Here is a 230,686-nt window from a genome sequence, read left to right on the forward strand (position 1 = left end):
AGCGAGCGAAAGAGGGTTCGCACCACTGACTCGCTCAAAGCGCCGGCGCGGGGCCGAGCAAAGTGTCGAGTTTGTGGGGGGCTGTCGCATAAGTCGCGAGTTGGCGCTTGCTTTTGCGTGGGCGCAGGCGCGCGCGGCGATGCCGGCAGGATCGGTCTGCCTCGGGCGCTAGAAAGGACGTTGAGATGACGTTGGCCACGTGGTTGTTCGATGGCGTGCGGAGGACTCTGGACGCCGTGATTGACGAGCTCGCCCCGCTGGCGGCGGCCGGATTGGTGGGGCTCGTCGCGACCTGGAGCCTCGAGGTCGGCGTGATCGCCGTGATCGCTGTCGGGCTGGCTGCGCTGTGTCCGTGCGTGCGAAATCGCGAGCTCCTTTTGCGTGGATTGACCTGAGAGCGATCGCGTCCGGCTCGTTTAAGACGATTCCGGGATGGCTCCGAGCTTCGTCGCGTGTGATCGCGAGCAGTCGTTTCTGATGCCACCCGACGCGCGCGAGTGGCTGCCGGAGGATCACTTCGCGTGGTTCGTGCTCGGCGCCGTCGACGCGATGGACCTGGAGGCGATCTACGGCGCCTATCGAGCTGACGGACGCAGCCGGCCGGCGTTTGATCCGGCGATGATGGTCGCGTTGATCCTGTACGCGTACGCGCGGGGCAATCGGTCCTCGCGGGCGATCGAGCGCTCGTGCGTGGAAGACATCGCGTATCGAGTGATCGCCGCCCAGGCCAAGCCCGATCACGCGACGATCGCGCGCTTTATCGAGCGCCATCAGGACGCGTTGGCCGGCGTGTTTGGCGAGGTCCTGGGGCTGTGCGCGAGCGCCGGGTTGGTCGGGCTGAACGTCGTCGCGGTGGATGGCAGCAAGGTCTCGGCCAACGCGAGCCGCGAAGTGAATGTCGACTATGAGCGCCTCGCCCGCGAGGTCATCGAGGACGCCCGCGCGGTCGATGCCGAGGAGGACGAGCGTTTCGGTGATCGCCGCGGCGACGAGCTGCCGCCGGAGGTCTCCACCCACAACGGGCGCCAGCAATGGTTCAAAGAGGCCAAGCGCCGGCTGGATGACCAGCGCGCCGCCGAGGGCGCGCCGATCCCGCGCGAACGGGCCAAACGCGTCCGCGAGGCCAAGCGGCGCATGGATGAGCAGCTCTGGACCGAGGTTCGTGCCAACGAGGCCTACCTGCGCTTTCGCGCCGGCGGCAAGGACCACCGCGGCTGGCGGCTCGGACCGGCCACCACGCCGAAGCCCTATGCGCCACCTGAGGTCCCGCCGGCCGTGGTCAACACCACCGATCTGGATTCGCGGATGGTCAAGGGCCAGCACGGCTTTCTGCAGGGCTACAACGCCCAGGCCGCGGCCTACGAGCACCAGATCGTCATCGCGGCCGAGATCGAAGTCGTCTCACCCGACTTCGGGCACCTCGAACGGACCATCGGCGCGGCCCGTCGCGAACTCGCGGCGGCCGGTGTCACTGAGCTCCCGCGCGTGGTTGTCGCGGACTCGGGCTACTGGCATACGCAGCAGATCCAACGGCTCGCCGGCGACGGCATTCCGGTCCTGATCCGGCCCGAGTCCGGGCTGCGAACCACGCCCAGGCCGGGCTGGCGCGGCGGGATCTATGACTTCATGCGCCGCGTGCTGGCGACCGAGCACGGCAAGGCGCTCTACCGGCAACGACAACACATCATCGAGTCCGTGTTCGGCAACACCAAACACAACCGCGGCATCACCCGCTTCCACCGCCGCGGCAGAGCCGCCGTCAGAACCGAATGGCGCCTCTGCATGGCGACCCACAACCTGCTCAAGCTCCACAACCACAACCTCGCCACCGCGGCGGCCTGACGGCCGCCGCCGGCCCGACGGCTCTGCCGCGGCTGACTTTGCCACACCGCCACAGCATCGCCGCAGTCATCGACCGACTTACGCGACAGCCCCGTCGAGAAGCAGCACACTCGTCGCGTCGACAGCAGACGTCAGGTTGGAGTTCGCAAGCTGCCTCGGGCGGTGTGGCGCTTCACTGGCCGCCGGACTGCAATCTGCACGCACACCGGGATCTGGCGCGCGCTGACATCAATGCTCAGCGCTTCCGCTTGATCACGCAGGTGACGGCCCACGCCTGACTCGCGTGGATCGCTCGCCTCGATGCCGGCAACGCTTAACTCGTCCCGCGCTCAGAGCGCAGCTACGAGCAATCGCTCACACTCGCGGGCGTAGCGCGTTGCGCCCACCCGCGTGAAGAACTCCAGCGCGTGGTGAAGCTGGGCCGGTTCGCCGCTGCGCAGGCGCGCGAGCGCGGCGGAGCGGGCAGCGCCGTGGGTGTCGTAGATCGCCGCCGCGCGCGGGGCATCGCCGGCCATCAGCGCACGGGCGGCCTGAAAGGATGGCCACTCCGCAGCGGCGAGCGCGCGCTGGGCGGGCTTCGTGCGGTCGATCATCGGCGCCGCCCAGGCAACGTCGCCCCCCGCGTGACCGATGTAACGGAATGCGGCCGGGTCGAGGCTGAGGAGCTCGTCGAAGCGCTCGCGAGCCTTGTCAAGCCGGCCGGTGTCGGCGTGGACGTGCACCGCGACGGCGAGCGCGTAGTACAGGTTTTGGGGGTCCTTGGCCACGCGCGCGTGTTCGACCGCGAATGCCTGATCGGCGATTGCGCCGTCGAGGTCGCCGAGGCCGAGCCGCAGCATGGCCCGGACGAACGCGACCGCGATCGCGTTGTAGAAGACGCCGAGGCGCTCGGACTCCGCAAGGAACTCATCGGCGGCGGGGACGGCGAGCTCCCAATCTCCGGCTTCCGCCCACTGCTCGATCATGTTCGTGCGAACGACGCGCCATTGCGAGGGGCTGCCCAAACGCTCTACGGCGTGCAGTGCTTCATGGTTGGCCTCCAGCGCCTCACGCGCCCGGCCGTGAAAGTTCAGCCCCGAGCAGAGATTAGTAGCGCCCCGGGCGACCGCCCACAGCCAGTTGCCCGCGCGCGCGGCCTCCAGGCCCTCCGTGAGCTGCTCGAAGCCCTCGTCGTCAGCCTGCCCGACGCGGGCCGTCCCGGCGCTGATGAGCACGTGCGCCCGCAGCTCGTCCAGCCCGAGCGCCCCGGTGATGTCGAGTGCGGCGCGCACGCGCTCCGCGTCATAGCGCCCCGCGAACATGTCAAAGCGGACGAATTCGGCGAGCACCCGTGCCTTTACCGGGCTCGCGGGGGCGTCGACCACGAGCTCCCACGCCAGGTTGAGGTGATCCCAACAGCGGTCGTGCTCGCCGGTCAACCACCAGACGTCGGCCCGCAGCCGCGCCAGATCGGCCACGAGCACCTCCTCCCCGGAGGCGCGCAGCGCCTCGATGGCCTGATCGAGGGCCTCGCCCCGGTCCTCCTCACCCCGCTCCGACGCGGCCACAGCGCGCCGGTGGATCAGCTCGGCGCGCTCGTGCTGCGCGTCCTGCGGCCACAGCGCGAGGGCGTCGCTGTAGAAGCGCTCGGCCGCGGCGAACGCGTAGAGGACCCGGGCGCGGTCGCCGGCGTACGCGAGCGCGGCGCGGGCTTCGGGAACGACGGGGCCGAGGTCGCGTTCGGCGGAGCGCGACAGGGCCAGCGCCTGCTGGTAGTGGTGGCCGAGCAACTCGGCGTGGTCGTCCGGTCGTCCCAGCGCCTCGATCCAGCCGGCGGCGCCGAGGTGCTTGACCATGCGTTGGGCGCGCGGGATCTGCTCGTAGGCCACTTCGCGCAGCAGCGCGTGCACGAAGCCGTACTCCGGCTGGCCGGCGATGCTCGAGCGCCGGTTGCGGCGCACGAGCTGTCGGCGCTCGAGCGCACGCAGCCGCTCCTCGGCGTCTTGCGCCGTGACGGCCGACGGCCAGAACACTTGGCCGATCACCGCGGCGTCCTGGAGCAGGTGCCGGTCCGATGCGGGAAGCGCGTCCAGGCGCGCCGCGATGATCGCCCGCACCGTGTCCGGCAGGTCGGGCGTGCCGCCGTCGCTCTCGCCCAGCGCCTCGACGTACTGCTCGGCGTAGAGCGGGTTGCCGCCGGAGCGCTCGATCAATTCGCCGGTCTGCCGCGGCGTGAGCGATCCGCGAGCGAGCGCGGCGACGAGCGCGGCCGTGTCGTCCGCCGATAGAGGCCCGAGCGTGAGCGTGGTGCTGTCGGGCTTTCCGCCGCCCCACTGGGGCCGGCGCTCGAGCAGTTCGGGGCGGGCGGTGGTGACGAGCAGCATCGGCGCCTGCGTGGCCCAGTCGACGAGATGGTCGATGAAGTCCAGCAGGCCGTCGTCGGCCCAGTGGACGTCCTCGAAGACGAGGATCAGCGTGCGCTCCTCTGCCAGCGCCTCGAGCAGCGTCCGCCAGGCGGCGAACTCCTGCGCCCGCCGGTCGCCCGCGGGTACGGCATCCGTGGGGCCCGCGCCCACCAGTCCGGTGGCGTGCCGGAGGACCCACTCGGCGGCGCTGGCGTCGCTCACCGTGTCGGCCACGAGCGCGGCGAGCTTCCCACCGGCGTCGGCAGTGGAGTCGCTCTCCAACACGCCGGCGAGGCGCTTGACCATCTCGCCCAGCGCCCAGAAGCTCAGGCCCGGGCCGTAGGGGAGCGAGCGGCCCGTCAGCACGCGTGCGCCCTGCGGATCCAGCTCGGCGAGCAGGCGCGACTTGCCGATGCCCGGCGGCCCGACGACGGTGAACAGCGCGGGCGCGCGCGTCTCGCACACGCGCTCCAGCCCGGCGGCGAGCAGCGCGAGTTCCGCCCGGCGGCCGGCCAGCGGGGCGCGCGCCGGCGGCCCTTCGCGGATCCCGGTGCGCGCGGCCAGCGCCTCCCAGCCGTTCTCGACGAGGCGGTACTCGATCGGCTGGCGGGTCGCTTTCCGGGTCCGGTCGTCCACGACCACGCTGCCGGCCGAGACGGCGGAGAGCAGCCACGTGGCCGGCCCCGCGAGGTCGCCGGGGTCGCTGCCCTCACCCACCAGGGCCTCGGTCGTGGCCACCGCGACCCGCACGTGCACGCTCGGCTCATCGCGCAACTCGTCGCGGATCGCCAGCGCCGCACGAACGGCTCGCTCCGCGTCGTCCTCGTGCGCGGCAGGCACGCCAAACGCCGCGGGCAGGGCCCCAGCGCTCAGCGGCCCGGACATCCCACCGAAGCGCTCGACGTGGACGCGCACTCGCTCGCCTACGGCGCCGATGAGCCTGCCGGCGTCCTCCGGATCCGCTTCGGCATGCACGGCGGCCAGCAGTGCGATGACCGTGCGGCGGTCGAGCCACGCTGGCGCGCTCGACGCCGCGTCCAGCGCGTCTGGCGGCGTTGCTTCGCTTGCGGCCGCGATGTCTGGCGCCGCCGACTTCGGCCGCGGCGGCGGGTCCAGCGAGACGTGGTGGGCCAGGATGGCCTGCTGTAGGCGCTGGAGCTCCTCGCCGGGGTCTAGTCCGAGCTCGTCGACGAGCGTGTCGCGGGCGCGCTGGTACTCGGCCAGCGCGTCGGCCTGCCGCCCGCATCGATACAGCGCGAGCATGAGCTGGCCGCGCAACCTCTCGCGGTAGGGGTGCTCGGCGATCAGCGCCGCCAGCTCGCCGGGCAGATCGGCGTGGCGGCCGAGCGCGAGGTCGGCGTCGATGCGCGCCTCCACCGTGCTCGAACGCAGATCTTCCAGCCGAGCCGCCTCCGGCCGGGCGGACGGCTCATCGGCCAGCTCGCCGAGCGCCGGCCCGCGCCACAGGCTCAACGCGGCGACGAGCTCGCGCCGTGCCGTCTCGGGATCGCCGGCCCGCAACGCCGCGGCACCGGCGGCGGCGCGTTGCTCGAATTCGCTTACATCGCACGCTTCGGCGGCGATCTCCAGCACGTAGCCGCCGGGCACCGTGCGCAACGGCAGCTCGGAGCCGAGCGCCTGACGGAGCGCGCGGATGTGCATCTGCAGCGCCGTCCGCGCCGTCGCAGGCGGCCGGCCGACCCACAGCTCCTCGGCCAGCCGGTCGCTCGTCATCAGCTCGCGCGCATGGAGCACCAGCAGCGCCAGCAGCGCACGGCGACGCGCGCCGGCGAGCGGGACCGGCTCGTCGCCGCGCGTCACCGCAAGCGGCCCCAACAGACCGAACCGCAGCCCGTCACCGGACACGCGGACAGTCTATGGCCACGTCGACAGCGGCGCCACACCCGGAAACGGATGCCACGTATGACCCGGCGCGCCGCACGGACGATGGCCTCGAGCGCGCGATGCCCGCAGCCGCGGGACGGTCGAGCGCGACGCGCCGATGCGCCATTCCTCCCCCACCGCCGCGCTAACGCCGCGTCGCCTTAGCGCGACGTTAGCGCGGCATTCGCGGCGCCCGCGAGGGTGCCCACAGTCGACCGCATCCCGCAGTCGAAATCCCAAGGAGCGACGCGCATGCGCCCCACCCGCACCATCACCGTCCCGCTGGCCGCCGTCCTGGCCGCCGCGGCGCTGGCCTCGCCCGCGACCGCGCAGCCGATCGACTTTGCCGTTCACCTGAGCGACCCCGCCACGCGCACGTCGGCGAACCTCAGCTCAGCGGACCCCCAGCACGCGCCCTGCACTTCCGGCCTTGCCGAGACGACGTCGCGGCCGAGGCAGAACCCGCGGTCCATGCTCGAGTCCGTTACTCCCCGCGCGCAAGGCGACCGCGTCATGCGTGAGCTGCGCGAGACCACGGTCGCCCCCTAGGGCGTGCCGCGGCCCGGGCGACCTCCGTCCGTGTCGATCGCCCATCCGAAGGACAAGAAGCAAGAGATGCTCAAGCTCAAGCCCACGCTGTTCGCCATCGCGATCGCGGCGGCCACGCTCCTGCCCGCCGCGTCAGCCAGTGCGGGACTCGGTCCCAATCACAACGAGACGCTGCTCCTCGATGACTGAACCCTTTTGCAGGACGACATGCTCAAGCTCAAGCCCACGCTGTTCGCGATCGCCGTGACGGTCGCCACGCTCATCCCCGCCGCTTCCGCCAGCGCGGGGGGCACGTTCCCGAATCACAGCGAGACGCTGCTCCTCGACGACTGAACCCTTTTGGAGGACGACATGCTCAAGCCCACGCTGTTCGCGATCGCCGCGACGGTCGCCACGCTCATCCCCGCGGCCTCCGCCAGCGCGGGCCTGGTGCTGGGGAACCACAGTGAGACGCTGCTCCTCGACGAGTGATCCGAGCGAGGCGGACGATGTCGGCGCGGCGAGGTCGGCGAGGCTCCTCCAGAGTGCCGCGGCCCGTTGGGTCGTCCGCCACCAGCGCCTCGCCGCCAAGCACCGCCAAACCGGTGACCTCGACGGCGCCGAGCGCCACTACCGGCGCGCTCTGGCGCTCGCGGTCCGTGCGCTGCCCGCCGACCATCTCGCCACCGGGAGCGTCTGCAATGACCTCGGCGTCGTGCTCAAGTACACGGGCGCCTTCCGTGAAGCCGCCGCGCTGTATGAACGCGCGTACGCGGTGCTCGCGCTGAGGCTAGGGCCTGAGCACCCCGAGGTCGCGACGGTGCTGCACAACATCGGCGGCCTCGCGCACGCCGCCGGGCGACCCGCCGACGGCGAACAAGCCGCTCGCCGAGCAGTCACGATCCGAGAGGCCAGTCTCGGCGCCGACCATCCCGAGGCCGCCGCCGATCGCGCCGCACTGGCCGCCATCCTCGACGCGCTCGGACGCCACGACGAGGCGGCGGAACTGCTCGAGGCCGCTCTCGCGGTGTTCGAGCGAACGCTCGGGCCCGACCACCACGAGGTCGGGGTGACCCTTGCGAACCTCGGCGCGATCGACGCGCGCCGCGGCCGCCTGGACTCCGCCGCGATGCGCCTGCGCCGAGCCCTGGCGATCAAGGAGCACACGCTCGGCGACGACCACGTCGAGCTCGTACCCACGATCGGCACCCTCGGCGTCGTCTGCCGCCGCGCCGGCGACCCGGACGCCGCAAGACAACACACCGAGCGCGCCCTGCGTCTGCTCGAAACCCGCGGGCTCGACGGCCATCCACAGGCCACAACGCTCCGGGCAAACCTCGCGCGACTCGACGACACGCAGCGCCCAGGCGATCCAGACCGCCGGTCACCCTGACACGCGTCGGGTCGCACTGGTCCGCTCCGGCTCGCACCGCCCAGAGCGACGCAATTGTGGAATCTGAAGACTCTTGGGCGCTGCTGCTTTGCGCGAATTTCGAGACTCTGCCGTCGCGTAGTTCGTTGTGGCTGTCGGAGGAGGCCCCGTTGCGGCGCATCGATCGAGTACGCGCGGAGGACCGGATCTCTGCCCGCGGCAGCGATCCGCCGCGGCGCGTATGACCCCGGGCCGTGCGTGGACTCGAGGAGATACGCGATCTGGTTCGCCCGCCGGCCACTCCCGCCGGCGCGCCGTTCGACTGGTCCGCGGCCGAGAGCAGGCTCGGGACGGCGCTACCTGAGGACTACAAGGCCTTCTGCGACACGTACGGCCACGGCAGCTTCTCCAACGGCTGGTCATGGTCACCGCTCACTCCGTTCGCGCAAGATCGGGGAGACGACGTCACCTCGACGTTTTGGCGCGACATGGCCATCGACTACGAGCATGGGATGCCGATGTTCCCGGACCCCGGCGGCCTGTTGCCGTTCGCGACCGGTGAGCTCAAGTACCTGCTCTGGTGGCGTGTGGCGGGACCGCCGAACGAGTGGACGACCTTGCTTGAGGATGACGGTGGCACCTGGCACCGCTACCAGCTGACGGCCACGGAACTGCTCGCGGTCGCGCTGCGCGACGAGCTCTTCCGGCCGAGCGAAGTGATCCGCGAAGTGACGTTCTTCAGCCGGCCCGCGCGGCCGAGGGAGCGACACCAGCCGTTCGTGATCAGCGGCTACGGGATGGCTCTCGGCGTCTATCACGTCGACCTCGACCTCGCTGGTGCTCTGGGCGGGGCCCGAGCGCAACGGCTCGACGAGCTCCTCGCCGCGCTCGATCCGTCGATCTGTAACCGACTCGCAGGCTCGGTGGCGATGCGGAGCAAAGAGGTGCTCTACGTCCGCGTCGATGAGGACATCACCCCCGTCCGCGAGGCCGTCCAGGCGTGGGCGGATCGCGTCAGCGGCTGGGTCTGAAGTGCCCTGGCCAGATCTGCCGTGCTCGGTCGCCAACACGCGGCGCATGAAGTCATAGATCCCGCCGCGCCAGCCCGGCCTGGGGGCGGTTCGCAGCCCGGACTCGGGCCTGATCAGGACCGAAATGCCGTCGCCGGTGAGACGCTGGATCTGCTGGGTGTGTCAGTAGCCCGAGTCCGCGACAACCACGCGCGGGAGCGCAGTGACACCGGCCGCCGTGCGTTCGCTGCGGGCCGCGCCGATGGTCCGTTCGAGGGTGTCGAAGTCGGGTGAGACGACTACGCGATGTCCTCACGCACGCGCGCTCGATCGCCCGCGACGACCGATTACCCCGCGGGTACGCGTACAGGATCAACGCGACCATCATCGCCGGATCAAACGCCGGCCGGCTGCGTCCGTCAGCTCGATAGGCGCCGTAGAACGCCTCCAAGTCCATCGCCTCAACGGCACTCTGCCGGGCCAGGACGCGGAGCCGCCGTTGGGCCTCAGCTCGTGGCAAGCAAGACGATCCCTAGCGCCATGAGCGCCAGGCCGGATGCGACACCTCCAATGCGACGACCACGTGTCATCGGGAGCCGGTCTTCGCGATACCCGAACCGCGCAAAGCGAGCTGGCGACCGGTCGTTCCAGCGATCGTCGTAGTCGGAGGCGCGCAGCGCGTGCCACGCGCCGACGCTCCCGAGCAAGAACAGCAGTATTCCGGTCGCGGCAACGATCACCCGCCCAAGCTATCGTCGCGATGAGGCCCCACGCCGACGCCTTGCTCGTCACGGGCAATCGGTAGCGGAAGACGTCGCTGTCGATTCTCGCGCGAGACGGCCTCGCCGAAGACGCAGCTTTCTCGGATCCGAGGTCGCGTGGGGTGAACTACTGACTCCGTTAAGGGCGGGTCACGCGCTCGATCAGCCACGCGGCCAGCGCGAGGCCGAGCGCGCCCAGCGCGAGCACGATGCCCCAAGGGAGCCCATACCCGAGCGTTGAATCTGTCTGTCCGCTGTAGCGCTTCGCGACGATCGTCGGACCCGTGAATACGATGCGATCGGCGATCAGCCGCGTGCCGCATCGTGTAGCCGCGATCGAGAGCCGCTGACCGGGGCGGATCGGTTGATACGCGGGCCGATTCACGAGCACGGTACGCGCGTCGACCCGATAGAAGCGGCTCCGCCCATCGGCGATCAGCTCGATCGAGTCGAAACCGGCCCTACCCGCGGCGCCCCCGCGCGTCGACTTGCGCGCGCAACGCCGGCGGGCGACGCGGCCGGTCGACCGGTGCAGTGGGTGTGTCGCGAGTGCGGTGAGTGATCCGTCCGCGATATACACGTTGGAGCCGTCGACGGAGCGCACCGCTATGTCGGCCGGGACTCCTGCGAACCGCACGACCGTCGTCCTGCCGTCGGGTCTTCTCGGGCCGCCGTCGTTGCAGGCGGGGTTCACGGCGGAAATCTCTCCGGCCGGGCGCGGCAGCGTCCAATCGGATGCGCCGTAACCGATCAGGACCGCTCCATCGACGATCACCGCCGAAAGGCAGCTCGCCCGCGCCTCCGGTGTGGACACGCACACGACCGCGACAGACACGCTCGCCACGACCAGCCACACACGCTTCATGTACGTACTACGCACCGGCTGCGCGGTCCATCACATCGGTCAGAGCTGGTCGAGCGTTCAGGGTACGGGCCGCGTGCTCTAGGTGCGGAAGGACTCGACATGGTCGTGGTGACTTTGGCGTTATGGGGTTCCGGCCTCCTCATTGTCTTCCTGGTCGTTCGAGAGGCCGTTCGCTACTGCCTTGCTCACCCGTCGGATGGCGAAGCCATTGGGCTCTACCTCCTAGGTGGTGGACTCCTCGCCAGCGCTGCCCTTTGCGGCATCGCTGCTCTCGCCGGATTTCGCGATCGGGAAGTCGCGCGAGCCGCATCAAGGTGGCTGCTCGCTATCGGAGGCATTTCCGTAGCGGCGTGGCTGACCGGCGCCGCCCTCGTTCTGGGAAACGTGAATCTCGACACCACAGATTGGGGTGCGGGGGACGACGGCTGACTTCTGCGACACGTCGGTTAGCGAGCCCGTGTCTCATCCGCGGATGCGCATTGCGCGGACGCCCGCTGCCGGTCGTTCGGGTCAGTGGTCGTCGCCGAACAGCGATCGCGACCCCCAGTCGGGCTTGTTGTCGCTGATGGCGCCGCTCGAGGCGCGTCGCTGCCCGTCGCCGGTCACCCACGCCGTCCAGATCTCCGACGTGTCTGCGCTGATTCCGTCGGGCAGTAGCGGCCACTTCGCGTAGCTCACCCGGGTCCCGTCCGGCGAGAACGATGGGTTCTGGTAGTAGCTGTCCTGGGCGCCGCGGACGATGACCTTCTGGTGCGAGCCGTCGGCGAGCATGACCATGATGTGCCCGGCGTTCGGCGCCAGGCCATCGTCATGGGTGTCAAACGCGATCGCCAGCCCGGTCGGGTGCCAGTCGGGCGCGGACGCGTTCAGCTCGGGCCCGGTGAGCTGCGTCAATTGCGTGCCGTTGGTGCGAACCTTGAAGATCCGGGTCAGGCAGTCGCTCGGGTCATCGTCGGCGCATTCGACGCTGTAACGGGTGAACGCGATCCAGCGGCCGTCCGGGGAGAACTGGGGCTCGGAGTCGAACCCGCCGTCGGTCACACGCGTCACCCGCTGTGCGCTGGCGTTCGTCAGCGGCGCGCCGGTGCGGGGCTTCGCGGGGATGAGGAAGATGCCGGGGTCGGGCGCCACGAAGCTGTCAATCGCCAGGGTGCGACCGTCAGGGGAGAACCCCGGGTCGTACGCCCCGTCGGGGAACGCGGTCAGCTGGCGCGGGTTGCGCCCGTCCGCGTCGACGAGCCAGAGCTGCGTCGTGTCGGACGCGACGTCGAAGCGCTGGAACGCAACCGTGCGCCCGTCCGGAGCGTAGTCGGGAAAGTCGCTGAACGTACCGAACCCGAACGCCGTGAGCTGGGACAGACCCGAACCATTGGCGCCGGTCGTGAACAGGTGCCTAACGAAGTTCGGGTCGTCAGCAATCAGGCGCCCGAAAGCGATGTTGCCGTTGCGACCGAAGAACGTCGCCTGGGCAGGGCTGGCGACGGCGAGCGTGAGCAGCGCAGCGACAACCAAAGAGCGGCAAAGCAATCCCACGGGTTCACCTCCGTGTCGGACCTGACGCCTACCGCTAAATCGACCCTATACACAGCCGCGGCGCACGTCCAGCAGACGCCTCACGGCTCATGATGCGCGCTGCCGTCGTGGTCCAGTCGATCGCATGCAAGGCTGTCCAAGTCGCCCCGGACGAGCTTTGGCCGCACAACCACAGCGGCATTCCGATGACGTTCCTGGCGCAGGTCAACTGCGACGAGCTACCGGAGTGGGCTGAGGAATGGACGGCATCCGCATTGCGGCCGCCCGCCGGTTTGCTGCTGCGCGCGTTCGCCAACCAGCGAGCGTGTCTGCGAGTTGCCCGAAGTGCCGGTACGGCCGACGGGCTTCCTCACCGCGCCGGAGAGCCATCCCGTCCTGAGCCCTGACGGCTGGCATCCGTCTGAGCCATTGGCCGAGAACGCGACGGTCGCCGCCTTCCTCGGATACCGACCTGATGCGCAGCTTGCAGACCCTGGCGCCTGGCAGACCCTGCTGTCGCTGCACAACGACGACAGCTTCGGCCTTGAGATCGTCGACGTCGGGGCTTACACGGTGCTCATCCCAACGGGCGATCTCCGCGCGGGCACGTTCCACAGGACGGTCTGCGCGATCCAAAGCTGTTGATCCACGTCAGGCCATGGCGGCGGGATCGTAGGCGTGTCCAGGTTTGCCGCTCAGCGCCAGTAGCCGAAGGCCATCGGGGCCCGGCAGAATCTTGCGTCGAGCGGTAGGCCCGACCCGCATGATGTGCGTGTCATCGAGCGGGTACCGGAGGCCGTCGATCTCCACTTCGGCCGATCCGCGTAGCGCGATGTACACCTCCTCCTGGCCGAGCTGCTGGGCGGGCGGATTGCCAGGGCCCTCTGAAGAGTGATCGTGTGCCGGATAGTCAGTCGTTCCGGGCGGCATGTCGATGATCGACATCCCAAACGGTGTGACGTCCAGCTGCGCGCCGGCACGGCGAAACGTGAATCCGTCCAAGAAGTCGACTGCGGTGAGCTCGTCGATCGCTGCGTGAGAGACGTCAGGCATGGCGTTCGGATTACCCGTCCATACGCCGATCCTGCACGTCGTTGACGAGATCCTTCGGCGAAGCGACGCGAACGGCGGCTGGGAGGCGCCCGCGTCGGGCGCCTCCCAAGCCAAGCCGAACGGTGATCAGCCGAGTGGCTAGAAGCCGTGGTCGGTGTCGTAGCGGCCGACGGTGTGGCCCAGGTCGGTGCCCACGTCGACGGAGTGGCGGAAGTGGAAGCCGGCGAGGATGCGTGCGACGCCGACGTCGTCGACCGCGTCGTGGAGACGGCGGAAGGAGCGTGTCGTGCCCGTGACGCGGCTGTCGAGTGAGAGCCCGACATTGTCGGTGCCGAAGAACGCCTGCAGCGCCGTGACGACCGCGCTGGTGTGGCAGGCGTGCGCCGCCGGATATTCGGGGTGGTTCGGCGTCGAGCCTAGCGGGCGCCACAACGCGTCCGCGACCGTCAAGGGATTGCCGTCCAGGTCAGCCTGCGGGATCGCCTGGTAGGGCCGCCAGGACCAGTAGTGGTACTTCGCGTCGAAGCAGGCGATGATCGCGTCGGCGCCGGACACGTGGGCCATCGCCAGCATGCGGGCGGTCTGCACGAGGTTCAACCCGCGGGCCGCCGCGAGGCGCAGCAGGCCGTCGTTCCACTGCCGGGCGTCGTGGTCGGTCCAGAACAGCGCCTGGGTCGTCTGGTCCGCGGTTCGGACGCTTGAGACCGCCCCGCCGATCGCCTTCATCTCGTTCACGTCGCGGGCGTACTCGGGGCTCGCGAGCGCGAAGGGCGGTCCGGGCCGGAACTGCGACGCGCTGCGCAGGACGAGCGGCCGGACCCCGGGGAGGCGCAGGCCGGCAGGTGGTGGCGGGGTCGTGGCGGGCGGGACGGCCGGGTTCGGTTGCCAGACGCCGATGCCCGGCGCCGGCGGGTTGAGGTCGGAGAGCACCGGGTTGCGCTCCAGCCCGTCGTTCGCGCGCCACGCGAGCACGGCCGCTGCGATGCGCTTGCCCACCGCGGCCCCAGCCTGCTTGGCGGGGCCGTCCGGCACGGCCGCGAGATACGCGGCGTAGTCGGCGGCGAGTGTCGCCTGCCCGCCGGGGGCGAGGGCGAGCGTCGGCTGGAGACCGGCGAGGGTGTCGTAGGTGGCTGCCGCGATCGCCGCGGGCGCCGACGGGCGCCACGAGCGGCGGAAGTGCGCCGACCACGCACCGTGGCGGCCTTCGACGGCCGCCGTCGCGTGGTAGATGGCGACGTGGACGATGCCCATGTAGACGGCGGCGTCACCCGGGAACTTGTTGCCGAAGTTCTCCGGCCCGGCCGAGGCGGGGACGACGGCGCAGCGCGCCTCGGTGCTCCAGTAGGCGACCGGGTTCGTCGCGGCCGCGTAGTTGGCGGTGGGCGAGCACTGGGTGGCCGGCGGTGTGGCGGCGACGCTGGGCTCGGCACCGGCCAGGACGGCCGCTCCCACCAGCGCGGTCAGAACTGCGGATCTCGATTTCACAGCCCTCTCCTGTTGTTGGATGTCCGCCCATCAACGCTCATGGCGGTCGAAGCTCGGTAGAGGGGCCTGCCTCTACCGAATCTCGACCGGCGGGCGCCACCGTTCGGGGATGAGCGCCGGGGAGCTCGAGGCAGCGGCGGACCGCGGCGCGCTTGCGGCGATCCTCGAGGCGCGCGGACGCGATCGCGAAGCGTGGGAGGTCCTCGGCGAGGTCCTGGCGACGCTCGAGCGGGTGCTCGGCCCGGACCACTACGACGTCGCGGGGGTCCTCGACCGGCTGGCGTCGATCGCGGATCGCCGCGGTGACCGAGTGGCTGCCGCCGAGCTGCTCATCCGCTCGCTGACGATCCGACGGCGGGTGCTCGGGGCCGAGCACGCCGAGGTGCGGCGCACGGCCGCCGCGCTGGCGCGGACGCGCCCGGAGTGCGAGGATCGCGACGGGTAGCCACATGCACGTCAATCTCCTTGGGCCGGTCGAGGCCGTCAGCGATGACGGCGCGATCGGCCTCGGCGGCGTCAAGCAGCGTGCCGTGCTCGCGATGCTGGCGCTGCAGACCGGATCGACGGTCAGCGCGGACCGGCTGATCGACGGCCTCTGGGGCGACCACCCGCCGGCCTCGGCGCTCAAGCTCGTCCAGCTGTACGTCTCCCATCTGCGTAAGGCGTTCGGCGAAGAGGACGTGATCGCCACGCACGGCCGCGGCTACGAGCTGCGTCTCGCCCGCCAGGACGTGGACGCCGGACGGTTCGAACGGCTGCTCGCGCAGGGCGCCGCCCGCGAGGCGCTGCGCCTGTGGCGCGGCTCACCGCTCGCCGACGTGGCGGGCGAGCCGTTCGCGGCACCCGAGATCCGCAGGCTCCAAGAGCTCCACACCGCGGCACTCGAGGTCGCGATCGACCAGGACCTCGACGCCGGCCGCCATCGCGAGGTGCTGCCGGAGATCGATGGACTGCTCGCGGCGGAGCCGCTGCGAGAGCCGCTCCACGCCCGCCGCATGCTCGCCCTCTATCGCTGCGGCCGCCAGGCCGACGCGCTCGAGGCCTACCGCGAGGTGCGGCGCGCGCTGATCGAGGAGATCGGGGTGGAGCCCGGGCCGGCGCTGCGCGCGCTCCACGAGTCCATCCTGCGCCAGGACCCCGCCCTGGACCCGCCGGTTGACGGCTCCCGCCGCACTCCGCTGTTCGGCCGCGAGCAGGAGCTCGAGCGTCTGCGGGCGCTCTGGCGCCGGGTGCGCGACGGCTCCGCCGCGACCGCGCTGATCAGCGGGGAGCCGGGGATCGGCAAGACGCGGCTGGCGCTGGCCCTGGCCGACGACGTCCGTCGCGAGGGCGGCGACGTCAGCTGGGGGGACCTCCAGGCGCTGGCACCGGGACGGCCCAGCCTGCTCGTGCTCGATGGCGCCGGCGTGGCGCCGCAGCGCGTTCCCTCGGTGCTGGTGCTCATGACCATCGTCGAGCCGGACGGGATCGTGGCCGACGAGCGCGTCGCGCTCGGCGCGCTGGGGCCCGACGAGGCCGCGCGGCTCGCCCGCTTCGACGCCGGAGACGATGAGCCGGTCGGCCGCATCGTGGACGCGAGCCGGTGCGTGCCCGGCCTGATCCGCGAGGCGGCGCGGGACTGGGCCCGCGCGCAGGCGATGGCGCGCGTCGCGGACGCCGCCGCCCGTACCTCGGCCGACCGCGCGCAGTTGCAACTCGCCGAGGGCGATCTGACGCTGCGGGTCGTGGAGTTTCAAGGGATCCGCGAACCCGCCTCCGCGACACCCGGCGCGTGCCCGTACAAGGGCCTCGAGACCTTCGACGTCGAGGACGCCGCCGTGTTCTTCGGTCGCGAGCGGCTGGTGGCCGAGCTGGTGGCGCGCTTGCCCGGCGCGCGTTTGCTGGGCATCGTCGGACCATCGGGGAGCGGTAAGTCGTCGGCGATGCGCGCCGGGCTGCTCGCCGCGATCGGCGCGGGCGTGCTGCCGGGCAGCGAGACCTGGGCGCAAGCGGTGATCCGCCCCGGCGAGCGCCCGACGCTCCCGGAGCCCCCGGCGGGTTGGGCGGTGCTGGCCGTCGACCAGTTCGAGGAGCTCTTCACCGTCTGCCGCGACGAGGGCGAGCGCGCGGCGTTCGTCGCCGCCCTCCTCGACCGCGCGCGCCACGACACGATCGTCATCGTCGCCGTGCGGGCCGACTTCTACGGCGCGTGCGCCCGCTATCCCGAGCTCTCCCGCCTGCTCGGCGCCAACCACGTGCTGGTGGGCCCGATGCAGCGCCACGAGCTGCGGCGAGCGGTCGAGCTGCCCGCCGGCCACGCCGGCGTCGCGATCGAGCCCGGGCTCGCGGACAACCTGGTCGCCGACGTCGAGCAGGAGCCGGGTGCGCTGCCGCTGCTGTCGACGGCGTTGTTCGCGCTCTGGGACGAGGGGCTGACGCTGGACGCGTACGAGCGCACGGGCGGCGTCCGCGGCGCGGTGGCGCGCCTGGCCGAGGCCGCCTACGCGCGGCTCGACGACGGCGGTCGCGCCGAGGCGCGCCGCATCCTGCTGCGGCTCGCCGGTGACGGCGACGTGCGCACGCGCGTGCCGCTCGCGGAGTTGGGCGACGGCGCGGTCCTGTCCGCACTCGCGCGCGATCGCCTCGTCACCGTCGGAGAAGGCGAGGCCGAGGTCGCCCACGAGGCGCTGCTGCGTGAGTGGCCCCGGCTGGTGAGCTGGCTGGAGGAGGACGCCGAGGGACGGCGGCTGCATCGGCACCTCACCCAGGCCGCGCGCGACTGGAACGGAGACCCGAGCGAGCTCTACCGCGGGCCGCGGCTCGCGGCGGCGCTGGAGTGGGCCGACGCCCACGGATCCGACCTCACCGCCCGCGAGCGGAGCTTTCTCGCCGCCGGGCGCGCCGCCGGCGAGCAGGCGCAGCGCCGCCTGCGGCTCGTGCTCGGCGGCGTGGCCACGCTCCTGGTGCTCGCGGTCATCGCCGGCGCGATCGCGATCAATCAGCGGGGCCACGCCCGCGAGGCGGCGGTGGCCGCCGACGCACAGCGCGTCGGCGCCCAGGCGCTCACCGCGGGCGACCTCGACCGCGAACTGCTGCTCGCTCGCCAGGGCGTGGCGCTGGACGACTCGCTGCAGACACGCGGGAACCTGCTCGCCGCCCTGCTCAAGAGCCCGGCGGCGATCGGCGTGTTGCGCGGCGACGGGGACGGGCTGATCAGCCTCGATCTCAGTCCCGACGAGCGCACGCTGGCGTTCATCGACATCGACGGCACGGTGACCTTCGTCGACCGGCGCACGCACCGGCGGGCGGCGCCGCCGGCCGCCGTCGGCGGCCAGGAACCCTGCCTCATCGTCGCGCAGGTCAGGCTCGACCACCTGCGCTTCAGCCCCGACGGCTCACGGCTCGCCGTCGGCGGGTGCTCTCCGGTCATCCTCGATGCTCGCACCCATCGCGTGCTCGCTCGGCTGCGGGTCCCCGACGAATTCATCTACACGCTGCGCTTCTCGCCCGACGGGCGCACGCTGTTCGCTGCCGTCGGGCGCCCGCTGAAGGGCGACACGGCGCTCGTGCGCTTCGACGCGCGCAGCGGCCGACCGCTCGGCCCGGAGCGGTCCGCCGGCGAGGGCCTCGGGTCGTTCATGCTCACGCGTGACGGACGGCGGGTCGTGACGAGCTTCGAGGGCGCGACGGTGATCCGCGACGCGGGGACCCTGCGCCCGCTGCGAAGCCTGCCGGTCGGCGCAGAGACGGCGGCCCTGAGCCCGGACGGTCACACCGTGCTGCTCGGAGGCAGCGACGGCTCCGTGCGCTTCCTCGACCTCGTCAGCGGCAAGGTGCGCACCGGCTCCGGACGCCATGAAGGCGCAGTGGTGAAGGCCACGTTCAACGCCGACGGCGCCTCCGCGATCACGGCCGGCCAGGACGACCGCGTGATCGTCTGGGACGTCAAGCGGGCGGAGGCCGGCGAGACGCTGGAAGGCCACGGCGGCCAGGTCACCGGCCTGGCGATCAGCCACGACAACCAGACGCTCTACAGCTCCGCCCTCGACGGCAAGGTCCTGATCTGGGATCTCGCGGGCACCCGCCGGCTCGGCCGCCCGTTCGGCCTCGGCACCGGCGGCGCGACGCTGCGCTACGCGCTGAGCCCCGACGGCCGCGTCCTCGCCGCCGGACACGCCGACGGCACCGTCACCCTGATCGACGCCCGGACGCTGACACCGCTCTCCGGTCCCGTCCGTGTGCTCCGCGACGGACCGGTGGGCGGCATGGGGTTCGTTCCGCATAGCCGGCTGCTCGTCGTCGGAGACAGCACAGGCTTCGTCACCCTCCTCGACAGCGAGCGCCGGCAAGTGATCTGGCGCCGTCGCGCCGGCGACGCCCCGATCTTCACGCCCGGCTTCAGCGCCGACGGACGCCTCTTGGCCACGGCCAGCGACGACTTCAACGACCGCGAGGACGGCGTCGTGCGCCTGTGGGCGCTGCCCTCAGGCCGCGAGATCGGTGGCCCGCTGAAGTACCCGTCGGTCGAGGACGTGTCGCTCAGCCCCGACGGGCGCACGCTGGCCATTACCGCGGGGATCGATCGCAAGGACCTCGACAAGGGGGATGTCGAGATCGTCGACGCGGGCACGCACCGGCGCCGCGCCTCGCTCCCGGAGACCGAGACCGTGACGGATCTCGCACGCTTCACCCCCGACGGGCGCTTCATCGTGGCTGGAAGCTGGAAAGGCTGGGCAAGGTTGTGGTCCACCAAGACCTTCAAGCCGGCCACCCGCCCGTTCGTCGGGCACGCCGGACGCGTGGAATGGGAGTCGATCAGCCCCGACGGCCGCACGCTCGCCACCGGCGGCCCGGAGGGCGCCATCCGGCTCTGGGACCTGCCCACCCAACGGCCGCTCGGCGCCCCGCTCCCCGCGCTGCCCAACCACGAGGCGGTTCCGCAATTCACGCCCGACGGCAACTACCTGTTCGCCATCACCGACGCCGGAAGGGCCTACCGCTGGGACATGCGCGGCGCTTCATGGGCGCAACATGCCTGTGACGTCGCCGGCCGCACGCTCACCCGGACCGAGTGGAACGCCGCACTGCCCGACCGCGCTTACGCACCGGCCTGCGCCCACTGAGCGACCCTCACATGCGGTGCGCGAGGGGGCGTAGTGTCTCCGTGTCCGGGAGTTCATCGGACCATGCGACGATCACGACCCCGGCCCGCACCATTTCCTCGTACAACGCGTCGCCCGGCGGCGCCGTCGGCGCGCGCGGAGCGACGGGATCCGCGATGACGGCGGAGAGCCATTTCCGCGGACCAGGCGGCCGTCCACGCCTGCGAGGCCGGGCGAAGGAATGCGCGCTGCTGGATGACCTGGTCGCGGCGATCGGGCGCGGTGAGAGCCGGTCGCTGGTGCTGCGGGGAGAGGCCGGGATCGGCAAGACGGCGCTGCTGGAATACCTGATCGCGGCGGCGCCGGATGCGACCGTCGTCCGGGCGGTGGGGGTCCAGTCGGATATGGAGCTGGCCTTCGCCAGCCTGCATCAGTTGTGCGGGCCGCTGCTCCACCGCCTCCAAGGGCTTCCGGCGCCGCAGCGAGAGGCCATGGAGATCGTGTTCGGGCTCACCGCCGGCGAAGCCCCGGATCGGTTCTTCGTCGGGTTGGCGGTGCTGAGTCTGTTCTCGGAGGTGGCCGAGAAGCGTCCGCTGCTGTGTGTGGTCGATGACGCGCAGTGGTTGGATCAGGCGTCGGCGCTGACCTTGGCGTTTGTCGCACGTCGCCTGCTGGCGGAGCCGGTGGCGATCGTGTTCGCCGCACGCGAGCCTGGCGAGGAGCTTCTCCACGTGTCCGAGTTGGTGGTCGATGGCGTCCGGAATAGGGATGCCCGCGCGCTGCTGAACTCGGCGGTGCGGTTCAAACTGGACGAGCGAGTCCGAGACCGGATCATCGCGGAGACACGCGGGAATCCGCTGGCGCTGCTCGAGCTCCCGCGGGGCTTGACGGCGAGGCAGCTTGCGGGCGGCTTCGGCCTCGTGGAGGCGCAGGGGCTTGCGGGGCGGATCGAGGAAAGCTTCGTTCGCCGGGTGGAGACGCTCTCCGACGCAGCACGCTGTCTGCTGCTGGTCGCGGCGGCCGAGCCGGTCGGCGATCCGCTGTTGCTGCTGGCTGCGTCCGAGCGACTCGGGATCGCGGTTTCGGCGGTGGACGCGGAGACGGACGGGTTGCTCGCGTTCGGAGAGCGCGTGACCTTCCGGCATCCGCTGGTGCGCTCCGCCGTCTACCGGACAGCGACCAGAGAGCAACGCCAGCAGGTCCATCTGGCCCTGGCGGAGGCGACCGACCGCAGCGTCGACCCCGACCGTCGCGCGTGGCATCTGGCCACCGCCGCAACGGGGCCCAGCGAGGCGGTCGCCGCGGCGCTCGAGCAGTCCGCCAGCCGCGCGCAGGCGCGCGGCGGCCTGGCCGCGGCAGCGGCGTTCCTGCATCGCTCCGTCGTTCTGTCCGGGGACCCGAAGCAGCGGGTGCGGCGTGCGCTTGCCGCTGCCCAAGCGAGCTTGCATGCCGGTATCTACGAGAGTGGGCTCGAGCTTCTGGCGTTGGCGGAGGCCTCGGCGCCGGACGATTTGCAGCGGGCGCAGGTGGAATGGCTCCGCGGCCAGATCGCATTCGCATCGAGCATGGGAAGCGCAGCGCCGCCGCTGCTCTTGGACGCAGCCCAACGCCTCGAGGGACTGGACCCCGAGCTTGCGCGCGAGACCTACCTCGACGCGTGGGGAGCTTCGTTCTTCGCCGGTCGCTTCGCCTCCGCCGGCAGCCTGGTCGACGTATGCCGTGCCGCCAAATCGGCTCCGCGGCCGACGGGCCCGCTCCGTCCATCCGACCTGCTGCTCGATGGCCTCGCCACCATCGTCACGGACGGACTCGTGGCGGCCGCGCCACTGCTCAGGCGGACGGCGGTCGTATTCGCGGACCAAGCGTCACTCGCCCAGGAGAACTTCCGCTGGGGCTGGCTGACGACCAACCCGTGCAGTCTCGTCTGGGATGAGGACAGCTGGCATGCCATCAGCGCGCGCAACCTCAAGGAGGCCCGCGACGCCGGCGCGCTGGCCCGTCTGCCGATCGACCTGGCCGACTGGGGCATCTTCTGCGCGTGGTGCGGCGACTTCAGCGGTGCCGCCGCCGCGATCGCCGAGACCGAAGCGATCATCACGGCGACCGGGACCTACATCGCACCCTATGCCCAGCTGTTGCTCTCCGCGCTCCGCGGCCAAAGCGACGCCTTGCCGCTGGTCGAGTCCACGATCCGGAACGCCGAAACAGGCGGTCAGGGGCTCAGCGTCACGTGGGCTCAATGGACGAGCGCGATCCTGTTCAACGGACTCGGCCGCTATGACGAGGCGCTCGCCGCGGCCCGGCGACCGGCCGAAGGCACGCCGCAGCTCCAGCACTCCTGGTGGGCATCGATCGAGCTGATCGAAGCGGCGACCCACGTCGGGCGGCCCGATCTCGCGATCGGTGCGCTCGAGCGCGTGCTGGCCGCCACCGCGCCCGCCGACACCGACTACGGCCTGGGCATGCGCGCGCGCTGCCGGGCCCTGTTGAGCGAAGGTGAGGATGCCGACCGGCTGCATCGTGAGGCGATCGAACGACTGGCAAGGACCCGGCGGCGTCCTGAACTCGCCCGGGCCCATCTGCTCTACGGGGAGTGGTTGCGCCGCGAGAATCGCCGGCGCGATGCCCGCGTCCAACTTCGCGCCGCCCACGACCGGTTCGCGTCGATCGGGATGGAGGGATTCGGCGAGCGGGCCAGGGGTGAGCTGCTGGCGACGGGGGAGAAGGTGCGCAAGCGAACGGTCGCGACGCGCGACGTTCTCACCGCCCAGGAGCGGCAGGTCGCGCGTCTGGCCCGGGAGGGCCTGTCGAACCCGGACATCGGCGCGCGGCTCTTCCTCAGCCCGCGCACCGTGGAGTGGCATCTGCGCAACGCGTTCATGAAGCTCGGGATCCACTCGCGCCGGGAGCTGACCGACGTGCTGTCGAGCACTGGGTCAGAGCTGATCACCGCCTGAACGGCGAGCGCAGCCCAGCATGCAACCCCGTGAGCAACCCCAGGGTTCGCTACGGGGGCGACGTGCGGACGACACGAGCAGGCTGCTGGGCGTCACCTCACCACCGTCCCCAGCAAGGAGGACCCCATGGCTGCCATGGTCGAACGCCCGGCGGGCGCCACCACGATCCGGCCGTTCACGATCGAGATCCCCGAGGCGGATCTCGAGGACCTCCGGGCGCGCGTCGCGGCGACGCGCTTTCCGGAGAAGGAGACCGTCGAGGACGACTCGCAGGGCGTGCCGCTCTCGGTCATGCAGGACCTCGCTCGCTATTGGGCGACCGAGTACGACTGGCGCAAGTGCGAGGCGCGGCTGAACGCCGTCCCGAACTTCATCACCGAGATCGACGGGCTGGACATCCATTTCGTCCACGTTCGCTCCAAGCATGAGGACGCGCTCCCGATCGTCGTCTGCCACGGCTGGCCCGGCTCCGTCGTCGAGCAGCTGAAGCTCATCGGCCGCCTCACCGATCCGACGGCGCACGGCGCGAGCGCGTCGGACGCGTTCCATGTCGTGATCCCGTCGATGCCGGGGTACGGGTTCTCCGGCAAGCCGACGAGCGCGGGCTGGGATCCCGTGCGCATCGGCAAGGCCTACGTCGAGCTGATGAAGCGCCTGGGCTACCAGCGGTTCGTGGCGCAGGGCGGCGACTGGGGAGCGGTCGTCGTCGACGTCATGGCCGGCGGCCGGGCAGATCCGGCGTCCGCGGAGCCGGCGCCGCCGGAGCTGGTCGGCATCCACACCAACATGGCCGGCGTGATCCCGCCGGAGCTGTTCGTCGCGGCCTTCGTCGGCACTCCGGCGCCGTCGGGTCTCTCCGGCGAGGAGCTGAGCACGTACGAGCAGCTGCTCAGCTTCTTCGGGGCGCATGTGGCGTACGGGCTCTACGCGGGGACGCGTCCGCAGACGCTCTACGGACTGGCCGACTCACCGATCGCGCTGGCCGCGTTCATGCTCGATCACGGTGACGGGAGTGGTCAGCCCGGCATCGTCCAGCAGGTCCTCGAGGATCGTCTGGAGCGGCCGAGCGACCTCACGCGCGACGACATCCTGGACAACATCACGCTGTTCTGGCTGACCAACACCGGGGTCTCCTCGGCGCGGCTGTACTGGGAGAACAAGCTCCCATTCTTCTCGGTGAAGGGCGTGAAGGTCCCGGTCGGCGTGAGCACGTTCGCCGACGAGCTCTACCGCGTCCCGCGCAGCTGGGCCGAGCAGGCGTACCCCAACCTCGTCTCCTACACCCAGCACGACCGGGGCGGGCACTTCGCCGCCTGGGAGCAGCCGCAGCTGCTCTCCGAGGACGTCCGCGCGACGTTCCGGTCGCTGCGGTAGCGATGACCCCCTTCGAACGCGTGCATCTGCCCTCGTTCGCCGGCGCGACCGAGTGGCTCAACTCCGAGCCACTCGGCACCGCCGAGCTGCTGGGCCATGTCGTCCTCGTGAACGTCTGGACGTGGACGAGCATCAACTGGCTGCGCCAACTGCCCTACGTGCGAGCGTGGTCGCGTGGCTACCGCGACGACGGGTTGATCGTCATCGGCGTCCACACGCCTGGCATCATCCGCGACCGGCATTTGGGCGAAGGCCGGTACGAGCAATCGGAGCGCGTCATCCGGATGCTGCTGGGCGTCGAGCGCCGGCCCGTCCCGGTCCCTCCCACAGGGCCTGCGCCTCAACCACTGGGCCCTCGCCGGCGAGTGGACGATCGGTGCCGAGAACGTCGCCTCCGACCAGGCCGGCGACCAGGACGGCCACGGTGTACTACGCGAAGACCGCATGTACCAGATGGTGCGCCAACACGATGCCGTCCACGACCGAACACTGGAGATCACCTTCCTCGAGCCGGGCGCCGAGGCGTACGCGTTCACGTTCGGGTAGCAGTCGGCCGGCGGCCTGTGGCCGGTCGGGCTCGGGAGCGGATCCTCGGTGCATGACCGCTGTCTCCATGACCATCGCCGGGGTGCGCATCCCGGACAGCACGCTGGCTCGCGAAGCGACCGAGTTCGTGCGCGACGTCTCCAGCGAGCTGCTGTTCGACCACTCGCGGCGCGTGTTCCTCTGGGCATCCCTGTACGGCGACAAACGCATGCTGCTCTATGACGCCGAACTGCTCTACATCGGCGCGATGTTCCATGACATCGGCCTCGTCGAGGGCCATCGCTCCGCCCATGAGCGATTCGAGATCGATGGCGCCAACGCCGCTCGCAGGTTCCTGGAGAGCCATCGGCTGCCCGAGGAGGATGTAATGACGGTCTGGGAGGCGATCGCACTGCACACCACCCCCGAGATCCCGGCCTATATGCAACCCGAGGTGCGGCTGGTGACGTTCGGGGTCGAGTACGACGTCCCCGGCCGGCATTTCGACGAGCTGACGGAGTCTCAGCGCGAGGCCGTCGTCGCCGCTCACCCGCGAACCGGGTTCAAGGAAGGGATCATCGCGGCTCTGGATGCCGGCATGCGCGACAAGCCCGAAACCGCGTTCGGGACGACGCACCCGGACATCCTCGAAGAGACCCTGCGCGACTACGTCAGGCCGAACTTCTGCGACATCATCCGCAACTCGCGCTTTGCCTCGTGACGAGAGGAGCCGAGGGCGGGGCACGCCCGCGGGGACATCTATGACGTCCCCGCGGACGACCCGACGGTCCCCGGACTAGTGCATGACGACGGCCAGGGAGCGCGAGTTGCCGGTGCGCCCCGCGGGGTCGGCGGGCGTCACCGTCGCGCGATAGTGACCGCGTGGCAGGCGGCGCCCGTGGCTGCTCTTGGGCACCGCGATCGTGATGCGACCGGCCTTGGCCACGGTGCGCGCGATCGTTGCCTTGGTCGAGTACCGAGTGCAGCTGCGGCGCTTGCCGGCGGACGTCTCACAGCGGCCGGCGACGCCTCGCTGGAGCCGCAGCGTCGCCGATCCCGGGCCTGACAAGGTGAAGACGATCCGGCCGTGGGAGAGCTTCAGCTTGGACACGGTGGGCACGCGGGTGAGACCGGCCGGCGACACGGGCGCGGCCGCGGGCGGCTGCCCCGGGTCGGGCTCGGGAACCGGCGCCGGGCTCGGCGACGGGTCGTTCCCGGGCGTCGGCGTCGGCGAAGGCGCCGGGCTCGGGGACGGCGTCGGGAAGGGCGTCGGCGTCGGGAAGGGCGTCGGCGTCGGGAAGGGCGTCGGCGTCGGGAAAGGCGTCGGCGATGGGGTCGGCGTCGGCGATGGGCTCGGCGTCGGCGTCGGCGTGGGCGTCGGCTGACCCCCCGCCGGGGCAGCCGGGCGCGTCAGTGACGCATTGGGGTGACGCATGAAGAACTCGTACATGGCGGCGGTCTCGTCGGGCCCCGCCGGATCGGCGTACTGCTGCGACGCGTTCCCGCCCGACCAGGCGTGGTTCATGCCGTGGACGACCCAGGCGCTTCCCAACTCATTCTTCGCGCTATCGGTGTAGGTGCTGATCGTGTATGGGCGGCTTCCCGACCCGCCCGAGGAGGTCGAGGAGGCCTTGGTCGCCACGGAGTGGTTGGCCGCGCCGTCGTCCGCCAGATCGTTGGTCATCAGCCACTGCTGCACCCGCTGGTCGGCGTTGATGGGCGGCACCGTCGTGTCCTTGTCGCCCTGGAAGTCGATGAACGGCATCGGGTGGGCTCGCACGCCCATCTCCTTGTAGGCCGCCTGGGCGGCCTGGGTGGGGTCGGCGCTCTGATAGCCCGCGCACGTGGCCGTGGCCGCGTACTCACAGCCCGAGCCGATGCCGATCGCGGCGAAGTAGTCGGGATAGGTCGCCGCCATGACCGAGGCCATCCCGCCGCCGGCCGACAACCCGTTCACGTAGACCTGATGGGGATCGACGTTGTACGTGTTCTCGATCAGGCTGGTCACCGCCGCGATCCGCGCCGCGTCGCCACCGCCGCGGTGCATGCTCGAATCCTGGAAGAAGTTCCAGCACCTGAGCGAGTTCGAATCGGTGTCCTGCTCCGGAAAGACGACGATGAAGCCCTTGGCTTCCGCCTGCGTGTCCCAACGCGTCAGCTGCCGGAACCCGTCGGCGGTCTGTGTGCAGCCGTGCAATGCCACCACCAACGGCACGGGCGTGGTCGACGTGTATGACGACGGGACATACAGCTGATAGTGAATGGCGCCTTCGGCACCGCTGTAGTCCCCGGTGGTCAACTTCGCTCCGGCGGCCGACGCGGCCGCGGGAGCGAGCGCTGCGACGACCGCCAGCACCGCCAAGGCGGCCAAGAGGCCTGTTCGCCGCGGCGCGGCTCTCCCGCTTGGCGCTCGCGTCGCTCTCTCGAGCCGAAGTCCTTCGGTGCGCCCGCCCTTGACCTTGCTCATGTGCGCGTCGTTCCTCCCAGAACGTGGACATCACCATCCATGGCCGCGTCCACGCGAGACGAACCTCCCCAGCGCAGTCGGGCACCGACGTGGCATCGCTGCCGGCGCGATTCGGCCAGTCGTGCCTCCGATTACGGCTGGCCCGACAGACCGAGTTTCTATCGGTTAGTGCGCGGGAGATCTCTGCGAGGATCCACAGAATTCCGCCCCAGATGACTGCGGATCCTGCAGATGGTGAACCCGATCAGCAGTAGATGACGGCGCAGTCATTTGCGCCGGCCGGCTTTGTCTGCCGGGGTGCTTTCCGGGGAGCCGCCGTCGGACGAGCCGGGACAACTCTCGGCGCCGCTGCCGGTGCCGCTGTCGCCCGTGGGGGAGGCGCCGACGCAACGATCGTCGGTCGCGGCGACACAGGTTTCACCGGAGTCTTTTGCGGCGCCTTCGGACGGCGCCGGCTCGCGCGCTTCTCCGGTCGGCGCTTGTTCTTGGCCTGCTTCGGCGTTGCAGCAGCAGTAGCTCGCGGCGTGGGAGCCGGCCTCACTGTTGGGCTCGCCGCGGGACGCTCCGGTGTCTCCCGCACCGACACCGTCGAGGCGGACGCCGGGACGCTCGTGCGGTCATCTCCGCTCTGTTGCGTTCGGTTGTGAATTCGCGCACCGACGAACAACACCAGCACGATTGCGACAGCACTCAGCGGTCCTGCCCAATCCTTGAGGTGGAGTCTCGCCCTACGGATCCTGGTGGAACCGCGGAGCCTCCACGACAGCCGCTTGAGGAAGTTCTGGTGGCTCAAGCTCAGACCCCCAGCACCTGCATCGGCAACCCGCAGAACGTCCGCGGAGCCTTCCGGTGACGCACCACCAGCGCGCAGCCGGAGTCAATGAGCCGGATCATCGTCACGCGCCCGGTGACGCGCCGATCGAAGAAGAACTCGATCTGTGTCACGGGCACCCCCAACGACACCAAGGTCTGGCTTCCCGGAGCGTGGACGAGGGAGCTCACCCGGCGCAGTCCTTCCCGCGGCACCCGGAAGGCGGGCCGCATCGTCCGCGCGAGACCGTTGCGCATCACGCGAAGCGCCCTCCGATACTGCCAGGCATACGCCCGCCTCAGAACCCGGTTGAACGGGCACGCACCCGGGCAGGAACCGGGAACCAGTCCGGTGCCACAGTCGAACTTCTTCAACTGCGTGCGACCGTAATTGTAAAACGCGACCGGCTGCTCACACCCGCCCGCGACGATGACGTTGGGCAGTCGGTCGTAGACGCCGAAGCGCGCCTCGATCTGCACGGCACCCGGGGTGTAGGGGAAGGTGTATCCCGCCGCGGCCTGTGCTCCCGCGAGGCTGATCGAGGCGGGATTGTCCGCCCGGGCTGGGCCGGCGATCGCCAGCGAAGCTCCTAGCGCCGACACGACTATGCGGGTCCACCGCATTCGCCCACCTCGAAATCGGATTGATCAAGACGACGTGACTGTCCACCAAGATCATAGGTCCGTCGCGCTACCAGTCGAAGGCGGTCAGCATGAGCGGCGCGCTTTCGGGCGACTCCTTTCGAGTCATCGAAGCGCGTTCGGCGGGGACGCCGGCAGGCACGCGCAGCGGAGGCTGAGGCAGCTCGATCGTGTCGGCGACACCAGCGGCCCCAACTATTGCCCGGTGCCGCTCGACGGGATGGGAATCGCCGCCGCGACCAGCGTCCCGCCGCCGGTCGGGCATTCGACCTGCAGCCGCCCATCGAGCGCGGCCAGCCGATCGCGCAGGCCCTGAAGCCCCCGTCCCTCGGGGCGGGCGCCGCCGACGCCGTCATCGCGGATCTCGAGGCGGAGCATCCCGTCCTGGATCCGCGCTGCGACCTCGGCGCTCGTCGCGCGGGCGTGCTTGGCGACGTTGGTCAGCGCTTCGGCGACGACGAAGTAGGCGGTCGCCTCGATCGGGGCGGGCAGGCGGCCGGCCGAGAGCTCGACCTCCACCGGCACCGGCATCCGCGACGCCAACTCCCGGACGCCCGCCCGCAGGCCGTCCGTCGTCAGCGTCGCCGGCAGGATGCCGTGGGCGAGCTCGCGCAGCGAGCCGATCGCGCGCTCCGCCTGCTCGCGCGCCTCGCCCACGAGCGACGGAGCGTCCGCGCCGTCGCCTTCGAGCGCCTGCTGTGCGAGCTTGAGCGCGAGGACCGTGTTGACCAGGCGTTGTTGCGCCCCGTCGTGCAGGTCGCGCACCACGCGCCGCCGTTCCTCGTCGGCCGCCGCCGCGATCCGCGCACGCGACGCGGTGATCTCGGAACGTGCCTCGATGTTCGCGATCGCGGTGGCGACCAGCTCGGTGAACTCGCCCAGCCGCGACTCCGTGCCCTGCGGCAGCGCCTCGGCCGCAGCCGCACCCATCGAGCCCCATAGCCGCCCGTCGACGATGATCGGCACGCCGACGGCCGAGTGGACCCCAGCCTCGCGCGCCGCGATCCCGGCCTCGCCGGTCGCGTCCGCGTAGTCGTCGATGCGCGTGGGCGCCGCGGTCCGCAGCACGCCCGAGCTGATGTTGTGCCCTTCCACGGGGAACCGGGTGCCGACGGCGATCTCGGCGGTCATGTCGCCCCAGCTCGCGACGAGCGTGGCAGTCCCCGCGTCCTCGTAGCGGAACATCCACGTGGTCTGTACGCCGAGGAGCCGCCCCACCTCCTCGGCGACCGCCGCGAAGACCACGTCAGGCGAGGACTCGCGCGCCACCAACGTCGCCACGCGGCGCAGCCCCGCCTGCTCATCGGCCAGTGCTGTGCGGTCGGTGACATCGCGCCCGATGCCGTACACGACACCGAGCTCCGGCATCGTGCACGTGTTCCACTCGAACCGGCGCACCGAGCCGTCGGCACCGACCATGCGGCTCTCGAATGCGACGACATCCTCGCCGGTGGCCAGACGAGCGAGGACGTTGCGCGAGGGCTCCACGTCGTCCGGATGCGTGAGGTCCAAGAACGGCCGCGACATCAGCTCCTCGCGCGAGTAGCCCAGCACGCGTTCGAACGACGGGTTCACCAGCTTGAAGTACCCGTCGAAGCCCGCGATGCACAACAGGTCGCGCGAGAGATGGAAGAACTGCGTCAGCTCGTATCCCGGCCCGGGCGACGGCATGCGCTCAGTATGACCCTCCGCGGTCAGCCCCGAGACGCCGCTCGATCGGGCTCGTCAGAACGAGCGCGGCATGCCGAGGACGTGCTGGCCGATGTGGGCGAGCACGAGGTTGTTCGAGACGGGCGCGATCGAGTACAGGCGTGTCTCGCGGAACTTGCGTTCGATGTCGTACTCCTCGGCGAAGGCGAAGCCGCCGAAGGTGTCCATGCACGCGTTGGCGGCGGCCCAGGAGGCTTCGGAGGCGAGCAGCTTGGCCATGTTCGCCTCCGCGCCGCAGGGCTCGTCGGCCTCGTAGAGGGCAGCGGCCTTGTGGCGCATCAGCGAGGCGGCCTCGATCTGGGCGTGGGCGCGGGCGATCGGGAACTGGATGCCCTGGTTGGCGCCGATCGGGCGGCCGAACACGTTGCGCTCGCCGGCGTAGGCCGACGCCTTCTCGACGAAGAAGCGGCCGTCGCCGATGCACTCGCTCGCGATCATGATCCGCTCGGCGTTCATGCCGGTCAGGATCTGCTTGAACCCCGCGCCCTCGACGCCGATCAGCGCGTCGCCGGGGACGAAGAGCTCGTCGAAGAACAGCTCGGTCGTGGAGTGATTGACCATCGTCTTGATCGGCGTGATCTGGAGCGCGTCGCCCGCGGTGCGCATGTCGACCAGGAACGTCGACAGGCCCTCGGTCTTCTTCTGCACGTCCTCCAGCGGCGTCGTGCGGGCCAGCAGCACCATGAGGTCGGAGTGCTCGGCGCGCGAGGTCCAGATCTTCTGCCCGCTGATCGAATAGCCGCCGTCGACCTGCTTGGCGCGCGTCTGGATCTTCGTCGTGTCCGAGCCGACGTTGGGCTCGGTCACCGCGAACGCCTGCAGCCGCAACTCCCCTGAGGCGATCCGCGGCAACCAGCGCGCCTTCTGCGCATCGCTGCCGTGACGCAGGATCGTCCCCATCACGTACATCTGCGCGTGGCACGCGCCGGCGTTGGCGCCCGAGGCGCAGATCTCCTCGAGGATCGCCGCCGCGTGCGAGAGCTGCAGACCCGACCCGCCGTACTCCTCCGGGATCAGCGCCGCCAGCCAGCCGTTGCGGGTGAGCTCCTGCACGAACTCGGTGGGATACGTCGACGGCTCAAGACCCCGCCAGTACTCGCCGGGAAAGCGCGCGCAGAGCTCGCGGACGGCTGAGCGAATGCTCCGCGTGTCGTCATCGACGGTGAAGTCCACGTTCGCTCTCCTCGATCCTGCCGGAATGACTCTGGCTCATTGAACCAGCCGCCCGCGGCGAGATGAGGCCCACCGGTCCCCGCGGCACCGCCGCGGGGACCGGGACCTGCGGACTGCCGGCTACGGCGTGGTGGCCGACAGGGTGAACGTGATGCGCTTGCTGTAGTGACCCGCGACCAGCTTGTCGGTGGCGCTGACAGGCTGCTTGAACTCGAGGGTCACGGGGTCGTTGGCCAGCGGCCCGGTCCAGGACTTCAGGAGTGCGGGCGTGCTGCCGATCGGCGCGAACGGGCCGCCGGCGCCGACCTGCAGCGCCTGCGGGAGCACCGCGGAGCCGTTGACCAGATGGCCCGGAGCGTTCGTGCTCGGGTCCACCGCGGACAGCGACGTGGTCGGGGAGCTGGAGGTCACCTTCGCCGCCAGCGACGCGGTGTAGTCCTTGGCCACACCGGGGGCCAGCGGGCCGACGGCCGCCGTTCCGGTGAGCTCGAGCGACATCACCAGCGGAACGTCCGCGTTGACGTCGGTGTCCTCGGAGTCACCGACCGAGGGCGCCGCGATCGCGAACGCCACGGACTTGGTGGCCTCGGTGTTGCCGGCCTTGTCCTTGGAGCGGTACTCGACGACGTGTGAGCCGACGGCCGAGACTCCGACCGTGTTGACGAACGGGCTCGCCGAGCTCGTGTTGTCCTTGCGGACCCACTCGCCGGTCGCCCCGCCCGTGTTGATGCGGTACTCGGTGTAGTCCACGCCGGAGCCCGGGGTGGAGCCGCCGCCCGCGGTGACGGTGACCTTGCCGACCATGCCTTCCCAACCGTCCGTGCCCGGGTGCGCGTGCACCGAGCAGTAGAACGAGTAGGCACCGGCCGCGGCGACGACCGAGGTGGCCGACGCGCCGCCCGGCACGGTGATGCCGGCGATCTGCGTCCCCGCGCTCGTCGGGGCCTCGCCCGGCTTGATCAGGTGCACGTCATGGACCGTTCCCGCCGTGGCCGTCGGGAAGTTCCAGCGCACCGTGTCACCGGTGTTCGCCGTCAGCGCGTTGGGCTCCCAGTGATCCGGGAACGCGTTGACGTCGACCGTCTTCGGCGTGCTGGAACCGCCGGCCTGAGCCGGATCGGTCGCCGACAGCAGCACGCTGACCTGGCCGTTGTAGGTCCCGCCCGCGCCCGGGGTCGCCGGGGTGAGCGTGTGCGTCGTCACGGGCGCCGTGGTGTCGCCACCCGCCGCGCCGATCGTGAAGTCGACCTTCTTGGTCGCCTCCACGTTGCCCGCGACGTCGGTCGAGCGGTACTCGACCGTGTGGGCACCGTTGCCGGTGACCGTCACCGGACCCTTCACCGAACCCGCGTCCAGCGAGAGGATGCGGACGTTCTTGTAATCGATGACGTCGGCGTCGGAGTGATTCTGCAGGCCGACATAGCCACGCGTGAACTGGCGATCCGTCGTCGACGGGTCACCCGACCGGGAAGACGTCTTCCCGGGCGTGTTCTGGAAGGTCTGCAGGACCTCGCCGTTGCGGCTGATCGTGTAGGTCTGGCCGACGACCTTGATCTCGTAATCCACCCAGGTACCGCGCGGCTGAACCTTCGCCTGCGTGGCGTTGAGCGGCGAGAAGTTGTAGATCGAGCCCGTCTTCTGCGCGTCTGACTGGTAGTCGTTGATCTGGATCTCGTGACCGCAGTAGATCGCGACCCACGCCTGATCGCTCGTGGCCGAGCCGACCTGGCACGGGTAGCGGTTGGCCGCGGTGCGCGTCACGGCCTCGGCCGGGTTCGGGAAGCGCACGAACGCGCCACCGTTACCGTTCGAACCCGTGGCCGAGTCACGCCACTGGAACTTCATGACGAAGTCGCCGTAGTCCTTGACCGGGTACCACGGCATGCCCAGACCGCCGGACGGGCGGAAGAAGCCGCCGCCGGCCGCGTTCCAGGTCAACTTGCCCGGACCGGCCTGCGCCCACTTGGCCAGATCTGCCTCCGTGTTGAGGATCGTCTCCTCCTCCACGTACGGCTTCCAGTCGCCGCCGTCGACGCGGATCTCGGTCGTCTTCACGCCCGAGGTCGCGTCCGTGGCGTCGAGGTCGACCGCGACGTCACCGGTGTAGGTGGCCTTCGGATCCTCGCCGTTGAGCTTGGCGGTGGTCGCCGGATTGACCTTGTCGATCTTGAACGTCACCGTCCGCGTGGACTCGACGTTGCCCTTCTTGTCGGTCGAGCGGTACTCGATCGTGTGCGAACCCGCGGTCGTGACGTCGAACGGGGCGCTGTAGGCGGTCCAGTTCGCGGCGCCCTGCTCGCGGTACTCGGTCTTGTCGAGGCCCGAGCCGCCGTCGTTGTCCTTCGCCGTCAGGGTGACCTTGACGTCGGTGTCGTACCAGCCGCCGTCACCGTTGGGCGTCGCCGGAGCGAGCACGTGGGTCGTGGTCGGCGCCGACGTGTCATTGCCGGTGCCGCAGTTGCCCGACTCGAGCGTGAACGACTCGAGCTCGACGTTCTTGTTCGCCGAGTTGCCGTCGCGCTTGCCGAACACGCCGATGCGGTAGCCACCCGGCTGGTTGAGGTACTGCGTCGTCGAGATCGGCGCGCCGAACGTCGTGAACGTGGTCCCGTCCGTCGACGTCGCCGTGGTCAGCGTCTTGGCCACGTCGTCATAGGCGAGCTGGACCCAGATGTAGGCACCGCTGGGGGAGAGCGCACCCGAGTTCGGGTACGGCACGGTCGCCGGCGGCAGCGTGATCGCCGCCCCGTTGGAGGTCAGCACCCGCTCCGCCCACTTGCCCGGCTGGTTGCCGGAGGTGTTCGGGTCGGTGTCGTTCTTGTACTGCACGCCCGCCTTGACGAAGTAGTTCGGGTTGAAGCTGTTGATCAGCCCCAGCCCAAGCGCCTCGCCGTCCGCGGTCAGACCCGCGTGCACGACCTTGGCGGTCGCGGTCCACGAGCCCGTCGGGACCGGCTGCAGCAGCAGCTGGGCGGTGCCCACCGCCGCGTACAGGTCGGCCTGGCGCAGCGGGACCACCAGGCGGCCGTTGGCCACCGTCGGGTTCGCGCCCGCGATCGGGTTCACGAGCGCCCACTTCGGGTCGATCGCGGTACCGTCGAACTCGTCGGTCTCCGGGCACTGGCCGTTGCCGCCGCAGTCGTCACCCGGCGTCTGCGGATCGGCGCTCGCCACGACGTTGAACGCGTCGAACTGGGCGATGTCGTCGGTGCCGCCGGCGTCGTGCTTGGCGAACACGCCGACGCGCAGCCCGCCCGGCTGGGACAGGTACTGCGTGACCGAGATCGGTGCGCCGAACGACGCGAACGTCGTCCCGTTCGAGGAGGACCAGGTCGTGATCATCTTGGTGGCGTCGTCATAGACGAAGCGCACCCAGATGAAGTCGCCGGACGTGCTCAGTGCACCCGAGTTGGGCCACGGAACCGTCGCCGGCGGCAGGACGACCGACTGGTTGTTGGAGGTCAGCACGCGCTCCGCCCACTTGCCCGGCTGGTTGCCGGCCGTGTTCGGATCGGTGTCGGCCTTGTACTGCACCGTCGTCTTGAGCAGGTTGTTCGGGTTGAGCGTGTTGATCAGCGCCAGGCCGGCCGCTCGGCCGTCCGCGTTGATGGTCGCGTGCGCGACCTTGGCGGTCGCGATCCACGAGCCGGTCGGCACGCTCTGCATCAGCGCCTGCGCGTTGCCGACGTTCGTATACAGGTCGCCCTGCAGCATCGGCATCGTCAGACGCCCGCCGCCCACGGTCGGCGGGTTGCCGGCGGCCGGGTTGACGATCTGCCATTTCGGATCGAGCGCCGAGCTGTTGAACTGATCCGACTGCGGCGAGCAGCCACCGTTGCCGCCGCCGGGAAGGTCGATCGCGAACGTGACCGACCCGTTCGGGGTCTCGACGTTGCCCGCGCGGTCACGCGAGCGGAACTCGACCGTGTGGTAGCCCTCGTCGCCGATCGTGAACTCGGTCACGAACGGGGAGGCGTTGGCGGTGTTCTCGCGACGCGTGTAGGCGCCGCCGTCGATCCGGTACTCGGTCCACTCGACGCCGGCACCGCCGGTGCCGTCATTGCCGCGCAGCGAGACCTTGACCGCGGCCGTGTAGGTGGCGGCCGGCGTCTGATCGTTGAGCTGGACGGTCGTCGTCGGCGCGGCGGTGTCGTCGCTGACCGGGACGCTCGTCGTCTTGGTCGCCTTCTCGCCGTCGGCGTAGGTCACCGTCAGCTTGGCCGTGTAGTTGCCCGCGTCGGCGTAGGTGTGGAGCGGGTTGCTGCCGGCCGACGTCTGGCCGTCACCGAAGTCCCACTCGTAGGACACGCCGCCGGAGGCGCCGATCGAGAACTGGATCGAACGCGCCGCGGCGGTCTTCTGCCACTGCGGGTCCGGGCCCGGAGTGTCAGCCCCGCCGGTGTACTTGAACCGGTACAGGCCGGCGTTGGAGCCGGTGGTGAAGAAGCCCTCGTAGACCTGCACGTAGAGCGCGCCGTCCGGACCGAACTTGGAGTCCATGTAGTTCGCGCCCCAGGGGAGGGAGCCGCGGAAGCTGTCCGCGTAGATCGGCTGGGAGCCGTCCTGATCGGTCGCCGGATCGAGCAGCAGCGCGTGCTTGGCGCTGTTGTTGCCGAAGTCGTTCAGGAACCAGCGGCCGTCCCAGTACTTGGGCCAGCGCGCGGAGTTGTCGGCGCCTTCCTTGTAACGGTAGATGGGCCCGGTGAACACCGTCGCGCCGGAGGCGGTCAGGTACGGGCACAGCTGGGTCGGGTTGCTCGCGCCGTAGTTGGGCGCGTTGTTGGCGCCCAGCTCACGCGGGAACACCGGGCAGCCGTTGGCGTTGTTCGGGTTGCCGCGGCTGTACCAGACGTTGTTGGAGTGGGCGGTGCCCGCGTCCTTGCCGGTGCCGGTGACGTGCGGCAGGGTCACGAGACCCGTGTTGTTCGTCGAGTCGTTGACGAGGTTGTTGCAGTCGTACCAACCCGCGGTCGGGGCCGAGGCGGGCCCGCCGTTGACGTAGCCGGCGACGTTGGTGGTGCGCAGCGAGCCGTCCGCGATCCGGTCGCGGTAGGCCTGCTTGTTGCCCATGCAGTACGGCCAGCCGTAGTTGCCCGCCGTGGGCAGCTGCGTCGCGGTCTCGTACGTCGACGGACCCTGGGTGGCCGAGGGCGAGCCGGCGTCCGGGCCGACCCACGCGGCGAACGGGATGTCCGTCTCGGGATCGATCGTCATGCGCGAGGGGTTGCGCAGACCCATGGCGTAGATCTCGGGCAGCGCCTTGCCGCCGCCGCCCTCGGTGCCGTCGAACAGGTTCGGCCCGTTGGGCGAGCTTGCCGTCGGCAGGGAGTACGTGGTGCCGACGCCGACCACCGGCTTCGCCCCGTCGGCGAGGTTGTCGATCGGGTTGAAGCGCAGCATCTTGCCGTTGTAGTTGTTGGTGTTGCCGGCGGTTCTGCGCGCGTCGTTGAACGCGACGTTGTTGGCGCCGCAGTGCGTGTTGGTCGCCTGCGTCGGGTCACCGGTCGGGCAGCGCTGGGGCTGGTAGTTGCCCGAGTAGCCGTTCGTGCTCTGCGACGAGTTGTCGTCGCCGACGGTGACGTAGAGGTTGCCCTCGGAGTCGAACGCCATGCCGCCGCCCTGGTGGCAGCAGCTCCAGATCTGCAGGTCGTAGTTGAAGATCACGACCTCGGAGTTGAGATCGAGCTTCTTGGTCTGCAGGTTGATGGTGAAGCGCGAGATCCGCGCCTGGGCCATCTTCGTGATCCGGCGCTGGTCGCCGTCGGCCATGCCCGCGTGAACCGGGTTGTCCGGGTTGAACGTCGGGACGTACTGCAGGTAGACGTGGCCGGTCGTCCCGAAGTCGGGCGCGGCGGCGACGCCGAGCAGACCCGTCTCGATCTTGCCGTTGACCTCGTTTCCGCCCCCACGATCGCCGTAGACGGGCAGCACTGCCGCCTGCGTGACGCCGGAGTTGACGGTGCCGTTGTCGGCCTTCGGGTCGTAGACATGGATCGGGCCGCAACCGACGCCGACGTTGCGGTTGGCGAAGTCGCTGATGATCGGGGTGGAGGCCTGACCGATCATCTTGCCGCGGTCGGCGTTGGTGCGGCAGTCGGCGCGACCGATGTAGATGGCCCAGCCGTTGTTGGCCAGTGACACGCCGTGCGACTCGCCGCTGTTGGTCAGGTCGCCGCTGGCGGCGTTGACCAGGCGCTCGGTCGAGTAGTTGGACATGATCGTGGCCTTGCAGCCACCGCGGACCATGCCCGCGGACCACTCGATCGCGCCGAGCAGGTGCTTGGTGAAGTTCGCCTGGCCATAGCTGGCGGCGGTCCGGCCCATGCCGGTGTAGAAGGTCCGGCCGCCCTGATAGTCACGGCACCAGGAGATCGGCCAGTCGGTGCCGCCCGTGGTGGTGCCGTCGCCGGCCGCCGCGCCGACCGCGCGGTAGCGCGCGACGGTGTGGACCGTGCCTGTGGGGCGCGTGGTCCAGCGGTAGTAGATGTCATTGCGGGTCCACTCGAGCGGCAGGCCCTTGGTGGACGGATGCACGCGGTCGCCGAACACGACGACCTGGTCGGAAGCGGTGGTCGGGCTGGCGGCGTCTGGACGGGCGCCGATCAGTCCGGTGACGAACGTGTTGCTGGGCTCGGCCTCGGCGGCCGAGCCGATGCCGACGAACCCGCCGCCGCCCTGGATGTAGCCCTGCAGCGCGGTTTCCTGCGCGGCGTTGAGGAGGTCACCCGGGTTGTTGAGGAACACCACGGCGCGGTACTGCGCGAGGTTCGTCGCGGTGAAGTTGGCCGCGGACGGGGACGCGTCGACCGCGAAGTCGTTCGCCGTTCCGAGATCCTTGATCGCGGCGATCCCGGCGTCCACGGTCGCATCCGACGGCCCGTGGAACACGAGCACCTTCGGCGGCGTCTGCGTGCCGGTGATCAGGATCCGCTCGACCGCGTCATCGCTGTTGGAATCGATCACGATGCGGGCGACCGAGGTGAAGTTCGAGCGCGTCGGCTTATAGCCGACGTTGAGCGTGCAGCTCGCGTTCGGCGCCAGCGTCTTGCCGCGGCAGTCCTCGCTGACGACCAGGAAGTCCGCGGCCGTGGCAGCGCCTCCGTCATCGGCGTCGGCCAGGATCCGGATGGCGTTGTCGCCGTTGTTGATCACGAGCGGGGCGTTGCCGTCGTTGGTGACCTTGATCGGCACCTGGTTGGCGGACGCGGGCGTGCCCTTCGGCACCGAGGAGAAGAGCGTCGGGCTGGCCTTCAGCGAGGGGGCGGGATCGCCCTTCATCGCGATCGCGCTCTCGGCGCTGTTGCGGAACGGGTTGAAGTTCGTCGCGCCGCCGAGCCCGACCGGGTCGCGCTCGGAGAAGTAGTACTTGGTCTTGCCCTTGGCCGACGCGAGCATCGGCGCGAAGTTGATGCCACCCTGGCCGACCGTGCGCTGGTCGCCGTCGCCACAGTCCGGGCGGATGCCGCTCGCGACCATGTCCTTGACATGGAACGAGACCACCCGGCTGCCGAACTTCTGGATCATGCGGTTGACGTAGTCCGCGCCGACGGCCGGATCTGAAGGCGTCGCGTGACCCGAGGACCCGCACACGGCCCAGCCGATGTCGATCTGCGCGGAGACATAGCGCGGGTCGGTGTGGTCCATCACGATCTCCCACGCGCTCTTGAGCGAGCCGTCGTCGGTGAAGCGCGTGCTGAACTCGCTGTTGTGGTTGTGGAAGTACGCGGGGCCGACGCCGGCCTCGACCGAGCGCTTGCCGAGCTTGTTGAGCTGCTGGGCGGTCGAGAGCGTCTGCGCGAGGCTGCCGAGACCACCGGCGCCGTCCGCGCCGCCCTCGCCGACCATCTCCTGGCCGAGGATCTTCGCGGCGGCGATCTCCCCGTCCCAGGTGCTCTCGCTCAGGCTGCCGTGACGAGCCGGGAAGCGGATGCCGTACTTGTCTCCCAGCGCTCGCAGGTCCAGCAGGCCCTGCCGGTTGCCCTGCGGGCTCGAGCCGCTCGGGAACGGGTTACCTGGATACCCGTACAGCTCGACGTTCTTGATCCCCTGCGCCTGCAGGAACGCGAACAGCCGCTCCATGCGCGCCGTCACGTTGTTGGCCGGCAGCGTCGGCACGCAGTAGGGCGTCGCCGGTGCCGGTGACGCCGGACAGAGGATCTCCCCGGACCCGCTGCTCAGGTAGTCCCTGAAGTTGTACAGCTGGATGCCGCTCTGGCCGACAGGCGCGCCCTCGCCCAGCGACGCCGGCCGCTGCGCCTGTGCTGCGCTCGCGGTCGCAAGCAGCGCGCCCGTCGTCAGTGCGGCGGCAATGGCCATCCGCACCTTCCGGTGTCCCCGCATTCACCCTCTCCTCTCGCTGGACCGACTTCTGTCGGTCCTCACGATGAAAGTCTAAGCGAAGGAGAAAGATGAGCGCAAGTTAGACGTCATCGAGGCGCTGAAGATCGATCCTTGTGCAGTTGTTAACGCCTGGATCGGCACTTTTGCGACCAAATCGTATCTCTCGATCTCATGGTTGCACACTCGCGTACTCATTCGGCGGACGGCGAGCCGAATGCCACGCCGCCTTTCCCAGGGACCTCGGCCAGGGCGTTGACGGGCGCGATGCGGCGCGGGACCGGCGAGCATCCCGGTGCCACACGACCTAAGGAGGACCCCATGTCCGCGACGGAAGTCTCAGCGGGTGCCGGTACCGACGTCCGGGAGTTCCAGATCGGCTTTGCCCCGGAGGACCTCGACGAGCTGCGCCGGCGCATCCGCGCGACCAGGTGGCCGGAGGAGGAGACGGTCGACGACGACTCGCAGGGCGTGCCGCTCGCGACCATGCAGGAGCTCGCCGGCTACTGGGCGACGAGCTACGACTGGAGCAGATGCGAGGCTCGGCTGAACGGCCTGCCGAACTTCCTGACCGAGATCGACGGGCTGGACATCCACTTCATCCACGTCCGCTCGCGGCATGAGCACGCGCTTCCGCTGATCGTCACGCACGGCTGGCCCGGCTCGATCATCGAGCAGCTCAAGATCATCGAGCCGCTCACCGATCCCACAGCGCACGGCGGCAGCGAGACGGACGCGTTTCACCTCGTGATCCCGTCACTGCCGGGCCACGGGTTCTCCGCCAAGCCGACGACCCCCGGCTGGGACCCGGCGCGCACCGCCCGCGCCTGGGCGCAGCTGATGCACCGCCTCGGATACACCGAGTTCGTGGCGCAGGGCGGCGACTGGGGCGCGGCCGTGACGCAGAACCTGGGCATGCAGGCGCCTCCCGGTCTGCTGGGCATCCACTCCAACATGCCGGGCACCGCCCCGGCCGAGCTCGTCCAGGGCTTCCTGATCGGCGACCCGCCACCGTCCGGCCTCTCGGACGAGGAGCTGCGCGCGTACGAACAGCTGCGCACGTTCTACGCGAAGCACGTGGCCTACGCGCAGATCATGTCGACACGCCCGCAGACGCTCTACGGGCTGGCCGACTCCCCGATCGACCTCGCCGCGTTCGCGCTCGATCACGGCGACGGGACCGGCCAGCCCGGCCTGGTCAAGCGCGTTCTCGACGGCTCCTACCAGACCGACCTCACGCGGGACGACCTGCTCGACAACATCACGCTCTACTGGCTGACCAACACGGGCGTCTCGGCGGCTCGCCTGTACTGGGAGAACCAGGCGGGGTTCTTCGAGGCCAAGGCCATCACGATCCCGTTCGCCATCACCGTGTTCCCGGACGAGCTCTACCAGGCGCCGCGCAGCTGGGCCGAGCGCGCGTATCCGAACAACCTCATCCACTACAACCGGGTCGACCGAGGCGGACACTTCGCAGCCTGGGAGCAGCCCCAGATCTTCTGCGAGGAGCTGCGCGCCGCGTTCAGGTCGCTGCGCAAATAGCGCCGGCATCAGAAGCATTCCGTGCGGTGATCACCCCGCGGCGAGGGGGTGTGTAACCAGAGCTGCCTGTCAGGAAGCTCTCGTTCCGCACCCCCATCCGCGTGCCAGCTCGAACAGTGCGAACGTCGCGACGACGACGAGCCCGACGACGTTGTCGAGCCCGGTCGCCGCGTTGGCGATCACCCCCCACCGTCGTGGGCGTCGGCGCTGGGGTCCGGACGTGGCCGGCGTCGAGGACGCCGGCCACGATCCGCATCGGGGGAGCGTGCTACGCCGCCGACGTCGTGCGGGCGGGGGCGAAGAAGTCGATGAGCAGCTGGTTGACGCGCTCGGCCTCGTCGTGGTGGACCCAATGTGACGCGTCGGGCAGGCGCTCGACGCGGTCGAGGTTGGGCACGTCTTCGGGGTGGGGCTCGGCGAGGTCCGGGCCGAGGTAGCGATCCTTCTCGCCCCAGATGACCAAGGTCGGCGCCGAGATCGGGAGAAGCTCCGTCTTGGTGCCCTTCGGCGGCCGCACCGCGGCGCGGTAGTAGTCGATCATCGCGGTCGCTGCGCCCTCCTGCTCCCACGCCTCGAGGTAGCGTTCGGTCTCCTGCTCCGTATAGGGCGGCTGAGCGTCACGCAGGAAGTGCTGGAAGAACTCCCAGTCCTTCGCGCGCACGTGGTGCTCGGGCAGGTCGGGGAGGGCGAAGTAGAAGAAGTACCAGGACCGAGCGAGCTGGCTCGGGTGGCGCAGGCCCTCGTTGAGCTTGCGCGGGTGGGCGGCGTTGAGGATGGCCAGGCGGTCCACGACCTCGGGGTGGTACATCGCCGTGGCCCAGGCGGCGGTTCCGCCCCAGTCGTGACCGACCAGGAGCGCGGACTCGGCGCCGCGCTCGTGGATCAGATCGCGCACGTCGTCGGCCAGCTTGCCGGCGGTGTACGCCGCGGTGCCATCGGGCTTCGACGACAGGTTGTAGCCGGGCAGGTCGGGCGCGACCACGCGGAATCCGGCCGCCGCGAGCGGCGCGATCTGACGCCGCCAGCCGTACCAGAACTCCGGGAAGCCGTGCAGCAGCACGACCAGCGGCCCGTCGCCGGCCTCGACGTAGTGCAACGTCACGTCCCCGAGATCGGCATAGCCCTCCCGAAGTTCGGTCCCATCCTCCAAAACAAGCCTGGTCACTGCATCGGCCGAGCTCATGAGTATCTCCTCTCCAGCGTGTTCGTTGATACAGACGAGCTTGGCGCTGTCGCTCCGGCGTCGCGCCCGTGGGGGCCCTGGTCTCCTCGCTGGTGTGGCCCGTGTCGCCGGCGGGTCCCGTGCCGCGACCAGTGCGAGCTGCGCCGGCTTGCCGCCGGAGACACGTTCAAGCGCCGCGCGTGAACACGTCCGCCAGCACGAGCGCGAGCGCGGCGGCGACGAACGCCGCGATGCTGACGATGCCGTGGCGGAACGCCGAGGCGTAGTCGCCGTGCGACGAAGCGAGCTGGGTGTAGAAGACGCTGCCGGTGATCGCGATGCCGGCGGCCGTGCCGATCCGCTGGCCGGTCTGCAGCACGCCGCCGGCGCTGCCGGCGCGCTCGACCGGCACCTGGGACAGCGTGAGGGTCAGGTTGGGCGAGATCACGAGCCCGCCGCCGAGGCCGGCGATCAGCAGCGGCAGCGCCGTCCACAGCGCGACGTCGTGGCCGGGATGGGCGCCCACCGCCAGCCAGACGCCGGCCAGCCCCACGAGGACCATCGCGAGCCCGAAGGCCACGAGCTTCGGGCCGCTGCGGAGCACCTGGCGGCTGCCGGCCGACGCGACCAGCGCGCCGCCGAGCGCGAACGGCGTGGCGGCCAGACCGGACTTCCACGCGGGGTAGCCCAGCCCGAGTTGCAGGTACTGGGTGAGGATGAAGAACACCGCGATGAACCCGGCGAAGTAGAAGAGGCCCACGGGGGCGCCGAGCGCGTAGGAGCGGATCCGGAACAGGTCGAGCGACACGAGCGGCTCGCGGGTGCGACCGTAGCGGCGCTCGTGCAGCACCCACGCGACCAGCAGCGCGGCGGCGAGCGGGAAGAGCGCGAGTCGCAGCGGGCTGTGCCACGCGCGCTGCTCGATGAACGGGACGAGGATGCACAGGACCGCCGCTCCCAGCAGGACGACGCCGAGCGGGTCGAGCGCCTGGGGCCGGCGCTCGGCCGCGGTCGGCGCCGGCAGGTAGCGGCGCGAGAGCAGCAGGATCGCCGCACCGATCGGCAGGTTGACGAAGAACACCGCCCGCCAGCCGTCGTGGACGCCGAACAGTGCGATCAGCGCGCCGCCCACGAGCGGGCCGACCGCGGTCGACACACCGATGGTCGAGCCGAACAGGCCGAACGCCCTGCCGCGCTCCTGGCCCCGGAACAGGCTCTGGATGAGGCCTGAGATCTGCGGGCTGATGAGACCGCCGGCGAACCCTTGGACGATTCGCATCAACACGAGCGCGAGCGCCGTCGGCGCCAGCGCACACGCGGCGCTGGCGACGACGAACAGCGCCACACCGACCATGAACACGGGCCGCCGGCCGTGCGCGTCGCCGAAGCGGCCCGACGGCACGAGCAGCAGGCCCAGCGCGAGCGCGTAGCCGGCGACGATCCACTCCAGCGCATTCGCCTGCGCGTGCAGGCCCTGCTCGATGCTCGGCAGGGCGACGTTGACGATCGAGACGTCGAGCAGCGTCATGAATCCGGCGGCGAGGACGACGGCGAGCGCCTTCCAGCGATCCGGGTCGGGGCGGTATTCGTCCGGCGGCGGAGCCGCCGTCTTGGCTTCTTCCATCGGCAACGTCGGCATGTCCTCACCGTGCCATCGCGCACGATCGGTCGCACCTGTGTGCACCCCGGTCAGCGCGCGGGCCCGCAAGCCCGCATCCGCGCACGGGGATTCGCGGGCGCGAGCGATCGCCCGAACCGCGAGTGTCTTCCGCATGGGCCAAGAGGCAGTGGCGATCGTCACCGGCGGCTCCTTCCCGACCGGCCGCCGGGTCGCTCGCGGGTTGGCCGGCTGGGGCTGGGCGATCGTCGTCGTGTACCTCGAGCATCAGCGGACGGTCGAGGCGACGGTCGTCGAGATCCTCGCCACGGACGGCAGGATCGTGGCCGTCCGCGCCGACCTCGCCGACGACCTCGACGTCCTGCGCCTGTTCGCGGAGTCGCGCGCCGCGTTCGGGGACGTGGCCGTCGTCGTCCATACGATGACCGCCCGCGCCCCGCTGCTCCTCCGGCACGGGGCGCAGCACGTCAACCCGGGAGGCATCATCGTCACGGCAGCGGTCGGCGACCAGGTGGACCCGGTCGTCGCACGCCAGTTCCGCGAGCGCGGGATCACGGTCGACACGACCTCGCCCGACGAAATTCTCATCTTCCTCGACCGTTGGCGGCGACGTTAGAGTCGTCGCACGATGCCTAGCGCCCGAGGGCTTGGGTTCGTCGGCAGGACACGCGAGCGCGAACGCCTCGACGCAACGCTGGCGCCGACGCGCGACGGCCACAGCGCGGTGCTGGTGATCCGCGGTGAACCTGGCATCGGCAAGACCGCGCTGCTGCGCTATGCCGCACGACAGGCTTCCGGGCTGCGTACGATCGAGGTCGAGGGCGTCCAGGCGGAGATGGAGCTGGCGTTCGCCGGGATCCATCGACTCTGTCTGCCGCTGCTCGACAAGCTCGAGACGCTCGCCCCACCGCAACAGAACGCGATCGAGGTCGCCCTCGGCGTCGCCGCGGGCGATCCCCCGGACCGGTTCCTGGTCGCCGTAGCGGTACTCAACCTGCTCTGTACGACCGCCGATACCCGCCCGATCCTGTGCCTGGTCGACGACGCCCAGTGGCTCGACGCCGCCTCGGTGCAGACGTTCGGATTCGTCGCGCGGCGCCTCGCGGCGGAACCGGTGGCGATGGTGTTCACGCTGCGGGAGCCGATCACCACCACGGCGCTTCACGGGCTTCCGGATCTGCAGCTCCACGGGCTCCAAGAGCCCGATGCCCGCGCGCTCCTGTCGAGAGCCGTGCCGGGGCGACTCGATGACCGCGTCCGCGACCGGATCATCGCCGAGACCGGAGGGAACCCGCTCGGGCTCATGGAGTTGTCGCAGCGCATGAGCCCGTCGGAGCGGGCCGCCGGGTTCGCCCCGCCCGCGGCGAGCGACCTCCCGAGCCGGCTGGAGGAGCGATACCTGCGGCGAGTCGCCGAACTGCCCGAGACGGCGCGGCGCCTGATCCTGCTGGCCGCGGCCGAGCCGCTGGGGGAGGCGGCGCTGCTGTGGCGGGCGGCCGAACGACTTTCCATCGCTCCGGACGCGCTCGCGCCCGCGACCGAGGCCGGACTGCTGGAGATCCAGGAGCGGATTCGTTTCAGCCACCCGCTCGTGCGCTCGGCGGTGTACCGCGCCGCGTCGCCGGAGGAACTGCGCACCGCGCACGAGGCGCTCGCGGAGGCGAGCGATTCCGAGCTCGACGCCGACCGCCGCGCCTGGCACCTCGCGCTCGCGGCCGCCGGACCCGACGAGGGCGTGGCGGCCGCCCTCGAGCACTCCGCCGGACGGGCGCAGGGCCGAGGCGGGCTCGCGGCCGCGGCGGCGCTGCTCGAGCGGGCGACCGTACTGACCCCGGATCCGGCCCTTCAGGCAGGGCGCGCGCTGGCCGCGGCGGGGGTGAGCCTGCAGGCCGGCGCCTTCGACGCGACGCAGCGGCTGCTGGTCATGGCCGAGACCGGCCCGCTCGACCCTTTCCAGCGCGCGCTCGTGGGGTTCCTGCGGGGGAACATCGCCGTCGCGTCGGTCCGCGACTCCGGTGCTGCCGCGACGGTGATGCTGGACGCGGCGCGCGAGCTGGAGGCGTTCGACCTCGAGACCGCCCGCCGCGCCTACCTCACCGGCTGGCAGGCCGCGATCGCCGCCGGGTATCTCGGCGGAGCCGACGTGATCGTCGAGATCTGCCGCGCCGTCCGCCGCCTCCCCGCACTGCCGCCGGACCCGCATGCCCTCGACGTGCTGCTCGACGGTCTGACGCTGCTGACCACCGACGGGCGCGCCGCCGCGACGCCGGTGTTGCGGCGGGCGGCGAGCGCCCTGGTCGAGCTACCCGAGTCCGACGTCCTGCGCTGGGGTGTCGCGGCTCCCACGGCCAGCAATGCGATCTGGGACGCCGATGGCGCCACTGCCATCGCCGAACGGATGACCCGGATCGTGCGCGACGCCGCGGCGCTCGCCGTTCTGCCCACGCACCTCTCCGGCCTGGCGATGGACAGAGCGTGGAGCGGCGACCTCGCCGCAGCCCGAGCACTCATCGCCGAGAGCGACAGCGTCGCCGCGGCGACCGGGAGCCGGATCCCGCCCTTCGCCGCGGTTCGCTTGGGAGCGCTGCGAGGAAGGCTGTCCGAGGCGTCGGCGTCGATCCAGGCAGCGATCGCGCACGCGGAAGCCAACGGACAGGGGACGAGCGCACAGTTCGCCCATTGGTCGGCCGCGGTTCTATACAACGGCCTCGCCCGCTACGAGGAGGCACTCGCGGCGGCGCAGGAGGCGACGGCCAACGCCATCGATCCGTTTCAATCCATGTGGCCGCTCCCCGAGCTCGTCGAGGCGGCCGTACGCGCCGGTGAGCCCGAGCTGGCGCACGAGGCGCTCGAGCGCCTGGTGGAGACGACGCAACCGGCCGGCACCGACTTCGCGCTGGGGATCGAGGCGCGCTCGCGGGCGCTCGTGAGCGACGGTGCCGCGGCGGAGGCGCTCTACCTGGAGGCGATCGAGCGACTGAGCCGGACCCGGCTGCGACCGGAGCTCGCCCGCGGGCAGCTGGTCTTCGGTGAGTGGCTGCGGCAGCAGGGTCGCACGGCCGACGCTCGCGAGCAGCTACGCGCGGCCGAGGATCTGTTCGCGGCGATCGGCATGGAGGCGTTCTCCCAGCGCGCCCGCGCAGAGCTGGTGAGGGCGGGCGCGACGGTGCGCAGCTCCCCGGTCGAGGCGCATCAGCAGCTGACGCCGCAAGAGGATCAGATCGCCCACCTCGCCCGCGACGGGCTTACCAACGCACAGATCGGCGATCAGCTGTTCATCAGCCGGCGCACCGTCGAGTGGCACCTGCGCAAGGTGTTCGCCAAGCTGGCGATCGACTCGCGCAACGGCCTCAACGCTGCCCTACCGCGGGCGGAGTAGCGTGTGGTCATGTCCGCCCTTTGGGGGCACGCGTTCGTGGGCCGGGCAGCCGAGCGCGATGCGCTCGACGGGCTGCTGACAAGGGTGCGCGGGGGCGAGAGTGGGGCTCTCGTCATCCGCGGGCAGGCGGGGATCGGCAAGACCGCGCTGCTGCGCTACGCCGCGCGCCAGGCGTCCGGTTTCCGGGTCGTGGAACTCATGGGCGTGGAGGCGGAGATGGAGCTGCCCTTCGCCGGGATCCACCAGCTTTGCGCGACGATGCTCGACCGGCTCGCCGCGCTCCCGGCGCCGCAGCGCGAGGCCCTGAGCGTCGCGCTCGGACGTACCGCAGGGGACGCGCCGGACCCTTTCCTGACCGGGCTCGCTGTGCTCGGCCTGCTGGCCGCGGTGGCGGAGGAGCGGCCGTTGCTGTGCCTGCTCGACGACGGCCAGTGGCTGGACGGGGCGTCCAGCCAGATCGTCGGCCTCGTCGCACGACGCGTGCGGGCGGAGTCGCTCGCGATCATCGTCGCGGTACGTGAGCCCCTTGCGGCGCCGGACTTCGACCGCCTCCCCGAGCTGCGTCTCGACGGACTGCTGGAGAACGACGCCCGCCTGCTGTTGGGCAAGATCGTCACGGGCCGGCTTGACAGCCACGTCCGGGACCGGCTCGTCGGCGAGACCGACGGGAACCCGCTGGCGCTGTTGGAGCTCTCGCGGCGCATGACCGCCGCGGAGCTGGCGGGCGGCTTCGAGCTGCCCGGTGCCGGCGGGCTCACGGCGCAGCTCGAGGACCGGTACGTACGGCGCGTCGGCGAGTTGCCCGAGGAGACGCAGCGGCTGATGCTGCTGGCGGCGGCCGAGCCCTTGGCCGACGCCGCGCTGGTCCTGCGCGCGGGCCGGAGGCTCGGCATCCAGACGGGCGCGCTCGCTCCGGCCGAGACGGCGCAGCTCTTGGAGATCGGCGCCCGCGTCCGGTTCCGCCACCCACTTGTACGCTCTGCGGTCTACCGCGCCGCATCGCTCGACAGCCGGCGGCGCGCACACGCGGCCCTGTCGGAGGTCAGCGATCCGGACTCCGACGCCGATCGGCGAGCGTGGCACCGAGCACTGGCGGCGGAGGGACCGGACGAGGCGGTGGCGGCCGACCTCGAGCACTCCGCCGGCCGGGCCCAGGCGCGCGGGGGCGCCGCCGCGACGGCAGCGTTCCTCGACCGTGCCGTCGCGTTGACGCCGGACCCGGCACGGCGCGGCGAGCGTGCGCTGGCGGCAGCCCAGGCCAGCGTCCAGGCCGGTGCGTTCGCGCGGGCGCGCGGCCTGCTGGCCACCGCGGACGCGGGGCCGCTTGATGCACCTCAGCGCGTGCTCGTCGACCTGGTGCGCGCGCAACTCGCGTTCGTCAGCAGCCGCGGCACCGACGCCATCCCGCTGTTGCTCTCTGCCGCCCGCCGGCTCGAACCGCTCGACACCGCCGTCGCGCGGGAGACCTACGTGGACGCGTTCGCCGCGGCGCTGTTCGGCGCACGGCTCAACGGCGAGGTCGGGATCGCCGAGGTCGCTGACGCGGCGCGTGGCGCGCCCCGTCCCATGGAAGGCGAGGCGGCGGCCGCGGATCTGCTTCTCGACGCGCTGGTGGCCCTGGCCGAGGACTACGACTCGGCGGTGCCGCGCTGCCGTGCGGCGGTCCAGCGCCTCTCCGGCGAGGAAGCCTCGGACACGGAACGGCTGCGCTGGCTGTGGCAGGGCTGTGTCATCGCCCTCGAGGTCTGGGACGATGACCATGCGCGCTCGCTGTCGCGCTCCAGCGTCGACATCGCCCGTGAGACAGGGACGCTCGCGGAGCTCGCGCTCGCACTCAGCGCATACGCGCCGATCCTCGTGTTCTGCGGCGACCTCGACGGTGCTGCCGCCGCCGTGTCCGAGACCCAGACGGTCGAGGAGGCGACGGGCATCCGCGCCGCGCCGTACGGCGCGCTGATCCTCTCGGCGTGGCGAGGCCGGCGGCGCGAGACGGCTGACTTGATCGAGACGACCGAGCAGCAGGCGGAGGCCCGCGGAGAGGGAATCGGGCTGGCGATCTGCGCGTACGCGCGCGCCGTGCTGTGCAACGCGCTCGGCCAGTACGAGGAGGCCTTGGAAGCCGCCGCCGGCGCCGGCCGGCACCGCGAGATCGTCGCGGAGAACTGGGGGCTGAGCGAGCTGGTCGAGGCGGCCACGCGCTGCGGGAGGACCGACCTGGCGGCCGAGGCCCTCGACCGGCTGGCGGGCAAGGCCGGCGCCGCACGAACCGGTTGGGCGCTCGGCATCGAGGCGCGCTCGCGAGCCCTTCTCGCCGAAGGCGCCGAGGCCGAGCGCTGGTTTCGCGCGGCCATCGACCACCTCGGCCGGACCCACGTGCGCTCTGAGCTCGCCCGCACGCATCTGCTGCACGGCGAATGGCTGCGGCGCGAGGGTCGCCGCATCGACGCCCGAGCCGAGCTCAAAGTCGCGGTCGAGCAGTTCGCGTCGATGGGGATGCGGGCGTTCGCCGAGCGCGCCCGCATCGAGCTCGTCGCCACGGGCGAGAAGGCCCGCCGGCGGGTCGACGCGACCCGTGAAGATCTCACCCCGCACGAACGTCAGATCGCCGAGCTGGCCCGCGACGGACTCTCGAACCCCGACATCGCCGCCCGCCTGTTCCTCAGCAAGCGCACCGTCGAGTGGCATCTGCGCCACGTGTTCTCCAAGCTCGGAATCACGTCCCGGCGCCAGCTGGAGAGCGCGCTCCAGTCCTCCCCGTGGCGCTGAGCTCAGAGCCAGGAGCCGACGGAGATCTCGCGGACGTCGCGCTCTGGGTGTTCGCGCACGCCGTACAGCGTCTGCACCCCGGCCCAGAGGACCGTTCTGCCGAGGTGGTCCGGGTAGCGCTCGAGCTTGGCGTTGAAGAAACCGAGCGCGGTGTCTTGGGTCGCGAGGAGCTCCTCCGCGTCGTCGAGGTACCCGCGGGTCTCGGCGATCGTGCGCTCGGCGTCGTCGTCGAGCCGCCGGTTCTGGTGGCCGGCGACGATGTGGCGGGGCGCGAGGGCCTCGACCTTGTCGATGGCGGCACGCCAGGGCCCGAAGCCGCCCACGATCGCAGGCTGCGCGAGGTACATGTGAACGCCGTTGTAGATCACGTCGCCGGCGACGACGAGGTCGAGGTCCGGGACGTGCAGGACGGTCGTGTCATCGCTGTCGGTGGAGCCGACCTCGACGATCGCGAGCTCGTGGCCTTCGAGCGTGAACCGGTTGTCGGGCACCGTCACCGCGGTCACCGGCGAGTCGGGGAGCCCGGTGTAGACCTTGTCCCACAGCAGCGGCCGCGCGGCGAGGTTGCCGTACATCTGCGCGATCGTGCCCGCGGAGGCGACGATCCGCGCCCCAAAGCGCTCGGCGAGCAGGCCGGCGGCGAACCAGTGGTCGCCGTGGCCGTGGGTGATGAAGATGTCGGTCACGTTGCGGCCATGGCTCGCGACCCAGTCGCCGAGCACGCGCGCCTGATCCTCCGTCATCCCCGGATCGGTCAGGACCGCGTCCCGGGCGCCGTAGATCAGCGTGCTGGCCATCGGGGAGAACAGCTTCGGCTCGCCGTTGGGCAGGAAGCCGTCCTGCGGCGGGGCCTCGTTGACGAAGACGTCGTAGCCGAGTTGGGTGGTGGTCATCTCGCGCTCCGTGGTTGGTGTTGTGGCATGAGGTTCCCGCGAACCGGCTTCGGTCGCACCCGGGTGGGCACTGGTCTGTCCCGGGCCGTTTACGCTGTGCGGCGCAATGGCTGCAGAGCATCTGCGGGGCCGGACGAGCGAACGCGCCGAGCTGGACCGGGTGCTCGAGGCCGCGCGCGGCGGGCACAGCGCCGTGCTCGTCATCCGCGGCGAGGCGGGCATCGGCAAGTCAGCGCTGCTGCGCAGTCTCACCGAGGACGCCGCCGGCTTCCGCGTCGAGCAGACCGCGGGCGTCGAGTCCGAGATGGAGCTGGCCTACGCCGGCCTGCATCAGCTGTGCGCGCCGATGCTCGACGGGCTGGATGCGCTGTCGGAGCCGCAACAGGTCGCGCTCCGCGTCGCCCTGGGGCTCGCGTCCGGTGACCCTCCCGACCGCTTCCTCGTCGCGCTGGCGACGCTCGGGCTGCTGGCGGCCGTCGCCGAGGAGCGACCGCTGTTGTGCGTCGTGGACGACCTGCAGTGGCTCGACGACGGTTCCGCCCCGGTGCTCGGGTTCGTCGCACGCCGGCTGCTGGCGGAGCCGGTTGCATTGGTGTTCGCCGTGCGCGAGCCGAGCGGCGAGCCGTTGCTGCCGGGTCTGCCGGAGCTGCGGCTGCGGGGGCTCGACGAAGAGGAGGCACGAGCGTTGCTGGCGATGGCCGTCCCCGGTCCGATCGACGAGCACGTCCGCGATCGGATCGTCGCCGAGACGCGCGGCAACCCGCTCGCCGTGCTGGAGCTGGCACGCGGCGTGAACGCCGCCGAGTTGGCCGGCGGCTTCGAAGCGGCGATCGGGGCGTCGGGCAGCGTCGACTTCCGGCCCCGGCTCGCCGCGCTGCCGGCCGACACGCGACGCCTGCTGCAGCTGGCAGCGGCCGATCCGGTCGGCGATCCGCTGCTCGTGTGGCGAGCGGCCGAGCGGCTCGGGCTCGGTCCGCAGGCCGCCACGCCGGCGGTCGACGCGGATCTGCTGGAGATCGGTACGCAGGTGCGGTTCCGTCATCCGCTGGTGCGCTCGGCCGCGTATCGCTCGGCGCCCGCCGCCGAGCGACACGCGCTGCACGCTGCGCTCGCGGAGGCGACCGACGCCGACGCCCATCCCGACCGGCGTGCATGGCACCGCGCCCATGCGGCGCCCGGCCCCGACGAGGCGGTGGCCGAGGAGCTGGAGCGCTCGGCCGCGCGTGCGCAGATCCGTGGGGGGATCGCCGCATCCGCGGCGTTCCTCGAGAGCGCGGCAACGCTTACGCCCGAGCCCGGCGAGCGTGTGCGCCGCCTGCTCGCGGCAGCGCGCGCCAAGCGTGACGCGGGCGCGCTCGAGGCGGCCCTGAGCCTGCTCGGAGCGGCGTCGGCCGGCCCGACTTCGGCCGTGCAGGCCGCGGAGGTCGAGCACCTGCGAGGGCAGATCGCGTTCGATCAGCGCCGCGCCGGCGACGCCGCGCGGCTGCTCGTCGGTGCCGCCGAGCGATTCGAGTCGCTGGACCCGGCGCTGGCACGGGAGACACATCTGGAGGCGATCGGAGCGGCGATCTGGGCTGCCGACCCCGACGGCATACGCGCAGCTGCCGAGGCGGCACGCGTCTGCCCGCGCGCTTCCGGCGCGGTGGACGTGGTGCTCGACGCGCTTGCGGTGCGGTTGACGGAGGGCTACGGGGCCTCGGTGCCGGCGCTGCGTCAGGCACTGGGTACGGTCCTGGCGCAGAAGGGTCCTGACGGCGATCTCGGGCGCTGGCTGTGGTTGACAGGGCTGCGGGCGACCGGACTGATCGCGCTCGAGCTGTGGGACATCGACGCCTGGCATGAACTGGCCTCGCGGCAGGTCGAGGTCGCTCGTGAGGCGGGCGCGCTCGTGCAGCTGCAGTTCGCGCTCAACTTCTTCGCGCGCTGCCGGCTGGCCTGCGGCGAGCTCGCCGATGCCGCGGTCCTGATCGAGGAGGAGCACGTGATCGCGCAGGCGATGGGCGGTTCCGCGGTGGGCTACAACGAGATGCAGCTCGCGGCCTGGCGCGGCGAGGAAGCTCGCGCCACCGAACTGATCGAGCGGATGACTCGCGAGTCGAGCGCCCGCGGGCTCGGCCGGATGGTCGACGTCGCCGCCTACACGAAGGCCGGCCTCTACAACGGCATCGGTCGCTACGACGCGGCCCGCGACGCCGCGCGAGCGGGATTTGCGCACCGCGACCATCTCGGGTACGGCATGTTCGTCGTCGCCGAGCTGGCCGAGGCGTCATCGCGAACCGGCGATCCCGCGCTCGTCGAGGCCGCGGTCGACTGGCTCTCGGAGCGCACGCCGGTGGTCCGTTCGGACTGGGCGCTGGGGATCGAGGCCCGCGTCCGAGCGCTGTTGAACCGCGACGACGCCGAGCGCTCGTACCAATCGTCGATCGCGCATCTGGGGCGCACGCGCCTGCGCATGGAGCTCGCGCGCGCCCAGCTGCTCTACGGAGAGTGGCTGCGCCGCAACGGCCGCCGTGCCGATGCGCGCGAGCACCTGCGCAGCGCGCTCGACACCTTCGATGCGATCGGCGCCCGCGGGTTCGGCGAGCGCGCGCGCCACGAGGTGCTCGCGACCGGCGCGACGGTCCGCAAACGCCGCGACGACACCCGCGACGATCTCACGCCGCAGGAGGAGCACATCGCGCGGCTCGCGCTCGCGGGCAGGTCGAACCCGGAGATCGGCGCCGAGCTCTTCATCAGCCCGCGCACCGTCGAGTGGCACATGAAGAAGGTGTTCATCAAGCTCGGCATCAGCTCGCGCAAAGAGCTCGCCGGCGCCCTGCCGGTACCGGCCTGACCTGGGCGCCGGCGTCTCCACATCGCGATCAGGCGTCGGGCAGCGATTCGACGACGCGGTGGCCGAGCGAGCGTTCGAGGTCGCTGTCGGTGTTGAGCCCGAGGGCTTGTAGCCGCGCCCACTGCGCTTGCTGAGCGGGACGGGCGAAGAGCTCGCGGAAGTCGGTGATCGCGCCCGTCAGCTCGGCTTCGGCGGGGAGCGTGGCCCGGTCGACGTGGGCCTTCGTGGACCAGACGGGCGAGCCGGGCCATCGGAGCGCCGCCGGGTACGACGCCGATCCCGACCTCGAACTGGCCGAGCAGCGTGTTCTCGCGCGAGGCGAAGCGCAGGTCGCAGGCGAGGATGAACTCGCTGCCGGCGCCGCGGGCGCGTCCGCGGATCGCGCAGAAGAAGCGTCCCGCGACTCGTCTGAGAAATCGCCAGTGTCTTCACGGGCAAAGACCCCGGGGCTCACGGGTGCGATGCACGCCAGGCGGCGGGATGCTTACGCCCCAACAACACCACGGTCCAAGGAGCTCACCATGAGCACCACCGACGTCCACCCTGATGGCCCGGCCACCGGCCAGCAGATCGCGACCATCGACATGAAGCTCGAGGTCGTGACGCTGCCGGTCTCCGACGTGGATCGCGCGAAGCGCTTCTATCAGCGCCTCGGATGGCGCTTGGACGCCGACTTCGCGATCAGCGACAGCATTCGCGCAGTCCAGTTCACGCCGCCGCGGTCAGACGCCTCGATCTCGTTCGGAAAGGGTCTGACCACTGCCGAGCCGGGCTCCGTTCAGCGCCTGGAGCTCGTCGTCTCCGACATCGTCGCGGCACGCGAGGACCTGATCGCCCGCGGCGTCGAGGTCAGCGAGCTGTTTCACCGCGGCGCCGAAGGGCTCGCCCCGGGCCCTGACCCGGAGCGGCGGTCCTACTTGACGTACGCGTCGTTCAGCGACCCGGACGGAAACGGGTGGCTGCTCCAGGAAATCAAGACCCGTCTGCCGGGGCGCCTCTGGGAGGACTGAGGACTCGGCTGCGCGGGTCGCGCGGATAGACCGCCAGCGCAGCGGCTCCGTCGAGGCGCTCGGCCCAGTCGAGTGCCTCGACGACCTCGTCCTGGCTCAGCTCCACGCGCGCACGCCCAGCCGCGATCGGAAACACCCCGTCGGGAACGTCGGTTCGCCAGCGGACGGTGCTCCACCAAGCGTCGGCGACGACGCCGGGACAGCGCCGGAGTGCGTAGTAAGAGGTGTTCTCGACCAAAGGAAGCTCCCCGCGAAGCTGTGAAAACCCTGTGAAGCCGTCAGGCTACACGAGGTTCGTGCGGAGCCTGTGAAAACTCGCTCCGTCAAGCCGCCGCGTTCGCGAGTGCGCCCCTGGTCAGCGAAACGACGGGGTAACGGACACGGTTCACAAGCGCGTTACCTAGAGGTCCGAGGTAACCCGGACGATGCCGCCGTCGTGTTTCTTTCTAAAGGGGTACATATGGCGAGCGGGTCCGAACCAAACGATGGCGTAGAAGGGGTCGGTGTCCACGTCACGAGACGACGCCGACGGGTCGCGAAGACCGGCTTCGGCGGAAGGCCGCGTGCCATCGCCGCCGGCGCCGTCGCCATCGTCCTCGCAGGCGCGGGGGTGACCTACGCCGCCACGGACGTGTTCGGCCACAACCAGGTCGGAACCGAGTACGCCAACGGGATCCAGGTCTCCGACGACCAGATCATCCAGCCGCTGGGCGAGCGCCTGACGACCCAGCTGGGCAAGTTCATGGGCTCGACGGTCAGCCCGGACGGCCGCTTCCTCGCGGCCACCAGCACAGACCGGTCGGTCGTATTGCAGATCTTCGACCTGCAGAGCTACAAGCTCCTCTGGTCGGTCGGCACGTCGGCGTCGGCGAATCAGAAGTTCAGCAACGGAACCGTCGGGCAAACCGGCCCGACGTATTCGCCGAACGGGAAGATGCTCTGGGTCCCGGAGCAGACCGGCCTGAGCCGCTTCCCGGTCAACAAGGACGGCACGCTCGGCACGCCGGTCACCGTGACGATCCCGACGGTGAGCGGGCACGCCCCGCTGACGGGCCAGATCGCCTACTCGCCGGACAAGGCCACGCTGTACGCGGCGGTCAACGGGCAGAACACCGTCGTCTCGATGGATCCCAACACGGGTGCGATCCAGCACACGTGGAACGTCGGCATCGCCCCGCGCGAGCTGAAGTTCGTCGGCAAGAAGCTCTACGTCAGCGACGAGGGCGGCCGCGCGGCGCGCCCCGGCGAGACGACGATGGACTCCTACGGCACCGCGGTGCCCGCCGATCCGTACAAGGGCACGTCGACGACCGGCGCCGTCAGCGTCATCAACACCGCGGACGCGACCGCGGCGGTCGGATCGATCGCCGTCGGCCTGCACCCGACCGCGATGTACTCGCCCGCCAAGGGCGTCCTGTTCGTCGCCAACACCAACAGCGACACGGTGTCGGTGATCGACACCAAGAAGGACAAGGTCGTCCAGACGATCGACACCAAGCCGTGGCCGTCGTCGGACACCGGCTACGCGCCGACCGGCATCGCGCTGACCGCCGACAACCATCTGCTGGTCACGCTCGGCCGCGCGAACGCCGTCGCCGTGTATCAGTACGAGGGCGATCCGCAGGAGCCGGTCTCCTACATCGGCCTGGTGCCGACGGACTATTACCCGGCGGACGTCGCCACGGTCGGCGACAACATCTTCATCACCAACACCCGCGGTATCGACGCGCGTGGCCCGAACCTCTCGTTCAGCCAGGGCGTGGGCACGACGGTCGCGGTCGGTCACGGCACGCACGGCACGACGGCGTCGCTCACGCGCTTCACGCTGCCCAAGGACAAGCAGATCACCAACCAGTACACGGACAAGGTCTTCGCGCAGAACGGCTGGGGCAAGAAGGACGTCCAGCAGGCCGCCAACAAGAAGGCCGCTCCGGTGCCGGTCCCGGCGAAGATCGGCGACCCGTCGACGATCAAGCACGTCTTCCTGCTGGTCAAGGAGAACCGCACCTACGACCAGGTCTACGGCGACATGGCCCAGGGCAACGGCGACGCCACGCTCGCGCAGTTCGGCGCGACGGTCACGCCGAACCAGCACGCGCTGGCCAAGCAGTTCGGCCTCTACGACAACACGTACGACGTCGGCACCAACTCCGCCGAGGGGCACAACTGGCTGATGCAGGGCGACAACCCGGAGTACACGGAGTCCTCCGCGGGTGAGTACCAGCGCAGCTACGACACCGAGGAGGACGTGCTCGGCCACCAGCGCTCGGGCTTCCTCTGGACCGCGGTCGAGGACGCGGGCAACACCGCGCGCAACTACGGCGAGTTCGAGTACACCGAGGGCAAGCCGGCCGGCAGCACGTGGCAGCAGTACTACTGCGCGTCCAAGGGCGTCGGCGCGGGCGGGGATCCGGCCCAGTTGACGACCGCGCAGCTGAAGGGCAACTACGGCTCGGTGATCCCGTCGCTGAACGCGATCGCCGATCACCTCTCGCCGCCGTTCGACACCTCGATCCCGGATCTGTACCGGTACGAGATCTGGAAGCAGGACTTCCTGCAGAACGGCCCGGCGAACCTCAACATGATGTGGCTCTCCAGCGATCACACCGGCGGTCCCGTGTCGCCGCGGGCCCAGGTCGCCGACGGTGACCTCGCGGTCGGCAAGATCGTCGACACGATCTCGCACAGCTCCTACTGGAAGGACTCGGTCATCTTCGTGGTCGAGGACGACAGCCAGGCCGGCGCCGACCACGTCGACGGCCACCGCGCGCCGATCCAGATCATCAGCCCCTACGCGCAGCACGGCAAGGTCGATTCGACCTACTACTCGCAGATCACGATGGTGCGCACGATCGAGCAGATCCTCGGCGCGCAGCCGCTGAACGAGAAGGTCGCCGCAGCGACGCCGATGGCCGGCGCGTTCACGACGACGCCGGACATGACGCCGTTCACCGCGGTGCCGAACCAGGTGTCGCTGACGGAGAGCATCAAGGCCGCGCCGGAATGCGGCCTCGACACGCCGGGCCAGACCACCACGTCCACGAGCTCGACCACGACCGTGACCGGCTCGGTGACCCCGGACCCGACGGTGGCCGCCGGCCAGCAGGCCATCGCCTCCGCCTGGAGCGCATGGCTGGCCAAGCAGAAGACCACCGGCAACGGCGCCACCCCCGACTACGCGAACCCGGAGCAGATGAACCGGTACACGTGGTACGTGACGCACGACTGGAAGGTGCCCTACCCGGGTGACTCCAAGATCTACGCCCCGGAGGACGTCCCGGGCGCGTACATCCCGAGCCCGGACAGCAACTAGCAACGACAAACCAGCGCAGTGCGACGGCCCGCCGGTTCCGCCGGCGGGCCGTCGGCTGTCTTTTTGAGATGCCTGAATTACAAGCAGTCCGCGCGCGCGGAGTCAGTAAGTCATTTGGCGAGGTCGTCGCCCTCGACGGCGTGGACCTCGAGATCACGGAGGGCCAGGTGCACGGCCTGGTCGGACCGAACGGGGCGGGAAAGACGACGCTCCTAGGCCTCCTGCTCGGCCTTGCCCAGGCCGACGGCGGCGAGTTGGAGATCCTCGGGAGTCCGGTGCGCCGGACGCTCGCGCTTCCGGATGGGGTCGCGGGGTTCGTGGACGGGCCGGGGTTGTATCCGTCGTTGACCGCCCGGCAGAACCTCGCCGCGCTGGCGCGGCTGCGGGGCGAAGGCTCGGGTGGCATCGCCGATGCGCTGGAGCAGGTCGGGCTCACCGACGTCGCCGACGATCGTGTTCGCGGCTTCTCGCTGGGGATGCGCCAGCGGCTCGGGCTGGCCGCCGCGCTGTTGACACGTCCGCGGCTGCTGGTGCTCGACGAGCCGGCCAACGGTCTCGACCCGATCGGCACCCGGCATGTGCATCGTGTGCTGACGAGGCTGGCGGCGCATGGCACGGCGGTGGTGCTCTCCAGCCACCGGATGGATGACCTCGCCGCACTGTGCAGCGAGGTGACGCTGCTCGCCACGGGTCGCGTGGTGTTCTCCGGCCCGATCAGCGAGCTCGCTGCGGATGCGGACGAGTTGGACTACCGGTTGCGGACCTCCGACGCCGTCGTGGCGCGGCGGGTCGCGACCGAGACGCCGGGAGTGCGCGTGCTCCCGGACGACGAGCTTCTGCAACGGCAGGATGCCGACGCGCTCCTGGTGCGCGTGTCGGTGCAGGCCTTGGACGAGCTGGTCGCGCGCCTGGTCGGCGCCGGCGTGGGGGTGCGCGAACTGGCGCCCGTCGTGGCGCCGCTCGAGGCGGCCTTCCTGGCCCTGACCGCGAAAGCCCCGATGAAGGATGAGGAACTGTGACCGCCGCGGAAGCCGCCACCCTGACGATCGCCGACGCGCGGCCGGCGCCCGTCGGGCGCAGCTTTCGGTTCGAGCTGGTCAAGCTGCTGGCGCAGTGGCCGGTCCGGCTGGGGCTGCTGGCCTGCTGGCTGGGCCCGGCGCTGCTCGTGGCGATCATCAGCCAGCAGAGCTCGCTGCCGTCGGACACGGTCTTCGGCCGTTGGATGGGTCAGACCGGCTGGTCGGGATCGCTGGTGGTGCTGACGTTCTCATGCAGCTGGGTGCTCCCGCTGCTGACGTCGCTGGTCGCGGGCGACGTGTTCGCCACCGAGGACCGGCTCGGCACGTGGCGGCACCTGCTCGTCGCGGTGCGCTCGCCGCGGCGGATCTTCGCGGCCAAGGCGCTGGCGAGCCTCATCGTGATCGCGCTGCTCACGGCCGGCTTGACGATCTCGGGCATCGCCGGAGGGCTGGCGGCGGTCGGCAACCGGCCGCTGGTCGGCCTCGACGGGCACCTGCTCGCGCCCGGCTCGGCAGCCGGTGCCGTCCTGCTCGCGTGGGTGTGCGTGCTGGCGCCGACGCTCGCGTTCGCGGCGATCGGGCTGCTCGGCTCGGTCGTGTTCGGCCGCTCCCCGATGGGCCTGATCATGCCCGCGCTGCTCGCTCTCCTGCTGGGCATCGTGCAACTGCTCCCGCTGCCCGTCGTCGTGCGCGCCGCGCTGCCCAGCTACGCCTTCATCGCGTGGCGGGGCCTGTTCACCGACCCCGCCCAGATCGGCCCGCTCGCCGTCGCCGTCGCCGTGAGCCTCGTCTGGGCGGTGGCCGCGACGTTGCTGGCCTACCGGCTCTTCATGCGCCGCGACTTCACCGACCTCGCCTACGACGGTGCCGGCCGCCGCGTCCTCGCGCAGGCGGCGCTGCCCTTGGCGGGTGTGCTCGCCGTCACCGTCGGGGTGCTCGGCGTCGCAACCTCGGCGTCCGGCTCCGGGGTCGACAAGGCCAAGCTCGACGGCTCGCTCGCGACCGCGTTCGCCCACCTGTACGTCATGCAGACCGACGAGCTGCACCGCCCGGCGGTCACGGAGGCGGACCTGCGCACGCGCGCCGCCTGTGACAAGGGCGGCTCCCGCGTCGACGACGTCGGAGCGGGCAACGACTGGCGCTGCGTCGTGACGTGGCGCCTCCCGGGCTCCACGGCGACCGGCTCAGCGATCTATCAGCTCGACGTCACCCCGGATGGGCGCTACGTCGCCGACGGCGACGGTCCGCAGCAGGTCAACGGCTTCTTCCAGGTCCGGACCGCGACGGGCGACCAGCCGAACCCCCTGTGGCAGTTCGACGGCCTCGTCAATCTGCTCACGCAAGCGCCCGGGGCGGCGGCCGGCGGGACGAGCCCAGGCGTGCGGTGACCCCGCGGCGGCGCGCGCGCAGCGCGAAGTACAGGAAGGCCAGCGAGGACGCGGCCGCGAGGCTGAACGGCTGTCCGACGCCGTTGTCGTGTGTGCGCACCAAGGTGTCGATCCCGCGGAAGAGGAAGATCGCCGCCACCACGGCCGCCGCCGCGGCGCCGACCAGCAGTTCGAGGTCGAACAACTCCCCGAGCCGCCCCGGCAACGACCAGCGGCGCTGCAGCGGGACGTAGAGCACCAACACCAGGATGCCGATCATCCCGCAGGCCAGCGTGTCTATGAGGTAGTGCGAAGCATGTACCGCGGTCGTCACGTCCACGCAGCCGTGTGCGGTGGGCGCGGCGGCCTGCCACTCGCGGCATTCGGCGGCGGTATAGGAGTCGGCTGGGAACGCGGTGGCGATTGCCGCCGGGCCCCACAGCGCCCGCACGATCAGCCCCAAGACGCCGGCGAGCCCGATCGCCACGCCACCCACGCCGCCGATCAGCAGCAGCGAGAGCGAGGCTCGCCGGCGCAGCGCGGGAGTGAGATAGAGCGTCACGCGCGGCGGGCCGGCGGCGACCTCGACGGGCCCCATCCGCCGCACCGCCTCGGCGCGTGCTTCTTCGCACGACAGCCCTGAATCCTCAAGGCTCGCCGCCGATTCGTAGAGGTGTAACTCGGCCTCGGCCAGCGCGCGCCGGATGTCACGCGGGGTACCGGGCAGCGCGACGAGCAGCCGGTCGAGGTACGCCTCGATCGGATCGTCGACCATCACGCTCACGCGGGCTGTACCCCGATCATGCGCGAGACCAAGGTGCTGAACGCCGTCCATTCCGCACGCCGTGCATCCAAGCGCGCGACCCCGGCATCCGTCAAGGCGTACGTCCGGCGGCGCTTGCCACCGACGAACTCGTCGGTGGACATGATGAACCCGGCAGCCTCCATTCGGTGCAGCGCGGGGTAGATCGTGCCCTCAGGCATCGCGAAGACCCCGCTGCTGTCATCGCGCAACCGCGCGATGACCCCATAGCCATGCGCAGGCCCCTGCGCGAGCGCGGCCAGCAAAAGCATGTCGAGTTGCCCGGCCGTCTGGTCGACCTTCATCTGGCGGCGAGTGTAATCGCGCCGTCGATACCTAGGGAGCCGAGGGTTACATGTCGTTCACGGGATCGGATCGAGAACGGCATTGAATGGCTCGCGGTCCGTGACGTGAAGGAAGTGGAGACCTCGATGTTCAACCGCCGGAGACTGATCGCCGCAGCCATCGCGCTCGCGATGCCCGCAACGCTGCCGGCGCTCGCGTCCGCCGCGAGTGTGTCCGCCGACGCGGCCGGCGGGATCACGCTGCGCGACACCGGCTCGGAGACCAATGCCGTCACGGTCACGCTCGATGCGCCGACGGAGACCTGGGTGATCCGCGATTCCGCCACGTCGTTGACGGCCGGCGCCGGCTGCACGCAGTCGGCGGCCAACGAGATCCGCTGCGCCCAGACCGGCGAGCGCCCCAGTGCGTATCTCGGCGGCGGCGACGACGCGTTCACGGCACCCCAGGACGGCGGCTGGATCGTCTACGGCGAAGACGGAGCCGACCAGCTCGCCGGCGGCGCGGGGGCGGACACCTTCTTCGGCGGCCCCGGCGCCGACACGCTCACCGGCGGCGGCGGCAACGACCGCCTTGACGGCGGGACCGGCGACGACACGATCGACGGCGGCACCGGCGAGGACCTGATCACCTACACGTCGGCGACCGCTCCCGTGACGGTCGACCTGACCGCGGGCGCGGGCGGACAAGCCGGCGAGCACGACGCGCTCACCGGCATCGAGGACGTCACCGCGAGCGGCACGCTGGCCGGCGACGACGGGCCGAACTTCCTCACGGGCGCCGGCGGCGCCGACGTCATCTCCGGCAACGGCGGCGAGGACACGCTCGTCGGCGAAGGGGGGAGCGACACGCTCGGCGGCGGCGCCGGCAACGACCGCCTCTACGGCGACACCACGTTCGGCGACGGCAACGGCGCCGACCACCTCGACGGCGGTCCCGGCGACGACCGGCTCGACGGCGGCTACGGAGCGGATCAGATCGACGGCGGATCCGGCTTCGACATCCTCGACTACAGCGCCCGCTCCTCCGGCGTCGACGTCGATCTGCGCCGCGGCGCGCCGCAGGGCGAGCCGGGGGAGGGCGACTCCGCCGGCGGCGTCGAAGGCGTCTACGGCGGCGCGGGCAACGACACGCTGGTCGGTGACGACGGCGACAACGTCCTGCACGGCGGCGACGGCAACGACACCCTGCGAGGCCTCGGCGGCACCGACACGCTCGACGGGGGAGCCGGCGTCAACCTGCTCGACTGCGGCGGAAGCACCGACACGGTGATCGCGGGTCCGCAGGACTCGGTGATCGGGTGTGGCGACGCGACCCCGCCGCCGCCCGGCGACAGCCAGAACCCGCCGCCGCCGCCCGTCGGCGGCGCCGGCGGCGAGAACCAGAGCCCGAAGCCTTCGCCCGCCGTTCACGCCACCCGCCTGACGGTGCGCCTCCTCGCCAAGACGCTGCGGCTCGGCCGCGACGGGAAGCTCGCGCTGCGCGTCAACGCCTCGTCCGCCGGCAAGCTGGCGGTCGCGCTCAAGCTCGGAAAGGTCACCTACCTGCACCGGTCGGTCACGGTCAAGCGGGGCGCCTCCACGCTGCACCTCAAGTTCTCGGCGAGCACGACGCGAAAGCTGCGCAAGCACGCGAAGCTCACGCTGAAGCTGACGCTCGGCACCCTCCACGCGAACGTGGTGGTGAAGCGGGCGTAGGGGAGGGACTCGCGTCCCTCCCCACACGAGCGCCTGCTAGACGAGCGTGAACTCGGAGACGAGTCGCTCCAGGGCCTGCGCGGAGCTCGCCAGCTCCTGAGCGGTGGCGGCGATCCCCTGCGTGGAAGCGGAGGTCTGCTCGGTCGAAGCCGACACCTCCTCGGCCGACGCCGAGGACTGCTCGGCGACCCCGGCGACTTCGCCGATCTCGTCGTGCATCCGGGCCGCGCTGCCCGCGATGCGCTGCGCCGCGTCCGCGATCTTCTCGATGCGGGCGCTCATGTCCTGGACGGATTCGCCGATGCGCTCGAACGCGTCCCGCGTCTGGGCCACCGTGGCGACCCCGTCCTCCGTCCGCCGGTTGCCGCCTTCGACGACCGTGACGGCGTTCAGCGTGTCGCTCTGGATCTGTCCGATCAGCCCGGCGATCGAGGCCACGAGCACGAGTTACGGACAGCGTCCGCAGGGTGACTTTCATAGTGAGGTCCAGGGTTGGAGGGCACGCCGCGGATAGGCCCTCCCGGCGCGGATTGCCCTCACCCCGCCCACGGCAAACGTGACACGTGGGATGGTGAGCGAGCGTCGACTTTCGTGAGCAGAGCGCGAGAAACTCGACGCTCGCGTCGCGAGCGCGAACCTGCTCGAGCCTCAAACGCGCACGGTCGACCGCGGCGACGGAGAGATGGGCGCGAAGGACACACTTTCCTTCTCCGTAGCCCGCAACTGTCGGTATCCCGGCACGGCGATTCGAGCCAAGAGAGCCGCGCCGCGAGCCGGACTCACGGCAGGCAGACCCGGAGGGCGAGCCACTCTCGCGTGGCGTCGGGGGCGTGCACGCCGTGGCGTGAAACGCGTCATGCCCGCGGAGCTTGGAGAAGCGCGTGTTCCCGGTGTTCTGGTCGCCGTCGCGGCGCGCGACCGCCGAGCGCAAGTTGTCATAGACGCATTCGCCCCGGCCGATAACCCGTCCGCCTGCGCCGGCCGAACGACCGCCGGACGCAAGCTCGGCAGCCGCCGCTTGTCCAAGTCCACCGACCCCGTCGACGGCCGCGAATATCGCGGCGGCTCATCTGCCGCAGCCAACCGCGCGACCGTCCGCCGATTCAGTTCCAACCGCTGCGCGATCTCGCGCTGCGAGATCGCGTCCGCGGCCAACGCCCGCTCCTGAGCCCACTCCATCGCGCTGCGCACGTCCTCGCCGCCGCTTTCGCTCGAGCCTGTACTCGAGAGATTGGGAAGCGGTGCACGGATCTCACCTCTGGTCCGGGCACCCGGACGCTTCGTTACTCGTGTCGTAACGATGCGACGGCGACGAGGACTGCGCGCTATGCCCGATGACGACCTCGTGACCGCCCCGGCCGTCTCCATCCGCCGGCTCGAGCACACGGATGAGCTCGATGCACTCGAGCCGTTGTGGCTCGCGCTGCACCGCCACCACCGCACCGTGCTGCCGGATCGGCTGCTGGTGGCCGACGACGCGGTCTCGTGGCAGCGCCGCCGCGACGTCTACCGCGGTTGGCTGGACTCCGGGACCGCGCTGGCGCTGGTGGCCGAGCGCGACGGTCACCTTGTCGGCTACGCGTTCGCGCACGTGATCGACGGCCCCGACGAGACGTTCGCCGTCGGCCGGCGCTACGCGGAGTTGTACTCGCTCTCGATCGCGCCCGAGGCGCGCGGCGGCGGGATCGGCACGCGGCTACTCGACGAGCTCGACCGCGAACTCGCCGCCGCGTCGATCGTCGATCTCGTCGTCGCGGTCATGACCGGCAATCATGCGGCCCGGCGGTTCTACGAACGACGCGGCCTGCGCGCCGTGGAGACCCACTATTGGCGGATCGCCACGGAAGCTCCGGATTCAGGCGGTCGCGCGGGTGAAAGTCACATGGGTGACTCCACTGGGCGATGACGTGGCCTCGACCACGTAGTCCTTCTCGAGCCCCTCGAGGCCGTCCCAGAGGCGCACCCCTCGGCCGAGCAGGATCGGAACCACCACCGTGTGCATGTGGTCGACGAGCCCGGCAGCGAGGAAGTCGCGGATCATCGTGGGACCGCCGCCGATGCGTACGTCCTGGCCCTTCGCGGCCTCGCGGGCGGTCTCGAGTGCCTCCGCGGGCGACGCGTCGAGGAAGTGGAAGGTCGTGCCGCCTTCCAGCTCGATCGGCGGGCGCGGGTGGTGGGTGAGGACGAACACCGGTGTGTGGAACGGCGGGTTGGATCCCCACGCGCCCTTCCACTCCGGGTCCTCGTGCCAGCCGGGGTGGCCGAACTTGCCGGCGCCCATGATCTCCGCACCGATCCCGGGCGCGAACATCCGCGAGAAGGCATCGTCGACACCGCCGCCACCGCCGGGGCGCCCGAGCATCTCGCGACCCCACCGGGTCTCGAACATCCATTCGTGCAGCCTGTCCCCGGCGTGACCGAAATGCGCGTCGGCGCTTTGGCCCTCACCGGTGCCGAAGCCGTCGAGTGAGATGGCGAAGGACTGAACGCGGGCGAGTGACATGGCCCCAGGATCGGTGCCGGACATGCCGCGATCAACTGCCGACCGCGCAACGGAGCGAGTAGTGTCGCTTATCGATGTGGGAGACGGTCGAGCTGCGCGAGATCCGTGTGTTCCTCGTCCTGGCCGAAGAGCTCCACTTCCGCCGCACCGCCGACCGGCTCGGCCTCACGCAGTCGCGCGTCAGCCAGAGCCTCCGGAGCCTTGAGCACAAGCTCGGCCTCGAGCTCGTGCATCGCACGAGCCGGCGCGTCACGCTCTCGCCGGCCGGCGAGCGGTTCCGCGAGGAGGTCGGCAGCGTCTACGGCGAGCTCGTCGGGGCGCTTCAACGGACGCACGAGGTCGGGCTCGCGGTCTCTGGCGAGCTCCGCCTCGGGGCGCACAATGCAGCGGCGGTCGGGGCGCGCCTGCTCGGCGTCATCGATGCGTTCGAAGCCGCCAACGAGCGCTGCTCCGTGCGGGTCATCGAGCTCTCCTTCGGTGATCGGTTCCACTCGCTTCGGCGCGGCGAGATCGACCTCATGCTCACGCGACTGCCCTTCGACGAGCCGGATCTCGTCGTCGGCCCGATCGTGGACCGCGAGCCGCGCGTGCTCGCCGTCGCCCACGATCACCCGCTGGCCGGCCGCGCCGCCGTCTCCATCGAGGACCTCGCCGACTACGACGTCGGCTGGGCCGACGGGCTGATCTCCCAGATCAGCGACGCGTTCTGCCCGGGGGAGACCCCCTCCGGCCGCCCGATCCGACGGGTGCGGCTCGGGATCGGGGACGTCGGCGAGCTGATCGTCATGGTTGCGCGCGGCAAGATCGTGAACCCGACCGTCAGCTCGTTCGCCACCCACTACGGACACCCGAACGTGCGCTACATCCCGATCACCGACATGCCGCCGGCCGAGACCGTGCTCGTGTGGCGCCGCCGCAACTCAGCGCCCGCGATGCGCGAGTTCATCGGCATCGCGCGCCGGGCGCTGCACGATCACGACGGATGAGCGCTCACGTCAGCCAGAGCGCGGCCGCGATCGCGAGGGTCCCGACGATCTGGGCGATCCAGAAGCTCGCGTGCTTGGTCTTGTGGCGCCAGATCAGCATCCCCGCCCACCCGCCGAGCGCGCCGCCGATCACCGGCAGCACGAGCAGCGCCGGTTCGGTGATGCGCCGCCCGCCGCGGACGGCCTGGAGCTTGTCGTAGCCGTAGGTGAGGAAGGTGATCAGCCCGAGCCCGAGGACGTAGGCGACGATCACCGACACGTCGGTCGCGACGACAAACGCGGCTGCGACGAGAACGCCGGCGGCAAACGCGGCGATCAAAGTTCTCGTGGTGAGCTCGCGCTTGCTGTGCATGGAGCCTTCTCTATCAGTCGGTGATGACGACCACGCCGGACGGCGCGTCCAGCAGCTCGACCGTCCGTTCGGCGGCGCGGTCGATCCCGACTCGCGGCTCGGCGGGGACGCGCTGCTCGTGGTAGGTGCCGGGTCCGTAGAACTGGCCGTAGCTCAGCACGACGCCGCCCTCGGCGAGGACCGATCGCTCAAGCTCCGCCACGGCCAAGGCGTCAGGCCCGTCGGGCAGCTGCCACGCGACGGTCTGCGCCAGGAGCTTGGGCGACCCGCTGCGGCGCGCGGCGTGGATCAGGTTCTGGTTTCCCTCGGTGCGGATGCGCGCGTTGCGCCCCGCGTAGGCACCGATGCTCGCGGCGTCGTCGGGCAGGTCCGTGAGCTCGTTCAGGATCACGTCAGGTGCGAAAGCGCGAACGGCCCCCTCCAGCGCTTCTCGGTCGAAGACATCGCAGACGATCGGCTCGGCGCCGAGACGGCTGAGCAACTCGGTCTTGCCGGCCGAGCGCGTCATGCCGCCGACGACGTACCCAGCCTCGATCAGCCGGGGGATCAGTCGTTGGCCGAGCACGCCAGACGCTCCGGCGAGGAACACGCGCGGGTTATGGATGGACGGCATGGGTCTGCCTGCTTTCTTGTAGGGGAGTGCGGCGCTTGAGGCGCTCCTGGGCAAGGAGGCTGAATAGCGCGAGGAGGACGACCACTGCGCTGTACCAACCGACGGTCGGCACGACGCCGAGGACGTCTGTGAGCTGTCCGGCGAGGACGACGGGGACCCCGAGACCGAGGTAGGAGACGACGTAGACGGCCGCGACGACGCCCGCACGCTGGTGCGCGGCCACGAGCGGGATGACCAGCCCCAACGAGGCGGTGAACGCCGCACCGAAGGCGAGGCCGGCGACGGCCTGCCCGATGAACATCGTGGCAAGGCTGCCCGCGGACGCGCCGCCGGCGATGCCGATGGACCCGAGGATCGCCGCGTAAATGCCGATGGTCATCGCCGTCCGGGCGGGCACACGTGCGAACGACAGGCCGATGATCACCGAGACCGCCGGCGCGATGAACCCGGCGAGCCCGTCGAGCAGGCCGCTGTCGAGTCCGAACACGCTGTGGACCATGCTCGGGGCGAGGCCACCGGAGAGCCCGGCGAGCATCCACACCGCTGCGACCACCGGCGCGGCGGCGACGAACTCGACGCGGGCCGCGAGCGGGATCGCGACGTTCGGGATCATCGAGCGCAGCGCTCCGGGGCTTCGGCGCATGGTCTCCGGAGCGGCCGCGACGGCGATGCCACCCACGACGGTGAGTGCGCTGAGAAACACGAAGGCGATCGTGTTCGCCGAGGGCGTGAGCTGGATCGCCAGGCCCGCGAGCAGCGAGCCCACGGCAAGACCTCCGGTGAGCCCGACGCTGCCGAGGATCGGTCCAAGCCGCTTCTGGTGGGGCGGCGCGAGCTCGACGAGCGCCGCGGTGAACGCTCCGGTCGCCGCGCCACTCGCGAGGCCCTGCACGATGCGGCCGGCGATGACCCAGCCGACGTCGGGGGCGACGAGGAACATCAGGTTCGACACGAGCTGGACGACGAGGGCGCCGATCAGCACGGGCCGCCGGCCGAGATGATCGGAAAGCGATCCCAGCACGAGCGCGGCGGCGAGGAAGCCGATCGCGTAGACGGCGAACGCCATCGTGAGCTGCGAGGGCGCGAGATCCCACTGCTCCTTGTAGACGACCAGCAGCGGTGTCAGCGCACCGGCCGCGAGGTACATGCTGGTGAACGCCAGCGCCGCACCCGCCAAGGCCAGGCGCGGCGCGCGGGAGGCGCCCGCGGGTTCATCGGTTTCGTTGGTTGGCATGGCGTCAACCGTATGACCGAAGAGGTCCGAATGTAAGATCCATTTCTGTGGCTGGATCTCAGACCAATTCTGTGGGGGTGGACCTCCATCTGGAGCTGCGCGGCCCGCGGGTGCGAGCCGGACTGAGCGACGCGCTGCGAGAGGCCGTGCGCTCGGGGCGGCTGCCGGCGGGCAGCCGCCTGCCCGCGTCCCGGACGCTCGCGGCTGATCTCGGCATCGCCCGCAGCACCGTGACCGAGTGCTACGCGGAACTGGTGGCGGAGGGCTTGCTCACGGCTCGACAAGGCTCCGGCACACGCGTCGCCCAGCGGGCCGCGCCACGCCGCGTCGCGGCCACCGGCTCACCAGGTGGGTCAAACCGGCGTCGCGCCACACACGGCCTGCTGCCCGGTGCGGCGGACTTCGCCGAATTCCCCCGCACGCCGTGGCTCGCTGCCGCTCGCCGCGCCCTGGCGGTGGCACCGCCTGACGCCTTCGGCTACGGCGATCCCCTCGGGCGCATCGAACTGCGCACAGCGCTCGCCGACTACCTGTCCCGCGTCCGCGGCGTGGATGCCGAGCCGGAACGGATCGTCATCTGTCCGGGCTTTCACCACGGGCTGACGTTGACCGCACGGGCACTCAAAGCGCGGGGCGTGCGGGCGGTCGCCGTCGAGGGATACGGGCTGGGCCTCTATCGCGCCCTGCTGACCGACGCCGGCGTGAGCATCCCGCCGCTCCTCGTCGACGAGCACGGCGCACGCACCGGCGATCTCACGAGCCTGAACGGCGCGGGCGCCGTCCTCCTGACACCTGCGCATCAGTTCCCGACCGGCGTCGCACTGTCAGCGGAACGCCGAGCGGCCGCGATCGACTGGGCTCGCACCACCGGCGGGCTGATCTTGGAGGACGACTACGACGGAGAGTTCCGCTACGACCGCAAGCCGGTGGGAGCGCTGCAGGGCCTCGACCCCGAACGGGTCGTGTACTTCGGCACTGCGAGCAAAGCCTTGGCACCGGCCCTCCGCGTCGCCTGGCTGGTGGCACCCGAACACCTCCTCCCGGACATCGCGGCGGCGAAGGGCCCCGTGGACACGGTGAGCGCGCTGGAGCAGCTGACGCTCGCGGAGTTCATCACGTCAGGTGGTTTCGACCGCCACGTGCGCTCGCGGCGGCAGACGTACCGCCGCCGCCGCGACCAGCTGGTCGAAGCGCTGGCACAGCGCGCGCCCGAGGTCCGCGTGACCGGCATGGCCGCCGGGCTGCAGGCGGTCCTCGAACTTCCGCTCGGAACCGAACGCTCGGTGCTCCACGCCGCGGCGCGCCAAGGGCTCATGGTCAGCGGGATGGCGGAATTTCGCCATCAAGGTCTCGGCGGGCCGGCCGCTGCGCAGGATGCGCTCGTCGTCAACTACTCCGCCGTCTCGGACAGCGCGTGGGGAGGAGCGCTGAACGCACTGTGCAGCGTGATGCCGTGACGACGCGTTCATTGGCGGCGAGCTGGTCACACCGACCGCAGGAACGCCAGGACGGCGAGCACTCGGCGGTGATCCTCGGCCGCGGGCGGCAGGTCGAGCTTGGAGAGGATCGCGGTGACGTGCTTCTCGACGGCGCGGTCGCTGACGACCAGCGCGTCGGCCATGGCCGCGTTGGAGCGGCCCTCGGCCATCAGGCCGAGTACCTCTCGCTCGCGCGGCGTGAGCGCGGCGAGCGGATCCTGCCGGCGGCGACGGCCGAGCAGCAACGCGACCACCTCGGGATCCAGCGCCGAGCCGCCGAGCGCCACTCGCCGCACAGCGTCGGTGAACGAATCCACATCGCCGATACGGTCCTTGAGCAGATAGCCCGTGCGCTCGGTCGTTTCCGACAGCAGGTCGAGCGCATAGGCCTCCTCGACGTACTGAGAGAGCACGAGCACGGCGGTGCCGGGGTGCTCGGTGCGGATGCGACGGGCGGCCAGCAACCCCTCGTCGGTGTGCGTCGGGGGCATTCGCACGTCGATGACAGCGACATCCGGCCGGTGCGCGCCGACCTTGCGCAGCAGGTCTTCGCCGTCGCCGGCCTGGCCGACGACCTCAAAGCCCGCCCGCTCGAGCAGCCGCGCGATCCCCTCGCGTAGGAGCACTGAATCCTCGGCGATCACCACACGCAGCCGATCGACCACAGCCGCGGGTTCACGTTCGCCGTGCTGCTCGCCCGTCGGCATGACCTCAGACCTCTCATGCCCTGTCCGGACGTCGAGTCGCCGAGCGGAAAGAGCGGCAGTTCCCGGCGACACCCGCGAGTCTAGTCCTCTCGCTTTACCCCGCTCCGTCGACCGAGGCGAGGTGCGTGCCGAACCACCGCTGGGTCGCGTGCGCGACGCGCTCGAGCGCGCGTGGCTCCGGGAAGCCGTGCGTGGCGCCCGGCACGACGATCGTGTGCGTCTCGCAGCGGCGCAGCAGCGCGCGGGCGTCACGCACCCAGCGCTGCTCGATGTGATCCTCGCCGGCGGCGATCAGGAGCGTCGGCGCCGTGATCGAGGTCAGCACGTCGGGGTCGGGCTCGTGATGCCCGCCGGCGACGACGAGCGCGTCGGCCTGCTCGCCGGCGGCCAGCACCGGCTCGACCGCCTGACCCAGCCCGACGAACCCCATCGCCAGGCCGCGCGCCTGCGGACGCGCGCGCACACGCTCGATCGCCTGCCCGAGGCCGTCTGCGTGCTCGAGGCGCAGCGTCGCGAAGCCCGCGCCGGCCAGCGCCTCGGCCACGGTCAGGTCCACCGGCGGGACGAGCACAGTCAGCCCGCGCACACCTTCGGGAATCGCCAGCACGCCATCAGCGTCCTGTGCCCGTTCACCGCCGGGCAGCGGGATCGCCGCGTCCTCCGCAGAGGCCAGGAGCGGCTGGTCGTACCACTGGAGCAGGCTGGCGGCGAGCGGGGCGCACCGGACGCAAATGACCTCGTCGAGCAGCTCGCCCAGGTAGGCGATCGCGTCCGCCGTCGCCACCGGCGCCGCCGCCACCACCCGTGCGGCTCCGCGCCGCCGGGCCGCATACCCGGCCGCCGCGGCGGCACGCCCGGTCGCGATCCCGTCGCCGACGAGGACGACCGTCCGGCCCGTCAGGTCCGGGATCGGCGTCGTGCGCCGCGCCGCGCGGTCCGCCACCGCGTTCTCGGCCTCCTCGCGTGCCGTCGCGAGCGCCACCACGTCCAGCTTGTAGCTGCGCGCGAGGCGGTGGTCGATCAGCGGCGGGCCGCCCTCGGCAACGGCTCCCACGCGCCGCCCGGGCTCGCCGATGCGGGCCACGGCGATCACCCCGAACGGCGCGCCGAGCACCTCGGCGGCCACGGCACCGACCGGCACACCGCCGGGCTCGAGCGCGAGGATCACAGGATCGTCTTCGCGCAGCCGCTCGAGCCGGGCGGCCAGCGCGAGCCCGGCGGTCCGGCGATTCGGGAACGGATGCTCTGCGGGTGCCGGAGGAGGATCGTGCACTTCGTCACGATCCTACGCCGACTACGGGGACAGCGGGGCGCCTAACCTCCAGATCCGTGATCCGGCGCGGGGCGAAGTCCGGGGCGGTGTGCACGTAGGGGTCGAACGCACCGCGCACCAGCTCGCGCGCGGTCGGACGGGACAGGATGCTCAGACACGAACGTGAACCGCATGGTCGCGGGTCGATTCATGCCGCGCCGCAGTGTCGAGCGGGAAGGGCATCGCTGCGGTACTAACCCGCGGCGAGCTGGAGCGCGAGCTGCCGGCGGGACTTGATCGCGAGCTTGCGGTAGACGCTCGAGAGGTGGGTCTCGACCGTCTTCTCGGTCAGGTAGAGCTCCTGCGCGATCTGGCGGTTCGTCATGTCGCTCGCCGCCAGTTCGGCGACGCGGCGCTCCTGGGCGGTCAGCGCCTGCACGCCGCTGACCTGCAGGCGTGGGAGCCGCCCGCCGCCCTCGCTCAGGCGCGCTTCGGCGGCGGCGACGAGCGCTGGGGCGGCGCATTCGGCGGCGAGCGCGCGGGCGTCGCGGAGGTGCTCGCGGCCGTCCTTGCGCGGGAGCGCGGTGCCGAGCTCGAGCAGGCCGCGCGCCAGCTCGAGGCGCGCCTCTGACGCGCGCAGAGACAGGACCGCCTCCTCGAGGAGGGAGACGTCGCCGCGCAGCACGCCCTCGGTGCGCAGCGCGACGCCGAGCGCGCCCGGCGCGCCGAGCTCGCGCGCCACGGCGAGCTGCTCGCCGGACAGCGCCAGCGCCGCCTCGCGGTCCCCCAGCGCCGCGTGCGCGAGCGCGGCGTCGGCCGCCCAGTAGCGCGGCGCGAGCATCCCGCGCGGGCCCCAGACACGCTCGCGCCGCCCGACCAGCAGCAGGTCGTCGAGCGCCGCGACGGCGTCGCCGCGGGCCAGCCGCAGGCGCCCGCGGGCGGCGAGCAGGTCGTCGCACATCGCCGCGTCCGGGAGCGGCCCGTCCAGCTCCGTGGCCGCGAGCACGGCCTCGGCCTGGTCGAGCGCGCCCTCCTCGATCAGGCAGTGCAGCAGCGTCGCGTAGAGAAGCCTGCGGGCGAAGTTCGACGGCTCGCTGACGTCGAGCCCGAGCTCCGCGTCCGCGCGCGCCGCGGCCAGCGCGCCGCGGGCGCGGGCGGCGCTCGAGCGGTTGCAGTAGACGACCGGGTCGGTGACGAGGTTCCCGCGCGCGTGGGCGAGCCGCAACGCCTCGGTGAGGTGGCGGTGCGCGGCCTCGAAGCGCTCGCACATCAGCAGCGCGTAGACAGCCATGTAGAACGGCGGCCGGTTGGGGGAGAGCGGGCCGCTCAAGGCACGCTCGGCCAGTGCGACCACCTCGTCGCGCGCGCCCAGGGTGTAGGCCGCGTCGATCGCCGCGTAGGCCGTGGCCATCGCCCGGAACGGCCCGTCGGGCGTGGCCGCGCGGAACGCCGCCGAGCGCTCCCGCCACACCTCGGCGAGCGAGCTGCTCAGGCGCGCGCCCCCCACGAGGTCGGCCTGGAGCGTCAAGGCGAGCTCCGGGTCCTCGTCGCCCATGCGGTCCAGCCCGGCGGCGAACGCGCCGGCGGCCGCGGCGGTCTCCCCGACCACGTTGAGCACGCGACCCAGGCTCAGCGAGCAGCGCCCGTAGGCCACGGCGTCGTCGGCCAGCTCGAGCGCCCCGCGCAGGTGCGCCTCGCCGCGGCGCAGATCTTGGCTGTAGCCCTCGCACAGCCCGAGCATCCGCAGCAGCTCGCCGCGCTCGGCCCCCGGCTCGCCCAGCGCGCGGCGCAGGTGGACCGCGGCCGTCTCCAGGCTCGCGCGGCGGCGCGCCTCGTCAGCCGCGCGCAGCAGCACCTCGAGCCAGCCGTCGCCGGTGTGCTCGGGTGCGGCGAGGATGTGCGAGGCGACCTGCTCGTCCGGTGCGCCGCGGCGCAGCAGCGCGTTCGCGGCGCGGGCATGGATGAGGCGCCGCTCGCCCGGCGCCAGCTCGTCGTAGACCGCGGCGCGGACGATCGGGTGCACGAACGACAGGTCGGCCTCGAAGAAACCGCCGCGGACGAGCGCGTCGGCGGCGAGCGCGGCGTCTGCCTCGGCCAGCCCGGCGAGCTCGGCGGCCACCGGCAGCGGCGCCCTGCCGCCGAGCACGGCGACGGCCTGCGCGAGCGTCACGGCCGCGCCGCCGAGGCTGGCGATCCGGTGGCGCACCAGATCCTTGACCGCGCGCCCCGCGACGCGCTCGACCGCATCCACCGACGGCTCCTCGCCCTCCAGCGCGAACAGGAGCTGGCGCAGGAACAACGGGTTGCCGCTCGTCACCGTGTGGCACGCGTTGCACAGCTTCGCCGGAGCCTCCGAACCGAGCCGCTCGCGTACGAGCCGCGCGACCGCCGCCTGGCTCAAGGGCCCCGGGCGCAGCACTGTGACGGCCGGGTCGGCAGCCAGCTCCGCGAGCAGGCGCCGGTATTCGCCCTCCTCGGCGTCACGCGCGGTCAGGACGAGCAGCACGGGGAGCTCCTCGACGCGCCGGGCGAGGTAGTCGATGAACGCCAGCGAGCCGGGGTCGACCCAGTGCAGGTCGTCGACGACGGCCAGCAGCGGCCCGCGGTCGGCGACCTGAACGAGGAACCAGAACAGCCCGTGCAGCAGCTGGAAGCGCGTCTCCGTGCGCTGCGGAAGCCCGATCGCCGGGAGCGTGCCGAGCGCCGGCTGCGCGCCGGCCGCCGCCGCCGAGAACAGGTCCGCCCGCTCGGCGGGCGTGGCCCGGATCACCAGCCGCTCGAACAGCTGGCGCACGACCCCATAAGCGAAGCGCTGCTCCAGCTCCGCGCCGCGCGCGCGGAGCACCGTCACGCCCGCGTCGGCGCCGAGCGACCGGGCCATCGCGCCGATCGACGTCTTGCCCACTCCGGGTGGCCCCACTACAGCGATCACGCGCCCGCGCCCGCCCGGCAGGGCGTTGACGGCCTGCACCAGCGCGCTGTGCTCCGCCCCCCGCTCGAGCAGCCCCTTCAGCTCCAGCGGCCGGGCGACCCGCTCGGAGGAGTGTGCTCCCGCCACGGTCTGAGAACCGTACTCCGGGGGTCGTCTCAGGGACAAGTTCAGGGACGCTCCCGAGGCGCCGGTACCCGGCCGAGCAGAGAATCGCCGAGCCCTCGATATCCCACAAGGAGTTGCTCGTCATGGAGGACAAACGGAGGCGCTTGAAGCGCCGGCCGGTGCTGCTGGTGCTGGTGGCGTTGATCGTCAGCGCAGCGCTGGCCATCCCCGCGCTCGGCGAACCCACCAAGGAGGTGACCGTCGACCCCGGTGCGGCGGCGACCGCCTCCGGGTTCACCGATCTCGACACGCTCACTTATGCCCAGGCCAAGGACCGCCTGGACCAGCTCTCGGCGATCACGCTCCCGGTGCAGATCCCCGGGCTCGAGCGGCTTGGTGTCGCGAATGTGACGCTCGGCTCCAACGACGCCGGCCACTCGCTCTCGCTGTCGGGCTCGGCCGACGTGCTCGGCCAGGACGTCGATCTGCTCGTCACGGCAGTCTGGCCGGATGACAGCTCGACCACGCCGGCGCTCGCCATCGCGGCCAAGACCGACGACCTGTCACTGTCGCGCCTGAACCCGCGCTGGGACGACTCTTACGGCGACGTCAGCTTCGCCACCGTGCGTCTCGCCGTCGCCGGTGCTGACCAGCAGATCGACCCCGACGCGCTGCCGGGGGCCGCACGCGCCTTCTACCCCGAGCCCACCGACCTCGCCGGCGGCGTGAACCTCGCCGGCGACCTGCAGCTGGACGGCCGCCTCGCCGACGCGTTCGGCTTCGCCGGCTACTCCGGCGACGTCCACGTCGAGGGCTCGCTCGCGGCCTCCGCCGCGGCGCTGTTCGGCCGCGCGACGGACGCGCAACTCGGCGACCTGGAACTGAAGGCGACGCTGGGCAAGAGCCCGACCGCGCCGGCCTGGATCGCCGACCGCACCTCGACCTACGTGCTCAAGCTCGGCGGCGGACGCCCGAGCGTCAGCGCCGACGAGGACATCACGCTCGCTGTCGACGGCACCCGCAACCACTTCACCGGCCACGTGGCGATCGCGCCCGGCGGAGACGTCGAGGCCGAGCTCGGCCTCGACGGCCCGCTCGACGCGCCGTTCGGCCTCGACGCGTCGGCGCTCTCAGACGTCAAGCTGCGCCTCACGCGCGACGCCGGCTCGCTCGCCTTCACCGTCGGCGGGGTGCACGTCGACGCCGCGTTCGACGGCGACCGCGCGGACTTCACCGCCGAGGGCCCGCTGACCGCCACCCAGCTCGCCGATCTCGGCGGGCGGCTGCTCGGCACGCCGGTGGCCGCGGTCCCGGGTGGTGACGCCGTCTCGCTCGACCGCGTCTCGTTCTCGCTGAACCGCAGCACGTTCAGCGTGTCCGCGAACGCCACCGTCAACGATCTCCACGCGTCCGCGCTGCTCACCTTGCGCAAGCAGACCGGAGCGCCAGCAAAGCCGCTGCTCGGACTGCGGCTCACCGACTCCGGCTGCGAGGACTGCGTGCGGCTGTCCTCGCTGCTGCCGGCGGCGCAGCTCGGCGACACGCTGAGCGGCGTCCGGCTGCCCGCGCTCGACCTCACCGCGACGTCGCTGACCTCGCTGTCCGCGGACGACCTGACGCCGCAGGAGCGCGACTTCTTCGGCGCCGCGTACCCGTCGCTTCCGCCCACGCTGGAGTTCTCGCCCGGCCTGAACCTCGAGGGCCGGCTCCCGCTCGACGCGCTCGGCTACCCGCAGGGGAGCGAGGCCACGCTGTCCGGCACACTCGGTGCCGACGTCACGCTCGGCTCGCTGCGCTCCATCTCGCTGCGCAACCTCGCGCTGGACGCGACGCTGCCGGCGCCCCCCGCGGGCCTGCCGACGTGGGTCCAGCCGACCGGCCCGACCACGCTGTCGTTCCGCTACGCCAGCGGCTCCGTCGCCGCGTCGCTGCGGACGGACGCAAACGTGACCGTGCGCGGCTCGACGTTCTCCACCACGCTCGCGGGCCGCGTCGCGCGCTCCGGCGCGCGCTCGGAGATCGGCTTCAGCGGCACGATCCACAACTGGCGGAGCCCGTTCGGCGCGGCCTGGCTCGGCACGCTCGAGTCGGCGACCGTCGAGCTGGACACGAGCTTCGGCGGCGGCAGGCCGGCCGACGTGAACGCGTCCGTCAGCGCCAGGCAGACGCTGGCCGGCAAGCGCTTCGCGCTCGACTTCGCGCTCGCGAAGGGCCCGTCCACCACCGCCACGCTGACCGCTCGCTTCCTCGACTCGGCGAGGTTGTCGGACGGCGTCCGCGCCTTCGGAGACCTCAGCCCGGCGGGGCCCGCGCTGCCCCGCGACATGGCTGACCTGACGCTCAGCGATGCCTCGGCGAGCGTCACGCTCGGCGGCGGCTCCAGCGCTTTCGCGCTGAACGCGACGACGACCTTCGGCAGCCACGACTGGTACGTGCTCGTGGCCGCCCGGCCCGGGGGCGGGTTCACCGCCGGCGTCAAGCTGCGCGGCCAGGCCTCCCTGAGCGACCTGACACCGGCGGCGCGCGCCATGAATGTGAGGCTGTCCTCGGCCGCGCTCGTGCTCGGCAGCGAGACCGGCTCGCGCCCGGCGAGCGGGCTCACCGACGCGGAGTTCGACTTCTACAAGTCGCTCTACGGCTGCGCGGACGGCGCCACCCGCACCGACTGCACGCAGTTCGCCCGGCTCGACGTGACGCGCGGCCTGCGGCTGCTCGCCGGGTTCGAGCTGGGCCGCGACGTCGACCGCATGGCCGGCGCGATCGGCATCCAGACGCGCGGCCGCGCGCTGCTCGAGGGCACGATCCCCGTGTTCGGCGGGACGGACTTCTCCCTGCGTGCGTCGCTGGGCAACTTCCGTTTCGACGATGCGCCGGACTGGTTCGACCACGGCGACGTGGCGCTCGAGATCGGCACCGACGGCCTGGCGTTCGACGGCGACCTCGGCGTGAAGATCCAGCGCCAGGGCTCGCAGTGGATGCCCGCCTGCGACGGCGGCGTCGTGAAGAACGGCAAGTGCTACGACGTGCTCGACTTCGGCGTCACCGCGCGCGCGGCGCTGAACCCGCCGAGCTTGACGCTGACCGGGCGGCTGACCACCGAGCGCCCGTGGCGCAACGCGTTCGGGCAGAACTGGCTGCAGATCAACCGGCTCGCGCTGCAGCTCGGCGTGGCGATCGCGCCCACCGGCCCGGCGGTCACGATGGGCTTCCAGGGCGACGTCAAGATCGGCTCCAAGGACGTCGCGGCCGCGCTCAAGGTGGGGCTGACGCCCGCGCCGCCGCCGGCGTTCGTCCGCCCCGACCTGATCGGCTTCTCGGCCGCCAGCCACGCGGGCCTCGCGCTCAGCGACCTCGTCTGGCTCAACAACCAGCTCACCGGCACGCAGCTGAACGCGTCCAATCTGCCGGACGTCTCCCTGCGCAACCTCTACCTGCAGTTCTCGCAGCAGACCGACCGGGACCTGTGCCTGACCAAGGGCGTGCGCTTCTCCGCCGACCTGTACGTGGGCAGGAACCTGCCAGCCGTCGAGCCCGGGGCCGATGACCCGAGCGGCTGCCGCACGCTCGACACGGATCCGAGCACGCGCCAGACGTGCCTGAACCGCCAGGCCGACGGCTGCCTGGCCAGCGTGTACGGGCGCTTCGATACCGGCGGGCTGGTGGCCGGCGGCGAGATCAACGCCTTCCACCTGGGGCCGATCTCGCTCGACGACACATCACTGGCGCTGGCGCTGACGCCGACGCAGCAGTCGCTCAGCCTGCACGGCGGGGCGCGCATCGCGGCGGGCGCCTACGAGGTCGCCAGCGGGCGGGCGGATCTGGACGTCTCGCGGTCCGGATTCGCGTTCTCCGGCGACGCCGCGCTGTTCAATCGCACCATGCACGGCTACCTCAAGGCCAACGCGGCGCTGGACCTGCATAACCCGTCGTTCGCCGTGGAGGGTTGGCTGCGCGAGGACGCGCGTGGCGCGATCACGTCCGCCGTCAATCCGAAGGCCGAGGGCCTGAGGGCGCCGATCGCCGCGTTCGGGAAGGTGCTGGGCGTGGTCAACGGCAGCGGCAGCGTGAGCAACGTGCGCGACCTGCCGGTGCAGCTGCGCAACGCCGGCGTGACGGTGCCCTCGCAGGTGGACACGATGACCCGCGTGCTGGGCGACGCCCAGGACCAGACCTCGAGGTACAACCTCGGGACGCTGACGCTCGACCGGCTGCTCAATGGCTTCTCGATCCCGATCAGCGGGATCCCGGGCTACTGGAGCACCTGCGGCGGCGTGGAGGTCGACGGCACATGCCTCGGCATCCGCGTCGACCGGTACTGCGTCGGCACGACGGTGGTCGGGGGCGACTGCTGGGTCACGCCGCCCACCTCGATCTCCGTGGCGGGCGTCTGCTCCACGCTGCACTACACGGGCACGTGCTCGTGGGCGGGGCTGATGCGCGCCTACGTGCGACCGGCGCTGCTCGCGGCGTTCCAGACCGCGACCGGGTTGAGCGTCTCGGACGCGACGTTCGACCAGGCGCTGAACCGGCTGGTGAACGGCTTCGCGACCGCCGCCGGGTCGGTCGTCAACGTCAACTGCGCGTACTTCCGCGCTGACGCGAGCGCGCTCGCCTCGGGCAACGTGAACGTCAACCTCGCGCTGAACGCGAGCCTGTTCGGCCAGCCGCTGCAGTTCGGCGCGGGCTGGGACTTCCGCGCCGGCGGCAGCCCGGACGACACGTTCAAGAGCATCGTGCGCACGCTGTTCTCGCCGTCGTCCACCACGTGCCCGGCCTTCCCGGCCGGTCACGAGCAGCCGGCGGCCGCCGCCGGCGGCGCGACACTGCAGGTCGCGGAGGTGCCCATGGTGGACGAGGGCGACGAGACCACGGTGAGGGCCACGTTCGACGCGATGGCGCTGCACTACCCGGCCGTGCGCGTGCTGTGGGGCGACGGCACCGCCTCGGACATCGCGGCCGGCGAGGCGCGCGTGGTGACGGCGACCCACCGCTACGCCGAGGGCGGCGACCCCGTGTCGGTCTACCCGATCACGGTGACCGTCCAGGACTCCGGCGCGTCCAGCAAGTCAGCGTCGGGGAAGGTCCGCAACGTCGCGCCCGCGCTGACCGGGCTCGCGGCCGACCCGGCGTCGCCGGTCGAGGGCAAGCCGGCGACGGTCGCCGGCACGTTCACCGACCCCGGCACGACCGACAGCCACACGGTGCAGATCGAGTGGGGCGACGGCACGGCGGCGCAGATGATCGCGCTGCCCGCGGGCGTGCTGCGGTTCGTCGCGTCGCACCGCTACGCCCAGGACGGCCCGTACCGCACGCGGGTCACGCTGACCGATGACGACGGCGCGACCGGCCGCGGCACGGGGACGCTGATCGTGACCAACGATGCGCCGGTCGACGTCCGCATGAAGCTCGCTTCGGGCGCCGTCGCGGGGCAGGCCGGCCAGTACACGATCGACTTCGCCGACGCCGGTGAGCGCGACGCGCACACCGTCACGGTCGACTGGGCCGACGGCGGGCCGGAGCAGACCGTGCAACTGCCGGCGGGGACGACCCGTGTCGCGTTGCAGCACGCCTACACGCGGGCGGGCAAGTACGCGGCGCGCGTCACCGTGGCCGACGACGCGGGCGCGAGCGAGCAGGCGACGGTGGTGGTGCCGGTGCTCGCCGGTAAGCCCTAGGTCGCGGCGAGCAGGCGGTCCGCCTCCTCGCGCTCTTGCTCGGGCAGCCAGCCCTTGGTCTGCACGACGTCGAGCACGACAGCGAGGAAGTTGCGGACCGCCGGCGACGCGTCGTGGCGCCAGCAGAGGTGCATCGGGATCGGCAGGAGCGGCTCGATCTCCCGCCACACGAGTTCGGGCTCGAGCTCCGTGTACTGGTTGCGGAAGCCGATCCCGAACGCCGCGCAGGACGCGATCTCCGCGCGCGCCTCGGGGTCGCCGGCGAGGATCCCGGCGCCGAAGATCGCGAGCTCCTCGACCGGGCCGTTGAACCCCGCGAACCGCAGCGAGTAGACGATCGTGTCGTAGAAGTGCGGTGAGAACGGCCGTGGCCAGATCTTCAGCGCCTCGCGACGCAGGTCGGTGACGCGGACGGTGTCACCGAGCGCGGCGGGATGGTCGGCGCCCAGCACGAGGCCGAGCGGGGACTGCAGGATCGGCACCGACAGCACGCTCTCGTCCGGCACGATCGGGCGCGAGCGGGTGATCGCGACGTCGGTGAGGCCGTCGGCGAGCGCGGAGTCGCCCCACCACACTTCGCACGACTTCACCGCGATGTCGGGCTGGCGTGCGCCGAACTCCTCCAGCAGCAACGGGAGCAGCTCGCGCCGCACGGTCGGCGAGTAGGAGAGCAGCACCTGCCCCGCCTCGCCCTTGTGCACGCGCTGCACGTCCTCCCACGCGCGGTCGGCGGCCGCCAGCAGCGCGACGGCGTGCGCGAGCATCGTCCGCCCGGCGGTGGTGAGCTCGACGCGGCGCGTCGTACGATCAAACAGCGGCACGCCGAGTGACGCCTCCAGCTGGCGGATCTGGAGGCTCAGCGCCTGCTGGGTGATGTGCACGCGCTGCGCGGCGCGGGTGAAGTGCAGCTCTTCGGCGACCGCGACGAACGCTCTCAGATTGCGCAGATCCGGGGTGATCACTAGACGCTAGCGCGATTCACCACTCTCGCTTGTGAATCGGCGCGGAAGTCTCGTTGGATCCCGCGGGGGGTCAAGTGACAACGTGCATTTGGTCGCACCCGAGGAGGAGAAGTCTCTTGTCGCAAGCCCGCACGCTCGATGTCGGAGTGGACATCGGCGGCACCTTCACCGACCTGTTCGCCGTCGATAGCGCGACCGGCCGGGTCTATCAGGCCAAGTCGCTGACGACGCCGCACGACCTGGCCGCGGGCGTCTTCGACTGCCTCGAGAAGGCCTCGTTGAGCCCGGAGGATATCGGCACGCTCGTGCACGGATCGACGGTCGCGATCAACATCGCGATCGAGCGCACCGGTGCCCGCGCGGCGCTCGTCGTGACCGAGGGCACGCGCGACGTCTACGCGATCGGCCGCGGCAACCGGCCGGACGCGTTCGACCCGTTCTTCCGCCGCCCGCAGCCGCTGATCCCGCGCAGCCTCACCTTCGAGGTCGGCGAGCGCAAGCTCGCCGGCGGCGCGACGCTGCGCCCGCTGGCCGAGGAGCACGCCCGCGACGTCGCGCACGCCGTCGCCGAGGCGGGTGTGGATGCGGTGGCGGTCTGCTTCCTGCACGCCTACGCCGACCCCGAGCACGAGGCGGTGATGGGCCGCATCCTGGCCGAGCTGCTCCCCGACGCGCACGTCTCGCTCTCGCACGAGATCGTCCGCGAGTACCGCGAGTACGAGCGGATGTCGACGACGGCGCTGAACGCGTACATCGGCCCGCGGGCGAGCGAGTACCTCTCCGGCCTCGAGGATGGCCTCGCGGCCCGCGACTTCGCCGGGCGGCTGATGATCATGCAGTCCAACGGCGGCGTGATGGCGCCTGAGACGGCGAAGCGCACGCCGGTCGCGATGATGGAATCGGGCCCCGTCGGCGGCGTGATCGCCTCGGCCCACGTCGGCGCGCAGGCGGGCTTCCCGGACGTGATCACGTTCGACATGGGCGGGACGACCGCCAAGTCGAGCCTGATCAGCGGCGCCGACCCGACGATCGCCCACGGCTACCACATCGGCGGCTACGCGAGCGGGCACCCGGCGATGCTGCCGGTGGTCGACATCGTCGAGGTCGGAGCCGGCGGCGGCAGCATCGCGTGGGTCGACGAGGTCGGAGCGATGCGGGTGGGTCCGCGCAGCGCCGGTGCCGCTCCCGGGCCGATCAGCTACGGCCGCGGCGGCACCGAGCCGACCGTCACCGACGCCAACGTCGTCCTCGGCCGGATCGGCGCGACGTCCTTCCTGGGCGGCGAGATGCCGCTCGACGAGGCGGCCGCCTACGCCGGCATCGCCGAGCGCTTCGCGCCACTCGGCCTGGACCCCGTCGAGGCCGCCTCGGGCATCGTCCGCCTGGCCGTGGCGAGCATGGTGCTCGCCGTGCGCGGGGTCTCGGTCGAGCGCGGCTACGACCCGCGCGACTTCGCCCTGCTGGCCCAGGGCGGCAACGGCCCGTTGCACGCGGTCGAGATCGCGCGCGAATTGTCGATCCCCACAGTGCTCGTCCCGCGCCTGCCCGCGATCTTCTCGGCCGTCGGCATGCTGATGGCAGACCTGCGGCACGACTACGTCCAGACGCACTACACGGCGCTCGCCGCCGCCGACTTCGGCGAGCTGGCGGGGCGCTTCGACGAGCTCGTCGCGCTCGGCCGCGACCGCCTGGCCGGCGAGGGCGTGGCGCCGGAGGCGATGAGCTTCGAGCGCTCGCTCGACCTGCGCTATGCGGGCCAGGAGTTCGCTTTGGCGATCCCGGTCTTCGAGCTCGACCCGCGCAGGATCGCCGCGCGCTTCCACGAGGCGCACGAGCACCGCTACGGCTACGCCACGCCGGCCGAGGAGGTCGAGATGGTCAACCTGCGCGTCGTCGCCCGCGGCGAGCGCGTGCATCCCGAGCTGCCGCCGAGCCGCGTCGGGCACGCGGACGCGCTGCTCGGCCGGCGGGCCGTGTACTTCTCCGACACGCCGGTCGAGTGCCCGGTCTACGCGCGCGAGCGGCTGGCGATCGGGCAGCGGGTCGAAGGACCTGCGGTGATCGAGGAGACGACCTCGACCACGCTGCTGTGGCCGGGCGACGTGGCGACCGTCGCCCCCGGCGAAGAGCTGGTGATCGCCGTGGAGGCCGCATGACCGCGTCCAGTGACATCGGGGTCGACCCGATCACGCTCGAAGTGCTGCGCAACGCGCTTCCCGCCGTCGCCAACGAGATGTCGCTGGACCTCCAGCGCTCCTCGTACAACATGATGATCTACGAGGTCGGCGACTTCTCGTGCGCGATCCTCGCGCCCGACGGATCTCTGATCGCGCAGAACATGGGCGGCGTCTCGCACTTCGTCGCCGACCTCGGCGTGATCATCCGCGACGGCGTCGAGCGCTTCGGCCCCGACGGCTTCGCGCCGGGCGACGTGATCCTCACCAACCACCAGCGCGTCGCCGGCCAGCACCTCAACAACATCGTCGTCTACACGCCGATCTTCCACGCGCGGCGGCTGATCGCCTTCGCGGCGATCCGTGCGCACTGGGTCGACGTCGGCGGGATGTCGACCGGATTCGGCGCCTCAGGGCTCGCGTTCGACCCGTGGGGCGAAGGGCTCCAGCTCGACCAGCTCAAGGCGTGGGAGGCCGGCGTCCCCGACGAGAAGGTCCTCAAGCTGATCGCCGACAACATCCGCTTCCCGGACTCCTCGCTCGGCGACCTGCGCTCGCAGGTGGCGGCCTGCCGGCTGGCCGAGCGCCGCCTGGCGGAGCTCTACGAGCGCTACGGCGCGGCCGTCGTCGAGGACGCGATCACCGCGATCTTCCACCAGACCGAGCAGCGCTGCCGGCGCGCGGTCGCAGCGATCCCCGACGGGGTCTACGAGGCCGAGAGCCACCTCGACGGCGACCCGAGCGAGCCGGAGCCGATCCGGGTCAAGGTCAAGGTGACGATCTCAGGCGGCGAGATGGAGATCGACCTCAGCGGCTGCTCGTCGCAGCGGCGCACCGGCGTCAACGGCCGCACGCTCGCGGGCGCGCTGGTGGCGTACAAGGCGCTCACCGCCCCGCTCGACGCCGTCAATGAGGGGTCGTTCGCCGCCGCGCGCGTGGTGATCCCCGAAGGCAACGTGATGATGGCGTCCTTCCCCGCGCCGATGGCGGGCTGGAGCCAGATCCTCCCGACGGTCGTGGACACCGTGTTCCGCGCGCTCGCCGACGGGATCCCCGACCGCGTCGCCGCGGGGCACTTCGGCATCCTCGGCATCCCGCTCGTGTTCTTCGGCTCCGACAACGGGCGCCGGTTCGTGTCGCAGAGCATCGAAGGCGGCGGGTGGGGTGGACGGCCCTTCGGCGACGGCGAGTCCGCGTCGGTCTCGATCTGCCAGGGCGACGTGCGCAACTCGCCGATCGAGAACATGGAGCTGAAGGTTCCGCTGCTGGTGGAGGAGCGGGCGCTGGTGCCCGACTCCGGCGGCGCGGGCCTGCATCGCGGCGGCCTCGGCGTGAGCGTGCGGCTGCGCTCGCTCGCCGAAGGCCGCTGGAATCTGCGCCAGTCACGGCGCCGCAGCCTGCCGGCTTGGGGCCTGGAGGGAGGCTCCGACGGCGGCGGCTCGGACAACCTGATCCGCCGTCCGGGCGAGGACGAGTTCACGAGCGTCGACGCGGCCCACGTGCAGGCGCCGGCGCACACCGTGGTGATCCAGACCAGCGCGGGCGGCGGCGGGTGGGGCTCGCCGCTCGAGCGTGACCCCGAGCGGGTCTTGGAGGACGTGCGCGAGGGCTACGTGTCCGCGCGCGCAGCAGAAGAGGAATACGGCGTCGTCCTGACGGACGGCGGCACGCAGGTCGATGCCGCGGCGACCGCGGCGCTCAGGAGCAGTAGGAGGAGAGTGTGATGGCCAGCACCAAGCACCGGTGGGCCGTGCTCGCGACGACGATCGCCGCCTCGGCCGCCGTCGCCGCGTGTGGATCGTCGAGCGACTCGTCGTCAGGTGGCGGCGGGTCGAGCGGCGCCACCGCCACGATCACCGTCGGCATCCCGACCGACGACGCGAGCTACGCGCCGCTGTACCTGGCGGAGGACCGCGACCTGTTCGCCAAGTACCACGTCAAGGTCAAGCCCGTCGTCTTCAAGGGCGGCGCGGACCTCGCCAAAGCGGTGGCCGGCGGGTCCGTCGACGTCGCGGTCAGCGCGCTCTCGGAGATGCTGCTGGCGGTCCAGCAGCACCAGGCGATGAAGGCGTTCTGGGGCGGCTATAACCAGACCACGTTCGCGTGGTTCGGGCAGAAGGGGCTGACGTCGGTGGAAGCCGGCAAGGGCAAGAAGTGGGGCGTCACGAAGATCGGTTCCTCGACGGACTTCCTCACCCGTTACCTCTTCAAGCAGCACGGCATCAACCCGACCAACGGCGCCAAGGTCATCGGCGTCGGCAGCTCCGCCGCGCAGATCGCGGCGCTGAAGGCCAAGCAGGTCGACGCCACCAGTGCGTCCAACCTGACCGCCTACCAGCTCGAGGACCAGGGCTTCCCGGTGCTCGCCAAGCAGAGCGACTTCGCCAAGGAGTACCCGAACCACGTCGCCTACGCCAAGGAGTCCTACCTCCAGCAGCACCGGACCGACGTCCAGCACCTGCTGCAGGGGATGATCGCCGGCTTCGAGCTCGCCAAGTCCGACCCGAAGGCCGCCGCCGACGCGCTCGTCAAGCACATGCACGTGTCACCGCAGAACGCGCAGCGCGCCTACACCGACAACGTGGGCGGCTGGTACGCCGACGGCCGCCTCCCGGGCGCCGCCGACATGAATGTCTTCTGGCAGATCGGCGTCCTCAACGGCCAGTGGCCGAAGGCGATGCCCGAGTCCCAGTGGCTCGACAAGTCCTTCATCGACTCCCAGGCGAAGTGGAAGGGCGCGACCGCGTGACGCCGCAGACGCCGCTCGCCGCGTCGCCGCCCGCGGCGACGCGGGCCGGCGCCGCCTCGCACCTGACGGTCCGCGACGTCGCCATCACCTACCCGGCCCACGCCGGCAAGCCGGCCTACACGGCGGTCGACGGCGTCGACCTGCAGGTCGACGCCGGTGAGTTCGTGACCGTCGTGGGGCCGAGCGGCTGCGGCAAGAGCACGCTGCTGCTGGCGATCGACGGGCTCGTCAAGCCGTCGCGCGGCGAGATCGCGCTGGGCGGCAAGGCCGTGACCGGCCCGGGGCCCGACCGGGCGATGGTCTTCCAGGAGTTCGGCCTGCTGCCGTGGCGATCGGTCCAGCGCAACGTCGAGCTCGGGATGGAGCTCAACAAGCGCTCCGACCGTGAGGCGAAGGCGCGCGAGCTGATCCGGCTCGTCGGCCTCGAGGGCTTCGAGCGCCACCACCCGCACGAGTTGTCGGGCGGTATGCGCCAGCGGGTCGGGATCGCGCGAGCGCTGGCGGTCGACCCCGACGTGCTGCTGATGGACGAGCCGTTCGGCGCCCTGGACGCGCAGACGCGCGAGATCATGGCCGAGGAGCTGCTGAAGATCTGGGATCAGCGGCGGACGACCGTGGTGTTCGTCACGCACGGCATCGACGAGTCGATCTACCTCGCCGACCGCGTCGTCGTGATGGGCGCGAAGCCAGGGCGGATCCTCGAGACGATCGAGATCGACCTGCCCCGCCCGCGCACGCCCGACGTCCGGGCCACGCCCGAGTTCCAGGCCTATCGCGCACGGATCTCGGCGTTGCTGTTCGGGCAGACGATCGACGAGCGCCGCGTGCAGGATCTGTCATGACCGCGATCGCTGCACCCGCGGCGGTGCGCGCCCGCATTCGCTTCGGAAGCGAGCGCGTGTGGCTGCCGGTCGCGGGGATCCTCGCCGCGCTGGTCGTGTGGCAGCTGCTCAGCGGCGCGCGCTTCCTCGGGATCTGGACGACCTACATCTCCAACCCCGCCGACGCGCTGTCCGCGGGGTGGACGATGACCACCAGCGGCGAGCTGTGGACGAACGCGAAGGGCTCGCTCACCGCGTTCGCGATCGGCTTCCTGCTGTCGGTGGCGGTCGGCATCCCGGTCGGGATGCTGATGGGCTGGAACGCGACCGCGCGGCAGCTGCTCGAGCCGCCGATGATGGCGCTCAACGCGATGCCACGGCTGGCGCTGTTGCCGGTGATCGTGGTGTGGCTGGGGATCGGCGTGAAGTCGACCGTCGTGGTCGTCTTCCTCGACGCCGTGATCCCGGTGATCGTCAACGGCATGGCGGGCATCCGCGACGTCGACACCAAGCTCGTGCAGGTCGCGCGCTCGTTCGGCGCGCGCGGGCTCGAGCTCTTCAGGAAGATCCTGCTGCCGGCGTCGCTGCCCGCGATCCTCACCGGTGTGCGGCTCGCCGTCTCGCGCGGCGTGCTGGGCGTGATCGTCGCCCAGCTGTACGTCTCGACGGTCGGCATCGGCACGCTGATCTCCAACTACGGCCAGGAGTTCCAGGTCGACCAGGTGATCTTCCTCGTCGGGCTCGTCTCGGTCTTCGCCTACGTCGTCAATCTCGCGCTGGCGCGCCTGGAGCGCCGGTTCGAAGGCTGGAGGGCCGCGCCATGAGGTTGCGACCGATACTGCTCGGCGCGCTCTCGTTCGCCGTGATCCTGGGCTTCTGGCAGGCGATCGTCGAGCTCGGCGTCGTCGACCCGTTCCTCGTCGCGAGCCCGTCGCGGGTCGCGTCGGCGCTCTGGGATCAGGCGACCGCGGGGCTGCTGTGGGACAACGTGCGCGCGAGCTTCGTCGAGCTGATCATCGGGCTCGCGCTGGCGACGCTGGTCGGCCTCCCGCTCGGGCTCGCGATCGGCTGGTACCGGCGCGTGAGCCTCGCGATCGAGCCGCTCGTGTGGCTCCAGTACTCGGCGCCGATCATCGCGCTGTATCCGATCTTCACGCTGATGTTCGGGCTCGGCGCCAAGGCCGTGATCGCGATGACGTTCCTGCTCACGGTGTCGCCGATCATCATCAACACGTCGCGCGGCGTGCGCAGCGTCGACGCGAAGCTCGTGCAGGTCACGCGCTCGTTCGGCGCCGGCGATCGGCAGCTGTTCGCGAAGGTGATCCTGCCGGCGTCGCTGCCTTTGGTGATGGCGGGCATGCGGCTGGCGGTCGGTCGCGCGCTGATCGGCGTCGCCGTCGGCGAGCTGTTCGCCGGGACGTCGGGGCTCGGGTGGAGCGTTTCCTACTACGGCGGCGTGCTCAAGACGACCGACATGCTCGCGTCGGTGATCGTCATCGGCGCGCTCGGCGTGCTGCTCACCTCAGCGGTGGGGATGCTCGAACGCCGTCTCGACTCGTGGCGCGTGGAGGTGTCGGCATGAGGGATCGCGTGGGGAGGGAGCGACTTTCGGCCGCGCGAGCGGCCGTCGTCGCGGCGGAGCTGGACGTCGCGCTGGTGTGCGGCAGCGGGCGCCATCACTTCATCGGCGCGAACCTCGCATGGTGGTTCTCCGGCGTGCGCCAGCTGGGGCGCGACATGGTCGTCGCGGTGCCGGCGTCGGGCGACCCGGTGCTGCTGGTGACGCCGAGCTGGGACGTGCAGCGGGTCTCACGCCGCAGCTGGATCGCCGACGTGGTGGGGGTGGACGACGTGGCCTCCGCCGTGGGCGGGCTGCTGCGCTCGCGTGGATGGAAGCGGGTGGGGGTGGCCGGGCGCGATGCGGCCTCGCCGGCGGTGGCGGCGGCGCTTTGCGAGGCTCGCGACGTCGTGTTGCCGACGGGCCACGACGAGTGGTCGCTGGCGTGCATCGAGCGTGCCGTCGGGATCGCCGAGGCCGGCTACCGGCACCTCGTGGCCACGGCGCGCCCGGGCATGCGTGAGTACGCGCTGGCCGCGGAGGCCGACGCCCACATGCGCGAGCTGGGCGCCGACGACAACTTCCTGCTGATCTCCGCCTCGCAGCACAACCGGGCGGTGCACGCGCCGACCGATCGGGTGCTCGAACGCGGCGACGTGCTGCTGGGCGAGATCTCACCGAGCGTCGACGGGCAGTTCGCGCAGATCTGCCGCAGCGCGACGATCGGGGAGCCGGACGCGCGGGTGGAGCGGGCGTACGACATCTTGCGCGAGGCGTTTGACGCGGGATTGGCGGCGGCCGGCCCGGGAGTGGGAGTGCCCGAGGTGGCGGCGGCGGTCAACGCGGTCGTGGCCTCCTACGGCTACGAGCGCTACACACGCCCGCCGTACATGCGCACGCGCGGCCACGGCACCGGCCTGGCGCCGCTCGTCCCGGCCGACGTGTCCGATCGCTCCGACGTGGTCTTGGCGCCCGGGATGGCGTTCGTCCTGCACCCCAACCAGTACTTCCCGGACGCCGGGTATCTGCTCTACGGCGAGCACGTCGTGATCGAGCCGGGCGGTGCCCGCGCGCTCTCGGCGGGGCCGGCGTCGATCGAGTCGACGGACGCGCGGGTGGCGGCATGATCACGATGCACAACGTCGTCAAGCGCGGGCGCACCGCGTGGGACCGCGCGCTGTTGCCGGAGGACGAGTACGGCGAGCGGGTGCGGTTGGTGCGAGAGGCGATGGCGCGTGAGGGGATCGACGCGCTCGTCGGCATCGGCCACACCGCGTCCTACGGCTCGCTCACGTACCTGACGGGCAACGTCCCGCCGCTCGGGTGGATGGCGGTGGTGTTGGGTCGCGAGTCGGGGCCGTGTCTGGTCACGGGAGGTGGCTCGCGCGACCTGCCGTTCCTGAGTACGCAGACGTGGATCGGGGATATCCGGCCGAGCGCGAGCCTGTTCACCGGGCCCGCCGAGGTCGTGGCGCAGGCGGTCGAGGAGATGGTCGGGTCCGGCGGCACGATCGCGCTCGCCGGCGCACGCGAGAACCTTGCCGTGGAGGCATATCGCGAGCTGCTCGCCGCGCTGCCCGGCCGTGCGCCGGCCGACGGCGACGCGCTGCTCGCGCCGCTGCGCGCGGTCAAGCGTCCGCGGGAGCTCGTCGCACAGGCGCGGGCGCAGGAGATCGCCCACGCCGCGGTCGACGCCGCGCTGGATGCGTGGGAGGCGGGTGCGCCGAACGCCATCGCGCTCCTGGTCGCCGAGCGCGAGGCGCGGCTGCGCGGTGCGCGTGACGTCCGCGTGCTCGGGACCCTGGCGGGACCGTGGCTGGAGCCGGTCGAGGACGTCTCAGACGTTCGGCTCTCCCACCTGGGACTGACCTGCGCCGTGGAATGCGTCGGCTATTGGGGTCAGGCGTGCGGTGACAGCGGCTCCTCGCTGAGCCCGGCGCGCCGCGCCGTCGACGCGATGACGGTGCTCGTCCGCGCCGGCGTGCCGGTTGCCGAGCTCGCCGATGCTGTGGAAGGTGTCGAGCTCGCCTACGGTCTCGGCGGGGCGATCGGCCTCGGGCTGGACGAGGCGCCGCGGGTGTGGGCGGGGAGCGACGAGACCTTCGTCGAAGGTGCTGTCGTCGCGCTCCAGGCCTTCGCGGTGGACGGCGACGCGCTGACCTGCGCGGGTGAAACGCTCGTCGTCGGCCGCGACGAGGGCGTCCCGCTCGTCGAAAGCAAGCTTGATCGGGCACAGCCCGAAGAAGTTGACGTTCGTCGAGCATGATCTCCACGACCACATCGCGCGGCGTCGCGCACGCGCTCGCCGAACGGTTCGCGGGAGCCGCGCACGCTACCGCTCGCCCGGTGGTCGCCGACATCGTCCGGCGCCGGGTGTTCGACGCGCTCGGCGCACTCGCCGCGGGGCGCGGGATCGCCGACCACGCGCTGTTCGCCGCGCTGCCCGAGCGCGGGCTGCTCGCCGACGTGCGGCGGCTGTGCGCGGTCATCCGCTCCACCGAGGTCGACGACCTCGACCGCCTGTCCTGCACTTCGCCCGGCTCGGTCGCCGTGCCGGTGTCACTCCTGGTGGCGGCGTGGCGCGGGCTGGGGGAGGAGGAGCTGCTGGCGGGCGTGGCCGCGGGCTATGAGGCGATGGCGGGCATCGGTCAGGCGCTCGGCGGCCCGCACCGGCTGCCTGACGGCGTCTGGCCGAGCTACGACGCCGCGCCGCTGGCCGCCGCGGCGGCGTCCGCGGCCGTGCTCGGCCTCGACGGCGACCGTGCCGCGCACGCGCTGGCGATCGCCGTGGCTCGCACCCCCGGGCGCGCGGGGCGGATCGCGGGCGAGCCGACGTCGCGCTGGCTCGGCTACGGCAGCGCGGCCGCCGACGGGGTCGTCGCGACGCTCGCCGCCGAGGCGGGTGCGCACGGTGACCTCGCGCTGCTCGACCTTCCCGCGTTGCGCGTCGACCCGCCTCCGCAGGCGCAGTGGCTCGTCGAGCGTGCGGACGTGAAGCCGTTCTGCACCGCCCGGCAGACGCAGTCGGCCGTCGAGGCCGCCCGGATGACGGCGATGGACCTCCAGGGCGCCACGATCGTGGAGGCCGAGGTCGCGGTTCCGGCGGCGTACCGCGCGATGATCGACCAGCCGCGGCCACGGACGCGGCTCGCCTCGATCGCGAGCGCGCAGTTCCAGCTGTCCGCCGCGTTGACCTCCGAGGGGGTGCTGTGGGACGTCGTCCGCGCATCGCCGGCGCCTCCGGCGGTGGCGATGCGGGTGATCGTGGACGGCCGGCTGAGCGCCCTCTACCCGGAGGCCTGGCCCGCGCGCGTGCGGCTGCGCACCGCCGGGGGAGACGAGGCCACCCGCACCATCCTGGGCGGCGACGAGCCACTGCCCGGGTGGCACCAGCTCTTCACCAAGCACGCCCGCCTCGGCGCGCTCGCGCCGCCCGAACTGGACGCCCTGCGCGCCGCCTGCCGCTCGATCGCGCCGGGCGAACTGCTGCACCTCGCCGACCCTGAGAGGACCCGATGAACGCCGTCGACGCCCACATCCACTGGTTCCCGAACGCCTACTACGAGTTCCTCGCCCAGCGCACCAGGCTGCCGCGCGCCGAGCGCGACGGCGACGACGCCTGGTTCTACATCAACGGCAACCGCAGCGTGCGGATGTGGCCGGAGTGGTTCGACCTCGACATGCAGTTCGAGACGTTCGCGTCGACCGGCGCCGAGATGACGCTGATCACGTCGATGGGGATCCACTCCGACCTCGACGGCCTGCCCGCGGACGAGGCCCGTGAAGGTGCCCGCATCGTCAACGAGGCGTGGGCGGACGCCCAGCGCCGCCACCCAGGCCGGTTCTTCGCCGCCGCCGCGATCCCGCTGCAGGACACCGCGCTGGCCATCGATGAGCTCGAGCACGCGATCGGGACGCTCGGGCTGCGCGGCGCCAGCCTGCCCGGCAGCATCGCCGGCGAGCCGCTCGACGCGCCGCGCCTCGAACCGTTCTACGCCCGCGCCGCCGAGCTCGGCGTGCCGCTGTTCATCCATCCCACGGACGGCGTCTTCGTCGACGTGATGGAGGGCTACGACAACGGGATCTACAAGAGCCTCGGCCGCGTCGTGGACTCCAGCGTCGCGGTCCTGCGCCTCGTGCTGAGCGGGCTGTTCGACCGCCACCCGGACCTCAAGGTCCTGCACTTCCACGCCGGCGGGGTCCTGCCCTACGCCGCGGGGCGGCTGGACAAGAACGCCAAGGTCGCCGCGCTGGAGCAACCGCCGACCGCGTACCTGAAGCGGATGTGGGTGGACACCGCGATGCCACACCCGCTCACGCTGCGGATGGCGCTCGACTTCTACGGCGCCGACCGCGTCCTCTACGGCAGCGACAACCCGTGCTGGAACCCGCTCGCCGCGCTCGAGGCCCTCCGCTCGCTCGAGCTGCCCGAGGCGGAGCTCAGGAACACGCTGTCCGGGAACGCGGGCACGCTGCTGGACCTCCGCGCGCCCGCCCCGGTTGGCTGACGTCAGGCCTGCAGGAAGGCCAGCAGGTCGGCGTTGATGGTGTCGGCCTGGGTGGTCGGCATCCCGTGCGGGAACCCCTCGTAGGTCTTCAGCGTCCCGTTCTGCACGAGCTTGGCCGACAGCGGCCCGGAGTCGGCGTAGGGCACGATCTGGTCGTCATCGCCGTGCATCACGAGCACCGGAACCGAGATCTGCTTGAGATCCTCGGTGAAGTCGGTCTGGGAGAACGCCACGATCCCGTCGTAGTGCGCCTTGGCGCCGCCCATCATCCCCTGGCGCCACCAGTTCTCGATGATCGCCTCGGACGGCTCCACGCCGGGCCGGTTGAAGCCGTAGAACGGGCCGCTTGGAAGTGCTCGGTAGAACTCGGAACGGTTGGCCGCCAGTTGGGCCTGGAGGTCGTCGAACACGCTCTTCGGCAGGCCGCCCGGGTTCGCTTCGGTCTGCACCATCAGCGGCGGCACGGCGCTGATCAACACCGCCTTGGCGACGCGGCTCTCCCCGTGGCGCGCGATGTAGTGCGCGACCTCGCCGCCGCCGGTCGAGTGGCCGACGTGAACGGCGTCCTGGAGGTCGAGATGCGCCGTCACCGCCGCCAGATCGTCCGCGTAGTGGTCCATGTCATGACCGCCGGCCGTCTGCGTCGAGCGCCCGTGGCCACGCCGGTCATGCGCGATGACCCGGTAGCCGTGCTGCAGGAAGAACAGCATCTGGGTGTCCCAGTCGTCGGCCGAGAGTGGCCAGCCATGGCTGAAGACGATCGGCTGGCCCGAGCCCCAGTCCTTGAAGAAGATCTCGGTGCCGTCAGTCGTCGTGATCGTGGGCATGCGTTTACCTCCGCCGGTTCGGGATATTGCCGCGTTTGCGAAGGACAATGATCGTCGATCCGAGGTACCGCTCGCTCTCCGGTACGTGGCGGTGGGGTTCGACGAGGAAGCCGAGCTCGGCCGCATCGGCCTCGACCTCCTCGGCCGACACGCGGTCGAGATGGACGACGACGTCTTCGGCCTGCGGGGGCCGGTGTGGTCCGGTGATCTCGCGGCGGCGGTGGAGCGCCGCGCGCCCGCCATCCTCGACGACCGCCAGGAGCTGGCTCGCGTAGCGCACGTCCGCGATGTCGCGGGCGTCGGGCGGCGGCGGCGCGTCGTGCTCCTCGTCGAAGCAGTCCATGGCGTCCGCCAGCGCCGCGGCGACGACACCGCCCGGCTGCAGATGCGTGTGCGCGCAGCGCAGGAACGCCGAGCGGCCTCGCCGTCCCCCGAGCAGTTGCAGCGTCTGCATCGGCACCACGATGAGGGAGAATCGGTGCTCGGAGTCGAAGCTGCGCGCGTCGGCGACGACGGTCTCCACCGCGAGGCCTCCGGCGCGGTGTGCGAGGGCTCCGAGCAACGCGGCCTCGGTGTCCAGCGCGACCACCGCCAGACCCTGAGCCGCGAGGTCGAGCGTCACGCGCCCGGTTCCCGCCCCGACGTCGAGCACCGGACCGCCGGTCTCAGCCGCCAGCGCCCGCCACGACGGGAGATCCTCCCGATACTCACCGCACTCGAGGTCGTGCCACAGCGCGTCCAGGTTCATCACCACCCATTCTTCACGACGGCCGCGCGATCTCGTAGGTGAGGAACGCGATGCCGTCACCGAGCGTCCGCATGTCGAGCAGGCGCAGCGGGTGCTTGGTGTCTCCGAAGAGGCGCTCGCCGGCGCCGAGCACGACCGGGAAGACCTTCAGCCGCAGCTCGTCGACGAGGTCGTGCGCCAGCAGCGTGTGCACGAGCTGGAAGCTCGCGAGGACGACGATGTCCCCGTCGAGCTCGTGCTTGAGCTTTGAGACCGCGGCGAGCACGTCGCCCGCCAGCACCGTCGAGTGGTTCCAGCCGGGATCCTGGAGGGTCGAGGAGACGACGTACTTGGGCATGGTGTTCAAGCGGTCCGCGAGCTCACCGCTCCGGGATGGCCAGCGCCCCGCGAACCACTCGTAGCTGCGCCGGCCGAGAAGCAGCGCCTCGGCACCGAGCGCCTCGTCGAGCGCGACCTTGGCCACGTCGGGGAGGGCCGCGATCCGGCCGACCCAGCCGCCGTGCGTGAACCCCTCGTCGCCCGCTGGGTCCTGGACGACCCCGTCGAGCGAGATGTTGTCGCTGATGATGAGCTTTCCCATGCACCTCGAGACGTCCGCCGGCACGAGAATTGGGCGACGAATCCGCGGCTCGCGAAACGTCGTTACTCAGATGCGCATGCAAAACGACGAGGATGCGAGTGTGAGCGACCCGACCCTTGCCCGCGCTCGCGCCGGCGACGAGGAAGCGTTCCGCAGGTTGACCGACCCCTACCGGCGTGAGCTCCAACTGCACGTCTACCGGATCGTCGGCTCCACGCAGGACGCCGAGGACCTGCTTCAAGAGACGCTGCTCGCGGCGTGGCGGGGCCTCGACGGCTTCCAGGAGCGCGCGTCGGTCCGCGCCTGGCTGTACCGGATCGCCACGAATCGCTCGATGGATGCCCTCCGCGCGAGCCGCCGCCGCCCCGAGGGCACGAGGCGGATGACCGACGCCGACGTGCCGGAGCCGACGCGGCGGGCCGAGCCGATCTGGCTCGAGCCGTACCCCGACGTCCTGCTCGAGGGCATCCCGGACCGCGCCCCGGGGCCCGAGACGCGCTACGAGACGAAGGAAGCGGTCGCCCTGGCGTTCATCGTCGGGCTGCAACACCTCCCGCCCCAGCAGCGAGCGGTGCTCGTGCTGCGTGACGTGCTCGGCTTCCGCGCCGAGGAGGTCGGCGACATGCTCGACACCACCGCCACCTCGGTCAACAGCCTGCTGCGTCGCGCGCGGGCCTCGTTCGAGTCCCGCCTGCCCGCGACCGGACGGGAGCGCGCGCCGGTTCCGGACACGAAGCTCGAGCGCGACACGCTCGAACGTTTCGCCGACGCCGTCGAGGCGGGTGACATCGACACCATGGTCGAGCTGCTCACCGACGACGCCTGGCTGACGATGCCGCCGGAGCCGTGGGAGTACCAGGGCCCGGCCGCGATCGGCGTGTTCCTGCGCGACCGCGAAGTCAGCCGCGGGCGGCTGCGGCTGGTGGCATCGCGGGCGAACGGCCAGCCGGCCTTCGCGTGCTATCTCCCGCTCCCCGACACCGGCATCGCGCGCCCCTACGCGCTGTTCGTCCTTGCGCTGGAAGGCGCGCGGATCTCCGCGATCGCCTGGTTCGCCGACAGCGGCGTCTTCCCGCACTTCGGGCTGCCACGGACGCTGCGCTGATCGAGGCCAAGCGGCCGCGGCGATCATGATCGCCGCGGCCCTCAGCTCACGTCACGGAGTCGTGGTCGACAGCGTGAAGGTGATCGTCTTGCTGTACGCGCCCGTACGGAGCGCGTCACCGGCGCCGATCGCCTGCGAGAAGGCGATCGCCACCGCGTCGTTGGCGACCGGGCCGCTGTAGGCGAGCAGCGCAGTCGGAGCGGCGGTGCCGCCCACGTCCGCGAGCGCGCCGCCGCTGCCGAGCGGGCTCGTCGCCTTGACCTGGAGGGCCTGTGGCAGCGAGAACGCCCCGTTGACGAGGTGACCCGTCGCGGTGGAGCCGGGATCGGCGACGCTCAGCGCCGCGTCGCCCGCCGTCGAGATGACGTTGGCCGTCGTCGACGCGGTGTAGGTGCGCCCGACGCCTGGGGTGAAGGCGCCGAACGTGGCCGGAGTGCCGAGGGTGAGCGCGAGGGTCGCCGGAACGGCCCCTCCCGTGTCACCCGTGGCGCTGGTCGACTGGACGGTCACGCCGTTGCCGCCGAACTCCGCCCAGTTGAGGTTCAACAGGGTGCCGCCGGTCGCTCCGCCGGTGACGGTGCGGAACGTGAGGAACAGCTCGTGCGCACCGGCGGCGGCGCCGGTGAGCGGGACCGTGGTGGTCGCCCAGTTGCCCGTGCCGCCGGTCGACGTGAGGTTCGCCGAGGCGATCACCGGGCCGGTGATGGAGTCCTGTCGGAGGTCGATCCCGGCCAGCGGGGAGCCCGCGGTGCGACCCGCGCCGCCATCGGCGTAGCGGAACGCGATCGTGTCGATCTGGAACAGGTTGATCGGGCCGTTCAGCTGCAGCCAGTCGGTGTTGGCGATGCTGTTGCGGTGCACGCCGGCGCCGCCGTCGGTGTTGGCCGCGGTGGTCGTGCCTGACTGGTTGATGACGAACTCGACCTCGGTGTGCTTCTGACGGATCTGGTTCTGCGAGAAGCCGGTCAGCGGCGGAGCCTGCCCGCCGCTTCCGCCCTTGTCCGTGTAGGACGCGCTGATGACGCCGAACACGTTGCCGCCGTGCGAGACGTCGGACGCGATCGTCTGCAGGAACCCGGTGCAGCCCGTGCCCGTCTGCTCGGCGTGGCCGTGCGAGTCGTGCCCGAGTACGAACGTCACCTGGACGTCGTTGCAGTTGATCGACGAATCCTCCGCGTCCGTGACCGTGACCTTGTACTGGATCGTGTCACCGAACGTGAACAGGCCACCGTTCAGCGGCGCGGTCACAGTGAGGGTCGGCGTGGTGTTGCCCGCGGTGATGATGGTGCTCGTCGCGGTCTTCTGACCGGAGGAGTCGAACACCGTCAGGATCGCGTTGTAGCGCCCGGCCTTCGTGTAGACGTGGGTCGGGTTGGCCTCGGTGGAGATGGCGGAGCCGTCACCGAAGTCCCACTCGTAGCGGATCGAGTCGCCCGGATCCTGATCGAGCGAGCCCGTGCTCGTGAAGTTGACCGTCAGCGGCAGCGCGCCGTCGGTCTTGTCGGTGTTCAGCACGGCCTTGGGCGCGCGCTGGCCCTTGACGTAGTCGAAGCGGTAGAGCCCCGCGTCCGGGTTGGCGGCGTAGTAGCTGTCGCCGTAGGTCATCAGGTACAGCGCGCCGTCGGCGCCGAACTGGATGTCCATCGGGTTGTCGCACTCCATGTCGAACACCGGGTTGGCGATGTTCGCCTGGCCGCAGTCCAAGAGGCTGTTGATCTTGAAGATGCGGTTCTGGGAGTCCAGCTTGATCTCACGGAGCGTGTCCTGCGTGTACTCGCCCAGGAAGATCGAGTTGTCGTAGTAGGCCGGGAACTTGTGCGCGCTCGCGTTGGCCGGGTCGAAGTGGTACTTGACCGCGCCGTGCGGACCCACACCGCCGGTGTAGAGCTCGGGGAACAGCCGCGGGCACTCCGTGGTGGAACCGGGCGCGATCGCGCCCGCGGTCGGCGCGTAGTAGCCGAAGCACGGCGTGCCGAGCGGCGAGCCGGCCGCGTTGTCGCGGTAGGAGTACCAGATGTCCGGGTTCGTGATCGGCGGCAGATCGCGCAGGCCGGGCTCGAAGCCCGGACCGCCGTCGCGCACCCAGCGCGAGTCATTGACGAACGGGTCCGCGCCGCAGTCGATCGCCTGCGGCGGGTTGTCCAGCGGGACGCCGAGCGTCGTCGTGCCCGGGGCGAACTCGCGGAAGTTCCACTTGTAGTAGCCGAGGTCCTTGCGGTAGCAGACCGGGTACCCGTAGTTAGCGGGATGGCGGACGACTTCCATGCGCCCGACGCCTGACGGCCCGCGGCTGCGCTGCGGCGTCTGCGCGTCCGGCGAGTAGTCGGTGACGTAGGCGACGTCGTTCTCGTCGACCTGCAGGCGGAACGGGTTGCGGAAGCCCATCGCGTAGACCTCCGGACGGGTCCGTGCCTGGGGCGCGCCGCCCACGAGCGGGAACAGGTTCCCGGACGGGATGGTGTACGCGCCGCCGGCGCCGAGGTCGGCCTTGTTCTGGTCCGCCGCGGTGATCGTGTCCTTGACGTTGATCCGCAGCAGCTTGCCGCGGAGGTCGTTGGAGTTCAGCGTCGAGCGGCGGTCGTCGCCGGTGGGCCGCTGGTACCAGCCGCCCTCCTGCGCCGTCGTCGTCGCCACGGTCGGCGACGTGCCGGTCAGGGCCGCGCCGTTGGCGGTGATCTGATCCTGGTTGGACTGCTGCAGCGCGCGGCGGAAGAACACGTTGACGTTCGAAGTGTTGACCGGGCCGCCGCTGGTCTGGATGTTGTTGACGCCGACGTTCGAGAGCGCCTCGAGCGCCGCATCGATCTGCGCGCCCGTCGCGTTGTAGGCGATCGGGGCGGTCGTCTGACCCTTCCAGGTCAGCGTGAACGTGCCGCCGGTCGCGTTGGTCGCGCGGACGGTCTGCTGCTCGTCGAGGAGCTGGTCCTCGAACGGGCCGTAGCCGTTGGCGTCGATGCCCGCCGCCGGGGTGTCATCGCCCGTGGTCATCCACAGGTTGTTGTGCTTGTCGAAGTCGATGTCGCCGGCGACGTGGCAGCACTCCTGGCGGTTGTTGGAGACGCGCAGGATCTGCTGCTCGGAGCCGAGGTCCAGGCGCGGCGGGTTGGTGCCGTCGCCGTCGATGAACTTGAAGCGCGAGAGCTGGAAGTAGCCGACGTATGGATCCCAGGCCGACAGCGACGCGGCCGCGTTGGGCGGGTTCGTGTTCGGCGTCGTCTGGGTGACGATCGACCCGTCCGAGAGCTTGACGTTGGTGACCGTCTGGGGCGAGTAGTAGAGGTAGACCCAGTGGTCGGTCGAGAAGTTGTTGTCGACCGCGCCGCCGTAGAGGCCGTCTTCCTGGTTGGTGTAGATCCGCATCGTCGTCGGCACCGTGGTGGCGGCGAAGTCGGCGAGGACCGTTGTGGTGCCCTTGACGGGATCGTGCAGGCGGACGGTGCCCTGGCGCGCGGTCTGGATGATGCGCCCGTCGGGGAGCTGGTCGAAGCTGATCGGCTCGGCCAGGTTCGGCGGCGCCGAGATCTTCGTCTCCTGGTAGTTGGCGCGCACGGTCGCGCCGCAGTCGCTGTAGACCGGGTCGCTCTGCCCGGCGGCCCAGTTGATCGCGCCGCGCAGGTGCTTGACCATGTCGGCGTCGAAGCTCGCGGGCGTGTTGCCGAGCGTCGTGTAGAAGGAGCGCCCGCCCAGGTAGTCCTTGCAGAAGGAGACCGGGTGGTTGGCGCCCATCGTGCCGCCGGTGATGCCCTTGAGCGTGTTGCCGCCCGGCTGCGGCTCGAACGGATCCTCGACGACGCTCGACAGGATGTGCGAGGCGCCGCGGACGTTGACGGTGTAGTTGTAGAAGTTGTCGGTGCGGTCCCAGTACTCGGGCAGCGTCTTCGTCGCGTCATGGACGCGATCGAAGACCTTGACGGTGCCGGTCTGGACCGTCGTGCGACCCGACGAGCGGGTGCCGAGCGCGTTGCTCAGGAACGTCCAGGCGGGATCGGTCTCGATCGCCGAGCCGATGCCGACGAACCCGCCGCCCTTCTTGAAGTACGTCTCGTATGCCGCGCGCTGCGTGTCCGTAAGCGGACTCGCCATGCCGGTGTTGAGGAACACCACGGCGCGATAGGCGTCGAGGCCGGTCGCTGTGAACAGCGCGCCGACGTCGGCGGGCGCGGGCGCGTCGACCGTGAAATCGCCGCTGCTCGCGGCCTGGTTGATCGCGTTGACACCGGCGGTGGTCAACGCGTCCTGCGTGCTGGTGACGACCAGCACCTTCGCCGGAGCCGCAGCTTTCGGCTTGATGTTCGCGGACGCACTGGCAGGCGCCGCGAGAGCCAGGCTCAAAAGAGCCAGGCCCAGACCTCTCCCCTTCATTTCTCCCCCTCAGTAGACCCCGGGCCGCGGAACGCAGCCCGCCCTCACCTGCAGTTAATTGCTCGGCAATACAAACAACATGGGCGGCCTATGTCAATGGTCGAGGCGGCTCCTGGATTCGGTCCAATGCGAATTGTTGGATTCGACGACAAAAGCGCGCGCTAGGACGCTGCAGAAGTACGCCTCGCCGCTGAGCGCGGAAGCGTCATCGCCGCCGCGCCCGTGACGACGCAGATCAGACCGATCCAGGCGACGGCGGTCGGCGTCTCGCCCAGGAAGAGCACGCCGATGACGACGCCGACAGGGACGCGCAGGTAGGCCTGCGCCGTGGTCGCGACCGAGCCCAGCGTCTGGACGAGCCGGAAGTAGATCACGAACGCGAGCGCCGTCGAGAACGCGGAGAGCGCGAGCAGCGCCAAGAGCGACACGGTCGATGGCGCGAGCGTCCAGGGCCGATCGACGACCAGGCTCGCCGGAACCAGGATGGCGGCGCCGCACAGCATCGACCCCGCCGCCGGCAGCATCGGATCGACGCCTGCAAAGCCGCGGCCGAAGACCGCCGCCCCCGCGTAACAGACCGTGGCGGCCACGATCGCCAGCTGCGCCGCGCTCGCCTCCCCGAGCCCGTGCAGAGCCTCCACGCCCACGATCAGGCAGACGCCAGCCATCCCGGCCACGACCCCGAGCAGCTTGCGGCCGGTGGCCGGCTCGTGCCGCGTCACGGCTGCCGTCAGCAGGAACGCGAAGATCGGCGAGGTCGAGTTCAGGATCGTCGCCAACCCGGCATCGACGGTGAGCTCTGCCCACGCGATCAGGGTGAACGGCACCACGCTGTTCAGACACGCCTGCACCAGGAACCGCCACCAGAGCCCCGAGCGCGTCGGCAGGCGTTGCCCACGCACGGCCAGAACGCCGAGCAGCAGCGTTCCGGCGATCAGCGTGCGCGCGGCGATCAGCGTGACCGGCGGGATCGTCTCGACCCCGACCTTGATGAAGCTGTACGACGCTCCCCACAACGTGGCGAGCACGCCCAGAAGCAGCAGGCCGACACCTAGTCCCGGCCGTTTGCTCTCCACCTCGCCAGTGTCACCCGCGAACGTTTCGGCGACGGGCGAACCGTCAATCGCGTGGGTTGCGGAGGCCGTCGACGAGCAGCGCCACCATGCGCTGGCCGTACTCGGGGCCCTCGCGGGGCACCGGATGGCACAGGAGCGCGACGGCGCTCAGCAGGTCCTTGGCGCTGATGTCGGCGCGGATCTCCCCGGTTGCCCTCGCGGCTTCGAGCAGGGCGTCGAGCACCGGGCCGAGCCGTTCCCAGAAGTAGCCCGGGAGGGCGTCGAAGGCCGGGTCGCCCGAGTGCAGGGCCGCGGCGAGCCCGTGCTTGGTCGCGACGAACTCCGTGTAGCGGTCAAGCCAGCTCGTCAGCGCGTCGTATGGCTCGTGCGCGGCGCTGAGCGCCGGTCCCGCGTCGGCGCAGGCGTCGATCTCATGTTCCAGCACGGCCACAACCAGGTCCGAGCGCCGCGGGAAGTGCCGGTACATCGTCCCGACCCCCACGCCGGCGCGCTCGGCGATGTCCCTCGCGGGTGCATCCACTCCAAGGGTCCCGAACGCGGATTTGGCCGCGTCGAGCAGCGCGTCGACGTTGCGTTGGGCGTCCACGCGTTGCGGCCGTTGGCGCGCTTCGTTCGGCGTCGTCTTCCTGGTCATCTGTTCGGTGCCCTTGTGATCCGGAACACTGTTCCGTATAGTTCCCGGAACGACGTTCCGCTTAGTCCACAGTACTGGAGCACGCACATGCAGTATCGAAGCCTCGGCCGGACCGGCATCAAGGTCAGCCCCTACGCGCTCGGCACGCTGATGTTCGCCACGTCGGTCGGCAACCCCGATCACGACGACTCGATCCGCATCATCCACAAGGCGCTCGACGCGGGCATCAACCTCGTCGACACCTCCGACGCCTACGGCGACTCCGAGGAGATCGTGGGCAAGGCGCTCAAGGGGCGCCGCGACGACGTCGTCCTGGCGACCAAGTTCAGCCGTCCGCTGGGCGAGGACCCCAACCAGCGAGGCGCCTCGCGGCGCTGGATCATGACCGCGGTCGAGCGTTCGCTGCGCCGCCTGCAGACCGACCACATCGACCTCTACCAGCTCCACGTGCCGGACCCCGACACCGACGTCGAGGAGACGCTGTCGGCGCTGTCGGACCTCATCCACAGCGGCAAGGTCCGCGCGATCGGGACCTCGAACATGCTCGTGTCCGACATCGTCGAGGCCCAATGGGTCGCCGAGCGGCGCGGCCTGGAGCGCTTCCGGACCGAACAGCTGGCCTACTCGCTGCTCAACCGCGGCGTCGAACGAGAGGTGCTGCCGGTCGCGCAGCGCTACGGGATGGGCACGCTCGTGTGGGGTCCGCTCGGCCAGGGCATGCTCACCGGCCGCGTGCGCAAGGGCCAGCAGACCGACGTGATCCGCGCGTCGTTCTTCAAGACGTTCAGCGACGAGCGCCGGTTGGACGCCGTCGAACTGCTCATCCCGCTCGCCGAGGAGGCCGGGTTGCCGATGACCCACCTCGCGATGGCGTTCACGATCGCCCACCCCGGCGTCACGAGCGCGCTCCTCGGACCGCGCAGGATGCACCACCTCGACGACCTGCTCGCCGGCCTGGACGTCACGCTCACCGACGACGTCCTCGATCGGATCGACGAGATCGTCCCGCCCGGCACCGACATCGGCACGCTCGACCAGGCCTACGTCCCCGCGGCGCTCCAGCGCACGGGTCTCCGCCGCCGGCCGCTCGAGCAGCGCGCCGCCGCCTAAGCCTGGATCCACCGATTCTCGCGGCGCCTCGCGGCCGTGGACGGCGCTCCTCGCCGATCGGCCGGGACCCGAAGGGACCACCCTGAGGGTGCCCGGCCGATCGACGATCAGCGGTGCCCACGACCACGAGTCATCCACGATCGATCGGTGGATACAGGCTAAGGCACGCTCAGTGCGCGGGTCCAGCTCGCCGCCGCTGCGCTCATGCCGTGTTCGGCGAGAACCGTGCGGCGTGCGGTCTCGCCGATCTGGGTGCGGAGCGGCGCGTCGTCGACCAGGCGCAGCAGCTGGTGGGCGAGCTCGTCGACGTCGCGCGCGGGCACGGCGTTCGGGTAGGTCTCCGGGTCGGCCACCAACGGGGTGCCGAGCGCGCTCGCCTCCAACCAGCGCAGCTGGCTTCTTCCGCGGCGCCGGGGTGAGACGGTGGGCGGTTCGAAGACGATGTCGAACGCGGCCAGCGCCGCCGGGTACTGCTCGACCAGGACCATCGGCAGTCCGGTGCAACGGTCCGCGCCGACGAGGTTGGCGGCGAGGTCGGCGACCGGCTGGCCGAGGCTCGCGAACTGCACGTGCGGCCGCGCGCGCATCAGCTCGGCGATGGCGGTCACCGAGCCGGCGATGTCCTCGATGGCCATCGTGGTTCCGGCCCAGCCGATCGTCACGGTGTCGCGCGCCGGCTTGGCGAGCGCGTAGCCGCGCGGGTCGAGCCCGTTCTCGCAGACGTGCACGTTCGCGTTGAAGGCCGCGTAGCGTTCGCGGAGGAACGCGGTCGCGCACAGCACGCCGTCGCAGGCACGCATCAGCGTTTCGATCCCGCGCAGCGCCGGCACGTCGTCGACGTGCTCGTGCAGGTTCCAGTCGACCTCGTAGAACACGCGCGTCCCGCGCCGGCGCAGCTGCCCGATCGCGTCGAGCCAATCGGGCGTGGACGGCATCTGGAGCACGACCGTGTCGTAGTCCGCCGGCGACGGCTCGCCCGGACGCCCGCGCACGAAGCCGGGCCCGAACTGCCACGCCGATTGGGCGGTGCACCAGTCGCTGCCGAGTGCCGTCGCCGGCAGCACGATGCGGTGATAGAGGCTGCCCGGCCCCGCGGTGCCGACGAACAGAGCGCGCAGTTGACCGGCGAAAGGCGGCGAGTCGCCTGGCGTGGGAACGTCCGCGATGTGCTCGCTGAGCTGCGCGAGGGACCACTTGGCCCGAAAGCGCGCGTAGCTCTGGGTGTGCCAGGCATCGAGCTTGGGGGAGGGGCGACCGCGGAAGGCGGCTTCGACGTGCGTCGCCCTCGCGCGGCCTTGGCAGACGGACGCGAAGCCGGCGTCGCCGGCTCGCAGGCAGAAGTCGAGGTCTTCGGAGCCCATCCGGAACTCGGGGTCGTAGACGCCGATCGCGGCGAGCACCTCCGGCCGGATGTATTGGAACGCGCCGCTGACCGGGCAGGCGGCGACCTCCAGCGCCGCCGGCAGGTCGGCGGGGGCGCCGGCGAGACGATGCTCGGCGGTGCCGGTGACGCGCGAGAAGTAGAACCCGGCGTGCGCGATCTGGCCCCGCGGCGACAGCAGCAGCGCACCGACGATCCCGGCGCCCGCCGCTCGGCAGGCGTCCAGCCAGCCGTCCGTCAGCACGACGATGTCCGCGTTGACCAGCACCACCTCGCGGTGTTGCGCACGCGCACGCTCGAGCCCGACGTTGACCGTCCGCGCGAAGCCCGCGTTGACCGCCACGCGGACCAGTTCGACCTCGTGCTCCGCGGCGGCCTTCGCCGCGAAGACGTCCACGAGCCCGGACGCGGGCGAGCCGTCGTCGACGACGAGGATGTCGACCGTGTCGCCGGCGGTGCGCCGCAGCGACGCCACACACGCCGCGAGCAGATCCACGTCGGACGGCTGCGACAGGTAGCTCGGAATCACGACGAGCGGCTTCGGCACGGCCGGATACTACGAGCAAGCCGATGAGCGCCGGCCACCCGCCGCGAACCTCAGCGGGCGCACTCCGAGAACCCGCCGCACACCGCCCACCAATGCAGGATCAGGCCGTCGAGCACGGCGAGCGCGGTGATGATCGCAAGCATCGCGGCACAGAAGAGACGCCCGCTCGCATCGGCGGTCATGAAGTCGCGGACCAGCTTGTAGTCCGCGTAGACGAACGCGGCCATGAACGCGAGCAGGATCATCGTCATCGGCGCAGTCTCGCCACATGCTGACCGGCGGTCAACAGGCGGCTAACAGCGCTTAATGACCGTCGGTCAGCAAGGGTTCGAACGCCGCCGCGACGAGCACGGCGACGAGGTCACGCAGGCCGGTCGCGAGCCCTGGATCGCGCAGCTCGCCGGAGGGCAGGAAGGCGTCGTGGGCGCCGCCGACGGCGAGGTCGGCGTCGACCACGCGGGCGCCGGCGGTGCGCAGCGACTTGCGCAGCTCCGCCTGCGCCCAGATCGCGCCGAAGATCCCGGTGCTCGCGCCGATCACGGCGACCGGCTTGTCGCGCAGGGCGTTGGCGGGGAACGGGCGCGACGCCCAGTCGATCGCGTTCTTGAGGCCGCCGGGGACCGAGCCGTTGTACTCGGGCGTCGCGATCAGGACCGCTTCGGCCGCGGCGATCGCGCGGCGGAGCTCCTCGACGGCGAGGGGCGGCCGCTCGCCGTCGTCATCCTCGCTGTAGAGCGGCAGCGCGGCGATCCCGGTGAGCCACTCGTGGGTCACGCCGCCCGGGAGCGCGTTCGCCGCCGCACGCAACAGCGCGGCGTTGTGCGACCCGCGCCGGAACGAGCCGGAGACGAGGAGCACCTCACCCTTGGGCATCGGCGTCCTCGCGGATGAACAGCAGATCGATGTCCACCTCGACGTCCCAGCCGACCGCGTCGCCACCGCCCGGCAGCTCCAGCTGCCAGTCGAAGCCGAACTCGCGGCGGTCGAAGCTCGTCTTGAGCTGGAGTCCGGCGACCTCGCCGTAGCTGCTCGCCCGCGGCGGGGAGTAGCGACCCGCGCCGGTGACCGGGCGCGTCACGCCGCGGATCGTGAGCTCGCCGTCGACCTCGGCCTCCCCGTCGTCGGACAGGCGGATCGCCACCGAGCGGAACGTGATCTCGGGATGGCGCTCGGCGTCGAAGAACTCCGGCCCGAGGACGCTCGCCCGCATCGCCGCCGGCTCGACGACGGAGACGGACTCCACGCGCGCGGCGCCCTCGAGCACCAGCGCGTCGCCGTCGCCGCGCAGCGTCGCCGTGACGTCCGAGAGCGACCCGCGGAACCAGAAGACCCCCGAGTGGCGCACCGCGAAGGCGAAGGTCGACGGCACCGGCTGGGCGCGGTAGGTGCCCGAGAAGGGCTGGACGGCGATCGATGACATGGGAGAACCTCCGGGTTGTGTTCAGCTGCTTCGGAGGTCTGACACGGCAGGTGGCCGCCCTGTGACAGCTCAGAGGTGACCGAGCTTGTCCGGGTTGCGCACGACGCGGATGGCCTGGATCCGGCCGTCGACGACATCCACGGTGAGCACGCTCCAGACGCGGATCTCCGCCTCCTGTCCAGGCACCGGCCCGGCGTCGCGAGCGTCTTGCGTGAGGGCGGCGAACCGCTCGGCGCCGGCGTCGCCGGACTTCAGGAGCTCGAGCGCGGTCTGCGTCGCGAGCCGCCCCGCCTCGCCGAATTGCGGCTCGGCCGGGCCGCGCATCAGGCGGCCGGGCTGGCCGTTGACCCGCACCCGCCGGCGCTCGAACTCGCCGGAGGGCGGGCGCAGCCGCGCGACGGCGGCCATGAACCGGGCGATGATCGCGGCGCCGACGAGCGGCTCCTGCGGCGCCATCGCCTTGCCGCCGCCGTCGGCGTACAGGACGGCATCGTTGGCGAGCATCTCCTCCAGGGCCTGCAGGTCACCTTCCTCGGCGGCCGCGAGGAACCGTTCGAGCAAGGCATCGCGGGCGGCCTCGTCGGGGTCGAAGCGCGGCCGGCTGGCCTCGAGACGCTTGCGCGCCCGCGTCACGAGCTGCCGCGAGTTCGCCTCGGTCCGCTCGATGATCCCGGCGATCTCGGCGTACTCGTAGCCGAACACCTCGCGCAGCAGGTATGCCGCCCGCTCGACGGGGGTCAGCTGCTCCAACAGCACCAACAGGGCCAGCGACAGCGAATCCGCGAGCTCGGCGCGAGTCTCCGGGCCGGGCGCCGGGTCCTCGAGCAGCGGCTCCGGAAGCCACGGCCCCACATAGGCCTCGCGGCGGATCCGCGCCGACCGCAGGACGTTGATCGAGAGCCGCGTGGCCACGGTCGTGATCCACGCGGCCGGCTCGTCGATCGGGCGTTCGTTGCTCGTCAAGCGCAGGAGTGCCTCCTGCGCGATGTCCTCGGCCTCGGACACGCTGCCCAGCATCCGGTACGCCACGCCGAACCCTTGCCGCCGCAGCGCCTCCAGCTCGGAATCGACCATCGGCACGCTCGCGCTCATCGACCTACCTCCCGCCATGCAAACGTCTCATCACGACCCCTGACGTGATAGCGCGGCCTCCTGTGACAGGTTGCGGGTGATGGCGGCGAGCGTGACATCGTGCGCGCGCACTGGCAGCGGTCGTCGGGCAGCCCGGCGAACGGGGACTGGTCGGGCGGGAAGTGCTCGGGCATCGACTCGAACACGAACCGCATCGAGTCCCAGTCGACGGAGCGGCCTTCGTAGTCGCCGAACACCGTGGCGGTCAGATCGGCCTTGGACGCGTGCATGGTGGTGCTCCCTTCGAGGGGATGGTCAGGGTGAGCTCGACCGCGATCCTCCGGGACGACCGTTCTCGCACCGCTCGGCTTGCGTGAAGCCCGCGCGATCAACGAGAGTGATGTGCGTGTTGCGGGTCTGGTTGGGCGGCGGTCTACGGCTCGAGGCCGGTGGCGAGGAGCTGCCGCCGCCTCCGTCGCGCCGAGCGCGCGGCGTCCTCGCGTACCTGGCGCTCCACGAAGGCCCGCACCCCCGCGGGCAGCTCGCCGCTCGCTTCTGGCCCGACGTCCTGGACGACTCGGCCCGGACGAGCCTGCGGGCGGCGTTGAGCGAGCTGCGGCGTGCGCTCGGCCCGGCGGCCGCGCAGATCGTCGCCACCCGCGACGCCGTCGCGCTCGCCGCGGACGTGGACGCGCGCCGGTTCGACCGGGCACTGCGCGCGGGCGACCCCGGAGCCGCCGTGCGGGCGTGCCCGGCCCAGATCCTCGAAGGCTTCGACGACGACTGGGCGTATGAGGCGCGCCGGACCCACGGCGAGCGGCTCACCGAGGCGCTCGAGCAACTCGCCGCGGCGACGGACGATCCCGCCGAGGCGGTGCGGCTCACGCGTGAGCAGGTGGCGCTCGACCCGCTCGCCGAAGAGCCCAACCGGCGGCTGATCGAGCGCCTCGCGAACGCCGGCGACCGTGCCGCGGCGCTCGTCGCGGGCGAACGCTATGCCGAGCGGCTGCGCACGACGCTGGCCATCGCGCCGTCGCGCGAGACCCGCGCCGCGCTCGACGCGCTGCGACGCACCCCCGCGGCCGATCCGCCCGCGGTTCCAGCGGTGCTCACCCGCGAGCATGAGACCGCATTCGTCGGGCGCGCAAGCGAGCTCGAACGCCTCCGCGCCGCCTGGGCGGACGTTTCGTTGCAGCGCAGCCGCCGCGTCGTGCTGATCGCGGGTGAGCCCGGTGTCGGCAAGACGCGCCTGGCCCACCGCTTCGCCCGCGAGGTCCTCGACGGCGGCACCCGCGTGCTGCTCGGCCGCTGCTGGGAGGAGCCGCTGGCGGCCTTCGAGCCCTTCGCCCAAGCGTTGCGCGCCCTCGGCGCGGCGGATGTCCTACACCCCGGCGCGGACGTCGGCGCCGGCGCCCGCCATCGCCTCTTCGACGCCGTGGACGCCGCCCTCACGAGCGAACGCGGCCTGCTGCTGATCATCGACGACCTGCACTGGGCCGACCAGGGCACGCTCCTGCTCACGAGCTTCCTGCTGCGCTCCGATCGTCCCGGCCCGTTGCTCGTCCTGGGCACGTATCGCGACACGGAGCTCGGCCGGCGCAGCCCGCTGACCGGGGCGCTCGCGGAGCTCCAGCGCGACGCCGGGCTGCTGCGCGTCGGGCTTCGCGGGCTCGCCGAGGGCGACGTCTCCGCGCTCGCGCGCTCGCTGCTCGGAGATGACGCGGTCGCGGCGCGGGTCCACGCCCGCACCGACGGCAACGCGTTCTTCGTCGAGCAGGTCCTGCGCGGGCTCGCCGAGAGCCCGGAGCTCCCGGAGAGCGTGCGCCAGGCGGTCGGGATCCGGCTGAGCAGGCTCGGCGAGGACGCGAGCGACCTGCTCGCCGCCGCGGCGGTGCTCGGGGCCGAGTTCGACCCGCGCGCGCTCGTGGGCATGACCGCGCTGGAGCCCGCCGCGGCCGAGCTCGCGCTGGACGAGGCCCTGCGCGCGCGCCTGCTGCGCCCGGTACCGTCGGGAGGGCGCGTCGAGTTCGCGCATGCGCTCGTGCGCGAAGTGGTCTACGCCGAGCTCAATGTCCTGCGCCGCGCCCGTCTGCATCGACGCGCCGCTGAAGTGCTCCGCGAGCTGGGGGAGAGCCGCCGGCTCGAGGAGATCGCCTTCCACCTCTTCGAGGCGGCATCCACCGGCGACGCGCGTGAGGCCGCCGAGCTGCTGGTGCGCGCCGGTCGGCGAGCGGTCGACGGGCTCGCGTACGAGGACGCGGCCGAGCACTTCCAGCGGGCACTCGACGCGCTCGAGCTCGCCGGTGCGGAGCCGGAGGCCGGACCGGTGCTGCTGGCACGTGGGGACGCGCTGTTGCGGGCGGGCGAGCCCACCACGGCACGCGCGCAGTTCACGGCCGCCGCGCGGATCGCGCGAGCGACCGGCGACACTGCGCTGCAGGCCGAGGCGGCGCTCGGCTACGCCGGGCTCGGGATCGCGATCGTCGGGCTCGACGCGGAGACGATCGCCCGGCTCGAGGAGGCGCTCGCTGCGCTCGGCTCCGGCTCGCCGGTCCTGCGCTCACGGGTGCTGGCACGCCTGGCGGTCGAGCTCTACTACGCGCCCGACCGGCGCCGTTCAGAAACGCTGAGCGCCGACGCCGTCGCCGCGGCGGCCGCCGATCCAGGCGCGCTGGCCGCGGCGCTCAACGCCCGGCACGTGGCGCTGTGGCGCCCCGATCGCGTCGCGGAGCGCCTGAGCACCGCGACCGCGATGATCGCCGCGGCCCGGTCGGCCCGCGCACCGCAGCTGGAGCTGCAAGCCCGCAACTGGCGCGTCCTGGACCTCTTCGAGCTCGGCGACATGCCCGCCTGCCGGGAGCAGATCGCCCGTCACAACCGCCTGGCGGACGAGCTGCGCCTCCCGTCCTTTCAGTGGTATGCGCCCCTGTGGGCCGCGACCGAGGCGGCGCTCGCGGGCCATTTCGCGGACGCCGCTCGCCTGGCCGCCGAGGCGCGCGCCGCGGGCGAGCGGGCGGGCGACGGCAACGCCGATCTCTTCGCGGGGATGGTGGAGGAGCTGATCAACTGCCAGCGCCGGGACTATGACCGCACCGACACCGCCTTCCTGCTGGACAAGGTCGCGAACTCGCCGGCCGGGCCCGCGTATCAGTCCTATCTCGTCTGGCACCTCGCGGGCACGGGGCGCGACACAGAGGCCAGGGAGCACCTGCGCGAGTGGGTCGGTCGCGAGCTGGCCTTCGACGCGAACTGGCTCTCCGCTCAGGCCGAGGCGGCCGAAGCGATCGTCCTGCTCGACGACCCGACGCACGCGCAGGTCGTCTACGACCGGCTCGCCCCGTACGCGGGGCGGCCCGCGACGTCGGGCCGGGCGGTGATGAGCTACGGCGCGATCGATCGCCACCTCGGCGGGCTCGCCGCGGTGCTCGGCCGGCGCGACGCCGCGATCGCCCACCTGCGCGCCGCGATCGAGCGCAACGCCGAGCTCGGCTGCACCGTCTGGCGCGAGCACAGCCAGACCCTGTTCGAGCGCGTCGCGAGTGCTCAGCGGTATTCCGGATTGGGGTGATCCGGGTGTGACAGGTCCCAGTCGTGCGTGGAGTTCCCGTAGGTGGGGACGCCGCCGGCATCCTTGAGCATGCGGGCGTAGTGGAGGATGTTCCAGGTCATGAAGACGGTGTTGCGGGTGGTCCAGGCGTTCTCGGGGCCGCCGCTGCCGGGGTCGGAGTAGGAGTCGCCCGGGCCGGCCTCGCCGTTCCAATAGGCGTCGGACTGCGGCGGGATCGTGAGGCCGATGTGCTGGAGGGCGTAGAGGACCTGGGCGCTGACGTGCTTGCCGCCGTCCTCGTTGCCGGTCGTCACCACGCCGCCGACCTTGCCGTAGTAGGACCACTGGCCGGCGGCGTTGACCTCGCCGGAGTACGCGTAGAGGCGCTCGATGACGGTGCGTGTCTGCGAGCTCTGGTCACCGAGCCAGATCGGTCCGGCGATCAGGATGATGTCGGCCGGCTCGACGAGCTCGCGGTAGATGCGCGGGAAGTCGTCGCGGTCATAGCCCTGGGTGGTCATGTCGGGCCAGACGCCGGGCGGGATCACGTGGTCGACGATCCGGACGACGTCGACCTGCACGCCGAGGCGCTCGAGGAGCCCGCGTGAGATCGCCAAGAGCCCGTCGGTCTGGCTCGGCTCGGGTGAACGCTTGAGCGTGCCGTTGAACACCACGGCTCGCAGGTCGCCGTAGCTCGTGGGAGCGGCATCGGCCTGGCGGTCGATGAACTGCTGGATGCTGGCGGGGATCGGCATGACCCGGAGTCCCTGGGACGCGCCGGCCGTTACAGGCTATTCCCGGCAATGGCGCACGCACGCCCGAGGAGGTGGTGTGCACGTCCTTGTGGACGGGACCGATCCAGATGAGGATCGTGTTCACTGCGCCGAAGGAAAGGACTTCGCCGTGACGCTCTTCTGGCTCGTCGTCATCCCGATCGTGTGCGTGGTCGTCGCGCTCACGCTCTATGACATCTTTCGTCACCACCTCGGCGGCTGGGGGACGGCAGGCTGGTGCCTGCTGGTCGTGATCCTGCCGATGATCGGCTCGATCATCTGGTGGGCCGCTCGCAAGCCGATGCCGGGCGACGTCGACGCCGCGTACGTGGCCGAGGCCGAGATCCGAGCCCAGAACCAGCGGTCGCCGGTCGATCGAACCGGCCTCTGAGCGGACGGTCCGATCGCCGTGGAGGCCAAGGTGGGAAGCTGGCGGCGACCGCTCGCGATGGCGCTGATCGTCGCCGCGACGGTGGTCGCCTTCCTCGCCATCCTGGCGATCTGGCTCAACCGCCAGGCGCTCAACACCGACAACTGGTCGCGGACGAGCAGTGAGCTGCTCCAGCAGCCCGTCGTGCGCGACCAGCTGGCCGCGCGGTTGACGGAGGAGCTGTACAGCAGCGTCGACATCGAGGGCGAACTGCGCGACGCGCTCCCCGACCGGGCGAAGGTCCTCGCGGCGCCCGCCGCCAACGCGCTGCGCAACCAGGTCGAGAAGACCGCCCGCAAGGCGCTCGCCCGGCCGGACGTCCAGGCCCTCTGGGTCGATGCCAACCGCAACGCGCACGAGCAGTTGCTGCTCGTGCTCGATGGCGGAGGCAAGACCGTCTCGACGCGCAACGGCGTGGTCGTGCTCGACGTCAAGCAACTGCTGGCCCGTCTGCAGCAGGAGGTCGGCGTCGGCGGACGGCTGAGCAGGGTGCTCCCCGCGAGCGCGTCGCAGGTCACGCTGATGCGCTCCAACCAGCTCGAGACGGCCCAGACGGTGCTCCGCGTGCTCAAGCCGCTGCCGGTCTTCCTCGTCGTGCTCTCGCTCGTCCTCTTCGGCGCCGCGGTCGCCGTGGCTCCGGGCTGGCGGCGGCGCGCGCTGCGCACCTATGGCATCGGCTTCGTCGTCGCGGGCGCCGGCGCGCTGCTCGCCCGCTCGGTCGCCGGCGACCAGTTCGTCTCCTCCCTGGCACGCACGGCGGCCGCCGAGCCGTCGATCGCCACGGTCTACTCGATCGCCACCGCGCTGCTGGTGAACGTCGCGGTCGCGACGATCGCCTACGGCGTCGTGATGATCGCGGGCGCGTGGCTGGCCGGGCCGACCGGCATCGCGACCACGGTGCGCCGCGTCGCGGCGCCCTACTGGCGCGTGCCGTGGATCGCGTACAGCGCACTGGCCGTGGTCGTGGCGATCCTCGTCGCCTGGGCGCCGACGCCCGCCTGGCGCAACGGCCCGATGCTCGTGATCCTGATCGTGCTGCTGGCCGCCGGCGTGGAGGCGCTGCGGCGCCAGATGATCCGGGAGTTCCCCGCGGCTTCGCGCGCGGACGCCGCGCGCCGGCGGCGGGAGCGCTGGGCTCGCATGACCGCCGCCGGGCGGCGCCAGAGCGCGTCGCTGCGGCAGACGGCCGTGCGCACGGCGGGGACGGCGACGACCGCGCTCGCTTCGTCGCGCGACGCCGTCACCGGCCGCGCCACGAGCACCGACGAGGAGCGGATCGAGCAGCTCGAGCGCCTTGGCAGGCTGCGGGCCGCCGGCGTCCTCGACGACGAGGAGCTGCGGACCGAGAAGGCCCGGATCCTGCACGACGACCTTGTCGGCAAACCGTAGAGGAGCTCCCATGGCCGTTCAGCCCACGACGCCCCAGGCCCATTCGACGCGCAGCGGGTGGGTGACCTTCGCCGGGGTCATGTTCCTCCTGGTCGGCGCGTTCAACCTCATCGACGGCATCGTCGCGCTCGTCAACGACGACTACTACGTCGCCGACGAGCTGCTGTTCGGCGACCTCACGGCATGGGGCATCTGGTGGCTGGTCGTCGGCACCGCGCAGGCGGTCACCGGCATCGCCATCCTGCGCCGCGGCACGATCAGCTGGATCTTCGGCCTCGCGATCGCCAGCGTCAACGCGCTGACGCAGCTGCTGTGGCTCGGCGCGTACCCGGCCTGGGCGATCGCCGCGATCATCGTCGACGGACTGATCATCTGGGCGCTGACGACCCACGTCGACGAGTTCGTCTGACGCGGCGCGCTCCGTCAGGACCGGTTCGGGCGCGCCCGCCCGAGGTTGCTGACGATCAGTGACACCACGGTCACGAGGTAGATCTGACCGATCAGCGCCTCGAAGACCGCGAGCGTGTGCCCGAGGTCGGTGCGGGCGGTCAGGTCCCCGTAGCCGACCGTGGTCAGCGTCGTGAAGCTGAAGTACGTGCAGTTCGAGACCGTCGCCGGCGTGCCGTTGGTGAAGAACGGCGCGCCGCCGAGGTTGTCGAGCGCGCCGTAGAGGAACGCGAACAGCATCCCGAGCAGCATGTACAGGGCGAGCACGCCCGTGACCGCCTCGATGCCGATCCGCCCACTGGCACGCAGGCTGCGCAGCAGGCCGACGACGAGCGCCGGCGGCCCCAGCGCGACGAGCGTCAAGCTCATCAGGCGGGACTCGCCGTCGCCCAGCATGTCTCCGGTCGCGCTCAGGAGGGCGACCACGGCCCCCGCAGCCGCCCAGACGTAGGCGAACGTGACGACGAACGGCCTAGCCCGGGCGATCTGGAACGCGAGGATGAGCGCGGCGCCGAGCAGCAGGTTCACCACCACTTGTTGCGCCGCGCCCGGGGGGACTGCGCCTTGGACGGCGACGGACGCGGTCGTGCACGTCAGCAGGAGCCCGTAACGCGGCCACGGCTTGTCGCCGCCGATGAGCAATCGATCAGAGGCCGCCGCGGGCCTCCGCCCAGCGCGCCGTGAGCGCGTAGATGACGATGACGTCGAGCGCGATGATCATCACCGACCAGATCGGATAGGCGGCGAGGAAGAGCGTCTGGATGATCATGCTCACGGCCGCCACGATGATCGCGAGCACGCGTGCCCAGCCGTGACCGCTGTTGAGCCCGAGGCCGGCACCGGCCTGCACGGCGCCCCACACCACGAGGATGACGCCCCACGTGTCGAAGTTGGCGATCAGCAGATCGTTACCGCTGCGCACGACGAAGTAGCTGTCGTTCAGGAGCGCGGCGAGCCCTTGGATGATGTTGATGCCACCGACGACGACGAGCATGATCGAGGCGAAGACCACCCACCCGGTCCACCGCCCCGAGCCCTCGGTCATCTCTGCGAGTGGCACGGGGACCTGCGTCTTGGTCATGGCCGGCTCCCTTACCCGAGGATCTTGTGCTTCTCGGCGGCGAACTCCTCTTCGGTGAGGATCCCGTCGTCGCGCAGCTTGGCCAGCTCCCGCAGCTGGGCGATGGGGTCTTCCTGCGGCTCCGGCGGCGGGGGCGCCTGCTGATACTGCGGCGGGGGAGCCTGCTCCTCATACTGCTGCTGGTCCTGCGCGGCCCAGCGGTTCGCCTGGCGGCGCGAGACGCGGTTGCTGACGGTCGTCGCCGTTCCGGCGATCACTGCGGTGCGGGCAACCCCGCGGAGCAATCCGGGCATGTGTCGTTTCCTTCCTGTTCTCAGCTCGTGACGGCGGACGGGTCGAGTGCTTCGAGCGCGGCCAGCATCGCCTGGATCTCGATCCGCCCGCTGGCGACCAACTGACCGCCCGAACGGCGCAGCGCGACGGCCACGGGGGCGGCCCAGCGGTTCTCCCACATGAGCACGGCGGCGGACGTGCCGGGCTGGAGCGCGTTGGCGGCCTCTTCGAGATCCTCTTGCGAGAGCAGCCCGGTCGAAGCGCCCTGGAACTCCGCGAAACCGCTGTCGGCGTCGAGCTCGCCGAGGTCGATGGCCGCGATCGAGCCGTCCTCAGCCTTGACCATCAAGGCGATATCGAGGATGCGGATGATGCCGCGGTCGACGAGTTCGAGGATCAACGGCGCGGCGTCGCCCTTGGGCTGCCGGCCGGGCCATTCGAGCACGACATAGTCGATCGGGCCCATCTCTTCGATCGATTCGGGTGCCATCGTTTCCTCCTTCGGGTGGGATGTCGATCATCGATCCAGGAGGGCGAATGTGCATCATCCCATCCGGGTGAGCTGCGTTCGGCCGGCCGGCGGGCTCACTCGGCGCGGCGCCGCAGGACGAGCTTCCAGAGCTCGGACGCGACCACCACGGTGAGGCCGGCGCCGATGCAGATCAGCCACTGGTTCCCGGTGAGCTCCACCGTGTCCAGGACGCGCTGCAGGAACCCGAGCTCGGTGGCCAGGATGATCGCCGCGACCGACAGCAATGACGACATGACGAACGTCCGGTCGTTGAACGTGTCGAGGCTGAGCGCCGAATGCACCTTGTCGCGGGCCGTGAACGAGAACACGAGGTTGCCGATCGCGAACGTCGTCAACGCCATCGTGCGCGCGAGATCCTCGCCGTGGGTGTGCTCGGCGCCGGCCGCGACCGCGAGCGTCGCGGCTGCCATGACGATGCCCGCGACGACGAACCAGCGGGTGTCGTCGCGTTTGAGGATGGGCTCCTCGGGCTTGCGCGGGCGGCGCTCCATCACGCCTTCGCCGGGCGCGCCGTAGCCCAGGCCGATCGCCTGGAAGACCTGGGTCGTGAAGTTCACCCACAGCGTCTGCGCCGGCAGGAACGGGATGCCGGACGCGATGTAGAGCACGCTCGCGCCGAGGAAGGTCAGGATCATCCCGGCCAGCGCGCCCATCTGGAAGCGGATGTACTTGACGAGGTTGTCGTAGAGGCGGCGGCCGAGCTCGACGGCCTTGACGATCGTGGCGAAGTTGTCGTCGGTGAGGATCATCGCCGCGGCCTCCTTGGAGACCTCGGTGCCGGTGATGCCCATCGCGATGCCGATGTCGGCGCGCTTGAGCGCGGGCGCGTCGTTGACGCCGTCGCCGGTCATGCCGACGACGTGCCCCTTGCGCTTGAGGATGTCGACGAGGCGCACCTTCTGCTCGGGCGTCACGCGGGCGATCACGCCGATGTCGTCGATCTCCGCGTCGGCCTGCTCGTCGCTCAATTCGGCGAACTGCGCGCCGGTGATCGCGCGGCCCTCGATGCCGAGCTCGCGCGCGATCGCCTCGGCGGTGATCGCGTGGTCGCCGGTGATCATGCGGACCTGGATGCCGGCGGAGTGCGCCTTGGTGATCGCCGCCTTCGCGGCCGGGCGGGGCGGGTCCACGATGCCGACGAGCGCGAGCAGCGTGAGGTCGTCCATCAGTGTCAGCAGGTCGGCGCCGGGGTCGAACGCGGACGGCTCGAAGTCCCTGCGCGCGGTCGCCATCACGCGCAGGCCCTGCCGGGCGAGGCGTTCGTTCTCGGCCATGTAGCGAGTGCGGAAGGCCTCGTCGGCGGCGACGATCTCGAGCGCGGGATCGAGGTGCGTTCCCGCGCGTGCCAGCAGCTGGTCGGGCGCGCCCTTGACGAAGCAGCGGATCACGTCGCGCCCGGTCTCGTCGGTCATCCGGTGAAACGTCGCCATCAGCTTGTACGCGGTGTCGAACGGCAGCTCGGCGACGCGCGGGTAGCGGTCCCGGGTCAGCGTCAGGTCCAAGCCGCCCTTCTCCGCCAGGACGACCAGCGCGCCCTCGGTCGGGTCGCCGATCATCTCGCCGGTGTCGGTGAGGACGGCGTCGCAGGCGAGCGCGAGCGGGAACATGAACGGCTCGAGCGGCACCGGCGGCTCGCCGCCGACGTGCTTGATCTGGCCCTCGGTCGAGTAGCCGGTGCCGGAGACCGTGTAGTGGCGGCCCGGGATCGTGAGCTCGACCGCGGTCATCTGGTTGAGCGTCAGCGTGCCGGTCTTGTCCGAGCAGATCGCCGACGTCGCGCCGAGCGTCTCGGTCGAGCGCAGGCGCTTGACGATCGCGTTGGCGTCCGCGAGCAGCCGGGTGCCGCGCGCGAGGATGGTGGTGACGACCGCGGGCAGGCCGGTCGGGATCGCGGCGATCGCGAACGCCACCGCGACGGTGAACACCGCGGTGAAGCTCTGGCCGCGCAGCATGTTCAGCACGACGGAGACGACGAGCGCCAGCCCGGCGATCGTCACGAGCTGCTTCGTCAGCTTCTCGAGCTGCACCGTGAGCGGGGACTTGGAGTCCTCCTCGTGCTGGAGCATCCCGGAGATGTGCCCGACCTCGGTCGCCATCCCGGTCGCGGTGACGACGAACTCGCCGGTCCCGCGCGTGACGTTCGTGTTCATGTAGACCATGTCGGTGCGATCGCCGAGCGGGGCGTCGGGAGCCGAGACGCTCTCCACGCCCTTGCCCACCGGCAGGCTCTCGCCGGTCAGCGCCGCCTCGGCGACCTCCAGCGTCGCCGCCGACAGGACGCGTCCGTCGGCGGGCACGACGTCGCCCGCCTCGATCTCGACCACGTCGCCGGGCACCAGCTGCTCCGCGGGCAGCTGGGCGAGCGCGCCGTCGCGGCGCACCCGCGCCTTGATGATCATCATCTTCGCCAGCGCCGCGACCGCCGCGGCGGCCTTGCCCTCCTGGTTGAGGCCGAGCACGGCGTTGAGCAGCGTCAGCGCCAGGATCATGATCCCGGTGCCGGGCTGCTTGACGGGGTAGATCGAGATGACGCCCGCGGCCAGCAGCACGATCTGCATCGGGTCGCGGAACTGGCGCAGGAACGCATGCCAGCGCGGCTCGGACTTGGCCTCGGCGAAGCGGTTGGGCCCGAAGCGCTCGAGGCGCTTGGCGGCTTCCTCGCCGCTCAACCCGCGCTTGGGCTCGACCTCCAGCTCGTGTGTCGCGCGTTCACGCGAGAGCACATGCCACGTGGGCGCTTGCGTCTCGGGTGCCGGGGGTGCCGTCGTCGCCATCGTCGATCCCCTATCTCGCCAGCGTGGCGACCATGACCGCCTTGATCGTGTGCATGCGGTTCTCGGCCTCATCGAAGACGATCGACGCCGGCGACTCGAAGACCTCCTCGGTCACCTCGAGCGCGGTCAACCCGAACTTGCGCTCGATCTGCCTGCCGAGTTGCGTGTCGGTGTTGTGAAACGCCGGCAGGCAGTGCATGAACCGGACGCCGGGGTTGCCCGTCAGCGCCATCGTGTCCGCGTTGACCTGGTACGGCATGAGCAGCCGTATGCGCTCGCCCCGGACGTCGTCGGAATCGCCCATCGAGATCCAGGCGCCGGTCAGCAGGACGTCGCAGCCGCGCACCGCCTCGGCGACGTCCTCGGTGATCGTCACCGGCCCGGGAAGCTCCTGCGCGTGGTCGATCAGCGCCTGCGACGGCCACAGCGACCGCGGGGCCGCGATCCGCACGTCCATGCCGAGCTTGGTCCCGGTGATCAAGTAGCTGTTGGCCATGCCGAAGCGGGCGTCGCCGAGGTAGCAGAACGTCATGTCCTCGTAGGCCTTGCCGAAGTGCTCGCGCATCGTCAGGAAGTCGGCGAGCATCTGGGTCGGGTGGCACTCGTCGGCCAGCCCGTTGTAGACCGGCACGCCGGCCCAGCGCGCGAGCTCGACCGCGACCGCTTCGCCGGACCCGCGGTACTCGATCGCGTCGTACATCCGGCCGAGCACCCGCGCGGTGTCCTTGACGCTCTCCTTGTGGCCCATGTGCGACCCGCCCGGGCCGATGAACGTCACATGCGCACCCTGGTCGTAGGCGGCGACCTCGAAGGCGCAGCGCGTGCGCGTCGAGTCCTTCTCGAAGATCAGCGCGATCTCCTTGCCGACGAGGTGCTTCTGCTCGCGCCCGCTGCGCTTGGCGGCCTTGAGCTCGGCGGCGAGCTCGATCAGGTACCGGATCTCCACGGCGCTGTAGTCCTCGAACGTAAGGAAGTTGCGGCCCTTCAGTCCGGCGGCCACGTCACGGTGCTGGGTGGTCGTCGTCATGTTCGAGTCCTTTCACGCATCAAGGGAGATCGGTTCACCTCGACCCCCGCCGTGGCGGGGTTGGGTTCGTTGCGCTCGCGAGCCGCACGCCATGGCCGAAGAATCCGCTGCGGACTGGGCCTCCCACAATGGTGCATACATGCTTCAGGCGGGGAGGCGCGCGCCCTTGCCCGCGAGGGTCGCGCGGGGCCATCGTTCACCCTATGCCTGCAGCTCGATCGGACTCGACGTGAGCGTGCGGCCACGACCCGTCCGTGTCGTCACGGTCGACGACCAGGCGGTGTTCCGAAGCGCGGCGCGGGCGATCGTCGACAGCACCCCGGGCTTCGAGCTCGTGGGGGAGTCCGCTGACGGCGAGTCGGCGCTCGAGCTCATCCCCCGCCTGGATCCGGACATCGTGATCCTCGACGTCCGGATGCCGGGCATCGACGGCATCGACGTCGCGGACCGGCTGCACCGCGAGGACCCGGATCGGATCATCATCCTCGCCTCGAGCCTCGAGCCCGAGACGCTCTCGCGCCTGGCTCGCGGGTGCGGCGCGACCGCCCTGCTCCAGAAGCACTGGCTGACGCCGCGGCTGCTGCGCGGGCTGTGGGTCGTGCACAGACGTGGCGACCGCCCGCCGCGGGACGCGACGGGCGGTTAGTGAGGCGCGGGGCCTAGGCCGCGGCGACCGGCTCGCCGAGCGCGACGCGCAGCCGCTCCTCGGCTTCGTCGTCGAGCGACGTCTGGATCAGCTCGCCCCCGTACGGGCGCATACGATCGATGACCTTGGCCGGCGCTCCCGCGCGGCCGAGGATGATCAGGGCCGCCCCGCCGGGCGGCATGTTGGCGCCCAGGTTCTTCAGGAAGTCGTCGTTGACGCCCGTGTCGGTCATCTTGCCGGCGAGCGCGCCGCTCGCGCCGCCGATCGCCATGCCCAGCAGCGGTGCGAGGAAGAGCAGGCCGATCAGCCCGCCCCACACCGCGCCGCCGGCGGCGGCTGTGCCGGCCGGGCTCATCGCCTGGTGCAGCTTGATCTTCCCGTCGGCGCGGTGCTCGACCACGACAGCATCCTCGAGCTGGAGGATCTGCTCCTTCGTTGCCTGAATCAGCTCGGCGCGCACCTTTTCCGCCGTCTGCAGATCGGGATAGGCGATTGCCACCAGTGTGCTCACCCGTGCATCTCCTTCTTGGTTCGACTACGGCCCCAGTCTCATGACGGCTCGCCGTCGATGCCTCACCCGGATCGGATGATCGCCGGTCGCTCAGCGGTCGCTGAGCGCCTCCCGGAGGCGCTCCTCCTGCTCGACCGAGAGCTCGGAGCGCAGGACCGTCGCGTCAAGGTCGGCAAACGCCTCGGCGACGGACTGCGCCGAGGATCGCGTGCTGATCAAGAAGATCGCCGAGGTGCCCGGTGTCACCTCCTCCCGGACGCGCATGACGAAGTCGTCGGAGACACCGAACTCCGAGAAGCTGCCCGCCACCGCGCCGGCGGCGGCGCCGAACCGGGGGCCGGCCAGCGGTGTGAGGAAGATCAGCCCGAGCAGCATGCCCCAGAATCCGCCCCACAGCGTGCCGGGCCCGGTGAGGCCTCCGAGCTCGCGGATCGCCGGCGTGCGGCGCCCCGAGGGCCACGAGACGAGCGCGGCGTCGTCAATCGCGACGCGACCGCTCCCGGTGCCGCCGTCGAGGCGACACACCAGCCGCTCGGCGGCATCCGGGCCTGGGAAGCACCACACGCTCAGAGTGTCCATGAGAGCCTGAAGCATCCCGCGCGGAACATGAGACGACCAAGGGGGTGTGCCCGCTAATTGTGAAGGCGCGCACACCACACTGCGTGTGCCGCGTGTACACCTCCCGGCGACGGAGAAGCCGGCACCCTTGCCTGAGTCGCGAAGCGACGGTTCGATGATCTCATGCACCAGTCGCGATCGCTCACCATCGTGCGTGCCGCCCGCGCGCTCACCTACCTGGTCTACACGTTCACGATCATCGCGTTGATCATCCTCGTGCTCGGGTTCTTCCTGCTGCTGTTCGGGGCGAATCCGGACGCCGGGTTCGCCGAGTGGGTCTACCGCAGCCTGGACCGCGTGATGGCGCCGTTCCGCGGGATCTTCGAGTCGATCCAGCTGACCGGCAACTCGGTCCTGGACACCTCGGTGCTGTTCGCCATGATCGTGTACGGCATCGTCGGGTTGTGCCTCAGCGCGTTGATCGATTGGCTGTCCGAGAAGGTCTACCAGCTGCGCGCCCGGCAACCCGTGGGCGGGCCGGTGCCCCAAGCGGTGGTCGAGGATCCGGCGCGACGCCCAACCGCGGTGTGAGCCGGGTACGCGTCGCGGCGGAGCGCGCGGCCGCGTACGGCCGCGCCACCCGCGTCATCCCGACCGGATGATGCGCCGCAACCCGGGGCGGTTCGATGCTGCGGGCATGATCTTGCGCCCGCAGAGACCAGGACGGTTCGAGTCGCTCGTGCTCAACGTTGCCGCGTCCGCGTGGCTGGCGCGCGGCCTTTGGCGTGTGACGCGCGGACGGCCGCCGTGGCGTGGCCGTCGCGCGTGACGAGCTGTCGCTCAGGGAGCTCGAGCTGTTCGATCTCGGCACAGATCACCTGCCGGTCGCGGTCGAGCGCCTTGACCTCCCAGACGAGGTCCGCATGGTTGGTGACCATGCGCCGCCACGTCGAGCACTCGCCGCACTGCAACGACACCTGAGAGCTCACGTCGCTGATCCGTTCGTCGCGCACGTCGCGCAGCGCGTCGCCGTGACACACCGGGCAGTGGCGAAGCTTCCCGCGGGACCTGTGGGCTGACGCGAACGTCCGCGCGAACACGACGACGAGCACCCCGGCCATCGCGCTGAGGATCAGGATGGCGACGACGGGGTTCACGCCCGGCGTGGCCTCCGCGTCGGCGAGGGTCATGGGCGCAGGATCGCCGCGCACCGCGCGCGCTCCATCATGCGGATCGGGTGATGGAGATCCGCGGCGCCGCTGCCACGCTCGGCGCCGGGTCGATCGTCCACGCAACCACCGCCATGGGGGGAACGAGATGTACACCGATGCAGGGGTCGAACACGAGAGCAGCCGCGGATGGGTGATGTTCGCCGCGACCTACCTCGCACTCGCAGGCGCGGCCAACCTGATCTGGGGCGTCACCTCCCTGGCCAAGAAAGAGCATTTCGCCGAGGGCGGCCTGCTCTTCTCGAACCTCGAGACCTGGGGCTGGATCTCGCTCGCGATCGCCGGCGTGCAGCTCGTCACCGCGGTCCTGCTGGGCCTCCGGTGGTTCGGCGGGACCCTGCTCGCGATGTTCGTCGCGGTGTGCGGGGTGCTGGCGAACTTCCTGATGTTCGGCGCCTATCCGGCGTGGTCGAGCATCGCGATCGTCTGCAACGCACTCGTGCTGTGGGCCGTGACGGCGCACGGCGACGCGTTCATACGGGATTGACGGCGAGTGCGTACCGCTCGGCGAGCAGACCGTGCCGCAGGGCGCGGTCTGACACGGTGAGCGCGTCCGCTCCGAGCAGCTCCAGGACGGTACGGACGATGCATGCGCCGGCGAGGATGACCTCGGCCCGCGCGGGCTGCAGCCCGACGATCGCGCGCCGCTGCTCGGCGCTGCGCGTGCGGTAGAGGTCGATCTGACGATCGATCTCGAGCCGGTCGAGGACCGTGCCCTGGACGACGTCACGGTCGTAGGTCACCATGCCGTGCTTGACCGCGGCGAGGTTGGTGACGGCGCCGCCCATGCCGATCACGCGAGCGGGTGCGCGCCGGCCGTCGAGGCGGACGAGCTCGCCCGCGATCGCGACGGTCACCGACGAGAGCACGTCCTCGGAGACGGCGTCGCCGAGGGCGAAGTGCTCCGTGAGGCGCACCGCGCCGACGTCCACGCTGAAGCGCTCGGACACGTGCCGTGGGTCGCCGAACGTGAACTGCGAGCTGCCGCCTCCGGTGTCGAAGACGACCAATGCGCCGCTCGCGTCGAGGCCGGACGTGGCGGCCACATAGGCGAGCCTGGCCTCTTCTTCTCCGGAGATGACCTCGATGGTGATGCCGCAGCGGGCCTGCACCGCCGCGATGAACTCCGCGGCGTTGGGCGCGCTGCGCAGCCCGGCCGTGCCGACCGCCGTGATCGCCTCGGCGCCGGCCCGCCGCGCTTGATCGGCCATGCCCGCGATCGCCTCGACCGTGCGCGTCATCGGGGCCGCTCCCAGATGTCCGGTCCGTTCGACGTCCTGGCCGAGTCGCGTCACCTCGGCCCGATCGGCGAGCGTGGGCCACGTGCCGTCGGCAGCATGCGCGGCGAGCAGGAACTTGACCGAGTTGGTGCCGACGTCGATGATCGCGACGCATGGCCGGCCGAAGGCCGCGAGGAGTTTGATGCCACGCGCGATGGCGGTGTTTCCGTGCCCGCCGAGGCCGAGCGCGCGCCCCGTCCGGCCCACGAGCTCTGGATCGTTCGCCTCGACCGCGACCGTCCGGGTCGATTGCGTGCCGGCCGTGAGCTCGGTGAGCTCGGCCATGCAGCCGCCGAACGTGTAGTGCCGGCGCCGCTTGCGCACGTGCAGGGCGCGCAGGCCAGGGCTCGCGGCGGCGAGTTCGCCGATCGAGTGGACGCCACCCGCGAGCGTCGCGCCGACGCCGAGCGCCGCCAGCACACGGCCGGCGGCGTCGGCGTCCAGGGGGAATGGCGCTTTGAGCACTGGGAGCCATTGCTGCAGCCCGTCGGGCCGCACGTCCTGCAGCTCCTTGACATCGATCACGCCGTCGCGGAGCTTCACCGACGCGTCGCTGGCGGACGAGAGCAAGTAGACCTCGTCGCTCTCCTCGACGGAGTCGGCCGGCAGCGCCGCCAGGTGACGCTCCGCCTCCGCGATGTCAGCCCCGAAGGCCCGCCACTCCCAGCGGCCGACCGTGGGGAGCGGAGCGGAATGGGTCTCGGCGGTCGGCATCTCCGCCCGAGTCTGCGCAGCCGCGCGCGCCCACGCCAGGGCGCAGGCACGAGGCGGGGCGGCATGCAGGCACGTGGCCAGACACCGGCGAGCGCGGTGGCGCGACACCCGCCCGTTCGCGAGGCTCGTGGGCAATCACAAGGAGGGCGAGATGACGACGACGCAGCGCGCTTATACCGACGAGACCCTGCCGGAACTGCTGTCGCTGATCGAAGGGGCCGACAGCGTGGAGCTGAAGGTGACGGTCGCCGAGCACGCGCACGCGGCGACGGTGCACGCGCTCGGGCTCGACCCGCTCGACGCGCAGATCCGCCAGGTGTTCTTCTTCGACACGCCCGATCTCGCCCTCAACAAGCAGGGCGTCGTCGTGCGTGCGCGTCGCGTCCAGAAGCGCCGCGACGACTCCGTGATCAAGCTGCGACCGGTCGTCCCGAGCGAATTGCCCAAGGCCATCCGGCAGTCGGCCGCGTTCACGGTCGAGGTCGACGCGCTGCCGGGCGGGTTCGTGTGCTCGGGCACGATGAAGGCGATGCTCGGCGCCGACGACGTCCGCCAGTCGGTGCACGGGAAGCGGTCGCTCGAGAAGCTCTATTCGAAGGAGCAGCGACGGCTCTACGCGGACCACGCTCCGGACGGGATCGCGATCAACGATCTCGCCGTGCTCGGCCCGGTCTTCGTGCTCAAGCTCAAGGGCCTCGTGGAGGGGTTCGACCGCCGGCTGGTCACCGAGCTGTGGCTCTACCCGGACGGCTCGCGCATCCTCGAGCTCTCGACGAAGTGCGCGCCGGCGGAGGCCTTTCAGGTCGCGGCTGAGACGCGCGGCTTCCTCGCGAAGCGCGGGCTCGACCTCGGCGGCGAGCAGCAGACCAAGACGCGCAAGGCGCTGGAGTTCTTCACCGGCGCGCTCAACGCCCGCTAGTTCTCGATCACGCCGGCGAGGCGACCGCGGTCGACCGCCTCCGAGCGGCATGAGACATCGAGCTTGCGATACACCGACAGCGCCTGCGTCTTGACCGTGTTGGTCGAGACGTGCAGGCGCTCGCTGATCTCGCGGAACGTCATGTGACTGGGCAGCATCCGCAGCACGCGGAGCTCGGCGTTGGTGAGCGTCGGCCCGTCGCCGGTCACACTGCAGGCGAACGCGTCGGCACGCTCCCAGCCGTCGTGAATCCACTCGGCCAGGACGGGGGAGTCCTTGACCTGCCCCGCGAAGCGTGCCGCGCGGGCCAGGTGCATGCGCGCGGTCGGGCCGTCGCTGAGGCGGATCTGCGCGCGTGCCAGCCAGACGTGCGTCTGCGCGAGCAGCCACGGCGTCGTGTCGGTCAGCGCGGCCAGCAGACGGCCTGCGTGGGCGGCGTCGTGGCGTGCCTGAGCGACATCGGCCCGCTGCGCGGCCACGACGCCGAACACGGCGAGGGCGAGGGCGTGCGCGGCGTCGGGTGACGGCCCGGGGGCGAGGGCGGCGTACGCGGCGTTGGCGTGCGCGTCGGCCTCGGTCCAGTCGGTGGCGTCGATCGCCAGGAGCCCCAGTTGGGCGTGGATGAGGCCGTTCAGCACCGGATAGGCGTCGGCCGAGCGGCAGGCGGCGTCGTCGAGCCGCTCACGCGCCGTCGCGCCAGAGCCGCCGAGGTGGTGCGCCACGCCACTGAGATACAGCGCGAGGCAGTGCCCGGCGCCGTCCAGTGGCATCCGGTCGCAGGCGTGCTCGGCATCGGCTTGGAGGCGGGCGATGCCATCGCGGGCGAGGCAGGCGCGGATGAGCGTCGCCGGGCCGGACCAGTCGCTCTTCGCGGCGGGCAGCAGCCGGTCGGCTGCTTCCGACCAGCCCTGCGCGCGGCCGCGCCGGTCCTCGGCGAGGTGATACGCCGCCGCGGCCAGCGCGAGCCCCGGATGCGAGGCGATCTCGCTCTCGCGGAACCGCGTCAGCGATCCGCCGAGTCGTGCCCCGCGACCCTCGGCGAGGATCTCAGGCGCGATCGACCAGAGCATCCGGCCGGCGATCTCGGTGTCACGACACGCGATGGCGTGCTGGATCGCGGCGGTGGTATCGCCGGCTTCGGCGTACCAGAGCGCGGCGCGCCGGTGCAGGGTCGGCTCGAGCTCCGGTTCGGCGCGCATCAGCTCGGCGCGGAGCATCGACGCCAGCAGCGGATGCTGGCGAAACGCCTGGTCGGACCGGTCCAGCGGCGTCAGCGGCAACCCGGCACGCACCAGGCTGCGGAGCGTTGCGCCGGCGCCGTGGACGTCGAGCACGGCGTCGCACAACGGCCCGCTCAGCCGGCAGAGAATCGAGCAGCGGCGCAGGAGCGTGCGCTCGGACCGCGTCAGGCGCGCCAGCAGGTCGCACTGCAGATAGTCCGCGACGATCCGGTCGGCACCGTCGAACCCGGCGATCGCGCGGTCGACGTCGTGCACATCCTCGAGCGCGGTCGCCGCCAGCGAGAGCGCCGCCGGCCAGCCTTCGGTCCGCGCGAGCAGGCGCGTGACCTGGTCGTCGTCCAGCCGCAGCCCGGCGGCGGTCAACATCCGCGCAGCCTCGAGGTGCGTCAGCGCGAGGTCCGCGGGTCCGAGCTCGAGCAGGAGGCGCTCGGCGCGGAGCCGACCCGTCGGCTCGGCGAGCGCCGCACGCGAGCCGAGCGCGAGCATCGCGCCCGCGGGGAGGTCTCGGGCGACGTCGAGGATCCGCCGGAGCTCTGCGGGCGGGAGCCGGTCGGCCTCGTCGAGGACGACCACGCGGTGCGCGGGGGCGCCCGCGGCAGCCTGGATCGCCGCCAGCGCGGCCGCGCCGGAATCGACCCACGTGAACGGCCGCTCGTCGCGCAGCGCCCATTGCGTGAGCAGGGTCGTCTTGCCGTAGCCCGCGGGCGCGGTGATCATCGCGATCGGCCGGTCGCGGCAGGCGGTCAGCGGGCGCACGAGCCGTCCGCGCTGCACGGTTCCCGGTCGCAGCCTCGGCGGGCGCTCGCCCGGGTCGAGAGGCCTCGAGAGCGGGTGAAGCAGGAATGCGGTTTCCGGCGTCATCACGGAGGAACCAGCATCCCTTGACGCCGGTGCCGCGCCAAGGAGGCATACCCGCCTCGCGTGAGGGCGCCCACACCACCCTGTCGGGCGCAGAGCATCACCCGAATCAGGCGATGCCCGCCTCCGGCGCCCGGCATAGCGTCGGTTCATGGAGTCCTCCGCATCCCAGTCACGCGCGCCGATCGTCGCCGCCTTCGCCCCGGGGCCTGCGGCGCACGAGCCGATCGAGTTCGGCCTGGCGGCGAGCCGCATCACCGGCGCGCCGCTGGTGATCGTCTCGGTCGACCACGGCGTCCCGCTCATGAACGACGTCGTGTACGAGCACGACGACCAGATCTCGCAACTGCGCAAGGAGCTCGTGCGCCGCGGCATCCACGACCCGGACATCCGGGTCTTCGACGACTCGAGCGCCGCGCGAGGGCTGGCGCAGGCGATGGACGAGATCAGCCCTGAGCTGATCGTGCTCGGCGCCTCGCGGCGGGGAACGCCGCGAACGCTCGGCACCACCGCCCAGCGGGTGATCCACGCCAGCTCATGTCCAGTGGCGATCGTTCCGCTCGGTTATCGCCGTCCCGAGGGTGGCATTCGCCTGATCGGAGCGGCGTATACCGTGACCGACGAGGGCCGGGAGGCGCTGCACGCCGCGATCGCCCTCGCCCGCGCGGCGAGCGTCCGGGTCCTCGCGATCACGGTGCTGGACCCCAAGCACGCCGCCCAGCAATCGCACGGCATGCTCGCCGAGCAACACCACGACGTCAGTCCATCGGAGCGCCAAGCGGCGCGGGGACGGCTCGATGCCGAGAGCGAGCTGGCCGCGGTGGTCGCCGAGCTGGGCGCGGGCGTGGACGTCGAGACCGACGTGCTGTTCAACGAGGCGGCCGAGGGCCTGCTGGCGGCGTCACGGCACGTTGACATGCTGATCATGGGCTCGCGCGCGCTGGGGCCCAAGCGGGCGGTGCTGCTCGGCAGCGTCTCGCGCAAGGTCATCGCAGCCGCGACGTGCCCGGTGCTCGTGCTTCCGCGCGGCGCGGATGCGAAGACCGACGCGCTGCTCGCGGATGCACAGACCCAGGCGGCACGCGGGACTTGAGCGATCGCCCGGCCGGTTCCCGCCGGCCGGGCGAATGCCTAGCGATCAGTGCGGGGTCGGCGTGTGCTGCGTGCCGCCCGGCTCGGCGAGGAGCATCAGCGCGGCCGCGACACGCTTGGAGACATCCTCCGCGTTGGCGAGCCCGAGCTTGAGGAAGATCGCGTTGATGTGCTTCTCGACCGCGCGTTTGGTGAGGAACAGGGAGTCGGCGATCGCCATGTTGCTCTTGCCCTGCGCGATCTCGCTCAGCACCTCGCGCTCGCGCACCGTCAACTCCTTCAGCGGGGAGTGATCGCTCTCGGAGCGGGCGTGCACCAGCCCGACGACGACGCCCGAGTCGACCACCGAGCCGCCGGCGGCGACGGCACGGATCGCGCCGGTCAACTCCGCGCGGTTGTGGATGCGCTCCTTGAGCAGGTAGGCCCGTCCGTCGGACCCGTCATCGAGCAGCGCGATGGCATAACTCGGGTCCGAGTACTGACTGAGGACGACGACCCCGATCTCCGGATGGCGCGTACGGAGTTCGGTAGCAAACTGGATACCCTCATCGTTATGCGTCGGGGGCATGCGGATGTCGGTCACCACGACCGCGGGGCGCTCTCGCTCGCAGACATCGCGCAGCTCGTCGACGTCTCCGACGGCGGCCACCACGTCGATCGAGCAGTCGGTGGCGAGCAGCTGGCGTACGCCTTCCCGGACCAACAGGTTGTCCTCGGCCAGTACGACGCGGATCGTCATGTGGCGGACCGTAGTCCATCGCCGCCGGAATTGCATCCTCTGCGAGGTTTGGCTTCAGAGCGCCTGCTGACACGTTCCTCATGCCCCGGAGGTGCCCGGTGTAGGCTGCGCCCCTGGAGGGGTTCAGCCGTCTCGCAGCTATTCGAATGACGCACGCGTACAGCCGACGTACGGTCAATGAAGTCGCGCTCGCCGTCGCGGCCGCGGCGCTGGCGGCCGGGGCGGTGGTGATCACGCTTCGCGCCCACCCGCCGGATCCGCTCGCCATCGCCATTCGACAGGCCCTGATCATCTGCGTTCCGATCGCCGGTGGAATCTACGGGTTGCGGAATCCACAGACCCGCCGGTTCGGTATCGCGTTGATCGCCGCGGGATTCATCTGGTCGCTGACGGCGCTCGGCTATACGGACTCCAATCCGGCGTACAGCATCGGACGTGTCGTCGCCTGGCTGATCTTCCCGTTCTTGCTCTACCTGATCCTGGTCTATCCCGAGGGGCGCCTGCGAGCGGGTGCCGAGCGGAGCCTGTACGGGGCCAGCGTTCTCCTCGTCATGACCTCGTTCATCGGCTCGGCCTTGTTCGTCGAGGCGTATCCGCTGGGAACACCGTGGGCCGTATGCACCACTGACTGCCCCCCGAACGCGTTCCTCATCCTCGATGCCGAGCCGGCGTTCATGGACGTGGTCAGGCCGATTCGCGAGTTGCTCGCCGGGATCCTGATGATCGCGATCGTCGTCGTGTTGATCCGCCGGTTGCGCGGGGCCAACCGGCAGCGACGGCGACAGATGGCACCGGTGACGGTGACGGGCATCGGCTGCTGTATGACACTCGCCGCCTACCTCGCGGTGCGTGAAGCGGCGCCGGACTCGAGCGCCGTCAACACGCTCGGCGTGCTCTGGAGCCTCTGGATTCCGGGTATCGCCGCCGCGTTCTTCATCGGGCTCGTCGCACGCCGGATGCTGGTCGGTCAGATGCTCGAGCGCCTGAGCATCGTGTTCAGCGCCGAGCCCGGGGCGACGCAGTTGCAGGCGGAGCTGGCGGCGGTGCTGGACGATCCCGGCATCGATGTCCTGCTCCCGGATGGCGTCGCCGGCCGTTGGCGGACCACATCAGGCGAAATCGTTTTCGGGGCGATGGCCAGCGATAACGGCCGTGCGCTGACGACCATCACCGACGGCCGGGTGCCGCTGGCCCTGCTCGTGCACGACCACGCCCTGCGCGACGACGATGAGCTGCTGCACGCTGTCCAGGCGCTGATCTTGTCATGGCTGCGCCATGCGCAGATGCGCCGGAGGCTCGCCGGGTCGCTGCGACAGCTCGAGGACTCCCGCGCGCGGTTGGTGCGGGCGGCCGACAAGGAGCGCTCCCGGATCGAGCGCGACCTGCACGACGGCGCGCAGCAGCGCCTGATCCTGTTGCGCATCAGGCTGTCACTGGCTGAGGAGCTGCTTGCGACCGATCCGGTGGCCGGGCGCAAGGCGGTGGGCGACCTCGGCTGCGAGATCGAGCAGGCGCTCGAGGAAGTCCGCTCGATCGCGCACGGCGTCTACCCGGCGGTGCTGAGCGATCGCGGCTTGGAGGACGCGCTGCGCGGCAGCGTTTCGGGCTCGGTGCTCCCGGTCCATCTGATCACGCATCGCGTGTCGCGCCAGCCGCCCGAGATCGAGCTGGCGATCTACTACGTCTGCATCGAAGCGCTGCAGAACGTGCAGAAGCACGCGCACGGGGCCACCGCGGTGTGGATCACCATCCGCCAGGACGATCACCTGACGCTCGAGGTCCGCGACGACGGGGCCGGGTTCGTGCCCGGGCCGGCCCCCGGCGGGCTTCGGAACATGTCGGACCGGATCGAAGCCGTCGGCGGGCGCCTGCTGATCGATTCCGCGCCGGGCCACGGTACCCGGGTGCTCGCGGAGGTGCCGCTGCTGCGCGCGGCGGGCCGGGCCGGCGAGAACGGCCGACTCGCGTAGACACCACCCGCTGTGGTGTGCGCACCCTATTGCGGCCGGCGCGCGACGGCGAGAGGGTCTGGCCATGGGCGACGCGATCGTCGCGGCGCATGTCGATCCGGACGTCGCCAACGAGCCCCCAGCCTGGCACGCACTCCCCGGCGCCGATGTGCTGCGCGCCTTCCATGTCGACCCGCGCGTCGGTCTGACGAGCCAAGAAGCGGCGCAGCGTCGCGCCGTGTTCGGGCCGAATGCGCCGGCGGCGGCCGAGCGCGAGCCACGCCGTTGGGCGTTCACCCGCCAATACATGGAGCCGATGCCACTCCTGCTCGCCGCGGCGAGCATCGGGTGCTTCGTGCTCGGTGAGCCGCTCACCGGCTTCGTGGTCCTCGCGGTGTCGTTGGTGCACGCGGTGCTCGGCGTGCGCTCCGAGGGCGAGCCGTCCGACGCCGGCTCCGCGTTGCAGCGGCTCTTTCCCGCGAGCGCGTCGGTGCGGCGTGACGGGAGGACGCTGCGCGTGCCTGCCCGGGAACTGGTCCCGGGCGATGTCCTGCTCGTCGAGGCGGGTGAGCCGGTGGCGGCTGACGGGCGGCTGCTCGAGAGCTTCACGCTGGAGGTCGACGAGTCGGCGCTCACGGGTGAACGCGTCCCGGCGAGAAAGGGCGTCGACCTCGTGATCGACACGGACGCTTCGCTGGCGGAACGGACGGACATGCTCTATCTGGGCACCCGCGTCACGCACGGCACCGGCGAGCTCGTCGTCACCGCCACTGGTCTGGCCACGGAGGCGGGGCGCATCTCCGAGCTGCTCGCGGCGCCCGGCGAGGTCGCGGCAGCGATCACCAGCGGGCCGCCGTGGCTCATGCGCCGGAGCCTGATCTTCGGCGGCGTGGCGCTGATCCTGATGGTCGCGCTCGGGCTCCTGCGCGCCGAGGATGCCGACAGCATCGCCCTGGCGGCGGTCGCCCTCACCGTCGGCGCGCTCCCCATCGGCCTTCCGGTGGTCGTCGCGGTGATCGTCGCGCGCGCCGCGAAGCTGCTGGAACGCGCGGGCGCGGTCGTCCGCCGGGCGCCGGCACTCACGGCGCTGGGGTCGATGTCGGCGCTCAACGTCGGCGCGAGCGGGGTGCTGACGCACGGACGGCCGGCCGCGGTCGAGTTGGTGCTGCCGCGCCGGCGCTACTCGACCGCCGGCACGATCAAGCACGTGGCCGGCGACCCCGAGCTGGCGCTCGAGCCGGTTCTGACCGGGCTCGCGCTCAGCACCGGCGCGGTCATCAGCGATGGTGAGCTGACCGGCGATCCGGTCGAGGGCGCGCTCGTCGCCCTCGCGGAGAAGGGCGGTGTCGACGTCGCCGTCACGCGCTCGCGCTGGCCGCGCGTCGCCGAAGCGCCCTACGACGCCACGCACGGGTTGATGGCGACGTTTCACCGGATGTCCGACGAGTCGGGCACCACCGTGGTCCGCTGCTTCGCCCGCGGCACGCCCGACAGCCTGCTCGGCCGGGCCGTGACCGAGCAGGGGCCGGGCCCGCGTCCGTTGCGCATCGATGCCCGTGCTCGCGAGCGGTATCTCACCGAGAGCGCGGAGCTCGCCGACCGCGGGCTGCAGGTCGTCGCGTTCGGCCACCGTGACTTCGCCGACACCGGCTTCGAGGTTCCCGCGAATGCGCTGACGATCGTCGACGGGCTGACGCTGCTGGCCCTGGTGGGCATCGCCGATCCGCCGCGCGAGGGGGCGAGAGCGGCGGTCGCGTCGGCCAAGGCGGCCGGCGTCCGCGTTCGCCTCGTCACGGGCCGGCCGGTGCCGGTCGCCGAAGCGCTGGCCAGGTCCGTCGCGATCGAGGGCCGAACGATCACCGGTACCGCGCTGGCGGCGATCAGCGACCGTGAACTGGCCGGCGAACTCGACCGGATCGGCGTTCTGGCCGGTGCGACGCCCGCGCAGCGCGTCCGTCTGGTCGCGGGACTCGAGCGTGCAGGCCATGTGGTCGGCGTCGCCGGCCGTGGCCTCGACGACGCGCCCGCCGTGCGAGCCGCGGACATCGGGATGGCGACCGCGGGTGACCGGACGGACGTCAGCCGGGCGGTGGCCGCGGTGACCCTGACCGGCGATGTCACGACGTGGATGGCGGCGGTGATCGGGGGCGGTCGCGGCGCCTACGACGACCTCGTCCGGTACACGCGCTTGGAGTCCGGCGTGCTGATCGGGACGATCCTCACGTTCGCCGGGGCGAGCGTGCTGGCCGTCGCGGGCGGGATGCCCTTCCTGCCGATCCAGGTCTTGTATGGAGGCTTGACAGCGCAGCTCGCGCAGGGGATCGCGCTCGGGTGGCGCGGGCACGATCGCGTGGACGCCACTCCGCGGCCACCCGTCCCGTCAGCGCCCGGCTATTCGCGCATCGCCCCCGTCGCGGCCGTGCAGGCGGCCGTGACGCTCGGTGTGATCGCGCTCGCCGAGGGGAACTGGGGCACGCCGGTGGCACGCACGATGGGGCTCGCGACGTTCGCCTTCACGACCGTTGCTCTCTCATTCTCCGCCCGCGCCGAGCGGACTCCGGTGCGTCCGCTGCTGCTCGCGGCGGCTGTCTCGATCGGCGCGATCGTGCTCGGGGTCGAGGCCCGCCTGACGCAGATGGTGCTCGAGACCGAGGGCTTGCGCGCGGGCCAGTGGGCCATCTGTGCCGGCGCGGCGTTCCCGTTCCTCCTCGCGGCGACTCGCCGTTGAACGGGTGCCTGCCTTCCTGAATCCGGATGCGTACTCCCTTGGCGCGCCGCGTGCCGCGGAAGATGCTCTGAAACGACCCCTGGAGGAGGAACACACATGTGCCGCTGGATGGCTTGGCTCGGGCAACCGGTCCTCATCGAAGAGCTCCTGTTCAACACCCAGCATGGGATCGTCGACCAGAGCCTGCATTCGCGCATGGGCGCGGAACCGACCAACGGGGACGGGTTCGGCCTCGGCTGGTACGGCTCGGGCGAGGGTCCCGGGCTCTACCACTCCGTGGCGCCGGCCTGGGGTGACGCGAACCTGCGCGAGCTCGCCGGCCACATCGAGTCGCCGTTGTTCATGGCGCACGTGCGCGCGGCGATCGGCTCCGCGGTGCAGCCGACGAACTGCCATCCGTTCCGTCACGAGAACTGGCTGTTCGTGCACAACGGGTACATCGGCGGCCTCCACGCAGTCCGCCGGGACCTGATGCTGGCGATCGAGCCGGGCCTGTTCGCCGACGTGCAGGGATCGACGGACACCGAGGTCGTCTTCCACGTCGCGCTCACCTTCGGGCTGCGCGAGGATCCGATCGGCGCGCTGGAGCGCACCGTGGGCCTGATCGAGGCGGTGGCCGAGCAGCATGGCATCCCCGATGCCGTCCAGGGAACGTTCGGCGTCTCCGACGGCAGCACGCTGTGGGCGGTGCGCTACGCGACGCAGGGCCCGGCGCGCACGTTGTTCGCGTCCTCGGACGCGGACGCGATCAAGCGCCTGCACCCCGACAACCCGCGCTTCGCGCGCCTGAGCGCGGAGGACCGCTTGATCGTCTCCGAGCCGTTCTCCGACCTGCCGGGCCTTTGGCACGAGATCCCGCAGTCGAGCGCGGTGACGGTGCGCCACGGAGGTGTGCTCGAGCACCAGGCGTTCACACCGCGCGTGCCGGTGAGCGCGGCGCATGCCTGAGTGGGCCGAATGGAATCCCGCGGCCGCCGACCGGCCGTGGACCGTCGGCATCGAGGAGGAGGTGCTGCTGCTCGATCCGCTCGACTGGTCGCCGGCCAACCGGGTCGACGACGTCCTCGCCGCCCTCCCGGAGCACCTCGTGCCGCACATGTGCGCCGAGACGCACGCGTGCGTCGTGGAGCTCAGAACAGGGCCGCACGGGACGGTGCGCGAGGCGGTCGATGAACTGCGTGGGCTGCGCGACGATCTCAACGAGGTGGTCGTGGGCCGGCTCGGGCTGCGAGCGGCGGTGGCCGGGACGCATCCCACCGCGGCCGGCGAGGACGTCCAGACGGCGTCCGGAGCGCGCTACCGCGAGGTCGAGTCGACGATGCGGGCGCTCGCGCATCGCGAACCGACGATGGCGCAGCACGTCCACGTGGCGATGCCCGACGCCGACACCGCGGTGCGCGCGCTCGACCGCCTGCGGGGCGCGCTTCCGCTCCTGCTCGCGCTGTCGGCGAACTCGCCGTTCTGGCGCGGAGCCGACTCCGGCTTCGCCTCGATGCGCACGCCGCTCTTCGGCGCCTTCCCGCGCACCGGGATGCCGCGGCGCTTCGGCAGCTACGCCGCCTACGTGCGCACGATCGAGCAGTTGCTCCACACCGAAGCGATTCCCGAGCCCAGCTTCGTGTGGTGGGACGCCCGGCTCCAGCCGCGGCTCGGCACGCTCGAGGTGCGCATCATGGACGCCCAGTCGCGGACGGCCGACGTGGGCGCGCTGGCGGCGGTCGTTCAGTGCCTGGGGCGCAGCGCGGGCGTGGAGAGCTGCATGGCCGCGCCGGAGCTGCTCGCCGAGAACCGCTTTCTCGCCGCACGCGACGGGATGCGGGCGGAGATCGTGGACCCGGCCACCATGCAACGCCACTCGATGGTCAAGTGCGTGGCGAATCTGCTCGTCGCGTGCGCGCCGGTGGCGTGTCAGCTGGACTGTGAGGACGAGCTGGCCGCGGCGGCCGAGCTCGCGATCGCGCCAGGGGACGCGCGCCAGCGCGAGTGGGCTCGCCACGACGGCGCCGGCGCGCTGCCGGCGCGGCTCGCCGAGCAGTTCGCACCGGCGCGGGAGGCGGCGGTGGCGTGACCGCGCGAGTGCCGTAAGTCGTAAGTTCTCACCCGCGCCGATCACCCCGCCGGCACGCGGTGTGGTCACTAAACGTTGTCAGGCCACGTTTAGTGACCACGCTCCGCGAACCTATGCGGTCGCGGGTTCGAGCAGCTCCGCGTTCGCGCGGCTGACGGCGATCTCGCCGCGGATCGAGACGATCCGCTCGGGGCGGAAGTCCGCGAGCTCCGTGCGCACGAAGTGCGCCGCTCGCTCGTCGGCTTCCTCGATCGCCTCGTCATCGCGCAGGACGCTGATCCACAGCACTTCGTCGTTGCCGCAGTCGAGCAGGTGGTAGGCCTCGAAGCCGTCCATCGCCCGGATGCGATCGGCGAAGACCTCGTCGACGCGCTGCAGGAGCTCTTCGACGGTGCCGTGCCGCAGCCGGTAATAGCGGATGCTCGCGCGCTTGCTCGCGGCATCGGCATGGCCCGGCTCGAGCATGCCCGGAGCGGCGCGGTTGACCAGGCTCGCGCCATGGATCGCGTCGTAGCGCGTGTGGGCCATGTCCTGGAGGTTGTCCTGTGTCCAGCGTCGCGCCAGCTCACGCGAGGTCTCGGCCTGACCGGGCTCGAGGAACATGCTCATCGTGAAGAGATCCCCGCCGCCGCAGTCGATGAGCTCGTAGCAAACGAACCCCGGCTGAGTGGCGATCCGGTCGGCGAACGAATCGTCGACCCGGCGCATGAACTCGGCCTGCTGCCCGGCCTGAAGTCGATACCGCCTCATGCTCGCGAACACCTGCGTCTCCTCCCTTCGCCTTGCCGTCAACCTACACCCCGCCGGTCGTCAGTCAAGCGACGTCGCTCCCTCGCGGAGCGCTTTGCGGCTGCTGACATCGAGCTTGCGGAAGACCTTGTGCAGGTGGTACTCGACCGTGCGCGGGCTGATGAACAGCTGGGCGCCGATCTCCGTGTTGGTGTGCCCTTCGCGAGCCAGCCGCGCGACCTGGAGCTCCTGCGGCGTCAGGACGTCGCGCGTCTCCGGGGTGAGCCGGCGCACGGTCTCGCCGGTGGCGAGGAGCTCGCGGCGGGCACGCTCGGAGAACGCTTCGGCCCCCATGCGGCTGAAGCTCTCGTAGGCGCCACGCAGAAGCACGCGCGCGTCGGTGCGCCGGTGCTCGCGCCGCAGCCACTCCCCGTACACGAGCCGGCTGCGCTCGAGCTCGACCGCTGCGCGACTGCGCCCGAGCCGCTCGATCGATTCGCGGAAGCGCGATTCATCGCCGTCGACCAGCGCGTGGCAGCGCGCTTGGACCCCGAGCGCCCATTCGGTGCCGCTCGCGTGCGTACGCCCACTCAGGCGCTCGAGCGCCGCCGCGGCCTCGTGCGGGTGATCGGTGCGCACGGCCGCCTCGATCAGTTCGATCAGCGCCCAGCCGTAGATCACGGCGTCCTCGTGCTCGCAGGCCTGCCGCGCGGCCGCCAGCGCCTCGTCGTAGTGGCCGAGGCCGTTGTGCAGCCGCGCCATGAACAACCAGTACCCGCTGACCGCCGAGCCTTCGCCGCGCGCGAGCGCACTCGGCAGCGCGACGTCGGCGATCGCCTGCATCCGGCCTTGATCGCCGCGCCCGGCGGCCAGCATGCCCGTCGCGTACTTCAGCGGCGGGAGCCCGGTCGCCTGCGCGAGCGCATCGACCTCGGCGATCTGCGCCGCGGCGGTGGCGAAGTCCCCGGAGTGGACGTTGACGACGGCGAGGTGGTTGAGCGCGTTCGGGAGCAGGTGGAGTGCGCCGGTGTCGCGCGCCACGCGTACGCCGCGGGTCGCGAGGAGGTGCCAGAGATCGTCGTCCCAGAGGTCCTGCGCGAGCCGGCACGCCAGCCACAGCCAGCGCAGGTCCGTTCCGCCGCCGTCGGGCTCGCCGAAGGCGCGCAGCGCCCTCGAGAGCGGCGCGACCGCTGCCGCGTACCCCTCGGTGAAGCGCGTGATCAGGGCGTCGAGCAGCACGTCGGCCACACGCGGGTCAGACAGCGGCTGCGACGCGCGCGCGGACTCGGCGACCTCACGCGCGTCCGGGCCGCTGCCGAGGCGACCCGCGAACATCGCTGATGCGATCGCCTCGAGATAGGTCTCGCGGGCCATCGCGGCGTCCATCGGTTCAAGCCGCCTGGCCGCTTTGAGCAGCAGGGGCGGCGCGTCGCGCCCGCGCTGCGTGTTGAACACGATCTGCGCGCGCAGGCGCTCCAGCCGTGCGCGCTGGAGCTCGTCGGCCGCCGCGAGCTCGGCGGCGCCGAGCAGGGTGGAGGCGGACACGGCGTCGGCGACGTCGAGCTTCGCCCGTGCCGCGTCGAGCAAGCGCTCGACGCGCACGGCCGGGTCCGGCGTCAGCTCGGCTGCGCGCTGCAGGAACGCGGCGGCCGCGGCCAGGCCGCCTCGGCGCTGGGCGCGGTCGGCGGAGCGCGCCATCTCCGCGGCGACCGCTTCGTCGGGCGCGGCGGTCGCCTGCGCGCGATGCCACGCCCGCCGGTCGGGATCGAGCACCGGGTCGGTGACCATCGCGAGCGCCTGGTGCGCGTCGCGGCGGTCACCGGGGTCCGCCGCCCGGTAGACCGCTGAGCGGACGAGCGGGTGCGAGAAACGTACGCGCAACCCGAGCTCGATCAGCCCGGCGGCCTCGGCCGGCCGGCCGGCGTCGACGGCGATGCCGAGGCGCTCGGCCGCGTGCCGCAGCAGGCTCGAATCGCCCAGCGGCTCGGCCGCCGCCGTCAGGAGCAGCAGCTGCGCGTCGCGCGGAAGCGTCCGGACACGCTCGAGGAAGGTGTGCTCGATGCGGCTCGCCAGCCGGCGCACCTCGAGGAGCCCGAACCCGCCGGCGAGCTCGGCCGGCGTCAACCCGCGCGGCAGCTCGATCAGGGCCAGCGGGTTGCCGCGCGTCTCGGCGAGGATCTGTGCCCTGACCCGCTCGTCGAGCGGCCCGGTGACCGCCGAATCCAGCAGCACCTGCGCATCGTCGGCGGCGAGCCCGTCGATCACGAGCTCCGGTAGCCCTTCGAGCGCGTGACCTTCACCCGGCTCGCGCAGCGCGAACACCAGACCCAGCGGTTCGGCCAAGAGCCGGCGCGCCACGAACGCGAGCGTCTGTGCCGACACCCGGTCCAGCCACTGCGCGTCGTCGACGATGCACACGAGCGGCTGCTCCTCGGCGGCGTCGGCCAGCAGGCTCAGGACCGCCAATCCGACGAGGAACCGGTCGGGCGGGGGACCGGTGCTCAGCCCGAACGCGATCCCGAGCGCATCGCGCTGCGGGGTCGGCAGATCGCGAAGCCGGCCGAGCATGTGCGCGCACAGCGCGTGCAGGCCGGCGAACGGGAGCTCCATCTCGGACTCGACGCCGGCTGCCCGAGCGATCCGGACTCCGTCGGCGCTGGCCGACAGGTGCCCGAGCAGGGCGGTCTTGCCGACTCCCGCCTCGCCGCGCAGCACGAGCACGCGACTCTGGCCCGCGCGCACGCCCGCGACGAGCTGTTCCAGCGCGTCGCGCTCGCCTACGCGGTCGAGCAGCCCGGATGACCGGTGGGCGTCGAGCATGGGGCGCACCGCATTATCGCGAAGCGGCGGGTGCGGCGTAGGCTCCGCACATGCGCCCCTCATCCGACGCCGAGCTGTCCCCCCGGTGCGACCTGCTGCGGTCGCTGCACCGTCCCGGCGCCCCGCTTCTGCTGCCGAACGCCTGGGACGTCGCGACGGCGAAGGCCGTGGTCGCGGCCGGGTTTCCCGTCGTCGCGACGACCAGTGTCGGCGTGGCCGCCACGCTCGGCTACGACGACCACGAACATGCGCCGGCCGAAGCGATGCTCGGTGCCGCTGCACGGATCGCCGGCGGTGTCACGGTGCCGGTGACGGTCGACGCCGAAGCCGGCTACCGGATGCAGCCCGCGGCCCTCGTCTCCGCGCTGCGGAGTGCCGGGGCCGCCGGCTGCAATCTCGAAGACACCGATCACGCCGCCGGCAAGCTCCACGATGTCGACCGGCACGCGGAGTGGCTCAGCGGCGTTCGACAGGCCGCGTCGGAGGCCTCCTACCCGCTGGTGATCAACGCGCGCGTCGACGTCTTCTTCGCTCCGATGCTCGCGGGCGCCGGCCCTGAGACCCAGGACGAGCTCCTTCCCGAGGCGCTGCGGCGCGCGCAGGCCTACATCGAGGCCGGCGTCGACTGCGTGTATCCGGTCGGCCTGTATGCGGCGGAGCCGCTGCGCCGCTTCATAGCGGAGGTCAGCGCCCCGGTGAACGTCGCACGGCTGCCGCAGGCGCCGCCGCCGGCCGAGCTGGCCGCGCTGGGCGTAGCGCGGATCAGCTGGGGACCGTTCCTGTACTTCGATGCGATGGCGCACTTCGGGGAGCAGCTCGCGTCACTCGCCGAGCCCGTGTGATGCGGGTGGTTCGATGGCGGCGCCGCCCGCGCCGGGCCACCCTAGGCGGCCGCGGGCATCCGCGAAGCTTCGAGGATCAGCTCGACGACCTCGCGGGGCCGCGAGACGCTGGCGGCATGCGAGGCGCCGGGCAGCTCGAGCGTGCGTCGCGCCCCGGCGCGCTCAGCTTCGAAGCGCTGCAGGGCGGCGGGGATGATGCGGTCCTCCTCGCCGATCACGAACCATGACGGCACGTCCTGCCACAGCGGGTCGCCTGACGGTTCGACGAGCGCCTCCTGGGTGGCCGGGCGCTGCGTCGCGGCCATGATCGCGGCCTGCGCCGCGGGGACGTCCGCGCAGAACACGTCGTGGTAGCTGTCCGGAGCGATGTAGAAGTCCGTCGTGCCGTCGCTGAGCGGCACCGGCCGCACCGTCTCCTCGCCGACCATGCTGCCCGGGTACATCGCGGCCAGCCCGAAGCAGTTCTCTCCGGCCGCGGGGGCGAACCCGTTGACGTAGACGAGCCCGACGATCTCGCCGGCGCCGGCGTCGACGTTCGTCATGACGGCGCCCCCGTAGGAGTGCGCGACCAGCAGCACCGGGCCGTCGATCGAGCGGACGACGTCGCTGATCGCCCGGGCATCGGCCGCGAGCCCGCGCAGCGGATTCGCGGCCGCGATCACGGGGAGATCCGCCTCGAGCAGCGCGCCGGTGACACCGTCCCAGCTCGCCGAACCGGCGAACGCCCCGTGCACGAGCACGACAGTTGACTTCATGAGTGGCCCTTCCGGTCGGGGTGCAAGTACCACCCATGACCGGATTGGTCAGTCGTTCTGTGACACCGTCGGCTGACTGGATCAGGCGAGCGCCTTGGCCTTCAGCGCCTCGAACTCCGTCTGGTTGATCGCGCCGCTGTCGAGGAGGGCCTTCGCCTTCTCGATCTCGCCTGCGGCGCCACCGGTCGCGGCCACCGACTGCACGTACTTCGCGAGCTGTTCCTCGTTGGCCTGCGCCCGCTCGGCACCGCGCTCGGCCATGCCCTTGCTGTTGGCGATCAGATAGACGAGCACGCCGAGGAACGGCAGGAAGATCAGGAAGATGACCCAGAGGGCCTTGATCCAGCCTGAAGTGTCGTGGCGGCGGAACAGGTCGGTGATGATCCCGACCAGGATCCAGATCCAGGCGACCCAGAAGAAGAACAGGATCATCGTCCACAGGACGTCCAGGAACGGGTAGTCGGCGGCGAGCAACATTCGATTAATCCTCCGGGGTGGGTTGGCTCACGTCTCGAAGCAGGACGGTGCCGGTCCCCGGGGTGATCCAGGCTCATCCTGCCAGGACGGTCCCGCGCCGGGTGCAGCCACCCTTGACATCGGACACGCCTGTCTGATTTCTTAATCCAGACACTGTTGTCTGGATTAGATCGGGGCTTGAAATGCACGGCCGACATCGCACACCGAACACCCGCTGGCCACTGCTTCTGCTGCTGTGCGTGGCGCAGCTGATGGTCATCCTCGACATCAGCGCGGTGAACGTCGCGCTGCCCGACCTGGCCAAGGATCTGGACATCGCCAAGGCCGACATCGGGTGGACGATCACCAGCTACTCGCTGATCTTCGGCAGCCTGCTGTTGCTCGGCGGGCGCGCCGCGGACCTGCTGGGCCGGCGCCGCGTCTTCCTCACGGGCCTGGGCATCTTCACCGCTGCTTCGCTGATGACGGCGCTCGCCGGCGATGCCGCGACGCTGTTCGCCGCGCGCGCCGGACAAGGTCTCGGCGCGGCGCTGCTGTCCCCGGCCGCGCTGTCGATCATCACCTCCACCTTCCACGGCCCCGAGCGCGCCAAGGCGCTCGGCGTCTGGGGCGCGGTCGGCGGGGCCGGCGCCGCCATCGGCGTGCTGCTCGGCGGCGCGCTGACCGAGCTCGTCGACTGGCGGGCGATCTTCTTCATCAATCTGCCCGTCGGCCTCGCGCTGGCCGCCGGCGCACTCACGATCGTGCCCACCGATCCGGTCCGGCCGCAGTGGCGTGGCCTCGATCTGCGCGGCGCAGTGCTCGCCACGGCCAGCCTCGGCTCGCTCGTCTACGCCCTCACCCAAGCGCGGAGCAGCGGCTGGACCTCGGCTCAGACGCTCGGTCTCACCGGCGTCGCGCTCGCCGGGCTCGCCGCCTTCGCCGCGCTCGAACTGCGTACCGCCAAGCCGCTGCTGCGGGTGCAGCGTCTCCGCGATCGCGGCGTGGGCGGGGGCTTCGTGATGATGCTGGGCGCCTCGGCCGTGCTCTTCGGGTCCTTCCTGCTGTCCTCGCTGTACCTCCAGACCGTGCTCGGCACCGGAGCGCTGGCCACCGGACTCGCGTTCCTGCCGTTCGCCGTCGCGATCGGCGCCGGCGTGCACGCCGGAAGCCATATCATCACCCACGCCGGGGTCCGGATCCCGCTCGCCGCCGGCTTCGCCGTCGCCGCCGCCGGAATGCTGCTGCTCTCCGGCGTCACCGCACACGGCAACTACGCCGCGGACGTGCTGCCCGGGATGCTCGTCGCGGGCGCCGGCCTCGGGCTGATCCTCGTCTCGGTCTCGGTCTCGATGCTCACCGGCGCCGCCGAGCACGAGTCAGGGATGCTCTCGGGCCTGACCACCACCGGGCATGAGATCGGCGGGTCGCTCGGGATCGCGATCCTGTCCACCATCGCCGCCGGGCCCACGGCCGCGAGCGGGATCGGCGACGCGTTCCTGGCCGCCGCCATCATCGCGGGCGTCGCCGGCGCCGCCGCGCTCGTCATCCTCCCCTCGGCGAGGACCTTCCTGCCCAAGCTCGCGCTCGCCCCGCGCGTCGCCATCCACTGAGCCGCCTTGCCCGCCCACCACGCCACGACACCCGACCCACCGCGCCGGCGCGCCGACGCCGAGCGCAGCATCGCGCGCATCCTCGACGCCGCCGTCGACGCCCTCGCCGGCGACCCCGAGGCCAGCATGGCGCAGGTCGCGCGGCAGGCGGGCGTGGTGCGGGCGACGATCTACGTGCACTTCCCGACGCGCGAGGCGCTGCTCGAGGCCGTCACCCACCGGGCGATCGCCGAGGTCGCGCGCGTGATCGACGCCGCGGAGCCGGATCGGGGGCCTCCGGCGGAGGCGCTCGGGCGCGTCGTGACCGAGACCTGGCGCACGCTCGGCCGCTATCACGCGCTCGTGGCCGTCAATACGGAGCAGCACGGCGCCGAGGCGCTTCGTGACCGTCACGCTTCCGTGCTCGACAAGCTCCACCCCTTGATCGAGCGTGGCCAGGCTGACGGGAGCTTCCGTTCAGACGTTCCCGTGGCCTGGCATCTGTCGATGCTGCTGGCGCTGATGCACGCCGCCGGCGCTGAGCTCGGCGCCGGCCGCATCGGCGAGGCCGACGCGGGGCCGGCGCTGGCCGCCACGATCCTCGGCGCGCTCGCCTGACGCTGTGCGGCTTCAGCCCTGGAGCGCGAGCAGATGTCGCTGTAGGGCCGCCATCAGCCGCCGGGTACCCGCCAGCTCGTCGGGCTCGGCGGTGGCGCGGCTCAGGACGCGGACGGTGACCTGGCCGAAGCGCTCGAGGAACGTATGCCGCTCCAGCAGCGACGCGGAATGTGCCTGGGCCTCGCGCATCAGCTTGACGCTCGCCTCGAGGGTGCGGCCGAAGTCACCGCTCACGCTCGCGTCGAGGAGTGTCTTGCGCCAGGCACGGAGCGCCGGTTGCGCCTTGCTGGTCGCGAACCAGCCCGGGGGCTCGTCGCCGTAGACCGCGGCCACCGTCGCGGTCGTGATCTCGCCGCCGAAGGTGCGCAGCACGCCCGCGAGCTTCGGGAGTGGGGCACGGGGCAGGGCGATCGACCGCAACAGGCCGAACGAGCGCTCGTCGGCGGCGAGGCGCCGCACGTCGTCGAGCCTGAAGCGCCGATGCCCTCCGGGCGTGCGCGTCACCTCGAGCCGGCCTTCGTCGGCCCAACGGCGCACGCGCGACGGCGGGATCGCGAGGACCGACGCGGCGGTGCTGACGGTGACATAGTCCTCGGGAGCCCCGCACTCTCCCGCGCGGTACTTCGTCAACACGGACCGCATGGCGTCCATTGCGTCGAGGAAGGCGTCCACGACCTGCGGGTCGAACTGCTGTCCGCGCTGCGCCCGCAGCACGCCCGCGGCCTCCGCGACGCTCCCCGCCCGGCGATAGACGCGATTGGTCACCAGCGCGTCGAAGGCGTCGGCGACCGCCACGATCCGCCCCGCCAGCGGGATCTCCTCCGCCGCGATCCCGCGCGGATACCCGCCGCCGTCGAAATGCTCGTGATGGGTCAGCGCGATCCTCGACGCGAGTTCCAGCACGGGCGTGGACGAGCCGGCGAGCAGCGCGTGCCCGATCTCGGGGTGGGTGAGCAGCTCCCGGCGCTCGCGCTCGGTCAAGGGACCGGGACGCACGCCGACGTTCATTGCAACCATTCCGAGGTCATGCAGCCACGCGGCAGGCGCGAGCACCTCGGGGTCCGCTCCCAATGGCCCGCAGATGGCGATGCAGTACGCCGAGATCCGTTGCAGGTGGGCGCGCGGCTCGATCAAGCGGGCGACGGTAACCCGCACGTGCGCCGGGTTCCGGAAGTTCACCCGGGTGAAACCGCGTGCCGCGGATGAACGAGCCGGTGCGCCGGAGCAAGGTCACGCCGCCGCGCTCGCCGACGCCACCGGTCGACCGGCCGCGGGTGCATGCGCTGCTGGGCGACGCCGCCGCGAGGCCGGTCACGCTGGTCTCGGCGTCCGCCGGTTTCGGCAAGACGGTCGCGGCGGAAGCCTGGCTGCGGACGCGCCGGCTCAGGGCGGCCTGGATCACGCTCGACGCCCACGACGACGACCCATTGCACCTATGGCGCTACGTGGTCGCCGCGGTGGCGCGGGTGCTGCCCGGCGTCGGGAACGAGGCGATGCGGCGCCTGCGCCGCGCCGAGAGCACGGCTGAACCGGCGATCGAAGCCTTGCTCGAAGAGCTGGAGGAGGACCGTCGTCCGCTCACGATCGTGCTCGACGACCTGCAGGAGCTGCGTGCGCGACGAGCCCTGGACACGATCGGCTACGCGGCCGACCGCCTCCCGCGGCATGTGCGCCTGGTCCTGTTGACCCGGTCCGACCCGGCGCTGCGGCTCCCGCGGATGCGGGCGAACGGGCGCCTGGCCGAAGTGCGCGATGCGGACCTGCGCTTCACCCGCGAGGAAGCGCGAGAGCTGCTGTCCGAGCAGGAGCTCGACGCGGTGTACGAGCGTTCGGAGGGCTGGCCGGTCGCGCTTCAGCTCGCCCAGTTGCGCGGGCCCGACACACCCCTGACCGGTCGCCGGCGTGACATCGCCGCCTACCTCGCCGCCGAAGTCCTCGCCGAGGTGGACGAGGACCTCCGCGACTTCCTGCTGCACAGCTCACTGCTGCCGCGGATGAGCGCCGAGCTCTGCGACTCGGCGCTCGCGCGCGCGAACTCGGCCGCCATGCTCGGGAGGGTCGTGCACGCCAACCTGTTCGCCGTCTCGCTCGACGACGAAGGCGTCTGGTATCGCTACAACGCGCTCTTCGCCGAGTATCTGCGGCTTCGCCTCGCCGCCGAGCACGCCCAGGCCGCGGCGCCGCTGCACCGGCGCGCGGCGGACTGGTTCGAGGCGCACGGCCTGATCGAGGACGCGGTCGAGCAGGCGTCGAAGGGCGACGATCTCGAGTTCGTCGCCCGCGCGCTGGAAGCGCATCAGATGCGGTTGTCGCGCGCGGGTCGCTCGGCCACGATCGAACGCTGGATGGGCCTGCTGCCACCGAGCATGGTGGCGATGCGGCCCGGTGTGCTCACCGCCGGGGCACTGGCGGCCGGCGTCGTCGCCCGTCCGCGGCCGGAAGTGCGCAGGATGCTGGCGCAGGCGGGCGCCGCCCGCGATGCGCATCCGGATCAGTGGACGGGCTACCACGAGGCGGCCCGAACGCTGCTGGCCGCGACCTACGGCGACGATGACGTCGCGGCGACGCTCGACCTCGCCACACGGGCGCTGGACCTCTCGCGGGAGGACGCCGAGACGCTGGTGGTGCCGGCGATGGCGATGCTGGCGCTCGCGCGGTTGCTGACGGGCGACCTCGACGGCGCGCTCGCATTGGCCCGCGAGACGATCGTGCACCCGGATGCGGCCGACCGGCCGTTCGGTCACGTCGGTGCGCTGGCGGTCGAGGCGATCGTGGCCGCCGAGCGGGAGAACTCCGTCGTGGCTTCGCGGTTCGCGGAGCGGGCGCTCCACGAAGCCGCCCGCGCGGGTGTGCTCGACAGCGCTCCCGCGGCGTGCGGCTACTTCGCCGAGGCGCTGGCGTCACGCCTCGCCGGGCGCCCGGCAGACGCCGAACGCGCGTTGCGGCGAGCGTTGCGGATCGAGCCCGCGATCGACGGCGGTGCACTCCACGTGTGGCTGTTGACGACGCTCGCGTCCGTGCTCGCCCGCCGGGGCTTGATCAGCCGCGCGCAGCAGACCCTGGCCGAGGCACGCGGGTTGATGATCGCCTGCGACGATCCGGGACCTGTGGCGCGGCACGTCGAGGCAGTCGAGCGGGAACTCGAGGCCGCGCAGGTCGTGCCGGCCACGGCGGCTGAGACGCTCTCGCCGGCCGAGTTGGCGGTGCTGCGTGAGTTCGGCACCGGCCGCACCGCGCGTGACATCGGCGCGGCGCTGTTCCTCTCCGCCAACACGGTGAAGTCGCACATCCGGGCGATCTACCGCAAGCTCGGCGTCGCCTCGCGCGACGACGCCGTCTCACGAGGCATCGCGCTCGGGCTGCTCGAGAACGACTCACCCGGGTGAATCCCGTAATCTAGACAAACTCGATCAAGTTGATGTACATTGCCCTCGTCGCGCTGCGAGCGCCGGGTCTATTGGAGGGCAAAAAGGCATTATGAACTGGGATTGGTCGGCGGTGGCGACACTCGCTGCGGTAGCGGTGAGCTGGGCCGGCATCTGGTGGATGCGCAAGCGTGGCGTCCACTTCACCTTCATCGCGCTCAGCGCCTTGGCGGCCGGCGTGCCGATCGGCATCGTCGCGGGAAATCACGTCGAAGCGATCGACCCGATCGGGCACATCTACATCAACGTGCTGCTCGCCACGGTCGGGCCGCTGATCCTGGTGGCGATCGTCTCGGCGATCCTCTCGCTCGGCGGTCTGGAGAAGCTGCGCACGATCGGGCTGCGCTCGATCTTCTGGCTGATGCTGAGCAACGCGCTGGCGGTCGTGCTCGCGCTGGGGCTGGCCTTCGTGTTCCAGCCGGGCAGCGGCGTGCACCGCAAGCTCGGCGGGCTCTCGACCGACGCGATCCAGGGTCAGGTGCAGAGCTTCGGCCAGGTCGTCGTCGGCTTCTTCCCGACCAACGTCGTCCAGGAGTTCAGCGCGAACAACATCATCCCGATCATCGTGATCGCGGTCACGCTGTCGGTGGCCTACCTGTCGCTGGCCGAGAAGGAGCCCGAGAAGGTCCGGCTCTTCCGCGACGGCATCGAGGCGCTCAAGCTCGTGGTGTTCAAGGTCGTCGGGTACGTCATCCGGCTCACGCCGTACGCGATCGTCGCGCTCACGGCCTCGATGGTCGGCAGCAGCACCAACCTCGGGGGCGACTTCCAGTCGCTCGTCGGGCTCCTGGTGCTCGTCTGGGCCGCGTGCGCCCTGCACGCGTGGGTCATCAACGGCGTGATCATCGAGGTCTTCGCGGACGTGCCGATGGTCGCGTTCTTCCGCAAGATCTTCCCGGCGCAGCTCACCGCGTTCACGACGCAGAGCAGCATCGGCACGCTCCCCGTGACGACGGAGCAGCTCACCCGCCGGGTCGGCGTCCACCCGGAGATCGCGCACTTCACGGCACCGCTCGGGTCCACGATCGGCATGCCGGGCTGCGCCGGCATCTGGCCGATCATGATCGCGGTCTGGGGCATCAACGCGTACGGCCTCTCGTACTCGCTGTCGGACTACGCCGTTCTCGCGGCGCTCGGCGTCGTCGTGTCGATCGGCGTGGCCGGAGTGCCCGGCGCGGCGACGGTCTCGGCCGCCACCGTCATGGCCGCCGCCGGGCTGCCGCTCGAGTTCGTCGCGGCGACCATCCCGATCGGCGTGATCGCGGACATGGCGCGCACCGCGACCAACGTCACCGCGGCGGCGGTGAGCGCCACCGTCGTGGCTCGGCAGACCGGGCTGCTCGACGACGAGATCTTCGCGGGCCGGGCCGGCTACGTCGACAAGGACGAGGTCGCGCCACCGACATTCGTCGCGCCGGCGCGACCTCCGTTCGTCGCGCCCGCGCCGCCGGTTTCCGTGCCCGAGCTGGTGGGAGCCCGATGATGCGTGCGAAGAAGTGGGCCGCCGCGGTCCTGGGCGTCGTCGCGCTGCTCGCCACGCCAGGGGCCGCGCACGCCCAGGGCGTCACGAACCCGGCCGACCATCCGGCTCCGATCAGCGTCACGATCGACGGCCAGACGTACACCGACGGGCGGGACACACTGCCCGGGTTCGACGACGAGGCCTGCACGGCCATCCCGAACGTGCAGTACGACTTCGCCAACGACGAGATCCAGTACTACTCCAACAGCGGCGACCTGATCGACAGCGCGCACTGGACCGAGTGGTCGCGGATCAGCTCGTACGCGACCTGGAAGGCGCAGCAGGGCACGAAGACCCCGACGCCGACCCCGACGGCCGCCGCCACCGCCACCGCGACTCCGGCTCCGTCGAGCAACGCGCAGACGAGCCCGTCGACCACGACGACGACCAACACGACGGCCCCGGCGTCGACGAGTCCGTCGACGACCACCCCGTCCACCTCGACCACGACGGGCAAGAGCCCGTCCACCAAGAGCACGACGACGAAGAGCTCCTCCACCAAGAGCACGACGAATAAGAGCCCGTCCACGACGAGCTCCACGAGCAAGAGCTCCTCCAGCACGAGCTCCTCGACGACGAGCTCCTCGACCACGAGCCCGTCCTCGGGGAGCACGTCGACCGCGACCAGCTCGTCGTCCGGCAAGAAGAGCGACACGTCGACGGCCTCGTCGGCGACGGGAGGCACTGCGACCGGCGACGGCGCCGCGACAGCCGCCCCGTCCGGCGACGCCGCGCCGGTCGACTCCGCCGGCACGACGACGGTTCCCGCCGGGACGACCGCGCCCGCCACCGGCGCTTCTGCTCCCGCTGCGGGTGCCGGGGCCGCGGCGTCGACCTCGTCGAGCTCGGGAGCGACGACGAAGTACAAGCTGGCGAGCCAGCATCTGGGCGCCGACGTGGCCGACACCCGCCTCGCCGGAGTCGGGATCCTGGCGGCGATCTTCGGCGTCGCCGGCCTCGGACTCGTGTTCCGTGGCTTCGCCCGTCGCCAAGGGTTCAGTCGCCAGTGGTAGCGCCGCGCCGCTGACCGCCTGACCTAGCGCAACACCCCACCCGCGTCCCTCACCCAACTGAGGGGGCGCGCGCCCCTGCGCGCCTCCGGACCAGACCAAAGACAGACAAGAGAGGAAGACAGTGCCCATTCTCACCCGTTGGAGGCGATCGGCTGCCGCGCTGGCAGCGGCCGCCGCGATCGTCCCGCTCGCGGCGGCGACGGCCGATGCCGCGCCGGTGCGCACCGCGACCACGACCAAGTACACCAACGCGACGTACTTGCAGCACGCGCTGGGCCTGCCGACGACGGAGACCAACCCGGCGATCGAGTCGGTCACCTATGACCACTTCCAGTGGCTGCTCCAGCAGCCGGGCAACTTCGCCTTCCTGATCGGTGACCCGGTCCTTGACCCGACCTTCGCGGCCCGTGCCCAGGAGGTCGAGACGGCAGCCGACGCCGCCGGCGTCAAGAACGTCTACTGGTTCGACCCGAACCTCTCGGGCAGCGCGAAGGTGGGCACCGTCACCGAGCCCGCGCTCGACATCCGCAACGCGTCCACGATCACGCAGATCAACGCGACCTCGCAAGGCGTCTACACGACCGCCTGGCTGCACCTCATCGCCAACTACCTCGGCAATGGCGCGACGACCACGCTCGCCAGCGGCGCGGTCGGAGACGAGACCCCGAGGTTCACCTCCGCGACCGGAACCGCGACCGTCAACGACGCCGGCCTTTCCTCCGGCGGGGTGCTCTACGACTACTCCAGCGGCTCGGCGCCCGCGAAGGCGCTGGACAGCTACTTCTTCATCTACAACAAGGACAAGACCGCGCCGGACGGCAAGGCCGCGAAGATCGTCTCGTGGGTCGACGTGACCGACAAGGGCGCCGCTTCCCCCGCGGCCGTGAGCGCGGCCATCAACAGCGTGGGAGGCGCGAACCTCGCGACCCTGAGCCAGTTCGACTGGTGGAAGTCCTCGGTCAACTGGCGGCAGACGTTCACGTCGACGACCGACGCCCGCGGCAAGCAGGTCCCGGTGCTCACCGATGCCGACAACGCGGACGGCTGGCGCATCAACCAGGTCACCTACCCGGAGATCGTCGACCTGCTCAAGAACGGCGCGCAGGACGCGAACGCGGTGATCCTCTTCGGCGGTACGTGGTGCCCGAACACCCGCCCGGTGCTCCCGGCCATCAACAAGTACGCGCAGGAGAACAACGTCCAGGTCTTCAACTTCGACACCGTCCTGGACGGCGGCACCGTCGGCGGCTCGACCACGGGGGCGTCCGACCCGCTCCAGACCCGCAACACCGTCAACAACGGCTCGGCGGCGGGGAACGCCTTCGCCAACCCGACGTTCCTCTACGGCGACCTCGTGAGCCAGTACCTCACGAACATCAAGACGCAGTACACGACGACGGGCACCGGCGGCAACGTCAACCCCACCAGCTACTACGCGGGCGGCGACAACACGAGCACCAAGCTCCTGGCCCGGAAGCTCCAGGTGCCGTTCGTCATCGGCTACAAGGGCAAGGCGGGCGACGATCCGAACCCCGGCGTCGCTCGTCAGTGGATCATCGACAACGGCAGCGACACGTACACCGAGTACATGTCGCAGTGGTGGCTGACGAACCCCAAGCCCAACCAGCTCGGCATCGCGATCCCGCTCGACGCGCCGATCTGGCCGACGATCAACGCGCGGCTGGCGACCTTCACGTACAAGACGGACCCGCTCCCGTACTACACGAACTCGGCCACCGATGCGGACGACACCGACTTCCTCGTCGCCACCGACACGGCGTCGGTGACCTACACCGCCGCCCAGCAGCGCTGGCAGATCACGACCGGCGGCGCGATCAACAACAGCCCCGCGGCGCTGAACGCCGCGCTCGCTGCGCTCGGCGCGTCCGCTCCGGCGAACTTCGCCGCGGCGAAGCCCGCCCTGCTCGCCGCGCAGGCGGCTTCGCCGCAGGACCCGGCGCTGATCGCCAACCTGACCACGGTCGTCGCCGCCTGGGGCATCGCCCAGGCCCGTAAGACCGCGGTCAACAACGCCTGGGGCAACGCCACCAACCCGGGCAGCGTCTCCGGCGGCCTGAACGCCGTCCACGCGCTCGACGTCTTCTTCGGCGGCCTGCCGGGCGGCGTCGTCTCGCGGCGGACCGTCACGGCCGACCCGGTGAAGTACCCGGCCGCGGCCAAGATCTCGGTCGCGATCGCGAACGACTTCGGGCGCGTTCCGGCGGGCAACGTCTCGCTGGTGGTCAAGCAGGGCGGCGCGACGGCCGCGACGGCCTCGACCGCGGTCACAGGCAACGCGGCGTCGTTCACGCTCCCGGTCCTGGACGCGGGCACGTACGAGTACACGCTGTCGTACCCGGGTGACGACCAGATCGCCGCCTTCACGGAGACCGGGTCGCTGACGATCGCCGCCGGCGATCCGCAGCCGGAGGAGACCGCGACGCCGGTGCCCTTCGTGGCGACGCCGACGCCCACGCCTACGTCCACGATCACGAAGGTCAAGATCAGCAAGGTCGCGGGTGCCGTCGCCAAGGCGCCGACGAGCAAGGCCGGCGGCAAGTACAAGGTCACGATCACCACCCCGAAGGGGCTCTCGGCGGCCACCGGCAAGGTCACGATCAAGCTCAAGAAGGGCAAGACCACCAAGACGATCACCGGCAAGCTCTCGAAGGGCACCGTGACGGTCACGCTGCCGAAGCTGGCGAAGGGCACCTGGAAGGTCACGATCTCGTGGCCGGGTGACTCGACCTACCTGACCGCCTCGGCGGCCGGGACCTCGATCAAGGTCAAGAAGTAGGGGCTCGACATCTCCGCGACGCACACGCAGGCCCTCACCGCCGGCAAGCTCCTCGAGCTTGTCGGCAGTGAGCTGCGGGTACCGCTCGTCTCCGGCGAGTGGGTCCGCTACGCGAACCTCGACAACGCGGCGAGCGCGCCGGCGCTGCGGCAGGTCGCCGACGCCGTCGCTGAGCTGCTCCCGTACTACGGCAGCGTGCACCGCGGAGCGGGGTTCGCCTCGCTCGTGAGCACGGAGGCGTACACGCGGGCGCGCGAGGTCGTGCGCGGGTTCGTCGGAGCGCGCGACGACGACCTCGTGCTGTTCACGCGCAACACGACCGACGCCTTGAACCTGCTGGCGAGCGCGTTGCCGCCGGGCACGACGGTGCTGACGTTCACGGGCGAGCACCACGCGAACCTCTTGCCGTGGCGGCGCGGCGACGTCCGCCACCTGGCGATGCCGGCGACACCCACCGACGCCCTCGATGCGCTCGAGACGGAGTTGCGCGCGCTCGGCGGACGGGGAGCGCTCGTCTCGGTGACCGGCGCCTCGAACGTGACGGGCGAGGTGTGGCCGGTGCAGGAGATCGCCCGGATCGCGCATCGCCACGGTGCACGGGTCGCGCTCGACGCCGCGCAGCTGGCGGCGCACCGTCCGATTGACATCGCCGCCTGCGACGTCGACTACGTCGCCTTCTCCGGCCACAAGGTCTACGCCCCGTACGGCGCGGGTGTCCTCGCGGGGCGTGCGGACTGGCTCGACGCGGCCCGTCCGCACCTCGCGGGCGGCGGCGCGGTGCGCAACGTCACCGCCGCCGACGTCGAATGGACGACCGGCCCGGCACGCCACGAGGGCGGGACGCCCGCGGCGCTCGGCGCCTTCGCCGTCGCCGCCGCGGCGGGCGCGCTTCGCGGGACCGGCTGGGAGCGCATCCGGGCGCACGAGCTGGACCTGCTCGAGCGCCTGCTGACGGGCCTCGACGCGATCGGCGGCGTGCGTACCTACGAGCTCTGGGAGCGCGGCCACGACCGCGTCGGCGTGGTGAGCTTCAACGTCGATGGCCTCGATCCCGCGCTGCTGGCGGCGGCGCTCGGCGCCGAACATGGCATCGGCGTGCGCGACGGCGCCTTCTGCGCGCACCCGCTGATGGACCACTTCGCCGCCCGCGACGGCGGATCGCGCCACGCGGTGCGCGCGAGCATCGGCGTCGGCACCTGCGCGGATGACATCGACCGTCTGCTCGACGCCGTCGAGCGCATCGCGCGCGACGGCCCGCGCTGGAGCTACCTCGAGCGCGGCGGCTACGTCCTTCCCGACCCGGACCCGCGTCCCCGCCCATCGCTCGGAGGTCTGCTCAGCGGGCCGGTCGCGGGTGGGGAATCGGCCTGTCGCGATTAGGCGTGCACGAGATCTGCACGATCCCGCCATAGCGCCCACACGGCCCGCGCCTACGATCGGCCGCCATGCCTGCACGCCGCACAAGCTTGGTGGCCGGGGTCGGCGCGGGCCTCGTGGTCGGAGCGCTCAGCTCGATCGGACGCTCCCACCTGGACGGGACACTCGAGGCGTTGGCGAACTCGACGAGCACCTGGCTCGTCGCGCCGTTTCTCATCGGCACACTCGCGGCGACCCGCCGCGAGGCGGCCGTCGCGGGGTTCGCCACGTGTGCCGCCCAGCTCGCCGGCTACTACGTCGTCGACGCTCTGCAGGGCATCGGGACGAGCGGCTCGCTGATCGCGTTCTGGACGCTGTGCGCGATCCTCGGCGGGCCGGTCTTCGGGATGGCGGGGCACGTGTGGCGCACCGCCGGGCCGCCGTTGAAGGGGCTCGGCATCGCGGCGCTCGCGGGCGTCTTCATGGCCGAGGGCGCCTACGCCTACGTGCACCAGCAGCACCACTACCTCACGGCCGCGGTGTGGATCGCCATCGGCGTCGCGTTCGCGGCGTTGTCCAGCCGCGGGCGCGTGGAGCAGCTGCGCTGGCTCGGCCTCACCGTGCCGCTGGGCATCTCCGGGGAGGTCGCGCTGACGCAGATCCTCCACGGCTTCTTCTAGGTCGGTGGATTCGAACCGGGGGGAGGCGGGCAATCCAGGCGACGAGACAGGCTCGCCGGTCGAGGCATAGTGACGGAATGGCTCGAGTGCTCACGCCACAGGCAGAGGATTTCCCCCGCTGGTATCAGGACGTGCTGGCCAAGGCGCAGCTGGCGGAGAACGGCCCGGTGCGCGGCACGATGGTCATCCGCCCGTGGGCGTTCGGGATCTGGGAGCTCGTGCAGCGAGGCCTCGACGACCGGATCAAGGCCAGCGGCGCGCGCAACGCCTATTTCCCGCTGCTGATCCCCGAGAGCTACCTGCGCCGCGAGGCCGATCACATCGAGGGGTTCAGCCCCGAGCTTGCGGTCGTGACCGTCGGCGGTGGCAAGGAGCTGGCGGAGCCCGCGGTCGTGCGGCCGACGTCGGAGACGATCATCAACGCCTCGCTCGCGCGCTGGATCTCGAGCTACCGCGACCTGCCCTTCAAGATCAACCAGTGGGCGAACGTCGTGCGCTGGGAGCTGCGCCCCCGGCTGCTCCTGCGCACCTCGGAGTTCCTCTGGCAGGAAGGCCACACCGCACACGCGTCGTGCGAGGAGGCCCATTCGTTCGCCCTGGAGATCCTCGAGGACACGTACGCGGCGACGATGGAGCGCGACCTCGCGATCCCGGTCTGGCGGGGGCGCAAGACCGACCGCGAGAAGTTCGCCGGCGCGGTCGTCTCCTGGTCGTGCGAGGGGCTGATGCGCGACGGCAAGGCGCTGCAGATGGGCACGTCGCACGAGCTCGGCCAGAACTTCGCGAACGCCTTCGACATCGCCTATACGGACGAGCGTGGGACGCGCCAGCGCCCGTGGCAGACCTCGTGGGGCGCCTCCACACGACTGCTGGGCGCCGTGATCATGGTCCACGGCGACGACCAAGGACTGCGGCTGCCCCCGCGCGTCGCGCCGGTCCAGGTCGTGGTGCTGGTCGCGCGCGAGGGCGAGGGCGTGTTCGAGCAGGCCTCGCGCCTGGTCGCCGACCTCACGCGCGCCGGCGTGCGCGCCGAGCTCGACCCCCACACCGACGTCTCGGTCGGCCGCCGCATCGTCGAGTGGGAGCTGCGCGGCGTGCCCGTTCGCGTCGAGCTCGGCCCGCGCGACATCGCCTCCGGCCAGGTGCCTGTCGCCCTGCGTGCCGAGGCCGTGAAGACGACGCACGCGCTCGACGGCCTGGCGCAGGCGATGCCGGCGATCCTCGAGACCCAGCAGGACGAGCTGCTGCGCCAGGCCAGGGCGTTCCGCGATCGGCTGACCAGCCGCGTGACCACGATCGGGGAGGCCATCGAGCAGGCCCGCGTCGGCGCGGCCCGGGTCCCGTGGGCGACGCTCGGGCTCGACGGGGAACGGCGGCTGCTCGAGGCCGGCATCTCGGTCCGCTGCCTCGTGCGTGAAGACGGTGCGCTCGTCGATGACCCGGAAGCGGGCGGCGTCGACGCGATCGTCGCCCGCGCCTACTGATCGGCAGGTGTGCCCGTGGACGCGGTCTATCTTCTCTGAGTGGCATCCGACCGCACGCGCGCGTCCGACACCGAACGCGAACGCGTAGCCGAGCGCCTGCGTGAGGCCGCCGCTGCCGGCCGCATCACGGTCGACGAGCTCGATGAGCGGAGCGCGCTCGCGTACGCGGCGGTCACGCGCGCTGAGCTCGCAGGGCTGCTCGACGACCTCCCCGCGCCGCGCCGGGAGTCGGCTGCGCAACCGCGGCGCAAGCTTCCGCGGGTGCCCGGAAGGTTCGCGTTCACGGCGTCCTGGCGCGGGCCGGCTGACCCGCGCAAGGCCGGCGCCGACATCCTCGAATTCCTCTCGCCGTTCTTCCACGCGTACGGCTACGACCTGATCGATCGCACCCCGGACCGGCTCGTCTTCGCCCGCCGCTATCAGCCGTTCTGGACGATTCTCGTGTCGATCTTCTTCTTCCCGCTGGGGCTGCTCGCGCTCCTCGCGCGCGGCGACGAGCGGATCGCCGTCGACATGAGCGAGCGCGAGGGGTACACGCTCACGGTCGTCCAAGGCGTCGCGCCGCTCAGGGTGCGACGCGCGCTCGCGGAGCTCGAGGACTAGGACCCGAATGGAACACCCGTCTGCACCTTCACCGGCACGCAACCGCGTGACCCCGCTCGGCGACATCGAGGCGTTCGAGCTGCGCGGCGCCTTCACGGGGAACCGGGGCATCCTCCACGACGGCGTCGAGGTCGTCAGGTTTCACGCCCACGATGCGTGGATCACGTGCGCGCTGCGCTTCAAGGACCGCTGGAGCGAGCAGTGGCGGCCGCACCGGTTCACGTGGCTCTACTTCTACGACGAGGCGGTCTCGTTCGCGGCGGGCCATCGCCCCTGCGCCGAGTGCCGCCGGCGCAGCTACAAGGACTACCAATCGGCCTGGGCCCAAGCGACCGGCAGGCCCGCGTCGGCCAAGGCGATGAACAAGCAGCTCCACGCCGAACGCCTGGTGCGTGGGACGCATCGTCGCCGGCTGCACTCGCTGCCCATCGGCGATCTCCCCGACGGTGTCTTCGTCATGCTCGACGACGCTCCGCACGTCCTCGTCGGAGATACGGCGGTCGAGTGGACGCGCGACGGCTATTCGGCCCGGCGCCGGCGCCCGGCTCACGGCGTCGTGACGACGATCACGCCGCCGTCGACGATCGACGTGTTGCGCTGCGGCTATGCGGCGCAGATCCACCCGAGTGCCGTCGACCCGGCCTGAGCCTCAAGCGATGTGCAAGTGATCCTGAAGCGCGGATGTCTCATGGCGATGCTGTTCGTGACAGGCCTGGCCGCGTGCGCTGAGGACGCAGAGCGAGCTCCGGCTGAACGTCGCAACACGGCTGCGTTGAACACCATCCCGAGCCCACCCGGCGCGACCGTGGTGAAGACGGTGACCAGTGGTCACCACGCTCCGGACACGAGCGACGGACCGATCGTCGGCTGGACCACGGTTCGCGAACTGCGCCTCGACGGCCGGTCACGTGCTGCCCAGGTCGTCGCGCGCGCCCGACGTGACCTCCAGCGCGCCGGCTGGCGGATCCTCGATCGCGCCGACTTCTACCTCAACGCCCGCAGGGACCGCACGTGCCTGCACCTCTTGCCGGGCCCGCGGACACCGTCCGAGGAGGAGACGATTCCTGAGTTCACCGCCACGGACGAGGCGCCGCAGAGCGAGGAATCCGCGCCCGGCGACATGATCGCCCACGGTCTCGTTCTCAGCGCGAGCGACTGCTGACGACGCGGCGGTGGTCAGCGGAGCGTGCGCGTCAGTCGTAATAGCGGCGCACGCTCGAGCCGATGCGCGTGACGTCGGTGCCGTAGATGTGGATCGAGATCGCGGTGGTGTCGGACGTGTTGTGCACGCGGTGGATGTCGCCGGGGGGCGCGAAGCCACTGACCTCGCCGGTCTGGTTGTCGCTGCGGCCGAGCAGGTTGAGGTCGGCGTCGTAGAGCTCCTCGTGTTCGACGCCCTGGATCACGCCGAACACGCACCAGGTCGTGTGGTCGTGGATGCGGGTCAGCTGCCCGGGACGCCAGACCACGGCGATGATCGAGAACGTGCCATCAGGCTCGACGTGCAGCGTGTGGCTGGTGGCGTGCTCCGGCGCGCCGGAGCGCTGCTCGGCGGTCAGCACGTCCGGGGTGGGGAGGTGCCGGCGCAGCTGCTCGGCGACGAGCTCGGTGGTCTCCGACCAGTCGGCGTGGGCGTTGACGGCGGTGCGGACGCCGGAGACCAGGTCGGTCAGCTGGGACGTGGGGAGGGTCTGCATGGCGGTCATGCCAACAGCTTGCGGGTGAACGACTCATACGTCCAATGCCGATTTTCGTGCTGACTCATAGATAGAGTTGATCCATGCTCGACGTCAACCGGCTGCGCGTGATCGACGCGGTCGGCCGCCATGGGTCGGTGACCGCGGCGGCCAAGGAGCTGCACTACTCGCAGCCGTCAGTCACACATCACCTCGCCCGCCTCGAAGCCGAGACCGGCGCGCAGCTGTTGCAGCGGGTCGGGCGCGGCATCCGGCTGACCCCGGCGGGACAGATGCTCGCCGATCGCGCGGCCGAGATCCTCGGGCGCATCGCCGCCGCCGACGCGGAGCTCTCCGCGCACGTCGGGCTGACCGCCGGGCGCGTGCGCCTGGCCGGGTTCGCTTCCGCGATCAAGGCGCTCGTGCTGCCCGCCGTCGAGCTGCTGGCGCGCCGCCACGTGGGGCTCGAGGTCGGCCTCACGGACACGCACCCGCCCGAGGCGATCGAGCTGCTGCGCACGGGCGAGGTCGAGGTCGCCCTGATCTTCCGCTACGACGACACCGAGCCCGAGCCGGCCGGCGTCCGCCTCCATCATCTGCTCGACGATCCGCTCTACCTGCTCTCGAAGGGCTCCGGAAGCACGCTGGACGCGCTGCACGACGCCACCTGGATCGCCGGCTGCGAACGCTGCCGCAGCCACCTGCTGGCGACGTGCGCGGAGGCCGGATTCGAGCCGCGGATCGGCTACAGCTCCGACGACATGGTCCTGATGCAGGCGCTGGTCGCCGCCGGGCTGGGCGTGACGACGATGCCGGGGCTGGCCCTGCGCGCCCACCGCGCCGAGGGCGTCGTCGCGACGGAGCTCAGCGCGCGCCGGCACGTCTACGCCGCGACCTACGGTGAGCCGCCGGACCCGCCGGCGACCGCCGCCCTGCTCGCCGCCCTGGCCGAGGCCGCCGGTCAGCCGGTGCGCGGCTGACGAGCCGGATCAGGCGGGAACCGCGGTGAGCGCGGCGCGGCGGTCGGTGGCCAGCATCGTGCGCGCCGTGAGGCATACGACGAGCGAGCCGATGGCGATCACGCCGAAGGTCGCGCGGGTGCCGACGGCGGCGACGAGCAGGCCGCCGCCGCAGTAGGAGACCAGGAAGGCGCCGGAGATCATCGCTCCCTTGAGGCCGAACACGCGGCCCTTGATCTCGTCCGGGATGAGCTGCTGGAGCAGGACGTTCTCGGAGGTGAGCGCGATGCCGTTGCCGATGCCGATCACGAAGAACGCGCCGACGGCCACGGCCAGAACCGGCGCGAGCGCGCAGGCGGCCATGCCCACCCCGACGATCGCGATGCCCCCGAGGTACAGGCGCCGGCCGATCTCGGGTGACTCGCCGCGGGCGGCGAGCAGCGCGCCGCCGGTGACGCCGAGGCCCATGGCCGCCGTGGTGATCGCGTAGGCGGCGGCGCCGCCGTCGAGGGTCGTGTTGACCAGGATCACCTCGGCGACGTTCATCGCGCCGAAGAAGCAGACGAAGAAGGTGGAGCTGACCACGACCGTCCAAGCCGCGCGGTTGCGGCGCAGCGCGCGAGCCCCGTCGCGCGCCGAGGACAGCAGCGGCGGCTTGCGGACGCCCGGCTCCTGGGCGACGCGCGTGATCGTGAGTGTCGCGAGCAATGCGGCGGAGATCCCGAAGGTGATGCCGTTGACGAGCAGCACTCCGCTCGCGCCGATCAGCGCGAACGCGCCGGCGCCCAACAGCGGGCCGACGGTGTAGCCGAACTCGCCGATCGCGCCGTAGACCGCGGTCGCGGCACCGAGTCGCTGCTCGGACACCAGCGACGGGATCGACGCCATCACCGCCGGTCCGAACGCGGCCTGGCCGACACCCGCCAGCGCAGCCAGGGCGACGGTCGCGGCGAACGAGTCCACCAGCGCCAGCCCGATGAACGCTCCGGCGCGCAACACGTCCGCGCAGATCAGGATCGTCTTGCGCGACCAGCGGTCGGCGGCGGCGCCGAGCACCGCGCCCAACATCAGCGCCGGCAGGAACTCGCACAGCAGGATGGTCGAGACGGCGAGCGGCGAATGGAACCGCTCGTAGGCGATCACGAGCAGCGCCACATACGCGGCGCCTGTCCCGAGCGAGGATTGGAGGTGGGCGGCGAGCAGCGGGCGCGCGGAGCGCTCGTGCGCGATGAGTTCTCGTAGCTGCTTCATGTGGCGTCGGCACGAGACCGTAAGCCGGGTAATCGGCCACACCACGCATTACTTGTCCAGGCTGCTCGGTCAGGCGAGCGCCGCGGCCTCGACCGAGGCCGAGGGCTTGATGTCCGGCAGGCGGATCATCCGCATCGCGTCGAGGAGACCGAGGAAGCCCGCGAGGATCGGCACCAGCAGCGCCACCTGCAGGGCGAGGTTCGTCGCGTCGACGTTGATGCCGAGGATCGCTTCCTGCACCGCCGGAGGCTCCTCGGCGAGCAGCTTCTCGAGTTGCGTGTTGCTCACGACCTGCGCGTCGTCCTCCAGCGTCTGCGCGATCTGCTGCTGCTGCGTGGACGGGATCACCGGGCTCGCGTTCGTCATGTTGGTGAACGCCAGGGAGAGCGTCGCGAGCAGGACGCCGCCGGCCACCGCGAGGCCGAACGACAGCCCGAAGGACCCGGCCGCCGAGTTGATGCCGGCCGCCTCGCTGATCCGGTCGTCGTCGATCGGGGCCAGCGCGTAGTTGTTGAGCTGGGAGACCAGGAGGCCGAGGCCCGCGCCCGTGATCATGAGCGGGATGACGAGGTACCAGCCGGAGTCCGCGCGGGACACGATCGGGACGATCAGCACCAGGCCGAGCATGCTCAGGGCGAACCCGGCCCGGATGATCTCCGCGGGGCGCCGGCGGCCGGACTTCCGCCCCGCGCGGATCGCGACGAAGAACATCGTCAGCGAGAGCGGTGCCAGCGACAGCCCCGTCTGCATCGCGTCGTACTCCAGCTTGATCTGCAGGAAGATCGGCAGCGAGATCATCGCCCCGCCGAGCATGACGTTCTGCAGCATCTGCCCGGTGATGCCGGCCCGGAAATGGGGGAGACGGAACAACTCGGGATCGAGCAGGGTCACCTTGCCGTCGCGGTGGCGGCGTACGAGCCGGTGCGAGAGCGCCCAGAGCGCGAGCGCTCCGATCGCGATCAGCAGCAGGACGTAGTCGCCGCCTTCCTGCCACACCAGGATGCCGAGCACCACGCCGCCCATCCCGAGGACGGAGAGGCCCGCGCTGGGCAGATCGGCTTTGCGGTCCCCGGTGTACGGCACGTCCTTGACGAGCCCGATCTGCGACAGCACGCCCGCGATGACGACGACCTCGAGCAGGAAGCCGACGCGCCACGAGAGATACGTGGTGACGAAGCCGCCGAGGAGCGGGCCGACCGCCGCGGCGATCGCGGCCGCCGCTCCGATCAGCGCATAGGTCTTCTTCTGCGCCGCGCCCTCGAAGTTGCCATGGACCAGCGATTGCATCGCGGGCAGCAGCAGCGAGGCGCCGAGGCCGCCGATGATCGCCCAGAAGATGATGATCGCGGTGATGCTCTGGGCGAGTGTCATCGCCAGCGCGCCGATCGCGTACGCCAGCAGACCCACGATGTACGCCCGCTTGCGCCCGAACAGGTCGCCGACCTTGCTGCTGATCAGGATGAACGCGGCGGAGACCAGCGCCTCCAGCGCGATCGCGCTCTGCACCGCGCTGACCGTGGTGTCGAGGTCCCTGACGACCGCCGCGATCGACACGTTCATCAGCGACGTGTCGACGACGAGCACGAACATGGCCGCGGCCAGCACCAGCGACAGCCGCGTATTGCCGGCGGGTGCGGTGGGGGCGTTCGTCACGTCTCGGCTCGCATCGGCTGCCGGCGACCGTACGTCGAGGCCGCTCGGTGCGCATCACCCGTTTGGGATGAGCACCCGCCGCGTCAGCGCGGTCCGCTAGTTCCGCGCGTGTCTGGCCCGGCGTTCCTGGATCTGCGCCCGGAGCGTCTCCCAGCGCAACTGCGCCTCGGTGGTGATCTCGTTCCATTGCCGCTGGACTTCGTCGTCGGCCGGCTTCTCGCCACGACGGACGCGGCCGAGCTCGTCGTGGATCTCACGGCCGGCGGCTGCCGAGCCGACGACGACCACCATGACGCAGAACAGCGCCGAGATCATCGCGAACACCGCGCCGATCACGCCGTAGCGGGTGGTGTACGTGCTGAAGAGGTGTGGGACGTACACGGCGGCGCCGATCGAATACACCGCCAGGACCACCGATCCGAGGAGGCCGAACGGGATCAGCGCCCGCCACGGGATCCGCTTGGCGCTCAGCACCCACCCGCTCCAGACCAGGAAGGCCGCCGAGAGCGGCAAGCCGAGCAGCGTCGGCACGAGATCGACGCGATTGCGTCCCAGCGCGCCGTGGAGGCCTCCGCTGAGGGCGAGGTAGCCCGAGATCCCGGCGATCCAGAGCAGCCCGTTGAACGTGTTGCGCACGCTCAGCGGCGGCAGCTCCCACGCCTGCTCGAACAGCCGCTGCACGGCGCGGGAGAAGCTCAGCACCGCCACCAGGAAGAACAGGAACCCGAGGAGCCCGACGCTCGTGCTGCTGCCCGAGGGCGGCGCGAAGACGTCCCTGATGGCCTCGGCGCCGCCGCCGGTGAGCTCGTAGCGGTCGATGATGCGATCGGCGGTGCCCTTGCCGCCGAGGTGCGTGGCCAGCGCGCTCGCGAGGATCGCCAACGGGATCAGCGTCGTGAACGCTCCGGAGGCCAGCGCGATCGCCCGGTCGAAGCCTGCCACCTTCTGAAACCGATTCACGACCCGCAGCACGAACTCGGGCCGAAACCAGAACGTCAGCGTCCGCAAGACGCGTTCGCGTTCCATCCGCCCAGCTATACGAGCGCCACCGTTGCGGTCGGCGAGTCTTCATTGGCGGCTTCGGCGAGCGACGCGGAGGGGAGCTTTCGCGTGAACCACAGTGAGAGCACCGCCGCGAGCGCGACCGCGCCGAGCGCCAACCGCAGGGCTTCGAGCTGGGCGTCGCCGTAGTCGTCGGCGACCGCGCTCGCCTGCGCGGGGGTGAGGCCAGCCTTCAGGACGGCGTCCTCGACGGCGGAGACCGGCACGATGTCGATGCCACCCTGGACGCTGGCGACGAGCTGTGTGCGGGCGGATTCCGGGATCGCGTCGTTCTGGCTGATGCGCTGGGTGAAGCCGGTCGCCAGCGCGCCGAGCAGGACGGCGCCGATGATCGCGGTGCCGAGCGACGAGCCGAGGTTCTGCGCCGTCCCCTGCAGCCCGCCGGCCTCGCTGGTCTGCGTGGGGGCGACGGCCGACATGATCACGTTGCCGAGCTGGGAGGCGAGCAGGCCGGCGCCCGCACCGGTCAGCGCCAGCGCCAGCTTGAAGCCGGTCTCGTTGAGCGTCACCTCGAGCGTGGCCAGCATCACGACGGCGCCGATGCTGACCGCGACCAGCCCGGCGCGCGCGACCGCGCGCGGCGATCGGCGCGCGGCGATCCGCGGACCCAGGAGGGCGAAGATCAGCATCGCGACCGACAGGGGAAGCAGGCGCTTGCCCGTCTCGAACGCGTCCAGGCCGAGCACGACCTGCAGGTACACGGGGATCACGAAGAAGGTGCCCATCAGGACGAGCTGCTGCCCGACGAGCGTGCCGAGACCGGCGCGCAGCGTCGCGATCCCCAGCAGCGCGGTGTCGAGCAGCACGTCCTGTCCGCGGCGGGCGCGCCGCGCCTCCCACGCACTGAACCCCCACAGCAGCCCGAGGCCCCCGAGCACCATGAACGGGACGACCGAGAAGCCGAGCGGCGTGATCTCCGTGCCGCCGATCGTCAGCGGGGTGCGCGACTGGACGAAGCCCCACACGCTGCTGCGCAGGATGGCGAGCACGACGATGCCCAGCCCGCACGAGGAGAGCACGACGCCCACGATGTCCAGGCGCGGCCGGTGCTCCGCGGCGGGGGCGCGCGCGATCTGCCCGCGCAGCAGGAGGATCACGATCACGACGACGGTCTCGGCGGCGAAGACGTAGCGCCACGTGAACGTCGTCGTCACCCACCCGCCGATCAAGGGGCCGGCGGCGACGGCGATCGCGGCGATCCCGCCGAGCAGCGCGTACGCCAGCGCTCGATCCTTGCCCTCATAGGTCGCGGCCGTGAGCGAGGCGATGGCCGGCACGACCAGGACCGCGCCGAACCCCTCCACGCCCGACCAGCCGACCAGCAGCACGGCCAGGTTCGGGCTGAGAGCGGTGGTGAGCGAGCCCACGCCATAGATCGCCAGCCCGATGGCGAACGCCTTGTTGCGGCCCATGATGTCGCCGAGCTTGGCGCCGAGCAGCATGAACGCCGCCATCACGAGCGTGTACAGCGTGATCGCCGTCTGGACGCCCTGGATCGACGTGTCGAGGTCTTCGACGATCTGCGAGATCGCCACGTTCATGACGCTCGAGTCGAGCACCATCACGAACTGCGCCGCCGAGAGCATGAACATCGGGATCCACTTGCGCACCGCGATTACGCTAGGCCGCCGGGGGAGCGCAACGCATCATCCGAAGCGGGTGAGCCAACGGTTTCGAGACCATTCTCCGCGACGATCGGCACGTAATGCGTGACGAGGGTGCCGGCGATGCGGTCGTGCAGTCCGCGGCGACGATCGTCGACCAGGATCAGGAGGAAGCCGGCACCGAGCGGAATCGCCGAGAGGTACATGCCCAGCAGGCGGCGCAGGGCGCGCACGAAGCCCGGCGGGGCGCCACGGCGGTCGGTCACGCGGATGCCCATGAAGCGCATGCCCGGCGTCTGCCCGGTCAGACACCAGAACACCACGAGGTAGTTGGAGATCAACACGACCCAGCCGATCGCCGCCAGGCCCGCGACGAGAATGCCGCTCGGGTTCGATTCGATGCCCAGCACGTTGGCGGCCCAGGCCAGCGCGCCGCCCAGCGCCAGCACCGCGACGTCGATGATCGCGATGTCGATCGCGAACGCCAGCACGCGGGTGGCGAAGCCGGCGAGCCGGGCGGTCTTCATGCGGGCGACGGACCTTCGTCGAAGCTCGCGAGCGGCGCGACACGCGCGTGCCGGCGCAGCAGCCGCCGAGCCACCCCTTCCATGCGGTCGTCGACGTTGGCGGTGCGGTCGCGCAACTGGTCGCTGACGTCGTCGACGAGTCCATGCGTCTGGCTGGCGAGCGCCTCGCGGACTTCGTCGCTGCGCGCGACGTGGCCGACGACGCGCTTGAGCTCCTCGCTGGCCAGCAGTTGATCGGTCGCGGCCTGCGCGAAGCGGCTCGCCAGGACCCGCTCGAGCACCTGCTCGAGCGCGGGCTGCTCGAGCACCGCGGCGACGCGCAGCTCGAACGCCGGGCTCGCGAGCGCGCGCTCGATCAGGCGGTCGATGGCGGGCTGGTCGACGACGTGGGCGAGGAGCCGCTCGACGCTGTCGTCGGCGAGGACCGCGTCGGCGACGCGGATGCCGGCGCTGCGCTCGGCGGCGATGCCGAGGACGCCCTCCAGCGCCTCGCCCTTCAGCGCCTCGGCGGTCACCCGTTCCAGCAGCCGGGCTTCGATGACCGCGCCGAAGACCCGGTCGACGACCGGGGCGCGCAGCGCCCGCGCGAACCAGTCCGAAGAGAGCTGTCCGGCGCGTGCGATGAGCCATGACTCGTCGCGGGCGCCGCGCCGCTCGGCGGCGTCGACGAGAGCGCGCGCGGGCCGGCGGACCGGCGCGGCGAACGGGGTGCGCCAGACGAAGGCGGCCGCGTGCGCGCTCGCACCGGCGACGTCCAGTGCCGGGCCGGCGAGCGAGCCGGCGACGCCGAGGGTGACGCGGCGTGTGATTACGAGGTCCATCCCGACAGCATCCGTCGTGAGAGGGCGAGTCCGAATCACCCACTTCGCATGACGACGGCTCGTGCGCCTAGAGCCAACCCTTCACGCGTGTCGATCCGGCGCCTCGTGTCGGTCGTGCGTTCCGCGGTCTCGGGCTACGGGCGTCACGCCGACGCGCAGTTCGCCGCCGCGCTCGCCTATCGCGCGCTGTTCTCGATCGTCCCGTTCGTCGCGCTGCTCGCCTCCGTGCTCGACCTGGTCCTCCCGGCGAGCGCCCGCGAAGACGTGGTCGATTGGCTGCTGGGCGCCGTGCCGGGCGTCGAGTTGCAGGCCAGCGTCGACCGCGAGCTCGAGAGCTCGGGCGCATTGACGTCGGTCGCGGGTCTCGTCTCCTTCGGCCTGCTGATGTGGTCGGCCAGCGGGATGACGGGCTCGCTGCGGGTCGCGCTCGCGATCATCTGGGAGGGCGACAGCAAGGCCGCGTTCGTGCGGGCCAAGCTGCGCGACATCGTGGCGCTGGGCGTGCTGGCGACGCTCGTGATCGCCGGCTTCGCGCTCTCGCTGCTGACGCAGGTGGCGATCCAGGCCGGCGTCCACGCCACCGACGCCATCGGGCTCGAGCGCGCGGGCAAGCTCGTCAGCGTGGGCGTCGAGTTGGCGGGCTCGGGGGTGATCACGTTCGCCGCGCTGCTGATCGTCTACGGGCTCGCCCCGCCGGTCCGCCTGCCGTTCGCCGCGCTCTGGCAGAGCGCGCTCGTGACCACGCTGGCGATCGACGTCGGCGTCGCGGGCTACGCGTTCTACCTCGTCCGGATCGCGAGCTTCAGCACCATCTACGGTCCGCTCGGCGCCGTCCTCGCGTTCCTGGCGCTGCTGTATTTCGTCGCGATATTGGTGCTGTTCGGAGGCGAACTGGTGATGGCGACGTCGCGCGCCGGGGAGCGCGACCGGGTCGAAGAGCGGGTCTAGCGGGCCGAGGCGACAGAGCCGAGCCGAGCGGCGGGCTCACGGCAGCCCAGGACGGGTGGCTCGCCACTCCCGCCTCCCTCACCGGAGCAGTTGACTTTCGTCCTATGCGAGGCGGGCGCGGCGGGCGGCGCGCACCTGGTGCCGCGCCAGCAGCGCGCCGGCGAGCGCGGTCGCCGCGTAGAGCGAGATGGCGAGCAGGCCGCGCCCCGAGAACGGCGCGCTCAGCGCGCCGCCGAGTGCGACGTAGGCAACCGTCTTGGGGACGGCGCCGAGCGCCACGGCGGCGGCGAAGGCGCGCAGCTTCATCGGGGTCAGGCCCGCGGCGTAGTTGAGGACGCTGGCGGGGGTGCCGGGCAGCAGTCGCGCGGTCAGGACGGCGCTGAAGCCACGCTCGGCGATCCACGTGCGCCAGTGCGTCGCGCGCGGCCCGAGCAGCCTGCTGATCGGTCTCGCGCCGACGCCGCGAGCGAGCAGGAAGGCGAGAACGGCACCGAGCGTCGCGGCGGTGAGCGTGAGCGCGATCCCTCCCGCCACGCCGAACACGACGCCGGCGGCGGCGGCGATCACCTGGCCCGGGAACATCACGCAGGTCGAGACGGCGGCGAACAGCACGAACAGCACCGGCGCGGCCGGGCCGGCGGACCGCGCCCAGGTCACGAGCTGCGAGGGGGCGGGAACGCCGACGGTCAGCGCCAGCACGCCGACGAGCGCCACGAGCGCCAGCACGGCCAGACCGAGGCGGGCGAGAGCACGGCGACGAGCGGGATCAGCGGGCAGGCGAGGCACTACAGAAGGTAACCGGCCACCCATCGCAAGTTACGGGCCGGCACGGTTGCGACGCACGTTTCCCCCCGAACGGGTGATGCCGGGTCATGCCGTCGCGCACGATGCTGCGGCGGTCTCGTGACGAACACCGTCCTTTCCCCGCCGCCGGCGCCGGTCGAACCACGTCATCGCTGGCTGCCGTTCGGCGACCGGTCACGGTCCTCGCGTCTGCGCAAGGTGCTGGCGTGGCTGGCGGGCCTCGTGCTCGTGCTCGTCGTCCTCGAGTTGCTCGGCGTCGACGTCCTCGGGTGGTTCTCGGACCTCTGGGACGCGCTGAGCGCGATCGGCTTCGGCTACCTGGTCGCGGGCTGGACGCTGCAGAGCCTCAAGACCGGGCTGACGGCGTTCGCCTGGTACTCGATCCTGCGCGTCGCGTTCCCGGCCGGACGGGTCGCATTTCTGCAGATCCTCGCCGCGTACGCGGCGGGCGTCGCACTGAACGGCTTCCTGCCCGCCAACCTCGGCACCGTCGTCACGCTGCTGATGTACGTGGCGATCATCCCCGGCGCCAACCTGCCGGGCGTGCTCGGCGGCATGGTCGTGCACAAGATCTTCTTCAGCTTCGCGGGCGCGTTCGTCTACGTCTACCTGATCGTCTCGGCGTCGGGGTCGCTGGATATCGACCTTCCCGACCTCGGAGGTCACCCCGTGCTGCTCCTCGGGGCGCTCGCCGGCGCCGCGCTGCTGCTGGTCATCCTCGGCCGGACCTTCTGGCGCAAGCTCAGAGGGCTCTGGGCCGAGGCGGTCCAGGGCGGAGCGATCCTCGCCCAGCCCCGGGAGTACGCGCTCAAGGTCGCGCTGCCGTCGTTCGGCGCATGGCTGGCCAAGCTCGGGGTGATCGCCGTCTTCCTCGCCGGCTATGGCATCACCGTCACCTTCCACACCGTGATGTCAGTCGTGGGGAGCGGGTCGATCGCCAACGTCGTCTCGGTCACGCCCGGCGGAGTCGGGGTCAACCAGGCGGCCGACGTCGCGGCGCTCAGCGGCGTGACCGATACCGCCACCGCGACGGCGTACTCGATCGGCCAGCAACTCGCGATCACCGCCTGGAACGTCGCCTTCGCCCTCGTCCTCGTCGTCTGGGCCTTCGGCTGGACGGGCGGCAAGCTCCTCGTCGAGCAGTCCTACGCCGACGCGAAGGTCAAGGTCGAAGAGCAGAAGGTCCGCCGCGCCGAGACGAAGGCGACCAAGCGTGCGCGGTGAGCTGCGCGAGCACCGTTCCCAGCAACGCGCCGGCGACGACGTCGCCCGGGTAGTGGACCCCGGTGTGCACGCGCGAGTAGGCCACGATCGCCGCGAGCCCGTGCAGCGGGATCGCGGCCGGTGCGAGCACGTGGCCGACGCCCGTCGCGAAGGCGAAGGCGGTCGCGGAATGCCCGGAGGGAAACGAGGTGGAGGACGGCATCCGCACGTGGCGGGCGGCCGGGACCCGCTCCACGGCGCGGTCCGGGCGCGAGCGGCGGCCGAGCGGCTTGACCCCGAGATTGACCACCGCGGCCGTCACGCCGACCGAGGCGAGGCCGACGGCGGCGGCGCGCCTCCCGCGGCGCCCACCGGTCACGGCCAACGCCGCGGCGGCGGCCAGCGAGAGGCGGGAGTAGTTCGCGCCCTCGGACAGCCGCGCCATCGCACGGTCCAGCGCGGGCGTCGGCGTCTGTGCGATCGCGGCGTAGAGCGCCACGTCGACGCGCTCTATGTCCTCCAGCCAGCGAGCGGGTTCCACGGATGAGTGATCCTACGGCCGACGAGCCCGCGAAGGCGACCGGGAAGGCCGACGACACCGGCGCGGCGAGCCGCACCGGGATGGCCGCCGAGCGCACGTGGCTCGCGTGGTGGCGGACCGCGCTGGCCTCCACCGCGGGCGCGCTCGCCGTCGGGCGGCTCGCTCCCGACCTGCTGCAGGTGGCCGCGTGGCCGTACGTCGTGCTCGGCTGCGGCTACGCATTGATCGCGATCGCCCTGTTGCTCATCGGCGCGTCGCGCCAGCGCAAGCTCGAGCGCGCGCTGCAGCGTGGCGAACGCGCCCCGCTGTCGTTCGCACTGGTCGCCACCTTCACGTTCAGCGGAACGATCCTGGCCGTCCTGACGATCATTCTGGTACTTGCACAGCTGTAGCCGGAGCGGGCTCCGCGTCGACCCACACGGCCGGCGCGGCGCGGCGGAGACGGTGCTCCGCGGCGGGCACGCTCTCCATCGCCGGTCGCGCATCGCTCGGGTGCGCGTGCCACCAGCGCACGTAACGCCCCGTCAGCGGACGCGCGGTGATGCCATGGGCATACACGGAGAGCGCGATGGTCACCGTGATCGCGAGCAGCAGCGTCGAGAGGTGCGGCAGCGCCGTGTCGTCGAGGAGGATCACGGCGAACACGATCGACGCGAGGCCACGCGGCCCGAACCAGCCCACGAACCCCACGGTCCGCGAGCGAGCGCCGGTTCCCAGCATCGCGAGCGCGACCGGCAGCATGCGCACGACCGTCAGGCTGAGCAGCGCGTAGAGCGCGACCTGCCAGGTGACATCGTCCAGCACCGGGCCGAGGATCACCGCACCGAAGACGATGAACGTGACGGCGTTGAACACCTCGCCGCCTTCGTCGACGAGGTACGTCACCTCACCACCCGTGTCCGCTCGCAGCGTGCCGAAGACGAAGCCGCCGGTGAACGCGGCGATGAAGATGCTCCCGCCGAGCCCGCTCGCGATGCCGGCGGCGAGGAAGGCCGAGGCCACGCTGAGGATCTGCAGCCAGTGCGGCTCGATCAGCCTCCGGCTCGCGGCGAACCGCAAGGCGAGGCCGCCCAGCGCTCCGGCCGCGACGCCGCCGATCAGCCCGTAGCCGATCTGCTCGAACACGAGCTGGGCCGCCGAGGCGGCGGAGGCCTCGCCCGCGTCCGTCTCGGCGAACGCGACCGCGATGAAGAACAGCGGCACGCAGAGCCCGTCGTTGAGCCCGCTCTCGACGTTCAGCCCTTGTCGGATCCGGGACGGGACACGCTCGTCCGACACCACCGCCTGACCGAGCGCGGCGTCGGTGCAGGCGAGCACGATGGCGAGCACGAAGGCCTCGGTGAGGCTGACGGAAGGCAGCAGCGCGCCACCGAGCAGGCCTCCGGCGACGATCGTGAGCGGCAGGCCGACCCCGAGGAGCCGGACCGGCACCGCGTACTCGTGGCGCAGGGCCTTCAACGAGATCCGCGAGGCGTCGGCGAACAGCACCAGGGTCAGCGTGATCTCGGCGAGCAGCTTGACCTCCTCGCCATGCAGGTCGAGGTCGATCAGCCCCAGCACCGGTCCGGCGAGCAGACCGGTGGTGGTGAAGAACATCGCGCCGGACACGTTGAGACCGTCCAAGCGCCGCGAGGCCACCGCGAAGGCCAGCAGCAGCGCCGCGATCGTCGCCAGAGCCCACGTCATGATGCGTCGTGTCCCATGCGGGCGAGGCTGACGGCTCGCGTGGCGACGCGCATCACCCGGATCACACGATCCGCGACCCGTGCCGGTAGGCTGAGCGCGCCGTCTCCCCGCCGGCCCGCTCGAAGGACGCCCCAATGAGCACGCAGGTTCAGCCGTCGTCCATCTCCCTCGCGCCCCGACCGGCCGTGAGCAGCCGCCCGAGGCGCACCGCCGCGTACGTCGGCGGAGTCGTGCTGCTGGCGCTGGCCTACTACGGCGCGGCCAAGGTCGGTCAATCGCTGCGCTACACGGCGTCGGTGGCCGCGATGTGGCCACCGGCCGGCGTCGGCATCGCCGCCCTGTACCTGTGGGGCCTGCGCTGGTGGCCGGGCGTCCTGCTCGGCGACCTCGTGGTCAACGCCGAGCAGCACTTCTCGGATCCGGCGATCCCGCTGGGCAGCCTGCTCGGCCAGCAGACCGGAAACATGGTCGAGATCGTGCTCGGCGCGGCGTTGCTCACCCACCTGATCGGCCGCCGTGCGGCGCTGGATCGGGTCGAGCAGGTGATCGGAATGCTCGCCGCGCTCGCGGCCGCGGCCGCGACCAGCGCCACGGTGGGAACGCTGTCGATGCTCGCGGGCGGAGTCGTCGACGGTTCCGATGCGCCGACGTTCTGGCGCACGTGGTGGCTCGGCGATCTCTCCGGCGCGCTCGTGGTCGTGGCCGCCGCGCTGGCCTGGAGCGCCGCCCCCGCCGCCGCGTGGTGCCGCCTGCGCACGCGCGAGGGCGCGCTGATGATCACCGCGGTCGTCCTGCTGGGCGTGCTCGCCGTCACGATCGAGGAACCGGTGACCTACGTGGTCTTCCCGGCGCTGATCTGGGCGGCGTTGCGCTTCGGGCCGCCGGGAGCCGCGCTGGCGATGGTGATCGCCAGCGGGCTGGCGATCGGGATCACGGCTGCCGAGGTCGGTCCCTTCGCCCAGCAGACGATCGACCACCGCACGCTCGCCACCCAGCTCTTCATCGCCGTGACCGCGCTCACGACGCTGATCCTGAGCGCGGTCGTCTGCGAGCGCGAGCGGTCGGCGAAGGCGTTGACGGACGCGAAGCTCCGCGAAGGCGAGCGAGCGATCGCGGAACGTCAGCGGATCGCCCGCGAGCTGCACGACTCGGTCTCGCAGGCGCTGTTCTCGACGCTCCTGCACACGCGGATGGCGCAGCGCTCGCTTCGCGCTTCGGGCGCCGAGCCGTCGTCCCCGCCGGCCCAGGCATTGAACACCATCGCGGACCTGACGCGCGACGCGCAGACCGAGATGCGCGCACTGATCTCCGAGTTGGGCCGGGACCCGCTGGCCGGCGGCCTCGTGCCGGCCCTGCAGCGACACGTCGCGAAGGTCGCCGAGCAGGACGGGCTCGACGTGCGGCTCGACGTGCCGCACGACCACCCCGCGCTGGAGATCCGTACCGAGTCGCACCTGTTCGGCATCGCCCGCGAGGGACTCGCCAACGCCGTCAAGCACGCGGGGGCCACGAGGGCGTGGATCAGCCTGCAGGTCCTGTCGGACCGCCTCGTGCTCGAGATCGGTGACGACGGCCGCGGCTTCGACCCGACCGCCGAGTACCCCGATCACTTCGGGCTGGAGTCGATGCGCACCCGTGCCGCCGAGATCGACGCGCGGCTGACGATCACGAGCGGCCCCGGGAAGGGCACGCTCGTGCGCGCGGAACTCGCCTCACCCCGGGCGAGCTGAGGCGGCGACCTCCACGAGCTCGCGGCTGAGCGTGGTCAGCGACGCGGCGTCCACGAACGTGCTGGCCATTTCGGTCCCGCCGATCCGCGAGACCGCGTCGTCGAGCGTGCGCGCCCAGTCGTGTCCGACGAGCACCGCGGCCAGTGCGTCGCCCGGCCCGAGGGTCTCGGCGAGCGAGCCGATCAGCTCCCCCGATGGGCCCGCACGCGCGCGCCGCGTGATGCGGCGGCGCTCGGCGACGTCGAGCCGGAAGCCGATCAGCGGCCCGCTGAAGCCGCCGGCGCCGGTCCGATGGAGCTCGATGGCGAAGATCTCACCGGTCGCCTGGTCGGTGCCGACGAAGAGCACGTCGAGCACCCGCAGCGCGCCTCCGGTCTCGATCCGGTCGAGCGCGCCCAGGAGTTGGCCTTCGAATTCTGCGCTCGAGCCGAACCGGTACACGAGCAGTTGCGCGTGAGCCGTCATGGTGCGTGTCAGGCGAGTGCCTTCGCCTTCAGCTGGTCGAACTCCGCCTGCGTGAGCGCCCCGCTGTCGAGCAGCGACTTGGCCTTTGCGATCTCACCCGCCGCACCCCCGTTGCTGGCCGGGGCGTAACGCTCGGCCGCCGACTGCGCACGCTCGACGTTGCGCTTGCCCATGCCATCGCCGTTGACGATCAGATACGCGAGCACGCCCAGGAACGGCACGAAGATCAGGACCACCAACCACAGCGCCTTGACCCAGCCGGACGCGTCATGGCGCCGGAACAGGTCGATGACGATGGTGACGAGGATCGAGATCCACGCGACCCAGAAGAAGAACAGGATCATCGTCCAGAACACGTCCAGGAACGGATAATCGGCGGCGAGCACCATCGAGACGGCCTCCTTGAGGTTGGAAAAGCCACGTCAGCATTCCGTGGGGGAGCACGTCGCACATCATCCGAAGGGGATGAACGCAGCTTTGGAAAGTCGTGTCACACGCCGGAGTCGGGGCACTAAGTCCTTGTAGGAATGGACGGACGCTCCGACGATGACCTCCTCGCCGCGACCCGCGGCGAGCCGGAAGCCTTCGCGGTCTTCTATCGCAGGCATGTGCACGGGCTGCTCGCGTACTTCGTGCGGCGCACGCGCGATGCCGATCTCGCGGCGGATCTGACCGCGGAGACCTTCGCGGCCGCCCTGGACGGCGCACACCGGCACCGGCCTGAGAAAGGGCCGGGCGCCGCGTGGCTGTACGGGATCGCCAAACGGATCCTGGTCAGCGCCGCCCAGCAGGGCGCCGTCGAAGACCGTGCCCGCCGCCGTCTCGGCATGAACCCGGTCGCGATCTCCGATGGTGATCTGGAGCGCGTCGAGGCACTCGCCACCGCCGAGGCGGTGACCGCGCAGCTGCAGCAGGGGCTCAAGGAGCTCCCGAGAGCGCAGCGCGAAGCGGTGCTGGCACGCGTGCTCGCCGAGGACGAGTACGCGGATATCGCGGCGCGCGCGCGGACATCGGAGCTCGTCATCCGCAAGCGCGTTCAACGTGGCCTCGCGGGCCTGCGCCAACGTCTCGAAGGGACTGGAGCATGAGCGACTTCATCTGCGATCTGGAGCGAGAGCTGATCTCAGCCGCCCATCGCCGCGCGCGGCGGACCCGCCGCGTCCACTGGCGTCCCCCGGTGGCCACCATGACGGCGCTCGTCGCGGTAGCCGTCGCCGTGTTCGCGTTGCCGTCGAGCCCGTCCCGTCAAACCGCAAGCACCACCGTCGCGACCGCGAACTCGTGCGCCTTCCCGGACGCCACGCTGCTTCTGCGCGACGAGCCCTGTACCGCGAACCCCTTCAGGCCATGATCAGAACTGCGCTCGTCTTCGTCGCCCTCGTCTCTACCGGGGCCGTCTTCGCCTCCTGCGGGGGAGTCCCCGGCAACGCCGTCGCCACGGTCGACGGCGAACCGATCAAGAAATCGGACTTCACGTACTACCTGAACGTCGCCGCGAAGTCGGGCCAGCCGAATGCCGCGGTGCCTGACCCCGAAAGCGACTACGCGAAGTGCGTCGCGGCCAAGCGCAAGGCCACGCCGGCGCCCGCCAAGGGCCAGCCGAAGGTGACCGACGCGCAGCTCAAGACACAGTGCAAGCAGGAGTACGAGCAACTCCGCAACCAGGTCGTGCAGCTGCTGCTCGGCAACCGCTGGATCGAGGGGGAGGCCGAGGCCCAAGGCGTCACGGTCACCGACGCCGAGGTCAAGAAGTCCTTCGACACGCAGAAGAAGCAGAGTTTCCCGAAGGAGGAGGACTACAAGAAGTTCCTCCAGACCTCCGGCCAGACGGAGCCGCAGCTCTTGAAACGGATCAAGGTCGAGCTGCTCTCGAACAAGATCCGCGACAAGGTCATCAAGGGCAAGGGCACGGTCTCTGACGCGGCGATCGCGGACTTCTACAACAAGAACAAGGCGCAGTTCGCGCAGCCCGAGAAGCGTGACCTGCGGGTCGTGCTGACCAAGGACAAGGCGACGGCCGACAAGGCCCGCGCCGCGCTCGACAGTGGCGACTCGTGGGCGACGGTCGCGAAGAAGTACTCGATCGATGACACCTCCAAGGCGGCGGGCGGCAAGCTGCCCGCGCAGGCCAAGGGCACGCTGGACAAGGAGCTGGACACCGCGGTGTTCTCGGCGTCCAAGAACGAGCTCGAGGGTCCGATCAAGACGCAGTACGGCTATTACGTCTTCGCGGTGACGGCGATCACCGCGGCCAGTCAGCAGACGCTGCCTGAGGCCAAGGAGACGATCAAGCAGACCTTGCAGTCCCAGAACCAGCAGAAGGTGCTGGACACCTTCGTGAAGGACTTCACGAAGCGCTGGAAGGACAAGACGGAGTGCTCGAAGGACTACACGACCTCCGACTGCAAGAACGGCCCGAAGGCCACGCCGACCCCCACGGCCCCGGCCACGGACCCGACCCAGCAGGTCCCGGCCGAGACGGCGACGCCCGCCGCCACGACCGGGAAGTAGATCGCCCGCGGCTATCGCGGTTGAGAGGCGGTGCGGCTGAGATGCGTGTGGATCAGCTCGGCGGTCCGGCTCGGGTGCACGAGCCATGGGCCGTGCCCGGCCGGTAGTGCGTGGAGCGTGGCGTTCGGCATCTGCCGGATCGCCGGTCGCGCACGAGCGGGGGAGAGGTAGGGATCGTCCGTACCCCAGATGAACATCGTCGGTGTCGCGATCGCGGCCAACTCGGCGCTCGTGAGCACGCTCTCAGGGCGTGGTACGCGGAACCTGTCGATGGCGTGCATCAACGACGCGATCGTTCGGGCGTTCCCCGAGCGGCGGCCGGAGAGCCGCAACGCCTCGAGCAGCGCAAGCGGTGCGGAGGCGACCTCCGCGTGACCGAGTCCGTGGGTGAGCAGGTGCCGGTAGAACGGACGGGGGCTCGGTGAGCTCAGGATCGCCCGTCCGACGCCGCGCACGGTCAGCAGCGACAGCGGCATGCGCACCCGCGTTCCGGGCAGCGCCACCGCCGGGTCTCCGATCGCGATCAGGCTCGACATCCGCTCGGGGGAGCGAGCCGCATGCCACAGCGCGAACATGCCCCCGAGTGAGTGGCCGATCACGGTCGCCCGTTCGAGTTCGAGCGCGTCGAAGAGGTCTTCGAGCAGCTGGTGCGCGTGTTCGCGGACCTGACCGCGCCGGTACTCGAAGGGGTCCGAAAGGCCGTGGCCAGGAAGGTCGACCGCGAGCAGCCGGCAGCCTCCCAGCGCGGTGAGCAGGGGCGCCCAGACGGCGGCGCTCAGCGACACGCCGTGAAGAAGCACCACCGGCAGGCCACTGCCATGCGCCAGCACTCGCACCCGCAGCCCGAGCGTGGGCAAGTCGAACCAGAGCTCCTCGACCTGGGCTCCGGTGGCGGCGAACAGCTCGGCCTCGGCCTCTCGTATGCCTGGTTCCTGCGAGCCGATCACGCCGTTCGCTCGAGCGTGGCGACGGCCGCGAGCCACTTCCGTATCACGCGCTCTTCGTCGCCGCTGAGCCCGGCGAGCGCCTTGTGCTCGAGGGCGCGCACGCGCTCGGTCGCCGCGTCGAGGCGCTCACGCCCTCGTTCCGTCGGGCCGACGAGCACGACGCGCGAATTCATCGATCGGCGGCTCACGAGCCCGGCGCGCTCGAGGCCCAGCACCGCCGTGTGCATCGTCTGTCGCGTCACCTGCAACACGCGAGCGAGCTCGGACGTCGAGAGCTCAGGGCGCGTCTCGAACAGGCTCAGGAGTCCGTATTCCTGGCTCGAGAGCGCAAACGCCTCCAGCTCTTTCTCGAGCGCCCCCCGGAACTGCTGGAACGCCAGCCGGAACAGGTATCCGAGGTTCGCCTCCGGCTCGGGGAGCGGCCCCCCGGGGGGTGTCAGTCCGTCTGACATCGGCATGGCCAGACCGTACCATAGTGTCAGTGAGGCTTACAACTCATCCTGTCCTCTGACACCTCGGCACCCGAGGTAACCGGATCGTCACCTTCGCCCGAGGGGCGAGAGCGTAAGAAGACTGGTGGGCGCCCCCCAGGCGTCTCGACTTCGCAGGCATGCTCGGAGGCGGTCTGGGCCTCCGGGGGAAAGGCACATCTCACGTTCATGTTCGCTCGCTTCCAGCGGCGTGCTTCTGCGCGCCCGTGGTTCGTCGGGGTCGCGTCGGCTCTGGCCGTCCTTGCACTGACCGGCGTCGCGGCCGCCGCGATGGGCGGCCTTCACGGCGTCAATCGCGTCTTCGGCTTCAGCCGGGTCGGCGACGTGGTCAACGGCCGCGTATTGCTGCCGGACAACCAGTGGATCTCGCCCTTCGGCAAGCGGTATTCGATCCTCGACCACACGGCGCTGGGCAGTGCGATCAGCCCCGACGGGACCAAGCTCGCCGTCTCGGAGTCCGGCGCCGTGCTGGGCATCCTCGACGCGGCGACCGGCAACTCGGTTCAGCAGGTCTCGGTCGGCGGTGACGGCTCCGAAGGCGCCGACCCGCCGGTCTACTCGCCCGACGGGGCGTCCCTGTGGGTGCCGCAGTCGGCCGACCTGATCCGCTTCGCCGTCGCCGCCGACGGCACCGTCACGAAGACGGCCACGATCGCGCTGGCCGGCGGCCTGCCCTCGGGCATGGCGTTCTCGGCCGATCAGACCAAGCTCTACGTCGCGCTCAACGGCAAGAACACGCTGGGCGTGATCGACACGGCGACCAACACGCTCACCAAGCAGATCCCGGTGGGCAACGCGCCGCGCGGCGTCGTCGTCGTGGGCAACCAGGCGTTCGTCGCCAATGAGGGCGGCCGCCCGGCGGTCGCGGGCGACACCACCAACACGTCCTACGGCACGCCGATCGTCTCTGACCCCAGCACGGGCGCCGCGACGACCGGCACGGTGTCGGTGGTCGATCTCGGCGTCGAGACGGAGAGCACGACGATCAAGGTCGGCCTGGAGCCCACCGTCGAGTACCTCAACGGCGGCACGCTGTTCGTCGCGAACTCCAACAACGACAGCGTCTCGATCATCGACACGCGGACGCGCAAGGTCACGCAGACCTTCAACGTCAACCCGCTGCCGGGCACGACGATCGGCAGCAACCCGAACGGCATCACGATGCCCGACGCGCAGCACGTGCTGGTCAGCATCGGCCGCGACAACGCCGTGGCGGTCTACAAGTACAACGGCCCGGCGTACCCGATCCAGTACCAAGGCCTGATCCCGACCGACTCCTACCCGATCGACGTGCAGTACGACGCGCCGCTCGGCCGCGTGGTCGTGACCAACGTCAAGGGCATCGGCGCGCGCGGGACGCCCAACTCCTCCACCACCGGCGGTGGCGGCGGCGCGCTCGGGCGCAACACCTACAACTACACCGGCTCGATCACGACGTTCGCCATGCCATCGAATCAGGTGCTCGGCGACCTCACCGAGAGCGTCTTCGAGAACAACGACTGGAAGAAGCTCGTCAAGCAGGCCGACCACTACAAGAAGTCGCGCAAGCCCTCGGCGATCCCCGAGTTCCTCGGCGGCAAGTCGCCGATCAAGCACGTCTTCCTGATCATCAAGGAGAACCGCACCTACGACCAGGTGCTGGGTGACATCGGCAAGGGCGAGAGCAGCGCGGCGCTGACCAGCTACGGCCAGGCGATCACGCCCAACCAGCACGCGCTCGCCAACCAGTTCACCCTCTTCGACAACTTCTTCGACGAGGGCACGCTGTCGGCCGACGGCCACAACTGGCTGATGCAGGCCGACGCCAACGACTACCTCGAGAAGCAGTTCGGCGCCTTCGTGCGCAGCTACCCGTTCGACGGTGGCGACCCGCTCGCCTACCAGCGTGACGGCTTCCTGTGGAACGCCGCCCAGCGGGCCGGCAACACGGTCCGCAACTACGGCGAGTACGAGAGCCACATCAACCTGCCGTCGCCGACGCCGTCGTGGAACGACTGGTGGCACGACGCCCAGGTCATGGAGGGCAAGCTCGACGACAAGCTGCGGATCACTTCCTCCAAGAGCTACTCGGACGTCCCGTCGCTGAATGACATCTCCAACCCGGCGTTCCCGATGTTCGACACGGACATCCCGGACCAGTACCGGGCCGATATCTGGGAGAAGGACTTCGACGCCGCCCTGGACTCCGGCAAGCTCCCCAACCTGACGCTGATGTCACTGCCCGCCGACCACACCGGCGGTGGGCCAGGACCGGTCGAGCAGGTCGCCGACAACGACCTCGCCGTCGGGCGCATCGTCTCCGACATCTCCAACAGCAAGGTGTGGAAGAACAGCGCGGTGTTCGTCCTGGAGGACGACACCCAGGCCGGCACCGATCACATCGACGGCCATCGCGGCCCGCTGTACATCGCCAGCCCGTACGTCGCCCACGACGCGATCAACAGCGAGTACTTCACCCAGCTCAACGTCGTCAAGACGATCGAGCAGATCCTCGGCATCCAGCCCATGAACCAGGAGGACCGGGCCGCCGAGCCGATGTGGAGCGCGTTCAGCGACACGCCGGACCTGACCCCGTTCAACGCCATCGACGTGCCCGCCGCCCAGCCGCCGGCGCCGCCCGCTCCGGTGTCGGCCGCGACGTGCTCGTCACAGGCCCCGAGCGCGGCGCAGACCACCGCCACGCCGCCGTGGACCACGATCGCCGGCGCCTCGGCGCTCGACGTGGTCGCCGGCGACAGCTACTACGCCGTCAAGAACGGCTGCGTGCAGGCCGACATCGTCACGCGCGCGGCGGCCAACGGCGGCCAGGGCACGCTGGGGGCTGGCTGGCTGGCCGACTTCGGCATCACCGACACGCTCCACCAGGAGCAGTTCGACTGGAGTGAGCTGGACCTGACCACGAAGGACTACCTGCACCCGATCAACACCTCCTCGATCTGGGGCCTCACCGCCGCGACCCTGCCGCTGCCGAACATCTCGATCGAGGACGGCAGCACGGTCGTCGCGTCGGGGACCGGCAAGCAGCAGAACGGCGACAACACCAACAAGATCCAGGCGACGATGCGGACGACCGCGGTCGCCGGCGCCCCGGCGTTGAAGATGGCGGTCACGCTGCACAACACCGACACGAGCGACTACCACGGCTTCCTGCACTACCAGCTCGATCCGGACACGTCCAACGACGTCGCCTACGTCCCGGGCGTCAGCGGCGGGAACCCGGACTTCGTGTTCTCCGGCTGGACGTCGAACTACCTGTTCCACGACAACGACAGCTCGATCGCGAACCCGGCCGACGGGCTCGTGTGGGATGCCTCGCAGCCGATCGAGGCGCTCGAGGGCCAGAACCTCAACGGCATCACCTACGGCATCTGGTTCAACGCCGAGGTGCCCGCCGGAGGCGACAAGACGATCACCTGGTACCAGGTGCAGGACTACCCCGGGCAGTTCGACAAGCAGGCGAACATCGTCAAGTGGGTGAACCTGCTGGTCGGCGCCAAGCCGGCCTCGGCTTCCCGCGCGGTCGCCGCCGAGGCCAAGGCGCCGAAGCCGGGCACCCGTTCGCTCTCGGCGAGCTCGCTGGCCACCACCGGGGCGCCAAAGAAGTACAACCGCATCGCGACGGCGTGGGTGGAGTGGTCGCACAAGCAGCGCCTCGGTGGCCGTCACCCCGCGGTCGACCTGGTCAACTCGGCCCAGCTCAACCGGCTCGATTGGTACCTGACCAAGGGCTGGACCAAGCCGTACCCGGGCGACAAGAAGATCCTCGCCCCGGATGTGGTTCCCGGGCACGAACTGCCCGCCGGGTACCTCGGCGAGGGCTAAAGCTCAGGTCGCGGGAAAGCAGCCGTCAACCGCGTAGATCGGGTTGGCGACTGTTTTCCCCGCGCGCGTGCGGATGGTCTGACCGCCGAGCTGCACCGGTGTGCCCTCGGCGGTCCAGCATCCGTCGGGTTTGACCGTCAGGTTCCAGTTGAAACTCACGGGGGTGTCGGCCCCGTCGATGAGGAACGTGATCGTGCAGACCCAGTTGGCGCCGGCGCCCTGGTCGCGCACGCTCGCGTCGCCCTTGACGCACTTCGCGCGGGTGTTCAGCGGCGCGGCCGTCGAGACGCCTTCCAGCTGCTGCTTCCAGCGGTACATGCGTTCGAAGGTGGGCGCGACCGAGCCGCTGACCCGGTCGACGGTGATGCCCGTCGAACCGCACCCGGCGGTGATCGCGGCCAGCCCGGCGAGGGCCACGGCGCGCTTCATGCCGCCACCGCGTCGCGCCGGCGGATGGTGAGCGCGAGCGCGATCACCGCGACCGCGGTCCAGCCCAGGGCGACCAGCATCGCGGTGACGAGCGGCGCGACTTGGCTGGGGGCCTCGAAGAGCACGTGCCAGGCATCCAGCGCCGCGGACGGCAGCAGCTCGCGCAGCAGCGGCGGACCGTCGATGAGCCAGAAGATCTGCAGCACCACGCCGGCCAGCACCGGGGCGACGATTCCCGCCACCGAGTTGCGCGTGCGCGCCGAGAGGAACAGCGCGAAGGCGGTCCAAGCGAGCGCGGCGGGCAATGCCGCGGCCCACGACGCGGCGACGAGGCCGAACGCGTGGCCGTTGGAGAAGAGCGTGCCGGTCAGCCCAGGCAGGTCGTTGGGGCCGGCGATGGCCAGGCCCGCCACGCTCGAGGACACGGCGAGCAGCACCACGGTCAGGACCGCGGAGACGATCGACACGACGATCTTGCCGGCTAGGATCGCGCTCTCGGGCCGCGAGCGCGTGAGCAGCGTGGGCCACGTGCCGAGGCGGTCCTCGCTGGAGAGGATGTCGCCGGCGACCAGGCTGCCGAGCAGCGGAAACGCCCACGAGGCGAGGAACGTCAGCACCAGCAAGGGCAATGCCGCTCCCGCCTGCAGGACCCAGCGACCGTAGAGCGTGTCGTTGGGCAGGCTGCCCGCGCTCTTGACCGCCAGCGCGAACAGCCACGGCGCGACGATGCACGCCGCCAGCAGCACTTTGAGCTTGATCTGCGCGCGCAGCTTGCGCACCTCGACGGCGCAGACGGCGCGCACGTCGCCCGCCGTCATCCGCACGCGGTGCTCGGTGACCGGCACCGGGACCGGCGAGGCCGAGGCGCGCAGGGCCTCGGGCGGAACCTCGGTCAGGCGGGTGAACAGCGCGCGCAGCGGGGATGCTCCAGGGGCGATCGCGCGGATGCCGACCTCGGCCTTGCCGAGCGCCACCGTCAACCGCTCCAGCGTGTCGGTCTCGGCGATCACGCGCAGACCGTCGGCCGCGCGGACGGCCGGGACGTCGAGGGCCGTGGCGACCTGCGCCGCGGACGCGTCGTCGGCGGTGCGCAGCACGTGCTCGGGCGACGGCGCCTGCGCGCGCAGATCGGCGATCGGCCCGCTCCACGCCACTTCGCCGTCGCGCAGCACGGTGATCTCGTCGCAGACGCTGTCGATCGTCACCAGATCGTGGCTCGACAGCAGCACCGCCGTGCCCTCGCGCGCCAGTTCGCGGACCGTCCGCCAGAGCTCCTCGGCGCCCGTCGGGTCCAGGCCGTTGGCGGGCTCGTCGAGCAGCAGGAGACGCGGCCGGCGCATCAACGCCGCGGCGAGCCCGAGTCGCTGGCGCATGCCGAGCGAGAACCCTCCGACCTTGCGGTCCGCGACGTCCGCGAGCCCGACCCGCTCGAGCACCGTCGCCGGGTCGGCGTGGCCGTTGCCGTCGAGGATCGACAGCAGGCGCAGGTTCTCGCGCGCGCTGAGATACGGGTAGAACCGCGGGTCGTCGACGAGCCCCGCGAGGCCGCCCTGCGGTCGCGCGGCCGCACTGGCGCGGTCCTCGCCCAGCACCCGGATCACCCCCGCGTCAGGGCGCACCAGGCGCAGCACGCTGCGCAACAGCGTGGTCTTGCCGGACCCGTTGGGACCGACGAGGCCATGGATCGAGCCGGCACGCACCGCGAGCGTGACGCCCGCCAGGGCTTCGCGATCTCCATAGCGCTTGGTCAGACCGTCGATCGCGAGCGCAGCCATGCGAGCGCGCCACACAATCACGCCACCGCGATCCAGATGTTGCCGTGGCGTGACCCGCTATGCCTTGTTCTCGGTCTACCGGGGCTGGGGCCCGTTTCTGAGGGTCGGAGCGACTTGTGTAATTGCGACTTCAGCTCCGTTCAGACGCGTCATCCTCGAACCGCACGCTGATCTCCTCGCGCTCGTCGTGGCGACTGGCTTCGGCGCTGCGCCGCAGCGCCTCACGGTCGGCGGGCGCGAAGTCGCCGGTGAGCGACCGCGGCCACAGGCGCCGGCGCAGGACGACGTTGACCTCCGCCGCGAACAGCAACAGGTGCGACGCGAGCCAGAACCACGACAACAGCCCGATGACGAGCGCGAACGTCCCGTAGGTATCGCTGGCGCCGATCACCGTGCGGTTGACGTACACCCCTCCCACGGACTGCAGGATCAGTCCGCCGACAGCCGCCAGCGTGACGCCGGGCAGCAGCTCGGGAATCCGGAAGGGTCGCTGCGTCAGCAGACCGAACACCGCCAGCAGCACGGCGACGTTCAACACGAGCGAGAGCGCCACGGCGGTCAGCCGCTCGAGGCTCGGGCCGATGCCGCCGCCGAGCGCCAGGCCGGCGAGCAGGGTCGAGGCGACGAGGGCGACACCGAGCACCGCCAGGGCGGCCAGACCGTACGCCCGCGCCAGCAGCGCCTTGCGCTGCTCGAAACGCGGCACGTCCCAGATCTCGTTGAACGCCCGGCCGAGCGCAAGCGTCACGCCCAGACCCGCCCACAACGCGCCGACGAGCCCGATGACGAGGGCCGGCGTGCTGCCGGTCAACGGCTCCACCTGGTCGGAGAGCTGCGCCCCGATACCCGGGATCCGGGCCACCGCCGAATCGACGATGTCCTGTTGCAGCGCCGGATCGTCCTCGAGCACGAAGCCCAGCACCGAGACAAAGACGAGCAGGAGCGGGAACAGCGACAGGAAGCCGTAGTACGCCATCAGCGCCGCCAAGCTCGAGGCCCGGTCCTCGCCGAACTTCTTCAGCACCGCGAACGGGAACGCGACCGCCGCATGGGCCCGCTGCCACGCATCAACCGCCGCTAGGGCGCGAGCCCACATGCACAACAGCCTTCCATCGTTGGCACAGCGTCGTCCGGTCGAGGATCATCGGCCGACGAATGGGGCGACCGGCCGCGACTCCGCTCATCGGAGGGCGATCACAGACCGGTCTCCGACAGCGAAGCTCGCGACAAGACGCCTGACGTCCCACTCGAACGGTCCGCGCAGCGTCTCGTCGAAGTCGTTGACGCCGAACACCAGTCGCCGCGTCTGCGCCTGCTCCTCGAGCACGGCGACCGGATCGCGCCGGACCGATGGCGGCTCCCATCCGGCGTGCGCGGAGCGCGGCACCTGCGAGCGTGCCAGCTTGCCTCTGGCGGTCCGTTCCGCACGCGGTCCTCGAGGAGCTCGACCGTCTCGCGGTCCCGGCGGCTGACGTCTGCCGGCACGAGGGGTTCTAGGGCGTCTCGGTCCGGCGAACCACGTCGTCGACCGCGGCGACGGCGGCCACATAAGCGACGTGGGTGCCCAGGCTGGTTGCCAGCATGTCGGGTGGCCAGCGCCACGGCGGCGGCGTGCGGCCAAGCAGCGGGAACAGCGTCAGCGTCGCGGTCATCAGCGTTCCGCCGAACAGGACGCTGGCCCATGGCTCCCCGACCAGGCGACGCAGCGAGCCGTGCAGCAGGCCGAACGCCGAGCCGTAGCTCCAGCGCAGCACGAAGCCGAGTTCCCGATCTCCGCGGTCAGTGACGTGCGGGAGGTGCATCACCGTCGCGACGATCTTGCCCGGAACGAGCGAGTCGTCGTAGTCCAGCGGGCCGGTGTGCCGGCTCCGGCGCAGCCACCGCTCGCCGGCGTAGGCGAGCGTCATCGTTGCCGTGCCCGCGGTACCCGCGAGCACGCTGCGAACCGGCCAGGCAATGGGCATCTTGGGAGCCCATCAGCCGGCCGGCGAGAACACATCATCCGGACAAGGTGACGACGGGCCGATCAGCTCGGCGGACCCGGCGCTGTCGAGACGGATCACGCCTGCCCGCCGCGCGAGCGCTCAGGTGATCATCCGCATCGCATGACGACCGCACACGCCCTGCGGTACAGCATGGGCGCACAATCCCACCGAGGCTCGCGGCTTAGACCTTCGCGACTTCGCGCGCGGCGAGCGTGGCCTTCAACTGCGCCTCGGACTCGTCGCTCAGCGAGCTCTGGATGACCTCGCCACCGAACCGCGAGATCTCGGGCAGCACCTTGTCCGGCGTCGAGCGGTGCACGAGCACGATCAGCGCAGCGCTGCCCGGCTCGAGCTTCGCGCCGAGCGCCTTGAGGAACTTGTCGTCGACGCCGACGTCGGCCATCGCTCCTGCGGCGCCGCCCGCCGCAGCACCGATGGCCATCCCGACCAGCGGGGCGAGGAACAGCAGCCCGATCAGGCCGCCCCACAATGCGCCGCCCGTCGCACCGGCGGCTCCCAGCTTCGCGGTCTGGTGAAGCTTGACCTTGCCCCCCTGATCACGGGTGACGACCACCGCGTCCTCGAGCTCGATGCTCTGCTCGGTCTGCAACCGCGACAGCGTCGCGAGCACGTCCTCGGCGGTGGCCAGGTCGGGATAGGCGATTGCGATCAGATTGGACATCTGCGCCCTTTCGTTCGTTGTCTGGGATCGTGCGGGATTGGGACGAGTACGTGTCCCTCATTCGTTCACGCGACGTGCTCCATCAAGGAGGCGTCAACCACGGGCAGCGCGGCCGTGATCTTGCGCTGCAGCACCCGGGCGAGCAGTCCGGCGAGGCCGGGGATCTTCGCGCCGAAGCCGATTTCGTAATGCAGGTGGGTGCCGCCGGTCGGGATCACGGTGTAGGACTGGATCCCCTCGTGGCCGGTGATCAAGGAGGCCACGATCGAACCGCCGGCGATCGTGTACCGGATCAGCTCGTCCTGCCGGTACTCGGTCACCGTCTCCTCGAAGGACGGCAGCGGCCCGAGTTTGAGCGTGCGAGTTGAGCCGATGCCGTTGCGTGGCTCATCGTTGGGGCGGTCGACGCGCACGACCCGGGCGCCGAACAGCGGTTCGAGGTTCTCGTGCTCGGCGAGGTGGTCGAACACGGCGGGGCGCGGGGCGCTGAAGTCGTGGTCGATGACAACGCGTGCCACCGGCTAACCACCGGCCATTCCGGCTTGGGCCTCAGCCAGGCCCGCCTTGAGGTTGCTCGCGCTGAGCCCGTCGATCGTGACGACGGACTTACGCACGGCATTGACGAGGGCATTCGCCACGAAATCGCTCCCCGAGGAGTCATAGACGGCGATCAGGCCGCCCGAGCCGTTTGGCAGCGCAGCGTCCAGTTTCTCGCCGATCCCGCTGGTGAGCCGGTGCTCGGCGAACTTGCCCACCAGAGCGCCGCCGGCGGCTCCGATCACGGTCGCGGCCAGCAGCGGCGGGGCGAAGAGCCCGACCACGAGTCCTGCGCCGCCGCCGAGCTTCGCGCCTCTGCGCCCGAGATGGTCACCGGTCTCCGTGACGTGCACCTCGCCGTCGGGGTCCTTCTGGACGAGGGCGACGCCCTCGATCGTGATGGTGTTGTCCTCGGCCAGCTTGAGGATCGCTTCGAAGTCCTTCTCAGCGAGATCCTCGAACAGGTACGCCGCGATCAGGACGTCCTTGTGGTCGTCGCTCATGCCGTCACGCCGCGGACGGTATGGCCCTGAGAGGCGTGCTCGTGCAGGTCGTGCTCGTCTTGGTCGTCGAGGTGCGGCGCGACGTCGAAGACCACCTTCTTGACCGTTCCGGTGAACGCGAACGGCGCCTTACCGGCGTAGTTGCGGTCGACCACCAGCCCGTTGTCCTGGCCGACGTCAAGGCCGGCGTAGCCGCTGAAGCCGAACGGCACCGTGTGGTCCAACCGACCGGTTCCCGCCGCCTCGCCGTTGATGAACAGCGTGATCGTGCCCGGCGTCGCCGGCTTGGGCGCGTCCGCGGCGAAGGTGAGCTCGACGTTGACGTCACCGGTGGGCAGTTCGCGCTCGGACTCGAGCCGGTATTCGAAGACGCCGAGGAAGGCATAGGTGTGTTTGAGCTTTCCGTCTTCGACGAACAACGAGTAGCCGCCGAGGTGCCCGCCGTCGGCGACGATCACGCCTTCGGCGCCGCCTTCGGGAATCTGCAGGTCGGCGCTGATCGTGTAGGAGTGGTTGTAGACGCGGGGGACGAGGCCGGGGGCGACGTTCTGCACGTTGCCGTAGTACGTCACCGTCGTGTTCTCACCGAGCGGCGGCAGGATGCCGAAGAACGGCGAGAAGCCCGCCAGCAGCGGCTTGACGTGGTACTTCTCCGCTTCCTCCCAGAACAGGTCCTGCAACTCCTTGACCTTCTCCGGATGGCTCGCGGCCAGGTCGTTGGCCTGCGAGAAGTCCTCGGGTAGGTAGTAGAGCTCGACCGGGTCCGCGTCGGGGTCCCAGACGCCGGGAGCGAACGTCTTGAGCATCTCCGGGTCCAGGCGCCACGGGACGCGGGGCATCCGCATCGCCAGCCACCAGCCGTCCTTGTACATCGCCCGGTTGCCGAAGTTCTCGAAGTACTGCTGCGTGTGCCGTTCGGCGGCTTCCGGGTTCTCGAACGAGCCGGCGAACGTGGCGCCCGTCATCGGCTGTTGCTCGATGCCGTCGACGTGCGTCGGCTGCGGGAGCCCGACGATGTCCAGGATCGTCGGGCCGATGTCGCTGACGTGAGTGAACTGCGAGCGCAGCCCACCGGCGTCCTTGATCCGGTCCGGGTAGCTGACCACGAGCGGGTTGCGCGTGCCGCCGAGGTGCGAGGCGACCTGCTTGCCCCACGCAAACGGCGTGTTTGAAGCCCAGGCCCAGGCCGTCGAGTAGTGCGGGTACATCAGCTCGCTGCCCCAGGCTTCGACGCCGCCCCACTTCAGTGTGAGCTGCATCTGCTCCTCGTCGGTGAGCGGCAGCCCGTTGACCATCGTCCCCTCGTTGAAGGTGCCGGTCGGCGTGCCTTCGAGGCTGGCGCCGTTGTCGCCCCAGATCCACACCACGACGGTGTTCTCGAGCTCGCCCATCTCTTCGATCGAGTCCAGCAGCCGCCCGACGTGGTGGTCGGCGTTCTGCGAGTAGCCGGCGTAGACCTCCATCTGGTGCGCGAACAGCCGCTTGCTGTTCTCACTCAGCGAATCCCACGCGGGCATCTCCTCCGGGCGCGGTGTGAGCTGCGTGTCGGGCGGGATGACGCCCAACGCCTTCTGGCGCGCGAAGGTCTCCTCGCGCAACTTGTCCCAGCCCTGGTCGAACTGCCCCTTGTAGCGGTCCGACCATTCCTTGGCCACGTGATGCGGGGCGTGGCTGCAGCCGGTCGAGTAAAAGAGCATCCACGGCTTGCTCGCGTCGTGACCGCGGACGCCGTGCAGCCAGTCGATCGCCTGATCGGTCATCGCCTCCGGGAAGTAGAACGGCTCGCCGTTCTTGCCGTCCTGGACGCCGATGAACTTCTGGTTCTCGGCGATCATCGTGTCGTACTGCCCGGCCTCTGGAGCCAAGAAGCCCCAGTAGTAATCAAACCCCCAGGCGTTCGGCCAGTGATGAAACGGGCCCGCCGGGCCCTGCTCGCCCTCCGGCGTCAGATGCCACTTGCCCACGCACGCCGTTGAATAGCCGTTCTCCTTCATCACCTTCGGAAACGGCGCCGCGTCCCGCGGCAACATCGCCGAATAGCCCGGAAACCCACCGGAGAACTCAGGGATGCCACCCATCCCGACGGCGTGATGGTTGCGGCCCGTCAGCAGCGACGCCCGCGTCGGCGAGCACATCGCGGTCACATGAAAACGGTTGTAACGCAGCCCCTGAGCGGCGATCCGGTCGTAGTTCGGGGTCTGGATCGGCCCGCCGAACGTACTCGGGTTCCCGAACCCCGCATCGTCGATCAACACCAGCAGGACGTTCGGCGCACCCTCCGGCGGCTCGGCATGACCGATCAGCCCCCAGTCCGGCTCCGAACCGGCGAGCGTCTTCGCGGTCACGCCGGTGAACGGCGGGCGCCGGAGCGGCAGCTTGGTGCGGTCGGTCGTGTCAGTCATCGATCAAGTCCTTTCAGACGCCAGCCGGCGTCAGTACGCGCTCTGCGAGCCCACGCGCGAACGCGCGACCCTCCTCGACCTGCGTGTCGCTGAGATTCGTCCTGGGAATCGGCACCCCGACGAACCGCTCGCGGTACTCCCCGCTGCCCAGGTAGCTGATCAGCGACAGCAGCGACCGGATCTGCCCGCCGGCGTACGCGAAATGGATCCCTTCGACGTACTTGCCGCCCTGCTCAACGCCCAGGTCCCGAACCGTCCGGTGGTTGTTCCCCCAGTACCGGCGGCAGACCACGACGTCCGTAAACGGCGTTCCGTCGAGCAGCGCGCCGGTCGTCGGCAACTTCAGGAACGACCGGATCGGCATGCACGTCGTCAGCCACCACGTCGGCGAGAAGACACAGACGAGGTCATACGCGCCGCCTTCCGCCTCCGGCGGGACGCGGATCTCGCCGGTCTTGCGCCGCACCTGTGCCGGCATCATCCCCAACACATCCAGAAACGCGTGCGACATCGGAAACCGCTTGAATCGGTCGACGTACTTCGCGTCGGTGAACTCGATCGCGGCCTGAGTCACCTCGCACCCGCGCTCGCGCAGCTCGCCCGCCATCGCGTCGGACATCTTGAGCGCCTGCTGGGTATAGGTGTAATGAACGAGCAGCACGTGGGGTCGGCCGGTCGTCACGGGTGCTTCGTGCGTCTCGCCGACCACTGGTAGATCAGGCGGGTCAGAAGGCATGGCGTTCCTTGGCAGGGGATGTGGTCGCTGGAACGACACGCACGCTAGTTCCGACCCGCAGCCCCCGCATCGCACGATACGGGTGATCGCTATCGATGCGGCCGCGGACGTGGCTTCACCCGATCTGACTGATGCCGCGCCTGCTCGGCTGCGTCAGTGTGGGACCGACATCGACGCGGGCCAGGGAGATCCGGGTCGCCACCGTCAAGGTCAACGCGAAGAGCAACGAACATGGCAGATGCGTCTCTGGTTGAACTCGGTCCCGTCGAGGCGTCCGCGCCGCGGCGATGGAGCCCGGCAGCACCGCCGGAGTGCTCATCTGGGAGAACCTGTGGGCCGGGCCGTTCGCGGCCGCGGCCGTCACACCCGGCCGTCGCCGGCGAATCTAGTCCTGCGCGATTCCCAACTACCTAGCTCGCGCCGCTCGCTGCGGCGCGGCGGCCATGCCCTCTTCGTCGGATCTCCGAGCTTGTGGTGTCCCAGCGCCGCCTTGTTCCACCGCCTGCCGGGGCTAGTCGCTCGCCGCCTCTACGGCCTGATAATCATCACCGCGAGGAAGATGCCGATGGACATCGCCGTGGCAAGAGCGACGCGGGCGAGCGAGCGTCGCAGTCGCAGGGCCGTCGGGGCGACGGCGGCCCGCAGCCAACGAGCGGGAACAAGCCGCAACATCGGCCAATGACGACGACTCGAGGCCACGATCAGTTCTTGCAGCAGTCGGTCGACCGCGACGCTAAGCACCTTGGCCATCGAGTGAGGATACGTCCGGACTCGGTCAAGCGGCGAGGGTGCACGGCGCTGCCCGCAATCGCACTGGCACCGCAGCAATGGCATCCACGCGAACGGCACCGCGACCGGGTGGTTTTTCGACCCCCCGATTCGAGCGGTCGAAGCATGCCCTCGGGTGTCTCGCGTTCTTCCGCCCACTCGGCGAGTGCCGCTTCATCGGCGGATGCTTGGAGAACGCGCGCTCGAAGTAGGGGTCGGCGTCCGATGTGGCACCGTCGGGGCCGAGCAGGTCATCGAGCAGCGCGCGCCGCTCACCTCCGCGTCCCAGCGGTAGGTGAAGGTGTCGCCGGACTTGTTCGTGCCCGGTCGGGCTTGATGGCCGCTGGACGCCGATCAGGCGCTGCCCGGCCGCAGCGTCCAGAGCTGATGCGACCCGGTGACGGCGAGGATCACGCCGCCCGAGCGATCGGGGACCATGCCGGTCGGGCCCGACAGCGCCGCGGAGGTGGCGAGCAGCCCGTCGCTCGGGTGGCTCGTTCCGCCGCCCGCGATCGTGTTGATCCTGCCGCCGAGTTCGATCGAGCGCACCCGGCCGCTCGACCCGCCTTCGGTCACGAGCAGGCGGCGTGAGCGGTCGACCATCAGGCTCGTCGGCTCGCTGAGCGTTGCCTTGGAGGCGGGGCCGCCGTCACCGGTCGAGGCATCGATGCCGTTGCCGGCGATCGTGTGGATGACGCCGGACGGGTCGACGCGGCGCACCCGCTGGTCCCCCTGATCGGCGATGAGCACGTCACCCGCGGCGGTGACCGCGAGGCCGGTCGGCTTGGTCAGGCTCGCTTGGGTGGCCGGCTTGTCGTCGCCGTCGTAGCCGGTGCCGCCGTCGCCCGCGATCGTGGAGATCGTGCCGTCGGGGTCGACGCGCCGGATCAGCCGTTCGCCCATCTCGGCGATCAGGATGCCGCCCTCCGCGTCCAGGGCGAGCGTCGTCGGCAGGTTCAGATCCGCCTGCGTGGCGGGTCCTCCGTTCCGGTAGCCGCCGGCGAAGCCGGTTCCCGCCACGGTCGTGATCGTCCCGTCGGGGTCGACGCGGCGGACCCGGTAGTTGTGCTGATCGGCGATCAGGATGCCGCCCGCAGCGTCGACGATGACCCCCGTCGGGTGGTTGAGCTGCGCGTTCGTCGCCGGGCCGCCGTCACCCGCGAAGCCCGCGATCCCCGAGCCTGCGACGGTCGTGATGACGCCGTCCGGCGTGATCTTGCGGATGCGGTTGCTGAGGTCGGCGACGAGCACGTCACCCGCCGCATCGACGGCCACGCCCATGGGGGAGTAGAGCTGCGCGCCGACCGACGGGCCGCCATCGCCCAGATACCCGGCGACGCCGGTGCCCGCGAGCAGTTGAAGCGTCGGCGCCGGCGCCGTCGCGGACGCCACGGGTGTGGCGAGGCCGGCCAACCCGACCAGCGCGAGGAACACAGCAACACGGGTTGGCACGGCGGTACCTCCTGGCGACGGTCTCTGGCGGATACGCGAGACGACGCCTGAACGCCGTGCCTATTCCCTTCGACTCACTCGCCCAGGAGCTCTCTCGCTTCGTCGGCTCGGTCGGCGGGGACGGCGATGGCGTACGAGGCGCCGGCACCGGAAAGCGCGGCCGTCTGACCGGATTCCACGACGCACGGGATGCCGCTCTGCTCGAGCCGTTGTCTGATCAACTCGGCCATCGCCTGGTTGTCAGCTCGTTCGACGGTCACGTAGTCACTCACCGCGTTCTCCTCGGCCTCGTCGAATCGCGACTGCGATTCGGGTCGGACCCTACCGCCGGGGGTACGTCTCAGGGAGCGAGCGTCACGCGTGGGCGGCGATCAGGCGCCAATCCAGGACGTCGGCGGAGGTCCCGTCGGCGCGTCGCGCGCTGACCTGGGAGCGCAGGTGCAAGAGTCCGCCCGAGTCGCTCAGCGGCGTGCGCTGCTCGAGGTGCACGGTCGAGGTGAGGACGTCGTCCTCGAAGACGGGCGCGAGGTGATCGCAGCTGTGCCACGCGAGGATGAAGGCGAGGTCGGGCAGAGCGCGGGTGAGCTGGGCGGCGGCGAGGCCGATGGTGTGTCCGCCGTAGACGAGCCGGCGCCCGCCTTGGCCGGCGGCGCGGTCGTGGTGGGCCAGCGCGACGTTGGTCGTCAGGCGTGCGAGCTCGGGCGCGGAGCTGACGACGTCGCCGCCGTCGATCTCCCATGTCGTGCCCTCCCGGAAGTCGGCGAACGCGGGGCCCTGCGAGCGCAGCGGGGCGAGGTCCCAGCCGGCGATGGCCTCGGCGAGCAGCGCGGGGTCGAGATCGGGGGTGCCGGCGTGGATGTCGTCCGCGTGGCCGGTGACCGCGGCCGGGTCGCGCAGCGGCAGCATCGCGCAGCGCGTGAAGTCCAGCACGAGGCGCTCCTGCTGGTCGACGGTGTGGATCCGCAGCACCGCGAGGCCGGTGGCGGCCCGATCGGGCCGCGGCCGGTTCTGCTTGAGCGCGACGACCTCGGTCGCGGTGTGCAGGGTGTCGCCGATCAGCGGCGCGCGGTGCAGCCGCAGGCCGCGGTAGAAGAGGTTCGCGATCACGCGCTGCGTGAGCAGCGTGGATTGGCCGATGGCGGTGTCGCAGACGAGCGCGGGATGCGCGAGCGGCCGCTCGGCGCCGAGCACGCGGTACGCGAGCGGCGCGTCGAGCGCGAGCCGCAGGCGACCGCCGAGGATCGCCTGGTGCAGCGCGGCGTGCCCCTCGGTCAGGGTGATCGCCGGGGCGCGGCGCTCGACGTAGCCGACGCGGAGGTCCTCGAAGTACGGGCCGCTGACCTGGATCGCGGTCATGTCCGACTCGGCGTCAGCGCCGCGCTGAGCGCGAGCGTGCGCTGCATCTCGTTGCGGACGATCGAGAGGCCCTCGTCCACGCCCATCCCGGGCTTGGCCAGCAATTGGTCGGCGTGCGCGCCGAGCGCGAGGTGCACCGACACCTGCGCCGAGCGCTCGGTCTCACAGCACGACCCGCCGATGTGGGCGATCACGCCATGGGCCTGGCAGTCGATGACCGCCTCGACGACGTGGTGGATCGAGCCCAGGTCCGGGGTCTTGATCTGCACCATGTCGGCCGCCCGGGCGCGGTTGAACAAGCGGATGTCGTCGACCGTGTTGGCCCACTCGTCGGCGACGATCTCCACCCGCCCGGCCAGCCGCCCGCGCAACGCCGCCAGCTCGCGGATCTGTCCATCGCGGGAGCCGGCGTCGAGCGGGTGCTCGACGCGCAGCGCGAACGGACGCGCCGCCTCGGCCATGGCGACCAGCACGCCGGCGACGCGTTCGAGGTCGCCGTCGCAGACGTCACCGAGCGTGCCGTAGACGTCGAAGTGCAGGATCGGCGCGTAGCCGTCCGAGCGCCGCAGGTGCTCGACGCGCTCGCTCACCCAGCGCACGTAGGCGATCAGCTCACGGCCGTTCTCGCCGACCAGCGAGCGGTGATTGATCAGCCCGTGGGGCAGCGAGTCCGCCTCCTTGAGGATCATCTTGTCGACGTTGCTGTGGCGCTCCTCGCCGGACTGCGCGTAGACCGGAATCGCCTGGAGCCGGGGGTCGAGGTCCCACTCGGCGGCGACCACGTCGGCCATCGTGCGCCCCGCGCGCCGCGCCGCGGCATCCAGCAGCGCCTGTGAGAGCCCGTAGCTCGCCGCCGTGCCGAAGCCGTCGATGTCATTCGCGAGGCCGTCGATCAGCGCGAGCGTGGAGCGGAAGTCGCCGACCGGCGTGCCGACCAGGCGCGGGGCGACCTCGCGGGTGAAGACCTGGGCGAGCGCGTGCGCCCGCAGCCGCGGTTCGCGGCCACCGACGCCGGCGTACTGGACGCTCACGCAGTCGCCGTGCGCGACATGGCCGTCGCTGAGCACCAGCAGGACCGAGACCGCCTCGGCCGGGGTACGGATCGCGTCGAACCCGGGCGTCAGCGGGGCGCCCACGTAGGCCAGCCCGTCGCGGGCCGCGCCCGCCTTGATCGCCGCCTGGTCGTCGGCGAAGAACCCGCTCGTCGCGGGCACCGCCAGGACGTGTGCGATTGTCAGCTCACCCATGCCGTGCAGTGTGCATCACGAGGCCTCAAGACCATGAAACGCGAGCAGCCACTTGTCGACCTGCGGGTCATCGCCGTCGAGCAGTTCGGAGCGGGCCCCTGGGCGACGATGCAGCTCGCCGACCTCGGCGCGGACGTCATCAAGGTCGAGGACCCCGGCTCAGGCGGTGACGTCGGCCGCTATGTGCCCCCGTTCCAGGACGGCGAGGACTCCCTGTACTTCGAGGCCTTCAACCGCAACAAGCGCAGCATCTCGCTCGACCTGCGCACGCCGGAAGGCCGCGCGACCTTCGAGGACCTCGCTGCCACCGCCGACGCCGTCATGTCCAACCTCCGCGGCGGGCAGGCCCAGAAGCTCGGCCTCACCTACGACCAGCTCAAGCACCGCAACCCGCGCATCGTCTGCACCACGTTGACCGGCTTCGGATCGACCGGCCCGCGCGGCAACGAAGGCGGCTATGACCACGTCGTCCAGGCCATGGCCGGCTGGATGCACATCACCGGCGACCCCGACGGACCACCCACCAGATCCGGTCTCTCGCTCGTCGACTTCTCCGGCGGCTACGTCGCCGCCCTCGCCACCCTCGCCGCCGTCCATCGCGCCCGCCGCGACGGCGTCGGCGGCGACTGCGACCTCTCCCTCTTCGAGACCGCGCTCGCCGAGCTCAACTACCTCGGCACGTGGGCCGCCACCGCCGGCTACCGACCGCGGCGCATGAAGGACTCCGCCCATCCCACGATCGTGCCGTTCCAGGCGTTTCAGACCCGCACCGGCTGGATCACCGTCGCGTGCGGCAAGGAGCACTTCTGGCGACGCTTGTGTGACGCCGCCGAGCGCCCCGAGCTCGCCGAGCGCTACCCCACGTTCGCCGATCGCGACCGGGACCGCGACGAGCTCCTGCCCATCCTGCACGAGCTGTTCCTCCAGCGCACCTCGGACGAGTGGCTCGCGCTGCTCAACGCATGCGGCGTGCCCGCCGGCGCGGTCAATACGGTCGCGGAGGCCTTCGAGGATCCCCAAGCCGTTGCCCGTGACGTGCTCGTCGACGTCGAGCACCCTCGCCTGGGCACCGTCCGCCACATCGCCTCACCGCTGCGGGTGGACCCGCAGGCCCCACCGATCCGGCGCGCACCAGGCCGAGGCGAGCACACCGCCGAAGTCCTCCGCGACACGCTCGGGTACTCGGCCGATCAGATCGCCGCGCTCGAGAGCGCGGAGTAGTCGCGCACGATCGTGCCGAGGACCTCGTTGAACGCCTCGGTGGAACTGGGGTGGGTGTAGATCGAGTCGCGCAGCTGGGAAGCCGTGATCCCGTGTCGCATGGCGAGCGCGACGGTGTTGATGAGCTCCTGCGCGTCCACGCTCAACAGCGCGGCCCCGAGGATCTCGTCGGTCTCGGCGTCGATGACGAACTTCATCAGCCCGCGGGTCTCCTCGACGGCGTAGGCACGTGGCATCGCGACGATGTCGGCGACGCGCTCGCTCGCGACTTTGATCGGGCGGCCGGCGGCGCGGGCGTCGCGTTCGGTGAGCCCGACCGTGGCTAGCGGCGGGGTCATGAACAGCGTGTGCGGGATCGCGACGCGAGCGGCCAGGGAGCGCTCGCCGGTACCGGTGAGCTGGTCGAGGACGATGCGGCTGTCGTCGAGGGAGATGTAGGTGTGCTGCTCGCCGCCGTTGACGTCGCCGAGCGCGTAGATGTGCGGTTGGCTCGTGCGCAGGTGCTCGTCGACCTCGACTGCACCCGCCGCCGTCGCGCGCACGCCGGCGGCCTCGAGCGCCAGGTCGGCGGTCGCCGGGGCGCGACCGGCGGCGATGAGGATCGTGTCGGCCTCGACGGCAGCCTCGACGCCGTCGCGCAGGTACCGCACGGTCGCACCATGCACTCCGTCGTCTATCTCGGTGACGCGCACGCCCGCGACGATCTCGACGCCGGCGTCGCGCAGGATGCCCTCGGCGGCGAGTGCCACGTTGTCGTCCTCGCGGCGCAGGATCCGCGGTGAGGCTTCGAGCAGCGTCACGTGCGACCCGAAGCCGTTGTAGATCCCGGCGAACTCGATGCCGAGGTAGCCGCCACCGACGATGACGAGGCGCTCGGGGAGCACCGTGGACTCGATCAGCTCCGTGCTGAGAACGGCGCGCCGGCTGTCGCGCAATCCCGGGATGTCGGGGATCACGGGCTGGGCGCCGGTGTTGATCAGGATCGTGTCGGCGGACACTTCGACCCGGCCGTCGCCGGTCTCGACCGCGACCGTATGCGGGTCGATGAACGTCGCGGTGCCGGTGAGCACGGTCGCCGACTCCAGGGCCTCGAGCGCGTCGAGGTTGCCTTGGCGCATCATCTCGCGGATCGCCTGGACCGCTTCGACGGAACGCTCGTAGTAGTCCTGCGGGACGTCGTCCGGACGGCGCTTGCCGGAGCGGTGGACGAGGCCCTTCGTCGGTATGCAGCCGACGTTGGGGCAGGTGCCGCCGTACATGCGCTCGGAGCGCTCGACGAGCACGACCCGCCGGCCGCCTGCTGCGAGCTGCTTGGCGACGGCCTTGCCGCCCTTTCCGAAGCCGAGCACCAGGAGGTCGGCGTGCAAGGTGCCGCTCGCGTGCTGCTGATCCAGATCCACGTTCGCTCGCTCCTCAGAAAATGTACTGGTCGATACAGAACCGACGGTAGCAGACGTTTTGTACTGTCCGGTACAGAGATAGGATCGGGTGATGGCTGCGCACCTGCCGACGACCGAGAAGGGCCGGGCGACCCGGCTGCGGATCCTCGAAGCCGCGGCGCGGCTGATCTCCGAGCGCGGCGCGGGTGCGGTCAGCCTCGAGGACATCGAGCGCGAGGCTGAAGTGGGCCGCAGCCAGCTCTATCACTACTTCTACGATCGCGACGACCTCGTCCGCACCGTCATCGACGTCACGACCGACGCGGTCCTCGGCGCACAGGACGGCCTGCTCGACGACCTCGACAGCTTCGCGGCGATCGACCGCTGGTTCGACGCGCTGGTCGCGCTGCAGGACGAGCGGGGCGCCATCGGTGGGTGTCCGATCGGTTCCCTCGTCGGGCAGCTGGCCGAACGCGACGAGCCCACCCGCACCGCGTTGGCCGCCGGGTTCGCGCGCTGGGAGCAGCCGCTGATCGACGGGCTGGCGCGCATGCGCGACCGCGGGGAGCTCAAGCCGGAGGTGTCGGTCCAGGTCCTCGCCGACGTCACGATGGCCGCGATCCAGGGCGGGTTGCTGCTCACCCAGGTCCGCCGCGACCCACAGCAGCTCCGGCATTCCCTCGATGGCGCCCGCACCGTCCTCGCCGCGGCGGCGGTGGTTTAGACCGAGCTCGCGCTCACGGCTCGTAGCGGACCAGCCACGCGGTGAGCAGCGCTTCGAGCTGCTCGGCCTGCTCGGGCGAGAGCTCGTCGAGGAGCCGGCGCTCGTTGCGCATGTGCTCGGTGAAGGCCCGGTCGATCACCTCCAGGCCGGCCGGGGTGAGGCCGACGACGCGCCCGCGGCCGTCGTCGGCGCTGCGGCGGCGCGTGACGAGGCCGCTGCGTTCGAGGCGGTCGAGGCGCTTGGTCATCGCGCCGGTGGTGACCATCGTGTGCTCGGCGAGGCCGCCGGGGGCGAGCTCGTAGGGCTCGCCGGCACGCCGGAGCGTGGCGAGGACGTCGAACTCGCCCTCGCTGAGGCCGAAGCGCTCGTAGACGAGGCAGAGCTGCTGGGTGAGGTGGTTCGCGAGGCGGTGCAGCCGGCCGATCACGCCTTGCGGGCCGACGTCGAGGTCGGGGCGCTCGCGCGCCCATTGGGCCTGGATACGGTCGACCTGATCGGGCATCGGCCTTGATAATACCTTCCATGGAAGATACTGTTAGCTTCCATGGAAGCTACTTGGCGATGGACGCTGATCACCGCGATCGCCCCGGTCGCCTGGGGCTCGAACTACTACGTGACGCGCGAGTTCCTGCCGCATGACGCCGCGCTCTGGGGCGCGGCGATCCGGGCGCTTCCCGCCGGGTTGTTGCTGCTCCTCATCTGCCGGCAGCTGCCGCGCGGCGCGTGGTGGTGGCGCGCCGTCGTGCTGGGGGCGATGAACGTTGGCGCGTTCTTCGCGCTGATCTACGTCGCCGCGCAGTTGCTGCCGACGAGCATCGCGTCGACGATCATGGCGGCTTCGCCGGTCGCGCTGATGCTGATGGCCTGGGCGCTGGTCTCCGAACGCCCGCGGCTCGTCCCCGTGGCGGGCGCCGCGATCGGGATGGCGGGCGTGGCGGTGATGCTGCTGGGCGGAGGCGGCGCGGTGTCCCCGCTCGGCGTGGCGGCCTCCGTCACGGCGATGGTCTCGTCCTCCGCCGGCTACATGCTCGCCAAGCGCTGGGGTGCCGGCGTCGACGTGCTCGCCTCGACGGCCTGGCAGCTCGTCGCGGGCGGCGTGCTGCTGCTCGTGCCCGCCGTCGTCGTCGAGGGCGCACCGCCGGCGCTCGACGCCGGGGCGGCGCTCGGCTTCGCGTACGTGACCGTCGTGGCGACGGCCATCGCCTTCGCCGCCTGGTTCGGCGGCCTGCGCCATCTGCCCGCGTCGACCGTCGGCCTCGTCGGGCTGCTGAACCCGGTGACCGGCGTGCTGCTCGGGACGCTGCTCTCAGGCGACGTCCTCACGTGGCGTCAGCTGCTGGGGATCGCGCTCGTGCTCGGCGGGATCCTGGCCGGGCGGATCAAGGCACGTATTCCGGTGCGTTTGACGGCCTCTCATCTTTCACACGCCAGAAGCGGGTAGTGGGCGCGTCATGCGTCGCATCATGCTGTCCATCGTCGCGGCCGCCTTCCTGGCCGCCGCCGCCCCCGCCGCAGCGCAGAACGCTCCGGCGCCCAAGCCGATCCTCACGACCATCGACAAGGTCCCGATGGTCGAGCTCTATGACGGAGGCGGCGGCCTCCCGTACCTCGGCTCCACGACCAGCTACAACGCGGGCGACTGGGAGGGTGCGCTGCGCACTTACCACGACTCCGGCGTCTACCTCAACCAGGTCGCGCAGATCGACACGCTCGCCCAGCGCGCGATCGACAAGGGCGACCGGCACTACCGCGTGCAGTACAAGCACGCGCGCGCGGCCGCCAAGCACGGCAACGGTCACGACGGCCACGGTGGCGGTCATGGCGGTGGTCACATGCCGCGCAAGCCGGCGATCGTGCTGGACATCGACGAGACGTCGCTGTCCAACTACTCCGCGATCAACGCCGACAACTTCACCTTCGGCACCAACTCGCAGGGCGAGGCGACCAACGAGGTCGGGGTCGCCATCCCGTCCACGCTGGCCCTGTACAAGGACGCGATCGCCCGCGGCGTCGCCGTCTTCTTCATCACCGGCCGCGGCGAGGCGTCGCGCCCGCACACCGAGCACAACCTGATCGCCCAGGGCTTCGACAAGTGGAGCGCCGTCGTGCTCAAGCCGGCGGGCTCGACGCTGTCGACCGTCGCGTACAAGAGCGGCGCTCGCGCCGACATCGAGAAGCAGGGGTTCGAGATCGTCGCCAACATCGGCGACCAGTACTCAGACCTCGCCGGCGGGCACGCCGACGCCGCGTACAAGTTGGCGAACCCGTTCTACTTCCTGCCGTGACCTGAGATCACTCCCGGTAGCGCTCGGATGTATCTGAGCGCGCCGGGATTCCCTCTCTGTTGACAAGGGCGACACACCCGAGTCGATACGAAGGAGTGATCTGAGTTGGAACTGGACGTACTGCATGTCGGCGGCAAGAGCGATCAGTGCCGGGCGCTCGCGGCGGCGACCAACCGGCGTCTGCGCTCACGCGGTCTCGGCGATCACGCGGTCGTCGTCAGCGACGGCCCGATGGCCCTGTCGCATGAGGTCCTCGACGCGGTCGTCACGGCCGCGTGGGCGCTCGGCGCCATGCCCGGCACGCTCTCGAAGATGGAGCGCGCCAAAGAGGTGCCGGTCGGGGTGGCGCGGATGATCCGCAACCCGGGCCTGCGCACGGACGAGCAGAAGCAGCGCGGCCGCAAGCGGATCGCCCGCATGAAGGCCGACGGCACGACGCGCGGCGGCGGGACGAAGCCCGCGTTCATCACGGCCGCGCAGCTCGGGCTCAGCTTCCAGAACGTGTTCGGGGCCAAGGGCGTCGTGTTCCGCGGCGCCGGGCACTACACGGCCGGCCGCCGGGTGCCGAACGCGACCGAGCTGGCCAAGGAGATGCGCACCGACCACGCCTTCCACAAGGGCAAGGGCTGGGGCGGGCTCTCCTACGAGGCGATGATCGCCGACGACGGGACGATCGGGTTCGGCAACCCGGTGAGCCGCAAGAGCGCGGCCGTGATGGCGACCAACACCGGGCTGGTGAACATCTGCTGCCCCGGCACCACCGGCGACCGGATGACCGCGGCGCAGAAGGCGAGTGTGCGCTGGCTGATGGACAACTGGCACACCGCGGCGGTTCCGTCGGTGCACCGCCTGCCCAAGCCGGCCCGCGAGCTCGGGTGGAACGGTCACAGGTTCTATCCGGGGCAGTCCACCGACTGCCCGGGCGTGATGATCGAGGACTACCGGGAGATCTGGAAATGAGCGACAACGAGTTCGTCGACGCGACCGAGCAGGCCGAGGCCGACGACCCGGCGATCGGCGACGGCACGCCCGACACGGCGCCGCACGAGATCCCGTGGGATGACGATGACGCCGCCGACGTCGACGAGGCGATCGGCGTCGCCGAGGCCGACGACGACGACGTCGTGGAGGACAACGGCACGCCGGTCGAGGCCGGCGTCTGAAGTCCCGCCCGCCCGGCGGGGTGCGCGACACCCCGCCGGGGCGGTCCTCGAGGTCGCCATCGAACAAGCGTTGGCAGCGATCGTGGCGCCGCCGGAAGCGTTGTATCTTCGGCGTGTGAGCGCTAACTCTTCACCCGCGGACGGCCCCACCGGGGAGAACCGCCGCAAGCCGGCGGTCATGTACGACGTGGCGCGCCTGGCGGGCGTGTCGCACCAGACGGTCTCGCGCGTGATCAATGGGTCCACCCACGTGCGTGCGGAGACGCGCGACCGGGTGCTGGCGGCGATGGAGAAGCTCGACTACCGCCCGAACTCGGTCGCCCGCGCGCTGGTGACCGGCCGGTCGAAGAACCTGGGCGTGGTGACGTTCAACACGACGCTCTACGGTCCCGCGTCGACGCTGGTCGGGGTCGAGCGCGCCGCCCATGCCGCGGGCTACTTCATCAGCATCGTCAGCCTCGAGTCGCTCGAGCGCGCGGCGGTCCTGCAGGCGGTCGAGCGCCTGCGGGCGCTGGGCGTCGACGGGCTCGTGATGATCGCGCCGCATGTGGCATCGCTGGGCGCGTTGTGGGATCTTCCGGCCGACCTGCCGGTCGTGGCCGTCGAGGCCGGGCCGCAGGACGTCGTCGCCGTCGCCGAGGTCGACCAGTACGAGGGTGCGCGCCTGGCGACGCAACACCTCCTAGATCTGGGCCATGCGACGGTGCACCACCTCGGCGGGCCACCGGAGTGGATCGAGGCGCAGCAGCGGACGGCGGGGTGGCGCGACGCCCTCGATGCCGCGGGGGCGAAGGGCACCTCGCCGCTGCGCGGTGACTGGAGCGCGCGGTCGGGCTACGAGCTCGGCCACAAGCTGCTCGACCTGCCCGGCGTGACCGCGATCTTCGTGGCCAACGACCAGATGGCGCTCGGCCTGCTGCGCGTGCTGCACGAGCGCGGGTGCGACGTGCCGGGCGACGTCAGCATCGTCGGCTTCGACGACATCCCCGAGTCGGCGTACTTCAGCCCACCGCTGACCACCGTGCGCCAGGACTTCAACGAGATGGGCCGCCGCGGACTCCACCTGCTGCTGGAGGAGATCGCGGCCGGAAAGCGGTCCACGGGGCGCGCGACCGTCCCCGCTTCGCTCGTCGTCCGGGCGAGCACCGCGCCTCCGCGCTGAAGCTCCCACCCGCAGCCCTTCATGAGCCCTTCGGAGGGCTTCTGCCTGTCGTTTTTCAGGCTTTGGGCGTGTACTTGACTAAACGACCTACAGTCAGTAGGTTGCCCTCGGGATCGTGAAATCGCCGGCGGGTCGGCGGTTGATCGCGAAGAGCGAAGAGGAGAGGTCAAGTTGTCGTTGCGACTTGCCAGGTCACTGGCATGCCTGTCGACGTGCGGCGCCGTTGTGGCGCTGTCCGCAGGCACTTCCGAGGCTGCCGCGCCGTCGGCGAAGCTGCGGTCGATCAGTTCGCCGCCGAAGGCCGCGGTCGCTCCCGGAGCGACCCTGAAGGTCTCCGGGCGGGTGGTCAACGCCACGCGCAGCAGCGCGAAGGCGCGCGTGACGGTGACGGTACGGAGGACCAAGACCGGCAAGCCGATCACGCTCGGTGCCACAACCTCCAAGCGCGTCAAGGCCGGCGGCACGGCCGCCTATGCGCTGTCGGCGAGACTGCCGGCGTCACTGGCCGGCGGCAGCTACTACGTCCGCGGCTGCGCAAGCGTCGGCTCGGGCGCGGCGGCGTGCCTGTGGGGCGCGCGCAAGCTCACGGTCGCTACGACGCCGAAGACGGCCCCCGCCGCGGCCCCGGCACCCAAGCCGGCCACGACCCCCTCGCCGGATGCCGCGGTCGCACCACTGCCGGCGCCTGGTCCTGAGACCGGCCCGAAGTTCGACGTGCTGGTGTTCACCGGCACCGCTGCCCCGGCGTCATACGAGTCCGGCTTGAACGCGCTGAAGGCGATCGCGAACGACGGCGGCTTCAAGGTGACCCAGAGCAGCGACGCTGCGCTGTTCACGGCCGACCGCCTGAAGGACTTCCGCGCCGTCGTGCTCCTCGGGAACATCGGTTCGCCCTTGAGCGCCGCTCAGGAGGCCGCGTTCGCGGCGTACTACAAGGACGGCGGCGGCCTGCTGGCGATCGGGTCCGCGATCGAGTCAGAACCGCAGTGGAGCTATCTCACCGAGCTGCTCGGCACGCGTGCGGACGGCGCCGCGGTGGCGGCGTTCAATGCCACCGTGAAGGTCGCCGATCGCGGGCACGAGGCGAGCAAGAGCCTGCCGGAGTACTGGAAGCACGGCGACCTCTACTACAACTTCAAGGACAACGTCCGCGGCCTCTCGCACGTGCTCGCCACGGTCGACGAGAGCACCTACGCCGGCGGCACGATGAAGGCCCTGGCCGACCACCCGGTCGCCTGGTGCAAGGACTTCCAGGGCGGGCGCTCGTTCTACACGAACGTCGGCGCCAACGGCGAGTTCTCGGCCGCCGACGTGCGCAGTCACCTCGCGGGCGCGCTGCAGTGGACGGCCGGCGAGGCCGACCCGGTCTACAGCGACTGCGGCGCCACCGTGCTCGCCAACTACCAGCAGGTCAAGATGTCCGACAACACGGTTGCGGGCAGCCCCGGGCTGAAGGAGCCGATCGGGTTCGACGTGCTCCCGGACGGGCGCGTGCTGCAGACGGCGCGTGGCGGCGAGCTGCGGCTGCACGACCCGAAGGACGGCAGCTCGACGGTCATCGCGACCCTGCCGGTCTACACGAACTCCGAGGACGGGTTGTACGGCCCCGCGATCGACAACGACTTCGCCACCAACCGGTGGGTGTACCTGTACTACGCGCCGCAGACGGTGGTCAACGTCAAGCAGTCCAACGGCAAGACCAGGACGATCACCACCCCGCCGAACGACTCGGCGCCGACCACCGCTCCGTCGCTGAGCGCGTGGGACGACTACGTCGGGTACTTCCAGCTCTCGCGGTTCAAGTTCGTCCAGGACGCGAGCGGGCCGCACCTGGATCTCGACACCGAGCAGAAGATCCTGCGGGTCTCCAACAACCGCGGCGCCTGCTGCCACGTCGCGGGTGACATCGACTTCGACCAGCACAACAACCTGTGGCTGGTCACGGGCGACGACACGCCTTCGGGCGGCGGCAACTCGGGCGGCTTCTCGCCGCACAACGACATGAAGACCGACGAGACGCAGACCGTGCGGGTCACCGGCGCGACGGGCGGCAGCTTCACGCTGACGGTCGCGGGTCAGACGACCGCGCCGATCGCCTACAACGCTGCGGCGGCCGGCGTCAGGACGGCGCTCGAGGGGCTCTCGAACGTCGACCCGGGTGACGTGATCGTCACCGGCGGGCCCGTCAACGCGGCCGCCGCGACCGTGCTGTTCGACGGCCGCTTCTCCGAGACCGACGTCGCGCCGATGACGGTCAACAACGCCGGTCTCACCGGCGCCGGTGCGGCTGCTGTGGTCGCCACGACGCAGGAGGGCAACTGGTTCCAGGCGCCGTTCGTCGACGCCCGCCGTAGCGCCGGCAACACGAACGACCTGCGCGGCAAGGTGCTGCGCATCCACGTCAACGCCGACGGCTCTTACACGAACCCGGCGGGCAACCTGTTCCCGGAGTCCCAGGACACCGACGACCGGTCGCGTCCGGAGATCTACGCGATGGGCTTCCGCAATCCATTCCGGATCCAGGTCGACAACCACGACGTCGCCTACGTCACCGACTACTCGCCGGACGCCAACACGCCCGAGAACTACCGCGGGCCCGCCGGCACCGGCCGCGTCGAGGTCGTGCGCAAGGCGTCCAACTACGGCTGGCCGCTGTGCGTCTCGCCGAAGCTCCCGTACTACCGCTGGAACTTCAACACGACCACGCCGCTCGATCCGACGCCGCAGGCGTACGAGTGCGACAACCCCGAGCGCGGGCCGCAGAACCGCTCGCGCTGGAACACGGGCGCGACGATCGACCCGGCGTCAGAGCCCGGGCGCATCAACGTGCCGCCGCTCACGCAGCCGGACATCTGGTACTCCTACCGCGACAACGCCAACCCGCCGCTGGGTACGCCGTGCGTGGCCTACTACAACGGGTCCGGCGGCACGTGCCCGCAGCTCTTCCCCGAGCTGTTCACGACCGGCGTCGCTCCGCACGGCGCGGCTCCGTACCACTTCGACGCAAGCAACCCGAGCACGACGAAGTTCCCGCCGTACTACGACGGCGCCTTCATCCTCGGCGAGTTCAACGTCGACACGCTGCGCGAGGTCCGCGTCGACAAGGACAACAAGATCTTCAAGATCAACCGGTTCCTCGACTGCGGTGCCGCGCTCTCGAAGACGTCGCCGTTCCCGTTCGAGTGCGACAACCCGATGGACATGCAGTTCGGCACCGACGGCAGCTACTACCTGCTGACCTACGGCGACGGCTTCTTTCAGTCCAACCCCGACGCGGGCATGTACCGGTGGGAGTACGTCAAGGGCCAGCGGGGGCCGCAGGCGGTGCTCGGTGCCACACCCACCGATGGCATCGCGCCGCTGACGGTGCAGTTCTCGAGCGAGGGGTCGCGTGACGCGGACCCGGGTGACTCGATCCGCTTCGCGTGGGACTTCGACGAGGACGGCCTCGTCGACTCGACCGATCCCGATCCGTCGCACGTGTACACGACCAACGGGCAGCACCTGGCGAAGCTGACGGTCACCGACTCGACGGGCAAGAGCGACAGCAAGACGGTGCGGATCATCGTCGGCAACACCTCGCCGAAGATCACCGTCGACACGCCGCTGGACGGTGACTTCTTCGAGTGGGGGGACAAGATCCCGTTCACCGTCACCGCGAGCGACCCGGAGGACGGGCCGATCGACTGCTCGCGGGTCACCGTGACGTTCGTGCTCGTGCACAACACGCACGGTCACGCCGAGGAGGCCAAGACCGGCTGCTCCGGCACGCTGCAGACCTCGGCCGAGGACGCCTCCCACGGCGACTACATCGCGGGTGGCATCAGCGCCACCTACACCGACAAGGGCGCCAACGGGCAGCCCGCGCTGTCGGCCACCGACCAGCACGTGGTCCAGATCCGCCGCCAGCAGGTCGAGTACGCGCTCGACCAAGAAGGCACGACGACGGCCGCGTCCTCCGAGCCCGACGCGGGCGGCGGACAGGTCCGTGCCAGCCTCGATCCGGGCGACTGGATCGCGATCAACAACCGCGTGAACGTCGCGCACATGGACAAGCAGATCACGCTGCGCTTCGCCGGACCGGGCAGCTTCCCGCCGTTCATCCCGGCGACGCCCGCCGGCACGGAGCTGGCCGACGTGGAAGTGCGCGACGGCAGCCCGACCGGCCCGGTCCTGACCACGGTCAGGCTCAAGGCCACGGGCGACAGCACGATCTATCAGAACTTCAGCGCCCCGCTGGACTACACGGGCTCGAAGCGTCTGTACCTGGTGTTCAAGCAGCTCACCGACGGCCCCGTGATCCCGTTCCTGGGCTGGGGCAACCTCAACTGGGTCGCCTTCACGGGCCCGGGCATCACGACCAGCAGCACCAAGGAGGGGTAGTGAAACGAGTTCGCTCAACGCTCGCCGGGCTGACCGCGGCGGGCATGGCGGCCGTGGCCGTGGCGGCTTCGCCCGCCGCCGCGCAGACCGCGCCCGGCTGTGTCCCGGGGACGATCCCCAAGGACAAGATCAGCTTCCAGCTCTACAACTTCCTGCTGCCGGTGTTCGGCTCGATCCCGATCGGCCCCGGGCAGACGTTCCCGCCCAACACGCCGCCGAACTCGCAGGAGCAGATGCAGGCGGCGGTCAAGAACGTCTTCGCGCAGATGAAGGCGAACGGGTTCTCGTCGTTCGAGAACTTCAACGGGACGTTCGGCTACACCGACGCGCAGTACCGGCAGCTCTTCGAGAGCTACGGCCTGCACGCGGTGGCCGACCACGGCGCGGTCGACACCGGCACGTGGGACGCGCGGCTGGACCAGGCGCAGACGCTGGGCCTGAAGTACGTGGGCTCGGGCGGGTGGCCGAACGGCACCAGCATGACCACGGTCGAGGGCGCGCTGAACATGGCATCGGTGCTCAACGACCTCGGCCGCAAGGCGCGGGCTCGCGGCCTGTGGGTCTACGGCCACAACCACGTGGACGAGTTCGCGACCAAGCTGGCCTACGACGTCAACGGTGACGGCGTCAAGGAGCAGGTGCCGGCGCTCGAGGTCGTGATGCTCAACACGGACCCGACGCTGGTGACGTTCGAGATCGACGTGCACTGGGCGCTCGAGGGGCTCAAGTACAACACCGACGAGCTCGTCGCGTTCCTGCGCAAGTACAGCAAGCGGATCTCGATGCTCCACGTGAAGGGATCGAACCCCAACGGCGGCGGCGCTCCCACCCCCGCGCTCGAGTTCGCGCGCATCACGGACGCCGGCGGCCCGAACGACTTCACCGACTGGAAGCGGATCTTCGCCGCCGCGGCCGACGTCGACTACTACCACTGGGAGTACGACCTCCCGCCGGACGCGTTCGCGTCCTCGAAGATCGCCTCCAACCTGCTCAACTGCGTCACGTTCGGGAAGGTGCGCGACGAGAGCGGCGGCGTGGGGGGAACGGTCCCCGCGACGCTCGCGCTCACCCTCGGCACGTCGGCGAGCTTCGGCGCCTTCCAGCCGGGTGTGGCGAAGGACTACACGGCGTCGACCACGGCGACCGTGATCTCGACGGCGGGCGATGCCACGCTGAGCGTGGCCGATCCGAGCGCGACGGCGCCCGGCCGTCTGGTCAACGGCACGTTCTCGCTGCCGCAGGCCGTGCAGGCGGGTGTGGGCGGCGCGTTCGCGCCGGTCAGCGGCACCGCCGCTTCGCTGAAGACGTGGACCGGCCCGACGTCGAACGAGTCCGTGAAGGTCGATTTCAAGCAGTCGATCGGCGCGACTGACGCGCTCCGCACCGGGGCGTACGGCAAGACCCTCACCTTCACGTTGTCGACGACGACTCCGTGACCCCTGGAGGCCGTCGCGGGTGACCGCCGCGACGGCCTCTGCATCCGGCCCGCCTACGCTTACGGGCATGGCCGCCACGCGCCCGCGCACCACAACCCCTGAAGGACGCGAGCAGCGGGACCGCATCCTGCGCGCCGCGCTGGAGCTCTTCACCGCCCACGGCTTCCGCGGCGCCTCGCTCGACGCGGTCGCCGCCGCCGTCGGGATCAGCCGCCAGGGCGTGCTGCACTACTTCCCGTCGAAGACGCATCTCCTGCTCGGCGTGCTGGACCTGCGCGACGAGCTGAGCGCCGCCCGCGCCGAGGAGCGCGCGCGGGCCGGGAACTGGGACCTCGCCGAGGGCTTGCTCGACGTCGTCTCGCACAATCAGCGCGAGCCGGACCTCACCCGCCTGTTCACGGTGCTCGCGGCCGAGGGCGTCGCCCCTGAGCACCCCGGTCACGAGCGCTTCCAAGAGCGCTACCGGCACGTCCGTACCGTGCTCACCCAGGCCGCCCGTGAGGCGCAGGAATCCGGCCGGTTCCGTGCCGACATCGATCCCGCGATCGTCGCGACGCTCCTGGCCGCGGTGATGGACGGGCTCCAGCTGCAGTTCCTGCTCGACCCCGAAGCGGTGGACATGGTCGAGCCGCTCGCGCAGCTCCTGAAGCTGCTCGGCGGCGAGCAGTAGGCTCCGCGGGATCGTGGAGGTCGTCCTGCTGCGCAACGGCTCGCTGGAGGCGACGATCGCTCCGGCCGCCGCGATGCTCGTCACGTCGCTGCGCCACGACGACGAGGAGCTGCTCGGCCAGCGCGCCGACGCCGAGACCTTCGCGCGGACCGGCAAGACGACCGGCTCGCCGCTGCTGTACCCGTGGGCGAACCGCTTGAGCGCCGTGCGGTTCGGCGTGCGCGGGGCGGCCGTCGATGTCTCGGCGGCACGGACGGACGGGTTCGGCTCGCCGATGCACGGCCTTCCGGAGGCGCGAAGTGGGTGGGTGGTCGAGTCTTCGTCGCGTGAGCGGGTGGTCGCGACGCTGGACTGGAACGTGGCGGCGTTCCCGTTCCCGCACACCCTGCGCGTGGAGCACCGGTTGACCGAGCGCGGCCTGGAGACGACGACCGAAGTGCGGGGCGAGGCGCCGGTGGCGTTCGGCTGGCACCCGTTCCTCCAGCTGCCGGGGGAGCCCCGCGCGGATTGGCGGGTGTCGATCGGTGCCGCGACGCGGCTCGAGCTCGACGATCGGATGCTGCCGACGGGCGCGCGGTCGGCGCGTGAGCGCGGCGTCGAGCGGCTCGGCGAGAGCGCCTACGACGAAGCGCTGGCCGACGTCGACGGCCCGTTCATCCTCGAGGGCGCGCGGCGGCGGATCCAGGTCGACTTCCCCGAAGGCGCGCCGTACGCCCACTTCTTCGCCCCCGCCGCCGAGGCCCTCGTCTCGTTCGAGCCGATGGCCGCGCCGGGCGACGCGCTCGTCACCGGCGACGACCTGCAGTCCGCGCCCTGGCGCATGCGGTTCAGCATCACCGTGACCTAGGGGAGATCCCTGAGACCCGCTCAGGGCAACTCCTTATGGTTACTAAACACATCCGCGGCCACACTGGATTTGACCGCGATGCTCAATCCCGCCACCCACTCTCTCACCTACTCTCCGCCGGCCAACCGCCGCGACCGGCGTCCGCGCCGCAAGGCGCTCGCGATCGCGGCCGCTCTGGCCGGTTCACTGTTGGCCCCGGGCGGCGCCGCTGCGGCCGCCGGCGGTGCGCCGGCTCTCCAGGCCCGGACCGTCCAGGAGCACCTTGTCGCGCTCGGGTATCTGCCGGCTGAGGCCGTCTCGGGCGTCTACGACCGCCCGACGCTCGATGCCGTCGCGCGTTTCCAGGCTTCGCAGGGCCTGCCGGTGGATGGCGTGCCCGACGAGCGCACGGCTGACGCTCTGCTTAGCGCGCACGGTTGACCGTGCGCGTTTGAGGCACGGATCGCGGGTTTCGATCAGGTTCGCACTGGTCGAGCTGGCGCGTTCCGGGGGGTGTTTCGACTTGGTTCACAGGGGGTGAACCAAAACGAACTACCCCCCTCGCGCATGACCTCGTTGCTCGCCGAAACCGATCACCGGAAGGCCCACCGCGGATGGGGGTGTCAGCACCACGCCCGTAACTGTCGGTATCCCAACACGGCACTTCGAGCCAACAGAGCCGAGCGCCGAGCGGGTCCACGGCAGCCAGGGACGGGTGGCACTGCCACTCCCTCCCCCTCACCGGCGCAGTTGACGTTCGGCGACCACGCGCCCGGCACTCCGAACGAGCTGCGCCCGGTCACGAGCCGGCAACCCACCCACCAGCTCTGAAATCTGCGGCGTAAGCCGCTCGACGAACTGCCGCGCCAACTCCTGCCCGTGGTCCGTCATCCGCACGTGCACGGCCCGCCCGTCATCAACGCCCCGCGTCCGCACCACGAGCCCGCGCGCCTCGGCGCGATCGACCAACCCCGTCACGCTCGATTTCTCCAGAGACAGCACCCGCGCGAGTTCGAGCATCCCCGGTTCGCGGTCGCGCAGGATGCCGAGCATTCGCACCTGGGTGATCGAGAGGTCGAAGTCGGCGGCGATCGAGTTGAGGATCTCGTGCACCGCGAACGAGAGCTGCACCACGGCGTCGACGAGGCCGAGATCGTCTTCCATCAGCTCGAGGCTAGCGCATGTAGTTCGTGATGCGTACAATACTGGTTCGTGGCACGAACTATCAGCCAGGAGCCCGCCATGCACGCCGCCGTCGTCCGCTCGTTCACCCACCCGCCTCGCTACGAGGAGTTCCCCACGCCCGAGGGCGAGCACGTCGTCGACGTGCTCGCCGCCGCCCTCCACCCGCGCGTGCGGTCGACCGCGGACGGCACGCACTACGAGAGCACCGGCGAGCTGCCGCTGATCCCCGGGATCGACGGCGTGGGGCGGACCGCCGGCGGTGAGCACGTCTACTTCGTGCTGCCGGACACGCTGCTCGGCAGCATGGCCGAGCGCGCGGCGGTCGACCCGCGGCGCTGCGCGGTGCTCCCCGCACACGTCGATCCCGTCACGATCGCGGCGGCGATGAACCCGGCGATGTCGTCCTGGATCGCCCTGCGCCGGCGGATCGCGTTCGAGCCCGGGCAGAGCGTGCTCGTGCTCGGGGCGACCGGGAACGCGGGGCAGTTGGCGGTGCAGATCGCCAAGCACCTCGGTGCGAAGCAGGTCATCGCCGCCGGGAGAAACGAGGCGCGCCTCGCGGAGCTCGAGGCGATCGGCGCCGACCGCACCGTCGTGCTCGATGACACCGAGGCGCTCGGTGCCGCCGCGGCGGAGGTGGACGTGGTGCTCGACTACCTGTGGGGCAGCGCCGCCGCGGCGGCGATCCCCGCGATCCTCACGCGGCGGCCCGATCGCGGGCGCCCGCTGACCTGGGTCGAGATCGGTTCGATGGCGGGCCTGGAACTGCCGGTCCAGTCGCAGTGGCTGCGGGCCGCGAGGCTGCAGCTCGTCGGCAGCGGCCAGGGCTCGGTGCCCACCCGCGAGATCGTCGCCGAGCTCTCCGAGCTCGCGGCCCACATCGCCCAAGGCGGTTACACGATCGATGCCAGCCCGGTCGTGCTCAGTGACGTCGAGGACGCGTGGACCCGGTCGCTCGGATCCAGCGAGCGGGTCGTCTTCGTTCCCGCTTGACAACGTGAACAAGGCGTGAAGAGATTGCAGTACTGAGGCAACAATCTGGGGGGGTTGGTGTGAACTCGAAGCGCGCGCGGGCGTCGCTTGTCTTCGCCCTGGTACCGCTGAGCCTGGGAGGGCTCATGGCGCAATCGGCTCACGCGCAGTTGTCTGCGCCGCCGCCTGCGATCCAGTCCTACGCGGGCGATCCGGGCAAAGTGGGAGATCCGGCGAGCTGGCGGACGCCGGAGTTCCTGCGCGACAACGGCATGCTGTCGATCGGGGCCGAGTTCGCGTACGCCGCGGGCTACGCCGGCGGCGGGATGAACATCGGCATCGTGGACTCCGGGTCCTTCTTCGGACATATGCGCGAGCACGGGAGTCTGGATACGAACTACACGGTCGGCGATCGGTTCTTCTCGGTCGTCGCGCAGGGCGGCTACACCGGTCCGACGCCGGGGTACTACGACCCGGCGATCAACGACCTGCACGGCACGCACGTGAGCGGGACCGTGGCGGCGAGCCGCGACGGCGTCGGCGAGACGCAGCCCACCGGACCCGTCGCCAACATGCACGGCGTCGCGTTCAACGCCGACGTCTATATCGGCAACACCGGCAAGACCGACGGCGTCCTCTACGGCCTGCTGCCGCCGACGGCGACGCTCGAGCAGACGCCGGACAACGCCTACATCGGCAACGTCTACCGGGCAGTGAACGCGGCCGCGACCGCGGACGGCAAGCCGATCCGGCTGATCACCACCAGCTGGGGCAGCCAGCCGGCCACCGAGAACTACAACACCTATGACGGGCTCAACACGGCCTGGCGGCACCTGTACACGCCGGAGGGCGTGGCGGACCCGAACGGCAAGACGTCGCACTGGCTCAACGGCGCGATCGACGTTGCGCGCACCGGCACGATCCTGCAGTTCACCGCCGGCAACGGCGGCTACACGCAGCCGACGCCGCGGGCCGCGGCGCCGTACTTCCTGCCCGATCTGGAGCACAGCTGGTACACGACGTCGGGCATCAACCCCGCCACCGGGCGGACGTTCAATCCCGACGGCTCCGTCCTCGTGCCGGGCCAGCAGGAGTTCAACCAGTGCGGCGTGGCGAAGTGGTCCTGCGTGACCGCGCCGAGCCGCAACATCAACAGCACGACCGTGGCGATCGTCGACGGCGTGCCGCAACCGCGCTACGGCAGTGCCTCCGGCACGTCGATGGCCGGCCCGCACTCGGCGGCCGAGCTGGCGCTGATCATGTCGCGCTTCCCGTACCTGACCAACGAGCAGGCGATGCACACGCTGTTCACGAGCGGCCGCCAGAACAACACGATCAGCAACGCGACGGGCGCGGCGATCTCGAACCCCACCCGCGGGCAGATCGTGCAGGTCCCCGACTCGCGCAACGGCTGGGGCACCCCCAACCTGCGCGAAGCGTTCAAGGGCCCGGGCCAGCTGCTCGGCCCCGTCGACCTCGACACCCACGGCTACAGCGACGTGTGGTCGAACAACATCTCCGACGTCGCGATCACGGCGCGCCGGCAGGAGGACGCAGCCGAGGCCGCGACGTGGCAGGCGACCAAGGTCACCAAGGGCTGGACGAACGGCCTGCCGGCCGACGCGAGTGACATCGACAAGTCCGACTACGCGATCGGCACGCGCCGGGAGCAGGCACGCGCGACGCGGGTCTACACCGGCAGCCTCAGCAAGCGCGGGGAGGGAACGCTGTTCCTCACCGGCACCGAGACGTGGCATGGGGAGACGACGGTCAACGCCGGCAAGCTCTCGGTCAACGGCTCGCACGCGAGCGCGATCGACGTCGCCGGCGGGACGCTCGGCGGCAGTGGCAGCGTGGCGGGTGGCATCGACGTCGCCTCCGGCGTGCTCGCGCCCGGTCTCGCCCCGGCTGAGGCGGCGCGCATCACCGACGTGCCGGTCCAGGCCGGGAACGTCCTCAGCACCGCCGGGAACGTCCGCATCGGCGCCGCCGGTCGCCTCGTGGTGACCGTGCGCAGCGGGACGGACTACGGCAAGCTGCGCGCCGACGGCGACATCGCGCTCGACGGGCCGCTGGTGCTCGACATCCAGGGCGCCGTGAGCCCCGGGAGCACGCTGACGCTCGCGAGCGGGCGCTCGGTCACCGGGACGTTCGACGACCTCCCCGAGGGCAGCTTCCTCAAGGCGGGCAACGCCTGGTTCTGGGTGTCCTACATGAACAACAGCGTGACGCTGATCGCCGTGGCGACGGCGGACGGAACGGTCGGTGGCACGGTGCCGGCGACGCTCGCGCTGACGCTCGGCGCGCCGGCGACCTTCGGCGCGTTCACGCCCGGCGTGGCGCGTGAGTACACGGCGGCCACGACCGCCAACGTCATCTCCACCGCGGCGAACGCCACGCTCACCGTCGCCGACCCGGACACCGTCGCGACCGGCCGGCTCGTCAACGGCACCTTCGCGCTCGTCCAGCCGCTCCAGGCGAGTGGCGGAGGCGCGTTCGCGGCCGTCGGCGGCTCAGCGGCACCGACGACGCTGAAGGCCTGGCCCGGCCCGGTCTCCAACGACGCGGTGGCGGTCACGTTCAAGCAGACGATCGGCGCCAACGAGCCGCTGCGCACCGGCAGCTACTCGAAGACGCTGACCTACACGCTGTCGACGACGGCGCCGTAGACGATCACGCGGCGCGCGATCAGTGGATGTCGAGCCGATCGCGCGCCGTGCCCATCATCTCCAGGAAGTCGTAGAGCGGGCCCGCGGCGGTGCCGAAGGTGCCGGTGCGGGCCGAGCCGAGCGCCATCTTGGCGTGCAGGTAGTCGGTGCGCCGCGTCTCGAAGAGCTCGGGGTGCGCCTCGCGCGCGTCCTCCGCCCACTGCTCGAGCGCGTCCAGCGAGGACGCCGCCTCTTCGGCGATCGCCTCCGCCCCGCGCCCGCGCCAGGCCTCCGCCTCGGCGTCGAGGAACGGCCCCGCCCGGTCGACCGCGTTCGGGTCATCGCTCAGGTACCGCGCGACGGCCAGCGATTGCGCCTTCGCCGATAGAGCACGGATCTCGGCCTCGTCAGCCAACCGTTCCACCTCCGCCATGCGATCGCCGGGGTCGGCGTCCGCCAGTCGCTCTCCAAGATCTTCGTAGACCACTTCGGCGAGCCGCCGCGGGCGCGGATGTTCGCTCAGCCCGGACAGCGCGGTCGGGAGGATCCGGTCCGCGAGCAGCGTGCGCGCCTGTTCGTGGTCCTCCTTGCCGACCAGGCTCGCGAGCCGCTCCGCGAGCGCGTCGACGGAGGGCGGCTCGTCGCCGCCCGGCAGCTCCGGAAGCTCGCTCACGTCAGCGCCTTGGCTTCCGCGTACTTGGACGCCTTCATGTACCCGAGCCACTTGCCGAACGTGCCCGCACCCGCCTCGCCGGCCTTCTTGTCGACGGCGGCCTCGAGCTCGTCCAACTTGCCCTCGAAGTACGCCTCGGCGACATAGGTCTCACCGACGTAGTCGACGAGCGCCTTGACCGCCGCGTACTGATCCGCGTAGTAGCCGCCGCGCGTGAGCTTGAGCTCCGCGCACAGCTTCTTCGTGAAGTACTCCGTCGTGCCCTCGTTGGCGTTGAACCCGACCTTGGGCAGCCACTTGTCGTTCGCGAAGAGATGCATCGACTCGTGGACCGTGGTGGCCGCCTCGCCGCGCTCCTCGTGGACGTGGATCTCCTTGCCCTCTTGGTAGGCGTTGACGTTCTTGGCGAACTCCTTCGCCTCGTCGTCGGTGAACACCGCGCCGGTGTTCGGGTTCTGCTTGCCCGAGAGATACGCGACGCACTTGGTCTGGAACGTCGCGGCGTCGTGGATGTGGACGTGGCCGTCGGCCTTCTTGCCCGCTTTGACGCCGTCGGCGATCAGCGGCTTGAAGAACGGGCTCGCGTCGAGCGCCGTGTCGACCTCGGCACCGGTCTTGTGCCCGACCTTCTTGACCGCCTCGAGCTCGGGGTTGGGGTCGCGGGCGAGGATCCGGCCGACGGCCTGGTTGCCGTACCCGCGTGCGAGGGCAGCGCGCGCGGCGACGGAGCGGTTGGGTTGACCGCCGGGCTCGTAGGCGATCTGCGGGACCTCCGGAGCGGGCGCCGGAGCCTGCGCGTCGCGCTCGCGCTCATCCAGCCGGGGATCGCGGACGTGTTTGGTCACCGTCCGAGTGTCCCGCGTCACGCCCGGGTGCGCAACGACCATACGGGCAAGCGTTCGTGCTGGGTGGCCGAGGCGCACGCGCCGGCGTGCGAATCCTGAGCGCGTCTACTACAGTCGGTCGTATGGCAGATGACCGTCCGATTCCGCCCGCCGTCCAGGGCGCCGAGGCCGAAGCGCTCGAGGCGTTGTGGGAGCTCGGCGAGGCGTCGGTCCGATCGGTGATGGAGGTCCTCGACCAAACGGCGGTCGCGCCGCGTGCGTATACGACCTACATGACCGTGCTCAGTCGCCTGCACGGCAAGGGCCTGCTGACCAAGCGGCGCCAGGACAAGACCGACATCTACCGTCCGGCCTACACGCGAGAGGAATACGCCGACCTGCGCGCGCAGGCGGAGGTGGCGGCGATCGTCGACGCGTTCGGCGACGTCGCGCTCGGCCACTTCGCGCGCCAGATGGCACAGCTCGACCCCGAGCGCCGCAGCGCGCTCGAGCGCCTGGCCCGTGAAGACTGACGCTCGCGTCTTCCCGTTGCAGCTCACGCTCGGCGCCGCCGGCGTGTCGGGTGCCGCCGCCGCGCTGGTGGTGGCCGCGAGCGCCGTGCACGTGTCGCGCGAGGCCGCACACGAGCTCGACGTCGCCGGCGTGCATCTCACCTATCCGGCGCTCAACGCCGCGGCCGCGCTCCTGCTCGCGTTCGCGGCGCTCGGGGCGGCCGTCCTCGTCGTGGCGCTGTGGGCGGCGTGGCGGCAGGTGCGCGCGCACCGGCGGCTGCTGCGGCTGCTCGTGATCGAGCGCCCGCTGCCGGAGCACCACGCCGTCTGGGTCATCGCGGGCGGCGTGCCGCTGGCGTTCTGCGCCGGGTGGCTGCGGCCGCGGATCTATGTCTCGGCCGCGGCCGTGGAGCGCCTGTCGGATGAAGAGCTTCAGGCGGTGCTCGCGCACGAGCAGGAGCACCGCCGGATGCGGGACCCGCTGCGCTTGGCCGTCGGCCGGATCCTCTGCGAGGCGCTGTTCTTCCTGCCGGTGCTGCGGCCGCTGCATGACCGCTACGGCGAGGTCGCCGAGCTCACCGCCGACGCCGCCGCGGTGGCCGCGGCCGGCGGCTCACCCCGCCCGCTGGCGGCGGCGATGCTCACCTTCGACGCGCACACCGAGGGCGGCGGGGTCGGCATCTCGCCGGACCGCGTGGACTCGCTGCTCGGGCTCCCGCGGGCGTGGAAGCTGCCGTGGGCGTTGCTCGTCGGCGCGCTCTTCACCGTGGCGCTGGTGCTGGTGGTCGTCTGGCGTGCGAGCGCGGGTGCCTCGATCCAGGCCACGCTCAACCTGCCGATCGCCACCTCCCAACCGTGCGTCCTGGTGCTCGCGCTGATCCCGGTCATCGCCTGCATGGCGGGGGTGATCGCGCGGCGGGGGTGATCTGGGCTTGACGTGATTACTACACGCTGTAGTATTACAGCGTGTAGTAGATCCTCCCCACGAAAGGCTCTCCCCGTGAAACGATCATTGGCGGTCGCCGCCCTCTCGTGCTTGGCGCTGGCAGCGACACCCGCGGTCGGCCAGACGGCGCAGTCCGATCCCGCGCTGGATTGGAACCAGTTCCTGCTCGGCGTCCAGGCCACGCCGGGCGTCCAGCCCGCGACGGTCCATGCGACGTACGAACTGGCGATCATGCACGCCGCGCTCGCGGACGCGGTGGTCGCGATCGACCACAGCGCGCCGCCGTACCTCGCATCGGTGCGCAATGCCCCACGTGGCGCGTCGACGGAGGCCGCCGCCGACGCCGCCGCCCACGACTCGCTCGTCAAGCTCTATCCCGCGCAGCAGGCCGCGATCGACCAGCAGTACGCCACCGCGCTGCAGCGGGTGCCCGGCGGGCGTGCGCGCTCGCAGGGGATCGAGGTCGGCCAGGCGGTCGCGGCGCAGATCCTGCGCTCCCGCAACGGCGACGGCTCGGCCGCGACCCCGCCGCCCTTCACGCCGGGCACCGAGCCGGGCGCCTACCAGCTCACCCCGCCGGCCTTCGGCCAGCCGGTGTTCACCCACTGGGGCGCGGTGAAGCCGTTCGTGCTGCGCAAGGGTGACCAGTTCCGTCCGCCGGCGCCGCCGGCGTTGACGAGCGCCAAGGCGGTCGCCGCGCTTGAAGAGGTCAAGGCGCTCGGCGCGCTCGACGGCTCGACGCGGACCGCCGACCAGACGCAGATCGGCCAGTTCTGGAACCCGCCGATCTGGACCGCCTGGAACCGGATCGCGGAAGCGGCCGCGACCGGCCATCACGCCGGCCTCTCCGGCGACGCCCGCGCGTTCGCCGCGCTGAACCTCACGTTCGCGGACTCCGTCATCGCCTACTACGACGCCAAGTACACCTATCGCCTGTGGCGTCCGGTGACCGCGATCCGCGCCACCAGCGATCCGGCGTGGACCCCGCTCTCGCCGACCGCCGCGGACCCGTCCTACCCGGGCGCCCACGGCACGATCAGCGCCGCGGGTGAGGACATCCTCTCCGCCGTGTACGGCAACGACTTCGCGTTCACGCTGACCTCGCCGGCGCTGCCGGGTGTCGAGCGGTCGTTCGTGAGCTTCTCCGAGGCCGCCCAAGAGGCGAGCGTCAGCCGGATCTACAACGGCAATCACACGCGGGTCGATCAGGTCGCGGGCGAGAACCTCGGCAAGGCGGTGGCGAACTTCGTGCTCGGGCGCGAGCGCCCCTCTCATAACCGGTGACCCAAAGATCAGGGCCGTCACCCGATTGTCTTGCGCGGCTTCGGTCGTAACTTCGAAGAGCACTCCCCAGCACTCCCTCCAAGGAGGACCAGAAATGCATCGTCTCCTGATCACCGCCGCCGTCGCGGCGCTGGTCGCCCTCGGCCTGACGTCCGCCGGCCAGGCCGCCGGTGGCGCCACGAAGGTGCAGACGCGACACGTCGCGCTCGGCACCATTCTGGTGGACGGCAGCGGCCGGACGCTGTACCTGTTCCAGAAGGACAAGTCGAGCAAGAGCACCTGCTCGGGCGCCTGTGCCGACGCCTGGCCGCCGGTGCTCACGACGGGCAAGCCGACGTCGGCCGGCTCGGCCCGCAAGTCGCTGCTCTCGACGAGTAAGCGCAGCGACGGCAAGACCCAGGTGACCTACAACGGCCACCCGCTCTACCGCTTCAGCGGGGACTCCAAGCCCGGCCAGACCAAGGGCAACAAGGTCAACGCCTTCGGCGCCCGCTGGTACGCGGTGACCGCCGCCGGCAAGCGCGTCGGCGGCTACTGAGTTAAAACGCCGATCCGGTGTGCAGAATGCTCACCGGATCGGCGATATCCATGGGCAGGCTGTACAGCTCTTGTAGGTCATCGGAGAAACCTTGCGCAAGAGCCGGTCGCGTGATGATCTTCCCGGCAATGTTTGAGGAAGCGCAGCTGTATTCGCCGGTCACGCAGACCGAGTCCGGCGCCGTCGTGGTGCAGTTGGGCGCCGATCATCCCGGCTTCAAGGACCCCGAATACCGGGAGCGCCGAAACGAGATCGCGGCGTCCGCGCTCGCGTGGGTGCCGGGCACCGACCCGCAGCCCGTGGCGTACACGGACGCCGAGAACGAGGTCTGGCAGCTGATCTCGGCCGAGCTCGCGGTCAAGCACGAGCGCTACGCGGTGCGCGAGTTCCTCGAGGCCAAGGCCGCGGTCGGGCTGCCCGAGGACCGGGTGCCGCAGCTGGTCGAGGTGACCGCGGGGGTGGCGCCGCTGACCGGGTTCGCGTACCACCCGGCGCCCGGGCTCGTCGAGCTGCGCCAGTTCTACGGCTCACTCGCCGCGGGTGTCTTCCACTCGACGCAGTACGTCCGCCACCCGTCGCAGCCGCTCTACACGCCGGAGCCGGACATCATCCACGAGGTCATCGGGCACGGGAACATGCTCGGTTCGCCGCGGTTCGCCGCGCTCAAGCGCGCCGCGGGCGAGGCGACCCTGCGGGTCGAGTCCGAGGCCGCGTTGCAGGCGATCGCGGACGTCTTCTGGTTCACGATGGAGTTCGGCGTGATGTACGAGGACGGCGAGCTGCGCGCGTACGGCGCCGGCATCCTCTCCTCCTACGGCGAGATCGAGGAGTTCCGCTCGATGGAGATCCGGCCGCTGGACATCGCGGCGATGGCGACCGTCGACTACGACATCACCTCGTATCAGCCGGTGCTGTTCGGCGCGGCGTCGTTCGGGGAGCTGGAAGAGGTCGCGGGCGGGTTCTTCGCGAGTGTCGACGACGACACGCCGGAGCGGCTCGGCATCACCGTCGCCGCCTGAACGCGCAACGCACCGCGACAGGCGGTCGCGAAGCCACCTCGTCGTCCTCACTGAGGCAGGCCGCCGGGTCGAGGCGAACCTCGTGCGGCGGGGGTGTGTAACGAGAGCTGCCTGGCAGGAAGTTCTCGTTCCGCACCCCCATCCGCGCGCCAGCTCGACCAGTGCGAACTTGATCGAAATCCGCGATTCGCGCCTCAAACGCGCACGGTCGACCATGGCGACCGGAGGGGACGCCCCACCCGGCGCAGTTGACCTTCGTCCCTCTAGAGCAGGAACGTCGCCGAGACCAGCGCGCCCGTGAGGGCCGTGGCGACGACGAACTCACGCGCGCTGCCGGTCTTGATCCGCGCCCAGGCCGGCAGCATCCAGGTGGGTTTGGAGGAGAGCGGCGCCCACAGCGGGACGCCGGCGGGGGTGCAGGCGTCGGCGAGGACGTGCGCGCCGTAGCCGATCGCCATCCCGGCTCCCGCCGCGACGCCGAGGTCGGCGTCGGCCAGACCCACCAGCGCCCAGGTGGCGAGCGCGACGGCCGCGCAGGCGACGAGGGAATGGGTGATTCCGCGGTGGCGGAGGAGGACGAGTGGGCGGAGCGGGAGCCTGAGGAGCCAGCCCGCGAGGCGGGCGAGCGGGACGCGGCGCTCGACGCGCGTCCGGCGGTAGACGCGCGAGCCGGCACGGTCGGCGTCGGGCAGCAGCGAGCCGATCCACGCCGCCGCGAGCAGGGTTGCCGTCGTGGCTGCGGGCACGGCGAGCGCCGTGGCCGACACCGCGGCCACGCCGACCCCGGCGATCTGATGGGTGATCCAGCGCGTCCCGGCGACTCTAAGGGCGGCGCCGGACGACGCGAGCGAACTCCAGGTCAGGTCAGGCGCGACCAGAGCGAGCCGGAGGCCGGCCGGACCGGTGTGGCGAGCGGCTCCGGCTGCTGGGGGCGCGGCGGCTCCGCGGGCTCGGCGGGCTCGTCCGCGTCATCGTCCGCCCAGCGCAGCGCGACCGCGGCGAGACCCATGCAGATCGGCACGAGCAGCGAGAAGAAGGTGACGTTCCCGGCCGCGACGACCGCCAGGGCGTGCGTCACGAGGGCGGCCAGGCACCAGACGCTCAGCGGCTCGAGGTAGAGCTGCGCGAGGCGCCGCGCCTGCGGGTGCTCGACGCGGGCGAGTTGCACGCCGCAGGCCGCGGCGGCCGCGAGCAGGAGCAACACCGCGACGATCAGCGAGGCCTGCGCGGCGTCGTCGAAGAAGCCGGTCATGTCGTGGTCCCCCCGCCGCCGGTGCTCGGAGCGGGAGCGAGGTTGCCACCGCCGGGCTCGCCCTGGTCCGGGATCCCGCCGCCGGGCTGGCCCTGGTCCGGGATGCCACCGCCGGGCTCGCCCTGGTCGGGGATGCCACCGCCGCCGCCGAAGCCGGGCTCGCCACCGCCACCGCCACGCCGGCCGAAGCCGCCACCGCGGTGGCGGTAGCCGGGCTGCGGGTAGCCGGGCGCACTCTGCTCGGCTTGCGGGGTCGGCGTCGCGACGGGCGCGCCGGCGGGCACGGCCGGGTCGGCCGAAGCACTACGACCAACGGCTGCGAGCACCACCAAGAGCAGGACGAACGACGCGATCGCGCCGGCGCCCACGCGGCGATGCGCGAGCCGGCGCTCGTCCTGCACTGCTGCGAGGGTCTCATCCATCTCAACCCAGCATCGGGGTTCTTCCTAAGAGAAGGGGAAGACCTCGCGCCCGTGTGACGTGGGGGGTGCCCCGGCTAACTCTCGCCTGGCGAGACGTTCCCGGGGCACCCCCCCGGCGGTCAGCTGGGCGAGACGGCCTGCGCGTGATCCTGCGCGCTGGACTTGAGCTCGTCCGCGTGCTCCTGGCCGCTCTCCTTGGCCGTTTCGGCCGCGTCCTGCGCGACCTGCTTGCCGCGCTCGAGCGCTTCCTGGCCGGTCTCCTTCGCGCGCTCGATGACGTCGTCGGAGAGCGCACCCATGCGCTCGTCCTCGACGCGGGTCGAGGGGATGAGCATGCCGGCGAGGAAGCCGACGGCGACGGCGCCGACGGCGAGCCCGAGCGGGTTCTCCTCGGCGATGCTCTTGGCTCGCCGCGCCTGCTGCTTGACGTCGCCGCTGTCAGGCGTGGCACCGACGACGCGGTCCTTGACGCCCACGACGCGATCCTTCGCGCGCGCCTTGACGTCGGTCTTGTAACCGAGGGCGTCGACGGTCTCGCCCATCTCCAAGCGGGTCTGCACTATCTCTTCGCGGATCCGGTCTGGGTCTTCGCCCATTGGATGTCCTCCTTCACGGTTTCAACGGTTTGGGGTACGGGCGGCGTGGCGCTCTGCAGCGCCTTCTTGCCCGTCATTGCGAGCGCACCGGCAACGGCGAGCCACAACACGGTCACGATCAGCGCGGCCAGCCAGAGGGCGACCGCGCCGTCGAGGGCGATGATCAGCAGCGCCGTCAGCGCGCCGAGGCCGAGCAGCGCGGCGACACCCGCGCCGGCCAGCATGCCCGCGCCCTTGCCTGCCAGCTTGCCCTTCTCGGTGACCTCGGCCTGGGCCAGCTGGATCTCCTGGCGCACCAGGGTCGACGTCTGGCCGGCGAGCTCCTTGACGAGCTCGCCGAGGCTGCGTTCGCGCGCCTCGACAGGGTCGTGGGTGGCCATGGGACTAGGCGCCCCGTTCATGCGGCTCGGTGTAGAGCCCCTGGCCGGGAGCCTGGGGCGGGAGCGGCGCCGGCGGCACGTCCGCTCGCGCGCTCCAGTCGTCGTGGCGGGCGATGACATCGTCGGCCGCCAGCCCGGTGCGGCTCGTCGGCGCGCCGTTGGTCAGGCTGCGCGCCGTGGTCGGGGCATGCTCGAGGCGGCGGGAGCTCGAGGCCTTCAGGAAGCGCGAAGCGGCGAACCCGAGCGCGATGCCACCCGCGATGACCGCCCAGGGCTGGCGCCGGCCGAAGTCCTCGGCGTCGCGCAGGATGGTGTCCCCGTCGGAGCGCTTGAGGTAGTCGCCGAGCGACGCAGCGCGGTCCGCGGCCTGCTCGGCGAGCTTGGCCGGCTGGTCCTTGCCCTGCTTGCGGAGCTCTTCGCCGACGCTGCGGATGTCGTGCGCCGTGGCGCCAACGCGCTCGCCCGCCTCGGTGGACCGCTGATCCACCTGGTCACGGACGGTGCGTTTGGCTTGCTGCGCACCTTCCTGGGCTTTTTCCTTGGCCTGCTCCGTGGTGGAGCTGGGGCCATTGGCCGTAGTGGTTCCTGCAAAGCTGCTCATACCGGTTGGTCTTGCCGATGCCACGAGCGATCAGGCGTCGACCGGTGCGCGATGTGACCGGTTACATGGGCACGATTCGGACGAGCGGAAAAGTGACCGCCGACGTTTGGGCCGACGATGGCTCCGCTCCTAGCACACCCACGATGACGCGCCGATGAGCTTGCTGACACGCTGTCGGGCAACCGACAAAACCCATCATCAAAAGTCTTCAAGACTCTTCAACTCTTGACAGAAACCCTTCAGGGTCATATTCGTTGGGGCACCGCACCAAACGCGGTAATCCGGGCTGGAGGAGGAATAAATGGGTCGGTCCTTTGCTGCTGTGACGGCAGCGATCTTGGCGTGTCTGATCTGGACGGGAGCTGCGAGCGCACAGGCGCCGGTGGCTGCTGATTTCCAGAAGGTCACGCTCGATGACAACACGCAGAATCCGATGCAGCTCGACGTTGCTCCGGATGGGCGTGTTTTTTACGTGGAGCGCGATGGACGGGTGCAGATCTGGAAGCCGGACACCCGGCAGACCGTTACCGCGGGCAAGGTTCCCGTGACGCTGAGCCAGGAGAACGGGCTGCTCGGTATCGCGCTCGCGCCGGACTTCGCGTTCAGCAACTGGGTCTACCTCTTCTACTCCCAGCTGCCGGACAACACGCTCACGCAGGTCATCTCCCGCTTCAAGGTCAACGGCGACACGCTGGACCTTTCATCGGAGCAGAAGATTCTCACGTTCCAGCATCAGACGGACCAGTGCTGCCACTCGTCCGGAGCGCTCGGTTTCGGTCCTGACGGCAGCCTCTACGCGTCGACGGGCGACAACACCAACCCGTTCGACTCCGACGGCTTCGCGCCGCTGGACGAGCAGCCCGGCCGCGAGCACTGGGACTCCCAGCGCACGGCCGGCAACACCAACGACCTCAACGGCAAGATCCTGCACATCATGCCCAACGCGATCCCCACGGGACCGCCCGGCGTTGGCACGACGTACACGATCCCGTCCAACAACCTCTTCCCCGAGGCCCAGGACACCAATGACAAGACCCGGCCGGAGATCTTCGGCATGGGCTTCCGCAACCCGTTCCGCTTCACGGTCGACAAGACCACGGGCTGGGTGCTCATGGGTGACTACGGCCCCGACGCCGGCACGGGCAACGCGAATCGCGGGCCCCAGGGCAGCGTTGAATACAACGTGCTCACCAAGGCCGGCAACTATGGCTGGCCGTACTGCATCCGCAACAACGTGCCGTACAACGACTACGACTTCGCGACCAAGACCTCGGGCCCGAAGTTCAACTGCGACGCGCCGGTCAACAACTCCAAGAACAACACCGGCCTGACCAACCTGCCGCCGGCCATCGGCGCGAGCGCGTGGATGGGCTACACCGAGCAGGATCCGCGCTTCACGCCGGACCTCGGCACGGGCGGCGCCCCGATGGGCGGCCCGCGCTACCACTTCGATCCGACGCTCAGCTCGGACCGCAAGTTCCCCGCCTACTACGACAACAAGTGGTTCGTGGGCGAGTGGAACAACGGCACGATCAAGACCGCCGACCTCGACGCGAGCGGCAACATCTCGAAGTTCGCCCCGTTCGCCATCGGCTCGGGCTACCTGCGCCCGATGGACATCAAGTTCGGCCCGGACGGCGCGCTGTACGTGATCGAGTGGGGCTCCGGCTTCGGCGGCGACAACGCCGACTCGGGCATCTACCGGATCGACTACACCGCCGGTGACAAGGCGCCGATCGCGAACGCGACCGGCACGCCCACGACCGGCCTCGCGCCGCTGACCGTGCAGTTCAACAGCACGGGCTCGAGCGACCCCGAGGGCGGCCCGATCACCTACGCGTGGGACTTCAACGGCGACGGCAACGTCGACTCGACCGATCCCAACCCGTCCTACGTCTACACGGCCAACGGCGCGTTCACGGCGAAGCTGACGGTCAAGGACCAGACGGGCCTCACCGCCGTCGAGAACATCCCGATCACCGTCGGCAACCGCGCGCCGGTGATCACGTTCCAGACCCCGATCGACGGCCAGGTCGCCTCCTTCACGGACACCGTGCCGTTCAAGCTCTCGGTCTCCGATCCCGAGGACGGCACGACCGGCAACGGCATCAACTGCTCCGACGTGAAGGTCACGGTCTCGCTCGGCCACGACCAGCACGCGCACGACCTGTCGTCCACGACGGGCTGCGAGGGCACGCTGCACACCGGCCTGACCGCGGGCCACGGCCCGGAGGCCAACACCTTCACGGTCATCAGCGTCACCTACACCGACAAGGGCGGCCCGGGTGGCATCGTCCCGCTGACCGGCCGCGGCCAGGTCATCCTGCAGCCCAAGACCAAGCAGGCCGAGTTCTTCAGCTCGACCGGCCGGATCCCGGGTGCTGCCACGACCGGCGATCCCGGCGTGGTGACCGAGGACGCCACCGACGTCGAGGGCGGAGGCAAGGACATCGGCTTCATCGACGACGGCGACTACGTCTCCTACAAGCCGTACAACCTCCAGGACGTCAACGAGATGCGCTTCCGCGTGGCCTCGGCCGGCGACGGCGGCAACATCGAGGTGCACCTCGACTCGCCCTCCGGCACGCTCGTGGGCACGACGGCGGTCACACCGACCGGCGGCTGGCAGACGTACAAGCTGGTCTCGATGCCGCTGACCAACCCGCCGGCCGGGACGCACGAGCTGTTCGTCGTGTTCCGCAAGCCCGGCAGCACCAACTCGCTGATGAACGTCAACTGGATGGAGACGATCGGCAAGGGCGCCGCGGTGACCGCCGCGCCTGACGTGACCGGCTCGGCCACCCCGAGCACCGGCCCCGCGCCGCTGCCGGTCCAGTTCACGTCGACGGCGACCGATCCCGACGGGCCGGCCACCGATCTCTCCTACGCCTGGGACTTCGGCGTGCCGGGGACGACGACCGACACCTCGACGGCGCCGAGCCCGAGCTACACGTACGCCAACCCGGGCAACTACAACGCGGTGCTGACGGTCACGGACAAGCTGGGCGGTGTGACGACGAAGAACTTCCCGATCAGCGTCACCCCGGCCGCCTCCTGCAACACGACGTTCCGTGACGACTTCAACGGCACGGCACTGGACCCGAGCTGGTCGGTCGTCCGCCAGAGCCAGGCGCTCACCGTCTCCGGCGGCGCGGCGAACATCCTGACCGAGAACGGCGACGTCTACACCAACACCAACAACGCCAAGAACATCGTCCTGCGCCCGGCTCCGTCCGGTCCCTGGACGGCCACGATCAAGGTCAACGAGGCGGGCAACCGCCAGTACCACCAGGCCGGCCTGATCGTCTACGGCGACGACGACAACTACACGAAGTTCGACCGCCTGGCGACGTCGACGACCGACCCGGCGCAGGAGCACTTCGAGTTCATCAACGAGGTGGCGGGCGTGCCCCGCAACGCCGCGGCCGACGGTGGGCCGACGCTGACCTCGGCGTTCCCGGCGGACTGGTACATGAAGATCGAGTCCGACGGCTCGAAGATCAAGGGCTCCTACTCGCCCGACGGCGTCAACTGGACCGTCACGGGCCAGCTGGCCGACCTGCCGGCGAACGCCAAGATCGGCATCTTCGCGCTGGACAACGCGGCGACCACGCACGTGACCGCCAAGTTCGACTACTTCCAGCTCGACGGTGGCAGCGGCTCCGGCTCCGGCGGCGGCACCAACACCGGCCCGGGCGACGAGTTCGACGGCACGAGCCTGAACAAGAACATCTGGAACGGCATCGTCCGCGAGGACCCGTCGCTCTACAGCGTGGCCGGCGGCAAGCTGACCATGACCACGGTCAAGGCCGACGTGGATGGAGGCAACAAGAACTTCATCCTCCAGACCGCCGACCACACCGGCTCCGACTACGTGCTGGAGACCAAGCTCAGCGCGTGGACGCTGAACAACGACTACCAGCAGGCCGGCATCCTGATCTACGGGGATGACAACAACTGGGTGAAGTTCAACGCGATCTCCGATCAGAACAACACCCGCATCAACCGCATCGAGAACCGGTCGAAGGTGGCCGGAACGGTGATCAACCCCCAGCCCAACCTGGACGTGCCCGCCGGTGTCACGGCGATCTGGCTGCGGGTGACCAAGTCCGGCTCCAACTACCAGCTCGAGGTGTCCTTCGACGGCACCACGTGGCAGAGCCAGGGCGCGCCGACCACCAACGCCATGGTCGCGCCGAAGTTCGGCCTCTACACGGCCGGCGTGAACAACTCCAACGAGACGGCGACCTTCGACTACTTCAAGGTCAACGGCTCCACGGGTTGCTCGGGTGGCGGCGGCGGGAACACCCCGCCGGTCATCACCTCGGCCACGGCGACGCCGACCTCGGGCTTCGCCCCGCTGCAGGTGGCCGTCGCGTCCGCGGCGACCGACGCCGACGGTGACACGCTCACCTACGCGTGGGACTACGACGGCGACGGCACCACCGATGCCACCACGGCCTCCGCGAACACGACCTTCACGACCGCGGGCAACCGCAACGTGAAGCTCACCGTGAGCGACGGCAAGGGCGGCACGGCCACCAAGACGATCCCGGTGCAGGTGCTCGC

The 230,686-nt window shown here is 71.0% G+C and carries 192 protein-coding genes and 1 pseudogene (1 of these 193 running past the window's edge); 97 read left to right on the forward strand and 96 right to left on the reverse strand.

The features are described 5' to 3' along the window. Positions 1 to 185: 185 nt before the first annotated feature. The gene (locus OM076_RS01055; RefSeq protein ID WP_270037435.1) at positions 186 to 395 is read left to right on the forward strand and encodes a hypothetical protein; all 210 of its coding nucleotides are present in this window, start codon (positions 186 to 188) and stop codon (positions 393 to 395) included. A gap of 37 nt (positions 396 to 432) precedes the next feature. Continuing rightward, a complete protein-coding gene (locus tag OM076_RS01060) occupies positions 433 to 1,842 on the forward strand; it encodes a transposase (protein WP_270037436.1) in 1,410 nt (469 codons plus the stop codon). A 329-nt stretch (positions 1,843 to 2,171) separates the two neighbouring features. On the opposite strand, the gene OM076_RS01065 is transcribed toward OM076_RS01060, so the two are convergent. Next, positions 2,172 to 6,092, reverse strand: coding sequence for an ATP-binding protein (locus OM076_RS01065; RefSeq protein ID WP_270037437.1), 3,921 nt, complete (start codon positions 6,090 to 6,092; stop codon positions 2,172 to 2,174). Positions 6,093 to 6,362: 270 nt separating this feature from the next. Here OM076_RS01065 and OM076_RS01070 point away from each other — a divergent pair, with 270 nt between their 5' ends. The 5 genes from OM076_RS01070 to OM076_RS01090 all read left to right on the forward strand — a co-directional run bounded on the left by OM076_RS01070 (position 6,363) and on the right by OM076_RS01090 (position 9,041). Then, complete coding sequence (locus OM076_RS01070) at positions 6,363 to 6,659, forward strand: hypothetical protein (protein WP_270037438.1); 297 nt, start codon at positions 6,363 to 6,365, stop codon at positions 6,657 to 6,659. Between the two features lie 30 nt (positions 6,660 to 6,689). Continuing rightward, positions 6,690 to 6,848 carry a hypothetical protein gene (locus OM076_RS01075; protein WP_270037439.1) on the forward strand — a complete coding sequence of 53 codons (159 nt, stop codon included), beginning with the start codon at positions 6,690 to 6,692 and terminating at the stop codon, positions 6,846 to 6,848. A gap of 18 nt (positions 6,849 to 6,866) precedes the next feature. After that, entirely contained in the window at positions 6,867 to 6,992 is a 126-nt protein-coding gene (locus OM076_RS01080) for a hypothetical protein (protein ID WP_270037440.1), read from the forward strand. Between the two features lie 112 nt (positions 6,993 to 7,104). Next, positions 7,105 to 8,031, forward strand: coding sequence for a tetratricopeptide repeat protein (locus OM076_RS01085; protein ID WP_270037441.1), 927 nt, complete (start codon positions 7,105 to 7,107; stop codon positions 8,029 to 8,031). A gap of 233 nt (positions 8,032 to 8,264) precedes the next feature. Beyond that, positions 8,265 to 9,041 carry an SMI1/KNR4 family protein gene (locus OM076_RS01090; protein ID WP_270037442.1) on the forward strand — a complete coding sequence of 259 codons (777 nt, stop codon included), beginning with the start codon at positions 8,265 to 8,267 and terminating at the stop codon, positions 9,039 to 9,041. Positions 9,042 to 9,093: 52 nt separating this feature from the next. Here the strand turns inward: OM076_RS01090 and OM076_RS46710 are convergent, their stop codons facing one another. The 4 genes from OM076_RS46710 to OM076_RS01105 form a co-directional block, all read right to left on the reverse strand. Beyond that, positions 9,094 to 9,540 (reverse strand): transposase, encoded by a 447-nt coding sequence (locus OM076_RS46710; RefSeq protein WP_505017717.1) that lies wholly within the window; start codon positions 9,538 to 9,540, stop codon positions 9,094 to 9,096. Further along, positions 9,527 to 9,760 (reverse strand): hypothetical protein, encoded by a 234-nt coding sequence (locus OM076_RS01095; RefSeq protein WP_270037443.1) that lies wholly within the window; start codon positions 9,758 to 9,760, stop codon positions 9,527 to 9,529. Before OM076_RS01095 ends, OM076_RS46710 begins: the two co-directional genes overlap by 14 nt. Before the next feature lie 160 nt (positions 9,761 to 9,920). Continuing rightward, positions 9,921 to 10,646 carry a hypothetical protein gene (locus OM076_RS01100; protein ID WP_270037444.1) on the reverse strand — a complete coding sequence of 242 codons (726 nt, stop codon included), beginning with the start codon at positions 10,644 to 10,646 and terminating at the stop codon, positions 9,921 to 9,923. A 510-nt stretch (positions 10,647 to 11,156) separates the two neighbouring features. Continuing rightward, a complete protein-coding gene (locus tag OM076_RS01105) occupies positions 11,157 to 12,158 on the reverse strand; it encodes a TolB family protein (protein ID WP_270037445.1) in 1,002 nt (333 codons plus the stop codon). A gap of 113 nt (positions 12,159 to 12,271) precedes the next feature. Here OM076_RS01105 and OM076_RS46715 point away from each other — a divergent pair, with 113 nt between their 5' ends. Together OM076_RS46715 and OM076_RS01110 are read left to right on the forward strand one after the other, a co-directional pair. Next, positions 12,272 to 12,565 (forward strand): DUF1963 domain-containing protein, encoded by a 294-nt coding sequence (locus tag OM076_RS46715; protein ID WP_372517987.1) that lies wholly within the window; start codon positions 12,272 to 12,274, stop codon positions 12,563 to 12,565. Continuing rightward, on the forward strand, positions 12,495 to 12,803 hold the full coding sequence (locus OM076_RS01110; RefSeq protein WP_272597438.1) for a DUF1963 domain-containing protein: 309 nt from the start codon (positions 12,495 to 12,497) through the stop codon (positions 12,801 to 12,803). The genes OM076_RS46715 and OM076_RS01110 overlap by 71 nt, the downstream gene beginning before the upstream one ends. Before the next feature lie 6 nt (positions 12,804 to 12,809). Here OM076_RS01110 and OM076_RS01115 read toward each other — a convergent pair whose 3' ends face one another. Together OM076_RS01115 and OM076_RS01120 are read right to left on the reverse strand one after the other, a co-directional pair. Then, on the reverse strand, positions 12,810 to 13,211 hold the full coding sequence (locus tag OM076_RS01115) for a hypothetical protein (protein WP_270037446.1): 402 nt from the start codon (positions 13,209 to 13,211) through the stop codon (positions 12,810 to 12,812). A 138-nt stretch (positions 13,212 to 13,349) separates the two neighbouring features. After that, positions 13,350 to 14,696 carry a vanadium-dependent haloperoxidase gene (locus OM076_RS01120; protein WP_270037447.1) on the reverse strand — a complete coding sequence of 449 codons (1,347 nt, stop codon included), beginning with the start codon at positions 14,694 to 14,696 and terminating at the stop codon, positions 13,350 to 13,352. A 109-nt stretch (positions 14,697 to 14,805) separates the two neighbouring features. Here OM076_RS01120 and OM076_RS01125 point away from each other — a divergent pair, with 109 nt between their 5' ends. The 6 genes from OM076_RS01125 to OM076_RS01150 all read left to right on the forward strand — a co-directional run bounded on the left by OM076_RS01125 (position 14,806) and on the right by OM076_RS01150 (position 25,354). Next, complete coding sequence (locus OM076_RS01125; protein ID WP_270037448.1) at positions 14,806 to 15,141, forward strand: tetratricopeptide repeat protein; 336 nt, start codon at positions 14,806 to 14,808, stop codon at positions 15,139 to 15,141. A gap of 4 nt (positions 15,142 to 15,145) precedes the next feature. Next, positions 15,146 to 19,798, forward strand: coding sequence for an nSTAND1 domain-containing NTPase (locus tag OM076_RS01130; RefSeq protein WP_270037449.1), 4,653 nt, complete (start codon positions 15,146 to 15,148; stop codon positions 19,796 to 19,798). A 155-nt stretch (positions 19,799 to 19,953) separates the two neighbouring features. Next, positions 19,954 to 22,734 (forward strand): ATP-binding protein, encoded by a 2,781-nt coding sequence (locus OM076_RS01135; protein ID WP_270037450.1) that lies wholly within the window; start codon positions 19,954 to 19,956, stop codon positions 22,732 to 22,734. Between the two features lie 126 nt (positions 22,735 to 22,860). Further along, entirely contained in the window at positions 22,861 to 24,108 is a 1,248-nt protein-coding gene (locus OM076_RS01140; protein WP_270037451.1) for an epoxide hydrolase family protein, read from the forward strand. A 444-nt stretch (positions 24,109 to 24,552) separates the two neighbouring features. Beyond that, positions 24,553 to 24,654 (forward strand): hypothetical protein, encoded by a 102-nt coding sequence (locus OM076_RS46720; protein WP_372517982.1) that lies wholly within the window; start codon positions 24,553 to 24,555, stop codon positions 24,652 to 24,654. A gap of 52 nt (positions 24,655 to 24,706) precedes the next feature. Continuing rightward, entirely contained in the window at positions 24,707 to 25,354 is a 648-nt protein-coding gene (locus tag OM076_RS01150) for an HD domain-containing protein (RefSeq protein WP_270037452.1), read from the forward strand. Between the two features lie 75 nt (positions 25,355 to 25,429). Here the strand turns inward: OM076_RS01150 and OM076_RS01155 are convergent, their stop codons facing one another. From OM076_RS01155 to OM076_RS01175, 5 genes are all read right to left on the reverse strand, one after another. After that, a complete protein-coding gene (locus OM076_RS01155; protein WP_270037453.1) occupies positions 25,430 to 27,004 on the reverse strand; it encodes an extracellular catalytic domain type 1 short-chain-length polyhydroxyalkanoate depolymerase in 1,575 nt (524 codons plus the stop codon). 891 nt (positions 27,005 to 27,895) lie between these two features. Beyond that, positions 27,896 to 28,534, reverse strand: a complete 639-nt coding sequence (locus tag OM076_RS01160; protein WP_270037454.1) for a hypothetical protein — start codon at positions 28,532 to 28,534, stop codon at positions 27,896 to 27,898. A gap of 213 nt (positions 28,535 to 28,747) precedes the next feature. After that, on the reverse strand, positions 28,748 to 30,223 hold the full coding sequence (locus OM076_RS01165; RefSeq protein ID WP_270037455.1) for a PAS domain S-box protein: 1,476 nt from the start codon (positions 30,221 to 30,223) through the stop codon (positions 28,748 to 28,750). 54 nt (positions 30,224 to 30,277) lie between these two features. Continuing rightward, the gene (locus tag OM076_RS45805; RefSeq protein WP_270037456.1) at positions 30,278 to 31,435 is read right to left on the reverse strand and encodes an acyl-CoA dehydrogenase family protein; all 1,158 of its coding nucleotides are present in this window, start codon (positions 31,433 to 31,435) and stop codon (positions 30,278 to 30,280) included. A gap of 120 nt (positions 31,436 to 31,555) precedes the next feature. Continuing rightward, positions 31,556 to 39,775: an OmpL47-type beta-barrel domain-containing protein gene (locus OM076_RS01175; protein WP_270037457.1), complete on the reverse strand. Its 8,220-nt coding sequence runs from the start codon at positions 39,773 to 39,775 to the stop codon at positions 31,556 to 31,558. A gap of 318 nt (positions 39,776 to 40,093) precedes the next feature. Here OM076_RS01175 and OM076_RS01180 point away from each other — a divergent pair, with 318 nt between their 5' ends. Further along, entirely contained in the window at positions 40,094 to 41,314 is a 1,221-nt protein-coding gene (locus tag OM076_RS01180; RefSeq protein ID WP_270037459.1) for an epoxide hydrolase family protein, read from the forward strand. Positions 41,315 to 41,582: 268 nt separating this feature from the next. Here the strand turns inward: OM076_RS01180 and OM076_RS01185 are convergent, their stop codons facing one another. Then, positions 41,583 to 42,497: an alpha/beta fold hydrolase gene (locus tag OM076_RS01185; RefSeq protein WP_270037460.1), complete on the reverse strand. Its 915-nt coding sequence runs from the start codon at positions 42,495 to 42,497 to the stop codon at positions 41,583 to 41,585. Between the two features lie 166 nt (positions 42,498 to 42,663). Beyond that, the gene (locus tag OM076_RS01190) at positions 42,664 to 44,115 is read right to left on the reverse strand and encodes an MFS transporter (protein ID WP_270037462.1); all 1,452 of its coding nucleotides are present in this window, start codon (positions 44,113 to 44,115) and stop codon (positions 42,664 to 42,666) included. A gap of 133 nt (positions 44,116 to 44,248) precedes the next feature. Here OM076_RS01190 and OM076_RS01195 point away from each other — a divergent pair, with 133 nt between their 5' ends. Genes OM076_RS01195 through OM076_RS01205 form a run of 3 tightly spaced genes read left to right on the forward strand, consistent with a single transcriptional unit; the run spans position 44,249 to position 50,239 of the window. After that, positions 44,249 to 44,710, forward strand: coding sequence for an SDR family NAD(P)-dependent oxidoreductase (locus OM076_RS01195; protein WP_270037464.1), 462 nt, complete (start codon positions 44,249 to 44,251; stop codon positions 44,708 to 44,710). A 12-nt stretch (positions 44,711 to 44,722) separates the two neighbouring features. After that, positions 44,723 to 47,473, forward strand: a complete 2,751-nt coding sequence (locus OM076_RS01200; RefSeq protein ID WP_270037465.1) for an ATP-binding protein — start codon at positions 44,723 to 44,725, stop codon at positions 47,471 to 47,473. 9 nt (positions 47,474 to 47,482) lie between these two features. Next, on the forward strand, positions 47,483 to 50,239 hold the full coding sequence (locus OM076_RS01205; RefSeq protein WP_270037467.1) for an ATP-binding protein: 2,757 nt from the start codon (positions 47,483 to 47,485) through the stop codon (positions 50,237 to 50,239). A gap of 2 nt (positions 50,240 to 50,241) precedes the next feature. On the opposite strand, the gene OM076_RS01210 is transcribed toward OM076_RS01205, so the two are convergent. Next, a complete protein-coding gene (locus OM076_RS01210; RefSeq protein ID WP_270037469.1) occupies positions 50,242 to 51,132 on the reverse strand; it encodes an MBL fold metallo-hydrolase in 891 nt (296 codons plus the stop codon). 106 nt (positions 51,133 to 51,238) lie between these two features. Between OM076_RS01210 and OM076_RS01215 the strand changes: the two genes are divergently transcribed. Further along, on the forward strand, positions 51,239 to 53,965 hold the full coding sequence (locus OM076_RS01215; protein WP_270037471.1) for a helix-turn-helix transcriptional regulator: 2,727 nt from the start codon (positions 51,239 to 51,241) through the stop codon (positions 53,963 to 53,965). Between the two features lie 218 nt (positions 53,966 to 54,183). Here OM076_RS01215 and OM076_RS46725 read toward each other — a convergent pair. Continuing rightward, positions 54,184 to 54,348: pseudogene (locus tag OM076_RS46725) on the reverse strand (enoyl-CoA hydratase/isomerase family protein); the annotation flags it as partial. Between the two features lie 138 nt (positions 54,349 to 54,486). On the opposite strand from OM076_RS46725, the gene OM076_RS01220 reads away from it, so the two are divergent. The 4 genes from OM076_RS01220 to OM076_RS01235 all read left to right on the forward strand — a co-directional run bounded on the left by OM076_RS01220 (position 54,487) and on the right by OM076_RS01235 (position 60,695). Continuing rightward, positions 54,487 to 54,975 carry a VOC family protein gene (locus OM076_RS01220; protein ID WP_270037473.1) on the forward strand — a complete coding sequence of 163 codons (489 nt, stop codon included), beginning with the start codon at positions 54,487 to 54,489 and terminating at the stop codon, positions 54,973 to 54,975. A gap of 460 nt (positions 54,976 to 55,435) precedes the next feature. After that, on the forward strand, positions 55,436 to 58,288 hold the full coding sequence (locus tag OM076_RS45810; RefSeq protein ID WP_372517983.1) for an alkaline phosphatase family protein: 2,853 nt from the start codon (positions 55,436 to 55,438) through the stop codon (positions 58,286 to 58,288). A gap of 68 nt (positions 58,289 to 58,356) precedes the next feature. Beyond that, positions 58,357 to 59,307: an ABC transporter ATP-binding protein gene (locus OM076_RS01230; RefSeq protein WP_272597439.1), complete on the forward strand. Its 951-nt coding sequence runs from the start codon at positions 58,357 to 58,359 to the stop codon at positions 59,305 to 59,307. Further along, positions 59,304 to 60,695 (forward strand): ABC transporter permease, encoded by a 1,392-nt coding sequence (locus tag OM076_RS01235; protein ID WP_270037476.1) that lies wholly within the window; start codon positions 59,304 to 59,306, stop codon positions 60,693 to 60,695. The genes OM076_RS01230 and OM076_RS01235 overlap by 4 nt, the downstream gene beginning before the upstream one ends. On the opposite strand, the gene OM076_RS01240 is transcribed toward OM076_RS01235, so the two are convergent. Both OM076_RS01240 and OM076_RS01245 read right to left on the reverse strand, forming a co-directional pair. Next, on the reverse strand, positions 60,643 to 61,449 hold the full coding sequence (locus OM076_RS01240) for a permease prefix domain 1-containing protein (protein ID WP_270037790.1): 807 nt from the start codon (positions 61,447 to 61,449) through the stop codon (positions 60,643 to 60,645). The two genes, OM076_RS01235 and OM076_RS01240, sit on opposite strands and share 53 nt — an antisense overlap. A gap of 5 nt (positions 61,450 to 61,454) precedes the next feature. After that, entirely contained in the window at positions 61,455 to 61,781 is a 327-nt protein-coding gene (locus OM076_RS01245; protein WP_270037478.1) for a PadR family transcriptional regulator, read from the reverse strand. A gap of 105 nt (positions 61,782 to 61,886) precedes the next feature. Between OM076_RS01245 and OM076_RS01250 the strand changes: the two genes are divergently transcribed. Next, positions 61,887 to 63,476 (forward strand): calcium-binding protein, encoded by a 1,590-nt coding sequence (locus tag OM076_RS01250; RefSeq protein WP_270037479.1) that lies wholly within the window; start codon positions 61,887 to 61,889, stop codon positions 63,474 to 63,476. A gap of 36 nt (positions 63,477 to 63,512) precedes the next feature. Here the strand turns inward: OM076_RS01250 and OM076_RS01255 are convergent, their stop codons facing one another. Beyond that, positions 63,513 to 63,920 carry a methyl-accepting chemotaxis protein gene (locus tag OM076_RS01255; protein ID WP_270037480.1) on the reverse strand — a complete coding sequence of 136 codons (408 nt, stop codon included), beginning with the start codon at positions 63,918 to 63,920 and terminating at the stop codon, positions 63,513 to 63,515. A 412-nt stretch (positions 63,921 to 64,332) separates the two neighbouring features. Here OM076_RS01255 and OM076_RS01260 point away from each other — a divergent pair, with 412 nt between their 5' ends. Together OM076_RS01260 and OM076_RS01265 are read left to right on the forward strand one after the other, a co-directional pair. Then, positions 64,333 to 64,644: a hypothetical protein gene (locus OM076_RS01260; RefSeq protein ID WP_270037482.1), complete on the forward strand. Its 312-nt coding sequence runs from the start codon at positions 64,333 to 64,335 to the stop codon at positions 64,642 to 64,644. Positions 64,645 to 64,803: 159 nt separating this feature from the next. Then, a complete protein-coding gene (locus OM076_RS01265) occupies positions 64,804 to 65,382 on the forward strand; it encodes a GNAT family N-acetyltransferase (protein WP_270037484.1) in 579 nt (192 codons plus the stop codon). On the opposite strand, the gene OM076_RS01270 is transcribed toward OM076_RS01265, so the two are convergent. Beyond that, the gene (locus tag OM076_RS01270; protein WP_270037486.1) at positions 65,332 to 65,979 is read right to left on the reverse strand and encodes a dihydrofolate reductase family protein; all 648 of its coding nucleotides are present in this window, start codon (positions 65,977 to 65,979) and stop codon (positions 65,332 to 65,334) included. The genes OM076_RS01265 and OM076_RS01270 overlap by 51 nt on opposite strands. Before the next feature lie 74 nt (positions 65,980 to 66,053). Between OM076_RS01270 and OM076_RS01275 the strand changes: the two genes are divergently transcribed. Further along, complete coding sequence (locus tag OM076_RS01275; protein WP_270037488.1) at positions 66,054 to 66,965, forward strand: LysR family transcriptional regulator; 912 nt, start codon at positions 66,054 to 66,056, stop codon at positions 66,963 to 66,965. 4 nt (positions 66,966 to 66,969) lie between these two features. Here OM076_RS01275 and OM076_RS01280 read toward each other — a convergent pair whose 3' ends face one another. From OM076_RS01280 to OM076_RS01290, 3 genes are read right to left on the reverse strand one after another with little or no spacing between them, the layout of a single operon-like run. Further along, entirely contained in the window at positions 66,970 to 67,317 is a 348-nt protein-coding gene (locus OM076_RS01280; RefSeq protein ID WP_270037490.1) for a DUF1294 domain-containing protein, read from the reverse strand. Positions 67,318 to 67,330: 13 nt separating this feature from the next. Beyond that, a complete protein-coding gene (locus OM076_RS01285; RefSeq protein WP_270037492.1) occupies positions 67,331 to 67,930 on the reverse strand; it encodes an NAD-dependent epimerase/dehydratase family protein in 600 nt (199 codons plus the stop codon). Continuing rightward, entirely contained in the window at positions 67,914 to 69,164 is a 1,251-nt protein-coding gene (locus OM076_RS01290; protein WP_270037494.1) for an MFS transporter, read from the reverse strand. The genes OM076_RS01285 and OM076_RS01290 overlap by 17 nt, the downstream gene beginning before the upstream one ends. A gap of 71 nt (positions 69,165 to 69,235) precedes the next feature. Here OM076_RS01290 and pdxR point away from each other — a divergent pair, with 71 nt between their 5' ends. Beyond that, the gene (pdxR, locus tag OM076_RS01295; RefSeq protein WP_372517988.1) at positions 69,236 to 70,621 is read left to right on the forward strand and encodes a MocR-like pyridoxine biosynthesis transcription factor PdxR; all 1,386 of its coding nucleotides are present in this window, start codon (positions 69,236 to 69,238) and stop codon (positions 70,619 to 70,621) included. A 26-nt stretch (positions 70,622 to 70,647) separates the two neighbouring features. On the opposite strand, the gene OM076_RS01300 is transcribed toward pdxR, so the two are convergent. The 3 genes from OM076_RS01300 to OM076_RS01310 form a co-directional block, all read right to left on the reverse strand. After that, complete coding sequence (locus tag OM076_RS01300; RefSeq protein WP_270037498.1) at positions 70,648 to 71,349, reverse strand: response regulator transcription factor; 702 nt, start codon at positions 71,347 to 71,349, stop codon at positions 70,648 to 70,650. Between the two features lie 94 nt (positions 71,350 to 71,443). After that, positions 71,444 to 72,622 (reverse strand): phosphoribosyltransferase family protein, encoded by a 1,179-nt coding sequence (locus OM076_RS01305; RefSeq protein ID WP_270037500.1) that lies wholly within the window; start codon positions 72,620 to 72,622, stop codon positions 71,444 to 71,446. 232 nt (positions 72,623 to 72,854) lie between these two features. Beyond that, on the reverse strand, positions 72,855 to 75,659 hold the full coding sequence (locus OM076_RS01310) for an ATP-binding protein (protein WP_270037502.1): 2,805 nt from the start codon (positions 75,657 to 75,659) through the stop codon (positions 72,855 to 72,857). Between the two features lie 122 nt (positions 75,660 to 75,781). Between OM076_RS01310 and OM076_RS01315 the strand changes: the two genes are divergently transcribed. Continuing rightward, positions 75,782 to 81,313, forward strand: a complete 5,532-nt coding sequence (locus OM076_RS01315; protein WP_270037504.1) for a PKD domain-containing protein — start codon at positions 75,782 to 75,784, stop codon at positions 81,311 to 81,313. Here OM076_RS01315 and OM076_RS01320 read toward each other — a convergent pair. After that, positions 81,310 to 82,275 (reverse strand): LysR family transcriptional regulator, encoded by a 966-nt coding sequence (locus tag OM076_RS01320; RefSeq protein WP_270037505.1) that lies wholly within the window; start codon positions 82,273 to 82,275, stop codon positions 81,310 to 81,312. The genes OM076_RS01315 and OM076_RS01320 overlap by 4 nt on opposite strands. A 116-nt stretch (positions 82,276 to 82,391) precedes the next feature. Here OM076_RS01320 and OM076_RS01325 point away from each other — a divergent pair, with 116 nt between their 5' ends. The 10 genes from OM076_RS01325 to OM076_RS01370 are packed head-to-tail and all read left to right on the forward strand — an operon-like array spanning position 82,392 to position 94,085. Then, positions 82,392 to 84,431: a hydantoinase/oxoprolinase family protein gene (locus OM076_RS01325; protein WP_270037506.1), complete on the forward strand. Its 2,040-nt coding sequence runs from the start codon at positions 82,392 to 82,394 to the stop codon at positions 84,429 to 84,431. After that, positions 84,428 to 86,173 carry a hydantoinase B/oxoprolinase family protein gene (locus OM076_RS01330; RefSeq protein WP_270037508.1) on the forward strand — a complete coding sequence of 582 codons (1,746 nt, stop codon included), beginning with the start codon at positions 84,428 to 84,430 and terminating at the stop codon, positions 86,171 to 86,173. The genes OM076_RS01325 and OM076_RS01330 overlap by 4 nt, the downstream gene beginning before the upstream one ends. Next, positions 86,173 to 87,198: an ABC transporter substrate-binding protein gene (locus tag OM076_RS01335; RefSeq protein WP_270037510.1), complete on the forward strand. Its 1,026-nt coding sequence runs from the start codon at positions 86,173 to 86,175 to the stop codon at positions 87,196 to 87,198. Before OM076_RS01330 ends, OM076_RS01335 begins: the two co-directional genes overlap by 1 nt. Beyond that, entirely contained in the window at positions 87,177 to 88,040 is an 864-nt protein-coding gene (locus tag OM076_RS01340; protein WP_270037512.1) for an ABC transporter ATP-binding protein, read from the forward strand. The genes OM076_RS01335 and OM076_RS01340 overlap by 22 nt, the downstream gene beginning before the upstream one ends. Continuing rightward, positions 88,037 to 88,843, forward strand: coding sequence for an ABC transporter permease (locus OM076_RS01345; protein WP_270037513.1), 807 nt, complete (start codon positions 88,037 to 88,039; stop codon positions 88,841 to 88,843). Before OM076_RS01340 ends, OM076_RS01345 begins: the two co-directional genes overlap by 4 nt. After that, positions 88,840 to 89,601 carry an ABC transporter permease gene (locus OM076_RS01350; RefSeq protein ID WP_270037515.1) on the forward strand — a complete coding sequence of 254 codons (762 nt, stop codon included), beginning with the start codon at positions 88,840 to 88,842 and terminating at the stop codon, positions 89,599 to 89,601. Before OM076_RS01345 ends, OM076_RS01350 begins: the two co-directional genes overlap by 4 nt. Beyond that, entirely contained in the window at positions 89,598 to 90,704 is a 1,107-nt protein-coding gene (locus tag OM076_RS01355) for a M24 family metallopeptidase (protein WP_270037516.1), read from the forward strand. The genes OM076_RS01350 and OM076_RS01355 overlap by 4 nt, the downstream gene beginning before the upstream one ends. After that, on the forward strand, positions 90,701 to 91,843 hold the full coding sequence (locus tag OM076_RS01360) for a hypothetical protein (RefSeq protein WP_270037517.1): 1,143 nt from the start codon (positions 90,701 to 90,703) through the stop codon (positions 91,841 to 91,843). The genes OM076_RS01355 and OM076_RS01360 overlap by 4 nt, the downstream gene beginning before the upstream one ends. Then, positions 91,840 to 93,096, forward strand: coding sequence for an MmgE/PrpD family protein (locus OM076_RS01365; RefSeq protein WP_270037518.1), 1,257 nt, complete (start codon positions 91,840 to 91,842; stop codon positions 93,094 to 93,096). The genes OM076_RS01360 and OM076_RS01365 overlap by 4 nt, the downstream gene beginning before the upstream one ends. Continuing rightward, complete coding sequence (locus tag OM076_RS01370) at positions 93,093 to 94,085, forward strand: amidohydrolase family protein (RefSeq protein WP_270037519.1); 993 nt, start codon at positions 93,093 to 93,095, stop codon at positions 94,083 to 94,085. Before OM076_RS01365 ends, OM076_RS01370 begins: the two co-directional genes overlap by 4 nt. Positions 94,086 to 94,087: 2 nt before the next feature. Here the strand turns inward: OM076_RS01370 and OM076_RS01375 are convergent, their stop codons facing one another. The 3 genes from OM076_RS01375 to OM076_RS01385 are packed head-to-tail and all read right to left on the reverse strand — an operon-like array spanning position 94,088 to position 96,240. Further along, positions 94,088 to 94,912, reverse strand: a complete 825-nt coding sequence (locus tag OM076_RS01375) for an alpha/beta fold hydrolase (RefSeq protein ID WP_270037521.1) — start codon at positions 94,910 to 94,912, stop codon at positions 94,088 to 94,090. Between the two features lie 4 nt (positions 94,913 to 94,916). Further along, the gene (locus OM076_RS01380; protein WP_270037523.1) at positions 94,917 to 95,660 is read right to left on the reverse strand and encodes a class I SAM-dependent methyltransferase; all 744 of its coding nucleotides are present in this window, start codon (positions 95,658 to 95,660) and stop codon (positions 94,917 to 94,919) included. A gap of 13 nt (positions 95,661 to 95,673) precedes the next feature. After that, positions 95,674 to 96,240, reverse strand: coding sequence for a dihydrofolate reductase family protein (locus OM076_RS01385; RefSeq protein WP_270037524.1), 567 nt, complete (start codon positions 96,238 to 96,240; stop codon positions 95,674 to 95,676). A 100-nt stretch (positions 96,241 to 96,340) separates the two neighbouring features. Between OM076_RS01385 and OM076_RS01390 the strand changes: the two genes are divergently transcribed. Further along, entirely contained in the window at positions 96,341 to 97,345 is a 1,005-nt protein-coding gene (locus OM076_RS01390) for an RNA polymerase subunit sigma-70 (protein WP_270037525.1), read from the forward strand. A gap of 51 nt (positions 97,346 to 97,396) precedes the next feature. On the opposite strand, the gene OM076_RS01395 is transcribed toward OM076_RS01390, so the two are convergent. From OM076_RS01395 to OM076_RS01405, 3 genes are all read right to left on the reverse strand, one after another. After that, entirely contained in the window at positions 97,397 to 101,677 is a 4,281-nt protein-coding gene (locus OM076_RS01395) for a ThuA domain-containing protein (protein ID WP_270037526.1), read from the reverse strand. Between the two features lie 191 nt (positions 101,678 to 101,868). After that, complete coding sequence (locus OM076_RS01400) at positions 101,869 to 102,783, reverse strand: DMT family transporter (protein WP_270037528.1); 915 nt, start codon at positions 102,781 to 102,783, stop codon at positions 101,869 to 101,871. A 43-nt stretch (positions 102,784 to 102,826) separates the two neighbouring features. After that, positions 102,827 to 103,417: a TetR/AcrR family transcriptional regulator gene (locus OM076_RS01405; protein ID WP_272597443.1), complete on the reverse strand. Its 591-nt coding sequence runs from the start codon at positions 103,415 to 103,417 to the stop codon at positions 102,827 to 102,829. Positions 103,418 to 103,504: 87 nt separating this feature from the next. Here OM076_RS01405 and OM076_RS01410 point away from each other — a divergent pair, with 87 nt between their 5' ends. After that, positions 103,505 to 104,527, forward strand: coding sequence for an aldo/keto reductase (locus OM076_RS01410; RefSeq protein WP_270037531.1), 1,023 nt, complete (start codon positions 103,505 to 103,507; stop codon positions 104,525 to 104,527). Between the two features lie 158 nt (positions 104,528 to 104,685). Here OM076_RS01410 and OM076_RS45815 read toward each other — a convergent pair whose 3' ends face one another. The 5 genes from OM076_RS45815 to sigJ all read right to left on the reverse strand — a co-directional run bounded on the left by OM076_RS45815 (position 104,686) and on the right by sigJ (position 108,967). Next, positions 104,686 to 106,455, reverse strand: a complete 1,770-nt coding sequence (locus tag OM076_RS45815; RefSeq protein WP_270037532.1) for a glycosyltransferase — start codon at positions 106,453 to 106,455, stop codon at positions 104,686 to 104,688. Between the two features lie 50 nt (positions 106,456 to 106,505). Continuing rightward, positions 106,506 to 106,706: a hypothetical protein gene (locus OM076_RS01420; protein ID WP_270037533.1), complete on the reverse strand. Its 201-nt coding sequence runs from the start codon at positions 106,704 to 106,706 to the stop codon at positions 106,506 to 106,508. A 52-nt stretch (positions 106,707 to 106,758) separates the two neighbouring features. Continuing rightward, positions 106,759 to 107,328 carry an NADPH-dependent FMN reductase gene (locus OM076_RS01425; protein WP_270037534.1) on the reverse strand — a complete coding sequence of 190 codons (570 nt, stop codon included), beginning with the start codon at positions 107,326 to 107,328 and terminating at the stop codon, positions 106,759 to 106,761. Beyond that, complete coding sequence (locus OM076_RS01430; RefSeq protein WP_270037535.1) at positions 107,315 to 107,875, reverse strand: YceI family protein; 561 nt, start codon at positions 107,873 to 107,875, stop codon at positions 107,315 to 107,317. The genes OM076_RS01425 and OM076_RS01430 overlap by 14 nt, the downstream gene beginning before the upstream one ends. Before the next feature lie 69 nt (positions 107,876 to 107,944). Beyond that, entirely contained in the window at positions 107,945 to 108,967 is a 1,023-nt protein-coding gene (sigJ, locus tag OM076_RS01435; protein WP_270037537.1) for an RNA polymerase sigma factor SigJ, read from the reverse strand. Positions 108,968 to 109,352: 385 nt separating this feature from the next. Here sigJ and OM076_RS01440 point away from each other — a divergent pair, with 385 nt between their 5' ends. After that, positions 109,353 to 112,514 (forward strand): ATP-binding protein, encoded by a 3,162-nt coding sequence (locus OM076_RS01440; RefSeq protein WP_270037538.1) that lies wholly within the window; start codon positions 109,353 to 109,355, stop codon positions 112,512 to 112,514. Here the strand turns inward: OM076_RS01440 and OM076_RS01445 are convergent. Then, positions 112,490 to 113,248 (reverse strand): flavodoxin family protein, encoded by a 759-nt coding sequence (locus OM076_RS01445; RefSeq protein WP_270037539.1) that lies wholly within the window; start codon positions 113,246 to 113,248, stop codon positions 112,490 to 112,492. The genes OM076_RS01440 and OM076_RS01445 overlap by 25 nt on opposite strands. A gap of 76 nt (positions 113,249 to 113,324) precedes the next feature. Between OM076_RS01445 and OM076_RS01450 the strand changes: the two genes are divergently transcribed. From OM076_RS01450 to OM076_RS01460, 3 genes are read left to right on the forward strand one after another with little or no spacing between them, the layout of a single operon-like run. Next, the gene (locus tag OM076_RS01450) at positions 113,325 to 113,657 is read left to right on the forward strand and encodes a PLDc N-terminal domain-containing protein (protein ID WP_270037541.1); all 333 of its coding nucleotides are present in this window, start codon (positions 113,325 to 113,327) and stop codon (positions 113,655 to 113,657) included. Positions 113,658 to 113,675: 18 nt separating this feature from the next. Next, positions 113,676 to 115,085: an SHOCT domain-containing protein gene (locus tag OM076_RS01455; protein ID WP_270037542.1), complete on the forward strand. Its 1,410-nt coding sequence runs from the start codon at positions 113,676 to 113,678 to the stop codon at positions 115,083 to 115,085. A 10-nt stretch (positions 115,086 to 115,095) separates the two neighbouring features. Further along, positions 115,096 to 115,494, forward strand: coding sequence for a DUF7144 family membrane protein (locus OM076_RS01460; protein ID WP_270037544.1), 399 nt, complete (start codon positions 115,096 to 115,098; stop codon positions 115,492 to 115,494). A gap of 14 nt (positions 115,495 to 115,508) precedes the next feature. On the opposite strand, the gene OM076_RS01465 is transcribed toward OM076_RS01460, so the two are convergent. The 6 genes from OM076_RS01465 to argF form a co-directional block, all read right to left on the reverse strand. Continuing rightward, positions 115,509 to 116,060 carry a potassium channel family protein gene (locus OM076_RS01465; RefSeq protein ID WP_270037545.1) on the reverse strand — a complete coding sequence of 184 codons (552 nt, stop codon included), beginning with the start codon at positions 116,058 to 116,060 and terminating at the stop codon, positions 115,509 to 115,511. A 118-nt stretch (positions 116,061 to 116,178) separates the two neighbouring features. Beyond that, positions 116,179 to 116,613 carry a DUF7144 family membrane protein gene (locus OM076_RS01470; RefSeq protein ID WP_270037546.1) on the reverse strand — a complete coding sequence of 145 codons (435 nt, stop codon included), beginning with the start codon at positions 116,611 to 116,613 and terminating at the stop codon, positions 116,179 to 116,181. Between the two features lie 11 nt (positions 116,614 to 116,624). After that, complete coding sequence (locus OM076_RS01475) at positions 116,625 to 116,906, reverse strand: SHOCT domain-containing protein (protein ID WP_270037547.1); 282 nt, start codon at positions 116,904 to 116,906, stop codon at positions 116,625 to 116,627. A gap of 20 nt (positions 116,907 to 116,926) precedes the next feature. Beyond that, entirely contained in the window at positions 116,927 to 117,376 is a 450-nt protein-coding gene (locus OM076_RS01480; RefSeq protein WP_270037548.1) for a DUF6325 family protein, read from the reverse strand. Positions 117,377 to 117,471: 95 nt separating this feature from the next. Beyond that, positions 117,472 to 120,192 carry a cation-translocating P-type ATPase gene (locus OM076_RS01485; protein WP_270037550.1) on the reverse strand — a complete coding sequence of 907 codons (2,721 nt, stop codon included), beginning with the start codon at positions 120,190 to 120,192 and terminating at the stop codon, positions 117,472 to 117,474. Positions 120,193 to 120,202: 10 nt separating this feature from the next. Continuing rightward, positions 120,203 to 121,192 (reverse strand): ornithine carbamoyltransferase, encoded by a 990-nt coding sequence (argF, locus tag OM076_RS01490; RefSeq protein ID WP_270037791.1) that lies wholly within the window; start codon positions 121,190 to 121,192, stop codon positions 120,203 to 120,205. 256 nt (positions 121,193 to 121,448) lie between these two features. On the opposite strand from argF, the gene OM076_RS01495 reads away from it, so the two are divergent. Beyond that, positions 121,449 to 121,865: a response regulator gene (locus tag OM076_RS01495; protein ID WP_270037553.1), complete on the forward strand. Its 417-nt coding sequence runs from the start codon at positions 121,449 to 121,451 to the stop codon at positions 121,863 to 121,865. Positions 121,866 to 121,878: 13 nt separating this feature from the next. Here the strand turns inward: OM076_RS01495 and OM076_RS01500 are convergent, their stop codons facing one another. Then, positions 121,879 to 122,376 (reverse strand): DUF1269 domain-containing protein, encoded by a 498-nt coding sequence (locus tag OM076_RS01500; protein ID WP_270037554.1) that lies wholly within the window; start codon positions 122,374 to 122,376, stop codon positions 121,879 to 121,881. Positions 122,377 to 122,466: 90 nt separating this feature from the next. Continuing rightward, positions 122,467 to 122,955 (reverse strand): DUF1269 domain-containing protein, encoded by a 489-nt coding sequence (locus OM076_RS01505; protein WP_270037557.1) that lies wholly within the window; start codon positions 122,953 to 122,955, stop codon positions 122,467 to 122,469. A gap of 162 nt (positions 122,956 to 123,117) precedes the next feature. On the opposite strand from OM076_RS01505, the gene OM076_RS01510 reads away from it, so the two are divergent. Then, positions 123,118 to 123,525, forward strand: a complete 408-nt coding sequence (locus OM076_RS01510; protein ID WP_270037558.1) for a YggT family protein — start codon at positions 123,118 to 123,120, stop codon at positions 123,523 to 123,525. A 152-nt stretch (positions 123,526 to 123,677) separates the two neighbouring features. Here the strand turns inward: OM076_RS01510 and OM076_RS01515 are convergent, their stop codons facing one another. Beyond that, a complete protein-coding gene (locus tag OM076_RS01515) occupies positions 123,678 to 124,124 on the reverse strand; it encodes a hypothetical protein (RefSeq protein WP_270037560.1) in 447 nt (148 codons plus the stop codon). A gap of 175 nt (positions 124,125 to 124,299) precedes the next feature. Here OM076_RS01515 and OM076_RS01520 point away from each other — a divergent pair, with 175 nt between their 5' ends. Then, positions 124,300 to 124,650 (forward strand): DUF7144 family membrane protein, encoded by a 351-nt coding sequence (locus OM076_RS01520; RefSeq protein ID WP_270037561.1) that lies wholly within the window; start codon positions 124,300 to 124,302, stop codon positions 124,648 to 124,650. Here the strand turns inward: OM076_RS01520 and OM076_RS01525 are convergent. Beyond that, positions 124,637 to 126,157, reverse strand: a complete 1,521-nt coding sequence (locus OM076_RS01525) for a Ppx/GppA phosphatase family protein (protein ID WP_270037562.1) — start codon at positions 126,155 to 126,157, stop codon at positions 124,637 to 124,639. The genes OM076_RS01520 and OM076_RS01525 overlap by 14 nt on opposite strands. A 151-nt stretch (positions 126,158 to 126,308) precedes the next feature. Here OM076_RS01525 and OM076_RS01530 point away from each other — a divergent pair, with 151 nt between their 5' ends. Then, a complete protein-coding gene (locus tag OM076_RS01530) occupies positions 126,309 to 127,076 on the forward strand; it encodes a CYTH domain-containing protein (protein WP_270037563.1) in 768 nt (255 codons plus the stop codon). Here the strand turns inward: OM076_RS01530 and OM076_RS45820 are convergent. After that, the gene (locus tag OM076_RS45820) at positions 127,073 to 129,091 is read right to left on the reverse strand and encodes a winged helix-turn-helix domain-containing protein (RefSeq protein ID WP_270037564.1); all 2,019 of its coding nucleotides are present in this window, start codon (positions 129,089 to 129,091) and stop codon (positions 127,073 to 127,075) included. The two genes, OM076_RS01530 and OM076_RS45820, sit on opposite strands and share 4 nt — an antisense overlap. 235 nt (positions 129,092 to 129,326) lie before the next feature. Here OM076_RS45820 and OM076_RS01540 point away from each other — a divergent pair, with 235 nt between their 5' ends. After that, complete coding sequence (locus OM076_RS01540) at positions 129,327 to 130,268, forward strand: universal stress protein (RefSeq protein WP_270037565.1); 942 nt, start codon at positions 129,327 to 129,329, stop codon at positions 130,266 to 130,268. 45 nt (positions 130,269 to 130,313) lie between these two features. Here the strand turns inward: OM076_RS01540 and OM076_RS01545 are convergent, their stop codons facing one another. After that, positions 130,314 to 131,006, reverse strand: coding sequence for a response regulator transcription factor (locus OM076_RS01545; protein ID WP_270037566.1), 693 nt, complete (start codon positions 131,004 to 131,006; stop codon positions 130,314 to 130,316). 146 nt (positions 131,007 to 131,152) lie between these two features. On the opposite strand from OM076_RS01545, the gene OM076_RS01550 reads away from it, so the two are divergent. The 4 genes from OM076_RS01550 to OM076_RS01565 all read left to right on the forward strand — a co-directional run bounded on the left by OM076_RS01550 (position 131,153) and on the right by OM076_RS01565 (position 137,751). Further along, a complete protein-coding gene (locus tag OM076_RS01550) occupies positions 131,153 to 132,976 on the forward strand; it encodes a sensor histidine kinase (RefSeq protein WP_270037567.1) in 1,824 nt (607 codons plus the stop codon). Between the two features lie 64 nt (positions 132,977 to 133,040). Beyond that, positions 133,041 to 135,683: a cation-translocating P-type ATPase gene (locus tag OM076_RS01555; RefSeq protein ID WP_270037568.1), complete on the forward strand. Its 2,643-nt coding sequence runs from the start codon at positions 133,041 to 133,043 to the stop codon at positions 135,681 to 135,683. A gap of 108 nt (positions 135,684 to 135,791) precedes the next feature. Continuing rightward, on the forward strand, positions 135,792 to 136,631 hold the full coding sequence (locus tag OM076_RS01560) for a class II glutamine amidotransferase (RefSeq protein ID WP_270037570.1): 840 nt from the start codon (positions 135,792 to 135,794) through the stop codon (positions 136,629 to 136,631). After that, the gene (locus tag OM076_RS01565) at positions 136,624 to 137,751 is read left to right on the forward strand and encodes a carboxylate-amine ligase (protein WP_270037571.1); all 1,128 of its coding nucleotides are present in this window, start codon (positions 136,624 to 136,626) and stop codon (positions 137,749 to 137,751) included. The genes OM076_RS01560 and OM076_RS01565 overlap by 8 nt, the downstream gene beginning before the upstream one ends. Before the next feature lie 111 nt (positions 137,752 to 137,862). Here OM076_RS01565 and OM076_RS01570 read toward each other — a convergent pair whose 3' ends face one another. Both OM076_RS01570 and OM076_RS01575 read right to left on the reverse strand, forming a co-directional pair. Beyond that, positions 137,863 to 138,501: a hypothetical protein gene (locus tag OM076_RS01570; RefSeq protein ID WP_270037572.1), complete on the reverse strand. Its 639-nt coding sequence runs from the start codon at positions 138,499 to 138,501 to the stop codon at positions 137,863 to 137,865. Positions 138,502 to 138,561: 60 nt separating this feature from the next. Continuing rightward, complete coding sequence (locus OM076_RS01575; RefSeq protein ID WP_270037573.1) at positions 138,562 to 141,300, reverse strand: helix-turn-helix transcriptional regulator; 2,739 nt, start codon at positions 141,298 to 141,300, stop codon at positions 138,562 to 138,564. Positions 141,301 to 141,350: 50 nt separating this feature from the next. Here OM076_RS01575 and OM076_RS01580 point away from each other — a divergent pair, with 50 nt between their 5' ends. Further along, complete coding sequence (locus OM076_RS01580) at positions 141,351 to 142,142, forward strand: isocitrate lyase/PEP mutase family protein (protein ID WP_270037575.1); 792 nt, start codon at positions 141,351 to 141,353, stop codon at positions 142,140 to 142,142. Between the two features lie 41 nt (positions 142,143 to 142,183). Here OM076_RS01580 and OM076_RS01585 read toward each other — a convergent pair whose 3' ends face one another. Together OM076_RS01585 and OM076_RS01590 are read right to left on the reverse strand one after the other, a co-directional pair. After that, on the reverse strand, positions 142,184 to 142,897 hold the full coding sequence (locus tag OM076_RS01585; RefSeq protein WP_270037576.1) for an alpha/beta fold hydrolase: 714 nt from the start codon (positions 142,895 to 142,897) through the stop codon (positions 142,184 to 142,186). 81 nt (positions 142,898 to 142,978) lie between these two features. Beyond that, positions 142,979 to 143,374, reverse strand: a complete 396-nt coding sequence (locus OM076_RS01590; protein WP_270037577.1) for an SHOCT domain-containing protein — start codon at positions 143,372 to 143,374, stop codon at positions 142,979 to 142,981. A 182-nt stretch (positions 143,375 to 143,556) separates the two neighbouring features. On the opposite strand from OM076_RS01590, the gene OM076_RS01595 reads away from it, so the two are divergent. After that, entirely contained in the window at positions 143,557 to 144,966 is a 1,410-nt protein-coding gene (locus OM076_RS01595) for an MFS transporter (protein WP_270037578.1), read from the forward strand. A gap of 6 nt (positions 144,967 to 144,972) precedes the next feature. Beyond that, the gene (locus OM076_RS01600) at positions 144,973 to 145,563 is read left to right on the forward strand and encodes a TetR/AcrR family transcriptional regulator (RefSeq protein ID WP_270037579.1); all 591 of its coding nucleotides are present in this window, start codon (positions 144,973 to 144,975) and stop codon (positions 145,561 to 145,563) included. Between the two features lie 12 nt (positions 145,564 to 145,575). On the opposite strand, the gene OM076_RS01605 is transcribed toward OM076_RS01600, so the two are convergent. Further along, complete coding sequence (locus tag OM076_RS01605) at positions 145,576 to 146,697, reverse strand: HD domain-containing phosphohydrolase (protein ID WP_270037580.1); 1,122 nt, start codon at positions 146,695 to 146,697, stop codon at positions 145,576 to 145,578. Positions 146,698 to 146,765: 68 nt separating this feature from the next. Between OM076_RS01605 and OM076_RS01610 the strand changes: the two genes are divergently transcribed. The 10 genes from OM076_RS01610 to OM076_RS01655 all read left to right on the forward strand — a co-directional run bounded on the left by OM076_RS01610 (position 146,766) and on the right by OM076_RS01655 (position 159,605). Next, a complete protein-coding gene (locus OM076_RS01610; protein ID WP_270037582.1) occupies positions 146,766 to 148,949 on the forward strand; it encodes a helix-turn-helix transcriptional regulator in 2,184 nt (727 codons plus the stop codon). A 112-nt stretch (positions 148,950 to 149,061) separates the two neighbouring features. Next, positions 149,062 to 150,471, forward strand: coding sequence for a dicarboxylate/amino acid:cation symporter (locus OM076_RS01615; protein ID WP_270037583.1), 1,410 nt, complete (start codon positions 149,062 to 149,064; stop codon positions 150,469 to 150,471). Continuing rightward, positions 150,471 to 151,523, forward strand: a complete 1,053-nt coding sequence (locus OM076_RS01620; protein ID WP_270037584.1) for a hypothetical protein — start codon at positions 150,471 to 150,473, stop codon at positions 151,521 to 151,523. The genes OM076_RS01615 and OM076_RS01620 overlap by 1 nt, the downstream gene beginning before the upstream one ends. Positions 151,524 to 151,644: 121 nt before the next feature. After that, entirely contained in the window at positions 151,645 to 154,320 is a 2,676-nt protein-coding gene (locus OM076_RS01625; RefSeq protein WP_270037585.1) for an Ig-like domain repeat protein, read from the forward strand. Between the two features lie 9 nt (positions 154,321 to 154,329). After that, complete coding sequence (locus OM076_RS01630; RefSeq protein WP_372517989.1) at positions 154,330 to 155,700, forward strand: aminotransferase class V-fold PLP-dependent enzyme; 1,371 nt, start codon at positions 154,330 to 154,332, stop codon at positions 155,698 to 155,700. A 65-nt stretch (positions 155,701 to 155,765) separates the two neighbouring features. After that, on the forward strand, positions 155,766 to 156,356 hold the full coding sequence (locus OM076_RS01635) for a DUF6518 family protein (protein ID WP_270037586.1): 591 nt from the start codon (positions 155,766 to 155,768) through the stop codon (positions 156,354 to 156,356). Between the two features lie 77 nt (positions 156,357 to 156,433). Continuing rightward, positions 156,434 to 157,840, forward strand: a complete 1,407-nt coding sequence (gene proS / locus OM076_RS01640; protein WP_270037588.1) for a proline--tRNA ligase — start codon at positions 156,434 to 156,436, stop codon at positions 157,838 to 157,840. A 39-nt stretch (positions 157,841 to 157,879) separates the two neighbouring features. Continuing rightward, the gene (locus OM076_RS01645) at positions 157,880 to 158,443 is read left to right on the forward strand and encodes a DUF1707 SHOCT-like domain-containing protein (RefSeq protein ID WP_270037590.1); all 564 of its coding nucleotides are present in this window, start codon (positions 157,880 to 157,882) and stop codon (positions 158,441 to 158,443) included. Positions 158,444 to 158,450: 7 nt separating this feature from the next. Continuing rightward, positions 158,451 to 159,089 carry a hypothetical protein gene (locus tag OM076_RS01650; protein ID WP_270037592.1) on the forward strand — a complete coding sequence of 213 codons (639 nt, stop codon included), beginning with the start codon at positions 158,451 to 158,453 and terminating at the stop codon, positions 159,087 to 159,089. A gap of 126 nt (positions 159,090 to 159,215) precedes the next feature. Continuing rightward, positions 159,216 to 159,605, forward strand: coding sequence for a hypothetical protein (locus OM076_RS01655; protein WP_270037594.1), 390 nt, complete (start codon positions 159,216 to 159,218; stop codon positions 159,603 to 159,605). 31 nt (positions 159,606 to 159,636) lie between these two features. Here the strand turns inward: OM076_RS01655 and OM076_RS01660 are convergent, their stop codons facing one another. Further along, the gene (locus tag OM076_RS01660; RefSeq protein ID WP_270037596.1) at positions 159,637 to 160,149 is read right to left on the reverse strand and encodes a cysteine dioxygenase family protein; all 513 of its coding nucleotides are present in this window, start codon (positions 160,147 to 160,149) and stop codon (positions 159,637 to 159,639) included. A 74-nt stretch (positions 160,150 to 160,223) separates the two neighbouring features. On the opposite strand from OM076_RS01660, the gene OM076_RS01665 reads away from it, so the two are divergent. Continuing rightward, positions 160,224 to 161,099 (forward strand): LysR family transcriptional regulator, encoded by an 876-nt coding sequence (locus tag OM076_RS01665; RefSeq protein WP_270037598.1) that lies wholly within the window; start codon positions 160,224 to 160,226, stop codon positions 161,097 to 161,099. Positions 161,100 to 161,108: 9 nt separating this feature from the next. Here the strand turns inward: OM076_RS01665 and OM076_RS01670 are convergent, their stop codons facing one another. The 6 genes from OM076_RS01670 to OM076_RS01695 form a co-directional block, all read right to left on the reverse strand. Next, positions 161,109 to 162,329 carry an MFS transporter gene (locus tag OM076_RS01670; protein ID WP_270037600.1) on the reverse strand — a complete coding sequence of 407 codons (1,221 nt, stop codon included), beginning with the start codon at positions 162,327 to 162,329 and terminating at the stop codon, positions 161,109 to 161,111. A gap of 69 nt (positions 162,330 to 162,398) precedes the next feature. Beyond that, positions 162,399 to 163,982 (reverse strand): MFS transporter, encoded by a 1,584-nt coding sequence (locus OM076_RS01675; protein ID WP_270037602.1) that lies wholly within the window; start codon positions 163,980 to 163,982, stop codon positions 162,399 to 162,401. A 96-nt stretch (positions 163,983 to 164,078) separates the two neighbouring features. Continuing rightward, positions 164,079 to 165,008 carry a YihY/virulence factor BrkB family protein gene (locus OM076_RS01680; RefSeq protein ID WP_270037605.1) on the reverse strand — a complete coding sequence of 310 codons (930 nt, stop codon included), beginning with the start codon at positions 165,006 to 165,008 and terminating at the stop codon, positions 164,079 to 164,081. A gap of 8 nt (positions 165,009 to 165,016) precedes the next feature. Continuing rightward, positions 165,017 to 166,654: an MFS transporter gene (locus tag OM076_RS01685; protein ID WP_270037607.1), complete on the reverse strand. Its 1,638-nt coding sequence runs from the start codon at positions 166,652 to 166,654 to the stop codon at positions 165,017 to 165,019. 5 nt (positions 166,655 to 166,659) lie between these two features. Beyond that, positions 166,660 to 167,175, reverse strand: coding sequence for an RDD family protein (locus OM076_RS01690; protein ID WP_270037608.1), 516 nt, complete (start codon positions 167,173 to 167,175; stop codon positions 166,660 to 166,662). Continuing rightward, a complete protein-coding gene (locus OM076_RS01695; protein ID WP_270037610.1) occupies positions 167,172 to 167,996 on the reverse strand; it encodes a hypothetical protein in 825 nt (274 codons plus the stop codon). Before OM076_RS01695 ends, OM076_RS01690 begins: the two co-directional genes overlap by 4 nt. Before the next feature lie 87 nt (positions 167,997 to 168,083). On the opposite strand from OM076_RS01695, the gene OM076_RS01700 reads away from it, so the two are divergent. Next, positions 168,084 to 168,944, forward strand: a complete 861-nt coding sequence (locus OM076_RS01700) for a YihY/virulence factor BrkB family protein (RefSeq protein ID WP_270037612.1) — start codon at positions 168,084 to 168,086, stop codon at positions 168,942 to 168,944. 102 nt (positions 168,945 to 169,046) lie between these two features. Here OM076_RS01700 and OM076_RS01705 read toward each other — a convergent pair whose 3' ends face one another. Continuing rightward, on the reverse strand, positions 169,047 to 169,730 hold the full coding sequence (locus OM076_RS01705; RefSeq protein ID WP_270037614.1) for a TVP38/TMEM64 family protein: 684 nt from the start codon (positions 169,728 to 169,730) through the stop codon (positions 169,047 to 169,049). A 117-nt stretch (positions 169,731 to 169,847) separates the two neighbouring features. On the opposite strand from OM076_RS01705, the gene OM076_RS01710 reads away from it, so the two are divergent. After that, entirely contained in the window at positions 169,848 to 170,972 is a 1,125-nt protein-coding gene (locus OM076_RS01710; RefSeq protein ID WP_270037616.1) for a lysylphosphatidylglycerol synthase domain-containing protein, read from the forward strand. Here the strand turns inward: OM076_RS01710 and OM076_RS01715 are convergent. Beyond that, positions 170,911 to 171,492 (reverse strand): phosphatase PAP2 family protein, encoded by a 582-nt coding sequence (locus OM076_RS01715; RefSeq protein ID WP_270037618.1) that lies wholly within the window; start codon positions 171,490 to 171,492, stop codon positions 170,911 to 170,913. The two genes, OM076_RS01710 and OM076_RS01715, sit on opposite strands and share 62 nt — an antisense overlap. Positions 171,493 to 171,494: 2 nt before the next feature. On the opposite strand from OM076_RS01715, the gene OM076_RS01720 reads away from it, so the two are divergent. Next, entirely contained in the window at positions 171,495 to 171,884 is a 390-nt protein-coding gene (locus tag OM076_RS01720) for a YidH family protein (RefSeq protein ID WP_270037619.1), read from the forward strand. Here OM076_RS01720 and OM076_RS01725 read toward each other — a convergent pair. Beyond that, positions 171,859 to 173,178, reverse strand: a complete 1,320-nt coding sequence (locus OM076_RS01725) for a cation:proton antiporter (RefSeq protein WP_270037620.1) — start codon at positions 173,176 to 173,178, stop codon at positions 171,859 to 171,861. The two genes, OM076_RS01720 and OM076_RS01725, sit on opposite strands and share 26 nt — an antisense overlap. A gap of 134 nt (positions 173,179 to 173,312) precedes the next feature. On the opposite strand from OM076_RS01725, the gene OM076_RS01730 reads away from it, so the two are divergent. Continuing rightward, positions 173,313 to 174,908 carry a sensor histidine kinase gene (locus tag OM076_RS01730; protein WP_270037621.1) on the forward strand — a complete coding sequence of 532 codons (1,596 nt, stop codon included), beginning with the start codon at positions 173,313 to 173,315 and terminating at the stop codon, positions 174,906 to 174,908. On the opposite strand, the gene OM076_RS01735 is transcribed toward OM076_RS01730, so the two are convergent. After that, complete coding sequence (locus tag OM076_RS01735) at positions 174,891 to 175,373, reverse strand: hypothetical protein (RefSeq protein ID WP_270037622.1); 483 nt, start codon at positions 175,371 to 175,373, stop codon at positions 174,891 to 174,893. The two genes, OM076_RS01730 and OM076_RS01735, sit on opposite strands and share 18 nt — an antisense overlap. 8 nt (positions 175,374 to 175,381) lie before the next feature. Further along, positions 175,382 to 175,762, reverse strand: a complete 381-nt coding sequence (locus tag OM076_RS01740) for an SHOCT domain-containing protein (RefSeq protein ID WP_270037623.1) — start codon at positions 175,760 to 175,762, stop codon at positions 175,382 to 175,384. A 138-nt stretch (positions 175,763 to 175,900) separates the two neighbouring features. On the opposite strand from OM076_RS01740, the gene OM076_RS01745 reads away from it, so the two are divergent. From OM076_RS01745 to OM076_RS01755, 3 genes are read left to right on the forward strand one after another with little or no spacing between them, the layout of a single operon-like run. Beyond that, positions 175,901 to 176,461, forward strand: coding sequence for an RNA polymerase sigma factor (locus OM076_RS01745; protein WP_270037624.1), 561 nt, complete (start codon positions 175,901 to 175,903; stop codon positions 176,459 to 176,461). Further along, on the forward strand, positions 176,458 to 176,724 hold the full coding sequence (locus OM076_RS01750) for a hypothetical protein (RefSeq protein WP_270037625.1): 267 nt from the start codon (positions 176,458 to 176,460) through the stop codon (positions 176,722 to 176,724). The genes OM076_RS01745 and OM076_RS01750 overlap by 4 nt, the downstream gene beginning before the upstream one ends. After that, positions 176,721 to 177,884 carry a peptidyl-prolyl cis-trans isomerase gene (locus OM076_RS01755; RefSeq protein WP_270037626.1) on the forward strand — a complete coding sequence of 388 codons (1,164 nt, stop codon included), beginning with the start codon at positions 176,721 to 176,723 and terminating at the stop codon, positions 177,882 to 177,884. Before OM076_RS01750 ends, OM076_RS01755 begins: the two co-directional genes overlap by 4 nt. Positions 177,885 to 177,895: 11 nt before the next feature. Here OM076_RS01755 and OM076_RS01760 read toward each other — a convergent pair whose 3' ends face one another. Together OM076_RS01760 and OM076_RS01765 are read right to left on the reverse strand one after the other, a co-directional pair. Continuing rightward, positions 177,896 to 178,831 (reverse strand): alpha/beta fold hydrolase, encoded by a 936-nt coding sequence (locus tag OM076_RS01760; RefSeq protein ID WP_270037627.1) that lies wholly within the window; start codon positions 178,829 to 178,831, stop codon positions 177,896 to 177,898. Further along, entirely contained in the window at positions 178,828 to 179,283 is a 456-nt protein-coding gene (locus tag OM076_RS01765) for a MarR family winged helix-turn-helix transcriptional regulator (protein ID WP_270037628.1), read from the reverse strand. Before OM076_RS01765 ends, OM076_RS01760 begins: the two co-directional genes overlap by 4 nt. Before the next feature lie 207 nt (positions 179,284 to 179,490). On the opposite strand from OM076_RS01765, the gene OM076_RS01770 reads away from it, so the two are divergent. Beyond that, on the forward strand, positions 179,491 to 183,144 hold the full coding sequence (locus OM076_RS01770) for a bifunctional YncE family protein/alkaline phosphatase family protein (protein WP_270037629.1): 3,654 nt from the start codon (positions 179,491 to 179,493) through the stop codon (positions 183,142 to 183,144). A gap of 3 nt (positions 183,145 to 183,147) precedes the next feature. Here OM076_RS01770 and OM076_RS01775 read toward each other — a convergent pair whose 3' ends face one another. The 15 genes from OM076_RS01775 to OM076_RS01845 all read right to left on the reverse strand — a co-directional run bounded on the left by OM076_RS01775 (position 183,148) and on the right by OM076_RS01845 (position 197,016). Continuing rightward, a complete protein-coding gene (locus tag OM076_RS01775; protein ID WP_270037630.1) occupies positions 183,148 to 183,573 on the reverse strand; it encodes a hypothetical protein in 426 nt (141 codons plus the stop codon). Continuing rightward, positions 183,570 to 185,348, reverse strand: a complete 1,779-nt coding sequence (locus tag OM076_RS01780) for an ATP-binding cassette domain-containing protein (protein ID WP_270037631.1) — start codon at positions 185,346 to 185,348, stop codon at positions 183,570 to 183,572. The genes OM076_RS01775 and OM076_RS01780 overlap by 4 nt, the downstream gene beginning before the upstream one ends. 130 nt (positions 185,349 to 185,478) lie before the next feature. Beyond that, positions 185,479 to 186,444 (reverse strand): YihY/virulence factor BrkB family protein, encoded by a 966-nt coding sequence (locus OM076_RS01785; protein ID WP_270037632.1) that lies wholly within the window; start codon positions 186,442 to 186,444, stop codon positions 185,479 to 185,481. 84 nt (positions 186,445 to 186,528) lie between these two features. Continuing rightward, the gene (locus OM076_RS45825) at positions 186,529 to 186,735 is read right to left on the reverse strand and encodes a DUF2252 family protein (protein ID WP_270037633.1); all 207 of its coding nucleotides are present in this window, start codon (positions 186,733 to 186,735) and stop codon (positions 186,529 to 186,531) included. Positions 186,736 to 186,841: 106 nt separating this feature from the next. After that, entirely contained in the window at positions 186,842 to 187,312 is a 471-nt protein-coding gene (locus OM076_RS01795; protein ID WP_270037634.1) for a hypothetical protein, read from the reverse strand. 202 nt (positions 187,313 to 187,514) lie between these two features. Further along, positions 187,515 to 188,015 carry a DUF1269 domain-containing protein gene (locus tag OM076_RS01800; protein WP_270037635.1) on the reverse strand — a complete coding sequence of 167 codons (501 nt, stop codon included), beginning with the start codon at positions 188,013 to 188,015 and terminating at the stop codon, positions 187,515 to 187,517. A gap of 65 nt (positions 188,016 to 188,080) precedes the next feature. Beyond that, the gene (locus OM076_RS01805) at positions 188,081 to 188,533 is read right to left on the reverse strand and encodes an SRPBCC family protein (protein WP_270037636.1); all 453 of its coding nucleotides are present in this window, start codon (positions 188,531 to 188,533) and stop codon (positions 188,081 to 188,083) included. Between the two features lie 3 nt (positions 188,534 to 188,536). After that, on the reverse strand, positions 188,537 to 189,055 hold the full coding sequence (locus OM076_RS01810) for a DUF1269 domain-containing protein (protein ID WP_270037637.1): 519 nt from the start codon (positions 189,053 to 189,055) through the stop codon (positions 188,537 to 188,539). Further along, complete coding sequence (locus tag OM076_RS01815; protein ID WP_270037638.1) at positions 189,052 to 191,457, reverse strand: sulfatase-like hydrolase/transferase; 2,406 nt, start codon at positions 191,455 to 191,457, stop codon at positions 189,052 to 189,054. Before OM076_RS01815 ends, OM076_RS01810 begins: the two co-directional genes overlap by 4 nt. 13 nt (positions 191,458 to 191,470) lie before the next feature. Then, positions 191,471 to 192,139 (reverse strand): hypothetical protein, encoded by a 669-nt coding sequence (locus OM076_RS01820; protein WP_270037639.1) that lies wholly within the window; start codon positions 192,137 to 192,139, stop codon positions 191,471 to 191,473. 582 nt (positions 192,140 to 192,721) lie between these two features. Further along, positions 192,722 to 192,943: a hypothetical protein gene (locus tag OM076_RS01825; RefSeq protein WP_270037640.1), complete on the reverse strand. Its 222-nt coding sequence runs from the start codon at positions 192,941 to 192,943 to the stop codon at positions 192,722 to 192,724. Between the two features lie 372 nt (positions 192,944 to 193,315). Continuing rightward, positions 193,316 to 194,413: an NHL domain-containing protein gene (locus OM076_RS01830; RefSeq protein ID WP_270037641.1), complete on the reverse strand. Its 1,098-nt coding sequence runs from the start codon at positions 194,411 to 194,413 to the stop codon at positions 193,316 to 193,318. A 74-nt stretch (positions 194,414 to 194,487) separates the two neighbouring features. Continuing rightward, positions 194,488 to 194,685 carry a putative signal transducing protein gene (locus tag OM076_RS01835; RefSeq protein ID WP_270037642.1) on the reverse strand — a complete coding sequence of 66 codons (198 nt, stop codon included), beginning with the start codon at positions 194,683 to 194,685 and terminating at the stop codon, positions 194,488 to 194,490. A gap of 82 nt (positions 194,686 to 194,767) precedes the next feature. Then, positions 194,768 to 195,769, reverse strand: coding sequence for a MaoC family dehydratase (locus tag OM076_RS01840; protein WP_270037643.1), 1,002 nt, complete (start codon positions 195,767 to 195,769; stop codon positions 194,768 to 194,770). Continuing rightward, the gene (locus OM076_RS01845; protein WP_270037644.1) at positions 195,766 to 197,016 is read right to left on the reverse strand and encodes a methylaspartate ammonia-lyase; all 1,251 of its coding nucleotides are present in this window, start codon (positions 197,014 to 197,016) and stop codon (positions 195,766 to 195,768) included. Before OM076_RS01845 ends, OM076_RS01840 begins: the two co-directional genes overlap by 4 nt. Before the next feature lie 33 nt (positions 197,017 to 197,049). On the opposite strand from OM076_RS01845, the gene OM076_RS01850 reads away from it, so the two are divergent. Beyond that, positions 197,050 to 198,237 carry a CaiB/BaiF CoA transferase family protein gene (locus tag OM076_RS01850; RefSeq protein ID WP_270037645.1) on the forward strand — a complete coding sequence of 396 codons (1,188 nt, stop codon included), beginning with the start codon at positions 197,050 to 197,052 and terminating at the stop codon, positions 198,235 to 198,237. Here OM076_RS01850 and OM076_RS01855 read toward each other — a convergent pair. Then, positions 198,207 to 199,637, reverse strand: a complete 1,431-nt coding sequence (locus tag OM076_RS01855) for an FAD-dependent oxidoreductase (protein ID WP_270037646.1) — start codon at positions 199,635 to 199,637, stop codon at positions 198,207 to 198,209. The genes OM076_RS01850 and OM076_RS01855 overlap by 31 nt on opposite strands. 91 nt (positions 199,638 to 199,728) lie before the next feature. Between OM076_RS01855 and OM076_RS01860 the strand changes: the two genes are divergently transcribed. Further along, positions 199,729 to 200,340 (forward strand): TetR/AcrR family transcriptional regulator, encoded by a 612-nt coding sequence (locus OM076_RS01860; protein ID WP_270037647.1) that lies wholly within the window; start codon positions 199,729 to 199,731, stop codon positions 200,338 to 200,340. A gap of 13 nt (positions 200,341 to 200,353) precedes the next feature. Here OM076_RS01860 and OM076_RS01865 read toward each other — a convergent pair whose 3' ends face one another. Then, positions 200,354 to 200,842 (reverse strand): MarR family winged helix-turn-helix transcriptional regulator, encoded by a 489-nt coding sequence (locus OM076_RS01865; RefSeq protein WP_270037648.1) that lies wholly within the window; start codon positions 200,840 to 200,842, stop codon positions 200,354 to 200,356. Positions 200,843 to 200,884: 42 nt separating this feature from the next. Between OM076_RS01865 and OM076_RS01870 the strand changes: the two genes are divergently transcribed. From OM076_RS01870 to OM076_RS01915, 10 genes are all read left to right on the forward strand, one after another. Next, a complete protein-coding gene (locus OM076_RS01870) occupies positions 200,885 to 201,781 on the forward strand; it encodes a DMT family transporter (protein WP_270037650.1) in 897 nt (298 codons plus the stop codon). Between the two features lie 22 nt (positions 201,782 to 201,803). Continuing rightward, entirely contained in the window at positions 201,804 to 202,625 is an 822-nt protein-coding gene (locus OM076_RS01875) for an HAD family acid phosphatase (protein WP_270037651.1), read from the forward strand. A gap of 105 nt (positions 202,626 to 202,730) precedes the next feature. After that, positions 202,731 to 203,585: a peptidoglycan recognition protein family protein gene (locus OM076_RS01880; protein WP_270037652.1), complete on the forward strand. Its 855-nt coding sequence runs from the start codon at positions 202,731 to 202,733 to the stop codon at positions 203,583 to 203,585. Next, positions 203,582 to 203,788, forward strand: coding sequence for a hypothetical protein (locus OM076_RS01885; protein WP_270037653.1), 207 nt, complete (start codon positions 203,582 to 203,584; stop codon positions 203,786 to 203,788). Before OM076_RS01880 ends, OM076_RS01885 begins: the two co-directional genes overlap by 4 nt. A gap of 115 nt (positions 203,789 to 203,903) precedes the next feature. After that, positions 203,904 to 204,950 carry a LacI family DNA-binding transcriptional regulator gene (locus OM076_RS01890; protein WP_270037654.1) on the forward strand — a complete coding sequence of 349 codons (1,047 nt, stop codon included), beginning with the start codon at positions 203,904 to 203,906 and terminating at the stop codon, positions 204,948 to 204,950. A 225-nt stretch (positions 204,951 to 205,175) separates the two neighbouring features. Next, the gene (locus tag OM076_RS01895; protein ID WP_270037655.1) at positions 205,176 to 209,333 is read left to right on the forward strand and encodes a ThuA domain-containing protein; all 4,158 of its coding nucleotides are present in this window, start codon (positions 205,176 to 205,178) and stop codon (positions 209,331 to 209,333) included. After that, the gene (locus OM076_RS01900) at positions 209,333 to 210,769 is read left to right on the forward strand and encodes a sugar phosphate isomerase/epimerase family protein (protein ID WP_270037657.1); all 1,437 of its coding nucleotides are present in this window, start codon (positions 209,333 to 209,335) and stop codon (positions 210,767 to 210,769) included. The genes OM076_RS01895 and OM076_RS01900 overlap by 1 nt, the downstream gene beginning before the upstream one ends. A 67-nt stretch (positions 210,770 to 210,836) precedes the next feature. Further along, positions 210,837 to 211,439: a TetR/AcrR family transcriptional regulator gene (locus OM076_RS01905; RefSeq protein WP_270037659.1), complete on the forward strand. Its 603-nt coding sequence runs from the start codon at positions 210,837 to 210,839 to the stop codon at positions 211,437 to 211,439. A 13-nt stretch (positions 211,440 to 211,452) separates the two neighbouring features. Then, positions 211,453 to 212,286, forward strand: a complete 834-nt coding sequence (locus OM076_RS01910) for an aldose 1-epimerase (RefSeq protein ID WP_270037661.1) — start codon at positions 211,453 to 211,455, stop codon at positions 212,284 to 212,286. A gap of 78 nt (positions 212,287 to 212,364) precedes the next feature. Next, on the forward strand, positions 212,365 to 212,706 hold the full coding sequence (locus OM076_RS01915; RefSeq protein WP_270037793.1) for a peptidoglycan-binding domain-containing protein: 342 nt from the start codon (positions 212,365 to 212,367) through the stop codon (positions 212,704 to 212,706). 297 nt (positions 212,707 to 213,003) lie between these two features. Here OM076_RS01915 and OM076_RS01920 read toward each other — a convergent pair whose 3' ends face one another. Then, positions 213,004 to 213,429, reverse strand: coding sequence for a MarR family winged helix-turn-helix transcriptional regulator (locus OM076_RS01920; protein ID WP_270037662.1), 426 nt, complete (start codon positions 213,427 to 213,429; stop codon positions 213,004 to 213,006). Between the two features lie 78 nt (positions 213,430 to 213,507). Here OM076_RS01920 and OM076_RS45830 point away from each other — a divergent pair, with 78 nt between their 5' ends. After that, positions 213,508 to 214,443: a quinone oxidoreductase family protein gene (locus tag OM076_RS45830; RefSeq protein ID WP_372517990.1), complete on the forward strand. Its 936-nt coding sequence runs from the start codon at positions 213,508 to 213,510 to the stop codon at positions 214,441 to 214,443. A 125-nt stretch (positions 214,444 to 214,568) separates the two neighbouring features. Then, positions 214,569 to 217,091 (forward strand): S8 family serine peptidase, encoded by a 2,523-nt coding sequence (locus tag OM076_RS01930; protein WP_270037664.1) that lies wholly within the window; start codon positions 214,569 to 214,571, stop codon positions 217,089 to 217,091. A 19-nt stretch (positions 217,092 to 217,110) separates the two neighbouring features. Here the strand turns inward: OM076_RS01930 and OM076_RS01935 are convergent, their stop codons facing one another. Both OM076_RS01935 and OM076_RS01940 read right to left on the reverse strand, forming a co-directional pair. After that, complete coding sequence (locus tag OM076_RS01935; RefSeq protein ID WP_270037665.1) at positions 217,111 to 217,743, reverse strand: hypothetical protein; 633 nt, start codon at positions 217,741 to 217,743, stop codon at positions 217,111 to 217,113. After that, complete coding sequence (locus tag OM076_RS01940) at positions 217,740 to 218,588, reverse strand: hypothetical protein (protein ID WP_270037666.1); 849 nt, start codon at positions 218,586 to 218,588, stop codon at positions 217,740 to 217,742. The genes OM076_RS01935 and OM076_RS01940 overlap by 4 nt, the downstream gene beginning before the upstream one ends. 122 nt (positions 218,589 to 218,710) lie before the next feature. Between OM076_RS01940 and OM076_RS01945 the strand changes: the two genes are divergently transcribed. The 5 genes from OM076_RS01945 to OM076_RS01965 all read left to right on the forward strand — a co-directional run bounded on the left by OM076_RS01945 (position 218,711) and on the right by OM076_RS01965 (position 222,866). Next, complete coding sequence (locus OM076_RS01945) at positions 218,711 to 219,100, forward strand: BlaI/MecI/CopY family transcriptional regulator (RefSeq protein ID WP_270037667.1); 390 nt, start codon at positions 218,711 to 218,713, stop codon at positions 219,098 to 219,100. After that, positions 219,090 to 220,004: a M56 family metallopeptidase gene (locus OM076_RS01950; RefSeq protein ID WP_270037668.1), complete on the forward strand. Its 915-nt coding sequence runs from the start codon at positions 219,090 to 219,092 to the stop codon at positions 220,002 to 220,004. Before OM076_RS01945 ends, OM076_RS01950 begins: the two co-directional genes overlap by 11 nt. Before the next feature lie 75 nt (positions 220,005 to 220,079). Beyond that, entirely contained in the window at positions 220,080 to 221,309 is a 1,230-nt protein-coding gene (locus OM076_RS01955) for a vanadium-dependent haloperoxidase (protein ID WP_270037669.1), read from the forward strand. Positions 221,310 to 221,403: 94 nt separating this feature from the next. Next, positions 221,404 to 221,847 carry a COG4315 family predicted lipoprotein gene (locus OM076_RS01960; RefSeq protein ID WP_270037670.1) on the forward strand — a complete coding sequence of 148 codons (444 nt, stop codon included), beginning with the start codon at positions 221,404 to 221,406 and terminating at the stop codon, positions 221,845 to 221,847. Positions 221,848 to 221,975: 128 nt separating this feature from the next. Then, positions 221,976 to 222,866 (forward strand): phenylalanine 4-monooxygenase, encoded by an 891-nt coding sequence (locus OM076_RS01965; RefSeq protein ID WP_270037671.1) that lies wholly within the window; start codon positions 221,976 to 221,978, stop codon positions 222,864 to 222,866. A gap of 263 nt (positions 222,867 to 223,129) precedes the next feature. On the opposite strand, the gene OM076_RS01970 is transcribed toward OM076_RS01965, so the two are convergent. The 6 genes from OM076_RS01970 to OM076_RS01995 form a co-directional block, all read right to left on the reverse strand. Next, positions 223,130 to 223,744: a metal-dependent hydrolase gene (locus tag OM076_RS01970; protein WP_308214330.1), complete on the reverse strand. Its 615-nt coding sequence runs from the start codon at positions 223,742 to 223,744 to the stop codon at positions 223,130 to 223,132. Next, positions 223,726 to 224,118: a hypothetical protein gene (locus tag OM076_RS01975; protein ID WP_270037672.1), complete on the reverse strand. Its 393-nt coding sequence runs from the start codon at positions 224,116 to 224,118 to the stop codon at positions 223,726 to 223,728. The genes OM076_RS01970 and OM076_RS01975 overlap by 19 nt, the downstream gene beginning before the upstream one ends. Next, positions 224,115 to 224,540, reverse strand: a complete 426-nt coding sequence (locus tag OM076_RS01980) for a hypothetical protein (protein ID WP_270037673.1) — start codon at positions 224,538 to 224,540, stop codon at positions 224,115 to 224,117. The genes OM076_RS01975 and OM076_RS01980 overlap by 4 nt, the downstream gene beginning before the upstream one ends. A gap of 119 nt (positions 224,541 to 224,659) precedes the next feature. After that, positions 224,660 to 225,136, reverse strand: a complete 477-nt coding sequence (locus OM076_RS01985; protein ID WP_270037674.1) for a DUF3618 domain-containing protein — start codon at positions 225,134 to 225,136, stop codon at positions 224,660 to 224,662. Then, on the reverse strand, positions 225,100 to 225,516 hold the full coding sequence (locus OM076_RS01990; RefSeq protein WP_270037675.1) for a phage holin family protein: 417 nt from the start codon (positions 225,514 to 225,516) through the stop codon (positions 225,100 to 225,102). The genes OM076_RS01985 and OM076_RS01990 overlap by 37 nt, the downstream gene beginning before the upstream one ends. Positions 225,517 to 225,520: 4 nt before the next feature. Continuing rightward, on the reverse strand, positions 225,521 to 226,003 hold the full coding sequence (locus OM076_RS01995) for a hypothetical protein (protein WP_270037676.1): 483 nt from the start codon (positions 226,001 to 226,003) through the stop codon (positions 225,521 to 225,523). Positions 226,004 to 226,499: 496 nt separating this feature from the next. On the opposite strand from OM076_RS01995, the gene OM076_RS02000 reads away from it, so the two are divergent. After that, positions 226,500 to 230,686: the 5' portion of a ThuA domain-containing protein gene (locus OM076_RS02000; RefSeq protein WP_270037677.1), read on the forward strand. 1,207 nt of this gene lie beyond the right edge of the window; the window shows 4,187 of its 5,394 coding nt (coding positions 1-4,187); its start codon is at positions 226,500 to 226,502; its stop codon lies beyond the right edge, outside the window.

The sequence above is a fragment of the Solirubrobacter ginsenosidimutans genome (assembly GCF_027587205.1).

Excerpts from the sequence above, each read along its gene's own strand:
- OM076_RS01055 (WP_270037435.1), top strand. The coding sequence starts at position 186 with ATGACGTTGGCCACGTGGTTGTTCGATGGCGTGCGGAGGACTCTGGAC.
- OM076_RS01060 (WP_270037436.1), top strand. The coding sequence starts at position 433 with ATGGCTCCGAGCTTCGTCGCGTGTGATCGCGAGCAGTCGTTTCTGATG.
- OM076_RS01070 (WP_270037438.1), top strand. The coding sequence starts at position 6,363 with ATGCGCCCCACCCGCACCATCACCGTCCCGCTGGCCGCCGTCCTGGCC.
- OM076_RS01080 (WP_270037440.1), top strand. The coding sequence starts at position 6,867 with ATGCTCAAGCTCAAGCCCACGCTGTTCGCGATCGCCGTGACGGTCGCC.
- OM076_RS01100 (WP_270037444.1), bottom strand. The coding sequence starts at position 10,646 with ATGAAGCGTGTGTGGCTGGTCGTGGCGAGCGTGTCTGTCGCGGTCGTG.
- OM076_RS46715 (WP_372517987.1), top strand. The coding sequence starts at position 12,272 with ATGCGCGCTGCCGTCGTGGTCCAGTCGATCGCATGCAAGGCTGTCCAA.
- OM076_RS01115 (WP_270037446.1), bottom strand. The coding sequence starts at position 13,211 with ATGCCTGACGTCTCTCACGCAGCGATCGACGAGCTCACCGCAGTCGAC.
- OM076_RS01125 (WP_270037448.1), top strand. The coding sequence starts at position 14,806 with ATGAGCGCCGGGGAGCTCGAGGCAGCGGCGGACCGCGGCGCGCTTGCG.
- OM076_RS01130 (WP_270037449.1), top strand. The coding sequence starts at position 15,146 with ATGCACGTCAATCTCCTTGGGCCGGTCGAGGCCGTCAGCGATGACGGC.
- OM076_RS01135 (WP_270037450.1), top strand. The coding sequence starts at position 19,954 with ATGACGGCGGAGAGCCATTTCCGCGGACCAGGCGGCCGTCCACGCCTG.
- OM076_RS01140 (WP_270037451.1), top strand. The coding sequence starts at position 22,861 with ATGGCTGCCATGGTCGAACGCCCGGCGGGCGCCACCACGATCCGGCCG.
- OM076_RS46720 (WP_372517982.1), top strand. The coding sequence starts at position 24,553 with ATGTACCAGATGGTGCGCCAACACGATGCCGTCCACGACCGAACACTG.
- OM076_RS01150 (WP_270037452.1), top strand. The coding sequence starts at position 24,707 with ATGACCGCTGTCTCCATGACCATCGCCGGGGTGCGCATCCCGGACAGC.
- OM076_RS01160 (WP_270037454.1), bottom strand. The coding sequence starts at position 28,534 with ATGCGGTGGACCCGCATAGTCGTGTCGGCGCTAGGAGCTTCGCTGGCG.
- OM076_RS01165 (WP_270037455.1), bottom strand. The coding sequence starts at position 30,223 with ATGCCGTCGCCCGGGCCGGGATACGAGCTGACGCAGTTCTTCCATCTC.
- OM076_RS01175 (WP_270037457.1), bottom strand. The coding sequence starts at position 39,775 with ATGCGGGGACACCGGAAGGTGCGGATGGCCATTGCCGCCGCACTGACG.
- OM076_RS01180 (WP_270037459.1), top strand. The coding sequence starts at position 40,094 with ATGTCCGCGACGGAAGTCTCAGCGGGTGCCGGTACCGACGTCCGGGAG.
- OM076_RS01185 (WP_270037460.1), bottom strand. The coding sequence starts at position 42,497 with ATGAGCTCGGCCGATGCAGTGACCAGGCTTGTTTTGGAGGATGGGACC.
- OM076_RS01190 (WP_270037462.1), bottom strand. The coding sequence starts at position 44,115 with ATGCCGACGTTGCCGATGGAAGAAGCCAAGACGGCGGCTCCGCCGCCG.
- OM076_RS01195 (WP_270037464.1), top strand. The coding sequence starts at position 44,249 with ATGGGCCAAGAGGCAGTGGCGATCGTCACCGGCGGCTCCTTCCCGACC.
- OM076_RS01200 (WP_270037465.1), top strand. The coding sequence starts at position 44,723 with ATGCCTAGCGCCCGAGGGCTTGGGTTCGTCGGCAGGACACGCGAGCGC.
- OM076_RS01205 (WP_270037467.1), top strand. The coding sequence starts at position 47,483 with ATGTCCGCCCTTTGGGGGCACGCGTTCGTGGGCCGGGCAGCCGAGCGC.
- OM076_RS01210 (WP_270037469.1), bottom strand. The coding sequence starts at position 51,132 with ATGACCACCACCCAACTCGGCTACGACGTCTTCGTCAACGAGGCCCCG.
- OM076_RS01215 (WP_270037471.1), top strand. The coding sequence starts at position 51,239 with ATGGCTGCAGAGCATCTGCGGGGCCGGACGAGCGAACGCGCCGAGCTG.
- OM076_RS01220 (WP_270037473.1), top strand. The coding sequence starts at position 54,487 with ATGAGCACCACCGACGTCCACCCTGATGGCCCGGCCACCGGCCAGCAG.
- OM076_RS45810 (WP_372517983.1), top strand. The coding sequence starts at position 55,436 with ATGGCGAGCGGGTCCGAACCAAACGATGGCGTAGAAGGGGTCGGTGTC.
- OM076_RS01230 (WP_272597439.1), top strand. The coding sequence starts at position 58,357 with ATGCCTGAATTACAAGCAGTCCGCGCGCGCGGAGTCAGTAAGTCATTT.
- OM076_RS01240 (WP_270037790.1), bottom strand. The coding sequence starts at position 61,449 with ATGGTCGACGATCCGATCGAGGCGTACCTCGACCGGCTGCTCGTCGCG.
- OM076_RS01245 (WP_270037478.1), bottom strand. The coding sequence starts at position 61,781 with ATGAAGGTCGACCAGACGGCCGGGCAACTCGACATGCTTTTGCTGGCC.
- OM076_RS01260 (WP_270037482.1), top strand. The coding sequence starts at position 64,333 with ATGCCCGCGGAGCTTGGAGAAGCGCGTGTTCCCGGTGTTCTGGTCGCC.
- OM076_RS01265 (WP_270037484.1), top strand. The coding sequence starts at position 64,804 with ATGCCCGATGACGACCTCGTGACCGCCCCGGCCGTCTCCATCCGCCGG.
- OM076_RS01270 (WP_270037486.1), bottom strand. The coding sequence starts at position 65,979 with ATGTCACTCGCCCGCGTTCAGTCCTTCGCCATCTCACTCGACGGCTTC.
- OM076_RS01275 (WP_270037488.1), top strand. The coding sequence starts at position 66,054 with ATGTGGGAGACGGTCGAGCTGCGCGAGATCCGTGTGTTCCTCGTCCTG.
- OM076_RS01280 (WP_270037490.1), bottom strand. The coding sequence starts at position 67,317 with ATGCACAGCAAGCGCGAGCTCACCACGAGAACTTTGATCGCCGCGTTT.
- OM076_RS01285 (WP_270037492.1), bottom strand. The coding sequence starts at position 67,930 with ATGCCGTCCATCCATAACCCGCGCGTGTTCCTCGCCGGAGCGTCTGGC.
- OM076_RS01290 (WP_270037494.1), bottom strand. The coding sequence starts at position 69,164 with ATGCCAACCAACGAAACCGATGAACCCGCGGGCGCCTCCCGCGCGCCG.
- OM076_RS01300 (WP_270037498.1), bottom strand. The coding sequence starts at position 71,349 with ATGCCGACGGGCGAGCAGCACGGCGAACGTGAACCCGCGGCTGTGGTC.
- OM076_RS01315 (WP_270037504.1), top strand. The coding sequence starts at position 75,782 with ATGGAGGACAAACGGAGGCGCTTGAAGCGCCGGCCGGTGCTGCTGGTG.
- OM076_RS01330 (WP_270037508.1), top strand. The coding sequence starts at position 84,428 with ATGACCGCGTCCAGTGACATCGGGGTCGACCCGATCACGCTCGAAGTG.
- OM076_RS01335 (WP_270037510.1), top strand. The coding sequence starts at position 86,173 with ATGGCCAGCACCAAGCACCGGTGGGCCGTGCTCGCGACGACGATCGCC.
- OM076_RS01345 (WP_270037513.1), top strand. The coding sequence starts at position 88,037 with ATGACCGCGATCGCTGCACCCGCGGCGGTGCGCGCCCGCATTCGCTTC.
- OM076_RS01350 (WP_270037515.1), top strand. The coding sequence starts at position 88,840 with ATGAGGTTGCGACCGATACTGCTCGGCGCGCTCTCGTTCGCCGTGATC.
- OM076_RS01355 (WP_270037516.1), top strand. The coding sequence starts at position 89,598 with ATGAGGGATCGCGTGGGGAGGGAGCGACTTTCGGCCGCGCGAGCGGCC.
- OM076_RS01360 (WP_270037517.1), top strand. The coding sequence starts at position 90,701 with ATGATCACGATGCACAACGTCGTCAAGCGCGGGCGCACCGCGTGGGAC.
- OM076_RS01365 (WP_270037518.1), top strand. The coding sequence starts at position 91,840 with ATGATCTCCACGACCACATCGCGCGGCGTCGCGCACGCGCTCGCCGAA.
- OM076_RS01370 (WP_270037519.1), top strand. The coding sequence starts at position 93,093 with ATGAACGCCGTCGACGCCCACATCCACTGGTTCCCGAACGCCTACTAC.
- OM076_RS01375 (WP_270037521.1), bottom strand. The coding sequence starts at position 94,912 with ATGCCCACGATCACGACGACTGACGGCACCGAGATCTTCTTCAAGGAC.
- OM076_RS01380 (WP_270037523.1), bottom strand. The coding sequence starts at position 95,660 with ATGAACCTGGACGCGCTGTGGCACGACCTCGAGTGCGGTGAGTATCGG.
- OM076_RS01385 (WP_270037524.1), bottom strand. The coding sequence starts at position 96,240 with ATGGGAAAGCTCATCATCAGCGACAACATCTCGCTCGACGGGGTCGTC.
- OM076_RS01405 (WP_272597443.1), bottom strand. The coding sequence starts at position 103,417 with ATGACCAGGAAGACGACGCCGAACGAAGCGCGCCAACGGCCGCAACGC.
- OM076_RS01410 (WP_270037531.1), top strand. The coding sequence starts at position 103,505 with ATGCAGTATCGAAGCCTCGGCCGGACCGGCATCAAGGTCAGCCCCTAC.
- OM076_RS01420 (WP_270037533.1), bottom strand. The coding sequence starts at position 106,706 with ATGACGATGATCCTGCTCGCGTTCATGGCCGCGTTCGTCTACGCGGAC.
- OM076_RS01425 (WP_270037534.1), bottom strand. The coding sequence starts at position 107,328 with ATGCCCAAGGGTGAGGTGCTCCTCGTCTCCGGCTCGTTCCGGCGCGGG.
- OM076_RS01430 (WP_270037535.1), bottom strand. The coding sequence starts at position 107,875 with ATGTCATCGATCGCCGTCCAGCCCTTCTCGGGCACCTACCGCGCCCAG.
- sigJ (WP_270037537.1), bottom strand. The coding sequence starts at position 108,967 with ATGAGCGCGAGCGTGCCGATGGTCGATTCCGAGCTGGAGGCGCTGCGG.
- OM076_RS01445 (WP_270037539.1), bottom strand. The coding sequence starts at position 113,248 with ATGCCGATCCCCGCCAGCATCCAGCAGTTCATCGACCGCCAGGCCGAT.
- OM076_RS01460 (WP_270037544.1), top strand. The coding sequence starts at position 115,096 with ATGGCCGTTCAGCCCACGACGCCCCAGGCCCATTCGACGCGCAGCGGG.
- OM076_RS01470 (WP_270037546.1), bottom strand. The coding sequence starts at position 116,613 with ATGACCAAGACGCAGGTCCCCGTGCCACTCGCAGAGATGACCGAGGGC.
- OM076_RS01475 (WP_270037547.1), bottom strand. The coding sequence starts at position 116,906 with ATGCCCGGATTGCTCCGCGGGGTTGCCCGCACCGCAGTGATCGCCGGA.
- OM076_RS01480 (WP_270037548.1), bottom strand. The coding sequence starts at position 117,376 with ATGGCACCCGAATCGATCGAAGAGATGGGCCCGATCGACTATGTCGTG.
- OM076_RS01485 (WP_270037550.1), bottom strand. The coding sequence starts at position 120,192 with ATGGCGACGACGGCACCCCCGGCACCCGAGACGCAAGCGCCCACGTGG.
- OM076_RS01505 (WP_270037557.1), bottom strand. The coding sequence starts at position 122,955 with ATGGACACTCTGAGCGTGTGGTGCTTCCCAGGCCCGGATGCCGCCGAG.
- OM076_RS01510 (WP_270037558.1), top strand. The coding sequence starts at position 123,118 with ATGCACCAGTCGCGATCGCTCACCATCGTGCGTGCCGCCCGCGCGCTC.
- OM076_RS01515 (WP_270037560.1), bottom strand. The coding sequence starts at position 124,124 with ATGACCCTCGCCGACGCGGAGGCCACGCCGGGCGTGAACCCCGTCGTC.
- OM076_RS01520 (WP_270037561.1), top strand. The coding sequence starts at position 124,300 with ATGTTCGCCGCGACCTACCTCGCACTCGCAGGCGCGGCCAACCTGATC.
- OM076_RS01525 (WP_270037562.1), bottom strand. The coding sequence starts at position 126,157 with ATGCCGACCGCCGAGACCCATTCCGCTCCGCTCCCCACGGTCGGCCGC.
- OM076_RS01530 (WP_270037563.1), top strand. The coding sequence starts at position 126,309 with ATGACGACGACGCAGCGCGCTTATACCGACGAGACCCTGCCGGAACTG.
- OM076_RS01540 (WP_270037565.1), top strand. The coding sequence starts at position 129,327 with ATGGAGTCCTCCGCATCCCAGTCACGCGCGCCGATCGTCGCCGCCTTC.
- OM076_RS01545 (WP_270037566.1), bottom strand. The coding sequence starts at position 131,006 with ATGACGATCCGCGTCGTACTGGCCGAGGACAACCTGTTGGTCCGGGAA.
- OM076_RS01550 (WP_270037567.1), top strand. The coding sequence starts at position 131,153 with ATGACGCACGCGTACAGCCGACGTACGGTCAATGAAGTCGCGCTCGCC.
- OM076_RS01555 (WP_270037568.1), top strand. The coding sequence starts at position 133,041 with ATGGGCGACGCGATCGTCGCGGCGCATGTCGATCCGGACGTCGCCAAC.
- OM076_RS01560 (WP_270037570.1), top strand. The coding sequence starts at position 135,792 with ATGGCTTGGCTCGGGCAACCGGTCCTCATCGAAGAGCTCCTGTTCAAC.
- OM076_RS01565 (WP_270037571.1), top strand. The coding sequence starts at position 136,624 with ATGCCTGAGTGGGCCGAATGGAATCCCGCGGCCGCCGACCGGCCGTGG.
- OM076_RS01570 (WP_270037572.1), bottom strand. The coding sequence starts at position 138,501 with ATGAGGCGGTATCGACTTCAGGCCGGGCAGCAGGCCGAGTTCATGCGC.
- OM076_RS01575 (WP_270037573.1), bottom strand. The coding sequence starts at position 141,300 with ATGCTCGACGCCCACCGGTCATCCGGGCTGCTCGACCGCGTAGGCGAG.
- OM076_RS01580 (WP_270037575.1), top strand. The coding sequence starts at position 141,351 with ATGCGCCCCTCATCCGACGCCGAGCTGTCCCCCCGGTGCGACCTGCTG.
- OM076_RS01585 (WP_270037576.1), bottom strand. The coding sequence starts at position 142,897 with ATGAAGTCAACTGTCGTGCTCGTGCACGGGGCGTTCGCCGGTTCGGCG.
- OM076_RS01590 (WP_270037577.1), bottom strand. The coding sequence starts at position 143,374 with ATGTTGCTCGCCGCCGACTACCCGTTCCTGGACGTCCTGTGGACGATG.
- OM076_RS01595 (WP_270037578.1), top strand. The coding sequence starts at position 143,557 with ATGCACGGCCGACATCGCACACCGAACACCCGCTGGCCACTGCTTCTG.
- OM076_RS01610 (WP_270037582.1), top strand. The coding sequence starts at position 146,766 with ATGAACGAGCCGGTGCGCCGGAGCAAGGTCACGCCGCCGCGCTCGCCG.
- OM076_RS01620 (WP_270037584.1), top strand. The coding sequence starts at position 150,471 with ATGCGTGCGAAGAAGTGGGCCGCCGCGGTCCTGGGCGTCGTCGCGCTG.
- OM076_RS01635 (WP_270037586.1), top strand. The coding sequence starts at position 155,766 with ATGCCTGCACGCCGCACAAGCTTGGTGGCCGGGGTCGGCGCGGGCCTC.
- proS (WP_270037588.1), top strand. The coding sequence starts at position 156,434 with ATGGCTCGAGTGCTCACGCCACAGGCAGAGGATTTCCCCCGCTGGTAT.
- OM076_RS01650 (WP_270037592.1), top strand. The coding sequence starts at position 158,451 with ATGGAACACCCGTCTGCACCTTCACCGGCACGCAACCGCGTGACCCCG.
- OM076_RS01660 (WP_270037596.1), bottom strand. The coding sequence starts at position 160,149 with ATGACCGCCATGCAGACCCTCCCCACGTCCCAGCTGACCGACCTGGTC.
- OM076_RS01665 (WP_270037598.1), top strand. The coding sequence starts at position 160,224 with ATGCTCGACGTCAACCGGCTGCGCGTGATCGACGCGGTCGGCCGCCAT.
- OM076_RS01670 (WP_270037600.1), bottom strand. The coding sequence starts at position 162,329 with ATGAAGCAGCTACGAGAACTCATCGCGCACGAGCGCTCCGCGCGCCCG.
- OM076_RS01680 (WP_270037605.1), bottom strand. The coding sequence starts at position 165,008 with ATGGAACGCGAACGCGTCTTGCGGACGCTGACGTTCTGGTTTCGGCCC.
- OM076_RS01690 (WP_270037608.1), bottom strand. The coding sequence starts at position 167,175 with ATGAAGACCGCCCGGCTCGCCGGCTTCGCCACCCGCGTGCTGGCGTTC.
- OM076_RS01695 (WP_270037610.1), bottom strand. The coding sequence starts at position 167,996 with ATGGACCTCGTAATCACACGCCGCGTCACCCTCGGCGTCGCCGGCTCG.
- OM076_RS01720 (WP_270037619.1), top strand. The coding sequence starts at position 171,495 with ATGAGTGATCCTACGGCCGACGAGCCCGCGAAGGCGACCGGGAAGGCC.
- OM076_RS01725 (WP_270037620.1), bottom strand. The coding sequence starts at position 173,178 with ATGACGTGGGCTCTGGCGACGATCGCGGCGCTGCTGCTGGCCTTCGCG.
- OM076_RS01730 (WP_270037621.1), top strand. The coding sequence starts at position 173,313 with ATGAGCACGCAGGTTCAGCCGTCGTCCATCTCCCTCGCGCCCCGACCG.
- OM076_RS01735 (WP_270037622.1), bottom strand. The coding sequence starts at position 175,373 with ATGACGGCTCACGCGCAACTGCTCGTGTACCGGTTCGGCTCGAGCGCA.
- OM076_RS01740 (WP_270037623.1), bottom strand. The coding sequence starts at position 175,762 with ATGGTGCTCGCCGCCGATTATCCGTTCCTGGACGTGTTCTGGACGATG.
- OM076_RS01745 (WP_270037624.1), top strand. The coding sequence starts at position 175,901 with ATGGACGGACGCTCCGACGATGACCTCCTCGCCGCGACCCGCGGCGAG.
- OM076_RS01750 (WP_270037625.1), top strand. The coding sequence starts at position 176,458 with ATGAGCGACTTCATCTGCGATCTGGAGCGAGAGCTGATCTCAGCCGCC.
- OM076_RS01755 (WP_270037626.1), top strand. The coding sequence starts at position 176,721 with ATGATCAGAACTGCGCTCGTCTTCGTCGCCCTCGTCTCTACCGGGGCC.
- OM076_RS01765 (WP_270037628.1), bottom strand. The coding sequence starts at position 179,283 with ATGTCAGACGGACTGACACCCCCCGGGGGGCCGCTCCCCGAGCCGGAG.
- OM076_RS01770 (WP_270037629.1), top strand. The coding sequence starts at position 179,491 with ATGTTCGCTCGCTTCCAGCGGCGTGCTTCTGCGCGCCCGTGGTTCGTC.
- OM076_RS01775 (WP_270037630.1), bottom strand. The coding sequence starts at position 183,573 with ATGAAGCGCGCCGTGGCCCTCGCCGGGCTGGCCGCGATCACCGCCGGG.
- OM076_RS01780 (WP_270037631.1), bottom strand. The coding sequence starts at position 185,348 with ATGGCTGCGCTCGCGATCGACGGTCTGACCAAGCGCTATGGAGATCGC.
- OM076_RS01785 (WP_270037632.1), bottom strand. The coding sequence starts at position 186,444 with ATGTGGGCTCGCGCCCTAGCGGCGGTTGATGCGTGGCAGCGGGCCCAT.
- OM076_RS01795 (WP_270037634.1), bottom strand. The coding sequence starts at position 187,312 with ATGCCCATTGCCTGGCCGGTTCGCAGCGTGCTCGCGGGTACCGCGGGC.
- OM076_RS01800 (WP_270037635.1), bottom strand. The coding sequence starts at position 188,015 with ATGTCCAATCTGATCGCAATCGCCTATCCCGACCTGGCCACCGCCGAG.
- OM076_RS01810 (WP_270037637.1), bottom strand. The coding sequence starts at position 189,055 with ATGAGCGACGACCACAAGGACGTCCTGATCGCGGCGTACCTGTTCGAG.
- OM076_RS01815 (WP_270037638.1), bottom strand. The coding sequence starts at position 191,457 with ATGACTGACACGACCGACCGCACCAAGCTGCCGCTCCGGCGCCCGCCG.
- OM076_RS01825 (WP_270037640.1), bottom strand. The coding sequence starts at position 192,943 with ATGGCCAAGGTGCTTAGCGTCGCGGTCGACCGACTGCTGCAAGAACTG.
- OM076_RS01840 (WP_270037643.1), bottom strand. The coding sequence starts at position 195,769 with ATGACCGCGATCCAGGTCAGCGGCCCGTACTTCGAGGACCTCCGCGTC.
- OM076_RS01845 (WP_270037644.1), bottom strand. The coding sequence starts at position 197,016 with ATGGGTGAGCTGACAATCGCACACGTCCTGGCGGTGCCCGCGACGAGC.
- OM076_RS01850 (WP_270037645.1), top strand. The coding sequence starts at position 197,050 with ATGAAACGCGAGCAGCCACTTGTCGACCTGCGGGTCATCGCCGTCGAG.
- OM076_RS01860 (WP_270037647.1), top strand. The coding sequence starts at position 199,729 with ATGGCTGCGCACCTGCCGACGACCGAGAAGGGCCGGGCGACCCGGCTG.
- OM076_RS01865 (WP_270037648.1), bottom strand. The coding sequence starts at position 200,842 with ATGCCCGATCAGGTCGACCGTATCCAGGCCCAATGGGCGCGCGAGCGC.
- OM076_RS01870 (WP_270037650.1), top strand. The coding sequence starts at position 200,885 with ATGGAAGCTACTTGGCGATGGACGCTGATCACCGCGATCGCCCCGGTC.
- OM076_RS01875 (WP_270037651.1), top strand. The coding sequence starts at position 201,804 with ATGCTGTCCATCGTCGCGGCCGCCTTCCTGGCCGCCGCCGCCCCCGCC.
- OM076_RS01885 (WP_270037653.1), top strand. The coding sequence starts at position 203,582 with ATGAGCGACAACGAGTTCGTCGACGCGACCGAGCAGGCCGAGGCCGAC.
- OM076_RS01905 (WP_270037659.1), top strand. The coding sequence starts at position 210,837 with ATGGCCGCCACGCGCCCGCGCACCACAACCCCTGAAGGACGCGAGCAG.
- OM076_RS01915 (WP_270037793.1), top strand. The coding sequence starts at position 212,365 with ATGCTCAATCCCGCCACCCACTCTCTCACCTACTCTCCGCCGGCCAAC.
- OM076_RS01920 (WP_270037662.1), bottom strand. The coding sequence starts at position 213,429 with ATGGAAGACGATCTCGGCCTCGTCGACGCCGTGGTGCAGCTCTCGTTC.
- OM076_RS45830 (WP_372517990.1), top strand. The coding sequence starts at position 213,508 with ATGCACGCCGCCGTCGTCCGCTCGTTCACCCACCCGCCTCGCTACGAG.
- OM076_RS01930 (WP_270037664.1), top strand. The coding sequence starts at position 214,569 with ATGGCGCAATCGGCTCACGCGCAGTTGTCTGCGCCGCCGCCTGCGATC.
- OM076_RS01945 (WP_270037667.1), top strand. The coding sequence starts at position 218,711 with ATGGCAGATGACCGTCCGATTCCGCCCGCCGTCCAGGGCGCCGAGGCC.
- OM076_RS01960 (WP_270037670.1), top strand. The coding sequence starts at position 221,404 with ATGCATCGTCTCCTGATCACCGCCGCCGTCGCGGCGCTGGTCGCCCTC.
- OM076_RS01965 (WP_270037671.1), top strand. The coding sequence starts at position 221,976 with ATGTTTGAGGAAGCGCAGCTGTATTCGCCGGTCACGCAGACCGAGTCC.
- OM076_RS01975 (WP_270037672.1), bottom strand. The coding sequence starts at position 224,118 with ATGACCGGCTTCTTCGACGACGCCGCGCAGGCCTCGCTGATCGTCGCG.
- OM076_RS01980 (WP_270037673.1), bottom strand. The coding sequence starts at position 224,540 with ATGGATGAGACCCTCGCAGCAGTGCAGGACGAGCGCCGGCTCGCGCAT.
- OM076_RS01985 (WP_270037674.1), bottom strand. The coding sequence starts at position 225,136 with ATGGGCGAAGACCCAGACCGGATCCGCGAAGAGATAGTGCAGACCCGC.
- OM076_RS01990 (WP_270037675.1), bottom strand. The coding sequence starts at position 225,516 with ATGGCCACCCACGACCCTGTCGAGGCGCGCGAACGCAGCCTCGGCGAG.